The organism is Erythrobacter sp. JB3-1 (genome assembly GCF_057364995.1).
The window spans coordinates 1,956,215-2,183,876 of sequence record NZ_CP200289.1 but is presented as its reverse complement, the minus strand read 5'-3'; the positions used below and the strand labels follow the sequence as shown (position 1 = coordinate 2,183,876).

Below are 227,662 nucleotides of genomic sequence, written 5' to 3'. Positions count from 1 at the left end.
CATTGCCCGACCGGCAATCGGGTGAAGCACTTTGTGCAGGTCGGATTTCATCCGGGTTCCCTTGCCCGCAGCAAGGATGATGGCAGCAAAATCAGTCATGCGGCCTCCCTTATAAGTCTGCTTGCATGAAGTGAAGCCGTGCGCGCGCAAAACCTTGCGATTTCACGTCCGTTGGGCCAACCGCCTCCTAATGACAGATTTCCCCTTTGATGCCGTAGGCTTCGACCTTGATGGCACCTTGCTAGACACGTTTCGCGATTTGGGCACAGCGGTCAATCACGCGCTGGAGCTGGGCGGGTTTGATCCGGTGCCGGTGGATAGCTCAAAAGACCTGATAGGCGGCGGCGCAAAGATCATGCTCGGGCGCGCCATCGACGCGCAAGGCGGATTGCCAAAGGAAGAGTTTCGAAAGCTCTACAAGGCGATGCTGCGCTATTACGCCGAGAACAACGCGGTATACTCGCGCCCTTACCCCGGCGTGATCGAAGCGCTAGACGAACTGGCTGCGCGCGGCGTCAAAATGGCGGTTGTCACCAATAAGTTTGAGGAGTTTGCCACCAATATTCTGGGTACGCTGGGACTCACCGAACGCTTTGTGACCATCATCGGCGGTGACAGCATGGGCAAAGGCGCAGACGGCACATATCTGTCAAAACCGCATCCAGAGCCTGTGCTCGCCGCAAAAGAAGCCTGCAATTCGTCTGCCTTCGCGTTCGTCGGCGACAGCTCTTACGATGTCGCCGCAGCCAAGGCCGCTGGCGTGCCAGTGATCGTCGCGGCCTATGGCTATTGCGACAAACCTGCCCACGAATTGGGCGGAAATGCAGTGATTGATTCGTTCCACGGCCTGATTTCTGCCTTGGAATCGCTCTAAGTCCTTCACCCTGCCCTTACGGCACGCGATATCCCAGCCCAGCGGTGTTGCATCGCAGCAGAGAAACTGCCACGCAGCGCCCACACAAACTTTACGCGCGCGTAAACCGCGCCACACCACTCGCAGGAGATACAAGCCATGACCATCGATTTTAAAGACAAGGTAGCCATCGTGACCGGCGCAGGCGGAGGCCTGGGCAAGGCATACGCGCTTGAGCTGGCAAAGCGCGGCGCGAAGGTCGTCGTCAATGACCTTGGCGGTTCACGCGACGGCACCGGCACCTCGGACGCCGCTGCTGAAGTTGTTGCTGAAATCGAAGCCGCCGGCGGCGAAGCGATGGCCAATGGCGGCAGCGTCACTGAATATGACCAGATGGAAAAGATGGTCGCCGACACCAAGCAAAAATGGGGCGGCGTTCATGTCCTCATCAACAATGCCGGCGTCCTGCGCGACAAGACTTTTGCTAAGATGACCCCGGACGATTTTGAGTTCGTTCTGAAAGTGCACCTCACTGGCTCAGCTTTTGTCACCAAGGCATGCTGGGAAACCTTCCGCGAGCAGGCCTATGGCCGCGTTCTGATGACCGCCAGCTCCACTGGACTGTTCGGCAACTTCGGCCAAGCCAACTACGGCGCGGCCAAGCTGGGCCTCGCTGGCCTCACCAAGACGCTGCAACTCGAAGGCGCGAAGTACAACATTCGCTGCAACTCACTGTCACCAGTGGCCGGCACTCGCATGACCGAAGACCTCTTCCCAGAAGAAGCCTTCAAGCTGTTCGCGCCTGAAAGCGTCGTTCCAGCGGCTCTGTTCCTGGTCAGCGAAGACGCACCAACCAACGCCATCGTCGGCGCTGGCGCTGGCGGCTTCCACTCTGCATGGACCGTGATGAACGACGCCGTGTGGCTCACAGATGAAGAGCGCACCGTCGAAGGCTTTGCCGCTCGCTGGGACGACATCAGCGATTTCTCAAACCTGGTTGCTCCGCAGTCAGGGAATGAGCAATCAGGCGCAATTCTGAAAGCGATGCAAAAGGTAACTGGCACTGGCCCAAGCAGCGCTCGCAGCTAAATTACGAAAAAATTGATCTCACAGTAAGACAGCCCTGGCGTAGAAATGCGCGAGGGCTGTCTGCGTTTCGAACACCGAACAACCAATCTTGGCGACTAGGGCTTCAATTTCGCATCGCCTTCGGCAGTTTCCCTAAAGAGGTCTATAACTGCGAAAGCTCACTTGTTAACTCGGTTGAATTTACACAGATTACCTCCGTAAAATTGGGGGTGAATATGGAAATCAACAACGGGATAACGACGCTCATCGCACGAAAACAGCGGACGATCATTGCGCTCTATATCTTTCTTTTTGCGACAGCGATTTATCTACTTGGAGAGGCACTTGAGCTTGCTAGTGTGATAGACATGAACGCGGTGGAACTGTCCACGCTAACCGCAGTTTTCGCAGTTCTTTACATTGCGCAATTACCCATTCTTGTTGGCTGCATTGTTGTCGTGGCAATGTGGATCCATTGCGCCCATTCCAATTTAATCGACGCCGGGCATAGCGATTTGGAGTTTTCGCCTGGCTGGGCGATCGGTTGGTATTTCATTCCGATCGCGAACTTGTTCAAACCATTTCAGGCTATGAAAGAGCTATGGAATACGAGCTTTGGCCTGAGCAACGATTTTGGCGGCGAAGCGCCCTTTGATATAAAGGTCTGGTGGGGCTGCTGGATCATAGGAAACATCATCGGCTGGCAAAGCACGCGGCTATCACTAAATGCCGATGCCGGAGCATATCAGGTGAGCTTGATACTGGGGGTGGTTAGCAGCATTCTCTCAATCGCGTCCGCTTACTACCTCATAGGAATGATCCGTGAGATCACCGATGCTCAAGAGCAAGAAATCGGAGTGCAAGACGTCTTTGCCTAAAGGCTCACTCTATTCGTCGACCGCTTTTACCAGTCGCCGTTCAACCGGGGCAAGCACATTCGCCAGATCATGCCCGCGTTTGAGCGTTTGGCCGTGCTCGCCAAAGAGCGTCCACATCCCTTGCTTATTGCGCAGGCTCGGTCGCTTCTCGATCCGTGCCTGTGGACGTTCAGCCGCTCGGCGAAAGGCTGAGAAGATTGCTGCGTTTTTATCAAAATCCATCGCGTAGTCACGCCACTCTCCGGCGGCCACCATGCGGCCGTAGAGATCGAGGATGCGCTGCAATTCTTCGCGCTCAAAGCCAATTTGCCCCTGAGCGCGGCCAGGAAAGGCAACAACAGAACCGCCCGGTGCCGTGCTTGCGCTCATGCGCGGTCGGTTCCGCTGCGCTTGGCAACCGGCTCTGGTTCATTCGCGTCTTGATCTTGGAGCGGCACGCCTGACTTCAGCGCGTTCATCTCTGCTCGCAAAGCCGCGATTTCGCCTTCAAGCTTCTCGATGCAATCGACGCGGTTGCCCTCGGCATCCTCGCAATTGGGCGTACCGTAGGGCGTAAACTCTTTGATCCATTCTTCAGCCGGCACCAGCGTGGAGCGAGCCTTCAGGCCGACCATAGTCGCCCCCTCTGGCACATCGTCAGTCACCACAGCGTTCGCGCCGACACGGGCACGCTTGCCCACTGTAATCGGCCCGATGATCTGCGCGCCTGAACCAATGATTACATTGTCACATAGGGTCGGGTGACGTTTGCCCCCCTCGCCATTTGTCGGGTTTGTACCGCCCAAGGTGACGCATTGATAAATCGTCACATTATCACCGATTTCGGCTGTTTCGCCGATCACTGTAAAGCCGTGATCAATGAAGAAATTCTTCCCGATTTTCGCGCCGGGATGGATATCGATGGCCGTCAAAAACCGCGAAAAATGGTTCACGAGCCGTGCGAGAAAATACAATTTCGCATCGAAAAGCCAGCCGGCAACCCGGTGAAAGAACAACGCAGAAACCCCTGGATATAATAGGATTTCCCAGCGAGATCGCGGAGCGGGATCGCGCGCATGGACCGAGTCCAAATAAGATTTCAGCCGATCAAACATGTCTTACTCCTTCGGCCAAACGCGCAGGTTTTGCAAATCGCATCACAGCAACCGATGTTGCTCTGGCCCATGCGTTGCCTCCAGCGCGTCACGCCAAACCGACATGGTGGCAGGCACCTGACGTTCAAGGCTGATCCGATCAATTGCGACGACAAGTCGCTCAATTGCTTCATAGCTGCGCACGGCGCGCGGAACCAAATACTCTGACGCGCCATCGGCCAATGACAGGCTGCGCTGCTCCGCAATCGCATGGATCAGTTCCCCCGCCATTGCATCGTCCGGTTCGCCAATTTCCAGCTGCAGCGAGCCCCCATCCTGGAGCGCAAGTCCGGCAGTTTGATCTTCCAAGGTTGAGCATTGGCGATTAGCAGTAGCGGAGCGCCGCTTTCCTGCGCCGCGTTCCAACGATGGAACAACTCGGTTTCATCTTGGCCGTCCGCCCCATCGACGACTGTTATGCCCTGCGCCGAGGCCCAGCGCCCGATCAGGCTCTTGCCGGATCGCGGCGGCCCGGTGAGCACGGCTGTATGGAACGGCCGGCTGGACGGGTCAGACAAGGCTTCCACCACGCCAGCATTGGCATTGCCAACGATAATCCGGGCTGGATCGCCTCGACTGCGCGTCTCAAGCGGGAGTGCGATTTGTAACATCTGAAAACGAGCTTTGCCGCTTTTAACGGCTGATGGCGAGTGCGTTTGCGCCTTGACGCACGGTGAAGCCGCGCGCCCGCAGAGCAGCGGCAAGCTGGCTCAAATCACCGCCGAAGCTCACTCGCATAACCGACGTACCGCCAATCGCCGTGCTGGAAACGGCGGTACCGCGCACGCCGCCGGTGCCGCGAACTGCGCCGATTGCCGCATCAAAGCTGGCCGCATCAGGCGTTGCGAACTGCACGACGAAACTGTTTACCACTGCAGCCTCAGGCGTTGGCGCATCGGTCGGCGTCGTTGTCTCACTCCCCGGATCCGCAGCCTGAGCCGCCGCCGCGGCCTCACGAGCACGGATCGCACGGCCAATCTCGATGAGACGTTGCAATGCAGGGTCAACCTGGCCCGAGCCGCCAAGACGCAGGGTGGGATCGGGTCGCAGTTTTCCGTCGACCAAAGCTTGCTCAAAAATATCGTCAAAGCGCTCAACCGCTTGGCTCAGCATCGCGGGCAGCTCTCTTGAGTTTTCCGCCGTAAGCGAAAATCCGTCGAGATACGTGCTGTCGGGGCCATAACGCGCCGTAAACGTGCCTTCGATTGGCCCGCCAGGGTATTGATGCTCCAGCTTCGCCACTGGCACCAGAACATCGGCGGCGGTGTATTGATCGAGCACGGCGCGCCACCACGCGCGGCTGCGGCGGCTGACCTGACCATAATTGAGCAGGAGCGAATCGCCGCCTGCGCCGCTGGGCCGGACATAATCGATCCGGCTGGTGCCCGGGTTGTATTCCGCCCAAGCCCGCTGCCAGGGATTGCGCACTTCAAAGACGGTGTAGGCCCCGCCTGAGACAGAGACCGGCATCACCAGCATGGGGGCCGAGCTGCGCTTTTGCGCTTGTCCGCCAAGGTAGCGCCCTGCCCGCTGGCGATCAAAGATCACGCCAAGGGTCGCAATGTAGCGTTTTGGCCCGATCCGCTCGCGCTCGATAACAATCGCAGAGACCATCGCATTGAGTTGGCTGTCAGAGACCGATGGTCCGTTGACCTTTTCCCAAGCCAGCCGCTGCGCACGCTTCCATGCCTCTTGGCGCGCTTCCTCGCCGGTATCGCCCTTCACATCGACTTCGATGCCGCGCACATCAATGTCACTCGACGAGGCCGTCGGCGCGATACCGCGATTCCCCGTCACTTGAGCCAAAGCGATTGCCAATCCGACGCTCAGCAGCGCGAACACGCCAATCACCGCCAAAGCCCTTGAAAAGGCACGGTTCCAGCGCGTTGGCTGAGCGGTCGGCATAGGGCCGTTCGAGGCAGAAAGCATTCTCATCGGGGAAAAGCTTGCGCCTTTTGCCGAAAGACGAGTGGAATTCCAAGCGCGAATGGCTAAACGATCACCATGAGTGGCAAGAACTCCCCATATACTTACGAGCAAGCTGGCGTTTCGATCGCTGGCGGCAATGCTCTGGTCAAAGCAATCGGCCCCTTGGCCAAGTCGACCGCGCGCCCCGGCGCCACCAGTGAACTGGGCGGCTTCGGCGGTTTTTTCGACCCGAAGGCCGCTGGCTACGAAGACCCTTTATTGGTTGCGGCCAATGATGGGGTTGGGACCAAGCTGAAGCTGGCGATTGAGCATGATCGCCATGACACGGTTGGCATCGATCTGGTCGCCATGTGCGTCAACGATTTGATCGTTCAGGGCGCGGAACCTTTGCTTTTTCTGGACTATTTCGCCGCCGGAAAGCTGGAGAACGGCATTGCAGAGCGTGTCGTCGCGGGCATAGCCGATGGCTGCAAGCAAGCGGGCTGCGCGCTAATCGGCGGCGAGACCGCTGAGATGCCGGGCATGTATGCACCGGGCGATTACGATCTTGCCGGATTCTGCGTAGGTGCAGTTGAGCGCGGCGAGCAATTGACGGGCGAGAAAGTCGCACCGGGCGACGTGCTGCTCGGCCTTGCGAGCTCAGGCGTCCACTCCAATGGCTATTCTCTGGTGCGCAAGCTGGCCGAAGACTTCGAATGGAAACTCGATCGGCCGGCCATTTTTGATCAAGAACGGTTGCTGATTGACGCATTGATTGAGCCGACCCGCATTTATGTGGCGAGCCTATTGCCGCTGGTGCGCGAAGGGCTGATCAATGGTCTTGCGCATATTACCGGCGGCGGATTGCTGGAGAATATTCCGCGCATCCTGCCCGAGGGCGCACATGCGATGGTTGATGCCGCAAACTGGCCTCAACCTCGCCTGATGGCTTTCTTGCAAGCGCAAGGTCACATTGAGCCAGCCGAAATGGCGCGCACATTCAATTGCGGCGTGGGCATGGTTCTGTCGGTAGACCCAGATGATGTAGAGGATGTGACCAAACGCCTCGAGGCCGCTGGCGAAACAGTGCTGAACATCGGCGAAATTGCTGGCGGTCCGCGCGGATGCACTGTCATTGGCGCTGCGGGCGTATGGTCAGCCACCGCAGATTGGGACGCGACGCATAGTGGCTGAAAAGGCCAAAATTGCGGTCTTCATCTCGGGCACCGGCACCAATATGGCCGCATTGCTCTATGCCAGTAGGCTCCCCGGCTCCGCCTTTGATATCATTCTGGTTGCCAGCAACAAAGCGGATGCGGAAGGGCTGAAGCTCGCAGAGCTCGAGGGCATCTCCACATTCGTCCATTCGCATAAGGGCCACAGCCGCGAGAGCCATGACGCCGCGATGGAAGACGCAGTTCGCGAAGCTGGCGCAGACTATATCGTGCTCGCTGGCTATATGCGGATTCTCTCGGATGAATTTGTGACCCGCTGGCTGGGCCGGCTGATCAATATCCACCCTTCCCTACTCCCCAAGTACAAGGGGCTCGACACCCATGCCCGCGCAATCGAAGCATGCGACAGCCATGGCGGGGCAAGTGTGCATCTGGTCGTGCCAGAGCTCGATGCTGGCGAGGTGCTCGCCCAAGTCAAAGTTCGGATCGCACCGGACGAAACATCGGACACATTGGCCGAAAAGGTGAAGCTCGCCGAGCATCAGCTCTACCCTCGCGCGGTGAGCGATTATGTGTCACGCGGTAATGATCCAGCCTATCTGTTTGGGCGGGTCCGCGCGCTGGCCTTGGCCCTGCCCGAGACGCATGAGCGCGAGAGCCATGGCTCCCCGGGCTTTCGGGTCGGCAGCGAGAAATCCGGCAAGTATTTCGCTTATTTCAGCGACCGCCACCACGGCAGCGAGCATATCGCATTGCTCGTCAAAACCAGCGGAATGGACGAGCTGATGGACCTCGTTGAAGCTCAGCCAGAGGCTTACTACAAGCCAGCGTTCTACGGCGCAAGCGGCTGGGTCGGCGTGATCCTCAACCGGGCGGATATCGACTGGGAAAGCGTGTCTGATTGGCTCACGCGCAGCCGGCGCTCAGTTACTCCTGCCCGACTTACGAAGCTGCAAGACGCAGCGGACATGTTTTAGCCAGCCGCAATTATGCCGCCGCGCACGTCCCCGCTTGATCGCACCCGATTGGTCGACCGCTCCAGCGCCTTTTTGGGCCGGGCGTGGTCCAAAGGTTGGTTGCCGGAACCCGCAATCGAGGCGGATGAATTGTGGAGCATTGCAGCCAAGAGCTTCGGCGAGAATGCGGACGCATATGAGCGCGCAGGCCGCGACGAGGAAGATGTAGCTGACTTCCGACTGAGACTTGAAAAGCTGACTACAAGCGTGGTTGCAGAGGCGGATCTCAACCCGCTCGGCCGAGCAATGGCGCACGGCCAATTGATGCGCGTGATAAAACAGCGCCTGCAATTCGGAGCATTGTGGTCGGCTAAGCCTGCACTCACTGAAACCGCGCTCGCGCCGCCGATCATCATTATCGGTCACATGCGATCCGGCACCACCCGTGTGCACCGCCTGCTCGCCGCCGATCCGGCGCATTCCTCCACCCGGTTTTGCGACAGCCGGCACCCTGTGCCGAGCAGACTACATGCCCGCCGCCTTTGGGGCGGTCTCAACCTCACGATTGCGCGGCGGCTGAACCCTTGGATTGATGCCCTGCACCCAATGAGTTCTGGCCGGGTTGAAGAAGAACTAGGCTGGCTGGCTTGCGCGCTCAACCATTCAACCTATCAAACGCAGTGGCATATCCCGAGCTACAGCGCATGGAGTGAAGCACGCGAGGCTGGCCCGGTCTACCGCGAATTTGCCCGCATCCTGCGAACAGACGCAGCGCACCGCAATATCGCGGACCGCCCACGGGTGATGAAAGTGCCGCAGTTCTCCGAGGATTTGCCATCATTGCTGGCAGAGTTTCCGGATGCCAGACTGGTTGTCGCTCAGCGCGATAGCGAGGACGTGCTGCGCAGCGCCGTCTCTATCGTCGCCAATCAAATGGCCATCCAATGCGACAATTGTGACCTCGATTGGATCGAACAAGAATGGCAGCGCAAGCTCGACCTACGCGATGCCCGGATGAAAGAAGCGCTTGAAAACTGGGATGGCCCGATCGCGCATTTGCAATTCGCCGCCCTTGGCGATGATTGGGAGCGCGAAATCGCGCGGACCTATCAGGCGCTTGGCATTGAGCTATCGGGCGAAGCGCTGCTTGCAATGCAGCGCGAAATGGCGAGCAATGAAGGCGGACATCACACGGCCCATGCTGGTCAAATGGCTGCTTTCACTCAGGCACCCAAGGATTGAGCGCACAAAAAAGGCCGCCCCTCGCGGAGCAGCCCTCTTTGTTCAGCCATTGTCGGCTAAGAATTAGCCGACGATTTCGTCTGCGCTGAAGAAGAAGTCGATTTCGATCTTCGCATTCTCGTCGCTGTCCGAACCATGGACGGTGTTTTCACCGATTGAGAGCGCGTGCTCCTCACGGATTGTGCCCGCGTCGGCTTCTGCTGGGTTGGTTGCGCCCATGATGTCGCGGTTACGCTTCACGGCGTCTTCGCCTTCGAGCACTTGTACGACCACAGGTTCGCTCATCATGAACTCAACGAGTTCGCCGAAGAACGGACGCTCTGAATGAACGGCGTAGAAACCTTCGGCCTGCTCGCGGCTCATGTGGATACGCTTGGATGCGACAACGCGAAGGCCAGCGCCTTCGAGCATGGCGGTGACCGCACCGGTTAGGTTGCGGCGGGTTGCGTCAGGCTTGATGATAGAAAAAGTGCGGGTAACCGCCATGATGAATTTCCTTGATATAAGAGCAGTCAGTTATGATCCGCTGGAATTAGGGTGAGAAACGAAATTTCACAGTGTGATTTCTGGCGCGCGCCCTAGCCGCGCCGCAGCTAAGCTGCAACCCTGCTCTTGCCAGTTATGACTGCGCTGCTGCGAGAATTGCGTTCAATCGCCAGCCATCGCAGGATCAAACCCTACAAGAAACTGAGCCATCGTAGCGTCAGCTTCGGGCGTTGCGTTGAGCGTAATCGTGCGGCCTGTGCCGTCTTTACCGCCCAATATCTGCGCGCCGTCGGATTCCATCTCAAACTCGATCGGAATGCCTGCGTCCTCAGCCTGCTTGCGATAGAACGCTGCCACTTCTTCAGGGCTGTCCTGCGTCTCCATTACCAGCATCGAGCCATAGGTCTGCGCATCTTTGAAATTGGTGTTGTTGATCACCGCCGCACCGGGATAGACCGAAAAGCCATCGGGCAGCTCGACCGGCACATTTTCACCGGAGCGCACCGTCGAAGATCCGTTCTCCGTCTCGATTGCCATGCGCGTCTCACCGGTCTCTGCATCAATTGCGTATTCGCCAGAGGCCTCCGCCTGATCACCTGAAGCGTCAGAACCGCAAGCGGACAGCAGCAAAGTGCTTGCAAGCACTAGAACGGAACGGCGCATTGTGATCTCCTTTGTGTGCCGCGCACCATCTGCTGAGCCTGCGCTCAAAGCAAGCGCTCAGGCGACCTTCACCCATTTGCCATCGTCCTGGCGGAAGAATGAACGCTCTAGTCCCTCTGCGCCATCAAGCGAGCGCCATGTGGCCCGCGCGGCTTCGAGGCTGCTTTCATCAAACAGCAGAAACGCGCGTTCAAAGCCCGCTGGATCGCGCCATTCACCATCGGCGAACACAACGTGGCTGGCGCTGTTCGGGGCTTCACACTTGTCTGATAGCAGGATGGGTTGCCGCTCTGCACCCTCGCCCGATGCTTCGCCATTAGCGAGGAAGCTGTCCGGCCCAGCCTTCCAAAGCCCGCGCGAAATTTCTTGGCGGCGATGAGCATCCTCCGCCACCACCAACAGGCGCTCATCAGAGCCGAGCACGCGCCCGGCGATCAGCGCCACAACCTTTTCGACGGGGTCACGCGATAGCTGCCAAAAATCGACTTTCATGAGTCTTGCTCTAGGCTAAACCACCCACGCCCTCCACCCTACCACCCGGAATATTTTCGGATACCATTCAGGTGGTAGGGTGGAGGGCGTGGGTGGCTGAGCTACTTCACTTTGGAACGTTTACAACGTTCCGAACAATAGAGCACATTATCCCAGTCGCGCTCCCATTTCTTGCGCCAAGTAAATGGGAGGCCGCAACTCGCGCAGATCTTGCTCGGCAGATCAGATTTCTTGCGCATTTTTGGGATGGGCCGCGCTCCTATCCCTCGAGATTATCTGCCACGAACTGATCGATCAGACGCGCGCCATAGCCAGTTGCGCCTTTATCCCAGCTGTGACCAGGCTTATCCGCCCAGACCATGCCGGCAATGTCGCAGTGCGCCCACGGCGTGCCCTTTTTAATAAAGCGGTGAAGAAATTGCGCCGCCGTGATCGAACCCGCGGGACGCGGGCCCACATTCTTGATGTCGGCAATCGGGCTGTCGATCAGCTTGTCGTAAGCCGGGCCAATCGGCATGCGCCACAGCTTGTCACCGCTGTTCTTGCCCGCTGCAAGCAGCTTGTCAGCCAGCGCATCGTCATTCGCAAAGACGCCGCCATGCTCGTGACCAAGCGAGATGATCATCGCCCCGGTCAGCGTCGCAAAATCCACGATCTGCGCAGGATTGTACTCTTCCTGCGCCCAATGCAGCGCATCGCAAAGGACTAGACGCCCTTCCGCATCGGTGTTGATCACCTCAACCGTCTGACCGTTCATCGTGGTCACAACATCGCCGGGACGCTGAGCTTTTCCGTCGGGCATGTTTTCTACGAGGCCCAGCACGCCGATCACATTGGCTTTCGCCTTGCGGCTAACCAGGGACAGCATGCCGCCAGCAACCGCGCCAGCGCCGCCCATATCCCATTTCATATCTTCCATGCCGCCCGGCGGCTTCAGCGAGATACCGCCGGTGTCGAAGGTCACGCCTTTGCCGACGAACACGGTTGGCTTTTCACCTTCTTTGCCGCCATTCCAGCGGATAGCGAGAATACGCGATTCGCGCTCTGAACCCTGGCCGACGCCGAGCAATGCGCCCATGCCGAGCTTTGTCATCTCGGCCTCGTCCAGTACGGTTAGTTCAGCGCCAGAGCCTGCAAAAGCCTCCTCACAAAGAGTAACAAAGCTCTCTGGATAAAGCACATTGGCGGGCTCTGCGACGAGCTTGCGCGTGAATTCGGTGCCCTTGGCCAGCGCCTCTGCCGCCACCCAGGCTGCCTCTGTGCCTTGAGGCGCATTGATAATTGTGACCTTTTTCAGGGTCGCTTTCTTTTCCTCCGCCAGCGTCGTGCGGTATTTGTCATGCCGCCATGCGCGCAGCCGCGTCGCGAGCAGAACAGCGGCAGCCTCTTCGCCGGACAAATCCGCATGGCCCAGATCGAGCACCATCTCGGTCTCGCCCGAGGTCAGGTATTTCGCGACCAGCGCAGCGCCCGCGCGCTCAACATTCATGCGGCGCGCCTCGGCTGATGCTTCGCCCGCTCCCGACAGTGCAACACGGCGCAGCGAGCCATCATCCATCGCAAAGCCTTCAAAAACCTGGCCAGCACGCCCAGCGAAACGAGCCGCATGTGCGCCATCAGCCAATGCTGCATCAAGGTCGCTTAGAGAATCGCCCTGATTAACAATGCGAGCAATCAAGCGAACGTCGGATGGGGATTGGGCGCTGAATTCGATTTGCATAACAACTCCGGGTTGTGCCTCCGGCCAAAGCCGGAATTTGAGCCAGTTTGGCCGCCAAGCGAAAGCTATGGTCGACAGGTGGCCGAATGGCGATTGCGATTAGGCGTGAGCGGTGCGATAGGCAAGCCATGTCGGGAGGTTTCAGGTACGGCGTCCGCGCCGCAGCTTCAACACAGGTGGTATGCCGGATGCGTCCAGCAGCGATTGCTATGCTGCTGGCGGGCCCGTTGTCATTGTCTGCGCCATTGTTTGCCCAGACCGTTCCGCCGCCACAACCTATTCAGCAGGTCACGGAAGCCGATACACTGGAATCGCAGACTTCTGAAACGGGTGATCGCATCGACTTTGAGGCCGATGAGCTCGCCTATGATAACACCGCCGACGTTGTTACCGCGCGTGGAAATGTTGTCTTACGGAGCGATGATCGCTCAGTCCGAGCTGACGAAGTGCGCTGGAACCGCAGTGCCGGGACAATCCTCGCCAACGGAAACGTGCGCTTGGTTGATGAAAGCGGCAACCGGCTGTTCACCGAAAGCGTCGAGTTAACCGACACATTTGAAGCGGGCGCGATGGAGGACCTACTGCTGGCATTGAGGGCTGGCGGACGTCTGGCCGCGCGATCTGGTGAGCGCGGGGATGACGGCACTATCGTACTGAGCGATGCGGCCTACACAGCGTGCGCGCTGGCCGATCAGGAAGACTGCGCCAACAACCCTAGCTGGCGCATTACCGCTGACCGGGTGACATACGACCCTGAAGATACGAGGGTCCGCTTTCGCGGCGCCGTGCTCGAATTGTTTGGCGCGCGCATCCTTCCCCTGCCTGGCCTTGCGATCCGCACCGATGGCCAGTCGGTATCGGGTTTTTTGGTGCCAGATGTACGCATCTCGCAAAGCAACGGCCTGGAGCTGTCGACCGAATACTATTGGCGGATCGACGAGAACAGAGACCTGACGCTGGGCGGGTTCGTCTACACCGACGTTGCGCCCATGGTGTCGGCGGAATGGCGTCACCTGACCGACAAAGGCGCGTATCAGATCACTGGCTATGCGACGCATTCTCGCCGGATTGTGGGCAATGACGGAACGCTGGCGAGCTCCAGTGATCCGCGCGGCTACTTGGATGCGAATGGGAAATTTCAGTTCTCACCCGAATGGAGTCTGACGGGTTCGATCCGGCTTGCTAGTGACCGCACTTTCCTGCGCCGCTACGACCTCAGCCGCGATGACCGGCTGCGCTCAACAATCAATCTGGAGCGGATCGACAACGATTCCTACCTCTCCATCGCCGGCTGGGCGACGCAGACTCTGCGCATTGGCGCGGATCAAGGGCAGGTGCCTGTTGCTCTGCCAGCGATTGATTACCGCCGCCGGATTGCTGATCCGATTGCCGGGGGAGCTGGAATTGCAGTTCAACTCTCTCAACCTGCTGCGCAAAGATGGGCAAGACACGCAGCGCGCCTTTGCCGGAGCGCGGTGGGATTTGCGGCGGCTCACCAACCTTGGCCAAGTCGTCACGCTGAGCGCACTTGCTCGCGGCGATGTCTATCACACCGATCAGACCTTACTCACCTCGACCGAGATTTATCGCGGCAATCCCGGTTGGACCGCGCGGGCGATCGCGATTGCAGCGGTTGATGTGGAATGGCCTTTTGTCGGCGAAGCCTTCGGCGGCACGCAAGTGCTAAAACCACGCGTTCAAGTGGTCGCGAGCCCGCCGATCCGCAATCTGGCCGTTCCCAATGAGGATTCGCGCGCGATCGATTTGGAGGATTCCAACCTCTTCGCGCTCAACCGCTTTCCCGGCTATGACCGGGTCGAAGACGGTGTTCGCGTCACCTGGGGTGTTGACTGGGAGCTGCAACGACCCGGTTGGCGGATCAAATCCACCATCGGCCAGTCTTACCGCTTTGATGCTGCGCGCGAAATCTTCCCGGATGGCACTGGCTTGTCCGAGCGCGTCTCCGACTTAGTCGGACGCACCGAGGTCCGGTTCCGCGACTTTGTGAAGTTCACCCACCGCTACCGGCTCGATAAAGACAATCTTGCGATCCGGCGTAACGAGGTCGACACGACTATCGGCAGCCAGCGCACCTATGTGGAGCTTGGCTATCTGCGGCTCGACCGCGACATTCAGGACCTTGAGGACTTGCAAGACCGCGAGGAAGCCCGCGCGGCCGTGCGCGTTGCGATTGACCGCAGATGGTCGGTGTTCGGCTCTGGCGTGTTCAACCTCACCAACGAAGACGAGGACCCAACCTTCTCGCCCGATGGGTTTGAACCGATCCGCACCCGCTTGGGCGTCGCCTATCAAGATGAGCAGCTAGAGTTTGGCCTAACCTGGCGGCGCGATTTCATCACCGCCGGCGACGCGGCGCGCGGGAACACATTCCAACTGTTTTTCAGCCTCAGAAACCTCGGGTTTAGGTAAGTCCGTTGAGGAGTGCGCCGAAGCCGTTGGCACAGCGCGAAAAAGCGGCTATTCGGCCCGAATATAGGAGGACGCGGTGCTCAGCGCGCAATTGCGCTCAGCGATGGTTAAGCCATAAGCTGGCACCAAGCGAGACAGATGGTTGCGCGGCAAGACTTACAAAGGCGTAAGCTGCGGAAACCAAAACACATTTAGATTACAATCGGGATTTACACGTGACACGCAAATTTTGGTCAAAACTCATCGCTCCGGCGGCTTTGGCAGGTCTTGCAGCAGCGCCGGCTACCCTGCTCGCGCAAGCTGCCGCACCAGCCAACCCGTTCGGCATCCCTGACAGCGTGACCATTTTTGGCAGCTCCAACCCAAATATGCGCACAGCGACCGCCATCGTGAACGACTTTGTCATCACCGGCACGGACATTGATCAGCGCGTGGCTCTGGTCACGGCAGCGGCTGAAAGTCAGGTGTCAGAAGAAGAGCTCGCGCGCCTGCGGCGTCAGGTTTTGCGCAATCTGATTGATGAAACACTGCAGATTCAGGAAGCAGCCAAGCTCGAACTGCCAGTTGACCCTGCCGAGGTGAACCAGACCTATGCGCAATTGGCCGCACAGAACTTTGGCCAAGACCCAAGCGCGATGGACACTTATCTGCGCAGCATCGGCTCCTCGCCTGCATCATTGAAGCGTCAGATCACGGGCGAATTGGCTTGGCAGCGGGTGCTGAGCCGCAACGTCACGGCTTTCATCAATGTGTCCGAGGAAGAAGCACGCGAAGTGCTGGAACGCCTCGAGGCGGATCGCGGCACAGATGAATATCGTCTTGGCGAGATTTACATGTCCGCCACCTCAGAAAATCGCGAAGCCGTGCGCCAGAACGCGCAGCGGATTGTCGAACAATTGCAGCAAGGCGGCAGCTTTGTTGCCTATGCGCGCCAATATTCCGAAGCGACCACAGCCGTTGTGGGCGGCGACACTGGCTTCCTACGCCTTGGCACACTGCCCGGCCCAATGGCCGAAGCAGCGCAGCAGATGCAGCCCGGCCAGCTAGTTGGACCGCTTGAAATCCCGGGCGGTTTCACAATCATATATCTGATCGAGAAGCGTCAGGTTCTGACCGCCGATCCATTGGAGGCGCTGCTCAGCCTCAAGCAAATCTCGATCACTTTTGAGCCGGGCACGACCGAAGAACAGGCCGCGGGCCGGGTCGAGCAATTCGGCACATTCGTTCAAGGTCTGCGCGGCTGTGCGGATGCAGAATCGGCGCGCGACGTTCTGGGCGCTTCGGTGGTTTCCAATGAGCAGATCCCTGCCCGCCAACTGCCTCAGCAGTTGCAGAACATCATTCTCAACCTGCAAGTCGGCCAGTCTACACCGCCATTCGGTTCAATCACAGAGGGCGTGCGCGTCCTGATGCTGTGCGGTCGTGATGATCCGCAGGTTGCGGGCAGCCCGACCGTTCAATCCGTGATGAACCAGATTGAGGAAGAGCGCATCAACAAGCGTGCGCAGCGATACCTGCGGGATCTGCGCAACGACGCCTACATCGAATACAACTGAGCATAGCTTAGGTGGGTTCTGCTGCGCTTCCCCTCGCCGTTTCCTTGGGCGATCCGGCGGGGATCGGGCCAGAACTGATCGCGCATTGTTGGGCGCGCCGAGACGAGCGCGGCATCGCGCCGTTCTTCGTCGTTGGCGGCTTTGACGTTGTGCGAGCCGCTGCTGAAGCGGTGGGCGCGGACTGCCCGGTGATTGCCATCGGAGACACCTCCGAAGCCATCGAGACATTCTCAGATGGCCTGCCCATTTTGGCCGGTGAGGATTGCGAATATCGCCCTGGCCAACCGGACGAGCAAGGCGCAGCGCTCGCGATGCACTCGCTTGCCGAGGCCACACGTATGGCCCTGCTCGGCAAAGCCTCCGCTCTCGTAACAGCCCCCGTGGCAAAATCGCAATTGGCGAAGGTCGGATTTAATTTTCCCGGCCAGACCGAATTTCTCGCCGCTGTGTGCGGGCTCTCGCCCTATGATGCGGTCATGATGCTGGCCGGGCCGTCGTTGCGCACTGTGCCGCTGACCGTGCACATTCCGCTGAGCCAAGTTTCACCCGCCCTGTCGTCTGAGTTAATCCAGCATAAGGCACAAATCGTAGCCGCGGCGTTGGTGCGCGATTTTGGCATTGCCAGCCCGCATTTGGCCGTCGCTGGGCTAAACCCTCACGCCGGCGAAGACGGCAAGTTTGGCGATGAAGAAGCCCGCATTATCACGCCCGCTATCGATACCTTGCGCGAAGGCGGTATCGATGTGAGCGGCCCGCATCCGGGCGACGCTTTGTTTACCCCGCGCGCCCGGGCAGGCTATGATGCTGCTCTGTGCATGTATCACGATCAGGCTCTGATCCCGCTGAAAGCGCTGGAATTTGACGAAGGCGTGAACGTCACTCTCGGCCTGCCGATCATTCGCACTTCGCCCGATCACGGCACCGCATTTGATATTGCGGGCAAAGGTGTCGCAGACTCAGGTGCGATGATCGCGGCCATGCAAATGGCGGCGCAGTGCGCAGCGGCGCGCAAGCCCAATGGCTGATCTCCCACCGCTTAGAGAGGTGATCGCGGCTCACGGACTTAGCGCTTCCAAGAAGCTCGGTCAGAACTTCTTGTTGGACGAGCAATTGCTGGACCGGATCGCGGCGATCCCCGGTGATCTGAACGGTCAAAATGTGCTAGAAATTGGTCCCGGACCTGGTGGGCTGACACGGGCTCTGCTGCGCGCGGGCGCGAAGGTGACAGCAATCGAGATGGATGATCGTTGCTTGCCACCCCTCGCCGACCTAGCCGAAGCATTTCCGGGCAAGCTTACCGTCATCCACGGCGATGCGATGAAGTTTGATCACGATGATGTCATGGGGGGTGAACCGTATCATATCGCCTCCAACCTGCCCTATAATGTCGGCACCGCCTTGTTCGTAAACTGGCTGAGCAGCACGCAGTGGCCCCCGCTTTGGCGCTCACTAACACTGATGTTTCAGCAAGAGGTTGCGCAGCGGATTGTGGCGCCCTCTGGCGGGTCGGCCTTTGGCCGCTTGGCCGTGCTCGCGCAATGGCGATCCGAGGCAAAACTCGCGCTAAAGGTGCACCGCAGCGCGTTCACACCGCCGCCCAAAGTGATGAGCGCGATTGTCCATGTCACGCCCAAAGCCGCACCTGAAGGCGTTGTGCCGCGAACACTGGAACGCATCACGGAGGCCGCCTTTGGCCAGCGCCGCAAGATGCTGCGCCAGAGCCTCAAAGGCGTGCCGGGCGCGCTGGACGCTCTGGAGCAAGTTGGCATCGAACCAACACGCCGCGCCGAGACCTTGAGCGTTGATGAGTTTGTCGCCATTGCCAGGGAACTCGCGGGTCACGCTGGTTAATTTGGCGTAACCAAGCTTGCGAACATCTTAGAGGGATTTTGCGATCTATCACGCTGAGCAAGAGACCGTTACCGGACGAACCATCCGGACAGACAGGTAAGAAACGCCATGAGCTTTCTCGAAAAACGCCAGCAGGCGGCGCATAGTGATCAGCGCCGCTCGGGCCGCTTTGCCGTGGAAATTCCAGCGACATTTCGCACCACCAGCGGAGAACGCGCGTGCCGTATGGCCAATATCTCCGACAATGGCGCGAAGCTGGAAACCGACAATCCGCCGGCCATGGGCGTGTCCGGAATGCTGCTGCTCGGCTCTGAGGAAATCTATTGCACGGTCATCTGGTCAAACGACAATGCCTGCGGGATCGAGTTTGAGCGCAGCATTGGCGAGCACGCGCTTGTCCAAATCGCTGGCGAGCGGGTCAGAAACACCGGACCTGTGGCTCAGGCCTGCAACATCCAGATGGGCCGAAAGCGCGGTCGGCTGGTGACGCACCATAGCTGACCGCGCTTTCGCTGGCTGATCTCAGACCGCCTTCTTTGCCAACCGCCATTGATGCAGCAGCGGCTCTGTGTACCCGCTGGGCTGCTCCACCCCGTTAAAGATCAGCTCTTTCGCCGCTGAGAATGCCGCGCCATCTTCATTGCCAGTCAGCGGGACATAGGTGGGATCGCCCGCGTTCTGCGCATCAACCTTGGCCACCATGCGGGTCAGGCTGTCCATCACCTGATCCTGCGTCACGACGCCGTGTAGGAGCCAATTGGCGATATGCTGCGATGAAATGCGCAAGGTCGCGCGGTCTTCCATCAGGCCAACGTCATTGATGTCCGGCACCTTAGAACAGCCCACACCTGCATCGACCCAGCGTACAACATAGCCGAGCAGGCCCTGCGCATTGTTGTCTAGCTCATCGCGCAGCTCCTCATCCGACCAATTGGTGCCTTCCGCGAGCGGGATGCGAAGCAGGGTGTCGACGCTAGGTATCTCGCCCAGCCCTTGCTGGATCTCAAACACGTTTTCCTGATGATAATGTAGCGCGTGCAGTGTCGCGGCGGTGGGCGACGGGACCCAAGCGGTGTTTGCACCTGCGCGCAAATGACCGATTTTCTCCTGCATCATTTGCCCCATCAGATCGGGTGCAGCCCACATGCCTTTGCCGATCTGAGCCTTTCCAGAGAGGCCGCAAGCAAGGCCAATCGCAACATTGCGCGCCTCATAGGCCGTGAGCCAGTCAGAGCCCTTCATCGCGCCTTTGCACATCATCGGTCCAGCTCGCATGCTGGTGTGAATTTCATCGCCTGTCCGGTCGAGGAAGCCGGTGTTGATGAACACGATCCGGTCACGCACCGCATGGATACAGGCGGCAAGGTTCGCGCTCGTGCGGCGTTCCTCGTCCATCACGCCGACCTTGATCGTGTGACGCGGCAGGCCGAGCAAATCCTCCACCGCATTAAACAGATCATTGGTTAAAGCGCATTCTTCCGGCCCGTGCATCTTGGGCTTCACAATGTAGATCGATCCGCATTTCGAATTGCCGTATTTCGCCTGGCCTTCGACATCGATCGTGCTGATGGCGCTGGTGAAAACGGCATCCATGATGCCTTCCGGAATTTCGCTGCCGTCCGTCAGCCGGATCGCCGGGTTGGTCATCAAGTGCCCGACATTGCGCACAAACATCAGGCTGCGACCGGGCAAACAGTCTTTGTTTCCCTGCGCGTCTGTAAATGGCTTATCAGCATTGAGCCTGCGCGTCAGCGTCTTGCCGCCTTTCTCAAAGCTCTCTTGCAAGTCGCCGCGGATCACACCCAGCCAATTACGATAGGCTAGCAGCTTATCCTCAGCATCCACCGCAGCGACGGAATCTTCGCAATCGGCAATCGTAGTCAGCGCGGCTTCGACGTTTATGTCCGCAATGCCAGCTTTGTCCGTCTGGCCGACGGGAGAGGCGGCATCGAACACGACCTCGATGTGCAGACCGTTGTTTTGGAAAAGTAGACCTTTTTCCGTTTTGCCAACATATTGGTTTTCATCCTGCAGCTTGCCGTCATTCTCGTCGGCGAGATCCGCCCAGCTTTGATCAACCAGCGGGAGCGCCTGATCCAGAAACGCGCGGCCACGAGCGATCACTGCATCACCGCGAGCGCGGTCATAACCGCCTGGCTTTGCGGGCGGCGCATCAAGCGCATCCGTGCCGTAAAACGCGTCATACAAGCTGCCCCAGCGCGCATTGGCCGCGTTCAGCAGAAAACGCGCATTGAGGATCGGCACAACCGGCTGCGGCCCTGCCATGGTTGCGATTTCAGGATCGACGTTCTGCGTGCCGATTTTGAACGGGCTTGGTTCCGGGACGAGGTACCCAATCTCTTCGAGGAACGCCTTGTAGGCGCCCGCATCATGGGGCTGCCCTTTGCGGGCATCGTGCCAAGCATCGATCTGAGATTGCAGTTCTTCACGCTTAGCGAGCAATTCCGCATTTCGCGGCGCAAATTTGGCCAGCAAATCTGCAAAACCCTGCCAAAAGGCGTCTACGTCCCGGCCTAGAGGGCCAAGCACTTCGCTGTCGAAGAATGTCGCTAGCCGCTCATCCACAGACAGCCCGGCACGGGAAATCAAATTGCTCATAAGTCCTCTAACACTCCAATGCGCAGCGCAGGGGCCGCGAACAGATCAACATGGGTTCCTGGGGAGGAGGACGCCCCAGCCTATGGCCAAAGCCAATGCGGATTGCAACGGGTGAAAGCCTCACTTCAAAACCACCGCTTGGATGATAGCGTCCGCCCCGCTAGAGCAGTCAGCAATGACAAGCGGAATTCTTGAAAAATTTGATACCGCGGCAATGCTCGCTCAGGTACAAGACTGGTGCGCAATCAACACGGGCACCGGCAATATCGAAGGGCTTGCGAAACAGGCTAGCAAACTGGCTGACGCCTTCTCCGCCCTGCCCGGTGAAGTTGAGCTCATCGATCCAGCGCCCGTCACCGCCATTGCCGCTGATGGCAGCGAGTTTGAAAAGCCCAACGGCCAACATATGGTTCTGCGCGTTCGGCCACAGGCCAATGCTCGCATCTTGCTGACCGGACATATGGATACCGTCTTTCCCAAAGAGCATTCGTTTCAGAACCTGACCTGGCTGGAAGACGATGTGCTGAATGGTCCGGGTGTGGCCGATATGAAGGGCGGAATTTCGGTCATTCTCCATGCACTAACGGCATTTGAAACAATGCCGGGCTCTTCTGCGCTCGGCTATGATGTGATGATCAATTCCGATGAGGAAACCGGGTCTCTTGCAAGCTCCGCTTTGATTGCCGAAATGGCGCGCGGGAAACTCGCCGCGCTCACTTTTGAACCCGCAGCTCTGCCTGATGGAACACTGGCGCATGCGCGCGGCGGCACAGGCAATTACTCCATCATCATCTCAGGCAAATCAGCCCATGCGGGCCGCAATCCGCACGAGGGTCGCAACGCCATTGTTGCAGCGGCAGACTTGATCCTGCGGATCAAAGCAATGGAGCGCGAAGACATCACCGTAAACCCCGCAAAGCTGGAAGGCGGAGCGGCCAATAATGTCGTGCCGGACCACGCTGTTTTGCGCTTCAACATTCGCCCGAAGAGCACAGAGGCGATGCAAGGCTTCGACAACAATCTCAACACTTTGCTGCGCAGCATTGAGAGCAATCACGAAGTGTCGACGCATCGACATGGAGGCGTGACCCGCCCGCCCAAACCGGTTGATAATCAATCGCAGCGACTGTTCGATCTGGTGCAGAAATGCGGCGCACAATTAGGCCAGAAAATCGCCTGGAAATCGACCGGCGGCGTGTGTGACGGCAACAATATTGCCGCATGCGGTGTGCCTGTCGTCGACACCCTGGGCGTGCGCGGCGGCAGTATCCATTCACCCGATGAATTTCTTATCGTTTCGAGCCTGACGGAACGCGCCGCTCTGTCCGCTCTCGTTCTTTCTCGCATTGCTGCTGGAGACATGCATTGACCTTTCGCATGCGCGCATCGCGCACGTCCGATCTTGAGCATTTGTACGAAATGGCAAAGCTGACCGGCGGCGGGTTCACCAACCTTCCCGCTGACCGTGAAGCGCTGGCGGCCAAGCTCGAAACTTCTGCCAAAGCGTTCGCCAACACGGGCAACGAGCTGACGAACGAGACCTTCGTCTTGGTGCTTGAAAATGTCGCCACTGGCGCGGTGCGCGGGACCTGCCAATTGATGACGCAGGTTGGGCAGCAATGGCCTTTCTATTCCTACCGCCTCAACACCCTGACTCAATACAGCCAGGAATTGGACCGCACGGTTCGCGCCGAAATGCTCAGCCTTGTGACCGATCTGGAGGGATCTAGCGAAGTCGGCGGATTATTTCTCCATCCCAATGAGCGCGCTGGCGGGCTCGGCTTGCTGCTCGCACGCAGCCGCTATCTGTTCATGGCGATGCACCGCAAACGCTTCGCCGACCGGGTCCTGGCTGAGCTGCGCGGTATCATTGACGAACGCGGCGGATCACCATTCTGGGACGGTGTCGCCGGGCGGTTTTTCGGAATGGGCTTTCAAGAGGCGGACTATTTCAACGCCATCAACGGCAACCAATTCATCGCCGATCTGATGCCCAAACATCCGGTCTATGTCGCCATGCTGGACAATGAAGCAAAGAAGGTCATCGGCCTGCCCCACCCCACTGGCCGCGCAGCCATGCGGATGCTCGAGAAGGAAGGCTTTGCCTATGAAGGTTATGTCGACATCTTCGACGGCGGGCCCAGCATGATCGCAAAAACCGATCAGGTGAAAAGCGTGGCTGGCTCAACCGCGGCAAAAATCGCGGGTGTTGAGAATACCGAAGGCGAGAAAGCCCTGATCGCGACCGGCTCGCTGAGCGATTTCCGCGCATGCTACGGCCTTCGTTCAGCCTCCGAGGATGGTTCAATCGAAATCGATTCCGTCGCCGCTGACACACTCGACGTAAGCACAGACGACACCGTGTGGAGCGTTGCTCGATGAGCGGCCCGGTCAGCAATCTGGTTGAGGTCAATTTCGATGGCATCGTCGGGCCAAGCCACAATTATGCTGGCCTCTCCCTTGGCAATATCGCCAGCGCCAGCCACGGCGGCGATGTCTCTTACCCGCGCGCCGCTGCGCTCCAAGGCTTGGAGAAAATGCGCGGCAATCTTGCGCGGTTTGGGCATCAAGGCTTCCTGCTTCCCCTGCCCCGGCCAAACAATGCTCTCACCCAGCAACTGGCGGTGGATGAGGACACCCCGCGCCAGCTTCTCGCCGCGGCTTGGTCAGCATCGAGCATGTGGACCGCAAATGCTGCCACGGTCAGCCCAGCGCCAGACACCGCCGATGGCAAATGCCATCTGACACCCGCCAACCTCGTCACCATGCTGCACCGGGCGCAGGAATGGCCCGACACCAAACGCATGCTCGACATCGCCTTTGGCAACAGCGCACATTTCGCTGTGCATGACGCCGTCCCGCCAAGCTTTGGCGATGAAGGCGCGGCGAACCATATGCGCCTATGCGAAGGGCATGGCAGCAAGGGGGTCGAAGTGTTCGTCTATGGTCGTCCAGGTGGCAAATTCCCGGCGCGCCAGCATGAGCAGGCAAGCAGCGCGGTCGCACGTCTCCACGGTCTAAACCCAGACGCCTGCGTCTTTATTGAACAGAACCCGGCCGCGATCGAGGCCGGCGCGTTTCACAATGATGTCGTCGCTGTGGCGAACGAGCATGTGCTGTTCACTCACGCGGAGGCCTTCGCCGATCAGCAAAGCGCTTACGAAGCGATCCGCGCTGCCTTCCCTGCGCTTGAAGTGGTCGAAGTGCCGAGCTGCGCCGTCACCCTAGCTGAGGCGATCCGCACCTATCTGTTCAACGCTCAGCTCGTAACCCAACCCGGCGGCGGCATGGCTCTGATCGTGCCAGAGGAATGCCGTGAAAGCGCGAGCGTATGGGCTTGGTGCGAGGATATGCTCGCCAGCAATGGGCCGATCCGCGAAGTCATTCCCGTCGATGTGCGCCAAAGCATGGCCAATGGCGGCGGCCCAGCCTGCCTTCGATTGCGCGTCGTGTGCGATCCGACGACCGTCGATCCGCGCTTCCTCCTGACCGAAAGCAAAGCCGACATGATGGCAGGTGTGATCGAAGCCAACTGGCCCGAGCAAATCGACCCAGCCGATATTGGCAGCGAAACCCTTGCTAAGTCGGTGGTCGCCGCAAGAGCGGCACTGCTCACCGCGCTGGAACTCACAGAACTTGGTTAAACGAAGTTAACGCGCTTGGCGGCTGCGTCGAGCATGCTTACACTTCTGCAATCATTAACCAATCAGCCGCGCAAAAAAGCGTTGCTGGCACGGCACTTGCACCCAAAAATGCGAAGTGTTTAACGGCGGAGAAACCATGCTGCGTAAGATCGGAAGGCTGTTTGTCATCAAGACAAGGTTCGAAGCCTTCGTGATCATTTACGCGCTTGCACTCGGCGCGACATCGCGCGGCGCAGCCTATTTGCAAGAATATCCCGGATGGGGCGGCCAGCTGCTGTTCCTGGCAACCACGGGCGCGGTGTTCCTGGCCGGGGCTAAAATCCTCGACTGCTTAAAGTATGAGAAGGCTGAGCGGGAGCGTGAGGCGGTTGAACAGGCTGAGGTTTGACCGACCGCTAACAACCCACTTGCGAACCTTCTGGGTGTTCAGTGCCGGCGGGGATAAAGACACGCTGTATGCTAGGCGGCTTCAATGGTATCGGACGCAGCCAACTTGAGTTAGGTCTGCCGCTGCGGCTTTTTCCAAACTCATCCACTATCAATCGACAAATTTGCCGTTTGATAGGCCGCCATTCAAGACAGCCGAGGCTACTGAACATCATTTAGTCGCTTCGGCTGGCCCCCGATTATAATGGAAAGAATATGGGCAACAGAAAACGAAAGACGCTACCGAAGGATTTTGAGGAATCTTTAAGGTCTGGCAGCTTGGAAACGCTGGAAGCTATCTTCGAAAGTGTCGATGTGAACGCCCGCGGCGGGGCATTCAAGCAATCCGCACTGGCCTTCAATGACTGTCCTGACGATCTGTCTCGGTGGCTGATCGAGCAAGGTGCTGACGTGAATTTTGGCGATAGCTATGGCGAAACACCTCTCCACGCCCGGGCTGGACATTGGCAGGGAAACATTGCGGTCTTGCTTGAGCTTGGCGCAGACGTGAACAATGCTGCTGGAGGTCGAGGTACGCCACTGCACCGGGCTGCGGCTGTTGGCAATATTAAGACTGCAAGTCTGTTGCTGGAACATGGAGCAAATCCTGATGCCCTAAATTCGAGAGGCCAATCTCCGTTGGTTTTTGCTTTGGAGCGGTGCAACAACGCGCACATTGCTCGAATGGCACCCATGGCGGAATTATTGTTGAACGTGATGTCCGCACCAACTCCCGAGAAGCCATTCATGGGAGACACCTTAAGCGGATCAGCTGATCAATCCTCAGTCGTAACCCCTGAAATGCAAAGCATGGTAGAGCAGATCGGTGCAAAATTTGAATTCCACCGGGCGGGCTTCAACCCTGAAACCGTGGAGAAAGCTAGTAATGCTCTAGATCGACTCTACGATCTCTTCAAAGTCCGACCCGTTGCCCGACGCGCGGTGCATGATGGCAAGTCAAAAATCATCGCAAAAGCGTCAACTTGGCAAGGCCAACACCAAGAACTTTGGGAGCTGCTAGTTCCCTCTAGTGGTGCAGCATCAACCGTCCAGGGTGAAATAATCCGCATTTCCGGACGGATCAGTGACGAGATCGAACAAAATGGCGGCGTTAACTGGGATGCCGATTATCGGAAGATGGCTGACGCTCTTCTAGCCCACTTGGAACTCGGGAGAAAACTGTCACCTCCCGATCTGAACGTAGCCACTAAAATCGTCTCAGAGGTGAAGACTAAGCAAGGCGATCATACTGAACTTTGTCGGCTTGCAGTGAATTGGGTGAAGCTCAACCCTGCGCCAATCAGCCTCGATCCACCCTCATATGGCAGGTAAAAACACGCATTACAGCATCATTGCGTCTAGTCCGCCTTCACACTCAAAAGGAAACGCAGCTTCTACATTGCAGCCATAAAATGACGGCAGACTTTGCTCGCCAAGCGAGCTTCTTATCTGAAGCGGCAGAAACGTGCTCACACCTCGCCACATATACGTATATGAAGAAAGGTGGGGGGTTCTGTTGCTAGGCCCCCCGGGCCCCCGGAATCCGCTTCTGTTGCCCGGTGGGTCCAACCGCGCTTTAGCTTTGTAAATTCAGGCCGTTAAGCCGTCACATTACGCTGCGATTGCGAGTGCTTCGTTATCGTTTGCACTTATAAAAATGAGCCTTTTACGGGGTTTCTCAACCCGGGCAAAAACTACGCCTTTCAACACACGTCGATCCTAGTTCGGCCCCGTCAAAAACCTCGTGAAAACCGAGAGTTATGGTGGAGCCGCCGGGTACTGCCCCCGGGTCCGTTGCATCTATTATACGCAGCAATTTATCGCCATATCCCGCAAAAACGGGCAGGACCTATATAGACCCTGCCCGCTTAATGTGAAGTGTATGCTTATTTGTGGCAGTCTAAGCCACCCGCTCCCTCCACCCTTCCACCCGGAGCCTACCGGGATACCATCCGGTTGGAAGGGTGGAGGGTACGGGTGGCTTGGCAAGCTCGGGACCGAAGTCCCGAGCGCACCCAAACAACGACGCCTTACTTTTTCAGCGCGTCACGGATTTCTGTGAGCAAGTCGATCTCGCTTGGACCTTCCTCTTCCGCTGCCTCTTCTTCTTGCTTTTCAAACTTCGCTTTTGCTTTTTCAGCGTAGCGAACCAGCAGGAAGATGATGAAGGCGAGGATCACGAAGTTGATCACCGCAGTGACGAACGCGCCCCATGCGAGAACATTGGCGCCCGCCTCGCGCGCCGCTTCTAGGCTCATGCCTGCGTCGACTTCGCCCGACAAGACGATGTATTTGTTGCTGAAATCAACATCGCCGAAGATCAAGCCGACGATCGGCATGATCAGATCAGAGGTCATCGATGCGACGATGACCGCAAATGCGCCAGCGATAATGACCGCAACGGCCAATTCCATGACGTTGCCTTTGGCGATAAAATCTTTGAATTCTGAAAACATGTTATTTTCTCCCTAGACCCGAATTCACCCGCTATTTCGCAGCAAATTCAGCCCTTGCCAAGCGCCCTGAGCCGTCCGTCCACCGCTTGAAAGCGAGCTTAAGTGTGCTATATCTATAGTACAGGACACACTTCTTGATGGTGCGCGCGCCGATCTGGCTGCGCGAGGGAAAGGGACATTCATGGATTTTAGGAATATTCGCCGCTTTGCGCTGGTCGCGGCCGCTTCTTTGGGTCTCGCTGCTTGCGGCATCAACTCGGTTCCCGCCGCTGAAGAAAATGCGAAGGCCAAATGGGCTGATGTCGAGGCTCAGTTTCAGCGCCGCGCGAATCTGATCCCCAACTTGGCCGAAGTCGCTCAAGGTGCTGCTGAAAATGAGCGCGCCATCCTAACAGAAGTAACCGAGGCCCGCGCGAAAGCCACCAGCGTGAATGTCACGACTGATGATCTTGCCGATGGCGCGAAGATGGAAGAATTTGCCGCCGCGCAAAGCCAGATGAGCCAAGGGATTGGCCGGCTGCTCGCCAGTTTTGAAGCCTATCCGCAGATTACCTCAACGCAGGGCTTTATCACCTTGCAAAGCCAACTTGAAGGCACGGAAAACCGGATCGCTGTTTCACTGCGTGATTACAACGAAGCGGTGCGCCAGTATAACACCACGATCCGCACCTTCCCCGATACGATTGGCGCGAACATCATCCACGGCGCAGAGCCGCTGGTGCCATATTCTGCGACGACGGAAGGCGCAGAAGAAGCGCCAGAGCTGGACCTGACGTCAGACTGATCGCCGCAATGTTTCGCCCCATCCTCACCGCTTTTGCGGCGTTTCTTGCGCTGCTTGCGAGCCCTCTGGCAGCGCAAGAATTTCCTGAGCTGACCGGGCGGGTTGTTGATGCGGCGGACATTATTCCCGCCGATGTCGAGGTTCAACTCAATGCCCAGTTGGAGGCGTTAGAGACGCAATCTCAGCGACAGCTGGTGGTCACCACCATCCCGGACCTCCAAGGCTATGACATCAGTGATTTTGGCTATCGATTGGGCCGAGAGTGGGGCCTAGGCGATGCGGAGCGCAATGACGGCGCACTTTTGATTGTTGCGCCCAATGATCGGAAGGTGCGGATCGAAGTTGGCTATGGCCTTGAAGGTTATTTGACTGACGCCCTGTCCTCTTTGATCATTCAGAACCAGATCATCCCGCGCTTCAAGCAAGATGATTATCCCGGCGGCATCGTCGCAGGGACAAATTCGATCATTCAGCAATTGCAATTGCCGCCCGACGAGGCCGCACTGGTGGCGCAGCAGGCCAATCAATCGCGCCAGCAGAGCCAGAACGATGGCGGTTTTCCATTTGGTGCTCTGATCTGGCTTGGCTTCATGTTCTTCTTCTTCGTCCTGCCAATCTTGCGAGGCAGGGGACGACGCCGCAAATATCGCGCGAAAAAGGGCAAAGGTCCTTGGGGGCGACGCGGTGATGATCGTGATTGGGGCGACACTGTCGGCGACATCATTCTATGGGAAGTTGGCAGCGCGATCGTTCGCGGCGCAATGAGCGGCGGCGATGACTGGGGCGGCGGAGGTGGCTTCGGAGGTGGCGGCGGCTTTGGCGGAGGGTTCTCCGGCGGCGGCGGTTCATTTGGAGGCGGCGGCGCCTCTGGGGGATGGTGATCGATGAGCTACCTTACTGAAGCGCAGCACAAAATTATCTCGGATGCGGTCGGCGAAGCGGAGCTTACAACCTCCGGCGAGATCCTGACGGTCCTCGCAGACCGGTCCGACGGTTATTCCGATATCTCGTTGTTTTGGGCAGCCGCGCTGTCATTCACGGCGATGAGCCTATTTGCTGCTCTGCCCCAGCCTTTCCTGGACTTTTGGGACACTCTGATTGGCGGATGGGGCCATGAATGGAGCACAGGCGAGCTGGCCAGCATGACAATCGCGCTCGGGCTCATCACATTTGTGGTCGCTTGGGCGGCGCAATTGTGGGATCCGCTGCGCTTTGCGCTGATCCCTGGGCCGGTCAAAACCGCGCGTGTCCATGGCCAGGCGGTCAAACATTTCAAAGTCGGCGCAGAGGCCCGCACCCATGGCCACACCGGCATCCTCATCTACCTATCGATGCGCGAGCACCGCGCGGAAATCGTCGCAGACCAACCGATTGCCGAGAAGGTCTCGGCCGAAATCTGGGGCGAAGCGATGGCCGATATGCTGGTTGAAATCAGACAGGGCCACATCGCCGAGGGCATGGCCGCTGGCGTGCGTGATGTTGGGCAAGTGCTGTCCGAGCATTTTGAGCGCGCCGACGATGACGAGAACGAGCTTCCCGACCGCTTGATCGAAGTCTAAGCATAGCCGCCATGAGCGCTGACACCCCCGGATTCGAAATCCCTGAAACTGCCGACCTTATTCGCGATACGGACGCGGACAAGCCCGAAGAGGTCATGTGGGAAGGCAAATTTATCACCGCCAAACGCCGCGGCCGGTGGGAATATGTTGGCCGTTCACGCGGTATCCGCGCCGCAGCGATCATCGCCATCGACACAGACCCGAGCGGCGAGCCCCACGTCATTCTGGTCAGCCAATACCGCGTCCCGCTCGGTCAGTTCTGCCTTGAGATCCCAGCCGGCCTAGTTGGCGACGATGAGGGCAAGCAAGGCGAGGCCGCAGAAGAGGCGGCGATGAGAGAGCTCGAAGAAGAAACCGGCTACACCGCTGAACGCATGGAGAACCTGGGCGAGTTCTATTCCTCACCCGGAATGGTGAGCGAATGCTTCACTCTGCTGCGCGCGCATGGCCTCAGAAAGGTCAGCGCTGGCGGCGGCACCGATAGCGAGAATATCATCCCCCACCGCGTTGCGCTGAGCGAATTGCCGCGCTTCGTTGCCGACTGGCGAGCAGCCGGGCACGGGGTCGATGTGCGAATATCCCTGTTCATGATGAGCGGGCTTCTGACAGCATAAATTACTTGAGAGGATTGATGACATGCCAACCAACCGCCCCGGACGCGTAGAGGGTAAGCTCGCATTGGTAACTGGCGCGGCGCAGGGCCTTGGCCGGGCGCACAGCATGCGCCTTGCTCAGGAAGGCGCGCGTGTATTGTGCACCGATATCAATGGGCAAGGCGCGCAGGACACCGCCGCTCTAATCAATTCTGAAGTCGGCTCTGGCCATGCTTTTGGCATCACCCATGACGTAACCGACCCGCAAGCGTGGGAAGCCGCGGTCGATGCCGCTCGCGAAGAGCTGGGCGGTCTCAACGTGCTGGTCAACAATGCCGGAATCGGTGTCGCGGGCAATATTGAGACATGCGATTTCGACGATTGGAAGCGCTGCTTCTCGATCAATGTCGATTCCATCTTCCACGGCTGTCAAAAGGCTTTGCCGCTGATGCGCGAACACGCGCCCGGCTCGATCATCAACATCAGCTCAATCGCGGGTCTTATCGCGAGCGACACGATGCCAGCCTATAACGCGTCCAAAGCGAGCGTTTGGATGCTGTCCAAGTCGATCGCGCTCCACTGCGCGAAGAAGAACATGCAAATTCGCTGTAACTCGGTGCATCCGACCTTTGTCGACACGCCGATCCTTGATGGAACGGCGCAGCATGCCGGGATCGAAAAGGATGTGCTGCTGGATAAGCTCGCGCGGCAAATCCCGCTGAAGTTTGTGGGCGAACCGAATGATATCGCCAATGCGGTGCTCTATCTCGCCAGCGACGAAAGCCGCTTTATCACCGGAGCGGAAATCAAGCTCGACGGCGGTATCTCAGCGATGTGACGGGTGACGGGGCTTTCTGCTCGTTGCGGCAAGCCCCCTTATGCTCAAGTCCAGATACAAAAAGAGGGGCCATTTGGCCCCTCCCGGTTTGTTTAAGTTCGATACGCAGCGGTCCGAAAAACCGGGTCATCTGCTTGTCGTCGCTGCGTATCAGTCGGCAATCAGTCCAACTGCAATGTAGATCGGAATGGTCAGGCCAAAGCCGAGCAGTGTTGCGGCTACAAAGCCAATCCGAACGATGATGGGATCGATGCCGGTATAGTTTGCGATGCCGGCGCTAACGCCCATCAGCTTGCCATTGTGCTTATCCAGGCGAAATCCAGCGCGCGGCGGCTTGCCATTTGGCGAGTTGGTTACGTTGTTCATGCCATCACTCCAAGTGCAAGTGCAGGAGAGGCTGGGACAATGGCCGTGGCCATGAATACAGCGGAGATTGCGAGGGCCGAGACGGCTGCAAACACGCGGCTGCTAAGGTCAATTGAAGCGAACATTTTGATTGGGTTTCCTTTGGTTAGATTGATTGGTTGGTTGCGGTCTGATTAGAAGATCATGCGAACATTCCGGGTGAGCCGGGGACAATCGCGCTGGCCATTACGATGGATGAGATTGCGACTGAGAAAGCGGCTACGATCAGGCGGGAGGCGATGTCGTTGCTAAACATGAGTGTGGTCCTTTTGATGAAACGCTCGGCTTGGAATTAAGCGAACAATTGTGGGCTGGCTGGGAGGATCGCTGTGGCCATGAACACTGCCGAGATGGCGAGTGAGAAAGCGGCGGCGAAGAGGCGGTCTGAAGTATCGGTAGCGAACATTGTTGGTCTCCTTGGTCTTTGTTTCGTTCCTGGTGAGATTGTCTCACTGGATGCCAAACACTCTGCAGGAGCCGTGCCAAACTCGAAAAACGTCGGAATTCTGCCGTTTCTGGAATTTACAAGTTTTAACTTCACGTTCATCAAACCGAAAGGTTGGTAATTTTCACCATCTATTGGGATTTAGATTTTTGGGTGGATTTTCATGGCCATTCTGCGCGCCCATGCTAACCCTGCGCGCTCTATGGCGCTCGAGAAGATTTCCCTCGAAAATTTCCGCAACCATGCGGGCAGTGAGCTTTCAAAGACCGCCAAGTTCAACCTCTTGGTCGGCGACAATGGTGCTGGCAAAACCAATATTCTAGAGGCGCTATCGCTGCTCAGTCCGGGGCGCGGCATTCGGCGGGCAGCTCTCACCGAGCTTGCTCGGCAGCATGCTGAAGGCCCGAGCGCTGGCGGATTTGCGATTGGTGCGAGCCTGACCGAGCAAGGCCTCGTCAGCGCGCGGATCGGCACGTATGTGGAGCCTGACCAGCCGCGCCGCCGCCTTGTGCGGATCAATGGCGCCGATGCGAGCGCCAGCGCGCTCAGCGAATGGCTGGCGATTTCATGGCTGACCCCGGCGATGGACGGCCTGTTCATGGATTCGGCCGGCGCGCGCCGCCGCTTTGTCGACCGTATGACGCTGGCGATAGAGCCGGGCCACGCCAAATCCGTCTCGCAGCCGGAAACTGCTCTACGCGAACGCAACAAGCTCCTCGAGGAACGCGGCGATGCGCGCTGGCTTGATGCGATTGAGGCTCAGGCCGCTCAGCACGGCGCAGCCGTTGCGGGCAATCGCATGGCCCTTATCGAGGCGCTGGGCGTGGAGCTGTCCGCCCTTCCCGCTCAGCCCTTCGCCCGGCCCGTCCTGACATATCGCCCCGGCGGCCCCATGGAACCACAGGCTTTGTGCGATGAGCTTGGCCGTCAACGCGGGCGCGACAGAGCCGCTGGCCGCGCGCTCACCGGGCCGCACCGTGATGAACTCGATGTAGTTATGGCGGGCTCCGGCCAATCCGCCGCCTCGTGCTCAACCGGCGAGCAAAAAGCCATGCTGATCGCTATCACTTTGGCGCACGGCGTTCTGGCCGCAGAGGGGCGGCCATCGGTGCTGCTGCTGGATGAGGTCGCCGCTCACCTTGACCCAGTGCGCCGCGCGGCCCTGTTTGAACGTCTGGGGCAAGGCCGCGCACAGGTCTGGATGACCGGAACGGAACTATCGCCCTTTGAAGAGATCACAGCAGAGGCCGCCATCTGGCAGGTGAGCAAAGGAACCCTAGAGCGGCTTTAGTTCGCCGCGCTGCTCGCTTCCTCATCCTGCGGCAAAGCGGCGGAGACCTGATCCAAAGTCGCTGCGACCAAGCGGTCAATCCCTTCCTCGGTCGGATGAATCCGGTCCGATTGGAACAGATCCGGCTCTTGATAGATATCCTCCAACCAGAACGGGATCAGCGCCGCGCCATATTCGCGCGCAAGGTCGCTATACATGCCATCAAATTCAGCCTGATATTCCGGGCCATAATTGGGCGGAGCGCGCATACCCATCAGCAGAACCGGAATCTCACGCGCCTTTAACTCATCCAGCATGGCAACAAAGTTCGCCCGCGTTTCATTCGGCTCGATCCCGCGCAGCAGATCATTCCCGCCCAGCTCCAAGATAAACAGGTCCGGCTTTTCCTCCTGCGCATCCAGCGTGAAAGAAAGCCGCTGCTGCCCAGCAGAACTGGTGTCGCCTGAAATGCCCGCATTGGCGACCACCGCATTGATACCGGCTGCGCGCAAAGCGTCCTGCAATTTTGCAGGATAACTATCGTCCTTGGCAACATTGTAGCCAGCGAACAGGCTATCCCCAAACGCAACAATGCGCCGCTCTGGGCCTTCGACGGGAACTGGAGTGCCCGCTTGTGGGTTAGCAGTGGGACTATAACCGCTGCCTGCGCTAGCAGCAGCCGTATCAGGAGTCTCACTGCCACATGCCGCCAGAGCCAGCATCAGCAAGGGTGCTGCCAGTTTTAGCGGTTTCTTCGACCAAACGCTGATGCGCATCTATGAGCCTCCGACTTCAGTATCTTGTTTGCAACCCACCCCTATGCCATCTGGACCCTGTGAAAAACCCTTCTCTCGCGATCTCCGCACGTAGCCTTAAACTCACCCTCGGTTCGGCCCAAGCGCCGGTCAATATCCTGCGCGGTATCGACCTAGACATTGCCACCGGCGAAGTCGTTGCACTGCTCGGCCCATCCGGCTCTGGGAAAAGCTCGCTTATGGCAGTGCTTTCCGGACTGGAGCGCGCCACCAGCGGCAGCCTCGAGGTGGCAGGCGAGGACTTTGCCAACCTTGATGAGGACGGCTTGGCGCGCGCTCGGCGCGGACGGATCGGGATCGTGCTGCAAGCGTTCCACCTGCTCCCAACCATGACGGCGGCAGAAAACGTGGCCACCCCGATGGAACTGTCGGGCGGCGAGCATCCTCGCCAGCGTGCCGAAGCGGAATTGCAAGCGGTTGGCCTCGGTCACCGCATCGGTCACTACCCAACGCAATTGTCAGGCGGTGAACAACAACGCGTAGCCATTGCCCGCGCCATCGCGCCCCGCCCAAGCCTGATCTTCGCGGATGAGCCAACCGGCAACCTCGATGCGGCGACCGGCCAAGAGATTGTCGAACTGCTGTTTGAGCGCCGTGCAGAAACCGGCGCCACTCTGCTGATCATCACCCACGATCCGAAGCTCGCCGAACGATGCGAGCGGGTGATCACTATGGCAGATGGCGTCATTGCCTCTGACACCTCGAACGCCCCCGGAGTCTCTGCCGCGTGAGCGCTGCGGCAACTTCAGCCACGCTTTCTTGGGGTGGAGCCTGGCGGATCGCCCGGCGCGATCTCAACGCGCGTTTTCGCGGCCTGCGACTGCTGCTGGTGTGCATATTCCTAGGCACAGCCGCTCTCGCCGCAATCGGCACACTAACGGCGGCGATTGAGCGCGAGCTAGAGTCCAACGGGCAGGAACTGCTCGGCGGCGATCTCGAAATCGAAATTTGGCAGCGCAGCCTCAATGCGGAAGAGCTCAGCGCGATTGGCGAATATGGCGAGATCTCTGGCGGCACCCGCCTGCAAGCTATGGCATCCAGCGGCGAAAATGCGGCGCCGATTGAGCTGAAGGCGGTCGACCAGAAATGGCCGCTCTACGGCACGCTCACTCTAAACGATGGCAGCACGACCGGCGCACCAACGGGCAATAATGCCTATCTCGGCCAAGGCGCGATGGACCGGCTCGACATTACTGTCGGCGAAACCTTCCGCGTTGGCACGGTCGATTTGGTCGCTGCTGGCGTTATCGAAAACGAGCCTGACCGCTTGTCAGAAGGCTTTCAATTGGGGCCGACGATCATTGTCGCAGAGGACGTGCCGGGCCGTGCGGGCTTGCTGGAGCCGGGCTCCCTTTATGAAAGCAAATACCGCGTCGCCTTCACCAACCAGGCGCGCGACCCCGGCGAGGTTGAAGAAGAACTGACTGAAGCCTTCCCCAATTCCGGTTTTGATTTTCGCACCCGCGACCGCGCCTCGCCCGGCGCAGACCGCTTTGTCCAGCGCATGAGCGACTTTCTTACACTTGTCGGCCTCGCCGCCTTGGTGATTGCCGGGATCGGCATTGCAGGGGGCGTCTCGTCGTACCTGGAAGCTCGCAGAAGTAGCATCGCGACGCTCAAGGTGCTTGGTGCCTCGTCCGCCGACATTGTCCGCATATACGCCATGCAAATCGCGGTCGCCGCGCTGATCGGCAGCGCAGCCGGGCTGACCGTGGGCGTGTTGGTGACCCCTGTGCTAGGCGCTGCTCTTGAGGGCTTGCTGCCGGTAGAAGCTGGCTTTGTGATCGAGCCTGCACCGCTGCTGCTCGCGGCCGCCTACGGCTTGCTGGTCGCTTTCGCCTTTGCCGCAGCGCCGCTTTTGCGGGCGCGCACATTCCCGGCGATGGCGCTGATGCGCTCCAGCACCCCGCTGTCGAACACCGATTGGCGGCCGCTGCTTTGGACGGGCGGAGGCATTGCAGCCGTCTGTATCTTAGCGCTAGTCAGCACCAATCAGCTGGTTTTGACCGCTGGCTTCCTATTTGGCGCGGGCGGCGCTTTGCTCGCGCTTGGAGCTCTAGGCATCGCAATCCAGAAGCTCGCGCGCAGTGCGCCCCGGCCCAGCAATCCGCTGCTGCGCAGTGCGGTCACTAATCTCCACCGCCCCGGCGCACCAACCGGCTCTTTGGTCACTGCGCTTGGCTTTGGCTTGGCCGCCTTTGTCCTGCTGGCCGCTGTTCAAAGCGCGATTGACGGCAATATCCAAAGCCGCGTGCCCGCAGAAGCGCCTGACTACTTCGTACTCGACGTGCCGCGTGAGGGCGAAGAGACCTTCCGCGGCCTCATCGAAGAGCAGTTCCCCGGCTCCGATATTCGCACCGTTCCGACCTTGCGCGGCTCCGTCCTGGCCTTTGGTCCCGAAGGCGCGATGCAACGCGTCGCGGACCTTGAAGAAATACCCGAGGGCGCATGGGCGCTGCGCGGTGAGCGCGGCCTCACCTATGCCGACGAATTGCCAGTCGGTAACAGCCTGACCGAAGGCGAATGGTGGGACGAAGGGCATTCCGGCGACCCGCTGGTGTCGATCGACGCGCAATTGGCCGAGGGCGCTGATCTTGGCATTGGTGACAAGCTGACCATCGGCGTGCTCGGCATTGAGCGCACCGTCACCGTCGCCAATATCCGGGAGATCGATTGGGAAAGCATGGGCTTCAACTATGCTCTCGTCTTCTCAGAAAATGCGATTTCCGACGCCCCGCACAATCTGGCGGCCACCATTGAATTGCCCGCCTCTGCTGGCGATGAAGGGCGCGGTGAATTGCTGCGCGCAATGGTACGAGAGTTCCCATCAAGCTCCGTCGTCGAGGTCAAGGACGTGCTGACAGAAGCGCGCACAATCCTGCAGCAAGTTGGTCTTGCGACCTTGGCCGCCGCCGCCGTCACGGTTCTCGCGGGACTGGCCGTGCTGATGGGCGCGATTGCCGCTGCACGGGCCGCGAGAATGCGAGACACCGTCATCCTGCGCGTCCTCGGCGCGAGCCGGAAACAAGTGCTGTTGATGCGGCTGGCGGAATATGGACTGCTCGCCGGCCTATTGGCACTCGTCGCACTGGGCCTTGGCTCGGCGCTCGCTTGGGTGATCATCACTCAATTGTTCGAGTTCGACTGGCTGCCAAATTGGGGCGAAGTGCTGAGCGTGCTCGGCGTCGGCCTGTTTATGGTGCTGGCCTTCGCTCTGGGCGGCTCTCTGCCGCTGCTAAGAGCAAAGCCAGCGCAGGCACTGAGAGAGCTTTAGGCAAAGAAAAAGGGAGCTTGCACAAGGCAAGCCCCCTTTCAAATTTGTGAAGTCTTACTCGAAGACCGAAGAACTGGTCGGATTCTTCGGATCTGGACCAAAGCGGTTGGGTCCTGGCGTACCCGGCAGGCACATAAGCACCAGAAACCCTATACTGGCCAAGAAACCAACAATCGGGATCAGGCTTGCGACCATAATTCCGAGATACCACCAACCTGACATGTCGCGATCGTGCAAACGGCGCACAACGACAGCGATTGAAGGGATTAAAATCGCCAAAGCGTAAATACCAAACAGGCCAAAAAGCAGAGAACTTACCATCCCGCCTCCAGACAGCGCATTCTCAATCGCTGCTGCTTCAGCCATTGGATCCCCGCTAGCGCCCGCTGCGAAAGATGCCGACATCATCGAAAAAACGAACGGGCCGACCAGCACCGTGCCGATGATCAGGTTGAGAAGCGCGAACATCCAATATTCTTTGCGCCGCGAGCGCCCCTGAAAATCTGCATAGCGTTTCAGCGGCAAAATCATCCATTCCATGTAAGTGATCCCCTCAAGTTTAGCTTAGCCCCGGACCTGCGGGACGCGCACTATTTGCACCATACCTAGGTAATAAGCGCAATGAAAAAGGGGCCCGCAATCGCGAGCCCCTCTTTTTAATGATCGTGTCTGTCAGGATCAGAACTTGAAGCGTACAACGCCGCCATAGGTGCGCGGCGCGTTTGGATAGCCTGAAACCGTTCCAGCCTGGGCGACGCCATCAAAGATCGTCAGAATGAAGCGTTCATCGAGCAAGTTCCGCCCGAAAACACCGACCTCAAGACCATTATCAAGTGCAAGAGTAATCGAGCCATTGACGAGATTGACCTCGCGGCGGAACTGAGTTGTGTCCCCAAACGTCGGTAGACCATTTAGAATATCGACGTTGCTTTCATGATTGTAGTCAATCCGGCTCGTCAACCGCGCACCGCTATCCCATTCATGGGTGTAGGTGGCTGATGTCGAAAGTGTCCAAGCCGGGATACCAGCCGGACGCTGTCCGGTAAGATCACCCAATGGACTTTCCTCGAAGCTGTCGAAAAACGGGTCTAGATGCGTCACAGAGAAAGTGAAGAGCAAGCCGTCGGTTGGATTGATATTGGTATCGAGTTCAAAACCACGCACTGACTGTTCACCAGCATTATTGAGCTGGAAACCCGTGCCGGTGAAGAGAAACGACTGGAACCCTTCAATTGTCTGATCGAACACAGCAAAGTTGAAGCCAAAGCCGTCAAACTGGCCTTTTATTCCAAGCTCAAACACTTCTGCTTCTTCTGGCCCGGCAAACCGCGAACCCGTGCCTAAATTAGGCACTGCTAGGCCAGCATCCCGAATCGGTGAAGACGGTGCCAAGATTGCAGAGCCGCCTGCACCAGGGATGAAGTCACCGAAAGCCGGGCGGCTATCACGCGACAAGTTCACCGAACTGGCTTTGAAGCCTGTAGCATAGCTAGCATATGCGTTAAGCTCCGGAGTAATATCCGCAGCCACACGCAACGTGTACGAGAAATCGCTGTCGCTGGTGCTAGATTGCTCAATTCCATTAGGTATATTCAGGAAAGGTGGCTGGAACTGGAACGCTGAGAATCCCAGAAGGCCATTGGGCACCAAACCTGGCACTGGACTGAGATCGAGACCGTCTGGGTTGCCGAGTGCTGCAGCGATAACCAATGGTGCCGCAGGATTGTTGGCTTGGAAATCAGCAAATTGTACAGGGTCAGTAGCGTCGATCCCCAGTGGAGCAAGGGCGCCAACGAGGAAAGCGTCAACTAGGTTAACCTGACCCAGCTCATCAAACGAAGTCTGGCTTAGTGCAAAATCCTTCTGATCATCAGTGTAGTTAAAACCAGCGGTAAATACGAGACCGTCGACGGGCTCAAAATCTACCGTCCCAAAGATCGAGAAAGACTGGTTGTCCAGCGAATAGGCCTCTGTTGTGAGAGGGCCAGCGGAGAAAATTTCGCCGACTGGAATGCCGAGACTGAACGGCCCGCCATCTTCAATCAGACCGAAGGTTCCAAGGCCACCGGCAAGCAATTCGAAAAATGGACGTGCCGAAGCCCCGGTATCAAGCTGACTATTTTGAGTCACGCTTTCATCGAAGTAAAAACCACCGAGCAAAAAGTTGATTGGACCGTCGAAATCCGATGCCAAACGGAATTCTTGTGTGAATGTTTCAACCTGCTGATCGCGAATTTCGCTCACGATGTCAGCGCTGGTAAAATCCACATCCTGATTCACGAAATTCCGTAGCTCGCGATAGGCAGTGATCGAAGTTAAAGTAAGCGCGCCAATGTTCCACTCAGCATTGATCGATCCGCCGTAGTTATCGACTTCATTGACCGGGACCTGACTAAGGAACGTCTCGTCGCTGAAGAAGTCGGTGTTTAGAGCACCGCCTACACCAAACACTGCAGGAGCGGTTGGGCCAGCCACCAACGTATTCACAGTGCAGCACGATTCGTCGATACGCGAGTAATCGAATTGGGCGCGAATGCTAACATCTGGGTTTGGTTCAAACAGCGGCTGCCCGCGCGCATTCCAACGGTTGCGATCGTTCAGGTCAGCATTGTTCAAATTGGTGATTTCAGCGAAACCATCGCGGCGATTGTAGCTGGCATCGACTGCGAATGCGATATTCTCAGTCAACGGCCCAGTCACATCACCCTTGACCACTATAGTATCGAAATTGCCATATACCGCTTCAACAGAACCGCCAAATTCGAATTGTGGTTCCTGTGTAACAACATTGATGACGCCAGCCGACGCGTTCTTGCCAAACAGAGTTGATTGCGGACCACGCAGAACTTCAATGCGCGAGATGTTAGATAAATCGCCGAGTGAGCCAATCGAGCGTGAACGGAATACACCATCGACGAAAACGCCAACCGAAGGCTCAATGCCGAAGTTGTTATCGCCATTTCCGAAACCGCGAATAATAAAGGTCGTGCTGGATGAGTTCTGCGGCTGACTGACCCGCAATGACGGAGTAACGGTTTGAAGGTCTAGAATGTCACGGATCTGCGCATTATCGAGCGTCTCTGCGGAAGTTACTGAGACAGAAACTGGCGTCTCTTGCAACGTTTGCTCACGCTTGGTTGCGGTCACAATGATTTGATTGCTGCTAAAGTTTTCTTCCGCCTCAGGAACTTCAGCATCTTGCGCGGCAGCCATCGTTGGCGCGCCAAGTGCAATTGCTGCCGCACCTGTCATAAGGGCAAGACGTTGTAGGCCGGCAGAACCGGTCGAAATCGAACGCATAGGAACTCCTCTCCAAAAATTCAGGCAGGCCGTATCTCCAAATACGTTAATATCCCTGCCAATCCCGCGTACAGATAGGGCAGTGCCCGCGGTGCCACAAGCGACAAACCCCACTAAACGGTGGGTTGCAACAGCCAGTGTGGCATCGGCGACACAGTGCAAAATTGCTGCAGTGCAATGACTTTTCACGCCCCAATCGCTTGCCGTAACGGCGAGCCTGCGCTAGGCGCGCCAGCAATGCTGCATCGCAGCACATGTCTTACTATAAAATAGGCGGTATTTTGGGGCGTCAATTTGTCGCCAACACCCGCCAATTTCATGTGTTTCTGGCCACCCGGCTTTGCCCCGGGCCTTTATTCGAAAGCGTTTTTCAATGTCCGCCTCTCAAGATCGCGCCTTGCGCAACATCGCCATCATCGCGCACGTCGACCACGGCAAAACCACTTTGGTCGATCAACTCTTCCGCCAGTCCGGCACTTTCCGTGAAAACCAGCGGATCGAAGAACGGGCTATGGATTCCGGCGATCTGGAGAAAGAGCGCGGCATCACCATTCTCGCGAAATGCACCAGCGTTGAATGGGACGGCGCCAATGGCGAAACCACCCGCATCAACATTGTTGACACCCCCGGTCACGCCGACTTTGGCGCCGAGGTTGAGCGTATTCTCAGCATGGTCGATGGCGTGATCCTGCTAGTCGACAGCGCAGAAGGCGCCATGCCGCAAACCAAATTCGTAACCGGCAAAGCGCTGGCACTCGGCCTGAAACCGATCGTTGTCGTCAACAAGGTCGACCGTCCTGATGGCCGCGGGCAAGAAGTCTTGGACGAAGTATTTGATCTGTTCGTCTCGCTCGATGCGAACGACGAACAGCTCGACTTTCCGGTGCTATTCGCCTCAGGCCGCGACGGCTACGCCAGCGAAGATCCAGAGGCCCGCGAAGGCACCCTCGCCCCGCTGTTTGAGCGCATCATCGCGCATGTGCCAGCCCCTGGCCTCGACACCGACGGGCCGTTCAGCTTCCTCGCAACGCTGCTTGACCGCGATAACTTCATGGGCCGCGTGCTGACTGGCCGTGTTCAATCGGGCAGCCTTAAGGTCAATGATCCGATCCACGCGATTGATGTCGATGGCAATGTCGTCGAGGTTGGCCGCGCGACCAAGCTGATGAGCTTTGACGGTCTGGAGCGCGTTCCGGTTGAGAGCGCGGAGGCTGGTGACATCATCGCGCTTGCGGGGCTTGAGAAAGCGACCGTTTCGAACACCATCGCTGACCCTGCGGTGAAAGAGCCAATCGCTGCACAACCAATTGACCCGCCTACCCTGGCAATGCGTTTTGCCGTTAACGACAGCCCGCTGGCAGGGCTTGAAGGCAGCAAGGTAACCAGCCGGATGATCCGCGACCGCCTGCTGCGCGAGGCAGAGACCAATGTTGCGATCCGCATCACTGAAAGCGACGACAAGGACAGCTTTGAAGTCGCTGGCCGCGGCGAGCTGCAGCTCGGTGTTTTGATCGAGACTATGCGCCGCGAAGGCTTTGAGCTGGGCATTTCGCGCCCGAAAGTGCTGTTCCGCGAAGAAGATGGCCAGCGCATGGAGCCATATGAGACGGTCGTCATCGACGTGGATGACGAGCATTCCGGCACCGTTGTCGAGAAAATGCAGAAGCGTAAAGCCGACCTCACCGAAATGCGCCCATCTGGCGCGGGCAAGACGCGCATCACCTTCTCTGCCCCCTCGCGCGGTCTCATCGGCTATCACGGTGAGTTCCTGTCCGACACGCGCGGCACAGGCATTATGAACCGCCTGTTTGAGAAATACGGCCCTTACAAAGGTGCCGTTGGCGGCCGCAATAACGGCGTCCTCATCTCCAACGGCAATGGCGAGACCAACGCGTATGCGCTCAACATGCTTGAAGAGCGCGGCGAACTGTTCGTGGGAGCAACCGTAAAAGTCTATGAGGGCATGGTGATCGGCGAAAATGCGAAACCAGATGACCTCGAAGTCAACCCGATGAAGGCGAAGCAGCTCTCCAATGTTCGCTCATCAGGCAAGGATGACGCAATCCGCCTCACGCCACCCCGGCGCATGAGCCTTGAGCAATCGATTGCTTACATCGATGACGATGAAATGGTTGAAGTGACGCCGGAATCCATCCGCCTTCGCAAGTCTTCATTGTGCCCACATGAGCGCAAAAAGCTGAAGCGTAAAAAAGATGCCGCCTGATCTGTTGCAGTTTTGCTACAGCTCGGGAGTGCGCGACCAAATCCACTTAACTATCTGTATTTAGCTAGTTTTCAAAATAGGTTCAGGAATCAAAACTGAATTTGCGCATTCGTTTGTGTGAAAATTTGCATCACGAAACCTGCGGACTCTTCCCTTCGCTAAATCTGCGCGTATTAAAGCAGGCGAGAGAGAGGAGACCCCCTATTATGAAAAGCTCTAAGACTTTGTTCAAACTGTCTTGTGCGATTGCCGCCATTGGTGCGGCAACGCCAGCTCTTGCGCAGCAGCAAGAGACAGTGACCAGCGACAACACAGCCGTGGAAAGCGGCGATGATAACGAGATTATCGTCACTGGTTCATTCATTCGCCGTCAGTCTCAGGCTGACCTGGCATCCCCATTGGCCACCGTTGATAGCGGCGCGATCGCAGATATCGGCGCGCAAAACATTGGTGAGATCACTCAGTCGCTGACAATCAACAGCGGCGCACAAAACAACCCGGACGCCTTCACCCAAGGCGGCACGACCGGCACCTCAAACATCAACCTGCGCGGCCTCGGCGTTGCTTCGACACTGATCCTGCTTAACGGCAAACGTCAGACTTTGTCGGCATCGCCAACCAACGACGGCATCAACTTCGTCGACACCAGCTCGCTGGTTCCGCTGATCGCGGTTGAGCGCGTGGAAATCCTGAAAGACGGCGCATCGTCGCTTTACGGTTCTGACGCGGTTGCCGGCGTGGTGAACTTCATCACCCGTGACGATTACGAAGGCCTGCTGGTCTCTGGCGAATACACAGAGCACCTCAGCACCGGCAATTACAGCGAATACAACATTCAGGCGCTTGCTGGCGCTGAATTTGGAGACCTCAATCTGGTTGCTGCGGTCAGCTATGTTGACCGTTCACCGCTCACCACCGCTGAACGCCGCCTGTCGGTACCAGCCAACGACACCTCAGCGCTCGGTAACCCTGGTGCGTTCTTTGGAGTGCCAGGCGCTCCGGCTGGCGCACCGACGTTCGATCCGGGCTGTGCGGATGCCGGCGGCACACCATTGCCTGCAAGCGCCGCTGCGGCTCCGCTGCTGCCGGCTGGCATCGGCTTTTGCGGCTTCGACTTTGGCGAGTTCTTCAACCTAGTCCCAGACGAAGAGCGCCTGACCGCTTACGTCTCGGCCAAGGCAGACCTTTCTGCCTCGGTCCGTTTCAAAGCAGAGGTCAGCTACGCCGACAATACGGCGCGGCGCGGCAACTCGCCAACCTTCCCGTTCTTGCAACTTGGCCAAGCGGTTGTCCCGACCTTCAACCCAAACAACCCGTTCGGCGCGGACGTCGTATTCTTCGGCCGTGCAAGTGGTAACGGCGGAGAAGTTTCACCCGCTCTGTTTGAATCGCAAACCCTGCGGATCTCCTCCACATTGGAAGGTGATTTTGAATCCGGTCTGCTTTCGAACGGTCGCTGGAACGTAAACCTAACGTTTGCGGACAATGATTTCACCGGAAACACCGAAGACACTGTTCGTGACCGCTTTGCTTGCGCACTGCGTGGTTTCAACGCGGTTCCAGCGTTCAACGCCGCAACCGGCCTTGATTGTACTGCGTCCAACCCGTTCCTGACGGCTAATGGCGCCGCAATCCCTGCCGATGGCACCTTCTTCAACCCATTCGCAACAGCGCTTGCAGGCGGTGGTAACACCAATGCAGCTCTGCTCGATTACATCACCGAATTCTCGGTTTCTAACCGTGATGCGGAATTGTTCGTGGCAGAGGGTTATGTCTCGGGTGAGATCGCTGAATTGCCAGCGGGGCCAATTGGTATCGCCATCGGCATGCAATATCGCGAACAGCGGATTTCTGCGACGTTTGACGATATCTCAGAAGCAGATGGCTTTGCATTCTTGATCGGTGAGCAAGCATTCTCCGGGGCGCAAGATGTCTATGCGATCTTCGGCGAATTGGCCGTTCCAATCACCGATTGGGCTGATCTTCAGCTGGCTCTGCGCTTTGAAGATTACGGCACCGATGGCGGCGACACACTCGATCCAAAGATCGCTTTGCTGCTGCGTCCGACCGATTGGATCTCACTGCGCGGGTCGTTCTCGACCTCGTTCCGTGCGCCATCGACCTTCCAACAGCAAGGTCAGTCGACCACGCTGCAACAGGTCTCCGACCCACTTGCTGGCAATGCTTTTGTGGCCGTCCGTGCGGTTGGCAACCCGAACCTCGTTCCAGAGGACTCAACCGCTTACAACCTGGGCTTCACGCTCCAACCAATCAGCGGCCTTGAGATCAGCGCAGACTATTACAATTTCGATTTCCAAAACGCGATTGTCCAAACCTCTGCGCAGGCTCTGGTGAATGCTGATCCAAACGGTCCGGACATCATCCGCAGCCCGGCTGGCACGATCATTCAGGTCAACAACAGCTATGCGAATGCCGCCAGCGTCGAAACATCAGGGATTGATTTCTCAATCCGCTATGCAATCGACGTGGGCTCTGCTCGGGTCACTCCAAGTTTCGAAGGCAACTACGTCCTCAGCTACGATCTGCAGGAAACTGTGGGCGGACCTGAAATTGACGGCACCGGAAACCGCAACTTCACCAATTTCGGTTCACCAACGCCGGAATTGCGCTTCAACGCTGGTCTCCAGTTTGAAGTGGGTGCACATTCCCTCAACGTCTTTGGCCGTTACATCGACAGCTATCTCGACGATCAAAACGGCGGAGCAGACATCGACAGCGATTTCCGTGTCGACGTTCAGTACAGCCTCGCGATCAACGAGCTGTTTGACCGTGACAAGGCCGTCACGCTGACCGCTGGTGTTCGCAACGTCTTCGGTGTGACCGCGCCTAGCGTGGCCACCAATGGCGGTTTTGACAGCCGGGTTGCTGATCCGCGCGGCGCCGTTGGCACCGTCGGCCTAGTTGCTGAATTCTAAGACTGAATTTGTTGGCTGAGCCTTGGCTTAGTCCAGCTTAAGACACACACTGGAGCCCCGGACGCCTAGCGCGCTCGGGGCTCTTTCTTTTTGCGCGAGAAAAAATTTTACCTTTTTTGTAACCAAGCCCTTGGTCGCTGCGAACTTCATCATAATCCGTCGGCAATTCTGCCGATAATCCGTTTTGGAGATCACGAAAATGATGCGTTTCTTTGCCCTTATCGCTGCGATTGGCGCCATTGCCATTGGTGCGATGCAACTCTCTGCCAAGTCTGACACGGCCGGCTGGCAGACCTATGACGCGGCAGAATTTGCCATGGCGCAAGGCAAAGGCAAGACCATTGTGGTTGATGTCTATGCCGACTGGTGCCCGACCTGCCGCGCTCAGGCCCCGATCCTCGACGAGCTGCGTAGCGAAAAAGCAAGCGCGAACGTACAATTCGTCAAAGTAAACTTCGACGATGAAAAGGCGTTCCTGCGCAAGCATCGCATCCCGCGTCAGTCGACCGTTCTCGTGTTCAAAGGCGAAAAGGAAGTTGCCCGCACCATCGCGGAAACGAACCGCACTCGTCTGCGCAGCGCCATTCTAAAGGCGCTCTAATCCACTGCGTTTGCGCGCGGCCAATGCCGCGCGCGCGCATCACTGAAAGCTGAAGGCAATGCCATGCTAGGCAGCACGCTCTTATCTTTTGTCGCCGGTCTGGTGACGATCCTAAACCCTTGCGTGCTGCCGCTGGTGCCGATCTTGGTCGCATCAGCTCTGGGCAAGAGCAAGTTTGGCCCCCTCGCCTTGGCGGCGGGTCTGGTCACCAGCTTCACCCTGTTTGGCTTCACCGTCATCGCGTTTGGGTATTCCATCGGGATCAACGAACAGGCCATCCGCCTGTTCGCTGGCGCTTTGCTGGCGGTGGCGGGCGTAGTTCTACTGGTTCCGCAAGCGCAGGTGGCGATCAGCGCTGCCGCCGCGCCAATCTCAAACTTCGGCAATCAGCGGCTTTCCAAACTAAGCGGCGACGGCGCTGGCGGACAGTTCGCCATCGGCCTGCTGCTCGGCATCGTTTGGGCTCCCTGCGTTGGCCCGACGCTGGGCGTCGCGATCGCAGCGGCCAGCCAAGGGCAGGACTTGCTCGCGAGCTTCTTCATTTTCTTGGTCTTCGGATTCGGCGTCGCAACCTCGATCCTAGCCTTCGCTTATGGCTCACGCAAAGCCATGGGAGAGCGCCGCAAGACGATGATGACGCTGGCGAAATACGGCAAGCCCCTGTTTGGCATCACGCTGCTATTAGTTGGCGTCATGGTGCTCACAGGCTTCGACAAAGTGATCGAGATTGCTCTGCTCGATGCCCTGCCCCAAGGCTTGATTGAGTTCACGACGCGCTTCTGAGTAAGGACTGCTGCCCAGCCCGCGCGTACCCCCTCATCGCTAGCCGTCCCTAGACCGCCAACGCACACCTTTCTATGCTCGCCCATCAGAACCGTGATGGAGGGCAAGATGGCAGATACAGACGAGCCGCGGATTACCGGCCTTGGCGGCGTGTTCTACGTTGTCGAAGATCCGGCGGCGACGCGCGAATGGTACCGCGACACTTTGGGTCTGGACGGCGAATATGGGCCGCAGCTTGCCTGGGCCGAGGAACCCAAGACCAATCCATATTCTCTGATCAGCCATTTTTCCGACGGCACATATATCAAGCCCGGCAAGAACGGCTTTATGATCAACCTGCGGGTGAACAACCTCGATGGCTTCGTCGCCAAGCTGAAGAAGAAGGGCGTAAAAATCCTCGATACGGCTGATGAAGGATATGGCAAATTTGCCTGGTTGCTCGATCCCAATGGCATCAAGATCGAATTGTGGGAGCAAGTGGCGGACGAATTGCCGTAGGCCTGCAGCCGCTGTCCCCAATTCTGCGCTAAGGCAACTCAACCCTACGGCGGGCTGCATGGGCGTGTAGTCCCGTGGATTGGGAAAGCCAGTATGGTTAGCGCATTGTTAACCATATCTGCGGCATGCAGGCGGGACCATGAAACGCACCTCAGCTTCTAACAACCTTCCGCTTAGTCGCAAACCCAGTTGTGCATTCGCCATGCGCGCGTTGATCCTGGCCGCTAGCGCGGCCGCTCTGGCGGGCTGCGGCATCTTGCCCTCCTCAAATGGTACCCCATCGCGCACGGGCAGCAAACCGCCCGTCAGCTCAACGCAGGGCGACATCTCAAACCGCGCCGCTGACCGCACCTGCTTTGCCCAGCTCAGCGCATCGGGCGTCCGCTTTGATCCTCTGCCAGATGCCTACGGGGCGCCCGGTTGTAGCAAGCTGGGCACTGTGCAGCTCTCAGCCTTGGCGGGTGACCGCTCCCGCTTTGAGATCAGCAATATCGGCCCGGTGCAATGCCGCACAGCCAGCGCCTTTAATGGATGGGCTAGGTTCGGCGTTGACCGAGCAGCCCGGCAAATTCTGGGCAGCGGACTAGAGCGGATCGAGACTATGGGATCGTACTCATGCCGCAATGTCGCTGGCACCTCGCGCCGCTCCGCCCATGCCCGCGCAGAGGCAATCGACATCTCCGGCTTCGTCTTGAAAGACGGCCGCCGCATCAGCGTGCAAAGCGATTGGTCGCGCGGCAGCGCAGCGGAACGCGAGTTCCTGAGGGTGGTGCACAAGAGCGCCTGCAAACGCTTCGGAACGGTCCTCGGACCCGATTACAACCGCGCGCACGAAGACCATTTCCACGTTGAGGGCACAGACGGCAGCTTCTGCCGCTAAGCCGACTGGATTAGCGACTTAGAAAGCGGCAGCCACTGGCGTCTGGCAACAGCCCAGTGCCCTTCGCCGCGCCTATTCGACCGGCATCTCCGGCTCCAGCTTCGCCTCTATCTTCAAGCGCACAGCCTCGGCTGCATGTCTTGCACCCAGCTTGGTCATCATATTTGCGCGGTGAATTTCAACGGTGCGCGGGCTGATGTCGAGTTCTCTTGCGATCACCTTATTGCTGCTGCCCTCGGCCAGCCAATTGAGCACTTCGCGTTCCCTGTTTGAAAGGCTGGAAATGCGGCTGCGTGCTTCGATCATGCGGCGACGCGCCGCGCCGAACACTTCGGCCTCTTTCTCAATGCGCGTGAGGCAGCGCGAGAACCGTTCTGGGTCGAGCGGCATGGATAAATAGTCGAGTGCACCGGCCTTAATCGCCTCTACAATGCGGCCCGGTCGCGGCTGCTCTTCAACCGCGATCAGCGGCAGCCAAACGCCCAGCTTGCTGAGCCGTTCGAGGATCATGGCAACACCGCCTTCCTCGATCGCATCGCGAGCAATTATGATCCCATCTCGCGGCGGATGCGCCGAAAGATCACTCAGATCGCCATAGACTTCGCAGTGGTGCCCTAAGGCGAACCCTGCGCGAGACAATTCCGCCCTATGACGGCTGGAAGAGTCGATGAAGTGGAGGATGGCTTTGCGTGTCATTCATAATGAATGCGCACTTCCCCATATGGAATCATCCCGAGTTTGGTCCGTTGTCGAGTAGACCTGAACTGGCTCGGAGGGGGCCGAGGTCCAAAATGGATGCAACAGCTTGTGCGACCGCTCAGTGCTTTCGCGGATCAGGTCAAATCACTAGGTTTTCGGGCCGAAACTGTAATCCGGCAAAGAATGAAACGCCGATTTTAGCGCGTCGCCCCAGCTCGATGAGATCGAGTCGAAATAGGGATCGTCATGCGTAATCCGGTGCTGGTGCGTGGGCGCAAAGTCATCGCGGCCAATCACCATCAGATCGAGCGGCAGCCCAACTGAGAGGTTCGCCTTGAGCGTGCTGTCGAATGACACCATCAGCAATTTCACGGCGTCCTCAAAGCTCATGTCGCGGTCATATCCGCGCAAGATAATCGGCCGCCCGTATTTGGTCTCACCAATCTGGAAGAACGGCGTGTCGAGGCTGGCCTCGATGAAGTTGCCCTCTGGGTAGATCATGAACAATCGCGGCTCCATGCCCGCGATCTGTCCAGCCACGATGATCGTCGCGGTGAACTTGCCGCGCCCGCGATCGCCATTGGCGCTTTGGCGTTCTTCGATCGTCGTACGCAGCAGCTTGCCAATGTCGGAGGCGACCTGAAACATGGTCGGCGATTTGAACAACGTGTTCTCACGCTCGTCAGGCTCTTTGGTGCGTTCCTCCAGCTTGCCAATCACCGCCTGAGTAGTGGCCAGATTGCCTGCGGTCATGACCGTGATCATGCGTTCGCCCGGCACGCTCCAATGGAACATTTTGCGGAACACCGAAATGTTGTCGACGCCTGAATTGGTGCGCGTGTCGCTCATCAAAACCAAGCCGCGGTCCAGCACCATGCCAACGCAATATGTCATATGATTCTCTTATGGTTATGAGAGCGCGCAATTAGCTGACTTGCCTCACGCGGCAAAGCGATATTGTGTAGACGCCTATTGCTGGCTTTGCTGTTCCACGGCGACTTCGACCTTGAGTGATTGCTGGGCCGATCCAAAGCTGATCCCGGTGACCGGCGCAGCGTCGCGGTAGTCCCGGCCAGTGGCGACGCGAACATAGCGCGGATCGGGGCTGATCCCGTTGGAGATATCAAATCCGACCCAGCCCAGCCCATCAATATGCGCCTCAGCCCAGGCGTGGCTCGCCTCTTGATCGATCCGGTCGTTCATCATCAGATAGCCGCTGACATAGCGCGCAGGAATATCGGCCATGCGCGCAGCGGCCAGGAAGATGTGCGTGTGGTCCTGACACACGCCCTCGCCCGCCTCGATCGCCTCTTCTGACGTCGTGCTGACCCCGGTGGATCCGGCGCGATAGGCGACCTGATCGCGGATGGCCGCAGAGAGTGCGTGGAGAAAATTGAGCTTGTCGCTCTGACCATCGCCCTCGCCCGCATCCACATCACGCACCAACGCGCGCAGCTTCGGCCCCGGCTTGGTCAGCTTAGTCTGGCCCATAAAGCTCCACAGCGGCAAATGGCCCGAATGGCGGCCAATGACGCCTGCATTGTCTTCCGTCTCCACCACGCCGCGGCAGGTCACGCTGACTTCCTGAGCGCCGGGTTCCAGCGCGATCAGCGTGACGGTGTTGAAATGCTGGTCGTCATATTCCAGCTCGCTGTGCGCGTTTTCATAGTCCATCTGCCAATCAAGGATCTTTTGACCCTGTGTCTCTTTCGGCGTCAGACGCAGCCGCTGGAGCGCATGCACCACGGGATCAGTGAAGCTGTAACGGGTGGTGTGGCGGATCGAGAGGCGCATCAGTGGTGAAACCTGTAATCGCTGGCAATCGCCGCGCTGATTGCAACATTGCTATGCATGAAGCTCAGCAGGAAATCGTGCAGGCCCTGGTCAAATATCTCGTCAACAGTGATCTCGGCAATCTCCATATCGGCCTCACGCATCAAAGAATTGCACTCGCCTTCGCTCCCGTGAATCCGGGCCAAGGCCGCCAATTGATCGCGCAGCGCGCTGCGGCAGAAGGCCAAGCTGCGCGGGAAACGGTCATCCAGCATCAGGAATTCAACAATCCCGCGCGCTTCGATCCGTCCTGCGTGCAGCCATGTGTAGGCGCTCGCCCCGGCGACAGATCGCAACACTTGCTCCCATTGGCTGCTGTCAATCCGAGAGCCGACATGGCCAAGCGTTGGCAACAGCAGATAGTACTTCATATCGAGGATGCGCGCCGTGCTTTCCGCGCGTTCAATAAAGGTGCCTGCGCGGGAGAAGTGATAGGCTTCATTGCGCAGCATTGAGCCCTCAACCGCGCCGTGCACCAGCGTGCCCGCGCGGCGGATCATTCCAACCACTTCGCCGACGGAATTTTGGCCGACCGGGCGTTTCAGCGCGTCTTCCAGCGCCATCCAGTTCTCATTGACCGCAGCCCAGACCTCGCTGGAGATATTGGTCCGCGCCATGCGCGCATTGGTCCGCACAGCGCCAAACATTTCGCGCACGCTGGCGGGGTTATCGCGGCCCCGCAGGATGAAGTTCCATACCTGCTGCCCAGTGTAATCCTCATGCGTGGCTTCATAGGCTGCCCGCTGCCCGGACGTCGCGATCACAGAGCGCCATTCTTCCTCGGCCGTCGCCGTGTCCCTGGTCAGCGCCATGCGCAGCCCAGCCTCTAACAGCCGCGCAGTGTTTTCAGCCCGCTCCAGATAGCGGAACATCCAAAACATGCCATTGGCGGTGCGTCCTAACATCGTGCCGTTCCCCGCCCCTAGTCCTTCAGCACCCAAGTGTCTTTGGTGCCGCCGCCCTGGCTGGAATTGACAACCAAAGAGCCATCTTTGAGGGCTACGCGGGTCAAACCGCCCGGCGTGATGTCGATGCCGTCAGGCGACACCAGCACGAATGGGCGCAAATCGACGTGACGCGGTGCGAGCCCCTTGCGGGTGAAGATCGGGCAGGTCGACAAGGCCAGCGTCGGCTGAGCAATGTAGTTTTCCGGGTTAGCCTCCAGCTTGGCGCGGAACTTCTTGATCTCGCGCTTTGATGCGGTCGGCCCGATCAGCATGCCGTATCCGCCAGAGCCGTGCACTTCTTTCACGACCAGCTCGTCCAGATTGTCGAGGACATAGGCCAGACTGTCATCATCGGCGCAGCGCCAGGTCTGCACATTGGGCAACAGCGGCTTCTCGCCCGTGTAGAACTCGACGATCTCTGGCATGAAGCTGTAGATCGCCTTGTCGTCCGACACGCCCGTGCCCGGCGCATTGGCGATGGTGACATTGCCCGCTCGGTAGACGTCCATAATGCCGGGAATGCCCAGCACGCTGTCCGGGTTAAAAGTCAGCGGATCGAGATAATCGTCATCGACCCGGCGATAGATCACATCCACCTGAGCATAGCCATCAGTGCAGCGCATTTGCACCTTGCCATCGACAACGCGCAGATCGCTCGCCTCCACCAAGGTGGCGCCCATCTGATCGGCCAGAAAGGCGTGCTCGAAATAGGCCGAGTTGTAGATGCCCGGCGTAAGCACTGTGACGTTAGGCTTACCTCTCGTGCCCTCCGGCGCGCATGCAGCCAGGCTGCGCGCAAGGCGGCGCGGATAGTTCGACACACTCTCCACCCCAATGCGGGAGAAGAGATCGGGGAACATCGACATCATCGTCTCGCGGTTTTCGAGCATGTAAGACACGCCCGATGGGGTCCGCGCATTGTCTTCCAGCACGAAGAACTCATCCGGCCCGGTGCGCACCAGATCAATGCCAACGATATGGGTGTAAATTCCGCCCGGCGGGGTGAAGCCGACCATATTCGGCAGCCACGCGTCATTATTGCGCAGCAGCCGCTCTGGCAGGCGGCCAGCGCGGATAATCTCCTGCCGGTGGTACAGATCATAGAGGAAGGCGTTGAGCGCGCGGACGCGCTGCTCAATCCCCTTGGTCAGCCGCCGCCATTCGCCCGCCGTGATAATGCGCGGGACCATGTCGAATGGGATCAGGCGCTCTTCGGCCTCATCCTCACCGTAAACGTTGAAGGTGATCCCGGTGCGGCGAAAGCTCTCGTCTGCATCCTTGGCTTTGCGGCGCAGCAGGTCATTCTTCTGCTCGCCATACCATGTTGAATAATCAGCATAGGCCGGACGCGGTGCCCCATCGGGGTCAAACATCTCATCAAATTGGGAAGCTGACAGAACCGATTACCCCTAAGAATTGCGCGCTATGCAAGGATGCTAAGCATTATTGCGCAGTCTCACAAGCAAAGGTTCAATCGCGATCAAGTTCCTCAAGAACGGCAGAAATCGCCTCTTCCGAATAAGAAAAGCCGATATGGGTGCAGCGCAGGGCAACCGCACGGTCGCGTTCCTCCGCTGTGCCGCAGGCGGCGCGCGGGGCGATCATCCCGTCGCGCGGGCTCCACAAGGCAATGGTTTCAACCGGCGGCTTTTCGGCCAGATCGGTATCGATTGGCGGATCATCGACCGAATGGCCGGTCACAAATTGATAGGCGCGCCAGACATTGTTGGCCCGCGGATCACCGGAAAACGGCGATCCCATCGTGATCACTTTCGCCACCGCTTGCGGTTGGCGCTTGGCCAGCTCGCGCGCGAACATCCCGCCGAGGCTCCAGCCGAGCAGGACGACTGGCTCTCCGGCCCGCTCGCTCAAATTGATCAAGCGCTCCTCTAGACTGGCGAGATTTTCCTCGCTCGGCCCCAGATTAAATCCGAGGCCCCAGCGTTTCGCGGTGTGGCCTGCGCGCTCCAATTGCCGCGCCATAAAGCGCATGCGCAGCGGATGCGTCATAAAGCCGGGCAGCACCATGATCGTGCGCGGATGCTTGGCGCGCTCAATTGCAATCTTGCGGCGCGGGCGCTTGACCACTTCTGCCAGCGCCTCGGCCTCACCCAGAAATTGCAGCAGGCTGGGCCGCGGCGCGCGCTCTTCCTCTGGCTGGCGCGCCAATGCAATCCGGCGCGCGAACTCATCACGCGTCCAAAGCGAGGATTTCAATTCGGCAAGAGTAGCGAGTGAGGCCATAATCTTAGAACAAATCCCTTGGCAAAGCAGCGAGACTTACGGAGCGAAATCATCTTCAATCACGTAAATTAGGCTGCGCGCGTGAACGCTTGGTGAAGCGAATTTGCGCCTAACCACCGCTCTGCCACGGCTCACAGATCATGGCCTCAAACCGGCTTAGCCCGCTGGGCAATCGCCAATGCGTTCGCTGGCGATGTTCATCGTCATCTTCATATCGCCCATGCCGGCCATATTGCCTTCCATCGACATGGTCATATCCATGCTGGTTTCTGTGCCAGTGCCATCCAGGGTCATCACCATCTCGCCTTGACCGGGCACGTTACAGGTCATCTCAGCGCTGATATCGCCGCCGTTGACGTTGAACTTATTGGTTTCGCATTCGCCGTTTTGCGGGCCTTTTGCGAGCTCTTCAAAACCCTTGTCAGCGTCTTCTTGCGACATGCAGGTCTCGGTTACTTGCTGGTCCATGCCGCTCTTCATCATTTCCGCAACTTCTGGCGGAGCGCCGGGGATTTCAACGCTGATCAGCTTGGTGGTGGAGCGATATTGCCCAGCCTTGGGCTTAACCACCTCGCTTGCAACATTAGCCATTTCTTCGCTTGAGACAACGCCGTCACCATCCGCATCGGCATCGGTCGGTCCTGAACACGCTGCAAGCGCTCCCGCGAGCGCCAACACACTTACAATCCGTTTCATATCCAAATTCCCTCCAGAAAGACTATTCATGGTGCTATCTGTCAGAGCGCCACTTCACAAGCACGCATCCGCGCCGCATATGTCTTTGCATGTCCGAACTCGTCATCCGCCGAGGGTTAGAAGAACCCGACACCTCTGGGGATTTCACCCCGCACCGCCCTGATCGTCCGGAAAAAAGCGATCCGGGCAGGCCGTTCAAAGTCGTCTCTGAATATGAGCCTGCTGGCGACCAACCCACAGCCATCGCAGAGCTGGTGGAAGGAGCGAATGCGGGCGAAAAGACGCAGACCCTGCTGGGCGTGACCGGGTCGGGAAAGACCTTCACCATGGCGAAAGTGATTGAGGCGACGCAGCGCCCTGCCCTGATTTTGGCTCCCAACAAGATCCTCGCCGCGCAGCTTTACGGCGAGTTTAAAAGCTTCTTTCCTGAGAATGCGGTCGAGTATTTCGTATCCTATTACGACTATTACCAGCCAGAGGCCTACGTCCCGCGTTCGGACACCTATATCGAGAAAGAAAGCTCGGTGAACGAGGCGATCGACCGGATGCGCCACGCGGCCACCCGCGCTTTGCTGGAACGCGATGATGTGATCATTGTCGCCTCGGTCTCTTGCCTCTACGGTATCGGCTCGGTCGAGACTTATTCGGCAATGATCTTCGACATCAAGAAGGATGAAACCGTCGATCAGCGAGAGTTGATCCGCAAGCTCGTCGCCCTCCAGTACAAGCGCAATGATGCTGCCTTTCAGCGCGGCACTTTCCGCGTGCGCGGCGACAATCTGGAGCTTTATCCATCGCACTATGAAGACATGGCCTGGCGCATCAGCTTCTTTGGCGACGAGATTGAAGAGATCGCAGAATTTGATCCGCTGACGGGCAAGAAAGGCGCAAATCTCGATAAGGTCCGCGTCTATGCAAACTCACACTATGTGACGCCCGGCCCGACCATGAAGCAGGCCGCCGCCGCGATCAAATTTGAGCTGGAGCACCGGCTGAAGGAGCTGCAGGAAGAGGGGCAATTGCTGGAAGCACAGCGGCTAGAGCAGCGCACCAATTTCGACCTTGAGATGATTGCGGCGACCGGCAGCTGCGCCGGGATCGAGAATTATTCCCGTTTCCTAACGGGCCGCCTGCCGGGTGAGCCGCCGCCCACTTTGTTTGAGTATCTGCCGGAAAACGCGCTGCTATTTGTCGATGAGAGCCACCAGACCGTGCCGCAAATCGGCGCGATGTCGAAAGGCGATCACCGCCGCAAGATCACACTGGCCGAGCACGGCTTTCGTTTGCCGAGCTGCATCGACAACCGCCCCCTACGCTTCAACGAATGGGACGCGATGCGCCCGCAAACCTTTGCCGTATCGGCAACACCCGGCGGCTGGGAAATGGAGCAAACGGGCGGCGTCTTTGCCGAGCAGGTGATCCGCCCCACCGGGCTAATCGATCCACCGGTCGAAATCCGCCCGGTCGAGGATCAAGTGCAGGACTGCATCCAAGAATGTCTCGCGGTGGCCAAGAAAGGCTACCGAACGCTCGTCACCACGCTGACCAAGCGAATGGCGGAAGACCTCACCGAATTCATGCACGAGGCGGGCGTTCGCGTTCGCTACATGCACTCCGATGTGGAGACGCTGGAGCGGATTGAGCTGATCCGCGACCTGCGCCTCGGCGTCTATGACGTGCTGATCGGGATTAACCTGCTGCGCGAGGGGCTCGACATTCCCGAATGCGGGCTGGTGGCGATTTTGGATGCGGACAAGGAAGGTTTCCTGCGCAGCGAGACCTCGCTCATCCAGACGATTGGCCGCGCCGCGCGCAATGTTGATGGCAAGGTTATCCTTTATGCCGACCGGATCACTGGCAGCATGGAACGCGCCATGGCCGAGACAGAGCGCCGCCGCGAGAAGCAACGCGCCTTCAACGAAGAACACGGCATCACGCCGCAAACGATCAAGCGCGATATCGCCGACATTGTCGCGCACAGCGCCGCCCAAGATGGGGTGACAGTCGATACCGGCGATGAAGAGGTCAACAATCTCGTCGGCCACAATCTGCGCGCCTATATCGAAGACCTTGAGAAACGGATGCGCGATGCCGCCGCAAACCTCGAATTTGAGGAAGCAGGCAGACTGCGCGATGAAATCCGAAGGCTCGAAAATGACGAACTGGGCCTACCTGATGACGAGAAGAAAGCCCCCAAAGTCGGCCGCTCTGACGCTGGCCGCCCCGGAACGCGCAAGACCCGCTATGGCAAAAAACGCGCGAAATTTATGGGCGGGAAGCCTTAGTTGTTGAGAAGTCGATATCGAAGGATTCCCACATCCAATGAAAATCAAGAGCGTAGTTTTGGCTAACCTCGAAACACCTTGTTGACGAAGAGTCTTTTTGGACTCTTATGAAGAGCTGCATCAAAAAAGAGGCAGCAATGACATCCTTCGAAACCATCAGCATCTTAATCGCACTCATCGCTCTCGCAGGCGGCTTCGCCTTTGCTGGCATTCAAATTGGCAGGTGGATGACGAGCAAGAAATGACCTTGGCCCGAGCCCCCGTCATGCTGAACTTGTTTCAGCATCCATCGCCTTCTCCGAACTCGGTGGCGTTGACCAAGACATGGACCCTGAACCAAGTTCAGGGTGACGAAGTGCTCAAACTTGATCGCTTCGCATCATAGTGCCATCGCACCGTTTCATGATCCGATCCATTTACAGCATTATCGGCGCAACCGTCCTACTCGGCCTCGCCGCGTGCAAGCCGCCGCCAACCGATGCGGATATTGCCCGCGATATGCCTGCCGAGGTGCCGCAGGGCCCCTCTGAACCGCTCGACTCCCCGGATATCGACGGCGCGGTTTGGGCGGCCAGCGCGACCCCTTGGCGGATCATCTATGGCAAGCCCGGCGAAGCGCCCTTGGTGTCGCTTGAATGCGTTGAGACAGACGGTGATCCGAACCTGCGTGTCACCCGCTATGCCGCGGCCGACGAAGGCGCGGGCGCGATCCTGGCCTTTGTTGGCAATGATGAGATTGGCCGCATGAAGGTCGATGCGATCGAGACCAACACCGGTTTTTTGTGGCGCGGTGAAGACCCGGCGACCGATCAGGATTGGGAGCCGTTGATCGGGCCGGATGAAGTGACGTTGACCGTACCCGGCGCTGGGATGGTGACACTGAACCCCAGCCCGCTGCCGGTTGATCTGGTGACCGGGTGCCGAGGCGGCAGGTTGGAACCGCTCAAGGGCGCGATTGATGAGGCGACCATTGAGGACGCCGCGCTAGAGACTAGCGAGCCCGCTCAGCCCGTTCCTTAAGCAAATCTGGGGTCAGCACTTGCGGCAATTGCTCCGCCTCTGCGCCTGACTCATACCACAGATACAGCGGCACGCCCGCCGCACCTTGTTCAGACAGGAACATGGTGATCGCCTCGTCGCGCTGCGTCCAATCGCCCACCATGGTGACTACGCCAGCGGCTTCAAACGCCTCGCGGGTCGCCTCGCGCTCAATTGCGACGCTCTCATTCACTTTGCAGGTGACGCACCAATCGGCGGTGAACCATAGGAACACGGGCTGTCCGCTGGCGCGAGCATCGGCCAGGGCCTGCGCACTGTAAGCCTGAGGCGAATGGATCGATTCCTCGGTAAGGTTCGTCACTGGCGCGGCAAAGCTGGCGGGTAAGGCGAAGGCCCCGAAGATCACAAACGGCGCGGCGATTAGGCCAAAGGCAGGCCATGCCATTTTGCCCGCGCGCTGCAAGCGGCCAACCACCAGCAATGCGACAATCAGGCCGAACACCACAACCAGCGCGAACAGCGCGAAGCCTTGCCCGCCCAGCCGCGCTGTCAGCCAGATTAGCGCAAGCGCGGTCAGCCCCATCGGGATCGCCATGATCCGGCGAAAACGCTCCATCCACGCGCCGGGTTTGGGCAGCATCCGGCGAAGAGCAGGCACAAAGCCGATCAGCAGGAACGGCAAGGCCAAGCCCAGCCCCAGCATTCCAAACAGCAACAGCGCCTGCGGCACAGGCAGCAACAGAGCCGCACCCAAAGCCGCAGCCATAAACGGTCCAGTGCATGGGGTCGCCGCGAAAGCCGCGAGCAGGCCTGTGGCAAAGGCGCTGGCGGGCTCTCCGCCGCGCGTGATGGAAATGGAGGGAAGCTCAAAAACGCCTGCGAAATTCGCGGTAATCACGCTGGCGAGCACGAGCAGCACGATGACAACGCCGGGGCTTTGCAACTGGAACGCCCAGCCCACTTGTTCCCCGCCAGCGCGCAGCAGGAGCATCACCGCGCCCAGCCCAACGCAGGCGAGCACAACGCCAGCGGTGTAGGCCAGCCCCTCAGAGCGCGCCTTGGCCTCGCTCTCACCAGCGCGCGCGAGCGCAATCGCTTTGAGGCTCAGGATCGGGAAGACGCAGGGCATGATGTTGAGGATCAACCCGCCCACCAATGCGCCGAGGATGAGGGTCCAAAGCGGCGGGGTCTGCGGCGCGGAAGAGGTGACAATCCGCTCGCCCGCGAGCGTCACCTCGCCCTCACTCGCCTCAAACCTGACGCCTGCGCCATTGCCGAAAGACAAGATGCCTTTCACGCCGTCCGCAGGCTGTACCTCTTCCACCCAGTCGGACAGTGGAATCTCGACGCTGAGCGTGTCGTCATCGCGGCGAAAGGTTTGGGCGAGCGAATATTGAACCGGCTGCGTATTCTCGATGAACACATGCGGATCGCTGAGGCTCACCTCAGCAGGCAGCGGTATCGCCAAACGCAGGTTTGTGCCTGCAACGGCAAAACTCGCCTTCGCATCCAGCAGCGGTGCAATCTCTGCGCGCCAGCGGGCAAAATCGCCGCCTTGGCTTTCGCGCAAAACGGCATCCTGCGGCACGCACACTTTGTCGGTGCAGGCGAGATATTCGACAAAGCCGGTGATCGGCTCGCGGGTCGTATTATCAACCTCCCCGGTCACGCGGATCGGCACCAGTACCGTGTACGCACCTTTGTAAATGTGGTTCATCAGCTCGGTATCGACCAGCTGCTGCACAAACCGCTCTGGCACGGGATAGAGCGGCTCGCCCATCTCCCAGCCATTGGGCAGGTTCAGCCGCAATTGCATGCCCTGCCCCGCGTCGCCGGGGTTGGACCAATATCCGTGCCATTCCTCATTGCTGTTCGGGTCCGGCGTAAACCTCAGAGCGAGCAGCCATTCCTCGCCCGCTTTCGGCAGACCGTCCGCGCGCAATTCCACGCTGATGTTCTCATCGCCAAACCGCGCCTCTGTCGGGATCGCGCCATCCTGAGCCACCGCAGGCGAAACCGCAGCCACAATTGCAAGCAGCGCAAGCACCAGTGCAGCAAACCATAGCTTTGGTAGCGGGAACATTCTTGCGTCTATCACGGTCGAACCTCTAGGACTGTCGAACACTATTCGCAATCACAGCGGCATAGGTTTCATAGAGGCAGGCAGAATGACGAATGACACGCGCGATCTTTTGATCCTTGGCGGCGGGCTGGTCGGCATGACCCTGGCGCTGACCGCTGCGCGCAAGGGCTTTTCCAGCCATGTTGTCGACCGCGCCAATCCCGATGACCTGCTGAAGGAAGGGTTCGACGACCGCGCCACCGCGATCTCGACCGCTAGCTGGCAATTGTTCCGCAATATCGGCCTGGCAGAGATACTGGAGCCGTTAGCCTGCCCGATTGCGAGCATTGCCGTGACCGACCAAATGAAGCCGGGGCGGATCGATTTTCAACCCGAACCGCATGAGGGGTCGCTCGGACGGATGCTGCCAAATCTCAGCCTGCGCCGAGCGATGTTTGAGGCGGCAGCAAAAGAACCGCTGATCAATTGGGTTTCCGAGGCGGAGATCGCCGAGCGCCAGCGCAGCGAATTTGGCGTCGCCGTGGTGCTGAGCGATGACACAAAGCTGAAAGCCAGCCTGATGGTGGCCGCCGAGGGGCGCAGCTCGCCCACCCGCACAGAAGCCGGGCTGGTGGTTGCCAATTGGGAATACAGCCACCGCGCGATCATCGCCGGGCTCACGCACGAAAAACCGCATGATAATATAGCTTGGGAGATATTTTATCCCGCCGGGCCATTTGCATTATTGCCGATGTTGGACGATGAGCAAGGACGGCATCGATCTTCGCTGGTGTGGACCGTCAGCGAGGATGACGCCGCAGGCTTTTTGAAACTATCAGACCGCGCGTTTCTGGCCGAGCTGGAAAAGCGCATGGGCGGAATGTTTGGCGCGGTCACCTGCACAGGTGCACGCTCTTCATGGCCATTGGGCTTTCATCACACCGCCCAAATTACCGGCGAGCGGCTGGCATTGGTCGGTGATGCCGCGCACGGCATTCACCCTATTGCCGGACAGGGGCTCAACCTTGGCCTGCGCGATGCCGCGACTTTAGTAGAAGTGCTTGAAGAAGGACGCCGGATCGGGCTTGATCCCGGCGATCATCAAAGCCTGATGCGCTATGAAAACTGGCGCGGGCTTGATGTCTTTATGGTCGCAACCGCCACCGATGGACTGACGCGCTTGTTCGGCGTGCCGGGCAAAGCGGCCTCTGCCGTGCGGCGATTGGGCATGGCCGGGGTGCAGCGCAGCGGCGCGCTAAAACACTGGTTTATGGACGAGGCACGCGGCGTCTCTGGCGAATTGCCAGAGCTGCTGCGCGCTTAATCTTCGCTGGTCGCCTCTACCGGGCTCAATTGTTCCACCGCATTGCCGGCGCCATCACGCAGACGGCGCGGTTCAAGCACGGCGGCGGTCTCAATCGTGTCGAGCGCATCCATCGCATTACTGAACCGGGTGGCATCCGCGATCCAGTTTTCTGCGCTGGCTGCGCCCGGCAGGTTTTGCACCTCGGCAATGGCTGCATCGACCCGGCCGCTTTCGAGGAACAGGCGGGCCCGGTCCAAGCGGCGCTCTGGCTGAGGGGACGGCGTATCTTCGCGGCGGATCACGAACAATTCGCTGAACTCGCGGCGAATGTCAGCCCAGGAAGAGACCTCGTCAGGCTCAGCGAGATCAGGGCCAAGGCCCTCAAGCCGCGCGAGCAATTGATCGAGCGTTATTGGACGGCGCGAAAAAGAGATGATTGTGCGCACCGCATTTGGCCAGTTATCTCCAAAACGCAGACGCAATTGATCGGCCAGAAAGCCAAGCTCTGCCCCGCGTTCAATCGCGCGGCGGGTCGCAAAGGCGATCAGCAGGCCCTCGGCCCGCGCCGCATTACCAGCCGCCGCCTGCGCTTGCAGGTCAAGCCGCGCAAGGCGCTGCTCCGCTGCTGCCAAACGCTGATCGAGGCCGCCTTGCTGCTCAGCAAGGCCTTCAACGGCCTCAACCTGCTCTTCAATCGCCGCTTCGCTTTCCTCAGTGCTTGGCGTCGGCAAAGCAGGCAGTTCCAGCCCCGGCGTTTCTTCCGAACTGGCGACCGCGACCGGCTCATCTGCCGCTTCAACCGCAGCGATTTCGTTATTGGCATTGTACAAAACGATGTAACCGATCAGTGCTCCTCCAGCAGCGAAGGAGAACAGAGCGGCCAGCATTATTCCTTTGGTTGAGCCGCTTTTGCGGCGACTGCCGAATTTCGATTCCATTTTAGTCCGTTCTGCGATCCGTTGTGCGCGGCCCGTTTTGGGGGCTGAGCCGCTGCCATATTTGTGATGCTATTGCCACATGTCCAGCGTCATGGCTAGCAATTCGGCGTCCCTCGGCCGGGGGCAGCGCACGTATCGGCCCAGCCAGAGCCAGCAGCGGCCAGAATACGCGGGCTGAGCGCAGCCAATGAAATGCGCGATTTGTCGATGCCTAAACGCTCGCACTCTTTGGCAAAATGCTGAGCTGTGGATGCCGAATAAAGCAGCACGATCGCAGGAACCGTCATCAGCTTTGCCTGCGCATTGGTCATTGCAATTTCATGCATCCGATAGACCACTTTTTCGGTGATTGTGATGCCTTCAGGCGGCGTCAGGTTGATCCGTTCCTCCCCTGCGAGGCGCAGGTAATGGATTGGTGAGACGGCAAGAGTGTCCAGCACATGTTGCAAACCGCCCTCGCCAGACAGCGCCACCTTAAAACCCGCATCGCGCGCAGCTTCTGCGGTTGCCTGCCCGACCGCATGAACCGGCAAATGTGTAAGCTCGCTAAGTTTGCTTCCGCCATGACGAAAGGCATTGGCGCTGCCGACGAGAAGCGCCTGCATTGGCCTAACATCGGGCATTTCCCATGCGACAGGCTCTGCTGCAGAAAGCGCGAAGCCCTGAATGGGCAGGCCCAATTCCTCGCCCAAGCCCAGCGTTGATGACAGTCCCGGCTCGGGCCGAACCGCAATGATCTTCTGTGCGCTCATGGGCGGCTCATATCCGGCCTAGCCAGCGCCGCCAAAGTGCGGACGTGTGCCCGGCCCAGCGCGCGACAGCAGATCCGCCGCCAGCGCTTTCGCCGCAGCAACATCGCCAATCGCAAAGCGCGCCTCGCCCTCCACACGCTCTGCCCCATCCGGGCTGAACAGGGCGGCGCGCATCGAAATGCGGTCTCCATCAGCCTCGCACAGCACAGCAACCGGGCTGTGACAGGTGCCGCCAAGCGCCTCCAGCAGAGCGCGCTCCGCCAGAACTTCAGCGCGGGTCTGAGCATGATCAATCGCAGCAACAGCCTTTAGAGCAGCCTCATTGCCAGCGGCGCATTCAATCCCAATCGCGCCCTGAGAGGCCGCCGGGATCCAATCGCCAGTCTCTAGCGGAGTGCCCAAGCCAGTTTCGCCCAAACGCTCCAGTCCAGCCGCTGCGAGGAAGGTCACATCCGCCTCGCCCGCTTGCAATTTCGCCAGCCGGGTCGCGACATTCCCGCGAAACATCACCACTTCGAGGTCGGGGCGCTGATTGAGCAATTGCGAGGCCCGTCGCGGTGCGCTGGTGCCCACCTTCGATCCCGGTGGGATTGCCGCAATAGCACTCGCCCCGATCAGCACATCGCGGCGGTCCGCGCGCGGTAAAAATGCAGCCATTGCAAAGCTATCAGGCCGGATCGTCTCAACATCTTTAAGCGAATGCACCGCAGCATCGATCTGCCCCTCGCCCAGCCATTGATCGAGCTCTTTGGTCCACAGCGCCTTACCGCCAATATCGGCCAACGGGCGGTCCTGAATCTTGTCGCCGCCGGCACGCACCGGCACCAATTCGACCTGATCCTCGCTCCAGCCATGCGCCTCGCACAGCCGCCGCCGCGTTTCGTAGGCTTGTGCCATCGCAAGCGGAGATTCGCGCGTTCCAAGCCGCATCTTGATGGGGTTTGCGGCATCCGCCGCGCTGCTCTGATCGTTAGGCTGGCTCATAGGCATGCTTGCTCTAACCACCTAAGCGACTAAGGAAAAGCCGCATGAGTGAATTGCCGCCAATCATACCCGACGACCAGACCGTGCTAGGCATCGAATCCAGCTGTGATGAGACGGCGGTTGCTGTGGTGCGCGGCGACCGGACAATCATTGCGCAGCGGATAGCCAGCCAAGAGGCGGAGCACGCGCCCTACGGCGGGGTCGTGCCAGAAATCGCCGCCCGCGCGCATGCAGAGCGCCTCGCCCCAATGCTGGAGGCGGTGATGGCGGATGCGGATATGACGCTAGAGGATGTGGATGCGATTGCCGCCACCGCTGGCCCCGGCCTGATCGGCGGGGTGATGGTCGGCCTGGTCAGTGCAAAGGCGCTGGCGATGGCATCGGGCAAACCGCTGATCGCGGTCAATCATCTGGAGGGGCATGCACTCTCCCCGCGTTTGGCCGATGCAGAACTCAGCTTTCCTTATCTGCTGCTGCTCGTATCGGGTGGGCATTGCCAAATCCTGCTGGTGGAAGGCGTTGGCGAATATCGCCGCCTCGCGACCACGATTGATGATGCCTTGGGTGAGGCGTTCGACAAAACTGCGAAGATCCTAGGCCTTGGCTATCCCGGCGGGCCGAAGGTGGAAAAGCTCGCATTAACCGGCGATGCCTCCGCCGTTCCTTTGCCCCGCCCGCTCAAGGGATCAAAGGAACCGCATTTCTCCTTCGCTGGCCTCAAAAGCGCGGTTTTGCGGGCCTATGACAGCGGAGAGCACCGGTCCGAAGACATTGCTGCGAGCTTTCAGCAGGCAGCGATAGACTGCCTGATCGACCGGTTAACCCACGCCCTCAAAGACTTGGAAACGCCCCCCGCCCTGGTGGTTGCTGGCGGCGTTGCGGCCAACACCGCGATCCGATCCGCGCTTGAAGCCTTCGCCGACAAACATCACATGCGCTTTGCCGCGCCGCCATTGGCGCTGTGTACAGATAACGCCGCGATGATCGCTTGGGCCGGGTGTGAACGCATGCCGCTGGAGCAATCTGATCCGCTCGATTTCAAAGCGCGTCCGCGCTGGCCGCTTGATCCAGAGGCGGAAAAAGCGCGCGGCGCAGGAGTGAAAGCATAATGACGGCTCTTTCCACGATTGGCGTGATTGGCGCAGGCGCATGGGGCACAGCTCTGGCGCAAATGCTCAGCACCGACGGGCGCGATGTGCTCCTATGGGCCTATGAGGCGGATTTGGTCGATGCGATCAATTCAGAGCATCGCAATGCGCTGTACCTGCCATCGGCGTCGCTTTCACCCAGCATTCGCGCGACCAATGATCTTGGCGAATTGGCGCAGCCGGACACGGTTCTAGCCGTAACACCGGCGCAAAACCTCGGCGCGGTTCTGTCGCAATTGCCAAGGGCGCCGCGCGATCTGGTGCTGTGTTCCAAAGGCATTGATGCGGGCACGGGCCAGTTGATGAATGAGGTTGCCAAAGCTGTTTATCCAGACAGCGACATCGCGGTCCTATCCGGCCCCACCTTCGCACACGAAGTTGCAGACGGCCTGCCCACGGCGGTCACGCTCGCATGCGGCGGCGGCAATGCGCAGTGGGAGCGCCTCTCACCAGAAATCGCCCGACCATCGTTCCGCCCGTATTACAGTCATGATGTGACCGGCGCAGAGATCGGCGGTGCAATCAAGAACGTACTCGCAATCGCCTGCGGCGTGGTCGATGGCCTTGCGCTGGGCCAGAATGCCCGCGCTGCCCTGATCGCGCGCGGCTATGCCGAAATGCTGCGCTTTGGCGAGGCGCTGGGCGCAGAGGCTGAAACGCTCGCAGGGCTATGCGGACTGGGCGATCTGGTGCTTACCTGTTCGTCGACTTCCAGCCGCAATTTCTCGCTCGGCAAGGCTCTGGGCGAAGGCGGGTCTGCCGCTGAACTGATGGCGGATCGCCGCACTGTTGCAGAAGGCGCGCACACCGCGCCCGTTCTCAAGCGTCTGGCCGAGGAACGCGGCATCACCATGCCCATTGTGATTGCCGTCAACGCAATCCTTGCCGGGGAAAGCCCGCGCACCGCAGTCGCCAGCCTGCTCGCTCGTCCGCTAAAGGCGGAGCAAGAACGCGAGAACAGGAACCATCAGGCTTGAGCCTACCCCCAGCCTCATCTTCGCCGCCAGCCAGCGGAGCAGCCAGCACACCCGGCGATGACAACGCCGATATGCAGGCGCTGGCCAAAGGCGGCCGGACCAATTTCTTTGGCTTCATCCTAAGGCTGGTTGCCCGCCTGCCCTTCCTGTTTATCGCCGGGCGGCTGTACGGAATTGACGCGGTCGGACGCTTCGCCTCTGCGCTAGTTCTAATCGAAATTCTCGGACTCGTTTGTTCTCTCGGCGAAAAACGCGGGCTGGCTCAACGCCTGACCGAAGGCACAGATGGCGACGGCCCTGAGGCCGAGCGAGCCAAGGTAAACCTCGTGTTCGACGGGATGCTGATTGCGCTGATCCTATCTGCATTTGCTGGCCTGATCCTGTGGCTGTTCCCGGTCGTGATGTTCCCGAACGGGATGAACAGCGAATATGACATCTGGCTAATCGCGGCGATCCCAGCCTTTGCGCTCACGGAAATTCTGCTGGCCGCGCAGGCATACAAGTATGACATCGCCACCACAGTGCGCGCCCGCGCTGTGGTCGAGCCGTGGACCATATCAATCATGGCGGGCGTGTTCTTCTACCTGCCGCTTTACAATGGTATCACTGAGTTTCGCGAAGCTGGTCTCGCCCTTGCGTTCATCTGCTCGATTTACGCCGCACTGCTGACCGCTGCATGGTCGTTCTTGCGTAGCTATGGATTGCCGAGCGGATGGCGCCCTCGCCCGCGCTATATGTGGAAAGTCACCGCCCGCGCTCTGCCGCTGATGGGCGCAGACGCGGTCGAATGGGGCACGCGCCGGGTCGATATTTTCATCTTGGGCTTCTTCGCCTCGCCCGCAGCTGTTGCTGTCTATTACATGGCTCAGCAGATCGCGAGCCTGCCGCAGAAACTCAAGACCAGCTTTGAGCCGGTGCTTGGCCCCGTCATTACCAAGAACCTAAAGAGCAAGAACTACGCCGCCATTGCTGCTCAGGTCCGCCAAGTCGGCTTCTGGATCATCGCCGCTCAGGCCGCGATTGCGCTGGCGTTGGGCGTACCGGGCGAAGGTGTGATGGGCCTTATCGGACCGCAATATGTTGGCGGCACTGGCGCACTTGCCTTCCTGCTCGCTGCAGAGGTGGCCGCGGCTATGGCGGTCGTCTCGGAAAGTGTGCTGGTCTACATTGCACGCAAGCGAAACTTGCTGATTTCGGTCGGCACGATTGCGCTGCAGGCTGCGCTTACCATCGGGATTATCAAAGGGGTGGAGCACCTCGGGTTTTCCGAGCCGTTTAAGGCCGCCGGTGCGGCGCTCGCCTTGCTGATCGCACTGGGCTGCGCGAGCCTGGTCAAGGCGCTGCTGCTGAAGAAGCTATTGAAAGCCCCCGTCAGCAATTGGCGCTGGGCTTTGGTCTGGGCCGCCGCCCCCGCCGTTGTGGTCGGCACTGCGGCCACATGGCTACCGGAATGGGCCGAGCTGTTGTTCGGCATTCCGGCAATCCTGCTGACATTCGGCTGGGTCATCTGGCGGCGCGGATTTGGCGAAGAAGACCGCCTGCTGTTCCGCAAGAATGTGGGCGGATAGAGAGCCTCCTAGCCTGCCCGATTAACCGCACGTCCTGCACGTTCAGTCACGATTAACGCCCAAAAGCAGAGCTTTGCATCTCGAGGGTTATTGTGGGGAGTCGTGAAAATGCGGAATTCAAACCTAGCGTTTAAACTGGCAGGCGTTGGCTTGTTAAGCTTGGTGATAGCGGGCTGCGCAGCCAATCAGGGCAATGTCGCCACAACCGGCCAACCTGATGAAAAGGTCGCGGCTGCCCCTCCACCTCCACCGCCTCCTCCGCCGCCACCCCCACCAGCGCCCGTCGCCGCAGAAGCGGTAGTCGTCACGGGCGCGCGGATCGCAGGCGCGGACTACGCACCTGTGACCCGCCGCCGTCCGCCGCCGATTATCGGCGTTCCGCCAGTGCGCGTACCGACCGATCCGGGCCGCGAGCAATATGATGGTGAAGAGGTCTCGCCGGTCAAGCTGACCAGCGCAGAGCCTGTCTCCACTTTTAGCGTCGATGTTGACACCGGCGCCTATGCCAATGCGCGCCGCTTCCTCACGCAAGGGCAGATGCCGCCGCGTGCCGCCGTGCGCACCGAGGAAATGATCAACTATTTCCGCTATGACTACGCCAAACCAGCCGACCGCTCTCAGCCGTTCAGCGTGAACACAGACATTGCACGCACACCGTGGAACGAAGACACCTATCTGATGCGGATTGGCCTGCGCGGATATGATTTGCCGCGCGAAGATCGCCCACCTGCCAATCTCGTATTCCTGATGGATGTGTCCGGTTCGATGGGGCAGCCGGACAAACTGCCCTTGGTCAAAACCGCGCTGGCAGGCCTCGCTGGTGAGCTTTCCCCGCAGGACCGTGTATCCATCGTCGTCTACGCAGGCGCTGCGGGCATGGTGCTCGAACCCACCAATGACACCAAGAAAATCCGCCGCGCTCTGGACGAGCTTTCCGCTGGCGGCTCAACTGCTGGCGGCGCAGGCTTGAAGCTTGCCTACAACATCGCGGAGGACAGCTTCATCAAAGGCGGGGTCAACCGCGTGATCCTGGCCACTGACGGTGACTTCAACGTCGGCGTATCGAGCCAAGACGCCTTGATCGAGCTGATCGAGGAAAAGCGCGACAGCGGGATCACCCTCACCACGCTCGGCTTTGGTCAAGGCAATTACAACGAAGCGATGATGGAGCAGGTCGCCAATCATGGGAACGGCAATTACGCCTATATCGACAGCGCGCTGGAGGCGAAAAAGGTACTGGGCGAAGAGATGAGCTCGACCCTTTTCACCATCGCCAAAGACGTCAAAATCCAAGTCGAGTTTAACCCGGCAGTTGTCAGCCAATATCGCTTGGTCGGCTATGAAAACCGGGCGCTGCGTGAGGAAGACTTCAACAATGATGCGGTCGATGCCGGCGACATCGGCGCAGGCCATCAAGTCACCGCGATTTACGAGATCGTACCCGCCGGAACCGAAGGCTGGATCGCGCCGCGCCGCTATGAAGACAAGCCCTCGCAAACCGCGCAAAGCCGCGAGGCGGAGGTCGCTCAGGTGAAGTTGCGCTACAAATTGCCCGATGGCAATAAATCGCGCCTTATTGAGCGCTTGGTAAAACGCAGCGAACTGCTGCAAGCCAAACAGCCGTCCGGCGATTTTGCCTTGGCCAGCGCCGTTGCTGCCTATGGTCAATTGCTGCGCGGGGACAATCTAATGAAGGGCTTTGGCCACAGCGATATTGAAACGCTCGCCGGCTCTCAGGATGATTACTGGCGGCAGGAATTCATCCGGCTGAACGCACTCGCAGGCAGCATGAAGGGCGGCTGAGGCGCACCAATCTCTCAAAACTTATGATGACCGCTTGGAATGCGCGAAGCGTCGCTGCTATGGCGCGTAGGCAAAGTGGTAATTCATAGGATTGAGAGATGACACCTGAGTTCTTTGAGGCCAATTGGCCCGTCATTCTGATAGTCGCGATTGTGGTGCTGTTGCTGGCGTTTTTCTGGCTGTCGGCAAACCGCAAAGCATCGGTCGTCGATAAGGACACGAAAGATGTTCTGGATGAAGGCGCTGCACCGGCGGCCCGCAATCAGGCGCTCATCGATGCGCCTAAGGCTGCGGTCAAAGATACAGGCGTTCCGGTGCCCGAGGCCACGCCGGAGCCAGCACTGGCGCCCGCGCCCTCCCCTGAACCAACGCCGACACCTGAACCCGTCGCGCCGCTGATCCAAGAAGATCCTGCCCCGCCCGTTCTGGGCGAAGCGCCAAGCGAACCCGCTGGCGAGGCCGATATTCCGGCCCCTGCTCCCGCGCCATCCTCTGGCGCAGCGGATGATCTGACCCAGATCAAGGGCCTCGGACCGAAGCTCGCCGGGCTACTGAACACCCTTGGAGTGACGACGTTTGCCGAAATCGCCAGCTGGGATGAAGCCGATATCGACCGTGTCGACGATCAGCTTGATCGCTTCAAAGGGCGCATCCGCCGCGATAACTGGGTGGAGCAAGCAAAGCTCCTCGCCGCAGGCGATAATGCAGGCTTTTCCGACAAGTTTGGCCAAAATGGTTGAAATAAATGGGAAACATTTGTCCAAACTGTGTTACATAGGAATATGTGAACGAGGAGAGGACAATGACTCAGGCACGGATTTTGGTCGCTGAAGACGAGCGAATCGTCGGTTTTGACCTCTGCGAAACGGTGCAAGAAGCCGGGTTCGAAGTGGCCGGCCCGCACACCGATATCTCCTCGGCGATGCTCTCGTTCCAGAAGAACAAGCCTGACTTGGCAATTCTGGATGTGCAATTGGATGACGGCATCGTCTATCCGCTCGCGCAGAAATTGCGCGATGAAGACGTGCCGATCATCTTCCACTCTGGCCAGTTTACTCGCGACGAGGTGGAGCAGCGCTTTCCAGAGGCGACGACTTTGCTGAAACCCTGCCCGCCCAATGAAATGCTGCGCACGGTTGTGAAGATTCTCGAAGACCAATAATCGCGTCAAATCGCTTATCCGCTAACGCGGCGCTTCCCACACGCCTCCGCTTCGCTTATCTCTGTTCGGTATATAAAACGGAGAGCGATACGTGAGCCAAGACCTGTTTCCTGTACCAGACGAGTGGGCGACAAACGCAAAGTTCAACGCAGGCAAATATCAAACCCACTATGCCCGTTCGATCAATGATCCTGACGGGTTCTGGCGCGAGGAAGCGCAGCGGATCGATTGGATCCAGCCATTCGAAACCGTCAAAGACATAAGCTATCACGAAGCTGATTTTCGCATCGGCTGGTTCCTTGGCGGGAAGCTCAATATTTGCGCCAATGCGCTGGACCGGCATTTGGCGGAACGCGGCGACACCCCTGCGATCATCTGGGAACCGGATGATCCCAGCACGCCGGGGCGCACCCTCACCTACCGCGATCTTCACCGCGAGGTCTGCCGTTTTGCCAATGTACTGAAAGCCAATGGCGTCAAAAAAGGCGACCGGGTCACGATCTATCTGCCCATGGTGCCAGAGGCCGCGATAGCGATGCTCGCGTGCGCGCGGATCGGCGCGGTGCATTCTGTCGTGTTTGCAGGGTTCTCTCCTGATGCGCTAGCGGGCCGGATATCAGATTGCCAATCTGATATTGTCCTGACCGCTGACGAGGGCCTGCGCGGCGGCAAGAAAGTTCCACTCAAAGCCAATGTCGATGCGGCCTTGGAAAAAGTCGATGTCAGCCGGGTGATCATGCTGAAGCATACCGGCGGCGAAATTGGCTTCACCGAAGGGCGCGACATCTGGTGGCATGACGCCATTTCCGCAGCGAGCGATGAATGCGAACCAGAGGTGATGGACGCAGAAGACCCGTTGTTTATCCTCTACACCTCCGGCTCCACTGGAAAACCGAAAGGCGTGTTGCACACAACCGGCGGCTATGCCGTGTGGACCAGCATGACGCATGAATATGTGTTCGATTACACACCGGGCCAAATTTATTGGTGCGCGGCCGATGTCGGCTGGGTCACCGGGCATTCCTATGTCGTCTACGGTCCGCTGCTGAACGGCGCGACACAAGTGATGTTCGAAGGCGTGCCGAACTATCCCGACCACTCGCGGTTCTGGAACGTGATCGACAAGCACAAGGTCGAAATTTTCTATGCCGCGCCCACTGCTTTGCGCGCGCTGATGCGCGAAGGCGATGAGTTTGTGACAAAGACGGATCGCTCCTCGCTCCGCCTGCTCGGCAGCGTGGGCGAACCGATCAATCCAGAGGCGTGGGATTGGTATCACCGCGTCGTGGGAGAGCGCCGCTGCCCCATCGTCGACACTTGGTGGCAGACCGAGACAGCGGGCGCGATGATCACCCCCTGCCCGGCGCAACAGCGCTGAAACCCGGCAGCGCCAGCACGCCGATGTTCGGGGTACAGCCCGCTTTGGTCGATGCGGAAAAGGGCACTGTGCTGGACGGCGCAGCCTCTGGCGCGCTCGTGATCACCGACAGTTGGCCGGGGCAAATGCGCACCGTTTACGGCGATCACAAGCGCTTTTTTGACACCTATTTCAGCCAATATCCCGGCTATTACTTCAGCGGCGATGGCTGCCGCCGGGACGAGGATGGCTATTACTGGATCACGGGCCGGATCGATGACGTGATCAATGTCTCTGGCCACCGCATGGGCACCGCCGAGGTGGAAAGTGCGCTGGTCGAGCATCCGCTGGTCGCCGAGGCCGCCGTGGTTGGGATGCCGCACGAGGTAAAAGGGCAAGGCATCTACGCCTATGTCACGACCAATGCGGGCACCGAGGACAGCGAGGATTTGCGGCGCGAGCTGGTGCAATGGGTGCGCAAGGAAATCGGCCCGATTGCGACCCCTGATGTGCTGCAATTTGCCCCCGGCCTGCCCAAGACCCGCAGCGGCAAGATCATGCGGCGGATCCTGCGCAAGATTGCTGAAAACGATATGGGCAGTCTGGGCGACACCTCGACATTGGCCGACCCGAGCGTGGTCGAAGATTTGGTTGCGAACCGGCCGTCTGTGTGATGGCGCGTGGGGCGCAAAGCTGTCCTACAGCGAGCACCGCGCCTATGGTCTCAGCCACCCTCAAAACAGCCTTGGAACAGGTCATTTCCCAAAAGTCACACTTTGCAACCGTGTATCTGCCCCAAACCTCTGATAAACAGGCGATAATTTCAAAAGTCACACATTTGAAAAAGGCGTATGTGTTCCAAAGCTCAAAACGGCCAACGCAAAACTTGCAGGACGCTGCGAAGCCTGCAACAGACCCTCTAACTGGTTTCAGGAGTAACTAATGGCCGAAATGGCGCCCTTCAACTGGGAAGATCCCTTCGATCTCGAAACGCAGCCGACCGAGGACGAGCGGATGATCCGTGACAGCGCCCATGCATTCGCGCAGAGCGAGCTGCAACCGCGCGTTATCGAGGCCTATCGCAATGAAACCGCCGCACCGGAGCTGTTCCCGCTGATGGGGCAGGCCGGGCTGCTCGGCGCGACCATTCCAGAGGAATATGGCGGCGTTGGCGCAAGCTATGTCGCATACGGCCTGATCGCGCGCGAAATTGAGCGCGTCGACAGCGGCTATCGCTCTATGGCCAGCGTCCAATCGAGCCTCGTGATGCACCCAATCTATGCTTACGGATCAGAAGAGCAGCGGCGCAAGTACCTGCCCGGCCTCTCCTCTGGCGAGCTCATCGGCTGCTTTGGCCTGACAGAGCCAGACGCAGGCAGCGACCCTGCTGGCATGAAGACCGTCGCGAAGAAGGATGGCGCCGGGGAGAATGGGGGCTACGTCATCAATGGTTCCAAAACCTGGATCTCAAACTCGCCCTTTGCCGACGTGTTCGTCGTTTGGGCCAAGAGCGAAGAGCATGGCGGCGGCATTCGCGGCTTTGTGCTTGAGAAGGGGATGAAGGGGCTGTCCGCGCCCAAGATCGAAGGCAAGATCAGCCTGCGCGCATCAACCACCGGCATGATCGTGATGGAAGATGTGAAGCTACCCGCCGACGCTCTGCTGCCTGATGTGCAAGGTCTCAAAGGCCCGTTCGGCTGCCTCAACCGCGCGCGTTACGGCATCGGCTGGGGCGCGATGGGCGCCGCGGAATTCTGCATGCACGCTGCACGCCAATACGGCCTCGATCGCAAGCAGTTTGGCAAGCCTCTGGCCGCGACGCAGCTGTTCCAGAAGAAGCTGGCGGACATGATGACGGACATCGCGATGGGGCTGCAATCGAGCCTGCGCGTTGGACGCTTGATGGACGAAGGCCGCTTTGCGCCCGACATGATCAGCATCATCAAACGCAACAACGTCGGCAAGGCTTTGGACATCGCCCGCCAATCGCGCGACATGCATGGCGGCAATGGTATATCGGAAGAATACCAGGTGATCCGCCATGCAGTGAACCTCGAGACGGTCAACACCTATGAGGGCACGCATGATGTCCACGCGCTCATCCTGGGCCGCGCGATTACCGGCATCGCGGCGTTCGGGTAAGGAGGGCTCGCGTCATCAAACTCCACGGCTACTTCCGCAGCTCAACCAGCTACCGCCTGCGCATCGCGCTGGAGCTGAAGGGTCTCGGCTATGAGAATGTGCCTGTGAACCTGCTCACCTCTGAGCAAAAGGGAGAGACCTTCACCAGCCGCAATCCGTTCGGCTCTGTGCCCATGTTGGAGGCCGATGGCCGCGACCGCGCGCAGAGCATGGCGCTGCTGGAATGGCTGGACGAGGCCTATCCTGACAAGCCGTTGATGCCGCGCGATATTGAGGCACGTTACACCGTGCGCGAGCTGACCTATGCGATCGCGACAGAGCTGCACGCGCCGCTCAACCTGCCGGTCTTGAAGTACCTCAAGAACGAATACGGCCAATCGCAAGACGAGATAGACACCTGGTATCGCCACTGGCTGGCGCGCACGTTGGTGCCAGTCGAGGCACGGCTGGCTCAGCTTGATACGGTCGACTTCCTGCTCGATGCGCCGGGCCTGTTCGAGACCGTGCTGCTGCCGCAAGTCTACAATGCGCGGCGTTTCAATTACGACATTTATGCACACAAACACATCGCGCAGATCGAGGCGGCGTGCCTTGCCCTGCCCGCGTTTCAGCGTGCCCACCCAGACAATCAACCCGACAACCCGGAGAACTCCGCATGAAACTAGCAACGCTCAATGATGGCACCCGCGATGGCAAATTGGTCGTTGTGTCAAAGGATCTCACGCGCTGCTGTGCAGCCGGATACATCGCGCCGACTATGCAGGCTGCGCTGGATGATTGGGAGCGGATTGCCCCGCAATTGGAAGTGCTCGCCACCGATGTCGAGCATCAGGCCGTGCCTTGCGAGCGCTTTCACGAGCGTGAGGCGCATTCGCCTCTACCGCGCGCCTACCAATGGGCCGATGGCAGCGCTTACATCAACCACGTTGAGCTCGTGCGCAAAGCGCGCGGTGCCAAGGTACCAGAGAGCTTCTACTCCGATCCGCTGATGTATCAGGGCGGCTCTGACAGCTTCCTGCCGCCGCGCGCCAACATCCCGCTGGGCGATCCAGCCTGGGGCTGCGACATGGAGGGCGAGGTCGCCGTGGTGACCGATGATGTGCCAATGGGCGTCTCGGCGGAAGATGCCGCCGGTCACATCAAGCTGATCATGCTGGTGAACGATGTGAGCCTTCGCGGGCTAATCCCGGGCGAGCTTGCCAAGGGTTTTGGCTTCTTCCAATCCAAGCCATCCAGTGCATTCTCACCGGTTGCAATCACACCGGACGAGCTGGGCGATGCATGGGCGGACAGTCTCATTCATCTGCCCTTGATGGTCGACTACAATGGCGAGGCGTTTGGCCGCGCAGAAGCAGCCAAGGACGCGACCTTCAACCTGGCGCAGCTCGTCGCCCATGCGGCCAAGACCCGCAGTCTGTGCGCCGGCTCCATCGTTGGCTCCGGCACGGTCAGCAACAAGGGTGCAGATGGAGGCCCGGGCAAGCCGGTTGCCGAAGGCGGGCTTGGCTACAGCCGCATCGCGGAAATCCGCATGATCGAGACGATTGCAAATGGCGAGGCGACAACGCGCTTCATGCGAGAAGGCGACAGCGTGAAGATCGAAATGCGCGATAAGGACAATCACTCGGTCTTTGGCGCGATCGAGCAGAACGTCGTGGCGGTCTAAAGCCGCTTTCCTACTTCAGAGCGCGGCGATAACACTGCCGCTGCTCTTTCAAACCGTCAAACTTCGATTGGGGTAAAGGCCGTCGCCTCATCGCCGGTGTTCGCCGTGCCTTCGGCGTCCATGATCACCAGCTTGGCCTCGCCCTGCCGCGCGCAGGGACGATGTTCGACGCCGCGCGGGACGACAATCATCTCGCCTGATGACAGGTGCTCTGTGCGATCTCGAAACTCCATTTCGAGCGCCCCTTCGACCACCAAGAACAGCTCATCAGTGTCGTCATGCCTGTGCCAATGGAATTCGCCATCAACCTTTGCGAGGCGCACCTCATTGCCATTGTAGCGCGCGGCAAGACGCGGCGCCCAATGCTCAGAGAATGTCTCAAACTTGTCGGCCAAATTGACCTTGCTCGGCGTTGCGCTCGCCATCAATACACCACCACGCTGCGGATGCTCTCGCCAGAGTGCATCAGGTCAAAACCCTTGTTGATCTCTTCCAGTGACAGGGTGTGAGTAATCATCGGATCAATCGCAATCTTGCCCTGCATGTACCAGTCGACGATCTTGGGAACATCGGTCCGCCCCTTCGCGCCACCAAAGGCCGTGCCGCGCCAATTGCGCCCGGTCACCAGCTGAAACGGACGCGTTGCGATCTCTTTGCCCGCTTCCGCCACGCCAATGATAATGCTGGTGCCCCACCCCTTGTGACAGCATTCGAGCGCTTGCCGCATGACATCGGTGCTGCCCGTGCAATCAAATGAATAGTCTGCCCCGCCGTCGAGCATTTCCACCAGATGGCCAACAACGTCAGAGGTCTCTTTGGGGTTCACGAAATCGGTCATGCCGAACTTCTCGCCCCATTCGCGTTTCGCTGGGTTTAGATCAACGCCCACGATCCGGTCTGCGCCAGCCATCTTTGCCCCTTGGATCACGTTGAGGCCAATGCCGCCAAGGCCGAACACGACGACATTGTCGCCGGGCTTCACCTGAGCCGTGTTGGTGACCGCTCCCACGCCTGTCGTAACGCCGCAGCCAACATAACATGCGCTTTCAAACGGAGCATCGGTGCGGATCTTAGCGACGGCGATCTCTGGCAGGACGGTGAAGTTAGAGAACGTCGAGCACCCCATATAATGGTAGATCGTCTCGCCCTTATAGCTGAACCGCGAAGTGCCATCCGGCATCAGGCCTTTGCCCTGCGTCTCGCGGATTGCACTGCACAGATTGGTCTTGCCAGACAGGCACATTTTGCACTGCCTGCATTCCGGCGTGTAGAGCGGGATTACATGATCGCCAGGCACAACCGAAGTCACGCCTGCGCCAACTTCCCGCACAATCCCGGCGCCTTCATGGCCCAAAATGCTGGGGAACAGACCTTCGCTATCCAGCCCGTCCAGCGTGTAAGCATCGGTGTGACAAATCCCGGTCGCCATAATCTCGACCAGTACTTCGCCCGCCTTCGGCCCTTCCAGATCCAGCTCTACGACCTCGAGCGGCCTTTTGGCTTCAAATGCAACGGCGGCTCTGGTTTTCATGGTGCGTCTCTCTCATTCAAATCGAGAGAAACGCAACACCAGCGCGGGGCCCGCGTCAAGCGCGCAGATCAGTCAGCGCGCTTGTTGTCGATCACAGTCACAAAGTCGTGATTGACGTCGCGGTGCTCCGCTTCATCCGCGCGAACGGCGATAATCACATCGCGTAGCCGCGCGTCCTGCGGCAACTGCCAATAGTCGATCGCAATCTGAGGCGCCGGCACATTCTCATGCCGCCCAGCATCAACCTCGGCGAGATATTGGGTGTAGCTGAAGACCGCTTCTTCCTCGAAATAGGCCACCACCCGGTGCGCCGTGCGCGGCGCAAACAGGTAGAGCCAGAAGTAGAAATTGTAGAAGATCAGCTGGGTTACCATGATGAGCATGCGCTCAAACCGGTTCGGATCGGCGATCTTGATAAATGTCATCAGATGCATCCGCTCATTCTCTGCCTCGTCCAGCAAAGTGCGGATCCAGCCCTCGTCATCGCGGATATAGCGCAGCGCCTTGAGGTGCTGCCACAGGCCGCCGACCATTCCGGGCACCGCCGCAACCGTCTCCAGCACGACGGCGCGGTGGCCATAACGTGTGGCGAAGAACTTATCGGCAAAGAACCGCAGCATTTTGACGAAGGCAAAGGCCACCTTGTCGCTGGTGGTGACCGGCGCAACATGGATATCCAGCTCTGCATCGTGGTTCACTTGGCGAACCAGCGGTGCGGTGTTTAGGTGTTTCATTAGCCACTTCCGTAGAGCCGCTTAACAATCGAGGAGCTCAGTCCCCTCTGCGCGCCACGACCATGTTCAGACATGCTTCGTTTACCCAACGCCTAAATGCCTGTTCTGATCCGGAATAAACATCGGATTCGCGGCATTATATGTTCAGTTTTTTGCAACTTGTTGCATCAAGTGAAACCGAGGCTGTCCGCCACCGCTTGGTTCACGATCTTGCCCTGATGGACATTTAGACCGGGCGCGAGATGCGGGTCCTCTTCGCACGCGGCCACACCCTTATTCGCAAGCGCAAGGCCAAATGGCAGGGTCGCATTGTTGAGCGCATAGCTCGAAGTGAGCGGCACCGCGCCGGGCATGTTGGCGACGCAATAGTGAATGATCCCATCGACCTCATAGGTCGGGGCCTCATGCGTGGTAGGCTTTGACATTTCAAACGCGCCGCCTTGGTCGATCGCCACATCCACCAGAACCGCTCGGTTCTTCATCAAACCCAGCATTTCGCGCGTCACCAAATGTGGTGCGCTCGCGCCGGGGATCAGCACCGCGCCAACGACGACATCAGCGTCGGTGATCGCTTGCTCGATCGTTGAAGATGTGGAGTATCGCGTTGTCGCACGCCCTTGGAACATATCATCAAGCTGGCGGATACGCGGCAGCGAGCGGTCGAAAATCTCGACATTCGCGCCCATGCCCACGGCCATGCGTGCCGCCTGCGTTCCAACAACGCCTCCGCCCAGCACGACCACTTTCGCTGGCAGAACGCCCGGCACGCCGCCCATCAATGTGCCGCGCCCGCCATTGTTGGCGCGCAGCGCCATGCCGGCAGCCTCAATCGACAGCCGTCCAGCAACTTCACTCATGGGGGCAAGCAGTGGCAGCCCGCCATGACGGTCGGTCACCGTCTCATAGGCAACCGCGGATACGCCTGCTTCCATGAGGCCGCGCGCTTGATCGGGATCGGGGGCGAGGTGCAGATAGGTGAAAAGGATTTGTCCCTCACGCAACTGCACCCATTCGCTCGGCTGAGGCTCTTTGACCTTCACGATCATATCGGCCTTGGCAAACACTTCAGCGGCGTCAGCCGCAATCTGTGCGCCCGCCGCAAGGTAGACATCATCATCCTTGCTGATGCCTAGGCCTGCACCGGTTTCGACAAGCACCTGATGACCAGCAGCAATGTATTCGCGCGCCGCCTCTGGGGTCAGGCCAACACGATATTCGTGGGTTTTGATCTCTTTGGGGACGCCAACAAGCATGCCGAACTCCTGGGGGAATATGGGTACATTGGGTTCGAATCGAACCTTAGGTGACGCGCAACAAAGTTACAATCGAAACAAACATGCTTGCTTTACTTCGCGGGCTTTGGTGAGACTGCCGCCGCACACAAGCGCACAGCAATTGGTGCGCATATGTAAGCTTGGAGAATTGCCATGACCGCCTACCCTCAAATCAAAATGCTGATCGGCGGTGAATGGGTCACGGACGGCGGCGACGGCACAATGGCCGTCACCAATCCGGCGACCGAAGCGGTGCTTGGTCAATGTCCTAAAGCCTCGACCGAACAACTTGATGCGGCATTGGCAGCAGCAGACGAAGGTTTCAAAACTTGGAGCAACACGCCGGGTATCGAACGCTATAACATCCTGCGCCGCGGCGCTGAAATTCTACGCGAACGCGCGCCGCAGATTGCCGATATCATCACCGCCGAAATGGGTAAACCGCGCGCTCAGGCCCTTCCCGAAGTGGTGGTCTCTGGCGATGTGATCGACTTTCTGGCTGAGGAAGCCAAGCGTCAAGGCGGCCGCCTGGTGCCGCCGCGCCATCACGGCCTTTTGTCTCAGCAAGTGCTTCATATGCCGGTCGGCCCAGCGGTGCTGCTGACCGCATGGAACTTCCCCGTGAACCTCGCCGCACGCAAGCTGGGCGGAGCATTGGCCGCTGGCTGCTCTGTGATCCTTAAGCCTGCTGAAGACACCCCCGCATCTGCGCAAATGCTCGTCGAAGCTCTGGTCGATGGCGGATTGCCAAAGGGCGTCATCAACCTGGTCTACGGCGATCCTGGACCCGTGTCAGAGCACCTCATCGCGTCGCCAATCACACGCAAGATCAGCTTCACTGGATCAACGGCGGTCGGCAAACATCTTGGCGCGCTCGCCGCAAAGAACATGAAACGCTTCACGCCAGAGCTTGGCGGCCACGCACCGGTCATCATCAGTGAAACCGCGGATTTCGAGCGTAGCCTCGCCGCATGTATCGCGGGCAAATTTCGCAATGCCGGACAAGTGTGCGTATCGCCAACGCGCTTCCTCGTGGCCCACGGCGTGTATGACAAATTCGTCAGCGAGTTTGCCGCCCGCGCGGCTCAGATCAAAGTCGGCGACGCAGGCGTAGATGAAAGCGTCGAAATGGGCCCGCTTGCGCACGAACGCCGCGTCGCTGCCATGGCTCATGCACTCGGCGATCTTGGCGGCGGCAAAGGGGAAATCGTCACTGGTGGTGCTGCAATCGAAGGCAGCGGCTTCTTCTACCAGCCCACAGTGGTGGCAAACCCCAGCATGGACAGCCGGTTGATGACGGAAGAGCCATTTGGCCCCATCGCTGGCATTGTGCCCTATGACACAATCGAGGACGCGGTCGAGACGGCAAACGCTCTGCGCTACGGCTTGGCCGCCTATGCCTTCACCAGTTCCTTGGATGAGAGCCATTACTTGGGGCAAAATTTGCGCGCGGGAATGGTGGCGATCAACCACTTGGCCGTATCTTCGCCCGAAACCCCATTTGGCGGTGTCGGCGACAGCGGATTTGGCTCAGAAAGCGGCGAGGAAGGCTATCTCGGATACACCGAGACGAAGCTTGTCACAATTGGCAAAGCAGGCTGAACGCAGCCCGTTTTGTCTCAATCGAGGATAGGTACGATGCGCGAGAGGATGCGGCGCATTGGGCCATGGCTTTCCATCGGCTTGATGCGGCCCCAGCGCGCTCGGCGCGAATATTCATCTTGAAGTTGAACCGTCCGGCCCATCGCATCTGGGCCACTCGACCTGATCGTCGGTATTTCCATTTCTGCTTCCCCAAGAGGCAATCGCCTCGAATCGCTATATTTAGCTGCCTAAGGGCTAACACCTAATAATCTGGAAACAGAATCGTATTTTCCATTTAAGCTGCAGCGAGAAGTAGCTTTTTCCACCAGTTACGCTGCTTAAGCTTGGGTAAAAAGCGGTCTAAACCCGCTGAGCCCCCGCCGCGCGCACGGCCTCCAAAGTTGGGTAACCGTTTACAGCCATCAGCAAATCTGCCTCGGCCAAGATCGATCTCAGCACAAACTCTGCGCCTTTCGCTCCGCCCAAGGCCAGCCCATACGTGTATGGCCTGCCCACGCCGACAGCAGTCGCGCCCAAGGCCAGCGCCTTAACCACATCAGTGCCGGAGCGAATGCCGCTATCGAACAGCACCGGCACATCACCAGACGCCTTCACCACGTCTTCGAGCAGGTCGATAGTCGCGATCCCGCCATTCGCCTGCCTCCCGCCGTGGTTGGAGCAATAAATCCCGTCCGCGCCCGTATCTACGGCCTTTCTCGCGTCATCTGGGTGGCAAATGCCCTTCAGTACAATCGGCAGCTTCGTCACCGATTTCAGCCATTTCATATCGTCCCAGGTCAGCACCTGGCCAAAGGTCGCAGCCCAAGTCATGATCGCCGTCTTGGGATCCTCTTCTGGCGGCTTTTCAAGCAGCGACCGGAACACCGGATCGCAGAAATAATTGTGCAGTACCTTGCCGCGCAATTGCGGGAAGTTTGAGGCGTTGAGGTCGCGCGGTCGCCACCCAGTCACCCACGTGTCGAGCGTGACCACCAGAGCCTTGTATCCGGCGGCCTCAGCCCGGCCGATCAGGCTCTCGGCGAGCCCCTTGTGACGCGGCGTATAAAGTTGAAAGAAACCCGGCGTGTCACCGCAAGCATCATGGACATCCTCCATGCTGTCATTCGCCAGCGTCGAAGCGCACAGTGGCACGCCCGTCGCCGCCGAGGCCTGCGCAGCAGCGATATCGCCGTGCTTGTCCTGCGTCGCCTCGCCCGTCAGCCCAATGGGCGCCATGAACAAAGGGGTCGGCAGCTTCATGCCGAACAGATCAATCGATAAGTCCCGCTCCTGCGCATCGACCATCATGCGCGGGATCATGCCCCAGTGGTGAAAGGCGGATGAGTTGCTGTCTTGTGTATGCTCATCGCCGCACCCGCCTGCGACATAGTTGGTCAATGACGGACCTAGTGCCTCGTGGGCGCGCTTTTCCAGCGTTGCAAAATCAACCGGAAACTCAGGCAAAATGCCTTGCAACCCGGCGTTGTAAATCTCGTTCTGCATCGCTCCGAAATAGCTCATCGCTCAACCCTCTCCCGGTCATATTTAGATTGTGAGCTTGGGGTGAAGAGGAGCTTGAAGCAAATGGTTTTTGCTTGATCGGCTCTAGTTGAAAAAGCGCTGCAAGGCCGGGCGTACCTTCAAGAACTGGATATAGAACCGCTCAAGAATGCTGAGCACAATCCGGTTGCGAGCCAGCAGGCCTAGTGGGCGGAAAAGCGGGATCGCACGCCACATAGCGGCGAATGCAGCCGCGCCGCTCAGCAGCCGGCCGTCTTCGCTTGCATGAAACCTCGCCAGCAATTGCGCCTGGTCGATTGGGCACACAGCCTCGCCCGCTTCCCCGGAAACATCGATGAACTTCACCGACTTGGCCGTGTCCATGCGCCGCATCAATGCGATCTCTCGGGTGCACAGCGGACATGCCCCGTCAAACCATACTATGACTTTAGCCATGTGTTACAGATGCGAACGCAGCGGCTAATTATCAACCAACCAGCTCGAGAAAGCCTGCGTCGGGGCGCTCAGAAATTGATCCCGGCGCGCACGTTCAATTCCGGCGAATTGTCATCACTGCGCTCTGCGCTGCCTCCCAAAGGAAACCCGCCTTCGATCTCGAAACCAAACGGTCCGATGCGACCGCGCACGCCTGGTCCAGCAGAAAAGAGCGATCCCTCACCTACGCCCGCTCCGATATCGGTGACATAGCCGCCATCGACAAAGGCGTAGAATTGGAGAAAATCGAACGGCAATTTGTCGGGTGCAAAGCGATATCTCAGCTCAGCCAGGCCATAAACACCTTCGTCGCCCAGCACTTCGCTGAAATCATATCCGCGCGTGCGGAACGGCCCGCCCAGCGCCATCTCTTGTGGAGCCAGCAGCGGACGATCTGCAATCTGCCCCCCGGCAGCGAAATAGACATCAAAACGGCCAGCGACCGGCAAACGCGCATCGCCCCAGAACAAAACCTTGGAGAATACGCCGTCGCCATCTCTGCGCGAGATCAATGGATCGCCGCGCCGGCTTGCACCCAGGATACCCAGCCCGCGAACGTGGCTTGCCCCGGCGCGGACGCGTCCGCCAGCAACCGCCCATTGCGTCGTAATGCCAATCGAAGCAGTTACGATGGTGTCATCGCGCAGCATCTGCCCCAGGTCGTCTTGCTCGATCGCGATGTAAGAGACATTGCCATTGACCCACAAGCTCTTGTCCTTCGACCTGATGATCGGCTGATCGAGCGATATCCCTGCTCGCAACGAATCTCCGTTTACATCGCTGTCGCCAAAAGGCCCCTCTGGCGAAGTCGAGCCAATCGAGCCATTGATCCCTGCAGTAAGGCCAGAGCTGTTGACCTGCGTCCGGTAGGAACCGGAAACAAAGAGCAACTCTTCTGGATCGACCGGATTGATCCGTAGGGCAACGTAAAGCTGATCCGAAGAGCTGAGCACATCAGTTTGCCGAGTGGAGGCCACCGCGCGGTACGGGCCGAACGAACGCGTGCCGTAATTGTCCGCCTGGATTTGATAGCGGTCCTTTTGCTGATCAAGGTTGACGACCAGAATGGCGCGGCCATCACGGCGTGAAATCTTAGCATCCTTCAATCGCACTGAAGGGATGTCAGTTACGAGCAGCAGTGCCGCTTCCAAATCGCTTTGCTTCACCGGTCGGCCCTGCAGGCGGTTCAGAATTCGGCGAGCTTGAGCATTGTCATAGCCATTGATTTCGATTGCATCGACGCGGCCCTCATCGACCGCGATCTGGACAACGCCAAAACCATTCTCGTTCTCAAGCACGTCCGCTTTAACGTAGGCATAGCCTTCTTCTTTCGCGAGATCGGCGATCTGCTTGGTCGGCTGAGCCAGCACCTCTTCGCTGCGCTCTTCTCCAAAGAAACCCTCGACGACCGCCTGGTAACGAGCATCGTCGATCGCTTCATTGCCGAGAATGACAATCGCACCAATCTGATCGGCCTGTTGCTCTTCGGCGGGCTGCTCGCCCTGCTCATATAGCACTTCGTCGCCGCTCTGCATGACCGACAGCATAGCGATCCGCGGCGGATTGGCGGTCTCCTGCGCGTTCAACGCAGGCGCTGCGATGCATAGACATGCACCCAACGAAACTGCCTTGGTTAAACGCATTGAAACCTCCTGAATGGAGGCGTGCGCCTAGCCGCGGCCCGCTAATAAACTCTTACCCGCGAGCGAATTAGGGAAATGTTAGCTACCCAGCTTCAGCACTCCTTTAGAGGCGGCGGTTCAAAGGCATACTAGCACTGAACTGTATTCTTATTTGAGACTAACCAATGATCCGCCTTGCCAAGAAATCCCTTGTGGTTGCCGCCTTGATGGCCAGCACCAGCGCCATTGCCAGCAGTGGCTGGAGCGTTTCTGAGGCGAGCGGATCGGTTACGATCACACGCGGTGAGAAGGTCATTCAGGCTCGCAAAAACAGCCGCCTTAACGAAGGTGATGTGATCCGCACCGGCACAGGGGCCCGCGCTGTTTTGGTCCGCGGCAAAGAATATCTCGTTGTCTCACCAAAAGCGCATATCCGGATTGCCGAGCCTGAAAAGGCCGGTCCGGTTACGCAGATCTTTCAATATCTCGGCAATGTGCTGTTTAAGATCGAAAAGAAGAGCACCCCTCATTTTGGCGTAGAGACTCCGTACATGGCCGCTGTGGTCAAGGGGACGACGTTCAACGTGTCGGTTGGCGATGATGGCACCAGCGTTCAGGTTACGGAAGGTGCGGTCGAAGTCACCACGGGCGATGATCTCGAAGCAGCCTTGCTGACCCCAGGCCTCGTCGGGCTAGTCGAGGCGGACGCAATCGGCGATTTGATCGTCATTTCGAACGATCCCGATGGCCCTGGTGCGGAAGAAGCAACCGTACGCGGCACACCTAGCTTTGTGCCCGCTCTCAGCCAGCCAGCAGCAGAGCCGGTTACACGCATCGCTAACGCAGCGGCAAATTCTGGCGGCGCAGCTGGCGCTAGCAGCGCCAGCCGCGAACAACCGTTTGCTCGACCTGTTACAGCCGGGCCCACTACCCAAGCTGACGCTGGCCGTGCGAACGGTACTGCCCCAGGATTGCAGGTCGAGATCGGCGCCGCATCTGGCGGAGAGGGCGCCTCTTATGACGACGTCAACGACGTCATAACGAATAGCGGTGGCGAAGAAGAAAGCAGCGCGGCCCAAGATTTCGTCATCTCAGAACCAGGAGATGGTGAAAGCGGCCCGATTGAAGTCATCACCGAGAACGAAGGCAACACCTCTGTTCCTGTCGCAGAAGAGACCGACAGCAGCATTGCAATTGGCACGGTCGATGTCGGCGCTACTGACGAAAATGTTGCACCCGCGAATGACACGGGTCTCGTCTATGCGGAGGATCAGACCAATGGTTCTTGCGCTGATGTCGCGAATTGCTCGGGCGGCGAAAATCCAAACAATGGCGGCGCTGACCTTGATGATGATGCCTCCGATGAAGACATCGGCCTCGATGCTGGCATTGGTGGCCCGCTTGATGGCTCCGATAGTGAAGAAGTCGATGTCGGCGCGGATCTAGGCCTCGGCTCAGGCAGTGACGGCAGCGACGAAGACAACGCCGGAAATAGAAACGGCAATTCGGGTGGTAACAACGGCAATGCCAACGGCCTCGAGAATGGCAATGGTGGCGGAAACGGCAACGGAAACAACGGGAACGGCAACGGCAATGGCGGCCCCAGTTCCGATGATGAAGACATCGGCCTCGATGCCGGCATCGTTGGCCCAGCCGATGATTCCGATAGCGAAGAAGTCGACGTGGGCGCGGATCTGGGCCTCGGCTCAGGCAATGACGGCAGCGACGAAGACACCACCGGAAATGGAAACGGCAACTCGGGCGGTAACAACGGCAATGCCAACGGCATCGGAAATGGCAATGGCGGCGGAAATAGCAACGGAAACAACGGTAACGGGAACGGCAATGGCGGCCCCAACTCTGATGATGAAGATGGCTCCGAGGGCGGTGTTGGCATAGACTTTGGAGCAGACCTCGGCGGAGATGATGGCGTGGATATCGACCTAGGTGCTGATCTCGGTTTGGGCCTGGGGCTGGGCAATGACGACGACGATGATGATGATGCCGGAGAGAACGGCGAAGGCGGCGAAGGCGGTGAAGGCGGAGAGCGCGGTCGAGGCCGAGGCCGGGGCAATAATAACTAAGCTCGAAGCACTGAGTTTCGCCTCTCCAAAGCTCTGATTTTCTGGGTAAACGCGAAAGAAACCTCGCTTAAACCCTTTCCGACTATACGCGTTCCCTTCGAAGCGGCATTCCGCCGTCTATCGGGAGTATTTGCGTGCGGCTAGCCAACGCCTCGGTCACAATGCAGGGCAATGTCGCGCGCGCAGTTGCCTTTATTATGGCGCTGCTTATCGCTGCAATTGCAACGCTGAGCGGGCTGTCGGGCAATGCCGAGGAAACCCTGCGCGACAATCGCGACCGATTGCGTATCAGCGAAGCATCCGGTGAGATCACTGTCCTCGAAATCGATGGACGCTCAATCCAGGCGCTTGAGCAATGGCCTTGGCCGCGCGGGTTCTACGCCGATGCCATTTTAGAGCTGGACCGCTTGGGCGCAGAACAAATCGCCTTTGATGTCGATTTCTCATCACGCTCAGCACCGGAGCAAGACGCCCGTTTTGCAAGCGCCCTTAAACAATTGGGCGGGTCCGTGGTCCTGCCAACCTTCCGTCAAGAAAACCGGGCCAAGCAAAGCGAAGATGGTAAGAACATCACCGAGGCTTTGCCCCTGCCCGAATTTCGCGAGCATGCATTCCTCTCGGCCGTAAACGTGCTTCCAAATGCCGACGGACGGATTGAGTTCTACCCATACGGCGTTTCCACGAATGACGTGCCACGCCCGTCCATCGCAAGTATGGTCGCAGAGGAACATGGCCGGATCGATCAGTATTTCCGCGTCGACCAAGCGATTGATCCCGACACCATAGCGCGCATTTCCTTTGTCGACTTGCTCGAGGGAAAAGTCGCACGCGAACAGGTCTTTGGCAAACGCATCATGGTAGGCGCGACAGCAATTGAGCTCGGCGACCGCTATCCAACCGCTCTGTTCGGGGTTCGTCCGGGTGTCGTCATCCAAGCGCAAGCAGCCGAAACACTGCTGCAAAATCGCATGCGCAGCGACAGCGGCCCATGGTTGCCACTGACCATTGCAGCCATGGTTCTGGCAGTGATGCTGCGCTCACTTTCAAGGGGCCGTTCCCGCGTGGCCTTTGGTGCCGTGTTTATCGGGACTGTGGCCGCTGGCATCGCGCTCGCCTTTGATCAGTTCGCGCTGCCCTACATCCAACTGATCCCAATTATGATTCTGCTTGGCAGCTTCATTGGATTGCACCGATTGATCACATCTGCACTCAGCCTGCGCCATGCGAGGCGCACCGATGCAGCATCCGGTCTTCCCAACCGGCGCGCGCTGGAAATTGAGCTTGCGGACCAAGCAGACCGAGCAATTGCGGTCGCCAGGATCGATGATTTTGAGCAGATTGAAGCAATTGTCTCGGGCTCTGATCTTCCACGTCTTGAGCGCAAGATTGCGAAGCGTCTGGTCGCGCTTGCAGGATCAGAGCAGGTTTATCGAATTGATCGTGCGATGTTCGCTTGGTTCGTTCCGCAAAGCCATAGCGACGCTCTCGAAGAACACTTTGCCTCGGTTCAGTCCTCCTTCGCGGCACCTTTCGATCTTGATGAGAAACGGCTCAAGATCAAAGCCTTTTATGGCAGTTCGCAAGGTTCGATAGCCGATGCGGTGACTGCCGCAGAATACGCTCGCCGGCGCGGCATTGACTGGTCCACCAACGCGCTCGGCCTTCAAGATGAAGCGCAATTCCAGCAGCGAATTCTGGGCGAACTCGACGACGCGATGCAGACCGATGCAATCCATGTTGTCTTCCAACCGAAAATGCGACTTTCCGATAGAGCAATCTACGGCGCTGAATGCCTTGTTCGCTGGGACAGCCCAACTCTGGGGCGAATCTCACCGGCTGACTTCATTCCAATCTTGGAGACCAAGGGCCAGGTCAGCGAGTTGACCAAGTTTGTCCTTGCGAAAGCGCTGGAGCGCAGCCGCGAAGCCAATGAAGCGGGGCAACCGGTGCAATTGGCGGTCAACATTTCGGCGCAATTGCTGTCCGATCCAGCCTTCGTCAACAGCGCAATCGCGATGATGGAAGAGGCGCATAGCAAAGGCGCGTCTGGTATCACATTAGAAGTGACAGAGAGCGCGCCGCTGGCTGATCCAGAGCTCGCCAAAACGACGCTCAGGCGTCTTACCGATGCCGGCGCACGCATCTCCATTGATGATTACGGAACGGGTCAGGCAACGCTCAACTACCTGCAGGGCTTCCCCGCGCAAGAGATCAAACTTGACCAGAGCTTTGTGCGCGATCTCGTTGCCAACCGCGCAGACAGGATCATGGTGCAATCCACGATTGATCTTGCGCATGCGCTCTCGTTCGACATTGTTGCAGAAGGCGTTGAAGACGCGGCAACGATCGAGGCGCTCGCAGAGTTCGGATGTGACTATGTGCAGGGCTGGGAAATCGGCAAGCCGATGGATTGGGCCGACTTTGTTGAGTTTCTGAAATCTGACGAAGCGACTCAAGCGCGAGCTGCCAAACCCGCAGCGGCTTAAACATCTACGCCTTTCCTAGGGCGCTCTTTAGATCGTCAAGGTAAGGCTCAAACGGCTTCCAGGCGCCCTGCCCCTTGCGATTGATTGGCTGGCGTACCTGCTCACTGCTGGCAGTGCGCACGGCGCGATCTGTCTTGTGAAAGTCTAGGCAGGCATCCTCAAACGGCAGCCCCAGATATTCGAGCATCCGCCGCGTTTGCCCTTCGAGATCATCGAGAACATCCTCATGCTGCACGCGCAGAACCCTGTCAGGCAGCACCGTGTCCCAATGGTCCATCAGCTCGACGTAGTCGGAATAGTAGCGCCCAACCTCGGTCAGACCATAGGTGAACTCCTGACCTTCAGCGAACGGCTGTTTAAAGCCGGAGAAACAACAATCCATCGGATCGCGCCGCGCATCGATGATCTTGGCATTCGGAAGGATCAGATGGATCAGGCCAATATGCCGGAAATTATTGGGCATCTTGTCGATGAAAAACGGCGCGCCTTGGCGGTGAACGCGGGTGTTAGTGATAAATTCCTCGCCAAACTTCGCCAATTGGTCGCCGCTCAAATCATGCAGCACAGCCGGATAGAGCGACTGCCCAGCCTTGCGTCCGCGCAGCCGGTGCGCGAGCGCGAGGATATCCGGCAGCTCCAGCGTCCCATCAACCTGGCTGTGGCTAGCCAAAATTTGCTCGAGTAGAGTTGATCCGGCGCGCGGCAGACCGAGGATAAAAATCGGGTCCGGCGCATCGTGACCGGCGCTCTCATGTTTCTCGAACAGCTCTACCGTGCACAGCTCGCGCTGCTTTGCCAGCTCGGCGGTCATCGCATCGGCGCTGTAGCGGGTTTGCGCGCGTTTCAGGTCATTGCCCTGCGCATAAGCGGCAAAGCTCTCTTGGTATTCACCGCGATCCTCATGCGCTTTGCCCAGAGCAAACGACAAATGCACCCGGTCCATAAAAGCGAGATCCGGGCGCGCGACCTGATCGCTCATCGCGTTGAGCTCTTCATCGCTGAAACGGTAAGTCTTCAGGTTGGCGAGCGCGTAATAGGCATCGCCATGGTCACCCTTCGCGGCAATAGCTGCGCGGTATCTTGAAATCGCGTCTTCACTGCGCCCTTTCGTCTTGAGCGCATGGCCCATGCTGGTCAACGTAGCCGGGTCTTGCGGCAGCTTTGCAAGCACCGCTTCGAACAGCTCAAAGGCGCGATCAAAATCGCCTGTCTGCATGCTCTCAATGGCAAGCCGCGATTGGAACAGCGGATTGTTGGAGTCGTTGGCGTGGAGCGCTTCTGCTTCTTCACGCGCCCGCTCAAACTTTTGCCGGCGGCGCAGCACGTCAACATAGTCGAGCCGGAGCTGGATATTGTCCGGCTCAAAATTCACCGCGCTTTCGAGCAAGAACTCCGCATCATCCAGAATGCCAAGTTCCAGCCCGATCTTGGCAAGCAGGCGCATCCCCTCAACATTGCGCGGATTGGAACGCAGGAAATATCGGCAGATCTCTTCTGCGCGCAGCACGCGTCCTTCAGCCAAATGATTGGTAACCGCAATCAGCTCCCGCGGCAGAGCGGCGAGCCGTTGTTGCTGAGCGCTCGCAGCGGCAGCTTCGGCGGCGCGCCCTGACCCGTTGGCGATGCGCGCTTGTTCGCGCCAACTTGCCTCCAGCGCCGGGTTAAACCGGGTGGCGCGGGCAAAGGCAGCAAGCGCATTATCATTCTGCCCCTTAGCTAGCGCCAGATGCCCCTCTTCCTGCCAGGCCCGGCCATATTCTGGCATGGCGGCATGTAGCTGTCTTAAATGGGCTGCGGCCTCATCCCAGCGCCCAAGATATCGGCATGCAACCGCGGCCAGGTACAGCGCGTCGCCATCATCGTGCTTTTCAGCCAGCACGGAGTTTGCGTGCGCGAACCCCTCTTCAAATCGGCCCTGCTGCAGCGCCTCTTGCGCGGTTTTCAGCAGCTCTTCGCGTGTCGCCATTTCACCGCCTTACAAATCCTGTTCGCATAAGCCCAGAGCCCAAAAGCAAAGCGGCGGAAATGAATCCCCTCAGATCCATTCCCGCCGCACTGTCTTGCTGATTATGTCAGATCAATAGTCGTAGGAAATCCGCATTCCGACCGTCAGTGGACGATTGGTGGTGATGCGAGCCCGGTCATTGATGAAGTTGCCCGAAATCTCGGCGCGCTCATCAAACAGGTTCTCACCATATATCTCGAATTTCCAATTGTCGGAAGTCACGCCCGCCGCCAGATCGACCAAGGTGTAGCTGTCGAGCTCAAGCTTGTTGATCTCGATAATGTCGGTCAGCTTGGATGCCGAATGGCTCACTTGAGGCTGAATGTAAGCGCCCAAAGTGTCGCTGAGATCCCATTCGTAGCGGACCCGCAGATTGCCTTGGAATGATGGTGCGAACGCCAAGTTCGTCCCGGCAAGCACGTCATTGGTAGGTGTGAGAACCTCGGTGATTTCAGTGTCGAGCACCGAGAAAGCACCAGCAATTGTCAGACCGGGCGTTGCGTATGGAGCGATTGTGAAGTCCGCCTCCAAGCCATAGATCTCTGCATTGGCGGCATTGTCCGAGAAGAACAGATTGGTGATGCTCGGATCAAAGATCGTCGTCTGCAGATTGCTGATATCGACATAGAATGCACTACCGTTGAAGCGCAGTTGGCCGTCGATCAGGTCGAGCTTCCAACCCAGTTCGTAGTTCTTAACTTCATCGGTTTCGAGCTCGAACGGGACCGTAAATCCGTTGGCGCCTTGCGCACCGCCTGGACGGTTGAGCAAGCCAGGGCGGAAGCCCTCTGAATATGTCGCATAGAACAGCATGTCTTCGTTCGGCGTCACGGTTAGTGTGCCTTTGAAGATGGTACCGCTGGTCTTGGCGACGTCTGGCGCTTGAAGCGCGTTGAACACTTGCGTTGCTTGCGCGGTGCTAAGGCCTGCGGCTTCGATGTCGGCAATGCTATCGCCCAAGGTGAAGGTTTGACGCAGTGCCGCGTCGCAAGAACCGATGAAGGTGAATTGTCCGTCGCCGTCATACAGATCGTTGATATTGGTGCCGAATGCGTTCGCGTCTTCGGCTGCGCCTGAGTTACAGAACGAGCCGTTGGCGCTGCCTTCGAAATCAACTTCGACGTCATAATAACGCGCGCCGAATGTTGCGGTCAGCAGGTCTGGGACGAGATCAAAGCTGGCCTCCCCAAAGATACCAAACTGCTCGTCGGTCCGACGAATATCGTTGCGGAAGATCGTGCTCGCTGGGAACGGACCTTCTTCAGAGATAAAGCCGGCTTGCGGGAAGTTCGGTGCAAACGGACCAAATGGCTGAGCCAGAACATTGCCCGGATAGGCAAAGTCGTTGCGCTCTTGCAGTTCAAGATCGGAGTAGAACCCACCCGCCGTCACACGCCAGCGGTTTTCCGCTGGAGTGCTAAAGCGCAGTTCTTGAGTGAACACGGTGGTGTTACTGTCTGAGGTGACAAACAGGTTTGGCGCTTGGCACGTTCCGCTTGGTGCGGCTGCACCAGGGTAGCTGACCGAACCATCACAGATGTAATACGGCAGGTACTGACCAACGAACAAATAGTCGGAATAATCGACCCGCTGTTCCGTCTCACGATCAGTGTAAGCACCAGTGTAAACGATATCGAGCATCGCCAAGCGGCCTTCGACCGTCCAGCTGGTGTTCGAGAAATTGTCTTCTAGGCGATCATCTTCGAAACGCTGAATTTCGAGATTGTCGAGACCCAGTTCTGGGTCAGCAAAGAACACACCATCGGATTCGACGCTCTGGCGGGTGTGCGACAATGTGACTTTCCAGTCAGGCGTCACTTCCCACAATGCGCTCGCGCGGAAGCCAGAATACTGCGTATCGTTGAAATTGTCTTCGACCAGACCAGCATTGTCAGCATCAATGAAGGTGACAGCCGACAGATCAGCACCTGCTTGGAAGCCACCGCGGTTCGCGTTCACCGGAACACCGTTTGAGCGGACTGTTCCCGATGGACGAAAACGCGCGCTTTCGCTGACATTGCGAGTGCCCGCGACGTTGTCGATATAGCCGCCTTGATCATCAAGGAAGACCACGCCTCGCAGAGCAAAGGTGTCGGTCACTGGCACGTTGACCATTGCTTCGGCCTTGTAGCTCGCTTCACCGCCTTTGGTGAAAGACACGCCGCCAGAGAACCCTGCGTCAAAGCCGCTGAGGTCAGGCTTGTTGGTGATCAAACGGACAACGCCAGCCTGTGAGCTCGCACCGAACAGAGTGCCCTGCGGGCCGGAGAGCACTTCGATGCGCTCAAGGTCAGCGGCGTAAACGTCGAGGTTGCGGCCAGGCTGTGCAAGCGGCTGCTCGTCGAGATAGAGCGCCACGTTTGGCGCGAGGCCTGCGACACCAGCGACCGAGAGGTTCGGCGTGGTTGATGCAAGACCGCGAATGTAGATCGTGCTTTGGCCTGGGCCACTGCCACCGGCGGTGACCGTCGGCAGCTGATCGAGATAGTCTTCAAACGTATCGATGTTCAGCTCATCGAGCTGCTCTTCACCGATGGCGGAGACCGATACCGGCACATCCTGCAGATCTTCACTGCGCTTTTGCGCGGTCACAACAATCGTTGGAACCCCGCCGCGCGCTTCTTCCGCTTCGCCTGCCGGCGCATCTTGTGCGACCGCCGGTGATGCGACAGCAATTGCCAGCGCGCTCACTGAGGCGCGCCTTGCGAACTTAACCATTATGCTTGTCCCCTATAGACATCAGGTGACCCGCGATGCCCGGATGGGCCGCTGAGTCAGTAAAATAGCGCAGTCAGAAAGACTTCGCGCTCTTGCAGGGGCTGGTAACAAGCGATCTAAGGCCCGGCCACAGCTATCGGTTAAATTTTCAGGACTTAGAAACACCATGTTGCAAAATAACAACATGGGCAAATATAGAATGAATTTTCTGAAATAAGAAATACATACTTATAGTTATAAGTTTTTTATTCTCAATTTCTAAGATCTATACTGCATTTCTATACTCGATTTTTTCAAGTTATGGCAAATATCGATCGATTTACTCTTGGCGTCGATCGATCTATAAGGCACGTTATTCTTTTGCCATTACTTTCTCATTCCATTCCTCGCACGCTTCTGCAGTAGTGGGCACGCCGTGATGTTTGCGCACAACGTCAAAAACGATCGCTTTCACGATCGAGATCATCATCAGCAGAACCACAAATGAGAACGGTAAGGCGCCGATGATCATGGTGATGCGGATCGCCTCGATCCCGCCGAGGATCAGCATAGATCCAACGACAAACGCCAGCGCAATGCCCCAGAAGAAGATGTGGTAACGACGCGAGCCCTCATCTTCGCCCGCACCATTGATCGTATTGACGATCAGGATCGCACTGTCAGCCGATGTGATGAGATACGTCATCAGCAACACCACGACCAAGCCTGACACGATCAGCGCGGTTCCATCACCCAGCATCGCAGCCAAAGTCGCGTAGAGTTGATCCGCCATCGGGGCCGCAAGAATGGCTCCATCCGCAGCGCCGCTAAGCTCCAGATCGATCGCTGTGCCGCCCACTAGCGCCATCCACACAAAGCACATGAGCGAAGGCACCATCGCCACGCCGAACACATATTCCCGAACAGTGCGTCCGCGCGAAATGCGGGCGATAAACATACCTACAAACGGGGCAAAGGCGATCCACCACGCCCAATAGGAAACGGACCAACCGAGCTGCCAAGAGACCAAAGCGTCGCCCACTTCGGTGCCGTCGGAAATGAAACGCGCGAGCGATTGCTGCGGCAAAGTGATTACATAATCCCAGGTGGCAACGCCCAGCAGTTTCAATCCATAAAGCCCCGAGCCAACGGTTGCGAAAAGCGCCAAGAGCGCGAAAGACAGCCCCATGTTGAGGTTGGAAAGCCATTTGATCCCGCGCCCTACGCCGGACAATGCGCTGACCGTCGAAGCACCGACCAGTACCAACAGCGCGGTTATGATCCCGGCATTGGAGGCGCCGAGAACACCATCATCTCCTGTCGTCATCAGCCAGTCACCCAAGCCAATTCGGTAGAGGCCAGCGACAAATTGTTCGACACCGAAGCCAAGTGTGTAGGCCACCCCAAGGATCGTCGCGACCACCGCGACGACATCGACAATATGCCCCGCCGGGCCTGACATGACCTTGCCAAACAAAGGAGCAAGGCTGGAGCGAATGGTCAGCGGCAGGTCACGCCGGTGCGCGACATAAGCTATGCCCAACCCGACCAAAGCGTAGGTGCACCACGCGCCAAAGCCCCAATGGAGAAAAGTGTAGAGATAGGCCGGTCGCACCGCTTCGGCTGACAGCGGCTCAATCCCACCGCGTATGATGTCTGGGTTGTTGGCAAAGTGTGCCAGCGGCTCCCCAGTAGAGAAGGTCAGCATCCCAATACCAATGCCAGCCCCAAACAGCATGGCGAACCAGGAGAATCGCGAGAATTCCGGTTTCTCATCTGGCGCTCCCAGTCGCAGACTGCCGGATTGCGGGATCAGCGCCAAAACCGTGCACACCACCACCAAGGTAGCGACCAGATAGATGTACCAGCCGCCAAACAGCGCAATGATCGAGGTGTTGGCCGCCCCTAAGGTCGCCAGTGCCTTTGCAGGAAAAAAGATTGCCCACATAATGATCAAGGAGACGATAACCTTAGACGGGATCGTCACCGCCCGGCTGAAGCCATCGTAAAAACCGCGATCGTGTGTCTTAATTGGCAGATCAACAAGTGGTGGCGCAATCGGCGCGCTAGCTGGCGCGCTGGTGCCGCTGACGGTGTCGTTATGGATAATTGTCTCCCCAGCGCGGGCCCGACTAAACTGGAAAAAAATGGACCCCTGCGCGTGATCCAATCATAGGTTAGACACCGCGCATTGCAAACCCATCGCGCTCAGCCGCGCGAAATCGACCTAGACTGGTGGGCTGGTTCATAACCTCAATCTGCCGTCAAAGTCAGCTCTGCTTGCTTCACATCGCGGCTGTTGCCGCCCGCCATCAGGATAAATTTGCCCGGCTCAACCACACGCTCCATCCTGTCATTCCAAAGGCTGAAATCGGCCGGCTTGAGATCGAAGCGAAGGGCGCGTTCCTCGCCGGGTTGCAGAGTGACACGCTCAAATCTAACCAACTGCTTCACCGGAGTGGTGACCGAGGCATGGACGTCGCGCAAATACAATTGCACGACTTCGTCGCCTGCAAACTGCCCCGTATTCCTCACCGAGACCTCGACCCCGACTGTATCCGAAGTTGAATGCGCCTCGCCGATCACTCGCGGGGCCGAAATTTCGAAGTTCGTATAGCTTAGACCAAAGCCAAAGGGGTACAAAGGCTCCTTACTATCAAACAAATAGCCGCGCCGAGCCTGAGGTTTGTGATTGTAAAATACTGGGAGTTGCCCAACATTTTGAGCGACTGTGACAGGCATCTTGCCGCCAGGATTGGACTTGCCAAAGAGGACGTCGGCGACCGCATTCCCGGTTTCTTGACCTAGGTACCAGCCCTCAATGATCGCAGGGGCCGTTTGGTTTAGCTCGACAATCGATAGCGGCCGGCCATTGAGCAGCACGGTCACCACCGGCTTGCCCGTGGCCAGCATCGCGCGGGCAAGATCCATTTGCTGACCGACCAATGTGATATCGGTCCGGTCTCCGAGGTGCGTCGTCGCCCACGCTTCCCTGCTGGTCTGCTCATTGCCACCGATGACCATGACGATCACGTCAGCATCTTCAGCTACTGTGACAGCCTCTGCGATCAAACGGCGGTTCTCCTCTTCGGGAACAAGATCGACGGGATCAGCCGCCCAGACCCGGCTTTCCGTAATGCGAACGCCTTCGGAGTATTCAACCTTGAACTCTCCGTCGGCAGCGTTTTCTAGCCCCTTGAGCACGCTCACAACTTTGCGAGGGATATCGCTGTAGCCGCCCAAAGGCGTGTCTTTAGCATTTGTCCCGACGACGAGTAACTTGTCGATTGCCTCCGCACTCAATGGCAAGAGGCCGTCGTTTTTGAGCAAGACCATCGACTTGCGCGCAGATTCGCGAGCGAGCGCAATGGCCTCGTCATTGGCTTCAATCCGCTCTGCATAATCCGCATCCGCATATGGGTTTTCGAACATGCCAGCGGTAAATTTCAGCCGCAGGATACGGCGGACTGCTTCGTCGATCAGAGCAATATCCACGCGCCCCTGCTCCACAAGGTCCGGGAGGGTGAGGAATGTATCCGCATCGGCCATTTCATTGTCTACGCCTGCGCTAATCGCGCGTTCTGCAGCCTGCTCTGCGTCTTCGAGCATTTGATGACGGGTGACCATTTCTCTAATCGCGAAATAGTCGCTCACCACGGCCCCTTTGAAACCCCATTCTTCTTTGAGGACTGAGTTGAGCAGCCAGCCATTGGCATGGCTCGGCAGGGCACCAATCTCATTATATGACGGCATCACCGACAACACGTTGGCCTCCTTTACCGCCCGCTCAAACGGGGGAAAGAAATAGGTTCGCAAAGTGTGTTCGCTCAGTTCAGCGGGCGCGACATTGGTGCCGCTTTCCGGCTGACCGTGGCCCGTCATATGCTTTAGCGTCACAAGCACTTTATCATCGGCAAGTGGCAATTCCCTGCCCTGAAATCCGCGGATTGCCGCCAATCCAATTTCCGAGACGAGGTATGGATCTTCACCGTAGGTTTCCTCGATCCGGCCCCAGCGCGCATCGCGTGCTATGTCGACCACAGGGGAAAGCGCCAGCTGCGCCCCGCGCGAGCGCATTTCACGTGACGCTACGCTGTAGACTTGCTCAACCGGCTGCGGATCCCAAGTGCTGGCCAAACCGATCGCTTGCGGGAAGCTGGTGGCGCCACGCGCGACGTAACCGTGCAGCCCCTCCTCATGCATCAAGATTGGAATGCCGAGACGTGTTTCCTCGACGGCCCAGCGCTGCGCCGCGTTCACATAGTCGACGGTTTCCCGCGCAGTGCGATTGCGCCCTTCAGCCGAAGCCCCCGCATCGCCGGAATTCGATTGGTCAACGCCGCGAAAATCCGATGGGCGGGCAATCATGCCAATGCCATTGGGAAAACTCGCGTGGGCCTTTGCAGAATCGAAATCGCCTTCGGCGGTCTGCACTTTCTCTTTTTGCTCCCAGATCGTGAGCATTTGCGCGACCTTCTCCTCCAGCGTCATCCGCGCCAGCAGATCTTCAATGCGGCCTTCGATTGGCGCGCCCGCGTTCTTGTAAGTTGCCAACTCAACACTCGCGCTTTGTTGGCTCACAGCGACGGTTGGATAGGCAGCAATGCCCCCAAACAATCCGACAACCGCCGCGCAGCCCGCAACTCCCCCTACAAATTTGCGCATATTATCATCCTCACCTTCTCAAATGATAGCGCTATCATACGCTATGAGCACAGCATTGCAATGCCACTCACTGACCGCTAGTCACTATGAGCGAGGGACACTATGGCACGAACACGGCGGCGTAATCGGCAGACAGTAACAATCGATGATGTCGCGCGCCAAGCAGGCGTGTCGGCAATGACAGTTTCGCGGGTAATGAACGCGGAAAGCGGCGTGCGTGACGCGACCAGACAGACCGTCCTTAAGGCCGTAAACGCGCTCAATTATCAGCCCAATCGCTCGGCCCGGCGCTTGGCCAAGGGCGCCGATGTTCACATTGGTCTGATCTATGCGAACCCGTCAGACAGCTATCTTGGGCGGTTCCTAAGGGGCGCGTTGGAAGCGGCGCAAGCGAGCGACAATCACTTGATCGTCGACATCTGCGATGAGAACACGCCAGCCGCCCATGTGGCATCAGCCATGCGCCTGGCAAAGGCCGGTATTGCCGGCGTGATACTACCGCCACCTACGTCTTCAGCGCCGGAGATCCTGTCCCTTTTTGAAGAGTTAGGAATACCAGTCGCGACTGTCGCCAATGGCACCGCAGACAAAAGCTCTAATGATATCAATATTAAGGATGAAGCAGCGTCCATCGCGATGACGCAATATCTGATCGATTTGGGTCACCGAAGAATCGGATTTATCAAAGGGCCGCCTGACCAAATGTCTAGCACTATGCGCGAGCGAGGATATCGCAAGGCTATGGCTGAGGCCCAAATCGAGATTGCTCCAAATTGGGTGGTAGAAGGACAGTACACTTACCGCTCCGGAGTGACTGCAGCCGAGCTTCTGCTAGCCTCCACGCCCCGTCCCAGCGCCATTTTCGCAAGCAATGACGACATGGCTGCAGCGACAATTGGCGTCGCACATCGACATGGCCTGTCAGTTCCTGACGAATTGACCGTTGTTGGCTTTGATAACAGCGCATCTGCGATTTCCGTCTGGCCAGAACTGACCACTATCGATCAACCCGTCAGTGCGATGGCAAAGTCCGCCTTTAACTTGGTGTTGAGTAAGGTTGGCCTGGGCGAGCAAGCCGACGAAGAATATGCATTTGAGCAGTCGCACGAATGCCGCCTGATTGAGCGCGGATCATCCGCGCCTGCCAATCCATAAGTTTGGATTGGACATTCTTTAAGTTACCGCTAACATAAATCTCAAGAATGTCTTTGGGAGAGGGTTCTGGTGACTAATGAGGCAACAACGGATAACGCACGCTTCATCTTTCTGATCGTATCAGTAGCGACGCTCGGTGGGTTTTTGTTCGGGTTCGATAGCGGCGTGATCAACGGCACGGTCGACGGCCTGCAAACGGCTTTCAATTCGACCAGCGTCGGCACCGGCTTTAATGTCGCCTCTATGCTGCTGGGCTGCGCTGTCGGCGCGTTCGTCGCTGGACGGCTGTCTGACAAAATTGGCCGGCGCGCTGTCCTCTTGATCGCGGCAGTCTTCTTCATTGTATCCGCATGGGGCTCCGGCATCGCAGGCGATGCCACCATCTTCGTCATCGCGCGAGTTATTGGCGGTCTAGCCGTTGGAGCAGCCAGCGTGATTGCACCAGCTTATATCTCCGAGGTCGCCCCAGCCGAAAAGCGCGGCAGGCTGTCCTCCATCCAGCAAGTGATGATCATTATTGGCCTGACCGCCGCATTTCTCTCAAATTACTTCCTGGCTGAGTTTGCAGGCGGCAGCCAAGAGCAGGTTTGGGGCGGATTTGAGGCATGGCGTTGGATGTTTTGGGCGGAATTGCTACCCGCCACTCTGTTTCTGGTGCTGCTGTTTTTCATTCCTGAAAGCCCGCGGTTTCTGGTCGCAAAGGGACGCGAAGAAGAGGCTCAGTCGATCCTCCGCTTGTTGCTTGGGGGCGTCGATGTCCCGGCTAAAATGAAGGAAATTCGAGACAGCCTGGCTGGAGACCACCAACCGAGATTGTCTGACCTTGTCTCCAGCCAAACCGGCAAAATCAGAACAATCGTTTGGGTTGGGGTTGGGCTTGCAACATTCCAACAGCTCGTGGGCATCAACATTGTATTCTACTACGGTGCGGTCCTCTGGCAGGCGGTCGGTTTTACGGAGAATGATGCGCTCAAAATCAATGTGTTGTCAGGCGCGCTATCGATTGGTGCGGTGTTCCTGGCGATCGCATTGATCGACAAGATTGGTCGCAAGCCATTGCTGCTCATTGGGTCGGTCGGAATGGCGATTGGCCTCACTGTCATGGCGCTGGCCTTCGCATCTGGCTCCTTGGTCAATGGAGAGTTGGTCCTGTCCGATGGAGCAGGCCTTGCCGCTCTAATTGCCGCCAACGCCTATGTCGTCGCGTTCAACTTCGACTGGGGGCCGGTGATGTGGGTAATGCTGGGAGAGATGTTCCCCAACCAGATCCGCGGCTCTGGCCTGGCGGTTTCCGGCTTTGCTCAATGGATCGCAAACTTCCTGATAATCATGAGCTTCCCATGGCTTCTTAGCAATGTTGGGCTTCCAATCACCTACGGATTCTATGCGCTTGCAGCGCTTGTTTCCGTGATCTTTGTTGCAAAGATGGTCGCCGAGACAGCCGGCAAAGAGCTTGAGGCAATGCAGGGCTAAAATGGCAAGGGCATTGGTCCTTCCTGCCGACATCGGCAACCTTGCTAGGAGGGAAACGACACGGTCAAAAGGCAGGTCGCCATGCAATTGTTAGAGCTGACTTGCGGAGCGACCCAGCTCAGCCTTTCGCCTTGGCTCGGCGGAGGGATTGCCGCGTTCACTTGGCAGGGGCATGATGTCTTCAGGCCTCATACCGGCGGCACCGATCCGCTCGCGCTCGCAAGCTTTCCATTGATCCCCTTCTGCAACAGGATCGCGCACGGCCAAATCCCGATTGGCTCGGGAACCAGTTCAATCCCGCTACTGCACAAAAGCGCCGAACCGGTCCATGCCCTCCACGGTCTTGGCTGGGTCAGCCCTTGGGCGGTCACGCAAAGCTCCTCTAGCAGCGCGATATTGACGCTGCACCATGACGGCGCAGTTTGGCCATGGAGCTTTGAGGCACGGCAAGAAATCACGGCTCAACCCGATGGTTACTCTCACAAAATGGCCCTCACCAACTTGGCCGAAACACCAATGCCCGCTGGACTTGGCCTGCACCCATACTTCCCGAGAGAAGGCGCTCGGCTCAATGCAAATGTTGATGGCGTATGGGAGAATGGGCCGGACCGGTTGCCCACGTCGCACCGCGCATTCTCGCGCCAGCCCAAGTGGTTCACAGGCCCACCAGTGGACAATTGCTACACTGGACGGAGTGCGCCGATTGAGATCTCTTGGCCTACCCACAGGCTGACAATGCGCCCGTCAGCAAATTTGCCCTTCACCCATGTCTATTGCCCGGACGGGAAAGACTTCTTTTGCGTCGAACCCGTCAGCCACATTCCCGATGCGGTAAACAGCAGCCTCAGCCATGATGAGACAGGCCTTAAGATGCTTCAACCTGGCGAACGCATGGAAATTGAGTGCCACTTTTTCTTAGAGGAGACAATCTGATGTGGCTCGGCATTGATTTGGGCACCTCGGGCGTGAAGACCGTGATCGTTGATGATAGCGCCGCAGTTTTGGCGCAAAATACCGTGCCTCTAACGGTCCAGCGCCCGCAAGCTCTGTGGTCCGAACAAAACCCTGATGATTGGTGGGAAGCGGCAAAGACCGCAATTGGCGGCCTGCCTGGCGCTTTACGCAGCCAAGTTCGCGGAATTGGCCTGTCTGGACAAATGCACGGCGCAGTTCTGCTCAGCAAATCTGACAAGGTGCTGCGCCCAGCCATTTTGTGGAATGACGGACGCAGCGCGGCTGAATGCGGCGATCTTGATGCTCTTGCACAGCTAAACACGGGCAACCTCGCCATGCCTGGTTTTACCGCCCCTAAGCTCGCATGGCTGCGCGCGAACGAGCCAGCGATCTTTGAACAAACCGAGACAGTCCTATTACCAAAGGACTACCTTCGCCTCTTGCTGACTGGCGAGAAGGTCACCGAAATGTCTGATGCATCAGGCACTTTGTGGCTGGATGTCGCGAAACGCCGCTGGTCGCCCACCATGCTTAAAGCAACCGGCCTTAGCGAGAGCCACATGCCAGTCCTTATCGAGGGCGATACAATTTCAGGTATGCTGCACCCAAAAATCGCCGACGAACTCGGCCTACCCTGCGTGCCAGTGGCTGGCGGCGGCGGCGACCAAGCAGCAGGCGCTGTTGGAGCTGGCGTAACCGAACCGGGCGATGCTTTCCTTAGCCTCGGCACATCGGGAGTAATTTTCGCCGCCAGCGCGAACTTTGAACCCAATCCGGCGAGCGGCCTTCACGCTTTATGCCATGCGCTGCCGGGCCGCTGGCACACGATGACTGTGATGTTATCGGCCGCGGCATGTCTCGATTGGGCGGCGCGGCTCACCCAATTTCGCGATGTTGAAAATGCGCTTACAGCGGCAGAGGCAAGCACGGTCCCTCAAGACCAACTTCCCCTGTTCCTCCCCTATCTTTCTGGAGAACGAACGCCACACAATGATCCTGCGGCCAAAGGCGTCTTCTTCAACCTCACCCACGAAACTGGACCGGCAGAGCTGATCAGATCAGTGCTAGAAGGCGTCGCTTTCGGCCTGAGTGATGGGCTCAAAGCCATGCCCTCGCCCCCAGCGGAAATGTCTGTGATCGGCGGCGGCGCGCGGTCATCCTTTTGGGCACAGCTCTTGGCCGATATCTTGCAAACTCCGCTCACCTACCGCGATGGTTCGAGTGTTGGCCCCGCAAGCGGAGCAGCCCGCCTTGCTCGCCTCGCAATCACCAAAGAACCGGTCGCTGAGGTCTGCACCCAGCCACCGGTGCAAGCGCAATATTCGCCGCAACCTCATTCGGGAAAGAGGCAGCGTCTATTTCGCTCGCTCTACCCTACTCTCAAATCCAGTTTTGGAGACATCTGATGGGCTATTTCACCGACCTTCCAACCGTGCCCTTTGAAGGGGCCAACACAAGCAACCCGCTGGCCTATCGCTATTACGATGCGGACGCATTGGTGCTGGGCAAGTCCATGCGCGAGCATCTGCGCTGGGCGGTCTGCTATTGGCACAGCTTCGCATGGCCGGGACATGACATCTTTGGTGCTGGAACGTTTGATCGGCCTTGGAAACCGGGCGAGCCTGTCACCGCAGAACTGGCCCAGATCAAACTTGATGCCGCGTTCGACATGTTCGCGAAATTAGGCGCGCCCTTCTATTGTTTCCACGATGTCGATGCGATGGCGGATCACGATAGCCTGGCCAGCTACACTCGCGAGTTAGATTCCATTGCCGATAAAATGTCGGGTAAAATCGACGAGACCGGGACGCAGCTTCTGTGGGGAACCGCGAACCTCTTCAGCCACCCGCGCTATAGCGCTGGCGGTGCGACCAATCCAGATCCAGACGTGTTTGGCTGGGCCGCGCATCAAGTCCGCTCGATGCTTGAGGTCACCAACCGGCTAGGCGGCGCGAACTACGTCCTGTGGGGCGGGCGCGAGGGCTATGATACGATCCTCAACACCAATATTGGGCAAGAACTCGATCAGCTCGGCCGCTTCATGAACATGGTGGTGGAGCACAAACACAAGATCGGTTTCAAAGGCACGATCCTGATCGAACCAAAGCCGCACGAACCAACAAAGCACCAATATGACCGCGACACCGCAACGGTCTATGGTTTCCTCAAACACTACGGGCTGGAAGACGAGGTGAAGGTCAATATCGAAGGCAATCACGCCACGCTCGCTGGCAATACCTTTGAGCATGAGATTGCGACCGCAAACGCTTACGGCATTATGGGGTCAGTCGATATCAACCGCGGCGATCCGCAAAATGGCTGGGACACAGACCAATTCCCGTGCAATGTGCCCGAGATGACATTGGCGATGTATCACCTGCTAAAGGGCGGCGGCTTTAGAACAGGCGGTTTCAATTTTGACGCTAAGGTCAGGAGACAGTCGGTCGATGCGGTAGATCTGTTCTACGCGCATATTGGCGGAGTCGATGTGCTCGCTCAATCGCTGCTCGCAGCCGCAAAGATAATCGAAGATGGCGAGCTCGATAGCTTCGTTGCAAACCGCTATTCAGGTTGGCAGACTGGCATTGGCAGCCGGATCATGAGCGGCGAAATGAGCTTGGCCGAGGTGGCAGATCACGCAGTTAAGGCTGAGCTCAGTCCCACCCCAATTTCCGGGCGTCAGGAATATCTCGAAACGCTAGTCAACCGAGCGGTTTGAGGAAAGCAAGTGGTGCCCTCAAAAGGGTACTGTCACACTAGCGCGAACTAGTCTCCGATTGGCGGAGTTTTGGCAAGGTTAGGTATGGATCAGGCAGCGAGGTTTTGCCAATCAGCCAAAGCGACTGAGCGGCGGGTCTTGTAAATTTATCGGTCGATGAGGTGGCGGTAGGCGTTGAAATGGTTGTGAACGTTGGCGTGGACTGGGCGGTTTGGCTCTCGATTTGCCACCCAAGCTATGCTTCTACCAACGCTCACTTTCGCCTGCCACGTTCGTCTAACAAGACCGACAAGGCCTTTTGATCGATCCTTAGAACTTGCTCAAGATGTTCAGGAACGGCCCATGACTTGAGTAACTTTGGTCGGTCAGATCATCAGAGAAGTCTGACAGTGAATAGCCAACACCTACTTTCACATTGTCACCAATGTGGCGGTAGATCGCACCCAGAGCGCCAAGCCGCATATCGTCGGCCAAAGTGACCCACAAAGCGCGCCCTTCAACCAGCGCATCCCATTTTTTGTTCACGCGGTAGTCGGCACGGAGCACACCCAAATGCGCATCCGAGCTTACGAAGATATCGCTATCACGGGTTACAGAAACACGGCCTTGACGGTAGCCATATTTGGCACCGAGAGTTAGTTTCTGGCTCAGATCATAGTTTAAGTCTGCACTGAAGACGACGCTACGCTGTTTCGGGCTTTCTGCCTGGCCTGATCCGGTGATCTGACCCACTGGGCCCAGATCTTCGAAATAGGTGAAGCGAACAAGACCATTGAAGCGTTCATTATTGACCGGACGGAATGCCAGGCCAGCGACGGCTTCGGTGAACTCAGCCGCATTGACCGAGCCGCTTTGCTGATCGGCACGAGCCAGGTTGAACCGGCCCAATGCAGTCCAGCTCGGGTTCACTTCATAGCTAATATCGTTGCGGAGTAACCAAACGGTCTGATCGATCGTTGCGCTTTTCTCTTTGCGCAGCTCAATCGAGCTACCCAAACGCACACCCTCGGTGGCATATCCAAAGCCTAAGCTACCTGCGGTACGGCGGAACACGCCGGTGGATACGTCGTCAATGCGGCCATTTTCAAAGCTACCGTTGATCGAGATCTTGTCAGTAGGATCGAATTGCAGTCCAAATCCGCGGGTCAATGCCGGCGCAGAGCCGCCAAAGCCGATGCGGTTTTCGCCGTAGACAGACAGGCTGTCGCTAAAGCGTTGGCGTGCACCCACGGTAAGCGTACCGCGGTTAGACCGGGTGAAGATGTTCTGGCTGTCGAGGCCAGTGTCAGTGCGATCTGCGAACAAAGCGTAGCCAACATAGGCTTCTGACCCTTCGCCAAGGCGGCGATTAAGCTGAACATCTGCACCAAGGCCGCCGTCACCGCCGGAGACTTCCCCGCTCAGCGACATTCTTTCAGTCAACTGAGCCGTTACACCGCCGCCGAAGCGATTGTTGCGTTGACGCGTTGTATCACGGTCAAGAGTTGCCTGACCAAAGGCATGCACCGCAACGTTCTTGGAAGGGGCATAGGCCACTTCTGCAGCCGCATCAGTGCGGCTGCCATCCTGTACAGAGTTGAACAATGTGCCCGGTGTGCGGTCTTCATAGCGAAGGCCCAATTTGGTTGTCACATTGCCTGTGCCTGCTGCAAATTTGGCCGCTAAATCGACCGAACCGGTTTTGTTGGTGCCGGTGTTGTCTGATGAAAGCTCATCATATTTGGCTGCAATCGAAAGAACTTCGCCAATTGGAATGCTAGCAGCGGCGCCCCACCGGGTTGTGTCCGATGGAGTAAGGTTACCAGTTGACGCAAAGCCGGCCTCATAATTTTCATAATAGCCGTGCAATTTGCCCAAATCACCAGCTTTGCCAGCAAGTTCAGCGAAATCGATGCCACCTTCAGCGCGGAAAGCCTGCGCCTTTGTATTGGCACCCGGATTGGCGATGTCAGTGAATGAAAGGCCACCATCAACCGAATTGGACTGGCCGAAACCTGGCCCGTCCGTCTGGGCAATTTCACCTTTCAGATACGTGCCCGCAGTTAAACGGAGCAACACATCTGCACCAAGCAAAGTTTGTGCAGCTTCTTCTACTGTATCGCGTTGGCCAGTGATGCCGAAGCGAACTTTCTCTCCTAACCAACCGGTTGCCCGGCCGCCCACAGTGTACCCTTCAAGGTCGCCCACCAATGGTGTGTATTCATAGCGGACTACGAGGACCGGAACATTGCCAGTTGAACTGCCTTCACGAACGGTGCTGCCATTAGCAACCGTTGATGAAAGCGGGTTCAGAAGTGTGATCCGGCCCTGATACGGGTCAAAATCATAATCCTGCTGCGGATAGAGATCGCGGCTTTCAATAACGAGGCCAGTGTTGCGATCACGCGTTTCAATGCGCACCCGCTCAGAACCTATCGAGACATCTTGACGTTGCAAAAAGTAGAGCGAGCCGCCCGTACCGCGGAATTCTTCACGAGCTGGCAAAGTGCCAGGATCAGAAGCAAATGCGGTGATCTGTGTTTTGCGTTCACCAAACTCGGTGGTTTGATCGCTGTTGATATCGATCAATGCGCCGAACAGACCGCGGTCAAGTTGAGCTAGTTCTGCACCATTGAAATTGGTGACGAAGTTACCGAGCACAAACTGGCTGTCGTCCTTGGCAACTTTGAGATAAAAGCGCCCTTGCGTTGGGGCATCTTCAACCAGTGTCGAATTGTCCCCGTAGGTCGGGTAATATTGATCGCGGTTCAAACGGCGCAGCAATTGGCTTGGATCTTTGCGGTCAAGATTGCTGAAGAGATCTTTCAGCAATGTCTCGCCAGTATCGACAGAAGCCGTGATGCGGATATCGTCTTTGTCATCGCCATCATCGTCTCCGATAACACCTTTGGCATAAAACGCGGCGCGTCCGATTGCGAAGCTGCCTTGGGCAAGAGTATCTCCACTAACATCCTCTGCTGGGCCAGAGCCAAAGCTACGGCCAAGTGTCAGATCACCCTGCCCTACGACAAACCAATCATCCTTTTTCACCGCAAAGCTCTGCGACTTTTCGTATACAGTCTCGTTATTCCGCTTGATGACTACATCAAGCTTGGATGAGGGTCCGCGGCGCGCGACAATTTGCTGCGCAGCAAACCGGCCATTATTGTCGATAGGGACAACTTGGCCCGCTACATATACTAGATCGGTGTCAGGATCGGCGAACCCTGTGACAGTGGCCATAAGCCCACCAAGATTGATATTGCGATGCGCCGCTTCGTCAATGGTACCAAAGTTAGAACGATCCACTGGTTCATCACCGCCTAGCTCGTCTAGCTTCTTATCAACGATCGTCAGCTCTTCAGCGGCCGTTTCGTCAAACTGGCCATTCTTCCCATAAACCCGCAGCACATAGAACAATGCAGATGGCCCTGACATGGGCACATCCCAAGAAGCTGCACCCATTTCATTAACCTCAAGAACAGCCAATGGCTCGCTGTCTGGAGATTGCGAAGCGCTGAAAATGCGCACTTCACTTTTCTCGATAAACCCAGGGTAGTTATTGTAGGCTAAAAACGTCGCCTTTTGCCCAGCAACAGCCGAACGCCGTGCTTCGACCAGACCTACATTGAGGACCGGCGAGACAACCAGTGTATCAGCACGAAATCGAACTTCATGCTGAGCGTTCGTGGAGATTGGCTCACCTGCAGCGCGGCGTTCGTTGCGCCTAAGGCCCGCTTCATTAAAGGTATCGGGTTTCGTTGTTTGAACCTTGTCGGCAATGCGCAGGACCGTCTCACGGGCCGTTCCTCGTTTGGCAGCGGATGCTTGCGATTGCGCCTGTGACGTTTCAACAACAGCCTGGTTAGATGTTGCAACGGCAATAGCAGCTTTCGAAGTTGTGCTTGAAGCACGTGATTTCGCTTGCCCTTGAATCACGGCATCGGAAACAAAAACAACCTGTGGTTGTGCGGCTGCTTCCGGCTCATCTGCCAGAACCGCCGTGGGCGTTGCCAATGCGGCAGCCACAATTCCGGTGCGCAGAGCCCAAACATTAAGATTTTGGACAATGGATGAAGTGGTATGTGTGTTTTTCATGGCCCTTACTCCCCCTTCTCGGTTCGTTGGGCTTGCGGCATCTCTTCTGGCGCGACGCCAAAGTTCAGCTCGCCAAATTTGCCTCGTGTGAGCCTGATCGAACGTGGGTTGTCAGTGGTCGGCTCCCAACCAAGTGGTAGACTGCGAGTGTCGATCTTGAGTACGAAGTTGGAGCCGATGCGAGCATCTGGCACAGCTGCACAGGCAATGTGATAGCGTCCGAACTCGTCGGTCGTTATAAGTTGCCCGTTAACCGTGCCGAGGCGCACACCCGGCACACCCGGTTCGTTTTCGTCCTGATAGCCATCCCGGTCTGCGTCTTCGAAGACCTTTCCGATCAGCTCAGAGCAGTCGAAGACCGCACTGGGCACGATGGTGACAACGGCGGTGCCACGGTTCGAAATTTCCAAACCATCAGAGCCGTTCTGTGCAAGGCCAGTGTTCACCTTCTCACCGCCTGTCACACCAGCACCAATCACGACTGCCAAATTATACGTCACGGAGCCATTCGCAGGAATGACCTGATCTTCCCAAATCAACGTGCGACCGGTACTAACTGGTTCTTCAGGCTGTCCGTCGACCAGCGATGTGCCAAGCACATACTTCGTACCCGATGGCAGAATGTCGACTACATCGACGTCGGCTCGCTGCACATTCTCTGCATTGCTGACCGTGATTTCGTAGGGGACGACATCGCCAACGTTCGCTGTCCGTTTTGGGCTAGTCTTTGTAACAATTAGCTCGCCGCGCGTCAGGAATGGATCGAGCGGAATGTGATTGAAAATCACATCGGGGTCGCCTGCCTCAAGAGCAAACTCCAAGTAGTAAGGAGGGGTTGCCCCGGTCGGTATGTCATTGGTCGGATTGACCAAAACCGGCGCTACAAGCCCAGTGGGGTCAAACGGGCCATCCAATGGCGCGATCACGCTTGAAACTGGACCAAAGCCGGTAGGTGGCTGGATGGAGATCGTATACTCTGTCTCGCCAACCGGACATTGCGGCGCGGCACCTGGAATAATATCGAAACGATAGGCTCCAGACGCTCCGGTCGTTTGGTTCGCCTGGCTAGAGTCTACATAGCAAATGTCGGGCAACGCATTGCCTTGATCATCAACCAAGTTGAGCGTCGCACCCGCAATTGGGGTCCGCTCGACTGAATCGTAAATAATGCCCGAAGGATCGATCGGAGCATTCACGTCGCTAGTGGTCGTGTTTGGCTCGAGAGTTAGATCTTCTATGGTTTCGAAAACCACGCCGTTCTCAGGATTAACAAACTGCACCGTGAGAGGCGTGTTGCTGGGCAGACCTTCAATGCTGTAATTGCCGTCGGCATCAGCGGTGGTTTCGGCGATTACGTCGCCGTTCTCATCGAGAACCTGGACAAGGTAGCCCGGAGCGCCATCCTCGTCAGTTTGTAGGTCTTCATCGCCATTGTCGTCGTTGAAGACGGTACCTTCAAGAGTACTGATCGGCGCCTCAACTACGACTGTAACGGTGCTCGTCGAGCAATTGGTCGGATTGAGAGTTTCGCAGATCTCATAGATAATCGTGTACGTGCCAGCCGGCACGTCAGCGCCAACAGAAACGAGGCCGGTGGCAGGATCAAACACAACGCCAGGATCGGCTGCTGGTGTCAGAACAGTCGCGGTAATCGCGGCAGGATCAACTGGCTCTCCGTTCAGTGTATCGTTGTCGAATGCATTGATGATATCATTGCCACCAATGCCAGAACGAACAGGCTCGGGCACATCGTCGGCAGACTCAATAACCGGTGGCTCGACCTCGATCGTTATTGATGCCTCTGCACAATTAGTCGGGTTCAACGTCTCGCAGATCTCGTACACGATGGTGTAGCTACCAGCAGGCGTGCCAGGAGGCACATCGACTAGGCCTGTTTCGGGATCAAGCTCAGGCACTGGTGCGCCTGGCGTCAGCGGCGTTGCTGGTGTCAGAACAGTAGCGGTAATCGCGTCGGGATCGACCTGAACGCCATTCAGCATGTCGTTGTCAAAGGCGTTGATGGCATCATCTGCGCCGTCTGCACCATTGATACCTACCACGGTATCATCGCCTGCACTGATTTCTGGCGCATCAACGACAACCGTTGCCGTATTGGTCGAGCAATTCGCAGGGTTCAGCTCTTCGCAAATCTGATACTCGATCTCATAGGTACCAGCAGGTGTGCCCGCCGGAACGCTTACCTGTCCGGTGGCCGGATCAAGAACCGGAACCGGCGCGCCTGGCGTCAGCGGCGTTGCAGGCGTCAGAACATCGATATCAACTGTGGCTAGCGTTGCAGGCGCATCATTCAACAGATCGCCGTCGAGCACATCCAGAACATCGTCCTGACCTGTTGTGCCATTAATTCCGGCAACTGCATCAGGATCGGCAAGGATCGGCGCGCCCTCAACCACGACTGTGGCGGTGGCCTCTTCACAATTGGTCGGATTGAGAGTTTCGCAGATCTCGTAAGCGATCGTGTACGTGCCCGCAGGCGTTCCCGCAGGAACGTCAATAAGGCCCGTTGCCGGGTTCAGCACTGGCACCGGATCACCGGGGTTCAGCGGAGTGGCCAGTGTAACAATACCGATGTCCACTTCAGCAAGCGTGGTTTGTGTGCCGTTCAGCAGATCGCCGTCCAGCACATCGAGCACGCCGGTCGCACCTGTAGTGCCATTGATGCCTGTGACCATGTCATTGTCAGGCGCAAGGCCTGCACCCTCAACCACGACTGTGGCCGTGGCCTCTTCACAATTGGTTGGGTTCAGCTCTTCGCAGATCTCGTAAGCGATCGTGTACGTGCCCGCAGGCGTTCCCGCAGGAACGTCAATAAGGCCCGTTGCCGGGTTCAGCACTGGCACCGGATCACCCGGGTTCAGCGGAGTGGCCAGTGTAACGATACCGATGTCCACTTCAGCAAGCGTGGTTTGCGTGCCGTTCAACAGATCGCCGTCCAGCACATCAAGCACGCCGGTCGCACCTGTGGTGCCATTGATGCCTGTGACCATGTCATTGTCAGGCGCAAGGTCTGCGCCCTCAACCACGACTGTGGCCGTGGCAGTGTCACAATTTTGGGGCTGACCAGCTGGGGGGACATTGGCCGTTTCGCAGATCTGATAAGTGATCACATACGTGCCAGCGGGCGTACCTGCAGGCACATCAACTGCGCCCGTTGTGGCGTTCAAAACAGGGACCAGATCGCCCGGATTAACGGGTGTTGCAGCGGTGACTTCGCTGATCGTTACGTTGTCTGTGGTGGCTGGGTTTCCGTTAAGTGTGTCATCCGTCAAAACATTGAGCACATTAGTCGCGCCAGCGGCTCCATTGATGCCCGAGACGCTATCATTAACGGCGACGATCGACACGGCGACGGTCACCGATTCCATCGCTTCAAACGGGGCAAGTGTGCCTGAATCTGGTGTGCCTGTCACAGTCGCGGTGTTCACCAGTTGCGCATGCGCTGGGCTTGCCGCCAAGCCGATGCAAAACGGCGCCACAGCAACAGATGCAAGAGCGGCCCTTTTGAAAGAACTGCGCGTTTGGACATTTGACCCTTTGTTGATCGTGGTCATGATCTTACCCCTAAATCGAATTTCAAATTCGAGCGTGAATCAATGGCGAGCTCGGTAAATAACTGTTCGAGAACGCAAATTATTGTAGATTGTCGATGTCAGCTTGTTGGACCGTATACGTTCCGGTGAACGTGACGATGTCACCGGGCGCAAGAACGCTCCAGATGCCGTCATTGGCCGTGACATCGGTTGAGTCGCCGGTGGTGCCCGCGTCTGTGGTCAGTGTTTCATTCGCAGGTGTCGGAGCAGGTCCAGCGCCATTGTGAACGTCGTTCACTGTCACGCCGCGGATGATTTCATTACCGGTGTTCGTTACCCTGTAGGTATAGGTCACGACTTGGCCGACCGTGACGAACTCATCGTCATCTGCTTCCTTCGTCATCACAATTCCTGGCGCCGCATCGACAACGACCGTCGCCGTCGCAGTTTCACAGTTTGCTGGGTTCTGCGTTTCGCAGATTTCATAGTCGAAGCTATAAGTGCCTGACGGCGTGCCAGGCAGCACATCGACAGAACCATCGTTTGTATCGAAGCTGAGTTCAGGTGGAACGCTCGATCCCGTAGCAACACCAATTGTTACATTGCTTGTCGTCGCAGGATCAGCGCCCAGAGTGTCGCCTGTCAGAACGTTTAAAACATCGGTCTCGCCGTTAAGCCCATCTACGCCCGTAACTGTATCATTTGTTGTAGCAATTTGCTGAGGCGTCACAGGGAAGCTGTAATTCGTTTCGTTGGATGTCAAAACGTTGTCTGATGTATCGCCCGTGGCAACGGCATCAGGTGCAATGGTAAATCCCGATGGCTCGGCATCGTCCATGTTGTCTTGGGTCAAAGTGTACGGGCGAGTGATAATCCAGGTTTCGCCCGGATCGAGAACGCCGTCCCCATCGGTATCACCAGAATCCGGAGTGGTGATGACGATCGTGCCCAGCAAATCGTCTTGGACAGTAACAGTACCCAAAGGCCGAAGGTTACCAGCCGGGTTGCTGATTGTGTGCTGGATATCGACCGTGTCGCCGGCGCTGTCGCCGCCACTGCCGTCAACATCATTGCGGCCCGTTACGGTCGATGCGAGTGTGATGAAGGTTTGACAGACTTCAACGCCATCGAGGAAGTTGCCTTGCGCGTCCCTCTCCCCACCTTGCAGGGAGGTGAATGTCATAGAGAATTGCGTGGCGGCAGGATTCGTAACCGTGGTGAACGTGTGCTCAACCCACGCTGTGGAATCGGCGGAAAACGAACCTGTGTTGCCGAGAGTTCCAACATCATCACTGATGGTGGCCTCTGCAATTTGGGTCAGGATACTGGCTGGATCGGTTGGTGGCAAACTGTTGCTTGCCCTTGCACGGTGTGCCCAACTGATGAAAAGTTCCGCACCACCTGCCGCTGCGCCAGTTTGCGAAAGAGCGGCCACTTCGCGCGCATTTAATTCGGCGAACTGACCACCTTCAAATGCCGGTGTTGGTGCAGATGTGCCGGGCGCGAAATTGGACTGCCAGATTTCAATCAGACCGGAGCTATCGGTCGTCGACCAGCCAGGCACCTGACCTTGGGGCGTTTGAACCTGACCCGGGCTTGAACTTGGGTTGATAACTGGCTGTTCAAAACCGCCATTGACCTGAATTTGCGTGGCAATCCCACAAGATGTCGGCGATGTTGTCTGCGCGCTGACCACCGATGGCGTAGCCACCACGCTCGCGCCTACTGTAAGTGCCGCCAAGACCTTTCGCGCCCGCATTGGCGTGGCTGCATGAAAATTTCTCAACATTCAAAGTCCCCAATTTGATCCACTTCGAACCAGGTTATGCCACACCGTCTGAGTGAATTTGGTTAACAGTTCTATAAAAAACGGACGACTTTACGTTGTTTTACAAGTCAATAGGATTGGTCATTTTACCGACGTGTTGCTGTCAACCTCATCCCGACTTGTCTCGGTTTGGCGCAGCTATCCCTGATCCGGTGCTGTGTCAGGCCATCGGGTTTGCCGCTCAGCAAAGCGTCTTCACAGGAAGTCTTGTAAGTCTGTCTGTCAGTGAGATGTCGGTTTAAAGTAAAGCTGCAGCGACTTCAGCGGTCGAGCTCTCAGCATCACCCGTTCTCATCGTCGGAAGGGTAAGTGTGAGTTCTCCACTCGATTATTTGCCCAGCGACCGATCTCCTGACGATCTTGGTTGCCAAGCTCACTCATCGCCGCTTTGTAGGAAGATAGGCCATCGGTGGTCATGGTCTCAACGGGTCCGTGATTCTTCAGCGCCTTCTTAATGAACGGGAAGGCTTTTTGTCTCGCTTCTTGGTGACGTAGCTCTCTAGCAATTCCCCCTCTTGGTCGACCGCGGGCCAGAGGTAGTGGGTCTCGCCATTGATCTTCACGAATATCTCGTCAAGGTGCCAGCGCCACTGACGAAAGCCGCGCATCCGACTGATCCGCTGGCGCTTGATGTCTGCAGCGAACATTGGACCAAACCGGTTCCACCGGAACCTCACCGTCTCGTGGCGAATATCGATCCCTCGTTCGAAGAGCATATCTTCCCCATTCCGCAAGCTCAGTGGAATGCGCACATACATCATCACGATCAGGCGGATCACATCAGGTAATGAGTTAAAGCGTTTGAATGGGCTGGCTGGTTTGCGGCGTCTCGGCATCAAACCGACCTACCCGCACATCAACATCCGTCAATTGTGTACAGTTAGTCTGACAACACCGTCGCAGGCTATGTGAGTTATTCAACCATTCCCATTAAGGTTCACCATCAGGCTCGAGACCGCGTGCACAAAGTAATTGGGCGCGATGGTCTGCTTGCCGGTCCATTCGATGTTCGGGAAACGCTCAAGGATCTTGGTGTAGGCGATCCGCATCTGCATCAGAGCCACCCGATTGCCCAAACATGTGTGCGGGCCATAACCAAACGCCAAATGCCGCGTGACATTTTCACGAGTGAGGTCCATCCGATCGGGGTTCGGGAAAACCGAAGGATCACGGTTTGCAGCCCCGTACCACAGCACCACCTTCTCGCCCTTGGCGATCTTCTGGCCGCGGATCTCCGTATCTTCGGTCGCGGTGCGGCGCATATGCATCACCGGCGAAGTAAGCCGCAGAGATTCCTGGAGGAGATCAGGGATCAATTCCGGGTTCTCCAAAATCTTCTGTTTCTGATCAGGGAATTGCGTCAGCAATCGCATGGTCCCCGACAGTGAATTGCGCGTTGTATCGTTGCCCGCGAAGATAATCAGCAGCCACGAACCGTCCCAGAATTTCAGCGGGAAGGCTTCTCCATCCAACTGAGAATTGGCAATCGCTGAAAGCAGATCGCCGCGCGGATTTGCGCGCCGGTCAGCGAACATACGCTCGCCATAATCGAACATTTCCGTCACCTTGGGGCCGAACTTGAACGGGAAAGTCGGCTCACTCAGCAACGTGCGCCAAGGAGCGTGGGTGAACATCTGCGCACGTTCGAGATAGTGCATCCACTCGATGATCCGGGGGCGGTCCTCTTCATCGACACCCAACATCTCGCATAGGGTGAACATGGGAAGTTTCTCGGTGAAGTTCGTCACGAAATCGACCACCGGCCCTTTGCGCTCCAGATCATCGAGCAGCGTATCGACATAATCTCCAACGCGCTCTGCCAACTCGGAGACAAATGAGGGCTTGAAGAATTCCTGCTGTTGTAGGCGCACCTTCATATGAAACGGTTTATCGAGATTGATCAGCGAATTGAGCGCGGCCTCTGTCAACCGTTCGTGCTTCCAATCCTCGCGTTTGGTAATGATCAAATTGATCGCGCCCGCCTGTGAGGAAAACACGCCCGGATTGAGTTCTGCGGCTTGCACGTCTTCATAGGTTGATAACGACCAGAACCCTGCCGCTTTGTCACCCGCATCGGACCACATGACGGGCGCTTCTTCGCGCATTTTTTTGTAGAATTCCCAAGGCTGACCCGACGTGAATTCGGTTGGATCCCAAAGGCGCTTACCCTTGAGCTCAGGATAGGTAGGCGCAAACTTGGAATGCGGTCTGTGCGTGTCGAATTCCGCTGTTTCGCTAACAAGTTCCATGTTTTCTCGGTCTCCAACTCTTGTTCTTCTGGCATATTGTGAAGCGCCGATCGCCGCTCCTCAATCCAAACCGTCGATACGGACGCCTTTGTTTGTTCGCGGACAAACATTGACAACATTCCAATAATGGAACAACTCTCATCCGAGGACAACTATGAGTTAGAGAAATCCTGACTTATAGATGCATGAAACGCCAAAAGGCGATGTGGGAGAGGGAAGTATGGTTATTAGGCAACGGCTCTTGAAGGCTATCTCGGGCGGCGTGTCGGTTTATGCCATTGCGCTTGCAGCGCCAGCAATGGCACAAGACAATGATGCTGGCACGGGCGTGGAAACTGCTGACAATGTTATTATCGTAACCGCGACAAGGCGCGCTCAAGATATCCAAGATGTTCCAATTGCTGTGACCGCAGTTTCCCCTGCGCAGCTTGAGAGTGCAGGCGTGGTCGATGTCAGGGATATTGCGCAGGTCGCCCCAAGTTTTTCCGCAAACTCGGCTCAATCCTCCACGCGCACTCCAACTTTTAGGATTCGCGGCGTTGGCACAGCTGGCAACAACTTGGGTTTCGAAAGCGCGGTTGGTGTCTTTATCGATGGGGCATATCAATCACGTCCAGGCATTGCGCTCAGCGAGTTTGTCGATGTTGAGCGTCTCGAAGTTTTGCGCGGGCCTCAGGGCACGCTGTTTGGTCGAAACACGACGGCTGGCGCGATCAATCTCACAACGAATAGGCCGGATCTGAGTGAATTTGGCGGCTTTGCGAATGCTACCTATGGCAATTTGGATCTGCTTAGCATTCAGGGCGCAATAAACGCTCCTATCGTCAAAGACACATTGGCGGTGCGTTTGACGGGCGCTTATCGTCAACGTGATGGCTATGTTGATGTCTTGGACGCCGCTGGCAATCAGCTCGGCGAATCTGGTGAGCTCGATCAATTCCTTGTGCGCGGTCAATTGGGCTTTGAAAGCGAAGGCGGTGTCAGAGGCCGACTGATTGTCGATTACTCCGAAGCCGATACCGTATGTTGCTCGGCGGTTGAGCTTCTGGCTTCCCCGCTTGAAACATCTGGGCTTCTCGGTCTTTTGAGCGGCAACCCACGTGGTGGCCAATCTGGTCCTGTCGTCAATACCAACCCGTTTGACACTGGCGCCGCACAGGATGCGCTGGAATCTCTTACGGCAACGGGCAACCGCTTGCCTCTGGAACTCTCTCAATCGTTCGGTATCACCGGCGAGCTTGAATTTCCTTTGAGCGACGCGGCGGACCTGATCCTGATCGGTTCCTATCGCAAATTCGATACGGATGAGAGCTCTGACAACGACTTTTCGGGTCTCGATATTTTTGAATCCGACAGTGTTGAGGTTACTTATGAGACCTTCACCGCTGAAGCGCGGATTCAAGGTGAAGCCTTGGATGGCAAGCTCAACTGGCTCGTCGGTGGTTTCTACTCTAACGAAACGATTTTCTCAGATGTTACGACCTCGCTCGGTGCCGGCTTTGACCTTGTGACAGGCGCCATTCTCGGCGGAGCATTTGGACCTGCACCTTTGGCATTGTTTACCGGTGCGTCACCGGCTCTAACGTCAACGACCTACCAATTCAGTCAGGATGCGGAAAGCTGGTCGATCTTCACTCACAACACGTTTGACGTGACTGACTCGCTTAGCTTGACACTTGGCCTGCGCTATTCGGATGAAAGCAAGCAAGGTGATTTTGTTCAGTCCGCTAACACCAATCCGACATGTACAGGGGCGCTTGGCTTTGCTGCTGCAAACGGGCCACCATCACCTTTGGCCGGGTTGGTTGCGCCAATCGTTGGTCTTGGTTGCTTTGCCTTTACGGCGCCAACCATTGCCGGCGTTCCGGGCCTGCCGCAAGAATTTGACGTTCCGTTTAACGACACAGAGCTCATCTACACCGGTAAAATATCCTATGAATTTGATGCACCAGTAACGGCTTATGCCAGCTTTACGCATGGCTTTAAATCGGGCGGCATCAACTTCGATACGACGGCTGCGATCATTAACCCAGCGAACGGTGTGGCGGGCGATCCGACATTCCCTTCGGAAGAGGTCGATGCCTATGAAATCGGTGTCAAAGCGCAGCTGCTGGATGATGCGGTGACTTTGAATGTTGCGGCTTTCCGGCAGGAGTTCTCAAACTTCCAGATTCTGGACTTCAACGGCCTACAATTTACAGTCTTCTCAGTTGATGAAGCTGTGACGCAAGGGGTCGAGGTTGAATCGGTTATCCGTCCTACCGACGGTCTCACGTTCAATCTTGCCTTGACTTACCTTGATGCGTTCTACCCTGATGGTTGTGCGGGCACGCAAACCGCGCCCAGTGTTACGGCGCTTTGCGGCAATTCACTGACGAATGCGCCGGACCTTACGGTTGTTGCAGGTGTGAATTACGAGAAGGATCTTGGCAGCTATCTGCGGGGCTTCGTGAACGCGCAAACACGTACGGTCAGCGACCAGCGTACGGGCACACAGGCTGTCGATGTGACGACCCTCGTTCCAAACGCGTTCGACATTTTGGACGGTCACACTAAGGTTAACCTGCGCGCAGGGATTGGTGCTCAGGACGAAAGCTGGACCTTGGAAGTCTGGGGCGTGAATGTGACCGATGTGATCACATATGACTCCGCATTTAACACCACGCTTCGCAATGGCTCTCGTTCGGCGTTTCCGAGCCTGCCCGCAACCTATGGTGTGACAATCCGGACTAAGTTCTAGTTTCGGCCTATCTTTCCCAGTCGGGCTGAACTGGTGGTCGGTAGAGGATACCGGCCACCTTTTTTTGTCGGATTGAAGTTCGAACGACGAGCCATCAAGAACCAAACTTGATTTTTCCGTCCTCACATATTCAAAAACTGGATTCAGGCCTTCGAGTATTTTTCAGGAGCTGACCGATTAACGATTATAATGCCATTCAGAACCTGATCGCTAGCTATGGTCAAATTGTAGACGCTGTCCCCAGAGACCCCGAAGGATATGCCGCTCATTTTACTGAGGGCGCATCTTTCACCGATAACGGCGTAACGCTCACCCCGCGAAGTAAGATCAAAGCGCTCATGGAGGCGGCCAAGCTCACATTGGATGGCCAACCAGAGTTGAGCGGAACAAGGCATATGCAATTCAATTCTGTAATCGAGATCGGCGCAGACACAGCCGCCGCTAGAACTCAGGTTCTAGTTCTGGAACTGAGTGCGGAGCAAGGTTGGAGGATTAGAGGCAGCGGGTTTTATACAGACGAGATTGTCCGCGAGCCATCCGGAGAATGGAAGTTCAAATCCAGGGTGGTGACTTGGTTCAAAGACCTCGGGCCCGACCCACTAAATCCAGGGCTAGGAGAAATCTATGCCGGCTTCTTCCGGAGCATTATGGCACAACCTTAATGGGACGGCATAATCGCTATCTTCCTAACGCGGCCCGTCGATCTATCGCCGCTCGAATGCGGGCCTGCCTTTCCCGGGTTAGCGGCCAGGCAAGCAAGACTGGCACTGTCGCCAAAAGGCCGATTGCTGGCATTAAGCCAAACGTCCAAACCAAGATATTGACGCCTTCTACTCCGGCTTCGCTCGCGCTGTAGCCCAAAGCTGCGGGCAGATTGGTGGCAATCAACACTCCGATCGCAACAGCGCCTTTGTTCACCATGCCCCACAAGGCGAAATAGATGCCGGTCCGCTCTTCCTTGCTTCGAGCGGCATCAATATCAATCACATCCGCTGCCATGCCATTGGTGAGAACGGTTATGGCGCCTAGGGACGTGGCCTTCATAAGCGATAGAGCGAAGAATATCGGCAGCGAATTGCTGCCAAAGATCGCGATGAGCAGGCTAATGCATCCGCCCCAAATCACCGCCACTGCAATCGCTTGATGCTTGGAATAGCGCCGCGAAAGATAGAGCCAGAAGGGAATGGAGGCGACCATCACTAGCAGCTCGCTCAGCAGCAAGACGGGGAACAGCTCTTCATTCTCGAGGACATGCTCGAAGATCAAAGCTTTGAGTGCGGTTGCCCCAAATTCAGCCGCCAGCATGACAAAGCTAATGAAAAGCAGCCCGCGAAAGGGCCGGTTTTTCCAGATGATGCGAAGCTTGGCGAAGGGCGGGCGGGTTTCTGATTTCTCTGCGTCCAAGCTGGACAAGTCGGGCTCGCGCAGAACGCCAAGTGTTATGGAGAAGAGAAGGGGGGTCAGGATGATCGCGATTAAGGCCATTGCGAAAAGTTGATCGCCCAGCCCTCCTCCCAAAGACAGCGAGACATAAGCTGCTGCAGCCAATCCAAACAATGTCCCGACAAGGCCAAGCCCTTCGCGCCAGCCTGCCAGTTCGGCCCGCTCATCATAATGAGGCGAAAGCTCCGCTCCGAACGCTTTGAATGGCAGGTCAACCAGCGTGAACCCCAGATACAAAAGGAACGCCCAACCAAATACATATAGGAGGCTCACCTCCTGCGGCGGGACGAACAGCATCCAAGCCGATAGGCACATCAGCGGCAAGCCGATGAGGATGACGGGCTTTCGGCGTCCAATTGGGGTGCGCAGCCGGTCAGAAATCCAACCAACAATGGGATCGGTCACCGCATCCGTGACGCGGGTTAGAGCAATCATCAATCCAATGGCTGCCAGGCTTAGCCCTCTGTCAGAGGAGTAAAACGCAGGGATGAAAGCCACCACCGGGATGGTTGCGATCGAATATCCGAAGTATGGCAATCCATAAAGAGCGCGTTGCCATCGGACGAGGGCCGCCGCGTTATTGCCTTTCATTTCAAAATGCATCCCATTCAGGGGCACGCTGTAATACCAATCACAACCCTTTGCCAGCCATGTGTTTTGCGGCCAGATACCCAAAGGTTAGGCCCGGTCCGATGGTGATCCCGCCGCCGGGATAAAAGCCCGACCAGATCGAGTTCATATCGTTGCCGCAGGCATAAAGGCCGTCGATTGGCTGGCCATCTGCGTCCAGCACCTGCGCATTGCCGTCACACACCAAACCAGCGGCTGATCCGATGTCGCCCGGCCATAATTGAATCGCAAAGAATGGGGCTTTTTCTATCGGGCCAAGGCATGGGTTTGGCGAATGCGTCTCATCACCAAGATAGCGGTTATAGTCTGTGCTGCCTTTGCCAAACTCGGTATCAATGCCGGTCTTTGCAAATTCATTGGCTGCTGCAATGGTTTCGGAAAGCGCCTCTTGCGGAACGCCGATTTTCGCCGCCAGTTCGGCGGCGCTCTCAGCTTGGATCAAATATCCCGCTTTGATGAGTTGGTCGTAAGCCTTGGTGCCCACACGCGCCATTCCGAGCCCATACTTGCCTAAGAACGCGCTGTCGCAAATGAGGTGCACGGGGACGTGCGAGCCGTCTTCATCCGCTTGTGTCATAGCGGAGGCGAAGACATGGTAGCTTTCGGCCTCGTTGACGAACCTTTTGCCATCGCTGCCCACCGCAACCGAGCCGGGCATTTGTCTGTCGCCCATAAGGTGCGGGAATTGGATGAACTTGTCCTTGCCCACTTGGAGCTTCGACACGGGCGCAAAGAAGGCGTTTCTGGCGTTGCTGTCGGCCACCCTTCCATTCGCTTGTTTGCCCAGTTCCAGTCCATCACCAGTGTTGGTGCGCGGAGCCATGCTGAAATGGCTATCGGGCGTTGGAAGGTTTGCGCGCCGCCATTCTTCGCTATGCGAAGCGCCCCCGGTTGCCAGCACCACGCCGCGTCTTGTTTTGATCTGATATTCACCAGCGGCAGAAGCCACATTCACCCCGGTGATTTTGTCGCCGTCCTTGATGAGCCCTTTGGCCTCAGTGCCGCGAAACATGGGGATGCCGGCATCGAGAGCAGACTTGTACAGGGCAGCGACCATCGCATTGCCGTAAACCAGCCGGGTTCCGCGGTGATAGTTTAGCTTGTCAAAAGCAAATCGCGCGCCCAGAGCGGCGAGCTTAAAGAAGGCCTTGGGTGATGACTTGATCTTCTTCAAATTAGCCACATCATCCACTGTGACCATCAACCCGCCAAAGGCCATAAACTGTGGCAAGGGTGAGCGGATATCGGCAAAGTTCTTGCCCAGTTTCCGGCCATTGTAATGCGCAGTATCCATTGTGCGTCCACCCATCACCGAACCTTCCAGATCGGAATGATAGTCGGGCGAGTGCTCACGCGGGATAAAGCGCAGATGCGTGTGCGCCTCGAGGTAATCGACCGCTTCAGGGGCCGCATCCAGATAGGTCTCGATCAGATCGCCTGCATAGTGATTGCCGAGCAGTTCCTTCAGATAGGTGGTCACTTTCTCCCGGCTGTCGTCGGCGCCCATGCGCTTCGCATGGCTGCTTTCAGGAACCCAGATCGCGCCGCCAGAAATCGCGGTGGTGCCGCCAAAGGTATCGGTCTTCTCGATGATAACAACATCGAGCCCTTCCTTGGCAGCGGTAAGCGCCGCAGAAAATCCGGCCGCCCCTGAACCAATCACAGCAACATCGACCTGCATGTCCGATGTTAACATGTTCTCGGTTTCGTCACTCTTCATATTGAGGTTGGCTCCGGCTGCTTTTTGAAACTGCCGTACAAGACGGCGATCAGAAGCGCAGAAATGAACACCCCAATCGCGGTCGGATACAATGCCGCATCATATGAGCCATCACGATCATAGGTAGCACCAAACATCGCTGGGCCGAAGGCGGCTCCGCAATAAATCACACCGATCAAAGCCCCGAAAACCTTCACATAAAGAGCCTCGCCGAACAGACGTTTGACGGCATAGGATAGAACATCAAATTCGACACCTGTCCCAAACCCAGCCAGAGCAATAGCCAACAAGACCATCGTAGAGCTCAATTCGTCTTGCGCAAAAATCGCAAGGGCTATGGACAAAGCCAGAATTAGAATGCCGCCGACGATAGCCAGATTGAATTTGTCCAAAAGGTAGCCTCCAATCAGGCGGCCAACAATAACACTGACACCAAAAGCGGGAGCCGCTTTTACAATGAGGTCTGCATTCGCACCGGCGCCTTGAAGGATCAGTTCCATATTGGTGATAAAGCCGGGAACGGCGACGCCGATTGGCAGATAGGCCGCGGCCAAAATCCAAAACCGCCAATCAGATAAGAACGTCTTGCGAAGGGGCTCGTGGTCGCCTGCATCGGCAAGACCAGTTTCTGACTCTTCCTGATCGAGAGACCTTTGAGGGGCGCGAAACCACAAGAATATGAATGGTGCCACCGCAACCAATGGCAAAGCGCCAAGCCCCAAGAACGCCCCGCGCCAACCAAATTCTGCAATCAAACTAGCGGTCAGGAGCTTGATAACGGCCCCGCCGAATCCGGTTCCCAAAAGCGTAAGGCCAAGCGCCAAACCAAGCCGCTTATCAAACCACAAGACGACCATCTTGGTCCATGTCACGGGGATGACGCCAGAGAAGGAAACAGCCGCCGCGACCGCCAAGCCATAAAACACATAAATATTGGATGGGAGGAGGCTATGACCAGCAACCATCAAAGACGATGCAAAGAACGAGATCAAAGTCACCTTGCGGGCGCCATACTTGCCGGTCAGGTAAGTGGCCACCGGAAGGCTAAGGATCAGAGCTATGATCGACAAAAGCGAGGTTAGCTGTATCGCACCTTGCGACCAACCGTATTCGTCCGACAATTCCGGGGCAATCGCGCCAATCGCATAGAGCTGAATATTGACGGCGCAAAAGGCCATCCCCAGCATCGACGCAAAGACGACTTTCCAGCCAACGGAGAACTCATTCATAGCAAGTCTGCCTGCGTTTGGCTGGATGGTGCATCTATGCTTCCCCCGGCGCTACATATTCAATGTCATTATTGAACGTGCCCACTGCAAAAGCATCGCGCCCCTCGATCTTGGCGCGCACTTCGCCATTTGCGCCCTCTGTCAGCAGGCTGATCACTTCCTCAGCAATAGCAGATGGCGGCATCAGGGGCACTTTAGCCTGCCTGACCAGATCAGAAAGCATCGCCGTGTCAACCGTGCCCGGACAGATTGCGTTGATGCGCAGCGCCGTGCTGGCATTGGCGGCGGCAACGCTGCGCACCAATTGCAGGACGGCGGCTTTACTCGCGGCATAGATGGGATCAAAAGGCGTGGTGACCAAGCCAGCGCGAGAGGCAGTGACTGTAATGGCCCCGCCCCCTTCGCGCATCAGCGGTATCAGATGCCGCAGGCCGTAAAAGACACCATCGACATTGACCGACATGACCCGGCGATAGGCATCAACAGGTGCAGCCTCGAACGGGGTGAACGGCGCATCGGATGGGACCGTCATAATGCCTGAGTTGAGATGCGCGTAAGTCGGTGTTCCCAGCTCGGCAACGCAGCGCGATATGGCCTGTTCTACGTTTTCTTCGCTGGCAGCATTGCAAGCGATAAAAATACCGCCGATCTCTTCTGCAAGAGCGGCCCCTGCCTCTTCATTGATATCGCCAATTGCGACTCTTGCGCCCGCATTGGCCGCTTGCCGCACGACCTCAGCGCCAATGCCAGCGGCACCGCCCAATATGAAGAAGACCGAGTTTTCCATCCCGGACTTAGTTCAAGATCGCAGCGTATTTCATCGGCTGCTCTTGGTTGAAGCCGCTGATCCCGGCTGTGCCGTCATGCGTGAGGCCGCCATCAGGATAGAAGTTGGTGCCCGTGACCCACGACGAATCGTCTGAGGCAAAGAACGCAATAACCGGCGCGATGTCTTCAGGGCTCCCCATCCGGCCAAGCGGGAAAATTTCGTCGCGCACCTTCTTGGTCGCGCCCACCAACATTTCGGCCTGCTCATAGGAGATGCCCTGACGCATGGCGTTCGAGGCGATGATGTGACGGCCTTCTACAGAGCCAATGGCAAGGCTGTTGAAACGGATGTTATCGCGGCCATGTTCAATCGCGAGCGCCTTCATCAGCGCCTGGAGTGCGCCTTTGGCTGCGCTGTAAGCGGCGATATGCTTGATGCCGACATTGGCGGTCATCGAAGAGCTCACCAGAACGCTGCCCGATTGCTGTTCGATCATGGTCGGCAAGGCGGCGCGGATGGGAAGCCACTGGCCTGTCAGCTCCAGCTCAAGGCAGTCGGTCCAAAAGGCTTTGTCTTGCTGCAGGGCTTCTTTGACCCACACCTCGCCTGCGTTGGAGAACATCATGTCGATGCGCCCGAACTTCTCAACCGTCTTGGCGGCGAGCTCGGCGCAATCGTCTTCATTGCGCGTGTCGGAGATTAGAGCGAGAACCTGCGCGCCCGCTTCACGCGCCGCTTCGGCTGCTTCGTTCAATTTGTCTTCGCGGACGTCCGAGAGAACCAGATTGGCGCCCTCTTGTGCGCAGCGCAATGCTGCGGCTGAACCAATAGAGCCGCCGCCGCCGGTCATGATTAGTGTTTTTCCGTCCAGTCTCTTCATGGCTATATCCTTGCAAAATTCAAAATAAGGGTGTGAGCGTTTTGTGCTTTTGGGGGCGCTATTTCAGCGCGAAACCCACAATCAGCTTGGCCGCTTCGATGACCATTTCGCGCTGCTCTTTGGGGTCCATGTAATGGGTGGCATCAAAGTAGTGGTGCCCGGTGAAACGCTCGCCAATGGCCTCTTCCCATTGGCGTAAGTAATCAGGATGGGCGCGGTGATCGCCTTTCTGAACGATGCTCAGTACAGGGATCGTTGTTTTGCGCATATCCGACGGGCCATCAGCGTGGCTAATATCGGTTGCCCATTGGCTGAGCCAAGAACGAAGGCTGGTAAATCGGCCCAATCCATTGCCAGCCAGGTTCATGGCACGAATGGCGTTCACATCGCCTTTGAAATCCGACGTTTCGGCAAACATGAACGGGTCTGCATTGGTCCGGTGCACGACGAAAGCTTCATCAGCGCCCGGGCCCTGTTCGGCTTCAAGCTTTGCCAAGCGAGCCTTCACCCAATCCGTGATCCGCTGCATCCGTGCGGCCTGACCGGCTCTGATCTTGGCAACGAATTCGTCAGAGAATGGCGTGCCGTTATCGGGATTAAAAACATCGAGCGCCGGATCGATATTGCTGAGATCATTCTCGTCCAGCACCGAGGCATCGAGCACATTGCGCAATGTTTGCGAACGCCCAAGATGGTGACCAAACAAGACAAGCTTATCCGCGGGAGGAAGATGTTCGGGTAGCAATCCGCTCGGCCGCCCATCGGGGAGCTGCGTCGCGGTCAGATTTTCCGCCTGCGCCTGATAAAAGCAAAAGAGCGACGCCCCGCCGGAAAAGCCCAGCAGGATGACTTTCTCATAGCCGCGCTCTTTCAAGAAACGCACTGCCGTCCCAACATCCTGGGCGCAGCGTTCCATGTTCAAGGTCGCATCATTGCCGACAAAGCGCGTGGCAATCGCAGCGCAGGGCAGGCCCATCATCTTCATGGGTTCAAACATATAGAACCCCGCCACTGGCACCGTTGGATGCGAGAAGATGGCAATCGTCTTGTGGTCTGGAACACCGCTATCCGGCTCATACAGATCAAGGCGAACAGTCGGATTATTGTTCACCGCCGGAGGATAAAGCTCAAACGGCAATCCTGCTTCGGCGGCAAGCAGGAAGGAGTGCATCGGCAGTGCCTTAACTGTGCTCATAGTCCAATCACCTGCGATGTTTTCAAAACCGGATTCTTCACGTGATTAGACTTTCGGGGTTGGTTTTGATTGGCCATTGTCGCTTTCTTCCCGATCAACCGCGCGCGGCGATCATTGCCTCGTATGCAAGAGTAGGAACGACACGCTGGAAAGGGTCGATGCTAACCGCGTCAAAGGTCCGCTCGAGCTTGCCCCTAGTCGCTTCGATCTGTTTGCGGTGCATTTCAAACATGGCTCGCTGGTCTTCCAGCGGACCATGCGTGACGGCCTGAGGCAGATGCCAGAGCTCAGGCGCCACAACGCCTGCAAATAGCGAGCGAATGAACAAAACCTCTTCAGTGTCGAGATTGCGATGTCGGCTCGGAAGCTCTTCCGCTTCTGGATCGCTCACGCCAGACATTGGCCGGAAAGCAACGCACATAAAACTGGTTGCTTCAAATATACACCAGGTCGAGGGCGCTATGTGCATCCGCTCCGAACTTACGTGCCTAATGTCTTCCTCGCTTAGGCGGAAAGGAAACAGGTCGCCTTTCCATCCGATGACATCAAACGGGAGTTCGCCGAAAAAGAAGGAGGTGAGCTCATCTCCCTGCTTGAGCTTCAACTCCCATTCGTCCTGCTCAGGCCAATCATATTGCTCCACCTCGGGCACACCCAAAACGCCGGTGTCGAAAGGTGTGTGACGCCCGAGCATTGCATGTTCGGCAATATTTATTGGAGCAATGGATTCGACCACCAGCGACAAGGTTTCGTCTGCTGGCATATGGCGATAGCTCACCCCTTTGGGGATGTAGATATAATCCCCGCCTTCGTAGGAAAGAGGGCCAAACTCGGTTGCGATCGTGCCGCTGCCTTGCTGCACATAAACTAGCGTATCGGCATCCACATTGCGCAGTAGAAACGCCATGTTTGCTACGCGGCGGCTGAGCGAGATGCGCACCTCGTCATTGTGAAGCATCAGCGTGGGTAGTCCGGTGTCGCTGTCCTCATCCAACTGCTTAAAGTCAGCAATCTTCGCCATGCGAATGTTGAGCGCCCCTTCGACGCGAAGCGGTGCTTTGGCAGGGTTACGATGATAGATCATCGAGGCTGGGCCGAAAAAGCCCTCACGACTCAGATGCTCCTCCTGCATCTCACGCACACCAACACGCGCCTGCGGCACGTGCACGCCGCTACTCTTTTGAATCCAAGAGTTTTTCATCCCGACCTTTCATCTCGATCGGAGTCTTACCGTACTCCGAAATCAATCTCGAAATGAGAGTAGTGTCAAAAAAAGATGAATGTCAATTCTGCATTTCTATGCCAGCCGTTGCAAGAAGCTCTCTGAGCTCTCCAAGCACTTTAATAGACTCCGCCTTGAAGTCGGTGTCCGGGCTCAGCTTCTTTGGGTCGACAAGAGTGGAAATCGTAGCGGTAGTTGCAACGGCGATAAGCCGCGCATGCCTTTCCTGTATCGAAGGAGAACCATCCAGATGCGGGCCAATAAGCTTTGCGATGAGAATTTCGGAATTGCCTCTGAGGATATGGAGACGGTCCCTGAATTGCGGCGCTCCAAAAGCGCGGCGCAACCTTTGGAGAGAGTTTTCGTCCGAGCAAAAGAACTGAAGCTGGTCCAACCTCGCATTGAGCGCAGCAGACAGCGGTGGTTCCTCAAGAAGACGGGCGCTCAAAGAGCGTTCCAGATCGATCAGCGCCTGCTTGCTATCTAGATAAATGACATCAAGCTTGCTTTCGAAGTATCGGAAAAATGTACTCAACGAAATGTCGGATCGTTCGGCAATGGCTTCCACTGTCATGCGTTCAAATCCGCCGTCTTCCCCTCCGTTCTCGAAGAAAATGTCTTGGGCTTGGGCGATAATATGCAAGCGCTGCTTTTCGCGGCGTCGCTCGGCGCGGCTAGCTTTTGGCATTTCGTTCATCGATATTTGCTTATCTTGCAGACTTTGCGATTGCAATCGGCGGAGCATACTGGGGTGCTGTCAGTCTAACACGAACTCGTCTCCGCTAGACGTGAACCGCCCTCCGCTAACTGCTTCTCAAGCCATAAAGCCCTGCCATTCAGCCAGTGCGGCTGAGCGGGCTGCTTTGTAAGTTTGTCTGTCGGTGAGGTGGCGGTCTAAGTTGAAGTGATTGTGGATGTTAGCGTGCACCGAAGCGAATTTCTGCAGGCTCTTCATTCTCCGAAAGCGCTGTATGACACGCTCTCTTCGTCGGAACGGCAAGTGAGAATTCTCGGCTCGGTTGTTGAGCCATCTCCCCATTTCGCGACGACCCTCAATGCCAAGTTCGCGCATCGCCGATGGGTAGGATTCAAGGCCATCGGTGATGACCTCAGCGGGGCTACCGAGGTTCTTGAGAGCCTTCTTGAAGAACCGCAAGGCCGCTAATCTGTCTCGTTTCCTAGTGACGCAGCTCTCAAGAACCTCGCCTTCATGATCGACGGCGCGCCAAAGATAGTGTGTCTCACCATTTATCTTCACAAACATCTCATCGAGGTGCCAGCGCCAATGACGGAAACCGCGCATTCTGCTGATATGCTGCCGCTTGATGTCGGCAGCAAACAGTGGCCCAAAACGGTTCCACCAGAACCGTACCGTCTCATGGCAAATGTCGATCCCTCGCTCGAACAGCAGGCCTTCCACGTTCCGTAAGCTCAGCGGAAATCGCACGTACATCATCACAACCAAGCGAATGACTCGGGAGATGAGTTGAAGCGTTTGAATGGACTGTCTGGTTTGCGGCGTCTGGGCGTGCCCCGCACTACCCTCGCCGCCTCAATCCGCAATAGGTTCAGTTAGTCTGACAACACCGTTCCTCGAGATGATCCAGTACATGCCCATTCCATTCAGCTGGAAAGAGCAGCGAAAGGCGCTTGGGTTTCAAGACCCAACAGCAGGCGTTTCAGGCAAGTAAAAGCCCGATTTCGGGGATTAAGAACCCCTGTTCGGGCGTTAAGCGCCCTGTTTAGGCGAATAACAGGAAAACCTCCTCGCTTGGCGCACAAACCACGGAAAACACACGGTATTATCGATTCCGACACAGGTTATCCCGGTAAAAATCACCTGTTATTACCCCAAAAGTGAGTGTTTTTCCCTGTTATTGCTCAATCGGGGCAAACCGAACCGAATGCATCGCGGTAAGAGACGGGGCGCTGGATTGGCGCGGAAACGGCTGGAAGAGACGCAAGATCGGATGTGCCTGTTACGGCTTCGCACAAATAAATCCGCCTGTTCTGCGAGCTTGTGAGGGCGCTGTTGAGCGAAAGACCAGTGCTCAAGATAGGTGTGGCGGAGAGGGTGTCCGTCTAAGGTTCGGCGTTACAACCTGATAAAACTTGATATTATTTCAAGCCCGCAAATCCCTCCCACATTTTCTACCACGTAAGACGGATGTTACCCATCTTAGTTCACCGTCCCGGCCCGTCGATCTGCGTTGCAAGCAATGGTGCCCTCAGTTTGTCCGTCCGCATACCCGCGCGAATAATTTGAGCTTTGCCAGTCCCCTTCAATCATCGTTGCCCGAATTTCGCAGGCTGTATTGTAGCCGACTGCATAACCATCACCATAACCGCGACCATAGGCTTCATCCGCATCCTCGCATCCGACAAGGTGGAGAGAAACGATTCCAGCTAACGCGCATCGCATGATTGCCTGCATGGTCAACACCATCCCCGCCTATCTCCCCATTGCCTCGCATGGCCTTCCTGCACCATCACAGTGCCAAGCGAGCGACCATTGCGCCATATCGTCGCCAGCGTCCGCTCATAACGATCAAGCCCTTGCGTTCGCAATTCAAACGGTCCGGCATTCAACAAAGCCTGCAAGCGAAGGGTAGCGCGATTGGCTGCCTCTGCCTCTGCTCGGCATTGCGGGCGGCTCACCTCTGGCGCGTCAATATCCGCAACTCGGTATTTCACACGATCCAGCCAAAACGTGTCACCATCCACAACGCACGTCACGCGCCGCGCTTCACCGCAAATTGGAAAGGCGGCTTACGGCTCTGCTCCTGCCCTGCTTCTACGTCCGCAATTGGGTCGTTAGCTGACAGACCGCTTTGCAAGCCTTTTCCGCAAATTGCCGACCACCGCAATCATTTCCTCACCGCACTCGGCATCAAGCTCCCAATACCGTTGCATGTGGCGCGCATAGGTCCGATGCCACATGCCTTTGGGGCGCATGGGGAATCTCTCCCAGCCCTGCTCACAGCCTAGCTTTTTCTGCAATCGGAATAGCCGTTCAAAAGCCTTGTCATGGGGCGCGTCCCGCTGCGATTGATAGCCCAGCCGCCAAACTTCCCGCGATGCAAACCTATCGCCTCCCGGAGGAAGGTAAAGCTTGCCCACGCGTCCACCGCCGTAAGGGCAAATCATCCACCATCGCTTGCCGCCGAAATGGGGCACCGTGTGACAAAGGCTCACAGTCTGCCGGACCTTCTCCGCATCATCGCCAGAACCGCGCGTGTAATTCAATTCCAGCCACTCGCTTCCCGGCTGGGATAGGTCCGCGCGGTAGCTGATCGATCCGCTAGGCGTGCCACGACAGGTCCAGTGAAGGGTGCCGCTGCGATGCTCACCATCGCGGGCGTATCCGCTGCGCAGCATCCACGCCAGATCGATGCGCAAGCAATGCTCTGCAATTGGCCTTCCGCCGCTGCGCCCTGATCCATATCCGCCCAAACTGGCAATCTAGGAGTCGACTGGAATAACCGCCAGATATTTTCCTAAATCAATTGGAGATTTCGGGACTTGGAACAACTAGAAACGAGGTCTAGGCGTTTGACCGAGCGGCTGGCCTAAATAGGCAGTTCCGGTGACTCAAGTTCTAGCAAAGACCTTCGAGCTTTCTCATCAATCAGGCCCTCGGCAACCCCTCGGATAATCACATAAGGTTGCATCATTGGATCGGTAAATCTGAAGCGATACTGACGCTCATTGCCTCTCCTAGTGAGGACTGCGCCTCTCTCCTCGCTGATAAATTCAGTTAAGTGCCTCTGAAAGTGAGCATGCCGCTTTCGAGCTCTCACGATTGAGCTAAAGGGTTCCACAACATCTGCTGGCGCAAAGAAGCCGGATGCGTCAGTTCTTGCGAGCGCACAAGCCAATAGCACCTGTCTAAAATAGTTGTCTTTTTGATTGCTTTCAGTGGCTGTGCGGTATGCTTCCTGCATCTTATGCTCAGCCTCCTTGATGAAGGTATCCATCGCTGTGTCGACATCTTGCGTGTCAATTGTAAGCGTCTTTCGGCGGCAAGCATTTCCAGCGGCATACTTGCCCAAAACTTGAGCAAAGTATGGAAGTCCACGGGACAACGTAACCAACGTCCATCTAGCATCGCCTGATATTTTCATGGGTGTTTTTGCTAATCGCGTATCGATCAATTCGTTCAGTTCTTCGTCCGACATTCGGCCCAGTCGAATTTGGGAGATTGCACGGTCGATGGAGGCGTGGTCTGCGATTAGCGCATCAATATCCTCTGCGACTCCAACCAAGATAATCGTCACGTTGACACCGTAGTCGTAGAGATATTTGATGACGTTTGCCGTGAGCTTTTGGGCCTCTCGATCCTCTAGCTGGTCATATTCATCGATGATGATAATCGGTATTGAGTTGGGCCGACATTTTTGAAATTCTCGGCGAATAAAATCCGGGCTATCCATCGAATACTGCGCATTTACTGGAACAAGGTCCTGCCTGCCCATCCTTGCCGCTGTAGAAACAAATTCCTCAAAAACCTTGTTCCATAGCGAGCTAAAGGTGTCTGAAGGATCGGCCTGCACACGTGCCGCGACAACTGTTTGCAACGTCTTATTGTATCGCCGCCAAAATACATTCGCGATAGAGGTTTTGCCCACTCCACGTTCGCCATAGAGAACAACGTGGCGGGACCGCTCGACTACTGCCTCAAGCATACGGCGCACCTCTCCGGTTCGCCCTGCAAAAAGCTCTTCCTCGTTCACGGGCGCACCAGAGAAAAGGTTGGTGAGATCAAGTTCCAACATGAACCAATCGTCTTCAGAAATAGGTTTGTCCACGAATCACTCCGATAGCTACAACGCGGGCTGTAAAAGCCTTTGAGAAACTAGGCAAAGGCTTTGAGTAGCAATAGCGTGGAGCTAGTTATTTGGTCAGGGAAGCTTCCACAGTGAATTCTCATCTTCCCGAGACAAGATTCTCCGAAACCAAATTCTGCGTCCGCCCCCAACGCTTGCCAACAATCGGCCCGCCTTCGCCATGCCGGGGCAAATGCAACAATTCGCCAACCTCCCCGCTCGCAGCTTTCATCATGTAGCGCGCCACGTTCTCGGCATTTGCAATCTGCCGTTCACCTCTATTTTCGCCTATTTTAGTGAGCCGCCCGCCAATCAGCGTCACCTTGCTTACCCCTTTGCGATACCTACCCCCAGCCGCCACAATCCAGCGCCGTGTGCGGTTCCTCAGGCTCATTCCGGCTGGCAAGTGCAATAGGATGTGAACGTGCTCGCCCTTGCCGCTGGCGCATTCCCTTACCCAGATTGCCGAAACGCGCCCGCCTTCCCGCCGCGCCTGTTTTCCGATTAGGTCTAGAAGCTTGCCGATAAATCGCATTGCGTCATGCGGCTGGATTCCCGCTTTCCCATAATGGACGGTCCAGTGTCGCTGGAAAACGCGGCCTGTGTCGAAAGCAAATTGCGCCGCCGCCATTAGCGCCAAGACCTGCTTTTCAGTCAGCCCATAGCTTACCCGGTCAGCACGATTGCGCGCACCGCCCCATGTGCCTCGCTGGCCTTTGTCCGACTGGGCAAGGTCGCAACTAGAAGTAGGACTATAGTTTGCAAGCGCCGTGCCAGTATCGGGCGATTGCCCGTTTTCTGCCAACACCAATTCGGCGGCATCGGGGCGCGGAGAGGCAATTCTGGCCATTGCGGTGAAGTTTCAAGATTGCGGAAACGGGGCGGCATAATCCGGCCGGATCGATCCGCCCCGCTTCTAGGCTCTAGGAGCCGATTTCAGGCCCGTTGGGCGCACTAGTGGCGGCGTAGGCTGTCAGCGCCCTCGCAAGGTCAGCAACGGCCTCTATCGGCATTGTCACGCCTTTTGCGGTTGCTTTGTCGCCATGCTCGCCAGCCCAGAGCCGCAATTCAAAGAATGGCTGCCCCTTATATTCGCGCTCACCAGCAATCAGCCGCCCGTCATATTTGGCCAATTCCCAGACCGGGGCAGAGGTGAAACCGGGACGCGCGCTCATTGCCCGTTCTCCCTGTTAATTGGGTGTATCAACAGGGAGCCGGGAGTTTCCAGCCGATAGCGGGCATGGCGATAGCGGCCTATTATTTCAGTCGAGATAATCAGCCCATCTTCGCGCAAGGCATGGATCGTGCCGCCCAGCCGAGTGTGCCAAGGCAAGGTATCGTGCTGCGTCACGCCTTCCCGCCTCTGGGCCAGCATGGCGAGCACGCGCCCGCGCTTCCCGCGATAGCGGAAGGTGGCACCGTCCGCTGCGCGAAAGGCGACAATCCGGTTGCCAGCTTGGCTGTCATGGGCGATAAGGCTGTTGCCGTTGGCTTCCACAGTTTTCGGCTGGCCCTTTGTCGTTGCCGCGACGGGGGCCTTTCTCTTTTCTGGCGGGATATTCTCCATCATGCGGCCTCCCCTTCGCTAAGGGGCAAGCTTTCCGCCCATGCCATCGCATCGGCGCGCGCAATGCGGGTGGCCGTTCCAAACTTGCGGGTTTTCAAACGTCCGGCATTCACCTCGCGATAAAACGAGGTCTTGCCGATAGAGTAGCGTTCGCAAAAGTCCGCCACGGTTATCAATTCGGGAATGGGATTTTCCATCGCCATATCTCCTGCCCGGTAATTGAGCGCCGGGTGCGCAACCCAGCGAATGCCGGAGTGCTGCTAGGGATATGATTTTGAGCAGTGATTGCGAGAAAATGCCGCTCCAAAAGCAAAATTCTCAATCTAGAGAATCCAGCTTCGCTTTGCCCCGTTTGTGAAATTTGCGAATTGATTTTGCAAACTCCGCCATATCAATCTGCCATTTACGCTGAGCAGCGATGCGAGAATACACACCCGAAACGCTATGGCCGGAACTCTCTGCAATTCGGTGAATTGCGGCATCTGTTTGCCACCCTTGCTCTTCCAAACGACTAAGCCTGATAATCCAAGCAAGTTCTTGTCGTCTTCGGGAACGCTCATCAGACGGCGAACGCCAAGTGCCACGCTTTGCTTGTTTCAGTATCAATTTATGATGCGAATCTTCGCCTCTTAGTGCATTTGCGACTGCTCGGCACACGAAGGCCTCATGCCCATGGCGGAGGGTGTCAGCGGCATCTTGCAACATATCGGCAAGCGTATTCTCCGACAATTCCATCGGCTCATCATCAATTTCAAGATGGCACCTCTGCACTCGCTCTAGGTCTACGCCATGTTTGTTGAAAGGGACGCGCGAATGTTTGTTCTCAAAGCTGAGATCGACGTGCAACCACTCATCGCCTGACTTTTGCTTCTCCTCGTGTGCCGCGCAGAGTTGAACATAAATTTGGCAACCGCAGTCTTCGGCATCTTCGCCGCTCATCGCGCCAGCCGCACAACATTGCCGCCGCTCGCCCCCTCGCAATAGTCAGCCCATGCGGCCATCAATTCTCGCCGCTTTTCCAACATCGATCCGCGCTGATAGGCTGCAACCGTTTTGTCGCTTACAACATGCGCCAAGGCCGCCTCTGCCAGTTCGGCTGGCCAGCTTGTCTGCTCGGCAACCCAATCGCGGAACGTGCTGCGAAAGCCGTGCGGCGTTTCATCCCGGCCCATATCGCGCATCGCCTTTGTCAGCGTCATATCGCTAAGCGGCTTGCCCCGGCGTTGCCCCGGAAAGACTAGATCACTGTCGCCCCGCTTGCGCGCCTTCATGCACTCGAAAAGGGAAACCGCTTCTTTCGATAACGGCACCACATGCTCTCGCTCTGCCTTCATGCGTTCGGCTGGGAGCGTCCACAATGCCGCGTCCAGATCAAGCTCGCCCCATTGGGCAAGCCGCACTTCGCCAGACCGCGCCGCCGTTAGTATCACTGCCTCAAGCGCCAGCCGCCCCATGCTCTCGGTTTCGCGTAGCTCGCCCATGAATGCGGAAAGCTCGGCATAAGGGATTGCCTTGTGGTGCTTTGGCTTCACACGCTGCTTTGGAAGCGCCTTGTCTATCACTGGCATGGCTAGACCTACATCGCGGTAGCCTTTCGCAACTGCCCAATCGATCACCGTGCAAATACGCTGGCGCAATCGCCGCGCGGTTTCGGGTTTTTCCAGCCAAATCGCCGCAAGCGCGTCCCGCACCGCCGCCGCGTCCACGTCGGCAACAGAACGATTGCCAAATGCCGGAAAGGCATAAGTTTCTAGTGTCGAAAGCCATTGCGCGCGATGCTTGGCGTTTTTCCAACTTGCAGAATGTTCGGCATGAACCTTTTTTCCGGCTTCCGAAAAAGTGGGAATGCCAGCCGCCTTTTGCCGCTGCGCAACAGGATCGATTCCCGCCTCGACCTGACAGCGCACCTCTGCCGCTCTTTCGCGCGCCAATTTCAGCGGAACCTTGCTCGCACTACCCAGCCCAATATCGCGCCGCCGCCCGTCTTTTTGGATTCGCACCATCCAGCTTTTGCCGCCGCGCTTACCCACAAGCAGCGCCAGCCCGTCACCATCCTGATAACGCCCCGGCTCTTTTGCCGCCTTCACCGCTGTCGCCGTTAACTTGCCCATGACCTATACTCCCACACTTTCTCCCACACGATAGCGCGGGCAGATGGGAACGGCAAGGGTTTGTCATGAACCTCTAGAGCTTGGTTTTCTGGGCCTTACCCGGCAAGATGTGGTTTGCCGGGAACGGTAAGGAAAGGGTAAGTGGCGGAGAGGGTGGGATTCGAACCCACGGTACCCAGAAGGCACAACAGTTTTCGAGACTGCCCCGTTCGACCACTCCGGCACCTCTCCGTATTGGGTGCGCGCTTTCGCTGGAAAGCACTCCTGTGAATGGTGGCTTGCGCTCTGCATTCGGTCGGGAGGGCCGTTAGCGCAGCCCCTTTGGCTTGCCAAGGGGAGAATGCCTCACGCCTTTGCATTTGGGTAACACATCGCGGCAATTCGCCTCAAAAACCCACCTAAACTGGCCAAAGCTGGGGAGTGATCGCCCCGTACGCTTGTTTTGCACCTGCGAAGGTCCATATTCGCTTGCATGGAAAGCGCAGAGTTCTTCTCCAGCCAAGCAGGCCGTAAGTTAATTGCACCGCGGCAGTTGAAGGCTCGTTTCGGTATTGGCGATATCGTCTGCCACCGCCTGTTTGATTTCCGCGGTGTCGTATTCGATATCGACCCAGTCTTCGCCAATAGCGAGGAGTGGTACGAGTCGATCCCGGAGGACATACGCCCTCGCCGTGATCAGCCTTTTTACCACCTACTCGCCGAAAATGACGATGCGAGCTATGTCGCCTATGTCAGCCAGCAAAACTTGCTCGACGATGCGACCGGCGGCCCAGTCGACCATCCGACAGTCCCGCAATTGTTTGATAGCTTCAAGGACGGGCGGTATCAGATGCGCCGCTCTTTAACGCACTAAGGGCTGCATCGCACCCACCTAACTCTTCAGCTTCCACCCTGATTTCAGAACGGCGTAAACCGCGCCTGCCATCACCAGATTGAGCACCAGCAGCCCTATGGAAGCGCCCATAACCGCGCTGTCAGAGCCAATGTCGCTGCGGCCAAGGAAGCCATAGCGAAAGCCTGAGATCACGTAGAAGAACGGGTTAAAGCGGCTGACCGCTTGGAACGTCTCCGACAGGTTGTCGATCACGTAGAACGTGCCGGACAGCAGCGACAACGGGGCGATCACGAAGTTGCTGATCGCGGCGTTGTGGTCGAACTTTTCCGCCCAGATCGAGGTTGCAAGCCCCAGCAGCGCCAGCATCACCGTGCCCATTAGGGCGAACCATATCACAGCCCACCAATGCTGAGGCGCCAAGGAGACACCCGGCCACAGCAGCATGGCGAGCGACACCGCACCGCCCACCGCAATCCCGCGCGTTACCGCCGCCATCACGATCCCGCTCATCAGTTCTCCCGGAGAAAGCGGCGGCATCAAGAGGTCGATGATCGTCCCCTGGATTTTGCCGGACAGCAGCGAGAAGGACGAATTGGCAAAAGCGTTTTGCATCATGCCCATCACAATCAGGCCCGGCGCAACGAAGCTGGCGAATGACACGCCCAGCACTTCGCGCCCCCCGCCCCAAGGCGACCGTGAATATCACCAGAAACAGCAACGTTGTGACCGCTGGGGCCCAGACAGTCTGTGTCTGCACCTTGAGAAACCGGCGAACCTCCTTAATATAGAGGCTCCACAACCCAATGCGGTTGATCCCAGTGATAAGCGGGGTTCCACGCGGCGGAAACTGAACGGTGCTCGGCGCGCCTGCACTGCTAGGCGACACTTCATTGACGACAGCGTCTTCGTTTGCGCTGGATTGTGCTTGATCGGCCATAGGGGGTGCGGTTAGGGCGAAGGGGAATGGCATGCAAGTGCGGCGAGCTCGCCGGGCCGGTATGACTGGGGATGAGATTGATGGCGACCTGCGCAAACCTGCGCAGGCCGCGCGCGCATTTGACGCGATAGAGACAGAATGGAGTTTCAATGGCTTGGACCGATGAGCGAATTGGTACGCTCAAGAAGATGTGGGAAGGCGGCTCGACCGCTAGCCAGATTGCTGAGGAACTGGGCGGTGTCAGCCGCAATGCAGTGATCGGCAAGGCGCACCGGCTGGGCTTGAAGTCCCGCCCTTCCCCTGTGAAGGCCAATGAGAAGAAGAAGGCGGCCAAGAAGGCTACGGCCAAACCAGCCGCCAAGAGAGCGCCGCCAAAGGCCGCTACTAAGGCCCCGGCTGCAGCAGCGAAGCCTGCGGCCAAGCCTAGCGCTGGCAGCGGGCCTGCTGCTGCGCCAAGCGGCCCTGCGGCGAGCGGCATCCCGTCTCAGCCTCTGCCCGATCCGCGCCCTGATCTGCCCAAGATCGTCTCGGTCGGCCCTGGCGGCTTCCTGAGGCAAGGTCCCGGTGATCAGCAACCGCCGATCCCGCCTGCCCCGCCGCGCCGTCTGGTGCCTGCTAAGCCAAGCCCAGAGATAGCGGACAAGACTAGCCTGCTCGACCTGTCTGAGAAGGTGTGCCGCTGGCCCATGGGCCACCCTGGCGAGGCGGACTTCCACTTCTGCGGAGAGGCCGTGAACCCAGGCTTTCCTTACTGCGTCGAGCATTGCGGCCGGGCCTATCAGGCACAATTGCCGCGCGGTGCCCGCCGCCCCCCACCGCCTCTGCCATTCGGCGGCCCGCGGGTACGCTAAGGCGCGCATTAGTAGCATAGGCCGCGCATCCTTCCGGGTGCGCCCACCCCGACCACCTGACAAGCGGGCCGCCACAACGCGCGGCTCGCTCCGTCGTACGTCAGGCACGCTTGGAACACAGTACAGGGTCAAAAATCCAATCGATCGAAAACAGCCTGAGTGATCGGAAAAAGCGATCAGACGGACTTGCGTAGGGACCGCTCCACAAAAGCCTACCCAAGCGCGCCAAACTGCCCGCTCCCTCACCGCCCGCTAAGGCACCAAGACAGCCGCAAAGCTCGCATCAGAATTCGCCAAAGGACCATCCCGCCACCCTGCGCGCGCAGGCCAGCAGTAGGAAAGTGTTTTGCACTCTACAACTTGCCCACCACACCTCCACTTAACCAAGCATCGGCTCTCGCCACACACGCCTGTCCATAGGCCAACACCCATGCCTTGCGTTCTCGCCGCCCGCCCGGCAACACGGCCATCGACATAAACCTGTTCAGCCCCACACACGGAGAACATCATGCCTCTTTCGCTTCACGCCGCCTACGTTCCCAGCGGTCTCCAAATGATCGGCACCGGCCGTCATTTGCTCAAAAAGGCGGAAAAGTGGTGCGATGCGCAGGGCAAGGACCACAGCGACGTTCTGAACGCTCGGATCATCGAAGACATGCTGCCGTTCACCTATCAGGTGAAGTGCATAGCCGAGCACACCGCGGGCGCGCTCGCCGCCGTACAGGTTGGAATGTACAGCCCGGATCTAAACCCGCCTCCGGCCACCTTTGCAGAACTCCACGCCAAACTCGACGCAGCAGAGGCCGCTCTGAGCGCCCTCACCGAGCAGCAAATGGAAGAGTGGATCGGCCAGGATATGCGATTTGAATTCAAAGACATGGGGCTGGATTTCACCGCGGAAAATTTCCTGCTTAGCTTTGCTCAGCCCAATTTTTATTTCCACGCCGCCACCGCCTATGACATTTTGCGGATGCTCGGCATTGAGGTTGGCAAGCGCGATTTCACCGGCGCTGTTCGGATCAAAATGCCGTCATGATGTCAGCCACTGGCGACCAGCGACAGCGCGCCGCAGCCCAATGATTTTACGAGTGTTTACGCCTCCATACGCCGCTACCTTGGTAAGCGGCGGGCGATACATCACGCAATGCCACTTGGAGCCCCAATGATGACCTTCCCAAAACTCACCGCCTCACTTCTCCTCGCCGGCACAGCGCTGGCTTTGCCCAGCGCCGCTCATGCAGAAATTCCCGCATCCGTGCGCGCGATGATCGAAAAGGCTGAGGAAAGCGACGATGTCGAGGCAATGCAGGTGTTGATCGACCTCGCGGATGAGACCTTCCCCGGCAATGCCGATGAGCTCAACACCATCATGGCGAGCTTTAAAGAGCGCGTCGCTGTCAAAACCGCTGCCGCGCAGGTGGCCGAGGCAGAGGCCGAAGAGGAGGCGATCCGCAGCGCGGGCATCTTTCAAAATTGGTCAGGCAAAGGCGAATTTGGCGCGTTCCGCTCCACTGGCAATTCCTCCAACACCGGGGTCACAGCCGGGATTGAACTGGGCCGCCAAGAATTGGGCTGGCAGCAGAATTTCAAATTCCTCGCCGATTTCCAGCGCAGCAATGGCGTGACCACGCGCGAGCAATTCCTCGCCGCCTATCAGGCCGATGTCGACATCAACGACCGCCTGTTTGCTTACGGTCTTGGCCAATGGGAACGTGACCGGTTTCAGGGCTTTTCCGCGCGCGTCTCCGCCTCAGGCGGTCTCGGCTACCGCGTGCTGACAGAAAATCCAACGCTGACCGTGCAGGCCGGCCCCGCCTACCGCGTCACGCGCAGCACGACGGGCGATGTCTCACGCAACATCGCTGGGCTAGCGGCGCTCGATTTCGATTGGGAAATCGCAGAATCGCTGAAACTCACTCAAGACGCGAGCGCCTTCATCCAATCCGGCAACAGCACCTATACCAGCACCACGGGCCTGCAGGCTTCGCTCAGCGACAATCTGTCAGCGCGCATTTCCTATGCGGTGGAGCACGACACCAACCCACCACTGGGTGCGGTGCAAACCGACACGCTGAGCCGGATCACGTTGATCTACGATTTTTGAGGCGGGGTGGGCGCGGGACGTCCGGTACCGACCCAGTTGTGGACAATGATATTGGCCTGTATCGGTCTTGGTCATAGTCTTACGTGAGGCCAAAAATGAACATCAATAGGCGAAACCTTCTTCGAAATGGGGTGTTTGTTTTGCCAGCAGTTCAGTTTGGAATATTGTCAAATTTCGAGATGGCTTGCGCTAGCCAAATTTTGCCCAACGGGCTGATCTCGGTATTGGACTTCATTCCTTCTTCCTTCCATCAGGACATAATAGAGGGGCGATCGACAAAAGACCTGAGCTTGTTCATCCAGAAGGCTGTCGATTCTGGTGAGAATCTGCTCTTCCCGGGAAATCCAGCCTCCAAATACACGATTGACGGGCAAATCCAGATCCAGAACCATGCGCAGTATTTGCATTCGTCAGGCCTTATCAGACTGGACTTCATAGGTTCCGCGCCAAACGCAAACGCAATAGAATTGCTTTCAGGTCGTCGAGACGGGGGTGAAACAGCAGACGCGTCAAGCCCAATCGATATCTGGCTTCCGTCTAACTGGACCCAAAGAGGCAAGTTACGCGAGCATGATATTTGTCGAAGAGGGAACGTTCTTTCCCAGGATTGAGAGAATTTACAGCGAGGGCGGAACAAATCGTGGCTATCACGGATTTATTCGTGATGCCTATCTGCGAGTGCATGGCACCACTGATTCATACGTCAATGATATAACTGTTCGGGATTGCGTCTTTGTCGGTACTAAGAATCAGAGAAATCCTGAGTTCCCCCAATGTGGCATCTGGATCGAAGGGTGTATCGAAGGAAGGGTAGAAAACACCAAGCTGTTCTATTTCGATGAGTGTATGCGTTTGGGAGGGGAGAATGGATCGAGTAGGAATGTTCAATTCATGGTGTTTGACCAAGTGCAAATGGAGCCGACACATCCGCGGCAACAAGTTGATGGCCAAGCGGCACTAAATATCCTGTTGGCACATGCCTGCACTTTCCGGGATTGTCGGTTCGCCGTTGGAAACGGTCCCCAGCGCGTATCTTCAGTAGCTGTTCGTGTTTCAGGAACCGCGAGGCAAGTCCGCTTCAGAGACTGCTCGTTTCAAGGCTTCAGGAGGGCGAGAAACTTGATCGAAGTGACTGATCAGGGATCTGCACGCGAGCTTGTCATTTCAGGTGGAGATATTCGAGATTTCGTTGGAGATCTGGTCAGCAAACAAGACAGGCTAGAGAGCATCTTGATCGACGGTGCATTCATCAAATCACCAACTTAGAAGTCGCCAAATTATGGCGGTCCGCTTCCATCCCCAAAAAGCTGCCAGCTTGACCACCGAGATTAGAACGCAGATGCGCTCACATCCGTCTGCATTTCCGCTCACCGCTTCGCAAACCAGATCACGTGATGCGCGCCTTTGTTGTTGGGGCGCGAGCGTACGCGGCGTTCCTCTACCTTCAGGCGAGCATCTTGCAGGCGGCGTCTAAAGCCGTGGTCGGGCGCGGCGGACCAAACGGCCAGCACGCCGTCCGGGGTTAGCGCATCGCGCGCTTTGGCCAGCCCCGTGCGCGAATAGATGCGGTTGTTGTCGGCGCGGACCATGCCGTCTGGGCCATTGTCAACGTCGAGTAGGATCGCATCAAACTTCTCGCATGTGCCATCATTCGCATCATCAATCAGCGCGGCAACATCGCAAATCTTGAGGTCCAGGCGCGGATCATCCAGAGCATCGCCGGTCAGATCTGCCATCGGCCCCTTCGCCCATTCGATGATCTTGTCGGAGATTTCGGCGACCACCGCCTCGCCCTTCTCCCCCATCCGCGCGAGCGCCGCGCGGTAGGTGAAGCCCATGCCATATCCACCGATCAGGATGCGCGGATTTTCCTTCTCCAGCCGGTCAAACGTAAGCTCAGCCAGCTGCTCCTCAGAGAAGCGCATGCGCGTGCTCATCAGCTCATTATAGCCCAGTACGATCATGAAATCGCGCCCATGGCTGTAGAGCTCAAGCACTTCTCCATCGGGGATTTCAACAGTGTCGATCAGTTCACGTTTTAGCATGGTAGCGCTTTAGGCGAAGTGATGGCGGGCTGCTATCCGAATTTTTGTGTTCCGCACGCCATCCGACGTGCGATTTCTTCACTCACGCGACCTGAAAGTCGCATCGCTGCGGGCGGGCATGCGCCCTTGCGGTTGCCTAGCCGGCAACCGAATTTCAGCTCGTCAACGATATCACTCATATAGACTAAAAAGGCCGCCCGGGTTTCCCCAAGCGGCCCTTTTGATTGGCTATCTGAGAAGACTTAGTCTTTCAGGAAGTCTGGCATTGCGGCTGGGCCATCGCTGTCCCCGCCTTTGTCGCCGCCGCCACGTGGGCCGCGACCACCGCCGCCGCCGCGTGGACGACGATCACCGCCGCCGCGGCCACCGCGATCACCGCCCCTATCGCCTCTGGGCTTGTTTTCGCGTGGTGGGCGGGTATCTTCCAGCTCTTCACCGGTTTCCTGGTCAACAACGCGCATCGACAGACGGACCTTGCCGCGCTGATCGATCTCGAGAACCTTGACCTTCACTTCTTGGCCTTCGGAAACAACGTCGGTGACTTTCTCAACGCGCTCGTTCTTCATTTCCGACACGTGGACGAGACCGTCCTTGCCGCCCATGAAGTTCACGAATGCGCCGAAATCAACGATGTTGACGACCTTGCCGTTGTAGATCTTGCCGACTTCGGCCTCTTCAACGATGCCTTCGATCCATGCTTTCGCCGCTGCGATCTCATCAGCGTTCGAAGAGCTGATCTTGATCGTGCCTTCATCGTCAATGTCGACCTTCGCGCCGGTTTCAGCGACGATCTCACGGATGACCTTGCCGCCCGTGCCGATGATGTCGCGGATCTTCGACTTGTCGATCTGCATGGTTTCGATGCGCGGTGCGTGCTTGCTGACTTCACCGCGTGAAGAGCTAAGCGCTTCGGTCATCTTGCCCAGGATGTGCGCACGGCCGGCTTTCGCCTGCTCGAGCGCCTGGGTCATGATTTCCTGCGTGATGCCGGCAACCTTGATGTCCATCTGAAGGCTGGTGATGCCTTCTTCTGAGCCCGCAACCTTAAAGTCCATGTCGCCCAAGTGATCTTCGTCACCCAGAATGTCGGACAAAACGGTAAAGTCGTCACCTTCAAGGATCAGACCCATCGCAATCCCGGAAACCGGACGCTTCAATGGAACGCCAGCGTCCATCATCGAGAGCGAGCCGCCACAGACGGTCGCCATCGAAGACGAGCCGTTGGACTCGGTGATGTCTGACAGAACGCGGATCGTGTAAGGGAAGTCCTCAACACTTGGCAGAACCGGGTGCAGCGCGCGGAATGCGAGCTTGCCGTGGCCGGTTTCGCGGCGGCTGGTAAAGCCGAAGCGGCCCACTTCACCGACCGAATAAGGCGGGAAGTTATAGTGCAGCATGAAGTTGCTGTAAGAGAGGCCTTCCAGCCCGTCGATCATTTGCTCAGCGTCTTTGGTGCCGAGTGTGGTGGTGCAGATCGCCTGCGTTTCACCGCGGGTGAACAGCGCCGAACCGTGGGTGCGTGGCAGCAGGCCGACCATCGCCTCAATCGGGCGAACTTCGTCGGTTTTACGGCCATCGATGCGCTGACCATCCTTAAGGATCGCCTTGCGAACGATGTCACTTTCCAGCTTCTTCACGAGCTTAAGGATGCCCATGTATTGTGCTGGATCGCTCTCTTCGAGATCGGCAAAGTGCTCGCGCGCTTTTGCACGGGCTGCGTTGACGGCGTCCTGACGGGCGCTCTTCTCGGTCAACTTGTAAGCCGCTGCCATGTCGTCGCCGATGGCGCTGCGCGGCTGCTCAAGTGCGGCTGATTTGTCTTCAACCGGATCGAGCTCCCACGGATCCTTCGCAGCTTGTTCAGCCAGATCGATGATCGCGCCGATAACCTTGCGGCTTTCCTCGTGAGCGAACATGACAGCGCCGAGCATTTGCTCTTCGGTCAGTTCTTTCGCTTCGGATTCGACCATCATCACCGCGTCTTGCGTCGCAGCGACCACGAGGTCGAGATTGCCCTCTTCGCCCAGCGCATCGGTGATGGTTGGGTTGAGAACGTATTCGCCTTCATTGTTGAAGCCGACGCGCGCTGCGCCGATTGGGCCCATGAATGGCAGGCCGGATATCGTCAGAGCCGCAGAAGCTGCGATCATCGCAAGGATATCTGGCTCGGTCTCACCATCATAGGAGAGGACCTGACAGATTACGTTGATTTCGTTGTAGAAACCTTCTGGGAACAGCGGACGACATGGGCGGTCGATCAGACGGCTGGTCAGCGTTTCCTTTTCAGTCGCGCGGCCTTCACGCTTGAAGAAGCCGCCCGGGATCCGGCCAGACTGCAGAGAATTTTTCTTGATAGTGAACGGTCAGCGGGAAGAAATCCTGGCCTTCCTTCACAGATTTGGCGGCGGTGACTGCGCACAGCACCACGGTTTCGCCATAGGTGGCCAGAACAGCGCCGTCGGCTTGACGGGCAATACGGCCGGTTTCCAGAGTGAGGGTTTTCCCGCCCCACTCCAGCGATACGGTTTTCGTGTCGAACATTGATTTTCCTTTTGAACCCGCATGGCGCCTTATTGCGCGGCGGGGCCTACATGTGCCGGGGATACCGTCCCGGTCCGGTGCGGGGGCTTTTTCTATCCCCCAAAGGCTCTGCCGCCGAATTGCAGCCAGTGCCTCTTACTTTCCCTTTATTGTGATCCCCCGCGAAGGCAGGGGTCTCGTACGGTCAGGAACGAAATTTTCCGGACGAGGTCCCCGCCTTCGCGGGGACTCACGCTTTATAGCAAAACGGCCCCCGTTGTGGGAGCCGCCTGCAAAACTCTTATTTACGCAGACCCAGTTTCTGGATCAGGGCGTTGTACCGCTCAACATCTTTCTTCTTGAGATAGGCGAGCAGGTTACGGCGCTTGTTGACCATCATCAGAAGGCCGCGGCGCGAATGGTTGTCTTTATGGTTGCCTTTAAAGTGATCGGTCAGGTTGCGGATACGCTGGGTCAGGATCGCGACCTGTACCTCTGGACTTCCGGTGTCACCCTTACCTTGGGCGTTGTCCTTGATGATCTTGGCTTTTTCTTCGGCAGTTACCGACATAATATTCTCTCTTACTCAGCGACATCGGGAAGGTTAAAGCCCCGCACGATTTTGGTCGTACCTTCGATCAACTCAATGAGCGCTACCGGAACGTTGTCCAGCATCGCGCAATAGAGCCCATCACTTTGGGGCAGTTCAGACAAGACCCGGCCCTGGCGGACCGCCTGCGCAGCTGTCTGATCGAGGATTAAGGCCGGGATGTCGTCCAGCCCCGCCTCGAGCGGCAGGGTTAAGTATTTCAATGGCGCGCCACTAGCGATTTCATTGAGTTTGTCCAGCGAAATCGACTGGTTTTCGGTGAATGGGCCCGCCTTTGTACGCCTTAGATAGGTAACATGACCGCAGGTTCCAAGAGCGCGGGCAATATCGCGGGCGAGCGAGCGAATGTAGGTGCCCTTGGAAACATGGGCTGAGAGGGTGATGCTTTTCAAACCCGACTGCCCTGAGCCGGTGGCGCTTTGCGCCGTCTTCGACTCCGAAGGGCTGCCCTGCGCTTCGGAAGAAAAGGACAACCCTTCGACAGGCTCAGGGTGAGCGGAAATTGACAATATCTCTACCGCCCGTTTCTTCAGCTCCACATGTTCACCAGCCCGCGCCAGATCATAGGCGCGCTTCCCGTCAACCTTCAGCGCGGAATAGGCCGGCGGAACCTGCTCAATCGGCCCAGTGAAATCAGGCAGCACGGCCATAACCTCGTCCAAGGTTGGCATGACGTCGCTGCGCTCAATCACCTCCCCCTCGGTATCGAGCGTGTCGGTCTCCTCGCCAAAGTGGATCGTGAAGTCGTAAATCTTGCTGGCATCCAGCATCCGGCCCGCGAGCTTAGTCGCCTCACCGAGCGCAATCGGCAACACTCCCTCAGCCAGCGGATCAAGCGTGCCGCCATGCCCGACCTTGGTCTTGGCATAGCCCCCCTCGCGCAGCACTCGCTTCACCGCGCCGACCGCCTGCGTCGAGCCAAGCCCGCGCGGTTTATCGAGGATTATCCAGCCGTGGGGGGCGGAATGGATCGGGGCAGGACGATTGCTCATCCCGCTCCGCTAGGGACTTGTGCCCAATCCCTCAAGCAGACTTGGACTCTACATCATCTTTTAAAAAGACAAACTGGGCCGAATTGCCAAACACCAACCGGTTGGTGATAAGCGAAACGAGGATTGAGCTGAACAACACAAACACCATCACATCAATATAATGCAGCCAATCAAGGCCGAGATGGCGGTAGAACGTTGTCCCGCCCCAGATATTTCTATCGGTGTAGAGATAGAAGGTATGGAACGCATAAATCGATACGCCGTAGATTAGGCCGATCACGGCCGCGCGCGCGTCCATATTGCGGAACAACAAGGCGGCGGCGAACGCCGACAGGATCGGCATCGACAGCAAGCCATTAAGTTGCTGAAGAAGATCGATAATGCTTTCGGCGTTGGCATAGATCGGCACCAAAAGCACCGATACAATCATCGCTCCGATCCCAACTTTGCGATTGAGAGTCACGACATTTACATCAGGGTTGATGAACTTGCGGTGGAAATCTACCGACCACAAAGTGATCGTTGCATTCATCACAGCAGAATATGTGGTGAGAACAGCCGCCGCAATCATCGCTGCGAACAAACCACTCGTCCAGCTCGGCAAGACCTGATCAACCAGCATCCCATAGGCCTCGTCTCCGACACCTCCAAACAATTTGTACGCGACCACGCCCGGAATCACGACAATCGGCGGCACGATTAGCACCCGGATTATCGCGGCGACCACAATACCCTTTTGTGCTTCCTTCACATTGGGCGCGGCAAGCGCCTTTTGCGTGATGTTCTGATTGGTGGACCAGTAGAATATCTGAATGAAGATCATGCCGGTGAACAGCGTGTGAAACGGTATCTGGGAATCAAAATCTCCGACCATTGACAGCCGCTCTGCTGGCACGCCTGAGAAATCGAAACCGATGGCTTTTAGAGCAAGGAACACAACCAGCATCGCGAGCGCCAAAATGCCGATACCGCTATAAGTGTCGAGCACCGCCACCGCGCGCAGTCCACCGAGGATCGCATAGGCTGCGCCAACGATCGCAAAGACAAGCGCAATCGCTATCAATCCGTGATCAACCGCCATGCCCGGATCATCACCCAGTGGCGCAATTATCACGAATTGCCCTAATTCCAGGCCGAACAACGACTGGATAAACAGCGAACCACTATAGATCACCGCAGGCAGATAGATGAAAAGGTTACCCGCCAGAAACAGGCCCGAAATCACCGTGCGAATACTCGCGCCGTCATAGCGCTTCTCCAGCAATTCGGTGACGGTCGTGCAATTGTTGCGATAGTAAATCGGAACAAAGATGAAGGCGAGCATCAACAGGCCGATAAATCCGGCAATCTCCCACCAAGCCAGCAGGAACATCTGCGCTCCATTCATTCCCACCAATTGATCGGTCGACAGGTTGGTGAGCGTGATCGCTCCCGCAACGAAAAACCAGCTGAGGCCACCCCCAGCGAGAAAGATTTCTTTGTCAGCGGTCGATGCACTCGCAGACCTTGCTGCAGAGACTTTGCGCCACGTCATTACCGCGAGTAGCGCCATCAGAGCAAAAAACACTACGACCTGAATGATATCCATGAATCCTCTAACCTGCGATGCCCGCCTCAAGAAGCGGATCTTCCTTTTGCTTTGGTCTTGTCCTAACCGAAGGAGTGCCTCATGGCGATGGCAATGACTAGGCAGCCCCAGCCCTCTCCCCATTATTACGAACTGCGCGGCGGCGGCACGTTTGTCGCGATTGAAGCGACCAAAGGCGCGCGTCCGATCATCCTCTATGCTGGCCCCGATATGCCGGGCGCGGCGCCATCTGAACTGACCACTCTGGCCGTGCGCCAGCACGCGCCAGGCACTGCGGCCGTTCCGCTGCGCGGTTCCATGATCAATGAAGTTGGCACCGGGATTTCCGGACCATCCGGCCTGATCGCGCATCGCGGCGGGCAAGATTGGGCGATTGATTTGCGCCTTGTCGCGATTGAGCAGCGCGGTGAGCACGAGGTCACTCTGTGCTGCGAAGACAGCAACACCGCCGTTGCCGTGCGCCATACGCTATCGCTTGATCCCAAGACCGGCGTGCTGACCAGCAGCACCGAAATTGAGAACCGTGCCGACGGAGAGCTGCAACTGGATTGGGCCGCTGCGCTGTGCCTGCCGCTGGACCAGAAGTTGGAGCGCATTTTCAGCTTCACGGGCCGCTGGTCGGGCGAGTTTGCAATCGAAGAAATCGCTCCGTTCCAAGGCAGCATCGTGCGCGAAAACAAGGCTGGACGGACCAGCCACGATGTCTATCCCGGAGCCTTCGCTGGCACGCCTGCGACTTCTGAAGACAGCGGCCTTGCGGCCGGATTTCACCTCGCATGGAGCGGGAACAGCCGCCTGCGCGTCGACCGCCACAGCGATGGCCGCGCCCTCATTCAAATTGGCGAAATGTCCTTCCCCGGAGAGATCAGCCTGGGCCGCGATGAAAGCTATCGCACACCCGATCTGATCGCCGCTTGGTCGCGGGATGGCTTCAACGATGTGTCGCAGCGTCTTCACGACCACCTCTGCAACGAAGTGCTGGACAAGCGCAATTTCGCAAAGCCGCGCCCAGTGCATTACAACACTTGGGAAGCGGTCTATTTCGACCATGACGAGGCGACGCTGATCACGCTCGCGGAGCACGCCGCCGCCGTGGGCGCAGAGCGCTATGTGCTCGACGATGGTTGGTTCGGCGGACGCCGCCACGATAATGCGGGCCTTGGCGATTGGTGGGTTTCAGACGCGGTCTATCCCGATGGGCTCCACGCCATCGTCAATCGGGTCAAACAGCTCGGCATGGAATTTGGCCTGTGGTTTGAACCAGAGATGGTCAATCCTGACAGCGATCTGTTCCGCGCGCATCCTGATTGGGTGCTGGGCGTGGAAGGGGTGGAACCGATCCCCTCGCGCGACCAATTGACGCTCGACCTTACACGCTCTGAGGTATGCGATTACCTGTTCGAGCGGATCGACACGCTCGTGCGCGAATATGCGATTGACTACATAAAATGGGACATGAACCGCGACACGCATTTCCCCGGTAGCGGCGGGCGCGCAGCGATGCACGAGCAGACAAAGGCAGTCTATCGCTTGATGGAGCGTCTGCGCGAGGCTCATGCGGAATTGGAGATAGAAAGCTGTTCCTCCGGCGGTGCGCGCGCTGACTTTGGCGTGCTTCGTCATACCGACCGGATTTGGACCTCGGACAATAATGACGCGCGCACGCGCCAGCATGTCATGCGCGGGGCCAGCCATTTCCTGCCTCTGCGAGTGCTAGGAAATCACATCGGGCCGAAGAAATGCCACATCACGGGCCGCCAGTTTGCCATGCCTTTCCGGGTCGCCAGCGCGATCTTCGGCCATATGGGTATGGAGCTGGATCTGCGCGATGAGAGCGAGGCCGATCTCGAAACGCTGAAGGCTGGCATCGCTTTGCACAAAAAGCACCGCGAGCTGATCCATGGCGGGCATTTCCTCCGCCTCAAATCAACCGCGACCACCAATATGATTGGCTGCGTGGCGCGCGATCAAAGCGAGGGGCTGTTTTCCTACGCCAAGCTGGAAAGCGAGCTCAACACATTGCCCGATCGGACCATGTTCGGCGGGCTTGATCCAGCGCGCCATTACCGTGTGCAAATGGTCTGGCCGCTGGCGAACCCGTCACTCAGCACGCCCTCTATCATTGAAGCGGCCAAATTGCTTGAAGGTGGAACGACATTCTCAGGCGCCGCGTTAGTGGGCTATGGGATCCAGCCGCCGCTGACATTCCCCGACACCTGCCTGATCTATCATTTGGAAGCGACCGACTAAAACATGAGCCAAACTGCACAGCACAGCGAAGAGATGCTTGATCTCTTGGTGATTGGCGGCGGCATCAATGGCGCCGGGATTGCGCGCGATGCGGCGGGACGCGGCCTCAAGGTGTGCTTGGTGGAGAAAGACGACCTCGCCAGTCACACTTCCAGCGCGTCGACCAAGCTGGTCCACGGGGGCCTGCGCTATCTGGAGCATTTGGAATTCCGCCTGGTGCGCGAAAGCCTGATCGAGCGAGAGCGCCTGCTGAAAATTGCGCCGCATATCGTCTGGCCGCTCAGATTTGTGCTGCCACATGACAAGGGCTTGCGGCCCAGCTGGCTGCTGCGGCTTGGCCTGTTCATGTATGACCATATGGGCGGGCGCAAACTGCTGCCCCCGACCCGCACGGTGAACCTGCGCGAGGCTCCGCATGGGGGCTTCCTCGAAGACCGGCTGGTCAAAGGGTTTGAATATTCCGATTGTTGGGTCGAGGATTCGCGCCTGGTCGCGCTCAATTGCGTCGATGCGAAAGAACGCGGCGCCGACATTCGCACCCGAACGGAATGCACCGCTCTTGCCCGTGATGGCCAGCATTGGAACGCGGTCCTTAGCGGCCCCGATGGCGAGGCTCATGTGCAGGCCCGCCAAGTGGTGAACGCCGCTGGCCCATGGGTCGACAAAGTGCTGGGCCGGGCAATCCCGCGCGAAAGCCATGAGAACTTGCGACTGGTCAAGGGTAGCCATCTGATCTTCCCGAAGCTGTTCGACGGCGATCATTGTTACATCTTTCAAAACAAGGATGACCGGATCATCTTTGCGATTCCCTATGAGCGCGATTTCACTCTGGTTGGCACCACCGACCAAGGGTTTGAGGGCGATCCGTCCGGGATCGATATCTCGCCGGAAGAGGCGGAATACATTTGCGATGCCGCCAATGAATATCTGCGCACCGACATATCGCCGGATCAGGCCGTCTCCAGCTATGCCGGGGTTCGGCCCTTGTACGACGACAAGGCCGCCAGCAATTCCACGGTGACGCGCGATTATGTATTTGAGCTGGAAGACACAGACGAAAGCGGCGCGAAGGCCGCGCCAATCCTGTCGATCTTTGGCGGCAAGATCACGACCTATCGCAAGCTGGCCGAACATGCTCTGAAGCGCTTGGGCCAAGGCGACACCAGCTGGACGATCGATGCGCATTTGCCGGGCGGCGAGATTGATCCGATGCGCTTTGACGCCTTTGTGACCGACCTAGCCATGCGCTATCCGTGGCTGCCCGATGGAGCCGCGCTGCGGCTTGCCCGGGCATACGGGACGCGGGCCGAGGCGCTGATTGGAGGCGCGCAAGGCCTCAACGATATGGGCGCGCATTTGGGCGCCGATCTGTTCGCGCGCGAGCTTGAATATCTGATGGAACACGAATTCGTCCGCAGCGCCGATGACGCCCTGTGGCGGCGCAGCAAGCTGGGCCTGCACCTGACCGAGCAAGAGCGCGCACGCGTGCATAAGTGGTTCGAAAGCGAACAGGTGTCCGCGAAAGCCGCCGCGCAATGAGCGAGAACACGCCGCTGTCCCGCGCCATTGGCGGCAAGACCGTTTATCGCCGCGAGCATCGCAAAGCTGATGGGCGGATGCTGCAATTGTACGGCCATTCGCCGCACGAGCTGGCGCTGCAATCCGAAAGCGCGGATGAAATCGCGCAAGGCGGCGAGATCCGTCACCATCCGCTGCGGGACGAATGGAACGTCTATGCCGCGCACCGGCAAAACCGCACGTTCAAGCCTGCCGCCTCCGATGACCCCCTCGCCCCAACCCGCGCGGGCGGCCCGGAAACAGAAATCCCGTTTGAGGATTTCGAACTCGCGGTGTTTGAAAACAAATTCGCCGCCTTCCACCCCAGCGCCTCTGATGCGAGCGCGATTGCTGGCATTGCCGCTGAACCCGCCAAGGGCGCATGCGAGGTGGTGGTCTACTCACCCGAGCCTAGCGGCAGCCTGCACACCATCGGCCAAGATCGCCGGCGCGTCCTGATCGCCGCTCTGCTCGACCGCTATCAGGCGATGTTTGATGCGGGCTGCGAATATGTGCTGCCGTTTGAAAACCGCGGCGATGAAGTGGGCGTGACCTTGCACCACCCGCACGGCCAGATTTACGGATTTCAGCGCGTGCCGGAGATTCAGCAACGCGCGATAGACGCCTTTGCGGGCGGATATGACCTCGTCGCCGAGATACAGGCCGCCATGCCGGATTACGGGCTTGGCGAAAAAGACGGGATCGCCGCCTTCGTGCCGCGCTTCGCCCGCTTCCCCTATGAGGCATGGATCGCGCCCACTACGCGCCGCGCTGGGCCATGGGAATGCAGCGATGCAGAGCTGGACGCCTTGGCATATTGGCTCGGCGAGATAACGCGCCGCTATGACGTTTTGTTTGACGGTCCAGCGGCGACCATGATGGCGTTTCACGCTGCGCCCAGATCGGGCGGCAAAGGCTATCACTTCACCGTCCAGTTCTACCCGCTGCTGCGCGCAAAGGGCCGGGTTAAATATCTTGCATCGGTCGAACAACACACCGGGACATTCACTGTCGATGTGATGCCCGAAAGCGCGGCAGAGGCGCTGCGCAAGGTGGGGGCACATGACTGATTTTACTGCGCATGCGCCTGGCCGCGTGAACCTGATCGGGGAGCACACCGATTACAATGGTGGCATGGTGCTGCCCGCTGCGCTATCCATTGGCCTCAACGTGACGCTCGCTCCGCGCGATGACGATACGGTCGCGGTCAGCTCTGGCGACTACGACGCGCCCGAAATCCGTAACCTGTCCGATGATGCGGTGGGCGAATGGTCCGACCCCTGCGTCGGCGCGATCCGGGTCGCCAATGATCTTGGGCTGCTGAGCGGCGGCGCGACGCTGGAGGTTCAATCGACCATTCCAGAGGGCTCCGGCCTTTCCTCCAGCGCGGCATTGATCGTCGCGATATTGAAGGCGGCGCGCGCCGCTGGTGGAGGGACGCAAAGCGATGTTGAGCTGGCCTTGGCAGCGCGCCGGGTTGAGAACGAATATATGGGCGTGCCCTGCGGCATTATGGACCAGATGGCGGTCGCGCTCGCTACCCCGCGCACCGCTATGGCGCTCGACACCAAGCATCTCGAATACGATCTCGTCACTCTGCCCAACAGCCATGAGATGGTGGTGATCCACTCCGGCCTCACCCGCAAGCTGACCGATGGCCGCTACGCCGCACGCAAAGTCGAATGCGACGCCGCAAAGGCGCATTTTGGCACCAATGACCTGTGCCTGCTGCCGGTCGAGCAAATCGAGCAGGCAGAACTGGATCCGATCGCCAAGCGCCGCGCCCTGCACTGCGCGACTGAGCAGGCGCGCGTCTGGGCCGCGATTGATGCACTGAAGGCGGACGATATTGCCGCATTGGGCCAAGCTATGAACGAGAGCCATGTTTCCATGCGCGACCTGTTTGAGATGTCCCTGCCAGAGATCGATGCTCTGGTTGCGAGCGCACAGGAGCTTGGCGCGGCAGGAGCGCGGCTGACAGGCGGGGGCTTCGGCGGCTGCATCGTCGCCTGCATCGCAAAGGACACCCGCGAGACTTGGCTAGAGCAATTGCTCGCGCGCCATCCGCAAGCGCGCTTTATCGACGCGGTCGGGGCTTAACTCAGCCCGCGACAGCCACTGCAATCGCACGGTATTGATCCATCACCCAGCCAACCGCCGGGCCAATTGTGTTTTCCAGCACGCCCCATTGCGGCGCAAACCACGTCAGTGCGACCAGCCCAAAGAACAGCAGCATCCCAAACGGCCGTAACTTCGCATAATATTTCACCATGCTGCGCGGCAGCAATCCCTCGACAATGTGCGAGCCATCAAATGGCGGGATCGGGAGCAGGTTGAACACACCCAGAAACACATTGATGAGGATGAAGTACCCCAGACCCTGCACGAGCACGCTGGGATCGTCGGGATTTGCCGACGAGCCCAAATTGCCTGCGACTATGCCCAAGGCAATCGCGCCCAGCAGAGCGAGCACAAAATTCGTGCCCGGCCCCGCCGCCGCCACGGCCATCATGCCATAGCGCGGATTGTTCAATCGCCATGGCTGTACCGGCACCGGCTTGGCCCAGCCAAACACGGGCGCGCCCGCCAATGCCAGCGCTCCCGGCACCAGCAAAGTGCCCACCGGATCAACGTGGCGGCTCGGGTTGAGACTCAGCCGCCTTTGCTCCTGCGCGGTCGGATCGCCGAGCAATTTGGCGGCATATCCATGCGCGACCTCATGAAAAACAATCGCGACAATCAGGCACGGGATCAGAATGAGGGCAAGGGAAAGTGTCTCGGACATCTGTGATAGGTAGGCGCGCGCGCCTTAACCCGCCAGAGCTTCACTGAAATGTTTGCGGCAAAGCGCCAGATAGCGATCATTCCCGCCAATCTCGGTTTGCGCGCCTTCCTTCACCGCAGCGCCGCTTTCATCGACCCGCAGGTTCATCGTCGCCTTGCGCCCGCAATGGCACACCGCCTTTTGCTCGATCAGCGCATCAGCAATGCCCAGCAGCGCCGCTGAGCCGGGGAACAGTTCCCCCTGAAAATCCGTGCGCAGGCCATAGCAGAGCACCGGAATGCCGTGCACATCGGCCAGTCGCGCCAGCTGCCACACCTGATCCTTCGTCAGGAATTGCGCCTCGTCCAGCAGCACGCAATCAATCGGTGCCTCAGCATGATCATCAAGCACAAAACGCTCTATGTCCGTCGCAGGATCAAACCGCCGCGCATCGCTGGACAGGCCAATCCGGCTGCTGATCGCGCCAAATCCGGGCCGATCATCAATCGCCGCCGTCCACAGGCACACCTGCATCCCCTGCTCGCGGTAATTGAACGCGGTCTGGAGCAGAGTGGTGCTCTTGCCCGCATTCATGCTCGCAAAGTAGAAATAGAGCTTAGCCATGGCAATGCAGCCTAAGCGAGCGCTCGCATTTGGGCCAGCCGGGAAGATGTGCCCATACACAGGCTTTACTTGTGTGCAGACGCATTCACAGGGCAGACAGGCACCGGACGCAATGTTAGCGTCGAAGTAGACACACAGCATGAGTTGAAGGGCTTTATCCTATGGCAAGCGCAGCGCCGACACCCGATCAGAGCAAAGGCATGGGCGGGATTTTGGGTTGGATTGAACGCAGCGGCAATAAGCTGCCCGATCCGGTGTTCCTGTTCTTCTGGCTGATCGCAATCCTGGTGCTGATCTCCGTGATTGCCAGCGCGGTGGATCTATCCGCAGCGCACCCAACAGAGATTGACCCTGAAACTGGCAATGCGCGGATCATCACCGCTGCCAGCCTGTTCAGTGCGGAAAATATCCAGCGTTTGTGGGTAGATATGCCCAAAACCTTCACCCATTTTCACCCTCTAGGCTACGTTCTGGTGGTGATGCTGGGCGCGGGCGTGGCTGAGCGAGCTGGCCTGTTTGGCACCGCGATGCGCGCGGGCGTTCGCAATGCGCCAAAGGCTCTGCTCACCCCGATTGTTGTGCTGGTCGGGATGCTGGGTAATCTCGCCGCTGACGCCGCCTATGTGGTGCTGATACCGCTGGCGGGCATCATCTTCCACGCCGCTGGCAGGCACCCTGTGGCCGGGATCGCCGCTACATTTGCGGGTGTTTCGGGCGGCTTTTCCGCGAACCTCTTCCCGGGCCAGCTCGATGCGCTGTTGTTCGGCATTACCGAGGCGGCGGTTGAAACCGTATTCGGCGATTACACCGCGAACATCGCGGGCAATTGGTATTTCATAGCGGCGATGACATCCGTCTTCCTCCCGGTGATCTGGTTTGTGACCGACAAGGTGATTGAGCCACGTTTGGGCACGTGGAACCCCGCCAATGCGGGCCGCCCAGCCGAAGACGAGCAAGGCGACAAGCCGCTGACCGATAGCGAGCGCGCTGGGCTGCGGTACGCTGGCCTTGCGGTGCTTGGCGTGATCGCGCTGTGGCTCGGCTTCACCTTTGGCCCCGGCACGCCTCTGATTGATGAGACCGCATCGCCAGAGGCTCAGCTTAATCCGTTCTATCAAAGCCTCGTCGGCGGCTTCTTCCTACTCTTCCTGCTAGCCGCATGGGCCTATGGTAAGGGCGCAGGGACGATCACCAATCACCGCGACCTCGTGAAGATGATGTCAGGTTCGATGGAGGACCTCGCCTACTACCTCGTGCTCGCCTTTGCCGCCGCGCACTTTGTCGCGATGTTCGGCTGGTCGAACCTCGGGCTGATACTGGCCGTGCAGGGCGCGGATTTCCTCGGTTCGACCGGATTGCCGGCTTGGGCGCTACTCACTGCGATCATCCTCGTCTCAGGCCTGCTCAACCTGTTCGTTGGCTCAGCAAGCGCGAAATGGGCGCTGCTCTCGCCAGTGATGGTGCCGATGCTGATGCTGCTCGGGATCTCACCAGAGATGGCGACGGCAGCCTACCGCGTCGGTGACGGGGCAACCAATATCATCACCCCGCTGATGGTCTATTTCCCGCTGATCCTGATCTTCTGCCAGCGCTGGGATAAGAGCTTTGGCATTGGCAGTCTGGCGGCGATTATGCTGCCGTTCTCGATCGGACTGATGATCTCTGGCCTTGCGCTCACGATTGGCTGGGTTGTGCTTGATCTGCCGCTTGGACCGGGTGCGAGCGTGTTCATCGATATCCCAACAGCGGCCAATGCGGGCGGGGGATAGGCTTTAAATTTTCTCAAAGTGAAACTTTTCGCAGGGTCGGCGCGAACATCGTACCATAGGAGAGTTTATGTCCCGCGTTCCCCAGTCCTTTGCAGGCAAGTTCAAAATCGTCGCCGTTCCCATGCTCGCAGCATTGCTGATGGGCAATGCGTCGCAAACTTACACGCTCGACACTAAGTCAAGCTCAATCGCGGCAAAGGTGCCGTTCTTGGGCGTTGGCAGCCGCACGGCGACGTTCAACACGATCACTGGAGCGGTCACCTTCGTCCCGGATCGTCCGCGCGATGCGAAGGTCGATGTGACGATCAACACGCAGGACATCAAAGCGCCGGATTCTGTGACGCTGAAACGGCTGCGCTCTGAAAAGTTCTTCTGGGTCGATAAATATCCAACCGCGCGTTTTCGCGGCTCTAATCTGGTCATGACCAGCGGGCGCACCGGCAAAATCACCGGGAAACTGACCGCGCGCGGGGTAACCCGCGATGAAACTCTGTTTGTGACCTTTGATCAGCCGCCGGCCAGCAATGTCGGAAAGGCGATTGGCCTCACCGGCACGATGAAGATCAATCGCAAAAACTACGGGATGACGTCGTTCAATTTGATCGTCGGCAAGACCGTGACGATTAGCCTTAAGGCGAAGATGATCCCGCGCTAGGCCCTGTCTGGCGAGGCGCACTCACCCCTCAAATTCAAAGCCGCTCCCGATGGTGCTTAGCGTTGGCGGGGTGCCCTTTGGCACGTTGCTCCAGACCCAATTGAACATGTCGTCTTCCATGTTGCCTTTCGCGTCTTTGCGCCTGCCCGTAAGGTAATTGACGCTGGTCTGGCTCATCTCGCCAGTGTTGCGCCGCACATGTGCATACTCAAACCCGATCAGCGCCATGGCTTTCCCGTCCCAGCGAAACTGAAACTGGCGATTGGACATGCTCCAACTGCCTGCGTTCGCAAAGAACGCGATGTGGAGATGCAGCGCACCGCCCTCGATCCGCATATCTTCATAGGGGTCGCTGATCGTTGGGCGGTCGTGATCAGGGATGATTGTATTGCCCTTGGCGACCAGCCGATATTGTCCTGGGTAATCTTGCAAAATGACAAGCACGATGCGCGGATTGGCATCATGATAATCCATGCCAAGGCGATCGGGATTGCTCCGCATTTTGGCCGCGTCATTTTCCTGAATGATCAGCACGCTGTCAGTGCGGCCATCACCGTCGAGATCGCCCTCAGCCTTGTCGAACAATCGCCAGCCGCGCGGGACGAAGTCGATATCGCGATAGGAGATTTCACTCTCCCAAACGGGCATGGTCACTCCAGGCTCAGCCTGTGCGCCTGCAGGCGCATCAATCGCTCCGCCAGCCAGCGCAGCAGACCGCCAGAAAGGCGATCACGATGCGTCGCCTTCATCGCCTTCTTCTTCAGCCAGATCACGCGCGACCTTGGGATCGCGCAGCAGGCTCTCGATCCGGTCTGCCTCATCAAAGCTCTCATCGGCCCGAAACTTCAGCTTCGGCGCGAATTTCAGCCCCAGCCTTTTGGCCACCTCGCGCTGAAGAAAGGCGGTGTTCTGGCGCAAAGCCTTCACCACCTCATCCTCTTCCGAACCGAGCAGCGGCTTCACATAGGCGGTCGCATTGCGCAGATCCGGCGTCATGCGAACCTCTGTCACCGCGATGTTCGAGGCGCTCACCACGTCATCATGCACTTCGCCGCGCGCCAGCAATTCCGACAGGATATGGCGCACCCGCTCGCCCACTTTAAGGACGCGGACCGATTGCTGTTCAGCGGTGAATTGTTGGCGAGCCATCGGCTTAATCCATCTTTGAAAGTATGTTCTTGAGCGAGTTCATGTTGCGCGCTGTACCGCGACAATCAAGCCGCCGCTCAAGAAATTTGCTGGAAAGGTCAGACACGCCGACCCCGTGGACATAGTCGAGATAGAGCACGCGGTCCCCCAGCGCGAGCCGCTCGCTGCCCTTTGAGCTATGTTCCTGCTTAAGCGCTTCAAAGCGCGCGAGCTCCGGCTGCGCACTGAGGAATATCGAATGCACCATCTTGTCAGAGCCATGCTCTGGCCCGGTGCCGTGAAAAGGATTGTCCTCAACGGCGGACTGTACCTCCGCCTTGGTACGCACCATGACGCAGCTCTTAAAGCCAAACTGATCCGCAAGAATGCGCTCAAGATGCGCCTCGATCGCTGCTGGCGCGCGGTCATCGGACAGGATCAAATTGCCGCTCGCTGCAACGGTGACGAGGTCTTTCAGGCCTTCTTTCGCAAAGGCAGCCTTTAGATCGACCATCTTCACCCGGTTGCCGCCAATATTGATGCTGCCCAGCAGAGCGAGAAAGCGCGCCATCAGAAGCCTTCGGGAATATCAGTTGGCAAGGCAGTGGAGGTCGCGCGCGCGAGGAGATTGCCCGCCTCATCGAATAGCTCGCCCTCAAGGAAAGCGACTCGGCGACCATGCTTGACCACCCGGCCCTTCGCGATGATTGGCGCGAGCGGAACCATCGACACAAAGGTCAGGTTCATATCGAGATTGAGCGGGAGCTTTGTGCCGTGCTCGCTGCCCTCCGTGACCGCCAGCAAAGCGCCGCCCATCACCTCATCAAGGAAGCCCGCGATCAAGCCGCCCTGCACCGCGCCCCTTGGCGAGGCGAAGCTTGGCGGCGGGGTGAAGCGCGTGGTCAGCTCGCCTTTGTCGGCATCGAACGAGACGAATTCGCTCCCCATCGGCTGAGCCGATGGGGAGCGCTTGGATTCGTAGATTTTGCTCATAAGCCGAACCAGTCAGGCAAAATGAAGAAGCCACCAAGAAGTAAGGCCGGGATAGGCAGACAGCCAGTCAGCCAAGGCAGAAAGCCGTCAGCCTCTTTATCCCGCTTGTCGAACTCCTCTTCGTTATCGTATTCGTCGCTCACAGCGTCCGTTCACGCTCCTCAACCTCGAAGACTTCGAGGCTGTCGCCCGGTTGGATGTCGTTCGTGTCTTCCAGAACCACACCGCATTCGAGGCCAGAGCGGACTTCATCGACGTCGTCTTTGAAGCGGCGCAGCGACGCGATGGTGGTCGCGGAGACGATAACATCTTCGCGAGTAAGACGCGCGTGCAGACCTTTGCGGATGGAGCCTTCGGTGACGAGCAGACCTGCTGCCTTGTCCTTCTTGCCGGACTTGAAGACTTCTTGAACGTCCGCGCGGCCAACAACGTGCTCGATCTTTTCCGGACCAAGCTCGCCGGCCATTTCCTTCGCGATTTCGTCGGTCAGATGATAGATCACATCGTAATACATCATCCGCACGCCTTCGCGCTTCACCAGGTCGCGCGCTTTCGCATTCGGACGCACGTTAAAGCCGAGGATCGGCGCGTTAGACGCCGCCGCCAGGGTCACATCGCTTTCCGTGATCGCGCCAACGCCAGCGTGCAGCACGCGGACCTTGATGAGATCATTGGACAGGTTGTGCAGCGCGGTGTTGATCGCCTCAACCGAGCCCTGAACATCAGCCTTAACGAGCACAGGGAATTCGACCACGTCAGAGGCAAGGTTGTTGAACATCGTGTCGAAGTTGGTCGGTGCAAGCGCAGTGCGCTGCTCCGTCTTCTTCTCGCGGCGATATTCGGCCACTTCACGGGCGCGCTGCTCGTTTTCTACCACGGTGAGAACGTCACCGGCGGATGGCACACCGCCCAGGCCAAGGACCTCGATCGGGAAGCTTGGTCCCGCTTCCTTGATCTGCTTGCCCTTATCATTGACGAGCGCGCGGACGCGTCCGCTCTCGGTGCCAACCACAAAGGTGTCGCCGCGTTTCAGAGTGCCGCGCGTTACCAGCACCGTGGCAACCGGGCCGCGGCCCTTATCCAGCTTGGCCTCAACCACGGTCGCATCAGCATGGCGGTCTGGCCGTGCTTTAAGCTCAAGCAGTTCTGCCTGCAGAGTGATCGCCTCGATCAGATCATCAAGCCCGGTGCCCTTGGTTGCGGAAACCTCCACATCCTGCACATCGCCCGACATCTTCTCCACGATCACTTCGTGTTCCAGCAGACGGGTGCGGACATTGTCAGCATTGCCTTCTGGCTTATCGATCTTGTTGATCGCCACAATCATCGGCACGCCGGCCGCTTTCGTGTGCTTAATCGCCTCAATGGTTTGCGGCATGATGCCATCATCGGCAGCCACCACCAGCACCACAATATCGGTCACATTCGCGCCGCGTTGACGCATTTCGGTGAATGCGGCGTGGCCCGGTGTATCGAGGAAGGTGATCTTCTGCTTGTTCTTGGTCTCGATCTGATAGGCGCCAATGTGCTGGGTAATCCCGCCAGCTTCGCCTTTGGTCACATCGGTCCCGCGCAAAGCATCGAGCAGCGAGGTCTTACCGTGGTCGACGTGGCCCATAATGGTCACAACCGGAGGACGCTCTTTCAACGTCTCTTCAGGATCTTTGTCTTCCTCAGCGACAATATCGATATCGGCTTCTGAGACCTTCTCGATATTATGACCAAACTGCTCCACGAGCAGCTCGGCAGTGTCTTGATCGATCGTCTGATTGACGGTCACCATCATGTCGAGATTGAACAGTTCCTTGACCAGGTCCGCGCCCTTCTCGCCCATCCGTTTGGCGAGTTCGCCAACGGTGATCGCCTCTGGCACGATAACGTCGCGAACTTGCTTCTCACGCGGCTTGGACGGCCCGCCTTGAGCGCGGCGTTCTTTCTCACGCGCACGCTTGAGCGCGGCGAGTGAACGCGCGCGGCGACCCTCGTCCTCGTTCAGCGCCTTGGTAACGGTCAGCTTGCCCGAACGGCGCTTGTCTGCACCGGGAGAACTGCGCTTGTCCTCGCGGCCCTTTTTCTTTTCAGGACGCTTCGGCTCTGGACGCGCAACCGGGGTAAACTTGCGCCCGCTCGGCGCAGGCGCAGCTTCCTTCTTGGCTGCTGGAGCTTCGGCGGCGGCCGCAGCAGGTTCTTCGGCTTCAGCGGTGGCTGCTTGTTCAGCGGCTTTCGCATCGGCTGCAGCTTGCTTTTCCGCTTCTTCGTCAGCCTTGCGATTGTCTTCAGCGCGCTTTTTCTCGTCTTCAGCGGCCTTCTTCGCCTTCTGATCGTCACGCTTGCGCGCGTCTTCGGCGAGCTGGAGGCGCTGTTCTTCGGCCTCGCGCTCAAGCCGCTTTACGCGCTCTTGCGGAGTTTCTGATGGCGCGGCCTTTTTGGCAGGCGCTTTCTTCGGCTCAGGCGCAGGCGCTTCCGCGACCGGTTCTGACGCAGGTGCAGGCGCTGGCGCAGCCTCTGGCGGCGGGGTTTCACCCGGCTTCAAGAGCTTGCGGCGGCGCTTAACCTCAACCGCCACCTTATTGGTGCGGCCGTGGCTGAAGGTCTGCTTGACCTCACCGTCACCAGCCGGCCGTTTGAGGCCAAGTGGTTTACGGGTCCGTTTGTTATTGTCGTCGTCGCTCATGCTAGCTCGTTAGTCCTTCGTGTATTCTTCTATGTCGTTCGGGCGCGGCTGATCCGCCCCGTCCGTCGATCGTTTTGTGCTGCCGCCGCAGCCAGCCATGACAGCCCCCGAAAACGCCATGAGCCGGGACAGCGCCCGCCTCATGCGATCCGCCCCACTTGCTCCGCGAAGAGCAAGATGAACGACATTCTCGCGGCCCAATGCCACAGACAGAGCCGCGCGGTCCAGTGGCAAGACCTCGCCGCGCTCTCCAGTTCCCTCTGCCTCGCGCCCAACGCGCCAGGCCTGATCCAATTTCTTACGCCCGTCTTCGCTGCTGTCGCTGGCGTGCAGCAACATATGCAGCGTGCCCGCGCGCGCTTGGTCCTCAATCCGTCCAGAGCCGAGCACCAATTGCCCTGCGCGCAGCTCCAATCCCAAACGGTCCATCAGTGATTTGCGCAGTGCAGATTCGATCTGCTGCGGCAAATCGTCGCTGTAGGAAAGTTTCGCGCCTTTAAATCCGCGCGCCAGCGCCCCTTTTAGCTGGCCATTGGCCATGGCCGCTTCAAGTGCCGCCTTGTCCAGCGTGATCCACGCCCCGCGCCCTGGCGCCCTGGCCGATGGATCAGGCAAAACGTCACCATCAGGCGAAATCGCCAGCCTCAGCAGCTCGTCCTGCCCAGCATGATCGCCGGTCAAGATACAGCGCCGCTCTGGCGCTTCTTTGCCCTTATTCGCATTGCGGCGGCGGTTCTTCGACTTGCCAGACCCTCCGCCCCGATGGCCGGATTTGCCCTCCGGCTTTGACGCGGAATTGGCGTAGCTCTCTTGGGAGCCAGAAGCGGTGTTCTGACCCTCGCTGGCTTTCCCGCCAGCTTCAACGATGTCGGACGCTACGCGCTCATTTGTCGGAGTCCGCATTCGCGGCCTCCTGTGTTGTCGCTTCGGTTGCAGCGTCTGCTGCCCCGTCTTCGTCTTCAAACCAGTGCGCACGCGCAGCCATGATGATTTCGTTGCCTTGCTCTTCGCTCAGGCCAAACTCACCCAGCACGCCGCCTTTGTCTTCCTGACGCTGTGGCGGACGCCGTGTTGGCGGGCCATCGGCATTGTTGCGGCGGCGCGGTGCTTCGCGCTTCTTGGCGATCAGCTCGTCAGTTGCGAGGTCGGCCAGATCATCCAGCGTCTTGATGCCGCCCTTGCCCAGCACAACCAGCATCGCCTCGGAGAGGTGCGGCATATCAGCCAGCGCATCTTCGACGCCCAGTTCGCGGCGGACAGCGCGGTGTGCTTCTTCCTGACGCTCAAGCGCTTCTTTCGCGCGGTTTTGCAGCTCTTCGCCCAGCTCTTCGTCAAAGCCTTCGATCGCGGCCAGCTCTTCCAGTGGCACGTATGCAACCTCTTCGAGCTCCGCAAAGCCCTCCGCAACCAGCGGCTGCGACAAGGTCTCGTCAACGTCGAGCTCTTCTTCAAACATCTTGGAGCGCTCAGCGAATTCTTTCGAGCGCTTCTCGCTGGCCTCTTCCTCAGTCATGATGTCGATCTGGTGACCGGTCGGCTGGCTGGCGAGACGGACGTTTTGGCCGCGGCGACCAATGGCCAGGCTCAATTGATCGTCAGGCACGACGACTTCGATGCGGCCTTCTTCTTCGTCCAGAACAACGCGGGCGACGGTCGCAGGCTGAAGCGCGTTTACGACGAAGGTCGCAATGTCGTCGCTCCATGGGATGATGTCGATCTTCTCGCCCTGCAATTCCTGCACGACGGCCTGAACGCGGCTACCCTTCATACCCACGCAGGCGCCGACCGGATCGATCGAGCTGTCGTGGCTGATAACGCCGATCTTTGCGCGGCTGCCCGGATCGCGTGCAGCGGCTTTGATCTCGATGATGCCGTCGTAAATCTCTGGCACTTCCTGAGCGAACAGCTTGCGCATGAAATCAGGCGCGCTGCGGCTGAGGAAGATTTGCGGGCCGCGATTGTTGCGCTCTACCTTGGTGATCAGTGCGCGCACGCGCTCACCGGTACGGGCCGCTTCACGCGGAATTTGCTGGTCGCGGCGGATCACACCTTCGGCGCGGCCGAGGTTTACGATCACATGGCCGAACTCAACCGATTTGATGACGCCGGTGATGACTTCATCAGCGCGGTCTTTGAACTCTTCAAACTGACGCTCGCGCTCTGCATCGCGGACCTTTTGAAAGATCACCTGCTTGGCGGATTGCGCATCGATACGGCCCAAATCAACCGGAGGCAGCGGATCGACGATAAAGTCGCCAATGCTCGCGCCCTCTTGCAGCTTTTGGCCTTGAGCCAAATCAACCTGCTTAAAGTAGTCCTCGACCTCTTCAACCACTTCGACGACGCGCCACAGCGTCAGATCGCCGGTTTGCGGATCGAGCTTTGCACGAATGTCGTTCTCGGCACCGTAGCGGTTGCGAGCGCTCTTTTGGATCGCCTCTTCCATCGCCTCAATGACGATGTTTTTGTCGATCATCTTTTCAGATGCGACCGCATTTGCGATTGCGAGCAATTCAGCCTTGTTGGCGGAAATGGCACTGGCCATCAGTCGTCTGCCTTCTCTTGTTCTAGAATTTCGTCTGCACCACTCGTGTCGAGCGGCTGTGTAGCGGCAATCAGTTCATCTGTCAGGATGAGTTTTGCCGAATGAATTTGGTCGCGAGGTACGCGGGTTTCACCAGCCTTCGCGTCTTCAATAATGACTGTATCACCATAGATCCCGCTTAGCGAGCCGCGAAGCGCGCGTTGGCCGTCAAACCCTTTGACCATGGAAATCTTTGCCTCGTGCCCGGCCCAATTGGCAAAATCCTTGGCCCGGGTCAGTGGGCGGTCGATGCCCGGCGATGACACTTCGAGGTGATAAGCGCCCTCAATCAGCACTTCACCCGCTTCTTCACGCGCATCCATCGCGCTGGACACCCGGCGGCTGAGTTCAGCGCATTGTTCAATGATCAGCTGACCAGTGGCCGGATCTTCCGCCATGACCTGCAGCGCTTCGCCGCCATCACCGGCCTCTGACGGCATCATCTTTACGCGCACCAGCTCAAACCCGAGCGCTGCGGCTTCAGGTTCGATTACTTCATAAAGGCGCGCCAGATCGGCCATCGTAACTCCGTAAGGACACCATGCGAAAGACAAACCCGTTTGGGTCCGGCCCCCGGAGGCGCCAAACTCAGACTGTCTCGACGATGTCGTGATGAACGCTAACTAAGCGCGTTCGATCCGCTTGGCAAGAGCGTTAGCGCAAATTTGCTCTGGCTTGTTTTGGGCGCAGCGTGTTTCCAAGGCGCGTTCTATTTCGCGACCAACAGGTGACCCGCTAACCGTCGGCTTGCTCTTCCATCAGCCCATGCTTTTTGATGCAATGGCGCAGCTGGTCATAGGATAGACCCAGCGCCTTGGCGGTCTGCCGCTGGTTCCAGCGATGCTTGCCCAGAGCATGTTCGACAATCGTGCGCTCATGCTGATCCACGGCAAGGCGCAGGTCATCAATATTGTCGATTTCACTCGGCGCGGATGGTATAGCATCGCCAGCGGCTGGCGCTGCGCCGCACCCTGCCCCGGCAGTCATACTGTCATCGCGGCGATGCGGCGGCGCAGCCGGTTTCCACGGGCTGTCGAATGGGTCGAATTGCACGTGAGAGATCGGCGTATCGACATCGTCCCAGCGGTACACGCCCCGCTCCACCACATTGCGCAGTTCACGCACATTGCCCGGCCAGGCATAGTTTTCCATCTCGCGCATGACGTGCTCGGAAAAACCGGGCCAGCCATGCCAATCTAGCTCTGCCGCCATGCGCCGTCCGAAATATTCCGCCAGCACCGCAATATCGCCATCGCGCACCCGCAAAGGTGGCAATGTGATCACTTCAAAGCTGAGGCGATCGAGCAAATCGGCACGAAAATCTCCGGTTTTCGCCAGATGCGGCAAATCATCATTGGTCGCCGCCACAATCCGCACATCGACCCGAACCGGGCGCGAGGCGCCAATCCGCGTAACCTCGCCATATTCAACCGCGCGCAGCAGGCGTTCTTGCGCGCCCATCGACAAAGTGCCCAGTTCGTCGAGAAATAGAGTACCCTTGTCGGCTTCTTCAAACCTTCCGGCGCGCGCTTTGGTAGCGCCTGTGAACGCACCCGCCTCGTGGCCGAACAATTCTGCTTCGATCAGGGTTTCAGGCAAAGCGGCGCAGTTCATGGTGACCAGCGGCTCACCCCAGCGAGAGGACAGGCGGTGCAGGCGTTCCGCAATCAGCTCCTTGCCGGTTCCGCGTTCGCCAATGACCAATACAGGCCGGCTCATCGGGGCGGCACGACTAGCCCGCTCGACCGCATCGAGGAATGCCCCAGACTGCCCTATAAACTGATTTTCCCGTTCCACACACCAACCTATAGTGAAAATTCCCAATGATTGGCAATAGTCACCATTGACAAATTTTGGGATACGCCTAATTCGTATATTTATCAGTACGTTATATGCTTTGGCACACCGCTTGCTAGTACATGAACAACACCGTGACCCAGTCACAAACGACACAGACCAAAGGAAACGACCTCATGTACAACCGCAGCTTCTTCCAGAGCAAATTGGGCCAAGCAGCGCTTGCAAGCATCGCCGCAATGACCGCGCTGATCGCGCTGTCCACGCAGATGCAGGCTGATCCTTTGATGGCTGCTGCGCCTTATGCCAGCACGCATTTGATCGAAATCGCATGAACCGCCCAAGCAAGTCTTCTTTAGGGCCGGAGCGCTCAACCGACATTGGCAGTCCCCCCAATGCGGATACCCCTGCAGATGCCCTGGCACCTGCGAGCGAAACTCCGGCCCACCCCGCTTCGCCCAAATTGGGTGAAATTCCGCCCGGCAATCGGGTATCACGGCTTGATGCTGAGATTCAGCGCTTGCGCACAGGGCCCGAGACTGGGCAAACATACGGGACAAACAACAATACGAGCGCGTCAACCAAACGCGACAATTCGTTTTTAGATGGAGTAGCCTTCATGGGCATTTTCAGCCGCACCCGCGATATTATCGCTGCCAATTTTAATGACATGCTGGATCAGGCGGATGACCCGTCAAAAATGATCCGCATGATCATCCTCGAAATGGAGGAGACATTGGTCGAAGTGCGGGCAAGCGCGGCGCGCACGATTGCGGATCAGAAAGAAATGAACCGCCACGTTATAAAGCTGGAACGGCTTGAGGCAGACTGGGGCGAGAAGGCTCAGCTGGCGCTGTCAAAAGATCGCGAAGATCTGGCCCGCGCCGCTCTGGTAGAGAAGAAAAAGGCAGCCGATATGGGCGGCCAGCTGCGCGCAGAGATCGGCGTGTTGGATGATGCCTTGCGCGCTTATGAAGAAGACATTCAAAAGCTGCAGCATCGCCTGCGTGAGGCGCGCAGCCGCCAGACGCAAATCGCCGCCCGCCTCGAAAGCGCGGAGAACCGCGTGAAACTGCGCACGCTGATGAGCAGCGAACGCACCGACGAAGCACTGTCGAAATTCGACCAGATGGAACGCCGGGTTGATTACGCAGAAGGCCGCGCAGAGGCGCTGAGCATTTCTGACCAGAACGGCACACCATCACTATCCGATGAGATCGCCGCACTCGAAGGGGCGGATGCGATCGACGATGAACTTGAACAAATGAAGAAAGCGCTTGGCAAAGATGGCGCCAAGAAAGGGAGCTAAGCCATGCCTGGTGAAATTGTTATAATTGTATTGGCGCTGTTGATCGGACTTCCATGGATGATCCTGCATCATATGACCAAGTGGAAGACCGCCGCGACCATCACAACCGATGATGAAGTGCTGCTCGAGGAGCTCTACTCGCTCGCCAAGCGCTTGGATGAACGGATGGACACAGTCGAACGACTGGTTGCGACAGATGACGCGACATTTGAACCCAAGCGCCTGATGCATGATCAGGAAGTAGACAACCAGCAGCTGCGCGAACTCGATCGCATGATGGCTGAAAAGAAAGGAAATCCGCAATGAACTCCCCCGCACGACACTCTATCGCGACAAACACAACGCGAAACTGATGGGCGTCTGCTCAGGAATTGCGGATTACACCGGCACCAATGTTTTCTGGGTTCGCCTGATTGCATTCGGCTCGATCTTCTTCACGAGCGGATCGACAATTCCGCTTTACCTTCTTGCTGGCTTCCTGCTGAACAAGAAACCGCCGCATCTCTATGTCGACAATGACGAGCAGAAATACTGGCAAGGCGTACGACAAAACCCGCAGCGGACCGCCCGCGAAATCCGCGCCAAATTCCGCGATGTTGATCGTCGGCTTGCCGCTGTCGAGACGCATTACGTCACCAGCAACACAAGCCTGACGGCTGAAATCGAGAGCCTGCGCTAAGCGCGGCGCAACTGGAGGGACTGAATTATGGAAGGTGAAATGGCGCTGTTGATACCGCTTATGGCTCTCAGCATTCCTTTCTTCGCCATTTGGACGAAGCACAAAGAAAAAGTAGCCAAATTGCAGGTTGAAGCGACCGCTGAAAACACCGCTGAAAAGGCCGCGCAATATTCAAGCCAGGTGCAAAAACTGGAAGATCGCGTGCAAGTGTTGGAGCGTATTGTGACCGACCGCGGCTATGATGTGGCAACGCAAATCGAGGCGCTGCGCGATGTGCGCGATGTCGAACAATCCGACAGCGGCGTGCCGCTGAACATGAGTAAGCAGGAGCAAGTATAATGGATTGGGGTGGGCCAGGATTTGTCATTGCCATCATCGCCATCTCGACCGTTGGCTGGATCTTCAACAATTGGATCCGTGCGAAACATGGCTATCCCTTGGAAGACGAGTGGGGCGGCAAAACTCCATCAAAAGACACCGCCGAGACCAAGCGTCTGCGCGCTGAAAACAGCGAGCTTAATGAGAAGCTCGATATGATGCAGGACCGCATGATCGTACTCGAGAAGATTGTCACAGACCGCGGCTACACCCTGTCTGATGAAATCGAAGCACTGCGCGATGCGCCGAGCAAGACCGTCAGTGATAGCGGCGTACCACTCAATATCAAAGCCCAGGAAAAAGCCCGATGAATGAGATACTGACCACTGAACTGCTAATGACCGTTGGTTTAGCTGGCGTGGCAGGCTGGGTTTTCACCACCTGGCTGCGGGTCAAGAATGGCTACCCGCTGGAAAACGGCTGGGGCAAAGCGGTGTATCCCAAAGGTGATCCTGCGGGCGAGCGCGTGAAGCTCTTGACCCAAGAAAACGCCGAGCTGCGCGCTGAACTGGGCGCGGTCAAAGACCGCCTCGTCAATGTCGAGCGGATCGTGACCGATGGCGGATACGCTCTGGGCAGCGAGATTGACGCTCTGCGTGAAAGGTCGCTTGAAGATCGCACGGACAAAGGAAACGCATAATGTTTGGCGCTGACACGGCTTTGGTATTTGACGCGCTCCAGATCGGAGCATTGGCTCTGGCGCCATCGCCCGGGCCAAGGCTGCGCGGCGCGCCAAGCAAGCAGGAGGATGCGTAATGGGCGGCTGGGTCCTGATCGCCATCGTCGCAATCATGGTTTGGGGCGTGTTGCAGTTTAACAAGCAGCATAACCGCCATGTCGAGATTGACAGCGAAGATCGCGATGCCTTGCTCGAGGCTCAGCGTGAACGCGATGAGCTGCGCGAACGCGTGCAAGTGCTTGAACGCATTGTCACCGATGAAAACACGCCAGATGCCAAGAAAACGCAGCAGCCGGCCCATGAAATTGAAAACCTGCGCCTAAGCGAGAGTAAGCCGCGCACTAAGACTACGGAGGATATGAGCGAATGATCGATGCAGTTTTCGACCCCTACCTCGTCATTGCCGGAGCCTGCCTTGTGGGTCTTTGTGTGGTCGCCTTTGCCCTGCTGAAAGCTTGGCAGGGATGGCTGGAGCTGAAGCGTTCTGAGCTGGATCAGCTGGAGCAGCTCGGCACCGGCCCGCGCGAAGTGGAAGGCAATGCCTCCATCGGCGCCGCCCGCATTGAAATGGCTGACCTAAAAGAGCGCATCAAGAAACTAGAGGCGATTGCTAGCGGAGTGGAGCTCTAAGCTCCCTCCCCCAGTTTGAGGCCAGCGCGCCGCAGCCCCCTCAGTTTGCGCTAAGCCTTAGAATACCCTAGGGAACCCAGCATGTAGTCCAACCGTAAGGACACTATGCGCCAACACGAACTTCGCACTCAAGTCGTCAAGGAAATGCATCTTCGCCGATGGGAGATGCTGTGCGTACCGTGTCTCTACATGCAATGGGTGGTTCTGGTTGAACCGGATGAGCGCGATGCGGAATATGCCGCTATTGAGGCGCGCTTTGGCTCGCTCAACGGCTCTGGCAACACCACTCACCGTTCTGGCCGGCTAAGCGAGCGGATCGGCTTCACATGGGAGCGCCATAGCGAAGGCACCACGATCAGCCTGTTCGTTGAGAAGTGTAAACCGGACGAATTCCTAAAGCCCAGAGACCATGCCGATATCGCGGCCGCGATTGATTGGGTGGAGAGCCTGCCCGGCGCGGTGCTGCGCGCGACCCGCGGGTTGGTGGTCGATAAAGAGAAAGAGGCCGCCGCCGTCGTAAACAAGACCGGGTTTGAGATGCACGAGTTGGTATCCTGCCATATCGGCAAATCGGCGCGCATCTGGTCCGATTTCCGCGTGAAGCCGGATGGCTTTGGCGCGATTGTGATCGCCTCCAACGGAACGCAGCCCGCCGACCTCACCCGCCTGGTTCAGCGCCTGCAAGAGCTGGGCAATTATCGCAATCGCGCGCTGCTCGGCCTGCCCGTGGCGCAGAAAATTTGGCCCAGCCTCAACCAGGCTGAAGAGCTGCTGACTGAGATTGCTCAGCGCATTGCGGAAGGCGCAGACACGGATGACGCGCTGATGCGTGAAATCTCTGAGCTGTCCGTGGATCTTAATGCCGGCATCACTGAGGCGAGTTTCCGGATGAGCGCCACGGCGGCCTATGGCAGCCTCGTCTCAGAGCGGCTGCGCGAACTTGAGACCCGGCGGATAGAAGGCTTTGCCTCGCTCAACTACTTCACCCAGCGCCGCTTTGCCCCGGCTGTGCGTTTCTGCGCCGCAGTGACCAAGCGTCAAGGCGAACTAGCGGAGCGCGCAGGTCAGTTGGCGACCTTGCTACGCGCGCGGATCGAAACGCGGATCGAGAACCAAAACGCTCAGGCTGCTGCGCTCAATGGACCGCAATGCTGGTATGCAATTGCGCCTGCAGCAATTGGTAGAAGGGCTCTCGATAGTCGCGGCAAGCTATTACGCGCTCGCCATCATCAGCTACGCACTGGTCGGCCTCAAATCAGTATGGCCGATGTTCGACAAGGATCTGGTGCTCGGCATACTCGTCATCCCGGTGGTGATTGGTATCTATTCCTTCGTGCAATCGGCGAAAAAACGCCTGCTGAAAAAGCCGGAATAGAGATGGGCGATAGACATGGGCGCGAGCGACCCTAAATAGCGGCTCATGCGAACTCTTTCTGACATTCTCGAAGAATATGAATTTCTTGAAGGCGACGAGCGTTACCGCCTGCTGATTGAGCTTGGCCGAGAGCTTGATGACATGCCCGATGCGCTCAAAACAGATGCGACATTGGTGCGCGGATGCTCGGCGGCGGTGTGGGTCTATCCAACGGAGCAGACAGAGACTTTGCACTTCCTCGCCGACAGCAACGCCGCGATTACCAAGGGCATCGTGGCACTGGTGATCGCGGCTGTGCAGGATAAACCGGCGGGCGAAGTCGCGGGCATGGACGTCGCCGAGGCGCTGGCCCCATTTGATCTGAAGAGCCAGCTATCGTCCAACCGGACGCAGGGTGTGCCCAATATGATTGCTCTGGTTCAGGAACACGCAGCGAGATTGGCTTCGATCTAATCAACTTCGGCAGTGGCTTCTTCAACCGCGACTGTTTCGATGATCGCTTGGCGGGTCATCTCAAACGATCCGCTCCAATCCTGCATGGTCCATGATCCAATAATTAGCTGTCCGTCTGAGCTAAGGCGGCCAACGTAGTCAACGGGCGAGGAGTATTCGTAGCCCTCACGATCATAGGTTTTTGTAAAATCGACAAGTTGTCCATCTCGGTGCCCGACAACACTCGCGCGGGCCGGACTGCTCCGATAGATATCTGGCTCCAATGTGGCACCAGAAAACCTTCCAGCACTTTCTGATATCTCAGCAAGAAAAGGCGTTGTAGGAGGCGCATTCGGCTCTTTGGGATAGGAAAAAACGCCATCCCATGTCCCGGTTAGATCGAGTGTATCTTGAGGCACCACAAGTCCTGTAGGCTAAGCCCCGGCGCTGTCCCGCACCACTGCGATCCCGGCGGCCTTTTGCTCTTTCAATTCCGCCTTTAGCTTCGCCGGATCGCGCGCGAAGACAAAGCCAAAGCTGACCCCGCCCTCTTTACCGATGGTCGCATGGTGCAGCTTGTGCGCCTGCACCAGCCGCTTGGCATAGCCCTTCTTCGGAACCCATTTGAAATAGCGCTGATGGACCAGGCCGTCATGCACCAGCGTGTAGATCACGCCGTAAAGGGTGATGCCGACGGCAAACCACCACAGCGCGTCCCAATAGAGCGAGCCGTAAATATACATTGCCGCGTTGATTGTGCCGAACACAACCGCGAACAGGTCGTTCTTTTCCAGCGCATTGTCATGCCGTTCGTGGTGGTCGCGGTGCCATGTCCAGCCCCAGCCGTGCATGATGTATTTGTGCGCGTACCAGGCAAACAGCTCCATGCCGATCAGTGCGGCCATCACAACCAGGAAAACTTCGAGCCAGCTCATGCAGTCACTCCTGCACCAATTCCCGCCCGCTTCGCAATCGGCAGCGCCCACCATGGCACATCCGGGCGGCGGTGATGCTCCAGATGATAGCCGAAATGAAAACAGCCGGCGAGGCTTACGAGTGTGCTGAAATGGTCGCTGCGCGCATTGTGATCATCGGGAAACGCGCCCGCACCGTGCCGATGCGGCCGATAGGTCCCAAAATAGAAAAGCTGCAACGAAGACGCGAGCGCAGGCAAACCATAAAGCAGGAATATCTGCATGAACGGAATATCGAACACAAACAGATAGATCGCCACGACTGTGTGCACAAATACTAGGGATTGCCGGCTGAAATAGCGGGTGAAAAACGTCCAATACCAACGCAGAAAACTGGTCGGATGATGCTCGTCGAAATCGGGGTCGCCTTCGCGGCCTGCCAGCTTGTGATGCTCAAAATGCGCATCGCGCATCCGCCGCCAGGCAAAACCTGCATAAAGGGCGAGAAGCACCGCCCCTACGGCTGAATTGATCCGCTTATGCCCTGGCGCCAGCGTGCCATGCATCGCATCATGGCTGATGATAAAAACGCCGACGGAAAGCCAGCATTGCACCGCCGCCAATGCGAGCGCCAGCGGCCAATTCGACCACGTCAGCTCAAACACAAACATGCCATAAGCGTGCAAGCCCAGCCAGCCGCCAGAGATCACAGCCGCCAAGGCAAGGCCAATCGCGGCTTGGCGCGAGCGGGCGGGCAGAGAGAGATCAGCGCTCATAGGACAAGATACGCAGGCGACACCATTACGGCTTCGTATAAACAATTCGAAATGAAACGGAAATCAAGGGACCGCTTATCGGATTATGCGAGCCCTTGCCTGCCCGCTCGATGCCTCAACAGCCCAGACATGTTTATTCTCAATGGTAGAGACATAGAGGGGCAAACCCGCAGCGAACATGGAAAACACATGGATTTCGGTCGGAACATCGTCCAGCAGATGAGAAATCATTAGAGCTTCGGGACGGTTGCCATCTTCGTTTTCGCCAGTCTCAAGCGATATGCAGCTGTTGGTGAACATACGACTATTCACCACTTCGCCATCCCGCACTTCAAATCGATAATGGCCGCCAAGCGGGACCGCATCGAGCGTTTCCTGCGGTACGAGATAGTAGACATACAACCCACCGTCTGCCTTTCCGGTCGGGAAAACAACAGTATTGAACGGCTTGCTCGAACAACGCTGCATGTCTTCGTTCAAAGGAATTTTGCTCGCATTCGCGAGGGTGGCTTCAAACTCGGAAAATGGCCTCTCGCCCGGTTCGTAAGTCTTGGCGTCGGTGACTTTCTGATCACTGTACAAGGCAGACCAAACGGCCTCGAAACCGTCATCGGCGTCCCGCATAAAGACAACTTCGAGCCCAGCTTCGATGTCATTCACGATCCAGCCGCGAATACCTTCACCAGTCGGGTCTACAATATCTTCAAACATCGCTTCGGTGGTGTGCCATGCAGCCTGATCATAAGCATAAAGCTTTTGACCGCGGTCCAAAGCGCCTCGCAATTCCGTCGCCTCGCCATCGGTTATCTGAGCTAGGGCGTCCTCGCCAGCGTCCCCTTGTTGAGAGTTCGCGTTTGCAGGCAGAGACATCGCCGAACATAAAATCGCAAAACCGATACGTGAGATCATACGCCCTACCTTCCCCGTCTAACTCTTTGCAATGTCGCTGAAACCCGGCCGCTGGTCAAACGCTCTATGCGTGACATCTAACAAACGCGGGTCTCACGCCCTATTTCGCTCCAATGGAGCTTTATTTACTTCTCGGCGCGATTACGCTGATTGTCGGTTTTTTAGTCTATCGCCGCGTTGCGAAGGCGCAGCGGCGCACAAAGCTCCTTGTCGCCCCGCTTACCCCTAATCAGCGCGAAATCGTCAGGCAGCTGGTGCCGATCACACGCCAGTTGCCCCAGCCCTTGCGGCTGAAACTGGAGGGGAAGATCAACCTCTTCCTCGATCAGATCACATTTCATGGACAAAACGGTCTTGAAGTTAATGAGGCGATGAAACTCTCGATCGCTGCTCAGGCCTGCCTGCTCATTGTCAACACGGACGCCTGGTATGACACGCTGAGGACAGTGCTCATCTACCCATCAGCCTTTCGGACCCGCCGCAACACGCATGACGGCTATGTCGTTCAGGAGCGAGACTTAACAATGCTTGGGGAGAGCTGGGCCCGCGGGCCAGTGGTTTTATCTTGGGATCATGCGCTCAATGGCGGTCTTGACGCCCATGACGGCCACAATGTTGTGATCCACGAATTCGCACATCAATTGGACAGCCTAACCGGCCACACCAATGGCATCCCGCTCCTTAGCAAAGGACAGGCCTATGAAGGCTGGGAGAAGGCCATGCTGGATGCGTACAACGACCATGTGGAGCGGGTTCAAAACGGGTACCAAACTTTGATCGACCCATATGGCGCGACCAACCACGAGGAGTTTTTCGCGGAAGCCATCGTCACATTCTTCGAAAAGCCGCAGGCATTGCAGCGAAATATTCCAGCGCTTTATACGCAATTGGCAGAACTGCTGGCGCTTGACCCAGCGAAGTGGGGCTAGTCAATCGCCGTCAGGGAAGAAAAACTCGCGCATATGCTCTCCAATCCGCGCCGGGCGCAGCGTCGTCGAGTCGATGCAGCACCAGCTTGATTGGACCTCAGCCAGCACTTCTTCACCGCGCGAGATGACCGTGCGATAAAATGCCCGCGCGCCATTGTAGCGTTCGAGCACCGTGTTCGCGATCACATCATCTTCCAGGAATGCGGGGCGGCGATAGGTAATCTCATGCTTCAGAGCGACCCAGGCTTTGGACGCAATTTCCTCTGCCGGGGCAAGGTTGTTCCAGTGCGCCAAAACGGCATCCTGCACCCAGTTCAAATAGCGCGCATTGTTCACGTGCCCCATGAAATCGATGTCTTCGGGAAGGACTTTGATCGGAAAGGCGAAGGGCTCTGCTGACATAATTGTAAGTTAAACACACAAAGGTGTCTTTTCCATGACTATCCACCTGCCGAGTACGGAGCGGGTTGCAAGTGTTACACCAAGGCCGCTATTCGACTCTCTATGGCTAGCAAACCACACACATTGTACGAGAAGATCTGGGACGCGCATGTTGTTGAGACGCGCGAGGACGGGACATCGCTGATCTATATTGATCGGCATTTGGTTCACGAGGTGACGAGCCCGCAAGCGTTCGAAGCCTTGCGTTTGGCGGGTCGCCCTGTGCGCCGCCCGGAATTGACACTGGCTGTCCCGGATCACAACCTGCCCACCACGGCGCGGCGCGATGCGAGCGGCAAAAAGATCCCGATTGCCGATCCGCAAAGCCGCGCTCAACTCGAGGCGCTGGAGAAAAACGCGCTGGAATTTGGCATTTGCTACATTGGCGATGCGGATGACGCGCAAGGCATCGTCCATGTTGTTGGACCCGAGCAAGGCTTATCCCTGCCCGGCACCACAATCGTTTGCGGGGATTCGCACACTGCCTCTCATGGCGGATTGGGCGCGCTCGCGTTCGGGATTGGTACCAGCGAAGTGGAGCACGTGCTCGCAACACAAACCTTGCTGCTCCAGAAATCGAAGACGATGGAGCTTCGCGTGGAAGGAGAACTCTCCGCAGGCATCACTGCCAAAGACCTGATTTTGCACATCATTGGTCAGGTTGGCGCAGCCGGCGGGTCTGGCTATGTGATCGAATATCGCGGCCAAGTGTTTGAACAGATGAGCGTCGAGCAACGCCTTACCGTGTGCAATATGAGCATTGAGGCAGGCGCGCGTGCGGGCCTGATCGCGCCGGATGATGTCGTGTTCGACTACCTCAAAGGACGCCCGATGGCTCCCAAAGGAGCGGATTGGGACGAGGCGGTGCAATATTGGCGCTCGCTCGTCAGCGACCCCGGCGCTAAATTCGACAAGGTCGTGGTGATTGATGCCAGCGATGTTGAACCCACCGTCGGCTGGGGCACTAGCCCGGAAGACGTGATCGCGATTGGCGGCACGGTCCCCTCGCCTGAGAGCTTCGCTGACAAAGACAAGCAAGACGCCGCACGCAAAAGCCTCGACTATATGGGCCTGACGCCGGGCACCGCCATGAGCGATGTTCCGGTCGAGAACATCTTCATCGGCAGCCGCACCAATAGCCGTATCGAAGATCTGCGCGCCGCCGCCGAAGTGCTCAATGGCCGCCGCAAGGCAGACAATGTGAAATGGGCAATCGTTGTGCCGGGATCCGGCCTAGTGAAGCGCCAAGCGGAAGAGGAAGGCCTCGACCACATCTTTATCGAAGCCGGATTTGAGTGGCGCGAGCCGGGCTGCTCTGCCTGTCTGGGCATGAACCCAGATAAGGTTCCAGCCGGAGAACGCTGCGCTTCAACCTCCAACCGCAATTTCGTGGGCCGCCAAGGCCCCGGCGCGCGCACGCATTTGCTGTCACCAGCGATGGCTGCAGCGGCGGCAGTTACGGGGCGGTTGACCGATGTTCGTACGTTAAAGTGATGCAGGGCAGCTGCCATTGCGGGAACGTGACTGTGACCATCGCGAGGCGGCCAGACTACATCAACCTATGCGATTGCTCGCTTTGCCTGAAATCTGGCGGGGCTTGGGGACATTTCTCCAAGAGCGACGTCCAAGTGGTTGGATCAACCAGCACCCGCAATCTAGCCGAAGCTGAGAACATATTGCGCGCAATCCCTTGCAAGCCAGCCTTCCCACTCCCATGAGGATATCATGACGAAAAACACCAAAAGCAAAGCTGCCATCGCCGCCGGTGCAATCGGCTCTGCCGCTGTTGCAGCGGCGCTGCTCTATGCCAACAAACGCAAGAGCAAAGACAAGAAGCCAGAAGCGCCCAAAGCGCCCTCTGGCGAAAACCCGGAAACAGACTGATGGACGCTATTGGACGCATTGCCGGGCAAGCGATCCCGTTCGGTGCAAAGAATATCGATACCGATATCATTATCCCGTCCAAATGGCTGAAGACGATCAGTCGCGAGGGATTGGGTGCTGGCGCGTTTGAAACGATCCGTGAAATCGAGGGTAATGTGTTTGACGATCCCGCCTATGTCGGATCGCAAATCCTGATCGCTGGCGACAATTTTGGCTGTGGCTCCAGCCGCGAACACGCCGTATGGGCTCTGCTCGATCTGGGGATTCGCGCGGTCTTGGCGCCGAGCTATTCGGACATTTTTTCAGGCAATGCGGTGAAGAACGGTATCTTGCCGATCGTCCTACCTCAAGCAGCGATTGACCGTCTGCTGGAGGTCGCGCGCGCGGGCGAGCCGATAGACATCGATCTGGAAACGCAAACCGTCACTACCGCGTTTCAAGATCGCTTCGCATTCGATATCGATCCATTCCGCAAGCACTGCCTAGTAAACGGGTTAGACGAGGTCGCACTCACATTGGAGCGCAAAGACGCCATTCAATCATATGAGAACCAGCGCGCATCGACGCATAGCTGGCTGACACAGGGAACGGAGACACACGCATGAGAGCGCTACGCACACACGAGATTGGCGGACCGGAAACGCTCAAGCTCGACGAAATTGAGGTGCCGGCGCCGGGCAAAGGCGAGGTTCTGGTCGATGTAAAAGCGTGCGCGATTAACTTCCCCGACACTCTGATGATCCGCGACCTTTACCAATTCAAGCCAGAGCGTCCCTATGCCCCAGGCGGCGAGATCGCAGGCGTGATCGAGGCCGTTGGCGAAGGCGTGGAAGGATACAAAGTCGGCGACAAAGTCATGGCCGGGATCGGCAATGGCGGCCTTTCAGAGAAGGTCATCGTGCCTGCCGCTCGCATGTTCCCTGTCCCGGACGGTGTGCCTTACGAGAAAGCCGCATCACTGCTGCTAACCTATGGCACCACGATCCACGGTCTGAAAGACCGCGGCCATATCAAGGCGGGCGACACAGTCCTGATCCTAGGCGCGGCAGGCGGCGTCGGCCTGTCCGCTATCGAGCTTGCCAAGGCATACGGTGCGCGCGTCGTTGCGGCTGTCTCCAGCGAAGCTAAGGGCGAAGTCGCCAAGAACGCGGGCGCGGACGAGGTGGTCATCTACCCACGCGCTGAAATGGACAAGGCAGCCTCCAAAGAGCTCGCCGGGACGTTCAAAGCCGCCTGCGGACCTGAGGGCGCAAATATCGTCTATGACATTGTCGGCGGCCAATATTCCGAGCCAGCCTTGCGCTCAATCGCTTGGGAGGGCCGCTTCCTGGTTGTTGGCTTCCCAGCGGGCATTGCGAAAATGCCATTGAACCTGACTCTCCTGAAATCCTGCGATATTTGCGGCGTGTTCTGGGGCGCTTTCACCGCGCGCGAACCGGCCAAATTCGTTGAGCAAGTCAAAGAGCTGTTCGAGCTTATGAAGGCAGGCAAAATTGATCCGCTGGTCTCTGAAACCTTCCCCTTGGAGCGCGCAGGCGAGGCCATCGCCAAGCTGGAAAGCCGCGAGGCGGTGGGCAAGCTAGTAGTGACGATGGACTAGCGCCCGCGCGCTTACTTGGAGGCACCGCGCGATCCGCGCTTGCCGCAGGGCGCCCGGCCTCCTATTTTGCATGGGCACACTTTAAATACTTGGGCCACCGGCCGAGGGGACTAATATGACTGATTTCAAAGATCGCGAACGCGCCGAAGAAGCCAAGTTCGCAATGGACGAAGAAACCGCCTTTAAAGTCGCGGCGCGTCGCAACCGCTTGCTGGGCGAATGGGCCGCTGGCCTCATGAACCTAACCGAGGAAGAGACCGACGCCTACAAGAAGGCCGTCGTACAGGCGGACTTTGAAGAAGCTGGCGATGAAGATGTGATTCGCAAGCTGCTGGGCGATCTCACAGCGGCGGAATGCGATGTCAGCGAAGACGACATTCGCGCCAAGCTGGAAGAAAAGGCCATCGAGGCAAAACGCCAATTCATGAGCGAGAGCTAAGCGGCATGCCGATGGCAGCGGCCGATATCGAAGCGCTTATCACAGCGGCGCTGCCTGGCGCCGTGGTGGAGATGCGCGATCTGGCTGGAGACAATGACCACTGGGCTGCAACCGTCACTGCGCCGCAATTTGCGGGCAAGAACCGGGTTCAGCAGCACAAGATGGTCTATGCGGCACTGGGTGAGCGCATGGGCGGCGAACTGCACGCCTTGCAAGTCACCACCGTGGTTCCCACCTAATCCTCATACGATTTTTCATGATTCAATTTTCAAAGGTCTAGGCCATTATGTCCGACACAAACGCCCGCATCACCAGCATCGTTAGCGAAAACGATGTCGTCCTGTTCATGAAGGGCACACCCCTGTTCCCGCAATGCGGATTTTCCAGCCGGGCCATCGCCATCCTCGATCATTGCGGCGTCGCTTATGAAAGCGTCGACGTGCTTCAAGACATGGAAGTGCGCCAAGGCATCAAGACGTTTTCCGACTGGCCGACCATTCCCCAGCTCTATGTGAAGGGCGAATTTCTGGGCGGCAGCGACATCATGATGGAAATGTTCGAAGCTGGCGAACTACAACAACTGATGGAAGAAAAAGCGGTCGCAAAGGCTGAAGCTTCCTAGTTTTGCGCACTCGCTTCCGCGCGCGCGATTTCCTCGCTCACGCGACCTAAAGGCCGCATCGCTGCGGACGGGCAGTCGCCCTTGCGACGCCTTCGGTACCGAGTTTTCACGGACCTCTCGGCTTGCGCCTAAAGCCGAACAATCACCTCAAAAACGAAAAACCCGCCTCGTGAACCAAACGAGGCGGGTTTTCTAATTTCGGGGAGGTGAAACCAAGAGACCAAAAAAGACCTCACCTCTTTATCGAAGACCACTAGGGGCACACAACATTATGCATCCACCGTGCCAAAAACGCGGGCGCTAGTATTTTCAGTCAGTTAAATGGTTTCTACGGGTTAACCATAGGGCCAAATGTAAAAGATACCGACAAGCAAAGCTGCAAATACGCTTGGCAAGTCGCCCCGCCCTCGGCATCACTGCAAAGAATGGCCAATCAAACACCGCAATCGCCCGAAGGCATCCCTGCCGCGACCATCGTGATCTTTCGCAAGAGTAGCGATGGCGGTGCCCCTGAGATCCTGATGACGGTCCGCTCGCGTAATATGGCATTTGCGGGCGGCATGGCGGTGTTTCCCGGTGGGCGGGTCGATGATGCGGATTTTGCGCTAGCCCGCACGCTCACCTCTCCGCTCGATACTGCCGAACTTGCGCATCAGATCGCGGCGGTTCGCGAAACCATCGAAGAAACCGGCCTGGCGCTGGGCATAACGGGCGATGTTAATGCGGCAAAGGCGGCCGACGCGCGAGCTATGCTGCTGGAAACCGGCGAACTCGCACCGGTGCTGGAGGCGTTCAATTGGTCGCTCGACCTTGATCAGATCACGCCCTTCGCCCGCTGGTTTCCCAAGAATGAAAACATCAGCCGGGTCTATGACACGCGCTTTTACCTTGCCAATTTGGGTACCGGCGAGGTCGAGATCGCCGCAGACCAATCAGAAAACACGCGATTGTTCTGGGTCAGCGCGCAGGGCGCGCTTGACATGGCAGAGCGCGGCGAGATCAAGCTGATCTTCCCGACCCGCCGTAATCTGGAACGCCTCGCCCTGTTCGCAAGCTATGAAGAAGCGCGCGCGCAGGCTGAGGCTATCCCGGTCAAAACCATCATTCCCAGAATTGACGACAGCAACGATCAGCCGATGCTGAGAATTATGGAAGACGCTGGCTATCCTATCACAGCAGAATTGCTGGAGACGGTTCAGCGCGGGTAGCGTGAGTTTGCGACCGGGGCCGTGCCGCCCGCAACCTCCACCCTTCCACCCGGATGGTATCCGAAACTGCTCCGGGTGGAAGGGTGGAGGGTGCGGGCTGGCTAAGACATTCTAACTACGACACACTACCTACGCGCGAGCCTGCGATTGTTCTCTTTGAAATTGGCAACGTGATAGCCGCGCTCGGCCATTTCCTTGCGGTAATCATGGCGCGCATCGCGGAGTTCCTGGCGATACTCCTCATAGGCGTCGCGGCGATCTTCTTCATCGGTTGCGCGGCGAAGGTCACTCGCCAGCTCGCGCTTGGCCTCGCTGATATCAGTCCGATAATCGAGCCACCATTTGTTGCTGTCATTGTTGGGCGAGAGCGGCGCGCGGTAGCCGTCGACCACAATCCCCTTTTGGTGGGCCGCGGCGGGAGCTGCGATCATGGCGCTGCCAAGGACGATTGAGGCAAGAATCATACGGGTCATCGGATGTCTCCTATCGGTGATTAGTGCGCGCAAAGTGTCGCTCAGTACATGAACCGCAGGTGTCGAAATGGGCGCTGTGATCGCGGCAAGGGCGATGCGCCGTACCGGCTGTGCGGAATGAGCGACGAGTTGCAAGGCCCGCGACACGCAGGAGTTTCAATCTTGTCTCTGAAAAATGGCGCGCCCGGCAGGACTCGAACCTGCTGCCTCAAGATTAGAAGTCTCGCGCTCTATCCAGATGAGCTACGGGCGCGCACGCTCTTTGCGAGCACATCCGCCCAATAGCGCGCTTTGCGGCGGTGTAAAATCGCGTTAGGCACTTCGGCTATGAATAACCCAGATAACAATGCGGCCAGCGGGCCGATTGCGACCAGCACAGCGCCGCGAACTTTCCGGTATTACGACCTGGTGATGGCGGCCTTTGTGGCGATCCTGCTGCTCTCCAACATTATCGGCGCGGCAAAGCTGACCTTTCTCGAGGTGCCATTCTGGCCCGATGGCATGTGGCCCGCTCCCGACGGGATATTCATCTATGGCGCAGGGATCCTTTTCTTCCCGCTCGGCTATGTCATTGGCGATATTCTGACCGAGATCTATGGCTTTGCAAAAGCGCGCCGAGTGATCTGGACCGGCTTTGCAGCGATGATATTCCTCGCCTTTATGAGCTATGTCGTGGTCGACCTGCCCGCCTTTGCCGGATGGGAATGCGCGGCAAGCTCTTCACTGCAGTTCACTGGCGACAGGGAGTCCATCCCCGGCGAGATATGCCAGCAGACCTACGAATCCGTCTTTGGCAGCACATGGCGGATCGTCATGGCCTCAATCATTGCCTTTTGGGCGGGCGAATTCGTCAATTCCTACGTCATGGCCAAGATGAAGGTCTGGACCAAGGGCAAGGCGCTGTGGACGCGCACGATTGGCTCGACCGTGGTCGGCCAAGGGGTCGACAGCCTGATCTTCTACCCGATCGCCTTTTACGGCATTTGGAGCACAGAGGCGGTGATCACCGTGATGATCACCAATTGGCTGCTGAAAGTGCTGTGGGAGGCTCTGCTGACGCCAGTGACCTATGCGGTGGTTGGCAAGTTGAAGAAGGCGGAAGGCGTCGATCTGTTCGACACGGAGACCAATTTCTCCCCCTTTGCGAAAGAGAAACAGCAGGCCTAGCGGCTCCTTCGCCTGAGCTATTCTTGATTTCCGACGGGTAGGTGCAGGGCGCCGTCCTCGACAATCTCGACGGTGAAATCGACGCCGAGGCGGTCTGAGAGCAATTTCAAATCCTTCTCGGTTGGGATGCCGAACAGGTCGCGGTGGCTGTGTTCTAACCGCAGGACTAGACCGTTCTCGCCCAGCATCAACCGGCTGACCTGAAGCGAACGCCGAGAGCGCCCGCCGATCCGCCGGGCCAGGCGAATGGCGAGGCCCCAGCACACCGCCTCTTCCAAAGCGTTTTCGGTGGCCAGCGCATGCAATTCGTCCGGCAGATCGCAGTGATTCCCATTGGCCATGCTCGCCGCGGCCAGCATCGCCCGCCCCTGCCCATCAATCGCCAGCCAGCGTTTGTGCATCGCCCAATCCACCGCCAGCGGATGGCGCAGGTTCGGCTCAATCTGCATGCTGGCGAGTGCCAACATCGTCGCGGATAGACGCAGCCGCTCTGACCCGTGTTCGCCCAGCGGTGCAGCATCCGCCGTCCAGCCTGCAATCTGCGTTGCGAGGGTCGGCGGCGCGCCGCGCTGCGCGGCAAACACCGCCACACCAGCCTGCAGCGGATCTTGGTCCTTCCCGTGCATCGGCAAGGCATCGAACAGCAGCCCTTCGCGCAGGCCCCAAGAGGAAAACACCACCCGTTCCGGCTCCAACTGCTCCAGCATCGCTTGCAGCAGGACCGCCGCATCGGGCAGCTTTTCCGACCGCATGGTAGAAATCCGGTCGATCGATTTGAGGGTTTCAGGCGATTGATCGGCAAGCCCCTTCGCCAGCGACATCGCATCACTATTTGACAGCTCAAACGCATGCGGATCGCTTAGCGGATGGCCGCGCTCCTGCATGGCGTAAACCGCCATCGCCCGCCACGTGCCACCGACCAGATAGATCGGCGTGTCAATCGGCTCGCCCCACCCGGCTTTCTTGAGCCGCTTTTGCAGCGCCTTGCGCATGTCGGATTGCTTGTCAGCGTGATATTCGGGGAGCCTCAGGGTGCCCAGCGGTAATGAGGTCGCCTCTCCCGTGTCTCCGCCAGCAATAGTCACCAGCTCCAGACTGCCGCCGCCGAGATCGGCCACAACCCCGCGAGCGCGAGGGAACGCGCCAATCACGCCGTTCGCGCTCAGCCGCGCCTCTTCTTCGCCAGAGATGACTTGCAAATCCAGCCCCAAAGCGCGGACATCTTCCACGAATTCTGGCCCGTTTTTGGCATCGCGCACAGCGGCGGTGGCAACTGTCTCAATATCTTCAATCCCCAAGCCATCGAGCAGCAATACGAAGCGCTTGAGGCCTCGCATGGCGAGCTCAACCGCTTCTTCTGCCAGCATACCAGTTTCGGAGATCTCGCGGCCTAGCCGCGCCGTCACCTTTTCATTGAACAGGACAGTCGGCGCCCGCATCGTCCCGCCATAGACCACCAAACGAACCGTGTTCGAACCCACATCGATAATCGCGCGTTCGGCCTTGTTCCCAGAGAACGCCCCCTCGCGATCCGCTCGCTTGGCTCTCAATGTCATCCAGTTCCGCCCCTTCGCAGCGACAATTTCGGCACAGCGCCCGCCTCTAGCGCGCCCCCGCGCCCAGACAGCGAAGGGTTCGTCATAAAATAACGGTGACAATTAAACGGCTTAGCATCAGTTACGACGCGTTCATAGGAGCCGTCGGACTGCAACCACCAGCTTTGCTCTGTATCGAGCATATTCGCGAGCAGCACCTGCTGCAGCACCTGATCATGCACAGTGCGATTGGTGATCGGGATCAGGGTTTCGACCCGGCGATCGAGATTGCGCTCCATCAGATCGGCAGAAGCAATGTAGACCCGTGTCTCTTCGCTGGGCATGGGCGCGCCATTGGCGAAGGCATAAATCCGGCTGTGTTCCAGAAAGCGCCCGATGATTGATTTCACGCGGATGTTCTCGCTGAGGCCCGGGATGCCCGGGCGCAAGCAGCAGATACCGCGCACGATCAGCTCAACCATGACCCCGGCTCCGCTCGCTTCATACAGGCGGTCGATGATCCCCTGATCGGTGATCTGATTGCACTTGATCCAGATCGCCGCGGGCCTGCCAGCTTTTGCATTGGCGATCTCGGTGTCGATACGGCTGCCAATCTCATCGCGCAGATTGATCGGCGCGATCTTCAGCGCCTCAAGCTCATCCGGCTCGACATAGCCAGTGATGAAATTGAACATCTTCGTCGCGTCGCGGACCAGCTGAGGATCGGCGGTAAAGAACGACAGATCGGTATAAACCTTGGCGGTGATCGGGTGGTAATTGCCGGTCCCAAAGTGGCAATAGGTGCGCAGTCCATCTTCCTCGCGGCGCACGACCATCGCGACCTTCGCATGGGTTTTCCAATCGACGAAACCGTAAATCACCTGAACCCCGGCGCGCTCCAGCTTGCTCGCCCACATCAGGTTTTGCTCTTCGTCGAACCTCGCCTTCAGCTCGACTACCGCGGTCACGGATTTGCCGGCCTCTGCCGCTGCGATCAGGCCATTTATGACGGCAGACTGCGAGCCTGCGCGGTAAAGCGTTTGCTTGATCGCCACGACATTGGGATCAGCCGCCGCCTGCCCGATAAAGTCGACCACCACTTCAAAGCTCTCGTAAGGGTGGTGAATGATGATGTCTTTTTCGCGAATGGCGGAAAATGCGTCGCCATCATGCTCGCGAATACGCTCGGGATAGCGCGGGCTGTAACTGTCGAATTTGAGGTCTGGCCGGTCTTCTTCGACAATCTCAGCCAGCCCGTCGATGCCGACAATCCCGTCGGTTTTGATCACGGCGGCTTCATGAATGCCGAGCTGTTCGAGCAATATTTGCTCTGCGCGCGGGTCGAAATCTTCCTCAATCTCCAGCTGGATCACACGGCCCCGGCGGCGGCGCTGGATCGCGCTGCGGAAATAGCGCACGAGGTCTTCGGCCTCTTCTTCAACTTCGATATCGCTGTCGCGCAGGACGCGGAACTGACCATCGCCTTCTATCGTAAAGCCGGGAAAGAGCATTCCAGCATAGCGCTGGATCAAGCTGGAGATTGAGACGTAGATCGCCTCCTCGCCGGGCACACGAATAAAGCGCGGCAATCCGCTGGGGATTAGGATCATCTCGATGATCTGTTCCTCATCAGCGTCGCAGTTCAGCGTGAAGAGCACGCCGGTTCCTTCATTGGCAATGAAGGGAAAGGGATGCGCCGGATCCAATGCTTGCGGCGTGATGACCGGCAGAATTTCATCGCGAAAATAGGCCTCAAGCCAGTCCTTTGCCTCATCGCTCAGGCGGTGATCCTCATCGACCAAAATGCCCGCATCGCTGAGCAAATGATGCAGCTCGCGCCAACTGTTTTGCTGATTATCGGAGATCACCTCTAACCGTTCGCGTATGGCGGACGGCTGCTGTGACGGAGTGCGGCCATCAATCGCTGTCCGGGCGATGCCGCGCTGAACCTGACCGACCAAGCCCGCAACCCGGATCATCATAAACTCATCAAGATTGGTGCCGGAAATCGAAAGAAAGCGAAGACGCTCAAGAAGAGGATATTTCGTATTGTCAGCCTCAGCCAGCACGCGCTCGTTAAAACGCAGCCAAGACAGCTCGCGGTTGAAATAGGCCTCGCCGGAATGAGGGGATTCCATGCCTTCTCGGCTGAGGTCGCCAGCGACATCGTCATTACTCGGGATTGGCTGGCTGCCCATCATCGCCTCATTGTTGAGAATTTAAACGCTGTTTTTTCGTCGGACATATTCGCGATGTAAAACAAGCTCGTAAACTTGTCACACCAATGATCGGCAATCCGCAATTTGTGTAATCCCGCGTTTGCCATTGGCATCGCGTCCCAGTTGGACGATCACATCGATGACACTCGCCGCATAGGCAATGGTGTCCGTGCGTGAGAGGCCAATGCCGGTCTGCATCACCATCAGCGACAATTGTTCGAGAGCGCCGGTCAGGCTGTTGGCGTGAATGGTCGAGAAACTGCCCGGGTGACCCGTGTTGATCGCCCTCAGGAAGGAAACGCTTTCCGCGCCGCGCAATTCGCCCAGCACAATGCGGTCTGGCCGCAGACGCAGCGCCGCTTGCAGCAGTTCGTTAGCGGTGACCTTCGCCTCGCCAAGCTCGCCTTTCACCGCGACCAGGCCAACCGAGTTTTCGCCGGGAAATTTAAGTTCTGGCGTGTCTTCCACCATCACCACCCGCTCTGCACGCGGTATCTCGCCCAGCATGGCGTTGAGGAACGTGGTTTTACCCGTGCTGGTGCCGCCAGAGATCAGGATCGTGCGGCGATTGCGGATCGCTTCGCGCAAATATGCAATCGGCTCTTTCTGCGAGTCCGGCATCGGCGTTTCTGGCGCGCTGGTGAGCGGCCCGGCATCATAAGCATCCAGCGGCAGGTCAAGCCGGCGGTGGCGGCGAATGGCCATCACCCAATGCTTGCGCGAGGCAGGCGGACCGCAGAACTGTATCCGCGCCCCGTCGGGCAAAGTCGCCCCGAGCAACGGATGCTCGCGGTTGATGCCTTGGTGGCTGACCCGCGCGACTTGCTCTGCAAGGCGCTGGACCAGACGGTCATCAATGTCAGGTGCGTCGATCCGCTTAAAGCCAGGATCAGAGGCGTCTTCAACCCAAACCTCTCCCGGCTGATTGACCATAATCTCGGTGACCGTATCCCGGTCCAACCAACGGCGAAACGGCGCGAGGTAAGCGTCGAGATAGACGCTGCGCTCACCGATGATGGCTGCACCGGTCGCTGGCACAGCCTGCTCGCTGCCTGCCGCTGCCGCCGTGCCAGTGTCATTGGCCAAAGGATGGATCTCTGCGCTCATGCCGGAACCGACGGCCTCAGTTGACCGTGCTGAAATCGAGATCGCGTGCGGTAAAGACTCGGATTGGTTCCCCCATCTTCACGCGGATCGTCGGGCTGATCGCGCCGTCTTGCTGAGCCGCGATGCTGGCAGCACCCTGCCCTGCTCCGCCGAGGACGACCGATGCGCCGCCGCTGCCGATGGCTGATAGGCCTCCGACCACAGACAGCAACATGGCAGAACCAAACCGGCGGAAGAAGTGATTGTTCACATCGCCTTTCAGACCCGTGGTGCCGTCAAAGGCCACTGCAGGAGAGGCAATGTTGACCGACACGCCGTCAGGACGGATCAAGCGGGTCCAGATCACGTATGCACGCTTCTGCCCCTGCTGGACGCCGGATTGATATTGTCCAACCAGGCGCGAGCTGCGCGGGACCAGAACTTTTGTTCCGTCAAAGCTGCGCACATCCTGGCTGACGACGGCCCGGACAAAGCCCGGAACATCGGTGTCGATAGCGGTCTCAAGGATTGCTGGGATCAACGTGCCTTGGGTAACGGTAGTCGTTGGATTGACCATCGGCTGCGCCTGAGCGGGCCCGCCGCCTACGCCGCCAATACGGCTGGCAAATTCGCTAGCTGAACCGACCCCACCGCCCGGTGCAGAGGTCGCGCCGGCTGTTGCCGCCATGGCCGCAGGTGCAACGGCTTCACCAAGGCGCGCGGAGCTAGCCGCAGCGCTGGCGTCAAACACCATGGTCGGCGTCGCATAAGGATTGGTCGCGGGTCCAACCACGCGGTTTGGATTGTTCGAGAACACTGGCGATGGCGCAGGGTCGCTGCGCGGCGCTCTGGCGGGCGCAACCTGAGCGACATTCACCGGAGCGGCAGCTCCCGGCGCTCTGGCAGGCGGCGGCGCGCTGGCCGCGGCCGCGGCCGCGGGCGCAGTCTCAGCCGTGCCTGTGCGCGCAGCATCCATGCTCCACAGCGTGACTGCACCCAGGCCCAGGACGATAACAGCACCCAAAGCCAGACCCAAGCCGTCGGATTTGGATGTGCGCTCTGTGACGGCGGGAAAGCCATTGCGGCTGGCGAGATCGATGATCTCTGCCGACTCGCCGTCGCGCGGATCAATATTGGCGTCAGAATTCGCATCCGCGCCGTTTTGCCCCTTCTTAGGCGGCATTCGCATGGCAAGGCGCATCACTTCACCTCCGTCTTGGTGCTAAGCCGGGCAAGCGCAGCATTGTCGCCGAGCGCCCCAAGATCGACCGAGCGGATCGGCCCGGTGTTGGTCAAAACTGCGCTGTCTTCGCCAGAGCGCAGGATGATCTGGGTCGGCACGCCTTCCACGATCACAGTGTCCCCGCGCACGGTGAAATTGACCGGGCCTTCATCGCCCTTGTGGTTGGTCGTCAGGATCGCCGGAATGGTCGAACCCTCTGCCCAAGTCAGAAAGGTCGTGTCGCCATCATCATAGGCGCGGGTCGGCAGCAATTCCTTGTCGCCTTCGCTCGCCCATTCAAAATTGAGCCGCGACGGGTCGCTAACCGCGAACGGATCATTGGCCGCCGCCAGTTCCGCTGCGCTGGCGCGTTCACGCTCTTCCCGTTCCAACCGTGCCAGCCGTTCTGCTTCCTCAGCGGCCTCGGCCTCTGGATAGCTAAACTGCAAGATATAGAGCGGCTTATTGCGCGGGCTTGCGACCAAATCGAACAGATATGTACGCTTGGTCGTCACTACGGTCATATTGGTGCTGGCATTGGCTGAGAGCGGCTTCACGAACAACAGGCTGGCGCGCTTGTTGGGCGTGACCTGCCATGCTTGGCTGTCGCCAATCGCGACGTTCTCGATTGTCTCGTCATCGCGAAACTTGATTGTTGCCTGAACCTTCGGCTTGCCGGAAATGCGCACCACCTGGGTCTCATCATAGACCATGGTGACAAGGCGCGAGTCCTGAGCAGCAACAGGCGCGGCGGCGATAGGCATGAGACCCAATGCGAGGGCAGCAAGCGGAAGCCGGAATTTCGGCGCGCGGATCATTTTGTCGTCTCCGGTTTACGCGAATGTGCGGGACGGAAGCGATTGCCTATCCCGTGTGTGCGTGACGTGGATGGATTGAGCGGAGCGTTCTGCACGCCTCCGCCTGAACTGGTGGCGAACACGCGGGTCTCGCGCACTGCCCCGCCGCTGGCCGTGCCCGTGTCATTGGCGGCGGTGATGGTTGTGATCGTGGGCATATCGATCCGGCGTTGACCGGTCGCACCCATTGGCGCGGTTTGCGCGGTGCGATTGTCAGCCACCGTCACTTGCGGCTGAGGCGGCGTGTTTGTCATATCGCGGCCCTTCTCGACCTCGACATTCTGGGCAAAGCCAAACACCTGCCATCCGGCAACCATGGTCGAGGTGACTTTGATCGTCATGATCATCAGCGCCACATGGACCGCGCCCACCAGAAAGAAGGCCATGGCGGCCTGTTGGTCAATCTCGCCCGGCACAGCTACCAAAGCGGCGAGGATCGGCACGGCAAGCTCCAGCATGATCGACCCGCCCAGCACAGCGAACAGCGGGGTCAGCGCCAGCATCACCACGCCCTTCAGCCAGCCGACAAACAGCCCTCGCGTGCCAGTGAACAGCGCCATCACAACAAAGATCGGACCCAGCGCCACGAGCAGCGCGAGGCCAATGCGAGCGGTCACAAGCAGGCCAACCGTACCAAGCAGCAGCAGCATAGCACCGAGCCACATCATGCCGGGCGGCGAGAATGCGCTGATGTCGACTTCCCCCGTGCTTGCGTCTTGTACGGCGAGAAACACGATATCGAGCTTGGTCGCGAAGGTCTGCGTCGCCGAGCCATCGCTGTCGGTAAGAATGCCCGCAAGCCAGTCTGGCCCGCCCACGGCGATGTTCCATACCACGCTCTGATAGGCAACCCAGCTCGTGACAAAGGTCAGCACCAGGCCAATGGTAAGGATGCGCGGGGTAAGCGCGCGGATACTAAGGTTGGAGCGCCCAATCAGCAGACTAATACCGAAGAATGCGACATAGAGCGTGAGCAGGATCGTCAGCACCGTCGCCAGCGACCCGCCCGAGGCAAACAGGCGCCCAAAGGCATCGCCCGTCACTTCACTGGCGATGCAGTCCACCGCCGTCAAAGCGGCGGCAACGCCAGTGCCCATATTCTCGGCAACAGTGTCGCAATTGGCCGTCATTCGGCCGCCAATCGCATGGCTTGTGCGTCATCGGAATCGAGGCTCGGCCCATCCGGCCAGGCATGATTGGTGAGTGCCGGATACCAATCCTCTGGCTTATCGCCGACCGCCTCGCGCAGCAGATCGAGCCTGCGCACGGAGCTTTCGCGGCCAGAAAGAACGGTCAGCACCTCAGGCGCGCCCGACAGATCGAGCCGCACAACCACGCTCGCATCGGGCTGGCGCACAAGGAAACAGCGCGAATGGGCCGGCAATGTGCGGATCAGCGCCAGCTCATGCTCGGTCAGGCCAAAGCCCTCGCAATAATCCTCGGCGCGCGCTCTGCTGTTTGGCATAAACACCATCGTCGCAGTCTGCTCGACCAAAGCGGTTGAAATGCGGCTTTCGAGCGCATCGGCGGCGGATTGTGTGGCAAATCCGACCAGAGCATTGCGCTTACGCAAAGTCTTCAGCCAGTCGCGAATGCGCGCGGCGAACACTTCATCATCCAGCGCTTTCCACCCCTCGTCGATCAGGATCATGGTCGGCTGACCATCGAGCCGTTCATCGACGCGGTGGAACAAATACATCATGGTCGGCGTGCGCAGGCGCGGATTTTCCAGCAGTGCCGTCATGTCAAATCCGAGCACGCGCTGGTCGAGATCGAGCTTGTCCTGCTCGTTGTCGAACAGCCAGGCGTGCTCGCCGCCCTCGGCGTCTTTTGTCGCATCGTTCGAACCGATCCATGCCGACAGGCGGTCGGCGAGATCGCCGGGCTCTGGGCGCTTTGCCCCAGCCAGCAGTTCCTTGAAGTGGCGCAGACGGCGCAGGCCCGCATCATTGGCATAAGCCGCATCGACAGCCGCGCTGATCGTTGCAAATTCTTCTGATCCGTCCGCATCCAGCAGCACCGCCAGCCAATCGCGCAAGAACGCCTTATTGGTCGGCGTGTCCGGCAAAGACAGCGGGTTGAACCCGGTCGGCTCGCCTGCGCTGATCCGGTCATAGCGCCCGCCAATCCCGCGCACGAACAACTCAGCACCCCGATCCTTATCGAACAGGATCGTGCGGGGGCTGAACTTTTGCGCTTGCGCGGCGAGGAAGTTCATCACCACAGTTTTACCTGAGCCCGATGGCCCGATGACCGAGAAATTGCCAAGGTCGCCGTGGTGGAAATTGAAGAAGAACGGGGTCGCGCTGGTGGTTTCCAGCAGAGTGACCGCATCGCCCCAGTGATTGCCGCTGGCCTGACCCAAGGCGAAGCCGTGGAAACTGCCGAAGCTCGCCATATTGGCCGAGGAAATGAGCGCGCGCCGGACGATATATTCCTCGTTTCCGGGGAATTGAGCCCAGAACGCAGGCTCAAGATTGGTGTCTTCGCGCACCGCAATCGCGCCGGTATCCGCCAATGCCGCGGCGCAGGCCGCCGTGGCATCGTCCAAGCGGTCTAGGCTGCGTTCCCGCACCAGCACGGTGAGGTGGTGGTCGCCAAAGCCGACCGCGCCATTGCCCAGCGCATCGCGCGCCGCCAGCATATCATTGCGCTCTGCCGCCGCTTCTTCGTCAACCGAGCGCAGGCGCCGCAGCGCCAGATCAATCCGCTCACGGGCAGTTGTGCGCTCATTGGGCGCATAGCTCTCGGTCACGATCATCTCGTATGGCAAGCGCAGCAAGCCATCGAGCAGACCGGGCGATGTCGCCTCAGGATAGTCTTTTAAGCCAAGGATCGCAGAGAAATCCGGTTGGCCCGACCCACGTTGCTCCATCGCATCCAGGCCAAAGCTGGCGCGGCGATAGGGCAGCATATGGCCAATATCAGTGTCTTCATCCGGGCGGCGCACGGGGCGCATCTCGCCATTGTAGAGTGCAGAGAGCAGCTCCAGCATTTCTGAATTGGTGCCGTCACTGCCCGGCACAGAATAGTCGGCCAGCACACTCGCGCCGTAGGCGGAAAGCGATGCGACCAGGCCAGTGGCGGCTGATTTCAGGCTGCGCACATCTTTGATATCGGCTTCGAGCTCGCTTTGGCTCGTGCGGCTCCACATCCGTGAGAAACGCTCTGCAAGACCAGCTTTGCCGCGTGCAGGGCGGCGGACCAGCGTGATAAACTGGTCGTTGATAAACAGCGAACCGCCCGCCAGCCGCTCTTTCCAGCGCTGGTCGATATGGCGCGACAATGGATCGGCGAATTGCGCCTCCAGATCAACCTCAACCTGACGGCGAATAACGTGGTGGTAGAGCGCAAAGCGCGCGTCCAAAGTGGAGCGCAGCATCACCTCACGCGTCGCCGCATGGGCGTTAAGCGCGTCGGAATCCTCTGTCTCAAACAACAGGCCAGGCACTTGGATCGCGGTCATCACCGATCTATCGCGCAGCAGCACCGTGCTTTCATCGATCAGCCGCGCATAGGGCAGGCGATCGCCAGCCAACGCCTCTTTGGCGCTCCAGCTTGCCGGTCCAATCCATTTCACCATAGCAGGCCCTCCTTATCAGGCCTTAAGCCGCGTAGCTGTTACAGCCCCAGCGCTTGTAATTCTTGACCCGCGGACATTTCGAAACCTTGGTGATCCAAAGGTCGAAAATGCGCGGTTCGCGAAGCGAAGAAAAATAACCGATCACGTGCACGACCACTGGCACGATCATGATCCACCAGTTTTTGAGGATCAAAAACGCAATCGTCGTCACCATCAGATTGATGATGAAAAAGTTCATCGTCACGCCAGCAAACATTTGCGGACGGGTAAGAGCGCGGTGAACCGGATGGCGGACGAGATTGGTCATATGCTCGCCTCAGGCCGCCGCGCTTTGGATGCCAGCGACAATGGTCGATGCGCCAAACAGGATGAACACGCCGATGATCACGGTCGCGCCAAAGCGCCAGTTCATCCGCCCGGTCAGCATCATGAAGCCGACCGCTGCCACAGCCATTACCGCAATCGCGGTGGCAACATTGCCCAGCAGCGTGCCCTGCAACCAGCCGAGCGCCGCAACAATCGGGCCGGAACCCTGCGGATCAGCAACCTGCTGAGCATGCGCAGCAACAGGCGCCATCATCAGAACGATAAAAGCCGCAATCCGGGCCATCATCATGGCTGGCATGCGAAAAAGTGACGACATTGATGTTCCCATTCGTGTTCTGCTTTGTCCTTAAGTGCCGTGTTTACGACATTATGGTTAAAAAGGTTGCGTATCGGCGCGTGAGTGAGACGCCAGACGGCCCATGATGGCCGCGACATAGAGTTTCGTCTCGCGAATATTCGGAACGCCGCCAGCGCGCTCTACCCGTCCGGGTCCAGCGTTATAGGCGGCGAGTGCTTTTTCGAGGTCTCCGTCAAAACGGTCGAGCTGCTCGCGCAGATAGCGCGCGCCTCCCTCTAGGTTCTGGAACGGATCATCGGGGTCCACGCCGAGATATTTGGCGGTGCCCGGCATCAATTGCGCAAGCCCCCGCGCACCCGCATGCGAGACGGCATTGGGACGCCACCGGCTTTCCTGCCAAACCAGCGCCTCCAGCAGTGACGGACTAAGATCGAACCGCACAGATAGGCTCTGAATGGTGTCGGCATACATCGCCGGCACACCCAAGGCGTGGCGCGATGGATCGGCAACAATGCTGTCCGGCACGATCATAGCTTCGAGGTCAATAGCATCGCTGGAGACAGAAAATTCAGGATTTTGGGTGATCGCCACCGAACGCGCTCCGGTGATCCAGCGGGCACCGTCAGCATCGATTTGCAGCACATCCGCCTGAGCAGGTGCAGTTGTAAGAGCAAGCGCAGCAACAGCGCTGGCCATGCCCACACGAGCGAGAATCATCCAAAACCCTCCAATCACGCCCCCTTGCTCATGGTACATGACAAGCAAGTGACATTTCCGCAGTTCATAGCCTTATCAAGGCAAAGTATTGCGTAGCAATTAAAGTTAACCCCTATGATTAAGCGATAGATTGGACTGGTTGCAAACAGGAAAGCAATCGGGGGCCTGTCGAACCCGCCCAATTGCGTCGTTTTGTGCGATGAAGTGTTGGAATTACGGCCTAGACGACAAGGCCGCTTAAGTCGGTCACTCTTTCAAAGAGACACGATTGGCGAAACGCTCGCTCCGCACGGGAGCGAATTCGTCATTGTCGAGCATACGCAGCGCTTTGCACGCAAGCCGGCGCGAGTCGGTTTCTGTGCCGTTCGCTGTGCCGATTTCAATGCGATCATCGCTGGCTGCAGCGGCCTTGAACAAAGCGCGCGCCCGCTCCTCATCCCCTTGCCGCGCATAGGCAATGCCAAGATTGATAAGCTGCGCGGGATCATGAGCGCGAACCGCCTCCAGTTCAGCAATCGCATCAGCATTGCGGCCGGCGACCAAATGCGCGGCTTGCAAATCAGGCTCGGCCTGCCTTGCAATGACCTCAGATGTGACAGGACTTGCTGTCAAAGACGCAGCTACCAATGCTGAAGTGATGAACACGGCTCTCTCCTTCTTGAACACTCAGAAGATGCGCCGTCAAACCGCAAACTGCAATAAAAATGTCATATTGTCATTTTTCTGTAACGAACCTCTCTTTCTCTTTGTTTTTAAACAATATTTTTGCCATTCTTTCTCACATCGACGTGATACAAAATCTGACAAAACGGACATAAATATCTTTGTTTTGTCATATTTCGGTCAAAGAAACCGAACCGTCATATTAGACGCAATTCCGTCATGCTCGCTGCCTAGCGGACTCCCCGAACGCGATAATCGCGCTCTATCGATTCTTCGGTTTTTAAGGGGACCGCTCGCTGTGAAAAACATGTCTCGTACTCTCGCTCTTGGTTGCAGCCTCGCTGCATTGGCTGCCTGCGGCGGCGATGAAATTGTCTCCCCCGGCACCTCGGGGGACATTATTATTAATAACCCCAAGCCAACCGCTACACCCACTACCACACCGCCAACCGGCGTAACGGTCACACCGGCGGCTGGTTGTCCAACAATCAATTCAACCGGCGGTCTTACCGATGCCGGTACGATCACGGGTCCAACCGGCGAATACCGCGTGTGTGAGCTTCCAGCGCTGATCGATGCAAATGACACGCTGCCATTCGTGGACGGCCTGCTCTATGCCCTGCCCGGCCGCATCGATGTCGGCACCGACCAAGGCTTCTCGAGCACTGGCACCGACGTAACGCTGACGGTTGCCGATGGCGTTATCGTCTTCGGCTCAACCGGCCGTTCGTTCCTCGTCGTCAATCGCGGCAACGCATTGAACTCCGTCGGAACGGCTGAGCGCCCGATTGTCTGGACCAGCCGCGACAATGTGCTCGGCCTTAGCGATGATAATTCTACCGGTCAGTGGGGCGGCATTGTTCTGCTCGGCCGCGCGCCAGTCTCTGACTGCGCAACCGGCGTGTTTAACACCGATGCCAACCCCAACGCCAACCCGACCTGCGAGCAGTCGCTCGAAGGCACCACGGTGGCCACCAACTTTGGCGGCGGTGATAGTGCCGACAGCTCGGGCGAGATGAACTACAACCAGATCCGCTTCTCCGGCTTCAGCCTTGCGCCAGGTGATGAGCTGCAATCGCTGACCACGGGCGGCATCGGAAGTGGCACGACGCTCGCCAACTTCATGTCGTTCAACAGCTCGGACGATGGCATGGAATTCTTCGGCGGCTCGGTGAACATGAGCAACGTCGTTGCCGTTGGCGCAGATGACGATTCGATCGACGTCGACACGGGCGCTCAGGCCAACCTTCAGTTCGTAGTCGTGGCTCAGCGCACCGCTGGCGGGGATAGCCTCATCGAGCTCGACTCGCCGGATGCTGACTTCTCGGTCAACGCCCGTCCGCGCACCGTTCTTCAGGTGGCGAACTTCACCTTCCTCGAACGCTCTGGCTCCAACTCGCAAGCGATCCGTGCACGCGGCGGCGCAGCGCTCAACCTCGCCAACGGTGTGATCGACACCAATGATGAGACTTGCCTGCGCATCGACGAGACCTTCACCCGCGATGTCCCGCCAAGCTTTAACTCAGTGGTCGGCGATTGCGATGCGACGCGCCCTGTTCGCGGCGATTCTGGCGTGACTGATGCTGAGGTTCAGGCGCTGGTCGATGGCGGCACGAACAACAATGTCGCCTTCACCATCTCGCTGACCGGGATCGTCAACGGCGCCAATGAAACCGGCGTGGCCGCGTTCGATCCGACCGCCCTCTCCAGCTTCTTCACCGCAGAGACCTTTGTCGGCGCGGTTCCAGATGCGGCTGACACGCGTTTCGGCAATTGGACCTGCAATTCCGGCACGCTCGATTTCGGCAGCACCACCGGGTCCTGCACCTCGCTGCCGGTCTACTGATCGAACGCCCAAAATGCGAAGGGGGAGGCGCTGTGATCTGGCCAAGATCTCCGGCGCCTCCCTTCTCACAATCTACGAGCCGAACTGCCGGCTCATCACAGTTTCAGACCTGATTTCATGAGGGGGTCTAATATCATGCCAATTGGCAAGCGCCTCGCCGGCACGCTGCTCTTCACCACCGCGCTGACGTTTCCAGCCTTCGCCGCTGCACAAGAGGCTGAGCAGCCTCCAGTGACCGAAGAAGCGGCTGGAGAACCAGTCGAGAGCGAAGGAGAGCAAGCGGCGCAAGAGCAGCAGCCGGATGTCTCCGTGCCAGGCGGCGGAATTATCGTCACCGGCCGCCGCAACCGCGATCCGCAGCGCGCCTCGACCCAAGTGCTGAGCGTATTGTCAGAAGAAGACATCGCGCGCACTGGCGAGAGCGATATTGCTGGCGCGCTTGGCCGAGTAACCGGCCTGTCGCTGGTCGGCGATGGCCGCGTGTTTGTGCGCGGTCTTGGCGATCGCTATTCGCTTGCTCTGCTCAATGGCTTGCCCCTGCCGAGCCCGGAGCCGCTCAGCCGAGTTGTACCGCTTGATATCTTCCCGACCAGCGTGGTCGCGTCCTCTTTGGTGCAGAAAACCTATTCGGCAAACTTCCCCGGTGAATTCGGCGGCGGTGTGATCAACCTCACCACGCGCGCCGTGCCGGCAGAAGACTTCCTCAGCTTCAGTTTCAGCACAGGCGGCGACACTGAGACCACTTTTCAGGATGGGCTGACCTATTTTGGCTCTGATCTCGACCCGTTCGGTTTCGACAATGGCAACCGCGATATCCCATCCAATCTCGCCGCTTTCTTTGCGAGCGGAGACCGGATCGAAGACACCTCGATCGAAGTTCAAGAAGGGGTTGCGGGGCAAATCCTGCCGACCAATCTGGTCACCTTGCAGCGCGATGACACGCTGCCCGCGAACTTTTCCGCATCGATAACCGGCGGAACCTCGATAGAACTGGGCGGGGACAATTACCTCGGCATCATCGCCACTGCATCGATCAAGAACAATTGGCGCAACCGCAATGTGCGCAGCCAGTTTGCAACGCCTGATCTAGCCACCGTCACCGAAGACTTCACGACCTTCATCACCGACAACAATGTGCTGGTGAACGGCCTGCTCAGCTTTGGCCTCGACCTCGGTCCGCACACCTTGCGCTGGACCAATCTCTATATCCGCGACACGCTGAAAACTGCACGGCTTGAGCAAGGCACAAACTTCATTTTCGGCGAAACCGGGTTTGACTTTGCCAATCAGCAAACCGCCTGGTTTGAGCGGCAGCCGATCGACACGCAATTTGTTGGCGAGTTTGATTTTGACCGTTTCGACCTTGACGTGCGCGCTGGATATGCCGGCACCGACCGCGAAGCGCCGTTCAACGCCAATGTCCGCTACACCCGCACGAATTTTGCAGAAGATCCGCTTGGCGAATTCTTCGTGGCCTACCTCAACCGTCTGTCCGACACTGGCCTAACGACCATCGCCTTTGACGATCTGCAGGAAGAACTGCTGTTTGGAAGTATCGACGTCTCTTACGAAGTGACCGATACGCTCGAGCTGACGGCAGGGTATGCCTATAGTGACACGGATCGCCGCTCCTCCAGCCGCGAGTTTAGCCCGCTGATCGAAGGCGATGTGCTGGATGACAGCTTGGTCCCGATCCTCGGCTTGCGCCGCCCGGGTGACCTCATCAACGGAGCAACGCTCGCGGGCTTCAATGTCCGTCTCGACGAGACCAGCCCGTTTCCCGTCTTTGACGCAGCGCTGGAAACGCAGGCCGGGTACGGCATCGTCCGCTACCTGCCGACCGACACGCTGACGATGGAGTTTGGCGTCCGCTATGAGGATGCGACGCAAACTGTCGCGCTTGATCAGACTATCTTCACCACGCCTATTGTCGGCGCAACGCCAACCAACCTCGCGGAGGATTACTTCCTACCGGGCACGACGATCACATGGGAGCCGGTCGAGGATCTACAGCTGCGCCTCGCGGCGTCCAAGACGATTGCCCGGCCGCAATTCCGCGAACTCGTGGAGCAGACCTATTTCGATCCGGAATCAAACCGCGAATTTCGTGGCAACCCCTTCCTGACCGACAGCGAGCTGTTCAACCTTGAGGCGCGCGCCGAATATTACATCAGCGGCTCTGACCGGGTCAGCATCGCGGGCTTCTATAAGGAAATCGACAATCCGATTGAGGCCTTCATTTTCTCAACCGCTGGCGACCTGGTGACCAGCTTTGCCAATGCGCCCAAGGCAGAGCTTTACGGCGCAGAGATCGATCTGGTCTACGGGATTGACCTCTACAATTGGGGTGGCAGCTTCTTTGAAACCAAACAGCTGCTGTTTCTTGCCAACTACACCTACACCCAGTCGCAGATCTCGGTCGACCCGAGCGATGTGACCTTTGTGCCTCCGGGCGGCGAAACCAACGCGTCGCTCCTGTTTGATGATGGCGATCCGCTGGTCGGACAATCAGATCACATCGCCAACTTCTCTATCGGGATTGAAGACACAGAGAAGGTTCAGCAGTTCACCGTGCTGTTCAACTATGCGAGCGAGCGGGTGACGACACGCGGGTTCCAACGACCTGACATCGTCGAGGATCCTGGCCTGACCGTCGATATCGTTGCGCGCTCTGAGGTGGGCATGTTTGGCCAGCCGTTCGAGTTGGAGCTAGAAGTGCGTAACATCTTTGGCCGCGACAATCTGGAGTTTCAGGAGAACTCTAACAACCGGATCGACATCAACAGCTATTATGTCGGCACCTCGTTCTCAATCGGGATCAAGACCGAATTCTAAGCGCTGAGCGCACCACCTCTCCCAGGATCGCTCAGACACTTTAAAGGCCGCTTTGGGAAACCAGAGCGGCCTTTTTTAGGTTTTACAGGGAAACTGGGCGATCAGGGCAGATCGAAAACATATCCGCGCGAGCGCACCGTGCGCAGCGGATTGCCGCCGCCCGCCTGCTTAATCGCGCGCCGCAACCGGCCAATCCAGACATCGACCGTGCGCTCATCAATGGGCGGCTCGCGCTTACCCAGCCCGTTGATCAAATCATCGCGGGTGAGCACGCGGTTGGGGTTTTCCGCCAGAAAGCGCAGCAGGCGAAATTCATTGGGTCGCAGCGAGATGACCTCCCCGTCCCAGCGCGCCTGCAAGGCCGCCATATCAATCGAGAGATCGCCGACCTCGAACAGGCGCGCCGCGTGCCGATCATTGGGGCGCGATTGCAGCGCCAGCACTCGGTAGAGCACCTTGGTGCGGTCAATCGGCCCGACCATATAATCATGTGCCCCGGCCTTTAAGGCGCGGCGGCGATCATCATGATCATCTTGCTCAAGCACCATCGTCACATGTGCCTCTTTGGTGCGCGGATCGGCGCGCAATCGGCGGCACATCTCCAGGCCTGCCAGATCGTCCATCACCCAGTCGACAAAGGCCCACATCGGACCTTCGACCAAGCGGCGCGGGCCATCGGAATAGAGCCGATCAAAGGTGAATTGGCGGTCGCCATAGACAAAGTCGTCCTGGTTTTCAGCCAGATCGCTGGTCAGAAAAATGTTAATGACGTCCACGACCACCCCGCTTCGCTTTGAAGCTGAGATGACGGCGACTTATGACGCATTCATGACGTGTTTTTGACCGCTACAGCGATCTTGTCACATTTGAGGAATTGGAGGCACTTGAGATTGCATAAACTCGCAAAAAGTCAGGTCAAAGTCATCCCGCCATCTACAATCAAAGTCTGGCCCGTCATGTAGCTCGACAAGGGAGATGCGAGAAACAGCGCCGCGCCCGCCATATCCTCTGGTGTGCCCGTTCGCCGCATGGGAATACCGCTGACCATGGCTTCCAATCGCTCAGGGTGGTCGGTCATGACCGACGTCATCTTGGTCGGGACTAGGCCGGGCGCTATACCGTTTACCCGGATGCCATCGCGCGCCCACGCCGCGCCAAGCGTTTTCACAAGGCTTGCCGCGCCTGCTTTGGACGCTGCATAGGCAGGGTTGCCGATCGCTGCGTTGAACGCGGCGACAGAGGAGATCACGATCATCGTGCCGCTTTTCTCCGCCAATGCGGAGTGAAAGGCGCGCGCGGAATCGGCGATCGAATTGAGATTGACGTCCACGACCGCATCCCAGCCATGGCTCATAAACTCCTCGCGCCCATAGCGCACCAGCCCCTGACACTGAACCAGCACATCAGGCTCCAGCATGGCATCAGGCAAAGCGTCCACCGCTTTGCGGTCCGTCACGTCCAATTGGTGATAGGTGAGGCCCGTAAAATCACTGTCTTCCGCCTCAAGGTAATCGCCCGCATCAGGCCGCGTTCCGGTGACATGCACCTCCGCGCCGCGTGCTCGAAAGCCCTGCGCAATCCCATTGCCGATTCCGCCTGATCCGCCGACCACGAGGACAAGTTTGCCAGTAAAGTCGAGTGGGTCAGTCATGGTCATGTGTTCCTTAAATCTCGCGGCTCACGACTTCCTTCATGATCTCGCTCGTGCCGCCATAGATGCGCTGCACGCGCGCGTCGCGCCATAGGCGGGCGATGGGATATTCGTTCATATAGCCTGCCCCGCCATGCAGTTGCAGCGCGGCATCGACCATCTCCCATTGCATTTCAGTGTGCCACAGCTTTGCGGCGCTGGCCTCTCCCGTGGTCAGCTCGCCGCGCAGGTGACGAGCAATGGCCCAGTCGAGATGCGCCCAGCCAACTTGCAGCTTTGCCTGCAGGTCTGCGAGCGTGAATTTGGTGTTCTGGAACTCAAACACGGTGGAGCCAAAGGCTTTCCGATCCTTAGTGAAGTTGACCGCTTCGTCAAAGGCGCGCTGAGCCCCCCCATGGCGGACACCGCAATGGAAAGACGCTCTTGTGGCAGCTCTTCCATAAGATGGATAAATCCGCGATTTTCGCCGCCTAAGATATTGGTCTTAGGCACTCGCACATCTGCGAAGAACATTTCGGACGTGTCAGCGGAATGCTGCCCGATCTTGTCGAGATTGCGCCCGCGCTCAAAACCGGGCGTATCTGCATCGACCAGGATCAGTGACGTTCCCTTGGCCCCTGCATTGGGGTCAGTCTTGGCCACCACAATCACAACATCGGCGTTCTGACCGTTGGTGATATAGGTTTTGGAACCGTTGATGACCAAGTGATTGCCATCCTCAACCGCGGTGGTCTTGATCCCTTGAAGATCACTCCCAGCGCCGGGTTCGGTCATGGCAATGGCGGTGATGACATCGCCAGAGATCATCCCGGGAAGGTACTTCGCCTTTTGCTCATCGCTGCCCAGCCGTTCGAAATAGTTGACCGTGATGTCGTTTTGCAGCGTGAAGCCGGCCGAGGAACCCATGTACGATAGCTCTTCGTCAAATACGCAGTTGAATCCGAAATCAAGGCCCAACCCGCCATGTTCCTCAGCGATCGTCGGGCAAAGCAAGCCCGCATCACCCAAAGCCTTCCATGCTTTACGCGGTACAACACCCTCTTCCTCATGTTGGTCGAGGTAAGGTTCCATATGCTCTGCAAAGACTTTGCGAACGGTATCACGAAATGCCTCGTGATCTTCGTTGTAGACGGTGCGGTGGGCGACGTTGAGCATTGGTGTTTCTCCTCCAGATTGTCATATAAGTTGCTGGTTGCGATTCATGCCGCAAGCACAGATTTTGTAAAGGCTGCAAAGCCAAAATTGCCTTGCGAAATTCGCATGAATACCAGTGCACGCTTGCAAAATGAGTGGGGCAGACGCACATGCTCAGACACATGAAGTCGCCCTCCCACACCGAATATCGCTCTGGCTCTGATCCGCGCATCTTGCGCGATGCGCTTGGTACGTTTGCAACCGGTGTCACTGTGGTTACGTCGCTGGGCGATAATGGAGAGCCTGTGGGGCTTACCGCCAACAGCTTCACCTCGGTCAGCCTTGATCCGCCTTTGCTGCTGGTTTGCCCGGCGCGCAGCGCGTCGACCACCAGCGCGCTAGAAGGCAGCGATCATTTCGCCATCAATGTCCTGCGCGCGGATCAGCGGCATATATCCACTTTGTTCGCGACCAAAGGGACGGATCGCTTTTCCGAGGTCGCATTTGACACTTGCGAGCACGGGGTGCCCATCATCCACGATGCGCTGGCGAACTTTGAATGCCGCAAACACGCCGTGCATGATGGCGGCGATCACCTAATCCTGATCGGGGAGATCACGCGCGTGCGCTTCACGCCGGAACATGACCCACTGCTCTACTATGGCGGTCAATATCGCAGTCTGCTTGCCGACTGATCAGCAGGCGTGATTTTGCGGCGCGAGGCCGCAGTTAGCCGACAAATGCACGTTCGATCACAAACTGGTTTGGCTGTGAATTGCTGCCTTCGGTAAAGCCGCGCTCTTCCAGATCAGCCGCGTGATCCTTGATCATGGCCATGCTGCCGCACAGCATCACGCGGTCTTCATCCGGCACGAAGTGCTTGGGACCATTGCTCTTTTCGAACAATTTGCCGCTGTCGATAAGCGTTCCGATCCGCCCAGTGGTGTGGAAATCTTCACGCGTCACTGTCGGGATGTAATGGAAGCGTTTGCGGTCTTCGTCTTCCAGCAATGGATCGCCTTCAAGTTGGCTTTCCAGCAATTCGCGGTACGCCAATTCGTTCACTTGCCGCACCGAATGAACGATAAAGATCTCGTCATAAAGATTGTAGATCTCTGGATCACGGGCGAGGCTCATGAATGGAGCAAGGCCTGTCCCGGTAGACAGCATGAACAGCCGTTTGCCTGGCAGCAAAGCGTCCGTCACCAGCGTGCCGGTTGGCTTCTTGCCCAGATAGATCGGATCGCCAACCTTGATATGCTGAAGCCGCGAGGTCAGCGGGCCATCTTGCACTTTGATCGAGAGGAATTCGATCTCTTCCTCATAGCTCGGGCTGGCCATCGAATAGGCGCGCAGCAGCGGTTTGCCATTGTCGCCCGGCAGGCCGATCATGATGAATTCGCCCGACCGAAAACGGAAAGCCGCAGGCCGCGTGATCCGCAAGGTGAACAGGCTGTCAGTCCAGTGATGGACATAGGTGACGGTCTCAACGGAAAGCGCGCCGCTTTCGGTGAACTGATCTCGATCTAAAATGAGCTCGGTCAATTAGGGCCTCGATAAATTGAATATAACGACCAGTCGCCATGGACGGCGAGGCCGTGGCGCCCGATGCGCCGGATGTGTCTTCGCGGCGCATTTGGCGGTTTGGTCAACGCTCTTCAAGTGAGTTTAGCGTTCACTCCTGAAAGTCAGCCTTGGGACGATTGACCGGCCAGCTGCCTTAGGACGCTGGCTGAGGCAGCGCCAAAGCAACCTTTGATGCAAGTGCAGAGACCTGCCCTGCTGGCGCCGGATCAGCGGGCGGGATTGGCCCTTCCTCTGGCCACAGCGCGAGCATAGCGGTGAGCTGCGTGCGCACGTCCTCGGCGCGCGGTGTGTCCAAGTCCGCCGCCATTTGCCAAGCCACGCGGGTAAAGCCCCAAGCGTCCTGATACTCAGCGGGATCGGTGACTTTCCCGTCAGAAACCGCAACGCTGTATTCAGCGACGGCCGTGTCCATCAGAAAGCGAATGATCTCCACCTCATCGCCGCCGGCCTTGCCGCGCACTTCGCGCAGGTTCGCCTCAACCGCCGTCAATTGCGGCTCAATCTCCGACGCTGGCTTACCTGCTTCAAGCGCGGCTGACACCGCTTCGAATGGTGCCGGATCAAACCCGATTTCCTCTAGGCCTGCGCGCTCAGAGGCGTGCGTTTCGGAAACCGGGTGGAGCAAATGCGGGGCCGCGGCCGTTAGATCGCCTGCCCGGTAGAGCGCAAGGCCCGCTGCAACATGGCCAGACATAAAGGCGAGGCGATTGGGCAGTTCTAGCGCACCGACATCCGCGCCCGCTTCGCCGCCCTCTCCTTCACCGCCAGCCGCTTCGCCGCCTTCGCCAGCCTCACCGCCAGTGCCAGCTTCTCCGGTTTGTACAGCTTCACCGCCCTCGCCGCCTTCGCCAGCGCATCCTGCCAGCCCGCTGCCCATCAGCGCGGTCGCCACACCCAATCCAGTCCACAATTTCAGCTTGGAATTCATTGTCTCGCCTTTCGCGCAATACTATGCTCCAAATCCTAGCCACACTGTGCGCTTGCGCAACACACTATCGGGCCAAACATTCAATGATCCTGACGATATCCGCGATTACAGACCAGCAAATTCTGGACACTATCACTACCCAATTGGGCGAGTTAACCTGGCAAGATGGACGCTCAACAGCTGGCAAAACTGCCAGCGCAGTGAAGGTCAATCAGCAGGCAGTAATGAACAATGAGGCTGGCCAAGCGCTGCGCCAGACGCTGCTGCCGCATATCGTCGACAATCCGATTCTGCTGGTAGGCGCACGGCCCCGGCGGTTCTCGCATTTCCTTGTAAGCAAGACGGAAAACGGCGGCCATTACGGCGCACATATCGACAATGCGCTAATGGGCAAAGGCGAAGGCCGAATGCGCAGCGACCTTTCCTTCACACTGTTTCTGACCCCGCGCGATCAATATGAGGGCGGTGAGCTAACTATCCACAATGCAGGCGCGGCGCAGGAGATTGCGGGCGAAGCAGGCCAGTTGGTGCTTTACCCATCGACCAGCATTCACGAAGTGCGCCCGGTAACCTCCGGAACACGGCATGTCTGCGTCGGTTGGATCGAGAGCCTGATCGCCGACGGGCCTCAGCGAGAGCTATTGTTCGACCTCGACAATCTGCGCGCCAGCTTGCGTGCAGCGGGCAACATCGATCCGGCGCTGTCGCTGACGCTCGATAAGAGTATCGCCAATCTGATCAGGATGTGGGCGCAGCCTTAGACGTTTAGGCGCGCCATCACACCTCGGATCAGTTCCAACCGGCTTGGTCGTAAATCCGCACCGCTTGCGCTTGACCTTTGCCAATCTCCGCCGCGTTCAGCGTGTCCGGCTTAAACTCGCCTAGACCCTCGACCGAAGATGACGCCGCGACACTCAAGACTGCTGGATATTCATTGTTACCATTGGCGAAATATTGCTGCGCGCTTTCCTCGGTCAAATACTCAAGGAAGCGGATCGCATTTTCGCGGTTAGGGGCGTGATTGAGCACGCCAGCGCCGCTGATATTGATGTGCGTGCCGGTGGTTTCCTGATTGGGAAAGATCACCCCGATGGCCTCCAGAACCTCGGGATTTTCCGCATCCTCAGCCGCATAGCGCGCAAGGTAATAGGAATTAACGATCGACATGCGGCATTCGCCAGAAGCGACCGCTTCGATATTAGCCGTATCATTGCCCTGCGGCGGTCGGGCAAAATTGGCGACCATGCCGCTGGCCCAATCCTGTGCGGCCTCCGCGCCATTGTTGGCGATCATGCTGGAGAGCAGCGAGATATTGTAGATGTTGGAAGAAGAGCGGACACAGATCGCACCTTTATAGGCCGGGTCGGTCAGGTCTTCATAATTGGCCAAGCCTTCCGGCTCGCCCGCTGCCTTATTGTAAATAATCACGCGGGCACGGGTGGAAAGGCCAAACCACAAGCCATCGGGATGCCGCAAATATTCCGGCAGACGCTCGGTCAGCACATCAGACTGCGCCGCAGACAAAATGCCCGCTTCCTCGGCCCGCCAAAGACGGCCTGCATCGACCGTGACCAGCAGGTCTGCTGGTGAAAACTCGCCTTCGCTGACAATCCGCTCGATCAAAGCATCCGCGCCTGCCTCAATGCGGTTCACACGAATGCCAGTTTCGCGGGTAAAATCCTCATACAAGGCCAAGTCTGTGTCATAGTGACGCGAAGAATAGAGGTTCACCTCACCAGTGATTTCGGCGCCTTCCGACGTTTCGCTGTCACCGCTCGCCCCAGAACACGCCGCGAGTGCGCCAGCCAGAATTACCGTCAGGGCATCGCCCAAAAATCGCTTAGCCATTATGTTTCCTTGAATTCTTATTGCGATTGATTAGCATTAGAATATATTTAAGCAAGCCTTCATGGCGTGACGGCGATCAATCGTTTGTTGGCGCGGCCGCAAATGCCAACACGCTCGCCGCGCGCGGCTGCACCGACACTCGCGCCCCGATCGCCGGCACATCGCCGCCCGCAAGCTCAATCGACAACTCTTCCCTGCCATCATTGGCAATGACAATTTGCGCGCGCGCGCCCGTGCGGCGAATGTCGCGAACCACTAATCCGCGCCCCTCTCCCGCGGTTGTCACTTCAAAACCATCCGCCCGCAGCAGCAGCTCTAAGTTGAGGCTGTCCGGGGCATCACCCACCAAAGCGGATAGCGGCCACGTGCCAAAGGCGGTCGCAATCCCGCCCTCTACGCATTCGCCCGCAATCACCTGAGCGCCCCCGAAGATCGCGCCCACTTGTGCGCTGCTAGGCGTGTCATAAAGCTCGTGCGGGGTGCCGAATTGCGCGATCCTTCCGCGGTCCATAACCGCGATTTGGTCGCCAATATCCAGCGCCTCTTCCGGATCATGCGTTACCATGATCACTGTCGCTCCGCGCTGGCGCAGCAAAGCCCGGCATTCGCGCCGCAGGCTTTTACGCAGGACAATATCGACGCTCGCAAAGGGTTCATCCATGAGCAGCACTTGCGGCTCAGGCGCCATCGCCCGGGCCAAGGCTGCGCGCTGCTGCTGCCCACCGGATAGTTCGTGCGGATAACGCGCCCCAAGCCCGGCAAGGCCAACCAGTTCCAGCCATTCTTCGGTCACATCGCTGCCGCCGCGCGATTTCGGCAGTCCGAAGGCGACATTTTGCGCGATTGTCATATGCGGAAACAGGGCGCCATCCTGAAAGACCAGCCCAACGGGGCGCTTCTCCGGCGGCGGAGAATGGTTCTCATCGGCCAGCAATTCGCCGTCAATATACACGCTGCCTTGCTGCACGGGCAGCAACCCGGCGGTGAGATTTAGCAAAGTTGACTTGCCACAGCCCGACGATCCAAGCAGACACGTGATCTCTCCTTGGGGCGCTGTGAAGCTGATGTCTTTTAACGCCCTAGTGTTACCGTAAGCATGGGCGATATGGCGAAATTCGAGGCTCAAATCTTTATTCCGGGCCAGTTGCGTTGAGCCGCCTTAGGCTCAATGCTTTGCCGCGCGCAACCGCGAAGCGCGATGACGCAGCGCTCTCGCCCACCGCATCGTCCGGCCTTGGGGCGCTGGACCGGTGGTCGCTGGGCGCATGGATCATTGCGGCCTTGGCGGCAATTCCGATCATTACCATTGTGGTCTCCGCGCCGAGCGGCGGGATCGACAGCCTACTCCAGCTTGCCTCCACCATCCTCACCGATTATTTGATCAACACCAGCGCGCTGATGATGCTGACCGGTTTGGTCGCGAGCATCGTCGGCGTTGGCACGGCATGGCTGATCAGCGCGGCGCGCTTTCCCGGCAGGCGAATACTGGCCTGGGCCTTGGTGCTGCCGCTCGCCGTGCCCGCCTATATCGCCGCCTACATCTATGCCGATCTGCTGTCGTTCACGGGCCCTGTGCAAAGCATGCTGCGCGCGGCAACTGGTTGGGGCCTCGGGGAATACAGCTTCCCTCAGATCCGCTCGCTTCCCGGTGCGGCTCTGATCTTGGGCCTCGTCCTCTATCCTTACGTCTACCTGCTAGCCCGCGCTGCTTTTTCCGCGCAAAGCCTCGGTCAATTTCGCGCCGCTCGCAGCCTTGGCGCAGCTCCGCTACGCGCATTCACCCGTGTCGCTTTGCCCGCCGCCAGACCGGCAATCGCTGGCGGCCTCGCGCTCGTCCTGATGGAGACTTTGGCCGATTTCGGCGTCGCGGAATATTTCGCCATCCCGACCTTCAGCACCGGCATTTTCCGCAGCTGGCTGGCGATGGGCGACAAACAATTGGCACTCAAACTGGCGGCATTCATGCTGGTATTCGTGATCGCGCTGGTCGTGTTTGAGGCAAGCAGCCGGCGCGGCCGCACCGATACCCGGGATGCCGCCCGATCCGATGAAGCCTTGGTTGCCCTGAACGGCTGGCAGCAAACGCTGGCGCTCATTTTCTGCGCCCTGCCCGTGCTGCTCGGCTTCGGCATCCCCGCTGCGCATCTTGTGGTTCTGGCGTTCCAGACTGGCGATCAAATGAATGCCGCAACCTTGTGGAGCTACGCGCAAGACAGCCTGACCCTCGGCCTCAGCGCAGCGCTGGTTTGCACCATAGCGGCGGTCGTCCTGGCCTTTGCTCAGCGCCGCTCAAACAGCCACATCACGCGCTTTGCCATCCGGGTGGCAACATTGGGCTATGCCCTGCCCGGCGCACTGCTGACGGTGGGGTTGCTTGCTCCTTTGGGCGTGTTCGACCAAGCGATCACCCGCTTTTCTCGCGACACATTTGGTTTCACACACGGGCTGCTGCTCGCGGGCACCAGCGCGATACTTATCTATGCCTTGTCTGTTCGGTTTCTGACCGTCGCGTTCAATTCGGTCAGTGGCGGGTTTGAAAAAGTCCCGCCATCGCTGGATGCCGCCGCACGCTCGTTGGGCGCGGGACCTGGAGAGGTCATGCGGCGGATCCATATCCCGCTGCTCATGCCCAGCCTCGCCGCCGCCGCTGCACTGGTGTTCATCGACACCCTGCGAGAGCTGCCAGCAACCTTGATCTTACGGCCCTTCAACCTCGAAACTTTGGCCACGCGGGTCTATCGGCTCGCCAGCGATGAAAAGCTGGCCGAGGCATCCACCGCCAGCCTCTTAATCCTTGCCGCAGGTCTGATCCCAGTGCTGATGCTGAACCGCGCGACCCAGGTATAAGCGCAACTGCCCACCGCCTTTCTGTCAGCCAAACCTGTCAAATCAAACTGTCATGGGGACTTGTCCCGCGCCGCGCACTCGTCCACAAAGCCAATGACATGGCTCGTTTTCCTTTCTCTGCCATCGTCGGTCAAGACGAGATGAAGCAAGCTTTGCTGATCGCGGCGATTGAGCCTGCGATTGGCGGTGTTATGGTGTTCGGCGATCGCGGCACCGGCAAATCGACCGCTGCGCGCGCGCTCGCCAGCCTGCTCCCGCCGATCTCATCAGTGGAGGATTGCCGCTACAATTGCTTGGGCGATCAGCGCGGCACTTGCCCTGATCCATGCACGTCAGGCCGGGTACGAAAACGCTTGGTTCCCTTCGTTGATCTGCCGCTTGGCGCAACCGAAGACCGCGTGATCGGCGCGCTCGATCTGGAAAAGGCGCTGCGCGCGGGCGAGAAGAGTTTTGAGCCCGGATTGCTAGCCAAAGCGCATCGCGGCTTTCTCTACATCGACGAGATCAACCTGCTCGAAGATCATCTGGTCGATCTGCTGCTCGATGTTGCAGCGTCCGGCGAAAACGTGGTCGAGCGCGAAGGGCTATCCGTGCGCCACCGCGCTAAATTCGTGCTCATCGGCAGCGGCAATCCAGAAGAAGGCGAGCTGCGCCCGCAATTGCTCGACCGTTTTGGTCTGTCCGTGGAAGTTCGCACGCCGACCGAGCTTGATCAGCGCGTGGAAATCATGCGCCGCTGCGGCGATCAGGAACGTGACCCAGAAGGCTTTGCCGAGCAATGGGCGAATGAAGAGGCAAAAATCCTGCGCCAGGTTGCGCGCGGCAAGACCAAGATCGCCAAGATGGAAACCCCGGATGCGATCATGCAGGACGCCGCTGAGCTGTGCATGGCGGTCGGCGCAGATGGCCTGCGCGGCGAATTGACTCTGATGCGAGCCGCCCGCGCTCGGGCGGCATTGGCCGGAGCAAAATCGGTCCGCCAGGAGCATTTGATTGCGGTCGCGCCATCGGCCTTGCGTCACAGGCTGCGCCGCGATGTGCTTGATGAAACTGGTTCAACCGTGCGGATTGCCCGCGCGATTGACGAATTGTTCGGATGAGCGCGACGCTGGCAGCCGATGATCCGCTTGCCGATGCGTTGCTCGCTGCCCGCCTGTTCCTAATTGCTCCGGCCGCGCTGGGCGGAATGAAATTGCGCGGTGGCGGCCTTGCTCGTGACGCAATGCTTGCGGCGCTCGAAAATGCTGGTCTCACTATGCGCAAATTGCCGGCCCATGTGGATGATGAGCGATTGCTTGGCGGAGTGGATATCGCCGCCAGCCTGGCCGCTGGAAAGGCGGTCTCACAAACTGGTATTTTGACGGAGGCAGCTCGCGCCAAGGCGGCTTTGCTGGTGCCAATGGCTGAGCGTATGCCGGATGCGCTGGCTGGCAAGCTGTCGCAGGTTTGCGATTCCGGCGAAGAGAGCGCACCTCATGGTCTCATTCTGCTCGATGATGGGATTGACCCGGAGGAAGCGCCGCCGCTCGCTCTGACCGAGCGCCTAGCCTTTCACGCGGACCTGTCTCAGTCGCAGTTCCACGGCTTAGCCGCTCTGCCGCCCGAACCGGAGGCCACCGCGCTCTCGCAAGTGGGCACGCTGAGCGAGGATGCACTGATGGCCCTCACGCAAACGGCGGCTGCATTCGGCATTCACACTGTGCGGCCCTTGCTCTTCGCTCAGACCACTGCCCGTGCCCATGCCAGCCTGTTTGGACGCAGAGAGTTAAGCGAGCAGGATCTCAAAGCCGCCGTTCGTCTGGTCTTGGCGCCGCGCGCACTGCAATTGCCGCAAATGAGCGAGGATGAACAGGAGCCTCCGCCGCAGACGCTAGAGGACCACACGCAAAATGACGAACCTTCGGACAATTCCGAGCCCGGCGAGCGCGATCTTGATGATATTCTCGTTGAGGCCGCGCAGGCAGCGATCCCAGCCGATCTGCTCGCACAACTGACCAGCGGCAAGGCAAAGCGTCAGGCGCAAGGCAGCGGCGCTGGGCAAAAGCGCAAATCGGAACTGCGCGGCAAGCCCTTGGGCACCCGCCCCGGTCTGCCCCGAGGCGGCGCACGCCTAGCCTTGGTCGACAGCCTGAGGGCAGCCGTCCCCTGGCAGCCTCTGCGGCGGCGCGAACGAGTAGGCGCTGGCGGCGAAGAAAGCGGCACGATTATCATTCGTAAGGGCGATTTGCGAGTGAAACGCTTTGAAGAGCGCATGGGCAAGGTCACCATTTTCTGTGTCGATGCCTCCGGCTCAGCGGCGGCCGCACGTCTGGCGGAGGCAAAGGGCGCGGTCGAACTGATGTTGGCCCAAGTCTATGTCACCCGCAGCGAGGTCGCCTTGGTCGCCTTTCGCGGAGAAAGCGCGGAATTGCTGCTGCCGCCAACTCGCTCGCTGACCCGAGCGCGGCGCGCTCTGGCGGAATTGCCCGGCGGCGGCGGCACGCCTCTGGCCAGCGGGCTCAAGATAGCGCGCGAGCTCGCCGATATGATCGCTGCGCGCGGACGCACGCCCAGCCTTGTCGTGCTGACCGATGGCCGAGGCAATATTGCCGCCGATGGCTCGCCAGGCCGAGCGCAAGCGAGCGAGGATGCACAGGCCGCTGCGAAAGCCATTCATTCAGCGGGCTATGAAGGGCTGGTGATCGATATTGCTGCCCGCCCTGGGCCGCACGCGCCGGAACTGGCAAACGCTATGAGCGCACGTTTTCTCGCACTGCCGATGGCGGACGCAAAGATGCTGCACAAGGCGATATCAGCCGCGACCACAGCCAACGCGCAAAACACCAAGACGGCGGCATGAGCCGACCACTCGAATGGGAGCGCGACGGGCTGATCTGGCCTCACCGCGAGGCGAGCGAGTTTGTCAGCGTCGGGCGAACCCGGTGGCATGTTCAGCGAATGGGCAAAGGCCCGGTTTTCCTACTGCTGCATGGAACCGGCGCATCGTGCCATTCCTGGCGCGGCGTCATGCCGCCACTTGCCCAGACGCACAGTGTGATCGCGCCTGACCTGCCGCGCCACGCCTTTACCATCGGCCATCCGCCAGAGGTGATGGCGCTTCCACGTATGGCGCGCGCTCTGTCCAGCCTGCTGAGCGAATTGCAGATCGAGCCCGACCTCATCGTCGGCCACTCAGCAGGAGCGGCATTGGCCCTTCAATTGGCATTGGACCGCGGGCTTGGCATGCCCATCGTGGGGCTCAACGCCGCGCTGCGTCCGTTTCCGGGTCTCGCGGCGCAGCTCTTTCCCGCCTTTGCGAAACTGCTGTTCGTCAATCCTCTGGTGCCGCGATTGTTTTCCAAAAGCGTCGCGCGGGCAGAGGACGCGGAGCGGTTCTTGACCAAAGCCACTCAATCCCAAATCGATGCGGAAGGGATGGCTTGTTACGCCGCCCTGCTGCGCAACAGCCCGCACACCAAAGGCGCGCTTTCGATGATGGCCAATTGGGATTTGCCCGCGCTGCAATCGCGCCTGCCGCAGGTCAGCAATCCAGTCTTGTTGGTGCATTCGGAGCGCGACAATGCGGTGCCGGTTTCGGCTGCTCGCGAAGCGGCAGAATTGCTGCCCAATGCGCGGCTTGAAGAACTGCCCGCACTCGGTCACCTGGCGCATGAAGAGGACCCCAAGAACGCCGCACGCCTGATTGCCGCCTTTGCTGAGCTTCATGGCGTCGGCAGCAAGCAGTAAGGAGAACGCGGATGGAGGGCCACAATTACGGCTGGATCGAAATCGTCTTCTTCTACGGAATCGCGCTTGGCTTTGCCGGTTGGCAATATTGGTCAGTCAGCAAATCTCTCGAGAAGGACCGCGCGAAACGCCGTCAACGCGAGGCTGAGGAAGCTGCGGCAAAAGAAGCTGATAGCAGCATTGATAATGCCGACTAAAACTTGCGGCGCGGCATCCGGAACGGCAGCATAAACTGCACAATTGGCGATGCGTAACGGCGCAGGTCGAGGCTTTCCTGAACCGCAATCACCGGCTCGCCGTAGACCCGCGATGAGACGGTTGAGCGCGCGTAAAACGGGGTGTCCTCCCACGTTTTGTCGACCTTAGCCTGGCCTTTGTCCGCGCGCGTTCGGCGCTGGACCTGCCATTTGCTGTCGGGTAAATCCGCCATCATTGGCAATTCATCCTGAGCGGGTACGCCATGCTGATCGAATCGCAAGGCACTGGCAAAACGCGAGCCATCGGCGCGCTCGCCCTCATAGCAAACGACCGCCCCATCAGACAGATGCGCGCGTGACCAATGCCAGGATCGAAACCCCTCTTCGAGCGATTCCGTCCCGCGATTGTGATCAATATATCCGCTGCCGCTCCATGAGATATCGGGGTCGTTCATTTCCACCACGATCCGGGCGCGCGGCGCGAGACATTGCCAGATGTGCTTTTCCTCTGGGTCCAGCGCGAAACCGACTGGGTTGAGCATTTCCGGCACCACACGAACGCGCCCGCGCACTGGCCTGCGCCAGGGAATGCCCAGCCGCTTGTCGCGCTCCGCAATATCAATCTCCAGCGCATCGCCGGTCCAGCGCACGCTGCTCGGCCCGATGGTCAGCATCTTCGCATCGCGTGAGACATTGCCTGCCGGGCGTTCTGTCATCGCCCAGCGCGCCTGAGGCCCATATAGCGCGACATTCAATGAGGCGTGATCCTCTGGATGCCCGCGCCCACTCGCCTTGTAATAGGGCGAGAAGACGCTGCCCAAAAAGGCGATGATCGTCAGGCCGTGCTTTCCGTCGTCGCTGATCGCGTCGATGTACCACCAGGAATAGCCGCCCGGTGGAATCGGCGCGTCGAAGCGAGGTCCAAGCTCACCGTGTTGGCAGCCAGTCGCCCGCTTAAGGCGGCCATAGGCACGCCCGCTCCGGGATGGGTCGCCCCGCCCGTGCAATAGAGCCCCGGGATCTTGGTCTTTGGCCCTTGCCTCTGGAACGATGCTGCCCAGCCGTGCGATGCCTGACCGTACAGCGCTCCCCCGTCGACGGGAACAGCTTCGCCCAGGTCTGCGGCGTCGCCAAGGAGTTCGGCATGGCGTCCTCCAGCTCGAGACCGCAGCGCGTCAGGCTTGCCCTCATCTGCTCGGTGCATCGTTCGATCTCCTGCTGTGTGTAGGTGTGGGTGTCGCCATTGGCGGGTGCGTTGACGATGATTTGAATGCGCTCACGCTGGTCATTGGCCGCCCCGCCCGCATGCGCCTTGGCACTGCGATCTTGCGCACAAACATAAACGGTTGGGTCGCTTGGAACCTGACCGCTCGCGATCTCATCAAACTCGCGGCGGTAGTCGGGCGAGAAAAAGACATTATGGTGCTGGAGTGGAAAGCCAGAAGTTTTGGCATGGGCGAACCAGACACAGGCGGAAAGCGAGCGTTTTTGCGGCGCCAGCGGAGGCACCGCGCGGGCCGCATCATGGCCGAACTTTCCAGACGAAAGTGCCGCGGGATCGGCGTTGCAGATGATCCGGTCCGCCGCGATATGCTCGCCGGAGATCAGCCTGGCCCCGCTCACTGCGCCGCGATCCGTCAGCACCTCTGCCACCGGTGTTTCAAACCGGAAGCGCGCACCTTTGCTCTCGGCGATCTTGCGCAAAGCATTGGCGAGTGCGTTCATGCCGCCCTCGATCAGCCACACGCCCTTCACCTCAACATGCGCAATTAGCATCAGGGTGGCTGGGGCAAGATAAGGCGAGGAACCGCAATAGGTCGAATAGCGCGCAAACAATTGCCGCAGGCGTTGATCTTTGAAGTGCTTACCCAGCGCGCTCCACAGGCTTTCGAACGGCTTCATCGCTGCCATCTCCGGCAGTCGGCGAAGGCCAATTCGCCACATCATCGGCAATGGGGTGCTGGCCTTGGCCCCACGCATAAATGGCTCGTCCAGCACATTGTATATCCGCGCGGCTTCCGTTCTGAAGGCGCGGTAACCCGACGCCGCATCGGCGCCCGCGAAATCGCCGATCGCCTGCTCGCTGCGCAAAGGGTCGGCAAACAGATCGAGGTGCGTGTCATTGTCCCAGGCGTGGCGCGCCAGCACCTCTGCCTGCTGGATGTTTACATAATCTTCCAGCCGGGCCCCGCACGCACGGAATACTTCGTCAAACACATCGCGCATGGTGAAAACGGTTGGGCCCGCGTCGATAGGCTGGCCGTCCACCTCGACCCGGCGAGCCTTCCCGCCAGCCCAAGCCTCTTTTTCAAGCACCGTTACATCATGTCCGCGCGCAGCGAGGAGCGCGGCACCTACCAGCCCTCCAATTCCTGCACCGATTATCACGACTCGCGCGCTCAAAGGCATCTCTCCTATGCAATATGATTGACCTTTACACTCAATATGTCCAATCTTTTGGACAGATGTTGCTCAATTGGATCAAAAACTAATGGCGTCTGTGACGCTGCGCGAGCGTTGGGCGGCGCGCCGCAATGCCGTCATAGGTAATCCCAGTTTTCAGCATTGGACCGCCCGCATTCCGTTCGTGCGCAGCGTCGCTCGCAAGCGGGCGGCGGGCATGTTCGATCTGATCGCAGGCTTTGCCTATTCGAAAATCCTGTTTGCGATGATCGAGAGCGGCCTGATCGACCGCCTTGCAAAAGGCGCGAGCGAACTCAGCGAGATTGCCCGCTTTGCCGAGCTCGAACCCTTTGCTGCGGAGCGATTGCTGCGCGCGGCGGCGGCATTAGAATTGACAGAGGAGGTGGCACCCGGCCGCTGGATGCTGGGCGAACAAGGGGCGGCGCTCCACAGCAATGCGGGCGCAAAGGCGATGATCCGTCATCACCGCCTATTGTACCGCGACCTGACCGACCCGCTCGACCTGCTACGCAAGAATCGCAGCGAGCCCACGGAGTTGTCGCAATACTGGTCGTATGCGGGAGCATTGCATGGCCATGCAGAGCGCGGCGACGAAACCGCCGAATATTCCGAGCTTATGGCCACATCTCAGCACTTTGTCGCTGAACAAGTACTCTGCGCCTTCTCTTTTAGCGATGTTGCATCACTACTCGATGTCGGCGGCGGACACGGCGCGTTCCTTAAGGCCATCGGAGCCGCGCACCCAGAGCCGCGGCTCGGCCTGTTCGATCTGCCCGAAGTGGCTGATGCGGCGCGCGACTCGCTAACGCAGGGACTGGGCGCGGAGCGGGTGACGACGCATGGCGGCAACTTCTTTGAAGACACGATACCCACAGGCTACGATCTCATCACGCTCAGCCGCATATTGCACGACCATGATGACGAACCGGCGCTAAAATTGCTGCGCAACATTCGTGCAGCATTACAGCCCGGAAAACGGCTGTTGATCGCCGAGCCCATGGCCGGTGTGCGCGGCGCAATGGGCATGGGGGATGCGTTTTTCGGGCTTTATCTATGGGCAATGGGATCTGGCCGCCCGCGTAGTGCGCCGGAGATCCGCGCCATGCTGAGTACGGCTGGTTTTTCCAGCTCGCGCGTCATTTCAACGCCCCAGCCAGTTGTGTCCGGCGCCATCGTCGCGACAGCCTGACAACTAACTGTCTTGTTTATTTGACACTATGTGCTGTTCGGCGTACCTGACAGTTAGGGGAAGCACCCCTCCACTGTTGATCGTAGACATTGCGACAAAGGGGAAGAGGACCAGATGGAAGCATTGGCTGTCACACTTGAGGGACCAGAGCGCTTAGCGCTCCGGACGCTTGAGCTGACCGCACAAAAGCCTTCCGACGTCCTCGTAGAAACAGCATTTAGCGGCATTAGCGGCGGCACTGAAAAGCTGCTCTGGAACGGGCAAATGCCTGAATTTCCAGGGATGGGTTACCCACTGGTGCCAGGGTACGAATCGGTCGGCCGCATTGTCGATGCGGGCGCTGAGGCCAAATCGCGAGATCGGCGATTGGGTGTTTGTGCCAGGGGCCAATTGCTACACCGAGGCGCGCGGATTGTTCGGCGGAACATCGCAGCGTCTGGTTGTCTCATCGACCCGCGCCTTCACCGTTTCCGAGTCGCTGGGCGATGCAGGCGTGCTGCATGCGCTTGCCGCAACCGCGCTCCACGCAATCAATGGCGGCACACCGCCTGACCTTATTATAGGCCACGGCGTTTTGGGTCGTTTGCTGGCGCGTCTAACAATCGCGCTGGGCCATGCTGCACCGACAGTTTGGGAAACACACGCCGGTCGCCGCGAAGGCGGATCAGGTTACAGCGTGATAGCGCCGGATCTGAATGAGCGACGCGATTATACATCGATCTATGATGCGAGCGGCGATGAAAAGCTGCTCGACACGCTGATCACGCGCCTTGCCAAAGGCGGAGAGATCACCCTCGCCGGCTTTTATTCCAAGCGTTTGAGCTTTGATTTTGCCCCTGCCTTCATGACCGAGGCGCGCCTGCGCATCGCCGCTGAATGGCAGCCGGATGATCTCACGCAAACCTGCGCGCTGATCGAAAGCGGCAAGCTCGACCTTTCCGGATTGATCAGTGACCGGCGCTCTGCCGCCGACGCATCAGAGGCTTACCCACGCGCATTCGGCGATCCCGACTGCCTAAAAATGGTTCTCGATTGGAGGGGCTGCGCATGACAATGCTCGAAACACAGGCTGAAGCACTGCGCGAAGAGGCAGACCAAGAGCCCGATCCCGTTCACACCGGCGAAGTGACAAGCGAAACGCAGGTTATCGCGATTTACGGCAAAGGCGGCTCGGGCAAGAGCTTTGCGCTTTCCAACCTGAGCTACATGATGGCGCAGCAGGGCAAACGCGTGCTGCTGATCGGCTGCGACCCAAAGTCGGACACGACCAGCCTGCTGTTCGGCGGCAAAAGCTGTCCGACGATTATTGAAACCTCTTCGAAGAAAAAACTCGCGGGCGAGGAAGTGAACATTGAGGATGTCTGTTTCCAACGCGACGGCGTATTCGCGATGGAGCTTGGCGGGCCTGAGGTCGGCCGGGGCTGCGGCGGACGCGGCATCATTCACGGCTTTGAGCTGCTGGAAAAACTAGGCTTCCACGAATGGGGCTTTGACTATGTCCTGCTCGACTTCCTCGGAGATGTCGTTTGCGGCGGCTTCGGCCTGCCGATCGCGCGGGACATGTGCCAAAAGGTTATCGTGGTCGGCTCGAACGATCTGCAATCCCTCTATGTCGCTAACAACGTCTGCCATGCGGTTGAGTATTTCCGCAAAATGGGCGGAAATGTCGGGGTAGCCGGCATGATCGTGAACAAGGACGATGGCACGGGCGAGGCTCAGGCCTTTGCGAAAGCGGTCGATATCCCTGTGCTCACGGCGATCCCAGCGGACGAAGATATTCGCCGAAAATCCGCCAATTATCAAATCATCGGCAAGCCCGGCGGCGAATGGGCGAGCCTGTTCGAAACGCTGGCAACCAATGTCGAAACTGCACCGCCATTGCAGCCAAACCCGCTTGATCAAGACGGTCTGCTCGGCCTGTTCTCGCCAGAGGACACCGGCGGCAACGTCGAGCTCGTGCCTGCCACTCAGGCTGATATGCGCGGCGGCGTATTCGAAGAAAAACCATCGCTCGAGGTCATTTACGACGAAATCTGATGACAGACGCTCCCGCCTCGAACCCAGATATAGGTCGCAATCGCGACACGCTCGACCTGGCTGCGTCAGCGCCCGAAGGTGGCGCGTGCTCCAGCGGCGAGACCATGCGCGAAGCCGCACGCGCTGCTGGCAAGAGTGATATTCTCGATCAATACGAAGCCGATTATCCGGTCGGCCCGCATGACCAACCGCAAAGCATGTGCCCCGCCTTCGGGTCACTCCGAGTGGGCCTTCGCATGCGCCGTACAGCGACCGTGCTTTCCGGCTCGGCTTGCTGTGTTTACGGCCTCACCTTCACCTCGCATTTCTACGGTGCGCGCCGGACGGTGGGTTATGTCCCGTTCAGCAGCGAGACACTGGTCACGGGTAAGCTGTTCGAGGACATCAAGGAAGCGGTCGAAGACCTCGCCGATCCTGAGCAATATGACACGATTATCGTCACCAATCTGTGCGTTCCCACCGCGAGCGGCGTGCCGCTGCGGCTGCTGAAGAAACAGATAAATGGCGTACGCATTGTTGGCATTGATGTGCCCGGCTTTGGCATTCCCACCCACGCCGAGGCGAAAGACGTCCTCGCTGGCGCGATGCTGCAATATGCACGCGAGGAAGTGGCCGCTGGCCCCGTTGCTGCGCCCGCAGAGCGGACGGACAAGCCAAGTGTTACCTTGCTGGGCGAGATGTTCCCAGCCGACCCTGTTGGCATTGGACAAATGCTAGAGCCGCTAGGATTGGCCGCTGGCCCAGTTGTGCCAACGCGCGAATGGCGCGAGCTTTACTCTGCGCTAGATTGCGCGGTCGTCGCCGCAATCCACCCATTCTACACCGCCAGCATCCGCGAATTTGAGAAGGCTGGTCGCCCGATCATCGGCTCCGCACCTGTCGGAGCAGACGGCACCGCTGCATGGCTCGACTCCCTTGGGCAAACCTTGGGTCTCGCGCAAAGCAAGGTCGACGGCGTCAAAGACACAATGGTCGGCGCAATCAAAGGCGCACTCGCCTCCGCTCCGATCAATGGCCGCATCACAGTGTCTGGCTATGAAGGGTCTGAGCTACTCGTCGCCCGCCTGCTGATCGAAAGCGGCGCAGATGTGCCCTATATCGGCAGTGCATGCCCGCAAACGCGCTGGTCCGATCCGGACCGCGAATGGTTGGAGGCGCACGGCGTGCGGGTGAACTTCCGCGCTAGCCTGGAAGAAGACATTGCGGCGATCTCTGAATTTCGCCCTGATCTTGCGATTGGCACCACTCCGGTGGTCCAACATGCCAAGGCGAAAGCAATTCCCTCGCTATACTTCACCAACCTAATCTCGGCCCGGCCTCTGATGGGTCCGGCAGGTGCAGGCAGTCTCGCTCAAGTCATCAATGCGGCAATGGGCAACAAGGCCCGGTTCGATAAGATGCGCGACTTCTTCGAAGGGGTCGGCACAGAACACGCGGCGGGCGTCTGGGAAGACACACCAATTGATCGTCCGAAATTCCGCAAGAAATACGCGGCACTTAACGAAGCGGCCCGCAAGGCGGCCGAGGCGGTGGGCACATGACCCTCGTTCTCGATCACGACCGCGCTGGCGGATATTGGGGTGCCACTTACGTCTTTACGGCGGTCAAAGGCCTACAAGTCATCATCGATGGCCCGGTTGGGTGCGAGAACCTGCCGGTCACATCCGTGCTGCATTACACCGATGCCCTGCCCCCGCATGAGCTTCCCATCGTAGTCACGGGCCTGGGCGAAGAGGAGCTAGGTAAAACGGGCACAGAAGGCGCGATGAAGCGCGCTTGGGAAACGCTCGATCCAGAACTGCCTGCGGTTGTTGTCACCGGTTCCATCGCGGAGATGATTGGCGGCGGCGTGACGCCGGAAGGCACCAATATCAAGCGGTTCCTGCCGCGTACAATCGATGAAGACCAGTGGGAAAGTGCCGACCGCGCGCTCACCTGGCTGTGGACCGAGTTTGGGCCTAAGAAGACGCCTAAGCCGCGCGTTCGCAAAGAAGGCGAGAAACCGCGCGTCAACATCATCGGTCCGTCCTATGGCATGTTCAACATGCCCTCCGATCTCGCCGAAATCCGGCGCCTGATCGAGGGGATTGGCGCAGAAGTTGGCATGGTATTCCCGCTCGGCAGCCACCTTGCTGACATTCGCCAGCTTGGCATGTCAGACGCCAATGTCTGCATGTACCGCGAGTTTGGCCGCAATCTGTGCGAAACCTTGGAGCGACCCTATTTCCAAGCGCCGGTCGGGCTATCCTCAACCACCAAATTCCTGCGCGCCTTGGCTGCGGAGTTAGGCCTAGACCCAGAGCCCTTCATCGAGCGTGAGAAGCACACGACAATCAAGCCATTGTGGGATCTGTGGCGCTCCGTCACTCAAGACTTCTTTGGCACCGCGAACTTTGGGATCGTCGCAAACGAGACCTATGCGCGCGGCATCCAGCATTTCCTCGATGACGACATGGGCCTGCCATGCGCCTTCGCCTTTTCACGCAGCGCCGGGGTCAAACCCAAGAACGAAGATGTGCGCGCAGCCATTGCCGCCAACCCGCCGCTGGTGGTGTTCGGCAGTTATAATGAGCGGATGTATATGGCCGAATGCGGCGCGCGCGGGATCTATATTCCTGCAAGCTTCCCAGGGGCAGCCATCCGCCGTCACACTGGTACGCCGTTCATGGGCTATTCGGGCGCAACCTACCTCGTTCAAGAGGTGTGCAATGCGCTGTTTGACGCGCTGTTCCACATTCTGCCGCTGGGCACAGAGATGGACAAAGTGCCTGCAACTCCGGCACGCGAGCTGACCGAGTTGACCTGGGACGCGGCAGCCAAGACCAAGCTCGATGAGCTGGTCGAAGCGCAGCCGGTCCTGATCCGCATTTCCGCAGCCAAACGCCTGCGCGATGCCGCCGAACGGTCAGCCCGTAGCCGTAGCAACACCATCGTCACCGCAGATTGCCTCGCGGACGCGCTTCTCGAAGGGGAAAGCGCATGATGAGCGCCAAGCGGACCAACCAATTTACAAGATTGCCTGGAAACAGGCTCCCAAATCCACGTGGGGGATCACGCGGGGATATCGTCGGGGGCAGTTATGCCCTCACTCCAACAACTGAATACGGAGAATACCGATGAACGATCCGGCTGATCGCCCGAGCGTTGGCACGTATCTGACCGACGAAGAAGCCAAGGAGATCCATAAAGCATTTATGGGCACCTTCGCTCTATACGTTGGCATTGCTGTCGTCGCTCACCTTTTGCTTTGGATTAACAAGCCTTGGCTTCCGATCCCCTAATAATCAAAAGATAGGAATTACCTATGTGGAGAATTTGGCATCAATTTGATGTTCGCCGGGTGCTAGTTGCCCTGCATGTGGGCTTGGCTGTGCTGGCCTTTAGCATCCACTTCATTCTGCTTAGCACGGACCGCTACAACTGGCTCGATGGGCCTAGTTCGGGGGCGTCACAAGCAGCTGCAGTGATCGCAAGCTCGGAAGCCTCCGGCTAGTCGAGCTTTCACAAGTGTGGAGGCAGGTTCGCCTGCCTCCAACAACTTAACGAACACGAGAAGAACCTGCCGTCTTGGTGGGGAGGATGGATTTATGCTCCTTAGTTTCGAGCGCAAATACCGTGTGCGTGGTGGTACCTTGATCGGAGGGGATCTCTTCGACTTCTGGGTAGGGCCATTTTACGTCGGATTTTTCGGGGTGACAGCGGCGATCAGTGCGCTGCTGGGGACCATGTTGATCTTTGCCTCTGCGGCTCAGGGGCCAACCCTGAACCCGTGGCTGATCTCAATCGATCCTCCAGCCATTGAGGCCGGTCTTAAGCTGATGCCGCTCAATGAAGGCGGCTATTGGCAAGTCATTACAGCCTGCGCGATCGTGGCCTTTGGGTCGTGGGCGCTGAGGCAAGTTGAGATATCGCGCAAGCTGGGCATGGGGCTGCATGTCCCGTTCGCATTTAGCTTTGCCGTGCTCGCTTACGTAACCTTAGTGGTTATTCGCCCCGTCTTGATGGGCGCATGGGGCCACGGTTTCCCATACGGGATTTGGACCCACTTGGATTGGGTCTCTAACGTCGGCTATCAATATGTGAACTTCCACTACAATCCGCTGCATATGATCGCGATCACGTTCTTCTTTACGACGTGTCTTGCGCTAGCTTTGCACGGCTCGTTGGTGCTCTCTGCGGTGAACCCTGAAAAGGGCACTGAGGTGAAATCGCCGGAATATGAAGACACCTATTTCCGTGATTTCATCGGCTATTCGGTCGGCACTTTGGGCATTCACCGGGTCGGCCTGATCCTGGCGCTAAACGCCGGATTCTGGAGCGCGGCCTGCATCGTGATCGCTGGCCCATTGTACGTCGGCAGCCGGGTCGAATTCTGGGATTTCTGGAAAGCCATCCCGATCTGGTCTTGAGGAGAACCTGATAATGCTACGCTATCAAAATATCTTCACTCAAATCCAGGTCAAAGCGGCCCCTGAAATGGGCGTTGCTCTGCCGGCTGGAAACGAAGATCGGATCAACGATACCTTCTACAGCTATTGGGCAGGTAAGATCGGACAGGCTCAGATCGGGCCATTCTATCTTGGCTGGCTGGGCATGATCGCGCTCGCTTTTGGCGGTGCAGCGATCATAATCATCGGCCTCAACATGGCCGCGCAGGTCAATTGGAGCCCGCAGGGTTTCATGCGCGAGTTCTTCTGGCTCTCGCTAGACCCTCCTGGCCCAGAATATGGCTTCAGCCCATTTGTCCCTCTGAATGAAGGCGGCTGGTTTATCATGACCGGCGCATTCCTTACCATCTCCGTATTGTGCTGGTGGGCGCGGACCTACACCAGAGCAAAAGCGCTGGGCATGGGCATGCACATTCCATGGGCCTTTGCGAGCGCGATCTGGCTGTTCCTGGTGCTTGGCTTTATCCGTCCACTGCTGATGGGCGGCTGGGCCGAGGCGGTGCCATATGGCATTTTCTCGCACCTTGATTGGACCAACAATTTCTCGCTGATTTACGGGAACCTGTTCTACAATCCGTTCCACGCTTTATCGATCGCATTCCTCTATGGCTCGGCCCTGTTGTTTGCCATGCACGGCGCGACGATCCTGGCGGTTGGCCGCTATGGCGGTGAGCGCGAGATCGAGCAGATCACGGATCGCGGCACAGCATCAGAGCGCGCCGGCTTGTTCTGGCGCTGGACGATGGGCTTTAACGCCACGATGGAATCAATCCACCGCTGGGCTTGGTGGTTCGCAGTGCTGACGACCTTCACCGGCGGGATCGGCATCCTGCTGACCGGCACGGTGGTCGACAATTGGTACCTGTGGGCACAGGAACATCATTACGCACCAGAATAACGAGTAGTCAGGCCTAGCGCGGCCCGAGCGGGCCCCCGCCTCCTCTCCCGACGGGTAGAGCTCGCTAAAAGGGAACCCGGCTCCTGTTCCTGATC

210 protein-coding genes, 2 tRNA genes, 1 other RNA gene and 6 pseudogenes (1 of these 219 only partly in view) are annotated in these 227,662 nt (G+C 58.1%); 105 read left to right on the top strand and 114 right to left on the bottom strand.

Features of this window, described 5'->3' with window-relative positions; translation table 11 throughout:
- Positions 1–99, bottom strand: partial view of a bifunctional UDP-N-acetylglucosamine diphosphorylase/glucosamine-1-phosphate N-acetyltransferase GlmU gene (gene glmU, locus AC0V6M_RS10305; RefSeq protein WP_486138715.1) — the 5' portion only. It extends 1,260 nt beyond the left edge of the window; 99 of the gene's 1,359 nt are visible here — the first part of the coding sequence; it begins with the start codon at positions 97–99; its stop codon lies off the left edge, out of view.
- A 91-nt stretch (positions 100–190) separates the two neighbouring features.
- Between glmU and AC0V6M_RS10300 the strand changes: the two genes are divergently transcribed.
- The 3 genes from AC0V6M_RS10300 to AC0V6M_RS10290 all read left to right on the top strand — a co-directional run bounded on the left by AC0V6M_RS10300 (position 191) and on the right by AC0V6M_RS10290 (position 2,799).
- Positions 191–874, top strand: coding sequence for an HAD-IA family hydrolase (locus AC0V6M_RS10300; RefSeq protein WP_486138714.1), 684 nt, complete (start codon positions 191–193; stop codon positions 872–874).
- Positions 875–1,012: 138 nt separating this feature from the next.
- Positions 1,013–1,942 (top strand): SDR family NAD(P)-dependent oxidoreductase, encoded by a 930-nt coding sequence (locus AC0V6M_RS10295; protein WP_472645667.1) that lies wholly within the window; start codon positions 1,013–1,015, stop codon positions 1,940–1,942.
- A 215-nt stretch (positions 1,943–2,157) separates the two neighbouring features.
- On the top strand, positions 2,158–2,799 hold the full coding sequence (locus tag AC0V6M_RS10290; protein WP_486138713.1) for a DUF4328 domain-containing protein: 642 nt from the start codon (positions 2,158–2,160) through the stop codon (positions 2,797–2,799).
- Positions 2,800–2,808: 9 nt separating this feature from the next.
- Here the strand turns inward: AC0V6M_RS10290 and AC0V6M_RS10285 are convergent, their stop codons facing one another.
- From AC0V6M_RS10285 to AC0V6M_RS10265, 5 genes are read right to left on the bottom strand one after another with little or no spacing between them, the layout of a single operon-like run.
- On the bottom strand, positions 2,809–3,168 hold the full coding sequence (locus AC0V6M_RS10285) for a DUF2794 domain-containing protein (RefSeq protein ID WP_486138712.1): 360 nt from the start codon (positions 3,166–3,168) through the stop codon (positions 2,809–2,811).
- Positions 3,165–3,893, bottom strand: coding sequence for a serine O-acetyltransferase EpsC (gene epsC / locus AC0V6M_RS10280; protein WP_486138711.1), 729 nt, complete (start codon positions 3,891–3,893; stop codon positions 3,165–3,167). The genes AC0V6M_RS10285 and epsC overlap by 4 nt, the downstream gene beginning before the upstream one ends.
- Before the next feature lie 42 nt (positions 3,894–3,935).
- A complete protein-coding gene (locus AC0V6M_RS10275; protein ID WP_486138710.1) occupies positions 3,936–4,163 on the bottom strand; it encodes a hypothetical protein in 228 nt (75 codons plus the stop codon).
- Positions 4,148–4,543, bottom strand: a complete 396-nt coding sequence (locus AC0V6M_RS10270) for a hypothetical protein (protein WP_486138709.1) — start codon at positions 4,541–4,543, stop codon at positions 4,148–4,150. The genes AC0V6M_RS10275 and AC0V6M_RS10270 overlap by 16 nt, the downstream gene beginning before the upstream one ends.
- A 22-nt stretch (positions 4,544–4,565) precedes the next feature.
- Positions 4,566–5,867: a heavy-metal-associated domain-containing protein gene (locus AC0V6M_RS10265; protein ID WP_486138708.1), complete on the bottom strand. Its 1,302-nt coding sequence runs from the start codon at positions 5,865–5,867 to the stop codon at positions 4,566–4,568.
- Between the two features lie 69 nt (positions 5,868–5,936).
- Between AC0V6M_RS10265 and purM the strand changes: the two genes are divergently transcribed.
- From purM to AC0V6M_RS10250, 3 genes are read left to right on the top strand one after another with little or no spacing between them, the layout of a single operon-like run.
- The gene (purM, locus tag AC0V6M_RS10260; RefSeq protein WP_486138707.1) at positions 5,937–7,034 is read left to right on the top strand and encodes a phosphoribosylformylglycinamidine cyclo-ligase; all 1,098 of its coding nucleotides are present in this window, start codon (positions 5,937–5,939) and stop codon (positions 7,032–7,034) included.
- Positions 7,027–7,992, top strand: coding sequence for a phosphoribosylglycinamide formyltransferase (gene purN, locus AC0V6M_RS10255; protein WP_486138706.1), 966 nt, complete (start codon positions 7,027–7,029; stop codon positions 7,990–7,992). The genes purM and purN overlap by 8 nt, the downstream gene beginning before the upstream one ends.
- A 12-nt stretch (positions 7,993–8,004) precedes the next feature.
- Positions 8,005–9,213, top strand: coding sequence for a sulfotransferase family protein (locus AC0V6M_RS10250; protein ID WP_486138705.1), 1,209 nt, complete (start codon positions 8,005–8,007; stop codon positions 9,211–9,213).
- Between the two features lie 63 nt (positions 9,214–9,276).
- On the opposite strand, the gene ndk is transcribed toward AC0V6M_RS10250, so the two are convergent.
- The 5 genes from ndk to AC0V6M_RS10225 all read right to left on the bottom strand — a co-directional run bounded on the left by ndk (position 9,277) and on the right by AC0V6M_RS10225 (position 12,574).
- A complete protein-coding gene (gene ndk / locus AC0V6M_RS10245) occupies positions 9,277–9,699 on the bottom strand; it encodes a nucleoside-diphosphate kinase (protein ID WP_486138704.1) in 423 nt (140 codons plus the stop codon).
- A 162-nt stretch (positions 9,700–9,861) separates the two neighbouring features.
- Positions 9,862–10,362, bottom strand: coding sequence for a hypothetical protein (locus tag AC0V6M_RS10240; protein ID WP_486138703.1), 501 nt, complete (start codon positions 10,360–10,362; stop codon positions 9,862–9,864).
- Between the two features lie 57 nt (positions 10,363–10,419).
- The gene (locus tag AC0V6M_RS10235; protein ID WP_486138702.1) at positions 10,420–10,854 is read right to left on the bottom strand and encodes a DNA polymerase III subunit chi; all 435 of its coding nucleotides are present in this window, start codon (positions 10,852–10,854) and stop codon (positions 10,420–10,422) included.
- 101 nt (positions 10,855–10,955) lie between these two features.
- The gene (locus AC0V6M_RS10230; RefSeq protein WP_472642700.1) at positions 10,956–11,093 is read right to left on the bottom strand and encodes a DUF2256 domain-containing protein; all 138 of its coding nucleotides are present in this window, start codon (positions 11,091–11,093) and stop codon (positions 10,956–10,958) included.
- Between the two features lie 20 nt (positions 11,094–11,113).
- A complete protein-coding gene (locus AC0V6M_RS10225) occupies positions 11,114–12,574 on the bottom strand; it encodes a leucyl aminopeptidase (protein WP_486138701.1) in 1,461 nt (486 codons plus the stop codon).
- A 209-nt stretch (positions 12,575–12,783) separates the two neighbouring features.
- On the opposite strand from AC0V6M_RS10225, the pseudogene AC0V6M_RS10220 reads away from it, so the two are divergent.
- From AC0V6M_RS10220 to AC0V6M_RS10200, 5 genes and pseudogenes are all read left to right on the top strand, one after another.
- A pseudogene (locus AC0V6M_RS10220) lies at positions 12,784–15,004 on the top strand (LPS-assembly protein LptD).
- Positions 15,005–15,219: 215 nt separating this feature from the next.
- A complete protein-coding gene (locus AC0V6M_RS10215; protein WP_486138700.1) occupies positions 15,220–16,560 on the top strand; it encodes a peptidylprolyl isomerase in 1,341 nt (446 codons plus the stop codon).
- Positions 16,561–16,571: 11 nt separating this feature from the next.
- Positions 16,572–17,585 carry a 4-hydroxythreonine-4-phosphate dehydrogenase PdxA gene (gene pdxA / locus AC0V6M_RS10210; protein WP_486138699.1) on the top strand — a complete coding sequence of 338 codons (1,014 nt, stop codon included), beginning with the start codon at positions 16,572–16,574 and terminating at the stop codon, positions 17,583–17,585.
- On the top strand, positions 17,578–18,411 hold the full coding sequence (rsmA, locus tag AC0V6M_RS10205) for a 16S rRNA (adenine(1518)-N(6)/adenine(1519)-N(6))-dimethyltransferase RsmA (RefSeq protein WP_486138698.1): 834 nt from the start codon (positions 17,578–17,580) through the stop codon (positions 18,409–18,411). Before pdxA ends, rsmA begins: the two co-directional genes overlap by 8 nt.
- A 108-nt stretch (positions 18,412–18,519) precedes the next feature.
- Complete coding sequence (locus AC0V6M_RS10200) at positions 18,520–18,912, top strand: PilZ domain-containing protein (RefSeq protein WP_486138697.1); 393 nt, start codon at positions 18,520–18,522, stop codon at positions 18,910–18,912.
- Positions 18,913–18,933: 21 nt separating this feature from the next.
- On the opposite strand, the gene AC0V6M_RS10195 is transcribed toward AC0V6M_RS10200, so the two are convergent.
- Positions 18,934–21,030, bottom strand: coding sequence for a malate synthase G (locus AC0V6M_RS10195; protein ID WP_486138696.1), 2,097 nt, complete (start codon positions 21,028–21,030; stop codon positions 18,934–18,936).
- Between the two features lie 175 nt (positions 21,031–21,205).
- On the opposite strand from AC0V6M_RS10195, the gene AC0V6M_RS10190 reads away from it, so the two are divergent.
- The 5 genes from AC0V6M_RS10190 (at position 21,206) to AC0V6M_RS10170 (ending at position 26,432) form a co-directional block, all read left to right on the top strand.
- Complete coding sequence (locus tag AC0V6M_RS10190) at positions 21,206–22,399, top strand: hydrolase (protein ID WP_486138695.1); 1,194 nt, start codon at positions 21,206–21,208, stop codon at positions 22,397–22,399.
- Positions 22,396–23,412, top strand: a complete 1,017-nt coding sequence (locus AC0V6M_RS10185) for an arginine N-succinyltransferase (protein WP_486138694.1) — start codon at positions 22,396–22,398, stop codon at positions 23,410–23,412. The genes AC0V6M_RS10190 and AC0V6M_RS10185 overlap by 4 nt, the downstream gene beginning before the upstream one ends.
- Entirely contained in the window at positions 23,409–24,674 is a 1,266-nt protein-coding gene (locus AC0V6M_RS10180) for an N-succinylarginine dihydrolase (RefSeq protein ID WP_486138693.1), read from the top strand. The genes AC0V6M_RS10185 and AC0V6M_RS10180 overlap by 4 nt, the downstream gene beginning before the upstream one ends.
- Positions 24,675–24,810: 136 nt before the next feature.
- On the top strand, positions 24,811–25,062 hold the full coding sequence (locus tag AC0V6M_RS10175) for a hypothetical protein (RefSeq protein ID WP_486138692.1): 252 nt from the start codon (positions 24,811–24,813) through the stop codon (positions 25,060–25,062).
- 254 nt (positions 25,063–25,316) lie between these two features.
- Positions 25,317–26,432 carry an ankyrin repeat domain-containing protein gene (locus AC0V6M_RS10170; RefSeq protein ID WP_486138691.1) on the top strand — a complete coding sequence of 372 codons (1,116 nt, stop codon included), beginning with the start codon at positions 25,317–25,319 and terminating at the stop codon, positions 26,430–26,432.
- 206 nt (positions 26,433–26,638) lie between these two features.
- Here AC0V6M_RS10170 and ssrA read toward each other — a convergent pair.
- Positions 26,639–26,982: a transfer-messenger RNA gene (ssrA, locus tag AC0V6M_RS10165) on the bottom strand.
- Between the two features lie 148 nt (positions 26,983–27,130).
- Complete coding sequence (gene mscL, locus AC0V6M_RS10160) at positions 27,131–27,556, bottom strand: large conductance mechanosensitive channel protein MscL (RefSeq protein ID WP_486138690.1); 426 nt, start codon at positions 27,554–27,556, stop codon at positions 27,131–27,133.
- A gap of 181 nt (positions 27,557–27,737) precedes the next feature.
- Between mscL and AC0V6M_RS10155 the strand changes: the two genes are divergently transcribed.
- The 5 genes from AC0V6M_RS10155 to AC0V6M_RS10135 are packed head-to-tail and all read left to right on the top strand — an operon-like array spanning position 27,738 to position 31,330.
- Entirely contained in the window at positions 27,738–28,340 is a 603-nt protein-coding gene (locus AC0V6M_RS10155) for a LemA family protein (RefSeq protein WP_486138689.1), read from the top strand.
- Between the two features lie 8 nt (positions 28,341–28,348).
- The gene (locus AC0V6M_RS10150; RefSeq protein ID WP_486138688.1) at positions 28,349–29,221 is read left to right on the top strand and encodes a TPM domain-containing protein; all 873 of its coding nucleotides are present in this window, start codon (positions 28,349–28,351) and stop codon (positions 29,219–29,221) included.
- Between the two features lie 3 nt (positions 29,222–29,224).
- On the top strand, positions 29,225–29,899 hold the full coding sequence (locus AC0V6M_RS10145; protein ID WP_486138687.1) for a TPM domain-containing protein: 675 nt from the start codon (positions 29,225–29,227) through the stop codon (positions 29,897–29,899).
- An 11-nt stretch (positions 29,900–29,910) separates the two neighbouring features.
- Complete coding sequence (locus AC0V6M_RS10140; RefSeq protein WP_486138686.1) at positions 29,911–30,513, top strand: NUDIX hydrolase; 603 nt, start codon at positions 29,911–29,913, stop codon at positions 30,511–30,513.
- 22 nt (positions 30,514–30,535) lie between these two features.
- Positions 30,536–31,330, top strand: coding sequence for an SDR family oxidoreductase (locus tag AC0V6M_RS10135; RefSeq protein WP_486138685.1), 795 nt, complete (start codon positions 30,536–30,538; stop codon positions 31,328–31,330).
- Positions 31,331–31,480: 150 nt separating this feature from the next.
- On the opposite strand, the gene AC0V6M_RS10130 is transcribed toward AC0V6M_RS10135, so the two are convergent.
- The 3 genes from AC0V6M_RS10130 to AC0V6M_RS10120 form a co-directional block, all read right to left on the bottom strand.
- Positions 31,481–31,696 (bottom strand): PspC domain-containing protein, encoded by a 216-nt coding sequence (locus AC0V6M_RS10130; RefSeq protein ID WP_472642717.1) that lies wholly within the window; start codon positions 31,694–31,696, stop codon positions 31,481–31,483.
- Complete coding sequence (locus AC0V6M_RS10125; protein ID WP_486138684.1) at positions 31,693–31,821, bottom strand: recombination protein F; 129 nt, start codon at positions 31,819–31,821, stop codon at positions 31,693–31,695. The genes AC0V6M_RS10130 and AC0V6M_RS10125 overlap by 4 nt, the downstream gene beginning before the upstream one ends.
- Before the next feature lie 206 nt (positions 31,822–32,027).
- Positions 32,028–32,141, bottom strand: a complete 114-nt coding sequence (locus AC0V6M_RS10120) for an enoyl-CoA hydratase (protein ID WP_486138683.1) — start codon at positions 32,139–32,141, stop codon at positions 32,028–32,030.
- Positions 32,142–32,382: 241 nt separating this feature from the next.
- Here AC0V6M_RS10120 and recF point away from each other — a divergent pair, with 241 nt between their 5' ends.
- Positions 32,383–33,471 carry a DNA replication/repair protein RecF gene (recF, locus tag AC0V6M_RS10115; RefSeq protein WP_486139610.1) on the top strand — a complete coding sequence of 363 codons (1,089 nt, stop codon included), beginning with the start codon at positions 32,383–32,385 and terminating at the stop codon, positions 33,469–33,471.
- Here recF and AC0V6M_RS10110 read toward each other — a convergent pair.
- Entirely contained in the window at positions 33,468–34,226 is a 759-nt protein-coding gene (locus AC0V6M_RS10110) for an arylesterase (protein WP_486138682.1), read from the bottom strand. The genes recF and AC0V6M_RS10110 overlap by 4 nt on opposite strands.
- Before the next feature lie 59 nt (positions 34,227–34,285).
- Between AC0V6M_RS10110 and AC0V6M_RS10105 the strand changes: the two genes are divergently transcribed.
- Both AC0V6M_RS10105 and AC0V6M_RS10100 read left to right on the top strand, forming a co-directional pair.
- Complete coding sequence (locus tag AC0V6M_RS10105) at positions 34,286–34,996, top strand: ABC transporter ATP-binding protein (protein WP_486138681.1); 711 nt, start codon at positions 34,286–34,288, stop codon at positions 34,994–34,996.
- Positions 34,993–37,539: an ABC transporter permease gene (locus AC0V6M_RS10100; protein ID WP_486138680.1), complete on the top strand. Its 2,547-nt coding sequence runs from the start codon at positions 34,993–34,995 to the stop codon at positions 37,537–37,539. The genes AC0V6M_RS10105 and AC0V6M_RS10100 overlap by 4 nt, the downstream gene beginning before the upstream one ends.
- 54 nt (positions 37,540–37,593) lie before the next feature.
- Here the strand turns inward: AC0V6M_RS10100 and AC0V6M_RS10095 are convergent, their stop codons facing one another.
- Together AC0V6M_RS10095 and AC0V6M_RS10090 are read right to left on the bottom strand one after the other, a co-directional pair.
- Positions 37,594–38,079 carry a DUF805 domain-containing protein gene (locus tag AC0V6M_RS10095; protein ID WP_486138679.1) on the bottom strand — a complete coding sequence of 162 codons (486 nt, stop codon included), beginning with the start codon at positions 38,077–38,079 and terminating at the stop codon, positions 37,594–37,596.
- Between the two features lie 138 nt (positions 38,080–38,217).
- Entirely contained in the window at positions 38,218–40,839 is a 2,622-nt protein-coding gene (locus tag AC0V6M_RS10090) for a TonB-dependent receptor (protein WP_486138678.1), read from the bottom strand.
- A gap of 373 nt (positions 40,840–41,212) precedes the next feature.
- On the opposite strand from AC0V6M_RS10090, the gene typA reads away from it, so the two are divergent.
- The 6 genes from typA (at position 41,213) to AC0V6M_RS10060 (ending at position 48,761) form a co-directional block, all read left to right on the top strand.
- Positions 41,213–43,063, top strand: coding sequence for a translational GTPase TypA (typA, locus tag AC0V6M_RS10085; RefSeq protein ID WP_486138677.1), 1,851 nt, complete (start codon positions 41,213–41,215; stop codon positions 43,061–43,063).
- 206 nt (positions 43,064–43,269) lie between these two features.
- On the top strand, positions 43,270–45,999 hold the full coding sequence (locus AC0V6M_RS10080; protein ID WP_486138676.1) for a TonB-dependent receptor domain-containing protein: 2,730 nt from the start codon (positions 43,270–43,272) through the stop codon (positions 45,997–45,999).
- Between the two features lie 199 nt (positions 46,000–46,198).
- A complete protein-coding gene (locus tag AC0V6M_RS10075) occupies positions 46,199–46,600 on the top strand; it encodes a thioredoxin family protein (protein ID WP_486138675.1) in 402 nt (133 codons plus the stop codon).
- A 63-nt stretch (positions 46,601–46,663) separates the two neighbouring features.
- Entirely contained in the window at positions 46,664–47,383 is a 720-nt protein-coding gene (locus AC0V6M_RS10070) for a cytochrome c biogenesis CcdA family protein (protein ID WP_486138674.1), read from the top strand.
- Positions 47,384–47,491: 108 nt separating this feature from the next.
- Positions 47,492–47,881, top strand: a complete 390-nt coding sequence (locus tag AC0V6M_RS10065) for a VOC family protein (protein ID WP_486138673.1) — start codon at positions 47,492–47,494, stop codon at positions 47,879–47,881.
- A 202-nt stretch (positions 47,882–48,083) separates the two neighbouring features.
- Positions 48,084–48,761, top strand: a complete 678-nt coding sequence (locus tag AC0V6M_RS10060) for an extensin-like domain-containing protein (protein ID WP_486138672.1) — start codon at positions 48,084–48,086, stop codon at positions 48,759–48,761.
- Between the two features lie 72 nt (positions 48,762–48,833).
- Here AC0V6M_RS10060 and AC0V6M_RS10055 read toward each other — a convergent pair whose 3' ends face one another.
- The 7 genes from AC0V6M_RS10055 to AC0V6M_RS10025 all read right to left on the bottom strand — a co-directional run bounded on the left by AC0V6M_RS10055 (position 48,834) and on the right by AC0V6M_RS10025 (position 55,180).
- Complete coding sequence (locus tag AC0V6M_RS10055) at positions 48,834–49,457, bottom strand: response regulator transcription factor (protein ID WP_486138671.1); 624 nt, start codon at positions 49,455–49,457, stop codon at positions 48,834–48,836.
- Positions 49,458–49,607: 150 nt separating this feature from the next.
- Positions 49,608–50,354, bottom strand: a complete 747-nt coding sequence (locus AC0V6M_RS10050; protein ID WP_472642731.1) for a proteasome-type protease — start codon at positions 50,352–50,354, stop codon at positions 49,608–49,610.
- A gap of 75 nt (positions 50,355–50,429) precedes the next feature.
- The gene (locus AC0V6M_RS10045) at positions 50,430–51,254 is read right to left on the bottom strand and encodes a transglutaminase family protein (RefSeq protein ID WP_486138670.1); all 825 of its coding nucleotides are present in this window, start codon (positions 51,252–51,254) and stop codon (positions 50,430–50,432) included.
- Positions 51,254–52,198 (bottom strand): alpha-E domain-containing protein, encoded by a 945-nt coding sequence (locus AC0V6M_RS10040; RefSeq protein WP_486138669.1) that lies wholly within the window; start codon positions 52,196–52,198, stop codon positions 51,254–51,256. The genes AC0V6M_RS10045 and AC0V6M_RS10040 overlap by 1 nt, the downstream gene beginning before the upstream one ends.
- A gap of 17 nt (positions 52,199–52,215) precedes the next feature.
- On the bottom strand, positions 52,216–53,613 hold the full coding sequence (locus AC0V6M_RS10035; RefSeq protein WP_486138668.1) for a circularly permuted type 2 ATP-grasp protein: 1,398 nt from the start codon (positions 53,611–53,613) through the stop codon (positions 52,216–52,218).
- A gap of 97 nt (positions 53,614–53,710) precedes the next feature.
- Complete coding sequence (locus AC0V6M_RS10030; protein WP_486138667.1) at positions 53,711–54,484, bottom strand: esterase/lipase family protein; 774 nt, start codon at positions 54,482–54,484, stop codon at positions 53,711–53,713.
- A gap of 156 nt (positions 54,485–54,640) precedes the next feature.
- Complete coding sequence (locus tag AC0V6M_RS10025) at positions 54,641–55,180, bottom strand: DUF3617 domain-containing protein (RefSeq protein ID WP_486138666.1); 540 nt, start codon at positions 55,178–55,180, stop codon at positions 54,641–54,643.
- 89 nt (positions 55,181–55,269) lie between these two features.
- Here AC0V6M_RS10025 and uvrB point away from each other — a divergent pair, with 89 nt between their 5' ends.
- Positions 55,270–57,465, top strand: a complete 2,196-nt coding sequence (gene uvrB / locus AC0V6M_RS10020) for an excinuclease ABC subunit UvrB (protein ID WP_486138665.1) — start codon at positions 55,270–55,272, stop codon at positions 57,463–57,465.
- A 402-nt stretch (positions 57,466–57,867) separates the two neighbouring features.
- Positions 57,868–58,485: a hypothetical protein gene (locus AC0V6M_RS10015; RefSeq protein WP_486138664.1), complete on the top strand. Its 618-nt coding sequence runs from the start codon at positions 57,868–57,870 to the stop codon at positions 58,483–58,485.
- Here AC0V6M_RS10015 and AC0V6M_RS10010 read toward each other — a convergent pair.
- Complete coding sequence (locus AC0V6M_RS10010; protein ID WP_486138663.1) at positions 58,457–60,547, bottom strand: protein-disulfide reductase DsbD family protein; 2,091 nt, start codon at positions 60,545–60,547, stop codon at positions 58,457–58,459. The genes AC0V6M_RS10015 and AC0V6M_RS10010 overlap by 29 nt on opposite strands.
- Before the next feature lie 85 nt (positions 60,548–60,632).
- Between AC0V6M_RS10010 and AC0V6M_RS10005 the strand changes: the two genes are divergently transcribed.
- Complete coding sequence (locus AC0V6M_RS10005; protein ID WP_486138662.1) at positions 60,633–61,850, top strand: FAD-dependent monooxygenase; 1,218 nt, start codon at positions 60,633–60,635, stop codon at positions 61,848–61,850.
- Here the strand turns inward: AC0V6M_RS10005 and AC0V6M_RS10000 are convergent.
- From AC0V6M_RS10000 to hemC, 3 genes are all read right to left on the bottom strand, one after another.
- Positions 61,847–62,770 carry a hypothetical protein gene (locus AC0V6M_RS10000; RefSeq protein WP_486138661.1) on the bottom strand — a complete coding sequence of 308 codons (924 nt, stop codon included), beginning with the start codon at positions 62,768–62,770 and terminating at the stop codon, positions 61,847–61,849. The genes AC0V6M_RS10005 and AC0V6M_RS10000 overlap by 4 nt on opposite strands.
- 95 nt (positions 62,771–62,865) lie before the next feature.
- The gene (locus AC0V6M_RS09995; protein ID WP_486138660.1) at positions 62,866–63,522 is read right to left on the bottom strand and encodes a uroporphyrinogen-III synthase; all 657 of its coding nucleotides are present in this window, start codon (positions 63,520–63,522) and stop codon (positions 62,866–62,868) included.
- Between the two features lie 18 nt (positions 63,523–63,540).
- Positions 63,541–64,452, bottom strand: coding sequence for a hydroxymethylbilane synthase (hemC, locus tag AC0V6M_RS09990; protein ID WP_486139609.1), 912 nt, complete (start codon positions 64,450–64,452; stop codon positions 63,541–63,543).
- Between the two features lie 98 nt (positions 64,453–64,550).
- Between hemC and tsaD the strand changes: the two genes are divergently transcribed.
- The 10 genes and pseudogenes from tsaD to AC0V6M_RS09940 all read left to right on the top strand — a co-directional run bounded on the left by tsaD (position 64,551) and on the right by AC0V6M_RS09940 (position 76,329).
- Complete coding sequence (gene tsaD / locus AC0V6M_RS09985) at positions 64,551–65,615, top strand: tRNA (adenosine(37)-N6)-threonylcarbamoyltransferase complex transferase subunit TsaD (RefSeq protein ID WP_486138659.1); 1,065 nt, start codon at positions 64,551–64,553, stop codon at positions 65,613–65,615.
- Positions 65,615–66,631, top strand: coding sequence for an NAD(P)H-dependent glycerol-3-phosphate dehydrogenase (locus tag AC0V6M_RS09980; protein ID WP_486138658.1), 1,017 nt, complete (start codon positions 65,615–65,617; stop codon positions 66,629–66,631). Before tsaD ends, AC0V6M_RS09980 begins: the two co-directional genes overlap by 1 nt.
- A 71-nt stretch (positions 66,632–66,702) precedes the next feature.
- Positions 66,703–68,199: a lipopolysaccharide biosynthesis protein gene (locus AC0V6M_RS09975; RefSeq protein WP_486139608.1), complete on the top strand. Its 1,497-nt coding sequence runs from the start codon at positions 66,703–66,705 to the stop codon at positions 68,197–68,199.
- 108 nt (positions 68,200–68,307) lie between these two features.
- Entirely contained in the window at positions 68,308–70,002 is a 1,695-nt protein-coding gene (locus tag AC0V6M_RS09970; RefSeq protein ID WP_486138657.1) for a vWA domain-containing protein, read from the top strand.
- 98 nt (positions 70,003–70,100) lie between these two features.
- Entirely contained in the window at positions 70,101–70,742 is a 642-nt protein-coding gene (locus AC0V6M_RS09965) for a hypothetical protein (RefSeq protein WP_486138656.1), read from the top strand.
- Between the two features lie 62 nt (positions 70,743–70,804).
- The gene (locus AC0V6M_RS09960) at positions 70,805–71,164 is read left to right on the top strand and encodes a response regulator (RefSeq protein ID WP_486138655.1); all 360 of its coding nucleotides are present in this window, start codon (positions 70,805–70,807) and stop codon (positions 71,162–71,164) included.
- A gap of 91 nt (positions 71,165–71,255) precedes the next feature.
- A pseudogene (gene acs / locus AC0V6M_RS09955) lies at positions 71,256–73,195 on the top strand (acetate--CoA ligase).
- A 277-nt stretch (positions 73,196–73,472) separates the two neighbouring features.
- Positions 73,473–74,663, top strand: a complete 1,191-nt coding sequence (locus tag AC0V6M_RS09950; protein WP_486139607.1) for an acyl-CoA dehydrogenase — start codon at positions 73,473–73,475, stop codon at positions 74,661–74,663.
- Between the two features lie 14 nt (positions 74,664–74,677).
- Positions 74,678–75,322, top strand: a complete 645-nt coding sequence (gene maiA, locus AC0V6M_RS09945; protein ID WP_486139606.1) for a maleylacetoacetate isomerase — start codon at positions 74,678–74,680, stop codon at positions 75,320–75,322.
- Positions 75,319–76,329 carry a fumarylacetoacetate hydrolase family protein gene (locus tag AC0V6M_RS09940; RefSeq protein WP_486138654.1) on the top strand — a complete coding sequence of 337 codons (1,011 nt, stop codon included), beginning with the start codon at positions 75,319–75,321 and terminating at the stop codon, positions 76,327–76,329. Before maiA ends, AC0V6M_RS09940 begins: the two co-directional genes overlap by 4 nt.
- Before the next feature lie 56 nt (positions 76,330–76,385).
- Here AC0V6M_RS09940 and AC0V6M_RS09935 read toward each other — a convergent pair whose 3' ends face one another.
- The 4 genes from AC0V6M_RS09935 to ald all read right to left on the bottom strand — a co-directional run bounded on the left by AC0V6M_RS09935 (position 76,386) and on the right by ald (position 79,847).
- On the bottom strand, positions 76,386–76,754 hold the full coding sequence (locus AC0V6M_RS09935) for a cupin domain-containing protein (RefSeq protein WP_486138653.1): 369 nt from the start codon (positions 76,752–76,754) through the stop codon (positions 76,386–76,388).
- Positions 76,754–77,860 carry an S-(hydroxymethyl)glutathione dehydrogenase/class III alcohol dehydrogenase gene (locus tag AC0V6M_RS09930; protein WP_486138652.1) on the bottom strand — a complete coding sequence of 369 codons (1,107 nt, stop codon included), beginning with the start codon at positions 77,858–77,860 and terminating at the stop codon, positions 76,754–76,756. Before AC0V6M_RS09930 ends, AC0V6M_RS09935 begins: the two co-directional genes overlap by 1 nt.
- A gap of 68 nt (positions 77,861–77,928) precedes the next feature.
- Positions 77,929–78,594, bottom strand: coding sequence for an alternative oxidase (locus AC0V6M_RS09925; RefSeq protein WP_486138651.1), 666 nt, complete (start codon positions 78,592–78,594; stop codon positions 77,929–77,931).
- Positions 78,595–78,761: 167 nt separating this feature from the next.
- On the bottom strand, positions 78,762–79,847 hold the full coding sequence (ald, locus tag AC0V6M_RS09920; RefSeq protein WP_486138650.1) for an alanine dehydrogenase: 1,086 nt from the start codon (positions 79,845–79,847) through the stop codon (positions 78,762–78,764).
- Between the two features lie 174 nt (positions 79,848–80,021).
- Between ald and AC0V6M_RS09915 the strand changes: the two genes are divergently transcribed.
- Entirely contained in the window at positions 80,022–81,470 is a 1,449-nt protein-coding gene (locus AC0V6M_RS09915; protein ID WP_486138649.1) for an NAD-dependent succinate-semialdehyde dehydrogenase, read from the top strand.
- Positions 81,471–81,487: 17 nt separating this feature from the next.
- On the opposite strand, the gene AC0V6M_RS09910 is transcribed toward AC0V6M_RS09915, so the two are convergent.
- The 4 genes from AC0V6M_RS09910 to AC0V6M_RS09895 form a co-directional block, all read right to left on the bottom strand.
- Positions 81,488–81,652, bottom strand: a complete 165-nt coding sequence (locus tag AC0V6M_RS09910) for a hypothetical protein (RefSeq protein WP_472642754.1) — start codon at positions 81,650–81,652, stop codon at positions 81,488–81,490.
- Between the two features lie 160 nt (positions 81,653–81,812).
- Positions 81,813–82,973 (bottom strand): alpha-hydroxy-acid oxidizing protein, encoded by a 1,161-nt coding sequence (locus AC0V6M_RS09905; RefSeq protein ID WP_486138648.1) that lies wholly within the window; start codon positions 82,971–82,973, stop codon positions 81,813–81,815.
- 84 nt (positions 82,974–83,057) lie between these two features.
- Positions 83,058–83,408, bottom strand: a complete 351-nt coding sequence (locus AC0V6M_RS09900; protein ID WP_486138647.1) for a thiol-disulfide oxidoreductase DCC family protein — start codon at positions 83,406–83,408, stop codon at positions 83,058–83,060.
- Between the two features lie 68 nt (positions 83,409–83,476).
- Complete coding sequence (locus AC0V6M_RS09895) at positions 83,477–85,090, bottom strand: ShlB/FhaC/HecB family hemolysin secretion/activation protein (RefSeq protein WP_486138646.1); 1,614 nt, start codon at positions 85,088–85,090, stop codon at positions 83,477–83,479.
- A gap of 164 nt (positions 85,091–85,254) precedes the next feature.
- On the opposite strand from AC0V6M_RS09895, the gene AC0V6M_RS09890 reads away from it, so the two are divergent.
- Positions 85,255–87,153, top strand: coding sequence for a FecR domain-containing protein (locus AC0V6M_RS09890; RefSeq protein ID WP_486138645.1), 1,899 nt, complete (start codon positions 85,255–85,257; stop codon positions 87,151–87,153).
- A gap of 134 nt (positions 87,154–87,287) precedes the next feature.
- Positions 87,288–89,639: an EAL domain-containing protein gene (locus AC0V6M_RS09885; protein WP_486138644.1), complete on the top strand. Its 2,352-nt coding sequence runs from the start codon at positions 87,288–87,290 to the stop codon at positions 89,637–89,639.
- Between the two features lie 4 nt (positions 89,640–89,643).
- Here AC0V6M_RS09885 and AC0V6M_RS09880 read toward each other — a convergent pair whose 3' ends face one another.
- From AC0V6M_RS09880 to AC0V6M_RS09865, 4 genes are all read right to left on the bottom strand, one after another.
- Positions 89,644–91,605 carry a tetratricopeptide repeat-containing sulfotransferase family protein gene (locus AC0V6M_RS09880; protein WP_486138643.1) on the bottom strand — a complete coding sequence of 654 codons (1,962 nt, stop codon included), beginning with the start codon at positions 91,603–91,605 and terminating at the stop codon, positions 89,644–89,646.
- A gap of 111 nt (positions 91,606–91,716) precedes the next feature.
- Positions 91,717–94,362: a TonB-dependent receptor gene (locus AC0V6M_RS09875; protein WP_486138642.1), complete on the bottom strand. Its 2,646-nt coding sequence runs from the start codon at positions 94,360–94,362 to the stop codon at positions 91,717–91,719.
- Positions 94,363–94,714: 352 nt separating this feature from the next.
- Positions 94,715–96,328 (bottom strand): BCCT family transporter, encoded by a 1,614-nt coding sequence (locus tag AC0V6M_RS09870; protein WP_486138641.1) that lies wholly within the window; start codon positions 96,326–96,328, stop codon positions 94,715–94,717.
- Positions 96,329–96,594: 266 nt separating this feature from the next.
- Complete coding sequence (locus AC0V6M_RS09865; RefSeq protein WP_486138640.1) at positions 96,595–99,006, bottom strand: glycoside hydrolase family 3 N-terminal domain-containing protein; 2,412 nt, start codon at positions 99,004–99,006, stop codon at positions 96,595–96,597.
- Positions 99,007–99,108: 102 nt separating this feature from the next.
- Between AC0V6M_RS09865 and AC0V6M_RS09860 the strand changes: the two genes are divergently transcribed.
- The 5 genes from AC0V6M_RS09860 (at position 99,109) to xylA (ending at position 105,307) form a co-directional block, all read left to right on the top strand.
- Positions 99,109–100,161, top strand: coding sequence for a LacI family DNA-binding transcriptional regulator (locus AC0V6M_RS09860; protein ID WP_486138639.1), 1,053 nt, complete (start codon positions 99,109–99,111; stop codon positions 100,159–100,161).
- Positions 100,162–100,227: 66 nt separating this feature from the next.
- Positions 100,228–101,634, top strand: coding sequence for a sugar porter family MFS transporter (locus AC0V6M_RS09855; RefSeq protein ID WP_486139605.1), 1,407 nt, complete (start codon positions 100,228–100,230; stop codon positions 101,632–101,634).
- A gap of 81 nt (positions 101,635–101,715) precedes the next feature.
- Positions 101,716–102,567 (top strand): aldose 1-epimerase, encoded by an 852-nt coding sequence (locus AC0V6M_RS09850; protein ID WP_486138638.1) that lies wholly within the window; start codon positions 101,716–101,718, stop codon positions 102,565–102,567.
- Entirely contained in the window at positions 102,537–103,994 is a 1,458-nt protein-coding gene (xylB, locus tag AC0V6M_RS09845) for a xylulokinase (protein WP_486138637.1), read from the top strand. Before AC0V6M_RS09850 ends, xylB begins: the two co-directional genes overlap by 31 nt.
- Positions 103,994–105,307: a xylose isomerase gene (xylA, locus tag AC0V6M_RS09840; RefSeq protein ID WP_486138636.1), complete on the top strand. Its 1,314-nt coding sequence runs from the start codon at positions 103,994–103,996 to the stop codon at positions 105,305–105,307. Before xylB ends, xylA begins: the two co-directional genes overlap by 1 nt.
- A 309-nt stretch (positions 105,308–105,616) precedes the next feature.
- On the opposite strand, the gene AC0V6M_RS09835 is transcribed toward xylA, so the two are convergent.
- From AC0V6M_RS09835 to AC0V6M_RS09815, 5 genes and pseudogenes are all read right to left on the bottom strand, one after another.
- The gene (locus AC0V6M_RS09835; RefSeq protein WP_486138635.1) at positions 105,617–109,384 is read right to left on the bottom strand and encodes a TonB-dependent receptor; all 3,768 of its coding nucleotides are present in this window, start codon (positions 109,382–109,384) and stop codon (positions 105,617–105,619) included.
- A 5-nt stretch (positions 109,385–109,389) separates the two neighbouring features.
- Positions 109,390–112,956: a hypothetical protein gene (locus AC0V6M_RS09830; RefSeq protein ID WP_486138634.1), complete on the bottom strand. Its 3,567-nt coding sequence runs from the start codon at positions 112,954–112,956 to the stop codon at positions 109,390–109,392.
- A gap of 79 nt (positions 112,957–113,035) precedes the next feature.
- Positions 113,036–114,646 (bottom strand): DUF7507 domain-containing protein, encoded by a 1,611-nt coding sequence (locus AC0V6M_RS09825; protein ID WP_486138633.1) that lies wholly within the window; start codon positions 114,644–114,646, stop codon positions 113,036–113,038.
- A gap of 408 nt (positions 114,647–115,054) precedes the next feature.
- Positions 115,055–115,371, bottom strand: a pseudogene (locus AC0V6M_RS09820) (DDE-type integrase/transposase/recombinase).
- Positions 115,372–115,680: 309 nt separating this feature from the next.
- Entirely contained in the window at positions 115,681–117,012 is a 1,332-nt protein-coding gene (locus AC0V6M_RS09815) for a cytochrome P450 (RefSeq protein ID WP_486138632.1), read from the bottom strand.
- A 241-nt stretch (positions 117,013–117,253) separates the two neighbouring features.
- Between AC0V6M_RS09815 and AC0V6M_RS09810 the strand changes: the two genes are divergently transcribed.
- The gene (locus AC0V6M_RS09810; protein ID WP_486138631.1) at positions 117,254–119,752 is read left to right on the top strand and encodes a TonB-dependent receptor; all 2,499 of its coding nucleotides are present in this window, start codon (positions 117,254–117,256) and stop codon (positions 119,750–119,752) included.
- Positions 119,753–119,928: 176 nt separating this feature from the next.
- Positions 119,929–120,414 carry a nuclear transport factor 2 family protein gene (locus AC0V6M_RS09805; protein ID WP_486139604.1) on the top strand — a complete coding sequence of 162 codons (486 nt, stop codon included), beginning with the start codon at positions 119,929–119,931 and terminating at the stop codon, positions 120,412–120,414.
- A gap of 16 nt (positions 120,415–120,430) precedes the next feature.
- On the opposite strand, the gene AC0V6M_RS09800 is transcribed toward AC0V6M_RS09805, so the two are convergent.
- The 20 genes from AC0V6M_RS09800 to AC0V6M_RS09705 form a co-directional block, all read right to left on the bottom strand.
- A complete protein-coding gene (locus AC0V6M_RS09800) occupies positions 120,431–121,786 on the bottom strand; it encodes an MFS transporter (protein WP_486138630.1) in 1,356 nt (451 codons plus the stop codon).
- A gap of 40 nt (positions 121,787–121,826) precedes the next feature.
- Positions 121,827–123,545 (bottom strand): FAD-dependent oxidoreductase, encoded by a 1,719-nt coding sequence (locus AC0V6M_RS09795; RefSeq protein WP_486138629.1) that lies wholly within the window; start codon positions 123,543–123,545, stop codon positions 121,827–121,829.
- Positions 123,542–124,774: an MFS transporter gene (locus AC0V6M_RS09790; RefSeq protein ID WP_486138628.1), complete on the bottom strand. Its 1,233-nt coding sequence runs from the start codon at positions 124,772–124,774 to the stop codon at positions 123,542–123,544. The genes AC0V6M_RS09795 and AC0V6M_RS09790 overlap by 4 nt, the downstream gene beginning before the upstream one ends.
- 34 nt (positions 124,775–124,808) lie before the next feature.
- Complete coding sequence (locus AC0V6M_RS09785; protein ID WP_486138627.1) at positions 124,809–125,561, bottom strand: SDR family NAD(P)-dependent oxidoreductase; 753 nt, start codon at positions 125,559–125,561, stop codon at positions 124,809–124,811.
- A gap of 7 nt (positions 125,562–125,568) precedes the next feature.
- A complete protein-coding gene (locus tag AC0V6M_RS09780) occupies positions 125,569–126,423 on the bottom strand; it encodes an SDR family NAD(P)-dependent oxidoreductase (RefSeq protein ID WP_486138626.1) in 855 nt (284 codons plus the stop codon).
- Positions 126,424–126,481: 58 nt separating this feature from the next.
- Positions 126,482–127,618, bottom strand: coding sequence for a hypothetical protein (locus tag AC0V6M_RS09775; protein ID WP_486138625.1), 1,137 nt, complete (start codon positions 127,616–127,618; stop codon positions 126,482–126,484).
- Between the two features lie 94 nt (positions 127,619–127,712).
- The gene (locus tag AC0V6M_RS09770; protein ID WP_486138624.1) at positions 127,713–128,819 is read right to left on the bottom strand and encodes a homogentisate 1,2-dioxygenase; all 1,107 of its coding nucleotides are present in this window, start codon (positions 128,817–128,819) and stop codon (positions 127,713–127,715) included.
- Positions 128,820–128,901: 82 nt separating this feature from the next.
- Positions 128,902–129,537 carry a TetR family transcriptional regulator gene (locus AC0V6M_RS09765; RefSeq protein ID WP_486138623.1) on the bottom strand — a complete coding sequence of 212 codons (636 nt, stop codon included), beginning with the start codon at positions 129,535–129,537 and terminating at the stop codon, positions 128,902–128,904.
- 117 nt (positions 129,538–129,654) lie between these two features.
- A complete protein-coding gene (locus tag AC0V6M_RS09760; protein ID WP_486138622.1) occupies positions 129,655–130,296 on the bottom strand; it encodes an IS6 family transposase in 642 nt (213 codons plus the stop codon).
- A 723-nt stretch (positions 130,297–131,019) separates the two neighbouring features.
- Positions 131,020–131,280 (bottom strand): hypothetical protein, encoded by a 261-nt coding sequence (locus tag AC0V6M_RS09755; protein ID WP_486138621.1) that lies wholly within the window; start codon positions 131,278–131,280, stop codon positions 131,020–131,022.
- Positions 131,277–131,534, bottom strand: coding sequence for a thermonuclease family protein (locus AC0V6M_RS09750; RefSeq protein WP_486139603.1), 258 nt, complete (start codon positions 131,532–131,534; stop codon positions 131,277–131,279). The genes AC0V6M_RS09755 and AC0V6M_RS09750 overlap by 4 nt, the downstream gene beginning before the upstream one ends.
- A 120-nt stretch (positions 131,535–131,654) precedes the next feature.
- The gene (locus AC0V6M_RS09745; protein WP_486138620.1) at positions 131,655–132,239 is read right to left on the bottom strand and encodes a hypothetical protein; all 585 of its coding nucleotides are present in this window, start codon (positions 132,237–132,239) and stop codon (positions 131,655–131,657) included.
- Between the two features lie 170 nt (positions 132,240–132,409).
- On the bottom strand, positions 132,410–133,648 hold the full coding sequence (locus tag AC0V6M_RS09740; protein ID WP_486138619.1) for an AAA family ATPase: 1,239 nt from the start codon (positions 133,646–133,648) through the stop codon (positions 132,410–132,412).
- 118 nt (positions 133,649–133,766) lie between these two features.
- Complete coding sequence (locus AC0V6M_RS09735; RefSeq protein WP_486138618.1) at positions 133,767–134,516, bottom strand: hypothetical protein; 750 nt, start codon at positions 134,514–134,516, stop codon at positions 133,767–133,769.
- A 73-nt stretch (positions 134,517–134,589) separates the two neighbouring features.
- Positions 134,590–134,841, bottom strand: coding sequence for a hypothetical protein (locus AC0V6M_RS09730; protein ID WP_486138617.1), 252 nt, complete (start codon positions 134,839–134,841; stop codon positions 134,590–134,592).
- Entirely contained in the window at positions 134,838–135,236 is a 399-nt protein-coding gene (locus AC0V6M_RS09725) for a hypothetical protein (RefSeq protein WP_486138616.1), read from the bottom strand. The genes AC0V6M_RS09730 and AC0V6M_RS09725 overlap by 4 nt, the downstream gene beginning before the upstream one ends.
- Positions 135,233–135,430, bottom strand: coding sequence for a helix-turn-helix transcriptional regulator (locus AC0V6M_RS09720; protein ID WP_486138615.1), 198 nt, complete (start codon positions 135,428–135,430; stop codon positions 135,233–135,235). The genes AC0V6M_RS09725 and AC0V6M_RS09720 overlap by 4 nt, the downstream gene beginning before the upstream one ends.
- Positions 135,431–135,551: 121 nt before the next feature.
- On the bottom strand, positions 135,552–136,172 hold the full coding sequence (locus tag AC0V6M_RS09715; RefSeq protein WP_486138614.1) for a hypothetical protein: 621 nt from the start codon (positions 136,170–136,172) through the stop codon (positions 135,552–135,554).
- Positions 136,169–137,344 (bottom strand): tyrosine-type recombinase/integrase, encoded by a 1,176-nt coding sequence (locus AC0V6M_RS09710; RefSeq protein ID WP_486138613.1) that lies wholly within the window; start codon positions 137,342–137,344, stop codon positions 136,169–136,171. Before AC0V6M_RS09710 ends, AC0V6M_RS09715 begins: the two co-directional genes overlap by 4 nt.
- Positions 137,345–137,486: 142 nt before the next feature.
- Positions 137,487–137,575: transfer RNA gene (locus AC0V6M_RS09705), tRNA-Ser, on the bottom strand.
- 241 nt (positions 137,576–137,816) lie between these two features.
- Between AC0V6M_RS09705 and hspQ the strand changes: the two genes are divergently transcribed.
- The gene (gene hspQ / locus AC0V6M_RS09700) at positions 137,817–138,197 is read left to right on the top strand and encodes a heat shock protein HspQ (protein ID WP_486138612.1); all 381 of its coding nucleotides are present in this window, start codon (positions 137,817–137,819) and stop codon (positions 138,195–138,197) included.
- Between the two features lie 18 nt (positions 138,198–138,215).
- On the opposite strand, the pseudogene AC0V6M_RS09695 reads toward hspQ, so the two are convergent.
- Positions 138,216–139,116, bottom strand: a pseudogene (locus tag AC0V6M_RS09695) (ABC transporter permease).
- Between the two features lie 31 nt (positions 139,117–139,147).
- On the opposite strand from AC0V6M_RS09695, the gene AC0V6M_RS09690 reads away from it, so the two are divergent.
- The 4 genes from AC0V6M_RS09690 to AC0V6M_RS09675 all read left to right on the top strand — a co-directional run bounded on the left by AC0V6M_RS09690 (position 139,148) and on the right by AC0V6M_RS09675 (position 142,071).
- Complete coding sequence (locus AC0V6M_RS09690; protein WP_486138611.1) at positions 139,148–139,282, top strand: hypothetical protein; 135 nt, start codon at positions 139,148–139,150, stop codon at positions 139,280–139,282.
- Positions 139,266–139,967, top strand: a complete 702-nt coding sequence (locus AC0V6M_RS09685; RefSeq protein WP_486138610.1) for a GcrA family cell cycle regulator — start codon at positions 139,266–139,268, stop codon at positions 139,965–139,967. Before AC0V6M_RS09690 ends, AC0V6M_RS09685 begins: the two co-directional genes overlap by 17 nt.
- A 508-nt stretch (positions 139,968–140,475) precedes the next feature.
- A complete protein-coding gene (locus AC0V6M_RS09680) occupies positions 140,476–141,003 on the top strand; it encodes a DUF1993 domain-containing protein (RefSeq protein ID WP_486138609.1) in 528 nt (175 codons plus the stop codon).
- A gap of 126 nt (positions 141,004–141,129) precedes the next feature.
- The gene (locus AC0V6M_RS09675; RefSeq protein ID WP_486138608.1) at positions 141,130–142,071 is read left to right on the top strand and encodes a DUF481 domain-containing protein; all 942 of its coding nucleotides are present in this window, start codon (positions 141,130–141,132) and stop codon (positions 142,069–142,071) included.
- A gap of 167 nt (positions 142,072–142,238) precedes the next feature.
- Here the strand turns inward: AC0V6M_RS09675 and AC0V6M_RS09670 are convergent, their stop codons facing one another.
- Entirely contained in the window at positions 142,239–142,478 is a 240-nt protein-coding gene (locus AC0V6M_RS09670) for a hypothetical protein (RefSeq protein WP_486138607.1), read from the bottom strand.
- 163 nt (positions 142,479–142,641) lie between these two features.
- On the opposite strand from AC0V6M_RS09670, the gene AC0V6M_RS09665 reads away from it, so the two are divergent.
- Complete coding sequence (locus tag AC0V6M_RS09665) at positions 142,642–143,337, top strand: hypothetical protein (RefSeq protein WP_486138606.1); 696 nt, start codon at positions 142,642–142,644, stop codon at positions 143,335–143,337.
- A gap of 101 nt (positions 143,338–143,438) precedes the next feature.
- Here AC0V6M_RS09665 and AC0V6M_RS09660 read toward each other — a convergent pair whose 3' ends face one another.
- The 5 genes and pseudogenes from AC0V6M_RS09660 to AC0V6M_RS09640 form a co-directional block, all read right to left on the bottom strand.
- Positions 143,439–144,116, bottom strand: a complete 678-nt coding sequence (locus tag AC0V6M_RS09660; protein ID WP_486138605.1) for a spermidine synthase — start codon at positions 144,114–144,116, stop codon at positions 143,439–143,441.
- 242 nt (positions 144,117–144,358) lie between these two features.
- Positions 144,359–146,657, bottom strand: a pseudogene (pnp, locus tag AC0V6M_RS09655) (polyribonucleotide nucleotidyltransferase).
- Between the two features lie 280 nt (positions 146,658–146,937).
- Positions 146,938–147,207, bottom strand: coding sequence for a 30S ribosomal protein S15 (gene rpsO, locus AC0V6M_RS09650; protein ID WP_298468140.1), 270 nt, complete (start codon positions 147,205–147,207; stop codon positions 146,938–146,940).
- Positions 147,208–147,218: 11 nt separating this feature from the next.
- Entirely contained in the window at positions 147,219–148,238 is a 1,020-nt protein-coding gene (truB, locus tag AC0V6M_RS09645) for a tRNA pseudouridine(55) synthase TruB (RefSeq protein ID WP_486138604.1), read from the bottom strand.
- A 31-nt stretch (positions 148,239–148,269) separates the two neighbouring features.
- Complete coding sequence (locus AC0V6M_RS09640; protein WP_486138603.1) at positions 148,270–149,826, bottom strand: SLC5 family protein; 1,557 nt, start codon at positions 149,824–149,826, stop codon at positions 148,270–148,272.
- A gap of 93 nt (positions 149,827–149,919) precedes the next feature.
- Here AC0V6M_RS09640 and AC0V6M_RS09635 point away from each other — a divergent pair, with 93 nt between their 5' ends.
- The 4 genes from AC0V6M_RS09635 to galK are packed head-to-tail and all read left to right on the top strand — an operon-like array spanning position 149,920 to position 155,733.
- A complete protein-coding gene (locus AC0V6M_RS09635; RefSeq protein WP_486138602.1) occupies positions 149,920–152,076 on the top strand; it encodes an alpha-galactosidase in 2,157 nt (718 codons plus the stop codon).
- A gap of 3 nt (positions 152,077–152,079) precedes the next feature.
- Positions 152,080–153,615, top strand: a complete 1,536-nt coding sequence (gene glpD, locus AC0V6M_RS09630; RefSeq protein WP_486138601.1) for a glycerol-3-phosphate dehydrogenase — start codon at positions 152,080–152,082, stop codon at positions 153,613–153,615.
- Positions 153,612–154,703 carry a galactose-1-phosphate uridylyltransferase gene (locus AC0V6M_RS09625; protein ID WP_486138600.1) on the top strand — a complete coding sequence of 364 codons (1,092 nt, stop codon included), beginning with the start codon at positions 153,612–153,614 and terminating at the stop codon, positions 154,701–154,703. Before glpD ends, AC0V6M_RS09625 begins: the two co-directional genes overlap by 4 nt.
- A complete protein-coding gene (gene galK / locus AC0V6M_RS09620) occupies positions 154,696–155,733 on the top strand; it encodes a galactokinase (protein WP_486138599.1) in 1,038 nt (345 codons plus the stop codon). Before AC0V6M_RS09625 ends, galK begins: the two co-directional genes overlap by 8 nt.
- 1 nt (position 155,734) lies before the next feature.
- On the opposite strand, the gene AC0V6M_RS09615 is transcribed toward galK, so the two are convergent.
- Complete coding sequence (locus tag AC0V6M_RS09615; protein ID WP_486138598.1) at positions 155,735–156,418, bottom strand: site-2 protease family protein; 684 nt, start codon at positions 156,416–156,418, stop codon at positions 155,735–155,737.
- 24 nt (positions 156,419–156,442) lie between these two features.
- Entirely contained in the window at positions 156,443–157,021 is a 579-nt protein-coding gene (locus AC0V6M_RS09610; RefSeq protein ID WP_486138597.1) for a thymidine kinase, read from the bottom strand.
- A gap of 161 nt (positions 157,022–157,182) precedes the next feature.
- Here AC0V6M_RS09610 and AC0V6M_RS09605 point away from each other — a divergent pair, with 161 nt between their 5' ends.
- Both AC0V6M_RS09605 and AC0V6M_RS09600 read left to right on the top strand, forming a co-directional pair.
- A complete protein-coding gene (locus AC0V6M_RS09605; RefSeq protein WP_486138596.1) occupies positions 157,183–158,790 on the top strand; it encodes an AbgT family transporter in 1,608 nt (535 codons plus the stop codon).
- Positions 158,791–158,857: 67 nt separating this feature from the next.
- Entirely contained in the window at positions 158,858–159,445 is a 588-nt protein-coding gene (locus tag AC0V6M_RS09600; RefSeq protein ID WP_486138595.1) for a YceI family protein, read from the top strand.
- A gap of 21 nt (positions 159,446–159,466) precedes the next feature.
- Here the strand turns inward: AC0V6M_RS09600 and AC0V6M_RS09595 are convergent, their stop codons facing one another.
- The 10 genes from AC0V6M_RS09595 to pspF all read right to left on the bottom strand — a co-directional run bounded on the left by AC0V6M_RS09595 (position 159,467) and on the right by pspF (position 168,621).
- Positions 159,467–160,099: a hypothetical protein gene (locus AC0V6M_RS09595; RefSeq protein ID WP_486138594.1), complete on the bottom strand. Its 633-nt coding sequence runs from the start codon at positions 160,097–160,099 to the stop codon at positions 159,467–159,469.
- A 75-nt stretch (positions 160,100–160,174) separates the two neighbouring features.
- Complete coding sequence (rbfA, locus tag AC0V6M_RS09590; protein ID WP_486138593.1) at positions 160,175–160,594, bottom strand: 30S ribosome-binding factor RbfA; 420 nt, start codon at positions 160,592–160,594, stop codon at positions 160,175–160,177.
- Between the two features lie 4 nt (positions 160,595–160,598).
- Complete coding sequence (locus tag AC0V6M_RS09585; protein WP_486138592.1) at positions 160,599–161,144, bottom strand: DUF1697 domain-containing protein; 546 nt, start codon at positions 161,142–161,144, stop codon at positions 160,599–160,601.
- Positions 161,144–161,566 carry a PaaI family thioesterase gene (locus AC0V6M_RS09580; protein ID WP_486138591.1) on the bottom strand — a complete coding sequence of 141 codons (423 nt, stop codon included), beginning with the start codon at positions 161,564–161,566 and terminating at the stop codon, positions 161,144–161,146. Before AC0V6M_RS09580 ends, AC0V6M_RS09585 begins: the two co-directional genes overlap by 1 nt.
- Complete coding sequence (locus AC0V6M_RS09575) at positions 161,563–161,709, bottom strand: hypothetical protein (RefSeq protein WP_486138590.1); 147 nt, start codon at positions 161,707–161,709, stop codon at positions 161,563–161,565. Before AC0V6M_RS09575 ends, AC0V6M_RS09580 begins: the two co-directional genes overlap by 4 nt.
- Positions 161,706–164,240, bottom strand: a complete 2,535-nt coding sequence (infB, locus tag AC0V6M_RS09570) for a translation initiation factor IF-2 (RefSeq protein WP_486138588.1) — start codon at positions 164,238–164,240, stop codon at positions 161,706–161,708. Before infB ends, AC0V6M_RS09575 begins: the two co-directional genes overlap by 4 nt.
- 9 nt (positions 164,241–164,249) lie before the next feature.
- On the bottom strand, positions 164,250–165,143 hold the full coding sequence (locus AC0V6M_RS09565) for a DUF448 domain-containing protein (protein WP_486138586.1): 894 nt from the start codon (positions 165,141–165,143) through the stop codon (positions 164,250–164,252).
- Complete coding sequence (gene nusA / locus AC0V6M_RS09560; protein ID WP_486138585.1) at positions 165,124–166,785, bottom strand: transcription termination factor NusA; 1,662 nt, start codon at positions 166,783–166,785, stop codon at positions 165,124–165,126. The genes AC0V6M_RS09565 and nusA overlap by 20 nt, the downstream gene beginning before the upstream one ends.
- The gene (gene rimP, locus AC0V6M_RS09555; RefSeq protein ID WP_486138584.1) at positions 166,785–167,345 is read right to left on the bottom strand and encodes a ribosome maturation protein RimP; all 561 of its coding nucleotides are present in this window, start codon (positions 167,343–167,345) and stop codon (positions 166,785–166,787) included. The genes nusA and rimP overlap by 1 nt, the downstream gene beginning before the upstream one ends.
- Positions 167,346–167,559: 214 nt before the next feature.
- Positions 167,560–168,621, bottom strand: coding sequence for a phage shock protein operon transcriptional activator (pspF, locus tag AC0V6M_RS09550; RefSeq protein WP_486138583.1), 1,062 nt, complete (start codon positions 168,619–168,621; stop codon positions 167,560–167,562).
- A gap of 176 nt (positions 168,622–168,797) precedes the next feature.
- Here pspF and AC0V6M_RS09545 point away from each other — a divergent pair, with 176 nt between their 5' ends.
- The 11 genes from AC0V6M_RS09545 (at position 168,798) to AC0V6M_RS09495 (ending at position 174,124) form a co-directional block, all read left to right on the top strand.
- Positions 168,798–168,956, top strand: coding sequence for a hypothetical protein (locus AC0V6M_RS09545; RefSeq protein ID WP_486138582.1), 159 nt, complete (start codon positions 168,798–168,800; stop codon positions 168,954–168,956).
- Positions 168,953–169,930, top strand: coding sequence for a phage shock protein PspA (pspA, locus tag AC0V6M_RS09540; protein ID WP_486138581.1), 978 nt, complete (start codon positions 168,953–168,955; stop codon positions 169,928–169,930). Before AC0V6M_RS09545 ends, pspA begins: the two co-directional genes overlap by 4 nt.
- Before the next feature lie 3 nt (positions 169,931–169,933).
- Positions 169,934–170,236, top strand: coding sequence for an envelope stress response membrane protein PspB (pspB, locus tag AC0V6M_RS09535; RefSeq protein ID WP_486138580.1), 303 nt, complete (start codon positions 169,934–169,936; stop codon positions 170,234–170,236).
- A complete protein-coding gene (gene pspC, locus AC0V6M_RS09530) occupies positions 170,226–170,609 on the top strand; it encodes an envelope stress response membrane protein PspC (protein WP_486139602.1) in 384 nt (127 codons plus the stop codon). The genes pspB and pspC overlap by 11 nt, the downstream gene beginning before the upstream one ends.
- Before the next feature lie 39 nt (positions 170,610–170,648).
- A complete protein-coding gene (locus AC0V6M_RS09525; RefSeq protein ID WP_486138579.1) occupies positions 170,649–170,948 on the top strand; it encodes a hypothetical protein in 300 nt (99 codons plus the stop codon).
- Positions 170,948–171,298: a hypothetical protein gene (locus AC0V6M_RS09520; protein ID WP_486138578.1), complete on the top strand. Its 351-nt coding sequence runs from the start codon at positions 170,948–170,950 to the stop codon at positions 171,296–171,298. The genes AC0V6M_RS09525 and AC0V6M_RS09520 overlap by 1 nt, the downstream gene beginning before the upstream one ends.
- Positions 171,295–171,627 (top strand): hypothetical protein, encoded by a 333-nt coding sequence (locus AC0V6M_RS09515; protein WP_486138577.1) that lies wholly within the window; start codon positions 171,295–171,297, stop codon positions 171,625–171,627. The genes AC0V6M_RS09520 and AC0V6M_RS09515 overlap by 4 nt, the downstream gene beginning before the upstream one ends.
- A gap of 115 nt (positions 171,628–171,742) precedes the next feature.
- Positions 171,743–172,036, top strand: coding sequence for a hypothetical protein (locus AC0V6M_RS09510; RefSeq protein ID WP_486138576.1), 294 nt, complete (start codon positions 171,743–171,745; stop codon positions 172,034–172,036).
- Positions 172,033–172,296: a hypothetical protein gene (locus AC0V6M_RS09505; protein ID WP_486138575.1), complete on the top strand. Its 264-nt coding sequence runs from the start codon at positions 172,033–172,035 to the stop codon at positions 172,294–172,296. Before AC0V6M_RS09510 ends, AC0V6M_RS09505 begins: the two co-directional genes overlap by 4 nt.
- Positions 172,297–172,401: 105 nt before the next feature.
- On the top strand, positions 172,402–173,706 hold the full coding sequence (locus tag AC0V6M_RS09500) for a DUF3422 domain-containing protein (RefSeq protein WP_486138574.1): 1,305 nt from the start codon (positions 172,402–172,404) through the stop codon (positions 173,704–173,706).
- A gap of 10 nt (positions 173,707–173,716) precedes the next feature.
- The gene (locus AC0V6M_RS09495) at positions 173,717–174,124 is read left to right on the top strand and encodes a SufE family protein (RefSeq protein WP_486138573.1); all 408 of its coding nucleotides are present in this window, start codon (positions 173,717–173,719) and stop codon (positions 174,122–174,124) included.
- Here AC0V6M_RS09495 and AC0V6M_RS09490 read toward each other — a convergent pair.
- The 4 genes from AC0V6M_RS09490 to AC0V6M_RS09475 form a co-directional block, all read right to left on the bottom strand.
- Complete coding sequence (locus AC0V6M_RS09490) at positions 174,121–174,522, bottom strand: hypothetical protein (RefSeq protein ID WP_486138572.1); 402 nt, start codon at positions 174,520–174,522, stop codon at positions 174,121–174,123. The two genes, AC0V6M_RS09495 and AC0V6M_RS09490, sit on opposite strands and share 4 nt — an antisense overlap.
- A gap of 15 nt (positions 174,523–174,537) precedes the next feature.
- Positions 174,538–175,038, bottom strand: a complete 501-nt coding sequence (locus AC0V6M_RS09485) for a sterol desaturase family protein (protein WP_486138571.1) — start codon at positions 175,036–175,038, stop codon at positions 174,538–174,540.
- Positions 175,035–175,793 carry a fatty acid desaturase gene (locus tag AC0V6M_RS09480; protein WP_486138570.1) on the bottom strand — a complete coding sequence of 253 codons (759 nt, stop codon included), beginning with the start codon at positions 175,791–175,793 and terminating at the stop codon, positions 175,035–175,037. Before AC0V6M_RS09480 ends, AC0V6M_RS09485 begins: the two co-directional genes overlap by 4 nt.
- 75 nt (positions 175,794–175,868) lie before the next feature.
- The gene (locus AC0V6M_RS09475; RefSeq protein ID WP_486138569.1) at positions 175,869–176,702 is read right to left on the bottom strand and encodes a hypothetical protein; all 834 of its coding nucleotides are present in this window, start codon (positions 176,700–176,702) and stop codon (positions 175,869–175,871) included.
- Positions 176,703–176,815: 113 nt separating this feature from the next.
- On the opposite strand from AC0V6M_RS09475, the gene AC0V6M_RS09470 reads away from it, so the two are divergent.
- Positions 176,816–177,631, top strand: a complete 816-nt coding sequence (locus tag AC0V6M_RS09470; protein ID WP_486138568.1) for a M90 family metallopeptidase — start codon at positions 176,816–176,818, stop codon at positions 177,629–177,631.
- On the opposite strand, the gene AC0V6M_RS09465 is transcribed toward AC0V6M_RS09470, so the two are convergent.
- Positions 177,632–178,033 (bottom strand): acyl-CoA thioesterase, encoded by a 402-nt coding sequence (locus AC0V6M_RS09465; RefSeq protein WP_486138567.1) that lies wholly within the window; start codon positions 178,031–178,033, stop codon positions 177,632–177,634.
- A gap of 102 nt (positions 178,034–178,135) precedes the next feature.
- Between AC0V6M_RS09465 and leuC the strand changes: the two genes are divergently transcribed.
- From leuC to AC0V6M_RS09420, 9 genes are all read left to right on the top strand, one after another.
- Positions 178,136–179,566, top strand: coding sequence for a 3-isopropylmalate dehydratase large subunit (gene leuC, locus AC0V6M_RS09460; protein ID WP_486138566.1), 1,431 nt, complete (start codon positions 178,136–178,138; stop codon positions 179,564–179,566).
- Complete coding sequence (locus tag AC0V6M_RS09455) at positions 179,566–179,790, top strand: GFA family protein (protein WP_486138565.1); 225 nt, start codon at positions 179,566–179,568, stop codon at positions 179,788–179,790. The genes leuC and AC0V6M_RS09455 overlap by 1 nt, the downstream gene beginning before the upstream one ends.
- Before the next feature lie 7 nt (positions 179,791–179,797).
- Positions 179,798–179,956, top strand: a complete 159-nt coding sequence (locus tag AC0V6M_RS09450; protein WP_486138564.1) for an isopropylmalate isomerase — start codon at positions 179,798–179,800, stop codon at positions 179,954–179,956.
- Complete coding sequence (gene leuD / locus AC0V6M_RS09445) at positions 179,956–180,561, top strand: 3-isopropylmalate dehydratase small subunit (RefSeq protein WP_486138563.1); 606 nt, start codon at positions 179,956–179,958, stop codon at positions 180,559–180,561. Before AC0V6M_RS09450 ends, leuD begins: the two co-directional genes overlap by 1 nt.
- The gene (locus AC0V6M_RS09440) at positions 180,558–181,556 is read left to right on the top strand and encodes an NADPH:quinone oxidoreductase family protein (protein WP_486138562.1); all 999 of its coding nucleotides are present in this window, start codon (positions 180,558–180,560) and stop codon (positions 181,554–181,556) included. Before leuD ends, AC0V6M_RS09440 begins: the two co-directional genes overlap by 4 nt.
- A gap of 115 nt (positions 181,557–181,671) precedes the next feature.
- Positions 181,672–181,995, top strand: a complete 324-nt coding sequence (locus tag AC0V6M_RS09435; RefSeq protein WP_472642855.1) for a DUF1476 domain-containing protein — start codon at positions 181,672–181,674, stop codon at positions 181,993–181,995.
- Positions 181,996–182,000: 5 nt separating this feature from the next.
- The gene (locus AC0V6M_RS09430) at positions 182,001–182,234 is read left to right on the top strand and encodes a BolA/IbaG family iron-sulfur metabolism protein (RefSeq protein ID WP_486138560.1); all 234 of its coding nucleotides are present in this window, start codon (positions 182,001–182,003) and stop codon (positions 182,232–182,234) included.
- 47 nt (positions 182,235–182,281) lie between these two features.
- Entirely contained in the window at positions 182,282–182,617 is a 336-nt protein-coding gene (gene grxD, locus AC0V6M_RS09425; RefSeq protein ID WP_486138559.1) for a Grx4 family monothiol glutaredoxin, read from the top strand.
- A gap of 425 nt (positions 182,618–183,042) precedes the next feature.
- Complete coding sequence (locus tag AC0V6M_RS09420) at positions 183,043–183,825, top strand: NUDIX hydrolase (protein ID WP_486138558.1); 783 nt, start codon at positions 183,043–183,045, stop codon at positions 183,823–183,825.
- A gap of 125 nt (positions 183,826–183,950) precedes the next feature.
- On the opposite strand, the gene AC0V6M_RS09415 is transcribed toward AC0V6M_RS09420, so the two are convergent.
- Together AC0V6M_RS09415 and AC0V6M_RS09410 are read right to left on the bottom strand one after the other, a co-directional pair.
- Complete coding sequence (locus AC0V6M_RS09415) at positions 183,951–184,298, bottom strand: hypothetical protein (RefSeq protein ID WP_486138557.1); 348 nt, start codon at positions 184,296–184,298, stop codon at positions 183,951–183,953.
- Between the two features lie 176 nt (positions 184,299–184,474).
- Positions 184,475–184,551, bottom strand: a tRNA-Arg gene (locus AC0V6M_RS09410).
- Between the two features lie 74 nt (positions 184,552–184,625).
- On the opposite strand from AC0V6M_RS09410, the gene AC0V6M_RS09405 reads away from it, so the two are divergent.
- A complete protein-coding gene (locus tag AC0V6M_RS09405; RefSeq protein ID WP_486138556.1) occupies positions 184,626–185,465 on the top strand; it encodes a queuosine precursor transporter in 840 nt (279 codons plus the stop codon).
- Between the two features lie 17 nt (positions 185,466–185,482).
- On the opposite strand, the gene AC0V6M_RS09400 is transcribed toward AC0V6M_RS09405, so the two are convergent.
- The 11 genes from AC0V6M_RS09400 to AC0V6M_RS09350 all read right to left on the bottom strand — a co-directional run bounded on the left by AC0V6M_RS09400 (position 185,483) and on the right by AC0V6M_RS09350 (position 197,954).
- Positions 185,483–187,021 carry a Ppx/GppA phosphatase family protein gene (locus tag AC0V6M_RS09400; RefSeq protein WP_486138555.1) on the bottom strand — a complete coding sequence of 513 codons (1,539 nt, stop codon included), beginning with the start codon at positions 187,019–187,021 and terminating at the stop codon, positions 185,483–185,485.
- Entirely contained in the window at positions 187,018–189,198 is a 2,181-nt protein-coding gene (locus tag AC0V6M_RS09395) for an RNA degradosome polyphosphate kinase (protein WP_486138554.1), read from the bottom strand. Before AC0V6M_RS09395 ends, AC0V6M_RS09400 begins: the two co-directional genes overlap by 4 nt.
- Before the next feature lie 78 nt (positions 189,199–189,276).
- Positions 189,277–190,326, bottom strand: coding sequence for a P-type DNA transfer ATPase VirB11 (virB11, locus tag AC0V6M_RS09390; protein WP_486138553.1), 1,050 nt, complete (start codon positions 190,324–190,326; stop codon positions 189,277–189,279).
- A gap of 16 nt (positions 190,327–190,342) precedes the next feature.
- Positions 190,343–191,506: a TrbI/VirB10 family protein gene (locus tag AC0V6M_RS09385; protein WP_486138552.1), complete on the bottom strand. Its 1,164-nt coding sequence runs from the start codon at positions 191,504–191,506 to the stop codon at positions 190,343–190,345.
- On the bottom strand, positions 191,506–192,345 hold the full coding sequence (locus AC0V6M_RS09380) for a TrbG/VirB9 family P-type conjugative transfer protein (RefSeq protein WP_486138551.1): 840 nt from the start codon (positions 192,343–192,345) through the stop codon (positions 191,506–191,508). Before AC0V6M_RS09380 ends, AC0V6M_RS09385 begins: the two co-directional genes overlap by 1 nt.
- Positions 192,342–193,514, bottom strand: coding sequence for a TrbL/VirB6 family protein (locus tag AC0V6M_RS09375; protein ID WP_486138550.1), 1,173 nt, complete (start codon positions 193,512–193,514; stop codon positions 192,342–192,344). The genes AC0V6M_RS09380 and AC0V6M_RS09375 overlap by 4 nt, the downstream gene beginning before the upstream one ends.
- A complete protein-coding gene (locus tag AC0V6M_RS09370; RefSeq protein ID WP_486138549.1) occupies positions 193,511–195,967 on the bottom strand; it encodes a VirB4 family type IV secretion/conjugal transfer ATPase in 2,457 nt (818 codons plus the stop codon). Before AC0V6M_RS09370 ends, AC0V6M_RS09375 begins: the two co-directional genes overlap by 4 nt.
- Positions 195,968–195,989: 22 nt before the next feature.
- The gene (locus AC0V6M_RS09365) at positions 195,990–196,274 is read right to left on the bottom strand and encodes a VirB3 family type IV secretion system protein (RefSeq protein WP_472638133.1); all 285 of its coding nucleotides are present in this window, start codon (positions 196,272–196,274) and stop codon (positions 195,990–195,992) included.
- A 9-nt stretch (positions 196,275–196,283) separates the two neighbouring features.
- Positions 196,284–196,592 carry a TrbC/VirB2 family protein gene (locus AC0V6M_RS09360; RefSeq protein WP_486139601.1) on the bottom strand — a complete coding sequence of 103 codons (309 nt, stop codon included), beginning with the start codon at positions 196,590–196,592 and terminating at the stop codon, positions 196,284–196,286.
- A gap of 75 nt (positions 196,593–196,667) precedes the next feature.
- Positions 196,668–197,309, bottom strand: a complete 642-nt coding sequence (locus AC0V6M_RS09355; RefSeq protein WP_486138548.1) for a lytic transglycosylase domain-containing protein — start codon at positions 197,307–197,309, stop codon at positions 196,668–196,670.
- Between the two features lie 246 nt (positions 197,310–197,555).
- The gene (locus AC0V6M_RS09350; RefSeq protein ID WP_486138547.1) at positions 197,556–197,954 is read right to left on the bottom strand and encodes a hypothetical protein; all 399 of its coding nucleotides are present in this window, start codon (positions 197,952–197,954) and stop codon (positions 197,556–197,558) included.
- A 325-nt stretch (positions 197,955–198,279) separates the two neighbouring features.
- Here AC0V6M_RS09350 and AC0V6M_RS09345 point away from each other — a divergent pair, with 325 nt between their 5' ends.
- Complete coding sequence (locus tag AC0V6M_RS09345; protein ID WP_486138546.1) at positions 198,280–199,818, top strand: hypothetical protein; 1,539 nt, start codon at positions 198,280–198,282, stop codon at positions 199,816–199,818.
- A 135-nt stretch (positions 199,819–199,953) separates the two neighbouring features.
- A complete protein-coding gene (locus AC0V6M_RS09340; protein ID WP_486138545.1) occupies positions 199,954–202,653 on the top strand; it encodes a TonB-dependent receptor domain-containing protein in 2,700 nt (899 codons plus the stop codon).
- A 101-nt stretch (positions 202,654–202,754) separates the two neighbouring features.
- Here the strand turns inward: AC0V6M_RS09340 and AC0V6M_RS09335 are convergent, their stop codons facing one another.
- The 3 genes and pseudogenes from AC0V6M_RS09335 to AC0V6M_RS09325 form a co-directional block, all read right to left on the bottom strand.
- On the bottom strand, positions 202,755–203,429 hold the full coding sequence (locus AC0V6M_RS09335) for a response regulator transcription factor (protein WP_486138544.1): 675 nt from the start codon (positions 203,427–203,429) through the stop codon (positions 202,755–202,757).
- A gap of 134 nt (positions 203,430–203,563) precedes the next feature.
- A complete protein-coding gene (locus AC0V6M_RS09330) occupies positions 203,564–204,304 on the bottom strand; it encodes an SDR family NAD(P)-dependent oxidoreductase (protein ID WP_486138543.1) in 741 nt (246 codons plus the stop codon).
- Between the two features lie 13 nt (positions 204,305–204,317).
- Positions 204,318–205,459 (bottom strand): annotated as a pseudogene (locus AC0V6M_RS09325) (acyl-CoA dehydrogenase family protein).
- A gap of 161 nt (positions 205,460–205,620) precedes the next feature.
- On the opposite strand from AC0V6M_RS09325, the gene AC0V6M_RS09320 reads away from it, so the two are divergent.
- Positions 205,621–206,133 carry a flavin reductase family protein gene (locus AC0V6M_RS09320; RefSeq protein WP_486138542.1) on the top strand — a complete coding sequence of 171 codons (513 nt, stop codon included), beginning with the start codon at positions 205,621–205,623 and terminating at the stop codon, positions 206,131–206,133.
- Between the two features lie 34 nt (positions 206,134–206,167).
- On the opposite strand, the gene AC0V6M_RS09315 is transcribed toward AC0V6M_RS09320, so the two are convergent.
- Entirely contained in the window at positions 206,168–206,983 is an 816-nt protein-coding gene (locus tag AC0V6M_RS09315; RefSeq protein ID WP_486138540.1) for a ferredoxin--NADP reductase, read from the bottom strand.
- Between the two features lie 175 nt (positions 206,984–207,158).
- Positions 207,159–207,953 (bottom strand): hypothetical protein, encoded by a 795-nt coding sequence (locus AC0V6M_RS09310; RefSeq protein WP_486138538.1) that lies wholly within the window; start codon positions 207,951–207,953, stop codon positions 207,159–207,161.
- Positions 207,954–208,036: 83 nt separating this feature from the next.
- On the opposite strand from AC0V6M_RS09310, the gene AC0V6M_RS09305 reads away from it, so the two are divergent.
- Complete coding sequence (locus AC0V6M_RS09305; RefSeq protein WP_486138537.1) at positions 208,037–208,714, top strand: Fe2+-dependent dioxygenase; 678 nt, start codon at positions 208,037–208,039, stop codon at positions 208,712–208,714.
- A 28-nt stretch (positions 208,715–208,742) separates the two neighbouring features.
- Here AC0V6M_RS09305 and AC0V6M_RS09300 read toward each other — a convergent pair whose 3' ends face one another.
- A complete protein-coding gene (locus AC0V6M_RS09300) occupies positions 208,743–209,801 on the bottom strand; it encodes a Fe(3+) ABC transporter substrate-binding protein (RefSeq protein ID WP_486138536.1) in 1,059 nt (352 codons plus the stop codon).
- Between the two features lie 76 nt (positions 209,802–209,877).
- Positions 209,878–210,927: an ABC transporter ATP-binding protein gene (locus AC0V6M_RS09295; protein ID WP_486138535.1), complete on the bottom strand. Its 1,050-nt coding sequence runs from the start codon at positions 210,925–210,927 to the stop codon at positions 209,878–209,880.
- A gap of 47 nt (positions 210,928–210,974) precedes the next feature.
- Between AC0V6M_RS09295 and AC0V6M_RS09290 the strand changes: the two genes are divergently transcribed.
- From AC0V6M_RS09290 to AC0V6M_RS09270, 5 genes are all read left to right on the top strand, one after another.
- Positions 210,975–212,648 carry an ABC transporter permease gene (locus AC0V6M_RS09290; protein WP_486138534.1) on the top strand — a complete coding sequence of 558 codons (1,674 nt, stop codon included), beginning with the start codon at positions 210,975–210,977 and terminating at the stop codon, positions 212,646–212,648.
- A 98-nt stretch (positions 212,649–212,746) separates the two neighbouring features.
- The gene (locus AC0V6M_RS09285) at positions 212,747–213,748 is read left to right on the top strand and encodes a magnesium chelatase ATPase subunit I (RefSeq protein WP_486138533.1); all 1,002 of its coding nucleotides are present in this window, start codon (positions 212,747–212,749) and stop codon (positions 213,746–213,748) included.
- Positions 213,745–215,487, top strand: coding sequence for a magnesium chelatase subunit D (locus AC0V6M_RS09280; RefSeq protein ID WP_486138532.1), 1,743 nt, complete (start codon positions 213,745–213,747; stop codon positions 215,485–215,487). Before AC0V6M_RS09285 ends, AC0V6M_RS09280 begins: the two co-directional genes overlap by 4 nt.
- The gene (bchO, locus tag AC0V6M_RS09275) at positions 215,484–216,374 is read left to right on the top strand and encodes an alpha/beta fold hydrolase BchO (protein WP_486138531.1); all 891 of its coding nucleotides are present in this window, start codon (positions 215,484–215,486) and stop codon (positions 216,372–216,374) included. The genes AC0V6M_RS09280 and bchO overlap by 4 nt, the downstream gene beginning before the upstream one ends.
- 11 nt (positions 216,375–216,385) lie before the next feature.
- On the top strand, positions 216,386–216,571 hold the full coding sequence (locus AC0V6M_RS09270; protein WP_486138530.1) for a hypothetical protein: 186 nt from the start codon (positions 216,386–216,388) through the stop codon (positions 216,569–216,571).
- On the opposite strand, the gene AC0V6M_RS09265 is transcribed toward AC0V6M_RS09270, so the two are convergent.
- Together AC0V6M_RS09265 and AC0V6M_RS09260 are read right to left on the bottom strand one after the other, a co-directional pair.
- The gene (locus AC0V6M_RS09265; RefSeq protein ID WP_486138529.1) at positions 216,568–217,578 is read right to left on the bottom strand and encodes a hydroxyneurosporene dehydrogenase; all 1,011 of its coding nucleotides are present in this window, start codon (positions 217,576–217,578) and stop codon (positions 216,568–216,570) included. The genes AC0V6M_RS09270 and AC0V6M_RS09265 overlap by 4 nt on opposite strands.
- The gene (locus tag AC0V6M_RS09260) at positions 217,526–218,974 is read right to left on the bottom strand and encodes a phytoene desaturase family protein (protein WP_486138528.1); all 1,449 of its coding nucleotides are present in this window, start codon (positions 218,972–218,974) and stop codon (positions 217,526–217,528) included. The genes AC0V6M_RS09265 and AC0V6M_RS09260 overlap by 53 nt, the downstream gene beginning before the upstream one ends.
- Positions 218,975–219,062: 88 nt before the next feature.
- On the opposite strand from AC0V6M_RS09260, the gene AC0V6M_RS09255 reads away from it, so the two are divergent.
- The 9 genes from AC0V6M_RS09255 to pufM all read left to right on the top strand — a co-directional run bounded on the left by AC0V6M_RS09255 (position 219,063) and on the right by pufM (position 227,567).
- The gene (locus AC0V6M_RS09255; RefSeq protein ID WP_486138527.1) at positions 219,063–220,184 is read left to right on the top strand and encodes a methyltransferase; all 1,122 of its coding nucleotides are present in this window, start codon (positions 219,063–219,065) and stop codon (positions 220,182–220,184) included.
- Between the two features lie 331 nt (positions 220,185–220,515).
- Positions 220,516–221,235, top strand: coding sequence for a chlorophyll synthesis pathway protein BchC (bchC, locus tag AC0V6M_RS09250; protein ID WP_486138526.1), 720 nt, complete (start codon positions 220,516–220,518; stop codon positions 221,233–221,235).
- On the top strand, positions 221,232–222,221 hold the full coding sequence (locus tag AC0V6M_RS09245) for a chlorophyllide a reductase iron protein subunit X (RefSeq protein WP_486138525.1): 990 nt from the start codon (positions 221,232–221,234) through the stop codon (positions 222,219–222,221). Before bchC ends, AC0V6M_RS09245 begins: the two co-directional genes overlap by 4 nt.
- A complete protein-coding gene (gene bchY, locus AC0V6M_RS09240) occupies positions 222,221–223,762 on the top strand; it encodes a chlorophyllide a reductase subunit Y (RefSeq protein ID WP_486138524.1) in 1,542 nt (513 codons plus the stop codon). The genes AC0V6M_RS09245 and bchY overlap by 1 nt, the downstream gene beginning before the upstream one ends.
- The gene (bchZ, locus tag AC0V6M_RS09235; protein WP_486138523.1) at positions 223,759–225,204 is read left to right on the top strand and encodes a chlorophyllide a reductase subunit Z; all 1,446 of its coding nucleotides are present in this window, start codon (positions 223,759–223,761) and stop codon (positions 225,202–225,204) included. Before bchY ends, bchZ begins: the two co-directional genes overlap by 4 nt.
- A gap of 133 nt (positions 225,205–225,337) precedes the next feature.
- Entirely contained in the window at positions 225,338–225,502 is a 165-nt protein-coding gene (gene pufB / locus AC0V6M_RS09230; RefSeq protein WP_472642893.1) for a light-harvesting antenna LH1, beta subunit, read from the top strand.
- A gap of 23 nt (positions 225,503–225,525) precedes the next feature.
- Positions 225,526–225,714 (top strand): light-harvesting antenna LH1, alpha subunit, encoded by a 189-nt coding sequence (gene pufA, locus AC0V6M_RS09225; protein ID WP_486138522.1) that lies wholly within the window; start codon positions 225,526–225,528, stop codon positions 225,712–225,714.
- A gap of 94 nt (positions 225,715–225,808) precedes the next feature.
- Positions 225,809–226,630, top strand: coding sequence for a photosynthetic reaction center subunit L (gene pufL, locus AC0V6M_RS09220; protein ID WP_486138521.1), 822 nt, complete (start codon positions 225,809–225,811; stop codon positions 226,628–226,630).
- 13 nt (positions 226,631–226,643) lie between these two features.
- Entirely contained in the window at positions 226,644–227,567 is a 924-nt protein-coding gene (pufM, locus tag AC0V6M_RS09215) for a photosynthetic reaction center subunit M (RefSeq protein WP_486138520.1), read from the top strand.
- The last annotated feature ends 95 nt before the right edge of the window (positions 227,568–227,662 follow it).

What these genes read in the sequence shown, in the direction of transcription:
- AC0V6M_RS10300 (WP_486138714.1), top strand. Translation starts at nt 191, where the DNA reads ATGACAGATTTCCCCTTTGATGCCGTAGGCTTCGACCTTGATGGCACC.
- AC0V6M_RS10295 (WP_472645667.1), top strand. Translation starts at nt 1,013, where the DNA reads ATGACCATCGATTTTAAAGACAAGGTAGCCATCGTGACCGGCGCAGGC.
- AC0V6M_RS10290 (WP_486138713.1), top strand. Translation starts at nt 2,158, where the DNA reads ATGGAAATCAACAACGGGATAACGACGCTCATCGCACGAAAACAGCGG.
- AC0V6M_RS10285 (WP_486138712.1), bottom strand. Translation starts at nt 3,168, where the DNA reads ATGAGCGCAAGCACGGCACCGGGCGGTTCTGTTGTTGCCTTTCCTGGC.
- epsC (WP_486138711.1), bottom strand. Translation starts at nt 3,893, where the DNA reads ATGTTTGATCGGCTGAAATCTTATTTGGACTCGGTCCATGCGCGCGAT.
- AC0V6M_RS10275 (WP_486138710.1), bottom strand. Translation starts at nt 4,163, where the DNA reads ATGGCGGGGGAACTGATCCATGCGATTGCGGAGCAGCGCAGCCTGTCA.
- AC0V6M_RS10270 (WP_486138709.1), bottom strand. Translation starts at nt 4,543, where the DNA reads ATGTTACAAATCGCACTCCCGCTTGAGACGCGCAGTCGAGGCGATCCA.
- AC0V6M_RS10265 (WP_486138708.1), bottom strand. Translation starts at nt 5,867, where the DNA reads ATGAGAATGCTTTCTGCCTCGAACGGCCCTATGCCGACCGCTCAGCCA.
- purM (WP_486138707.1), top strand. Translation starts at nt 5,937, where the DNA reads ATGAGTGGCAAGAACTCCCCATATACTTACGAGCAAGCTGGCGTTTCG.
- AC0V6M_RS10250 (WP_486138705.1), top strand. Translation starts at nt 8,005, where the DNA reads ATGCCGCCGCGCACGTCCCCGCTTGATCGCACCCGATTGGTCGACCGC.
- ndk (WP_486138704.1), bottom strand. Translation starts at nt 9,699, where the DNA reads ATGGCGGTTACCCGCACTTTTTCTATCATCAAGCCTGACGCAACCCGC.
- AC0V6M_RS10240 (WP_486138703.1), bottom strand. Translation starts at nt 10,362, where the DNA reads ATGCGCCGTTCCGTTCTAGTGCTTGCAAGCACTTTGCTGCTGTCCGCT.
- AC0V6M_RS10235 (WP_486138702.1), bottom strand. Translation starts at nt 10,854, where the DNA reads ATGAAAGTCGATTTTTGGCAGCTATCGCGTGACCCCGTCGAAAAGGTT.
- AC0V6M_RS10230 (WP_472642700.1), bottom strand. Translation starts at nt 11,093, where the DNA reads ATGCGCAAGAAATCTGATCTGCCGAGCAAGATCTGCGCGAGTTGCGGC.
- AC0V6M_RS10225 (WP_486138701.1), bottom strand. Translation starts at nt 12,574, where the DNA reads ATGCAAATCGAATTCAGCGCCCAATCCCCATCCGACGTTCGCTTGATT.
- rsmA (WP_486138698.1), top strand. Translation starts at nt 17,578, where the DNA reads ATGGCTGATCTCCCACCGCTTAGAGAGGTGATCGCGGCTCACGGACTT.
- AC0V6M_RS10200 (WP_486138697.1), top strand. Translation starts at nt 18,520, where the DNA reads ATGAGCTTTCTCGAAAAACGCCAGCAGGCGGCGCATAGTGATCAGCGC.
- AC0V6M_RS10195 (WP_486138696.1), bottom strand. Translation starts at nt 21,030, where the DNA reads ATGAGCAATTTGATTTCCCGTGCCGGGCTGTCTGTGGATGAGCGGCTA.
- AC0V6M_RS10190 (WP_486138695.1), top strand. Translation starts at nt 21,206, where the DNA reads ATGACAAGCGGAATTCTTGAAAAATTTGATACCGCGGCAATGCTCGCT.
- AC0V6M_RS10180 (WP_486138693.1), top strand. Translation starts at nt 23,409, where the DNA reads ATGAGCGGCCCGGTCAGCAATCTGGTTGAGGTCAATTTCGATGGCATC.
- AC0V6M_RS10175 (WP_486138692.1), top strand. Translation starts at nt 24,811, where the DNA reads ATGCTGCGTAAGATCGGAAGGCTGTTTGTCATCAAGACAAGGTTCGAA.
- AC0V6M_RS10170 (WP_486138691.1), top strand. Translation starts at nt 25,317, where the DNA reads ATGGGCAACAGAAAACGAAAGACGCTACCGAAGGATTTTGAGGAATCT.
- mscL (WP_486138690.1), bottom strand. Translation starts at nt 27,556, where the DNA reads ATGTTTTCAGAATTCAAAGATTTTATCGCCAAAGGCAACGTCATGGAA.
- AC0V6M_RS10155 (WP_486138689.1), top strand. Translation starts at nt 27,738, where the DNA reads ATGGATTTTAGGAATATTCGCCGCTTTGCGCTGGTCGCGGCCGCTTCT.
- AC0V6M_RS10150 (WP_486138688.1), top strand. Translation starts at nt 28,349, where the DNA reads ATGTTTCGCCCCATCCTCACCGCTTTTGCGGCGTTTCTTGCGCTGCTT.
- AC0V6M_RS10145 (WP_486138687.1), top strand. Translation starts at nt 29,225, where the DNA reads ATGAGCTACCTTACTGAAGCGCAGCACAAAATTATCTCGGATGCGGTC.
- AC0V6M_RS10140 (WP_486138686.1), top strand. Translation starts at nt 29,911, where the DNA reads ATGAGCGCTGACACCCCCGGATTCGAAATCCCTGAAACTGCCGACCTT.
- AC0V6M_RS10135 (WP_486138685.1), top strand. Translation starts at nt 30,536, where the DNA reads ATGCCAACCAACCGCCCCGGACGCGTAGAGGGTAAGCTCGCATTGGTA.
- AC0V6M_RS10130 (WP_472642717.1), bottom strand. Translation starts at nt 31,696, where the DNA reads ATGAACAACGTAACCAACTCGCCAAATGGCAAGCCGCCGCGCGCTGGA.
- AC0V6M_RS10125 (WP_486138684.1), bottom strand. Translation starts at nt 31,821, where the DNA reads ATGTTCGCTTCAATTGACCTTAGCAGCCGCGTGTTTGCAGCCGTCTCG.
- AC0V6M_RS10120 (WP_486138683.1), bottom strand. Translation starts at nt 32,141, where the DNA reads ATGTTCGCTACCGATACTTCAGACCGCCTCTTCGCCGCCGCTTTCTCA.
- recF (WP_486139610.1), top strand. Translation starts at nt 32,383, where the DNA reads ATGGCGCTCGAGAAGATTTCCCTCGAAAATTTCCGCAACCATGCGGGC.
- AC0V6M_RS10110 (WP_486138682.1), bottom strand. Translation starts at nt 34,226, where the DNA reads ATGCGCATCAGCGTTTGGTCGAAGAAACCGCTAAAACTGGCAGCACCC.
- AC0V6M_RS10095 (WP_486138679.1), bottom strand. Translation starts at nt 38,079, where the DNA reads ATGGAATGGATGATTTTGCCGCTGAAACGCTATGCAGATTTTCAGGGG.
- AC0V6M_RS10090 (WP_486138678.1), bottom strand. Translation starts at nt 40,839, where the DNA reads ATGCGTTCGATTTCGACCGGTTCTGCCGGCCTACAACGTCTTGCCCTT.
- typA (WP_486138677.1), top strand. Translation starts at nt 41,213, where the DNA reads ATGTCCGCCTCTCAAGATCGCGCCTTGCGCAACATCGCCATCATCGCG.
- AC0V6M_RS10080 (WP_486138676.1), top strand. Translation starts at nt 43,270, where the DNA reads ATGAAAAGCTCTAAGACTTTGTTCAAACTGTCTTGTGCGATTGCCGCC.
- AC0V6M_RS10075 (WP_486138675.1), top strand. Translation starts at nt 46,199, where the DNA reads ATGATGCGTTTCTTTGCCCTTATCGCTGCGATTGGCGCCATTGCCATT.
- AC0V6M_RS10070 (WP_486138674.1), top strand. Translation starts at nt 46,664, where the DNA reads ATGCTAGGCAGCACGCTCTTATCTTTTGTCGCCGGTCTGGTGACGATC.
- AC0V6M_RS10065 (WP_486138673.1), top strand. Translation starts at nt 47,492, where the DNA reads ATGGCAGATACAGACGAGCCGCGGATTACCGGCCTTGGCGGCGTGTTC.
- AC0V6M_RS10060 (WP_486138672.1), top strand. Translation starts at nt 48,084, where the DNA reads ATGCGCGCGTTGATCCTGGCCGCTAGCGCGGCCGCTCTGGCGGGCTGC.
- AC0V6M_RS10055 (WP_486138671.1), bottom strand. Translation starts at nt 49,457, where the DNA reads ATGACACGCAAAGCCATCCTCCACTTCATCGACTCTTCCAGCCGTCAT.
- AC0V6M_RS10050 (WP_472642731.1), bottom strand. Translation starts at nt 50,354, where the DNA reads ATGACATATTGCGTTGGCATGGTGCTGGACCGCGGCTTGGTTTTGATG.
- AC0V6M_RS10045 (WP_486138670.1), bottom strand. Translation starts at nt 51,254, where the DNA reads ATGCGCCTCTCGATCCGCCACACCACCCGTTACAGCTTCACTGATCCC.
- AC0V6M_RS10040 (WP_486138669.1), bottom strand. Translation starts at nt 52,198, where the DNA reads ATGTTAGGACGCACCGCCAATGGCATGTTTTGGATGTTCCGCTATCTG.
- AC0V6M_RS10035 (WP_486138668.1), bottom strand. Translation starts at nt 53,613, where the DNA reads ATGTTTGACCCCGATGGGGCACCGCGTCCGGCCTATGCTGATTATTCA.
- AC0V6M_RS10030 (WP_486138667.1), bottom strand. Translation starts at nt 54,484, where the DNA reads ATGGCCTCACTCGCTACTCTTGCCGAATTGAAATCCTCGCTTTGGACG.
- AC0V6M_RS10025 (WP_486138666.1), bottom strand. Translation starts at nt 55,180, where the DNA reads ATGAAACGGATTGTAAGTGTGTTGGCGCTCGCGGGAGCGCTTGCAGCG.
- uvrB (WP_486138665.1), top strand. Translation starts at nt 55,270, where the DNA reads ATGTCCGAACTCGTCATCCGCCGAGGGTTAGAAGAACCCGACACCTCT.
- AC0V6M_RS10015 (WP_486138664.1), top strand. Translation starts at nt 57,868, where the DNA reads ATGATCCGATCCATTTACAGCATTATCGGCGCAACCGTCCTACTCGGC.
- AC0V6M_RS10010 (WP_486138663.1), bottom strand. Translation starts at nt 60,547, where the DNA reads ATGTTCCCGCTACCAAAGCTATGGTTTGCTGCACTGGTGCTTGCGCTG.
- AC0V6M_RS10005 (WP_486138662.1), top strand. Translation starts at nt 60,633, where the DNA reads ATGACGAATGACACGCGCGATCTTTTGATCCTTGGCGGCGGGCTGGTC.
- AC0V6M_RS10000 (WP_486138661.1), bottom strand. Translation starts at nt 62,770, where the DNA reads ATGGAATCGAAATTCGGCAGTCGCCGCAAAAGCGGCTCAACCAAAGGA.
- AC0V6M_RS09995 (WP_486138660.1), bottom strand. Translation starts at nt 63,522, where the DNA reads ATGAGCGCACAGAAGATCATTGCGGTTCGGCCCGAGCCGGGACTGTCA.
- hemC (WP_486139609.1), bottom strand. Translation starts at nt 64,452, where the DNA reads ATGCGGCTTGGAACGCGCGAATCTCCGCTTGCGATGGCACAAGCCTAC.
- tsaD (WP_486138659.1), top strand. Translation starts at nt 64,551, where the DNA reads ATGAGTGAATTGCCGCCAATCATACCCGACGACCAGACCGTGCTAGGC.
- AC0V6M_RS09980 (WP_486138658.1), top strand. Translation starts at nt 65,615, where the DNA reads ATGACGGCTCTTTCCACGATTGGCGTGATTGGCGCAGGCGCATGGGGC.
- AC0V6M_RS09975 (WP_486139608.1), top strand. Translation starts at nt 66,703, where the DNA reads ATGCAGGCGCTGGCCAAAGGCGGCCGGACCAATTTCTTTGGCTTCATC.
- AC0V6M_RS09970 (WP_486138657.1), top strand. Translation starts at nt 68,308, where the DNA reads ATGCGGAATTCAAACCTAGCGTTTAAACTGGCAGGCGTTGGCTTGTTA.
- AC0V6M_RS09965 (WP_486138656.1), top strand. Translation starts at nt 70,101, where the DNA reads ATGACACCTGAGTTCTTTGAGGCCAATTGGCCCGTCATTCTGATAGTC.
- AC0V6M_RS09960 (WP_486138655.1), top strand. Translation starts at nt 70,805, where the DNA reads ATGACTCAGGCACGGATTTTGGTCGCTGAAGACGAGCGAATCGTCGGT.
- AC0V6M_RS09950 (WP_486139607.1), top strand. Translation starts at nt 73,473, where the DNA reads ATGGCGCCCTTCAACTGGGAAGATCCCTTCGATCTCGAAACGCAGCCG.
- AC0V6M_RS09940 (WP_486138654.1), top strand. Translation starts at nt 75,319, where the DNA reads ATGAAACTAGCAACGCTCAATGATGGCACCCGCGATGGCAAATTGGTC.
- AC0V6M_RS09935 (WP_486138653.1), bottom strand. Translation starts at nt 76,754, where the DNA reads ATGGCGAGCGCAACGCCGAGCAAGGTCAATTTGGCCGACAAGTTTGAG.
- AC0V6M_RS09930 (WP_486138652.1), bottom strand. Translation starts at nt 77,860, where the DNA reads ATGAAAACCAGAGCCGCCGTTGCATTTGAAGCCAAAAGGCCGCTCGAG.
- AC0V6M_RS09925 (WP_486138651.1), bottom strand. Translation starts at nt 78,594, where the DNA reads ATGAAACACCTAAACACCGCACCGCTGGTTCGCCAAGTGAACCACGAT.
- ald (WP_486138650.1), bottom strand. Translation starts at nt 79,847, where the DNA reads ATGCTTGTTGGCGTCCCCAAAGAGATCAAAACCCACGAATATCGTGTT.
- AC0V6M_RS09915 (WP_486138649.1), top strand. Translation starts at nt 80,022, where the DNA reads ATGACCGCCTACCCTCAAATCAAAATGCTGATCGGCGGTGAATGGGTC.
- AC0V6M_RS09910 (WP_472642754.1), bottom strand. Translation starts at nt 81,652, where the DNA reads ATGGAAATACCGACGATCAGGTCGAGTGGCCCAGATGCGATGGGCCGG.
- AC0V6M_RS09905 (WP_486138648.1), bottom strand. Translation starts at nt 82,973, where the DNA reads ATGAGCTATTTCGGAGCGATGCAGAACGAGATTTACAACGCCGGGTTG.
- AC0V6M_RS09900 (WP_486138647.1), bottom strand. Translation starts at nt 83,408, where the DNA reads ATGGCTAAAGTCATAGTATGGTTTGACGGGGCATGTCCGCTGTGCACC.
- AC0V6M_RS09895 (WP_486138646.1), bottom strand. Translation starts at nt 85,090, where the DNA reads ATGCGTTTAACCAAGGCAGTTTCGTTGGGTGCATGTCTATGCATCGCA.
- AC0V6M_RS09890 (WP_486138645.1), top strand. Translation starts at nt 85,255, where the DNA reads ATGATCCGCCTTGCCAAGAAATCCCTTGTGGTTGCCGCCTTGATGGCC.
- AC0V6M_RS09880 (WP_486138643.1), bottom strand. Translation starts at nt 91,605, where the DNA reads ATGGCGACACGCGAAGAGCTGCTGAAAACCGCGCAAGAGGCGCTGCAG.
- AC0V6M_RS09875 (WP_486138642.1), bottom strand. Translation starts at nt 94,362, where the DNA reads ATGGTTAAGTTCGCAAGGCGCGCCTCAGTGAGCGCGCTGGCAATTGCT.
- AC0V6M_RS09865 (WP_486138640.1), bottom strand. Translation starts at nt 99,006, where the DNA reads ATGCGCAAATTTGTAGGGGGAGTTGCGGGCTGCGCGGCGGTTGTCGGA.
- AC0V6M_RS09860 (WP_486138639.1), top strand. Translation starts at nt 99,109, where the DNA reads ATGGCACGAACACGGCGGCGTAATCGGCAGACAGTAACAATCGATGAT.
- AC0V6M_RS09850 (WP_486138638.1), top strand. Translation starts at nt 101,716, where the DNA reads ATGCAATTGTTAGAGCTGACTTGCGGAGCGACCCAGCTCAGCCTTTCG.
- xylA (WP_486138636.1), top strand. Translation starts at nt 103,994, where the DNA reads ATGGGCTATTTCACCGACCTTCCAACCGTGCCCTTTGAAGGGGCCAAC.
- AC0V6M_RS09835 (WP_486138635.1), bottom strand. Translation starts at nt 109,384, where the DNA reads ATGAAAAACACACATACCACTTCATCCATTGTCCAAAATCTTAATGTT.
- AC0V6M_RS09830 (WP_486138634.1), bottom strand. Translation starts at nt 112,956, where the DNA reads ATGACCACGATCAACAAAGGGTCAAATGTCCAAACGCGCAGTTCTTTC.
- AC0V6M_RS09815 (WP_486138632.1), bottom strand. Translation starts at nt 117,012, where the DNA reads ATGGAACTTGTTAGCGAAACAGCGGAATTCGACACGCACAGACCGCAT.
- AC0V6M_RS09800 (WP_486138630.1), bottom strand. Translation starts at nt 121,786, where the DNA reads ATGAAAGGCAATAACGCGGCGGCCCTCGTCCGATGGCAACGCGCTCTT.
- AC0V6M_RS09795 (WP_486138629.1), bottom strand. Translation starts at nt 123,545, where the DNA reads ATGAAGAGTGACGAAACCGAGAACATGTTAACATCGGACATGCAGGTC.
- AC0V6M_RS09790 (WP_486138628.1), bottom strand. Translation starts at nt 124,774, where the DNA reads ATGAATGAGTTCTCCGTTGGCTGGAAAGTCGTCTTTGCGTCGATGCTG.
- AC0V6M_RS09785 (WP_486138627.1), bottom strand. Translation starts at nt 125,561, where the DNA reads ATGGAAAACTCGGTCTTCTTCATATTGGGCGGTGCCGCTGGCATTGGC.
- AC0V6M_RS09780 (WP_486138626.1), bottom strand. Translation starts at nt 126,423, where the DNA reads ATGAAGAGACTGGACGGAAAAACACTAATCATGACCGGCGGCGGCGGC.
- AC0V6M_RS09775 (WP_486138625.1), bottom strand. Translation starts at nt 127,618, where the DNA reads ATGAGCACAGTTAAGGCACTGCCGATGCACTCCTTCCTGCTTGCCGCC.
- AC0V6M_RS09770 (WP_486138624.1), bottom strand. Translation starts at nt 128,819, where the DNA reads ATGAAAAACTCTTGGATTCAAAAGAGTAGCGGCGTGCACGTGCCGCAG.
- AC0V6M_RS09765 (WP_486138623.1), bottom strand. Translation starts at nt 129,537, where the DNA reads ATGAACGAAATGCCAAAAGCTAGCCGCGCCGAGCGACGCCGCGAAAAG.
- AC0V6M_RS09760 (WP_486138622.1), bottom strand. Translation starts at nt 130,296, where the DNA reads ATGATGTACGTGCGATTTCCGCTGAGCTTACGGAACGTGGAAGGCCTG.
- AC0V6M_RS09735 (WP_486138618.1), bottom strand. Translation starts at nt 134,516, where the DNA reads ATGGCCAGAATTGCCTCTCCGCGCCCCGATGCCGCCGAATTGGTGTTG.
- AC0V6M_RS09730 (WP_486138617.1), bottom strand. Translation starts at nt 134,841, where the DNA reads ATGAGCGCGCGTCCCGGTTTCACCTCTGCCCCGGTCTGGGAATTGGCC.
- AC0V6M_RS09725 (WP_486138616.1), bottom strand. Translation starts at nt 135,236, where the DNA reads ATGATGGAGAATATCCCGCCAGAAAAGAGAAAGGCCCCCGTCGCGGCA.
- AC0V6M_RS09720 (WP_486138615.1), bottom strand. Translation starts at nt 135,430, where the DNA reads ATGGAAAATCCCATTCCCGAATTGATAACCGTGGCGGACTTTTGCGAA.
- AC0V6M_RS09715 (WP_486138614.1), bottom strand. Translation starts at nt 136,172, where the DNA reads ATGAGCGGCGAAGATGCCGAAGACTGCGGTTGCCAAATTTATGTTCAA.
- AC0V6M_RS09710 (WP_486138613.1), bottom strand. Translation starts at nt 137,344, where the DNA reads ATGGGCAAGTTAACGGCGACAGCGGTGAAGGCGGCAAAAGAGCCGGGG.
- hspQ (WP_486138612.1), top strand. Translation starts at nt 137,817, where the DNA reads ATGGAAAGCGCAGAGTTCTTCTCCAGCCAAGCAGGCCGTAAGTTAATT.
- AC0V6M_RS09690 (WP_486138611.1), top strand. Translation starts at nt 139,148, where the DNA reads ATGCAAGTGCGGCGAGCTCGCCGGGCCGGTATGACTGGGGATGAGATT.
- AC0V6M_RS09685 (WP_486138610.1), top strand. Translation starts at nt 139,266, where the DNA reads ATGGCTTGGACCGATGAGCGAATTGGTACGCTCAAGAAGATGTGGGAA.
- AC0V6M_RS09680 (WP_486138609.1), top strand. Translation starts at nt 140,476, where the DNA reads ATGCCTCTTTCGCTTCACGCCGCCTACGTTCCCAGCGGTCTCCAAATG.
- AC0V6M_RS09675 (WP_486138608.1), top strand. Translation starts at nt 141,130, where the DNA reads ATGATGACCTTCCCAAAACTCACCGCCTCACTTCTCCTCGCCGGCACA.
- AC0V6M_RS09670 (WP_486138607.1), bottom strand. Translation starts at nt 142,478, where the DNA reads ATGCAAATACTGCGCATGGTTCTGGATCTGGATTTGCCCGTCAATCGT.
- AC0V6M_RS09665 (WP_486138606.1), top strand. Translation starts at nt 142,642, where the DNA reads ATGATATTTGTCGAAGAGGGAACGTTCTTTCCCAGGATTGAGAGAATT.
- AC0V6M_RS09660 (WP_486138605.1), bottom strand. Translation starts at nt 144,116, where the DNA reads ATGCTAAAACGTGAACTGATCGACACTGTTGAAATCCCCGATGGAGAA.
- rpsO (WP_298468140.1), bottom strand. Translation starts at nt 147,207, where the DNA reads ATGTCGGTAACTGCCGAAGAAAAAGCCAAGATCATCAAGGACAACGCC.
- truB (WP_486138604.1), bottom strand. Translation starts at nt 148,238, where the DNA reads ATGAGCAATCGTCCTGCCCCGATCCATTCCGCCCCCCACGGCTGGATA.
- AC0V6M_RS09640 (WP_486138603.1), bottom strand. Translation starts at nt 149,826, where the DNA reads ATGGATATCATTCAGGTCGTAGTGTTTTTTGCTCTGATGGCGCTACTC.
- AC0V6M_RS09635 (WP_486138602.1), top strand. Translation starts at nt 149,920, where the DNA reads ATGACTAGGCAGCCCCAGCCCTCTCCCCATTATTACGAACTGCGCGGC.
- glpD (WP_486138601.1), top strand. Translation starts at nt 152,080, where the DNA reads ATGAGCCAAACTGCACAGCACAGCGAAGAGATGCTTGATCTCTTGGTG.
- AC0V6M_RS09625 (WP_486138600.1), top strand. Translation starts at nt 153,612, where the DNA reads ATGAGCGAGAACACGCCGCTGTCCCGCGCCATTGGCGGCAAGACCGTT.
- galK (WP_486138599.1), top strand. Translation starts at nt 154,696, where the DNA reads ATGACTGATTTTACTGCGCATGCGCCTGGCCGCGTGAACCTGATCGGG.
- AC0V6M_RS09615 (WP_486138598.1), bottom strand. Translation starts at nt 156,418, where the DNA reads ATGTCCGAGACACTTTCCCTTGCCCTCATTCTGATCCCGTGCCTGATT.
- AC0V6M_RS09610 (WP_486138597.1), bottom strand. Translation starts at nt 157,021, where the DNA reads ATGGCTAAGCTCTATTTCTACTTTGCGAGCATGAATGCGGGCAAGAGC.
- AC0V6M_RS09605 (WP_486138596.1), top strand. Translation starts at nt 157,183, where the DNA reads ATGGCAAGCGCAGCGCCGACACCCGATCAGAGCAAAGGCATGGGCGGG.
- AC0V6M_RS09600 (WP_486138595.1), top strand. Translation starts at nt 158,858, where the DNA reads ATGTCCCGCGTTCCCCAGTCCTTTGCAGGCAAGTTCAAAATCGTCGCC.
- rbfA (WP_486138593.1), bottom strand. Translation starts at nt 160,594, where the DNA reads ATGGCTCGCCAACAATTCACCGCTGAACAGCAATCGGTCCGCGTCCTT.
- AC0V6M_RS09585 (WP_486138592.1), bottom strand. Translation starts at nt 161,144, where the DNA reads ATGGCGCGCTTTCTCGCTCTGCTGGGCAGCATCAATATTGGCGGCAAC.
- AC0V6M_RS09580 (WP_486138591.1), bottom strand. Translation starts at nt 161,566, where the DNA reads ATGAGCAAAATCTACGAATCCAAGCGCTCCCCATCGGCTCAGCCGATG.
- infB (WP_486138588.1), bottom strand. Translation starts at nt 164,240, where the DNA reads ATGAGCGACGACGACAATAACAAACGGACCCGTAAACCACTTGGCCTC.
- AC0V6M_RS09565 (WP_486138586.1), bottom strand. Translation starts at nt 165,143, where the DNA reads ATGCGGACTCCGACAAATGAGCGCGTAGCGTCCGACATCGTTGAAGCT.
- nusA (WP_486138585.1), bottom strand. Translation starts at nt 166,785, where the DNA reads ATGGCCAGTGCCATTTCCGCCAACAAGGCTGAATTGCTCGCAATCGCA.
- rimP (WP_486138584.1), bottom strand. Translation starts at nt 167,345, where the DNA reads ATGGCCGATCTGGCGCGCCTTTATGAAGTAATCGAACCTGAAGCCGCA.
- AC0V6M_RS09545 (WP_486138582.1), top strand. Translation starts at nt 168,798, where the DNA reads ATGTACAACCGCAGCTTCTTCCAGAGCAAATTGGGCCAAGCAGCGCTT.
- pspA (WP_486138581.1), top strand. Translation starts at nt 168,953, where the DNA reads ATGAACCGCCCAAGCAAGTCTTCTTTAGGGCCGGAGCGCTCAACCGAC.
- pspB (WP_486138580.1), top strand. Translation starts at nt 169,934, where the DNA reads ATGCCTGGTGAAATTGTTATAATTGTATTGGCGCTGTTGATCGGACTT.
- AC0V6M_RS09525 (WP_486138579.1), top strand. Translation starts at nt 170,649, where the DNA reads ATGGCGCTGTTGATACCGCTTATGGCTCTCAGCATTCCTTTCTTCGCC.
- AC0V6M_RS09520 (WP_486138578.1), top strand. Translation starts at nt 170,948, where the DNA reads ATGGATTGGGGTGGGCCAGGATTTGTCATTGCCATCATCGCCATCTCG.
- AC0V6M_RS09515 (WP_486138577.1), top strand. Translation starts at nt 171,295, where the DNA reads ATGAATGAGATACTGACCACTGAACTGCTAATGACCGTTGGTTTAGCT.
- AC0V6M_RS09510 (WP_486138576.1), top strand. Translation starts at nt 171,743, where the DNA reads ATGGGCGGCTGGGTCCTGATCGCCATCGTCGCAATCATGGTTTGGGGC.
- AC0V6M_RS09505 (WP_486138575.1), top strand. Translation starts at nt 172,033, where the DNA reads ATGATCGATGCAGTTTTCGACCCCTACCTCGTCATTGCCGGAGCCTGC.
- AC0V6M_RS09500 (WP_486138574.1), top strand. Translation starts at nt 172,402, where the DNA reads ATGCGCCAACACGAACTTCGCACTCAAGTCGTCAAGGAAATGCATCTT.
- AC0V6M_RS09495 (WP_486138573.1), top strand. Translation starts at nt 173,717, where the DNA reads ATGCGAACTCTTTCTGACATTCTCGAAGAATATGAATTTCTTGAAGGC.
- AC0V6M_RS09485 (WP_486138571.1), bottom strand. Translation starts at nt 175,038, where the DNA reads ATGAGCTGGCTCGAAGTTTTCCTGGTTGTGATGGCCGCACTGATCGGC.
- AC0V6M_RS09480 (WP_486138570.1), bottom strand. Translation starts at nt 175,793, where the DNA reads ATGAGCGCTGATCTCTCTCTGCCCGCCCGCTCGCGCCAAGCCGCGATT.
- AC0V6M_RS09475 (WP_486138569.1), bottom strand. Translation starts at nt 176,702, where the DNA reads ATGATCTCACGTATCGGTTTTGCGATTTTATGTTCGGCGATGTCTCTG.
- AC0V6M_RS09470 (WP_486138568.1), top strand. Translation starts at nt 176,816, where the DNA reads ATGGAGCTTTATTTACTTCTCGGCGCGATTACGCTGATTGTCGGTTTT.
- AC0V6M_RS09465 (WP_486138567.1), bottom strand. Translation starts at nt 178,033, where the DNA reads ATGTCAGCAGAGCCCTTCGCCTTTCCGATCAAAGTCCTTCCCGAAGAC.
- leuC (WP_486138566.1), top strand. Translation starts at nt 178,136, where the DNA reads ATGGCTAGCAAACCACACACATTGTACGAGAAGATCTGGGACGCGCAT.
- AC0V6M_RS09455 (WP_486138565.1), top strand. Translation starts at nt 179,566, where the DNA reads ATGCAGGGCAGCTGCCATTGCGGGAACGTGACTGTGACCATCGCGAGG.
- AC0V6M_RS09450 (WP_486138564.1), top strand. Translation starts at nt 179,798, where the DNA reads ATGACGAAAAACACCAAAAGCAAAGCTGCCATCGCCGCCGGTGCAATC.
- leuD (WP_486138563.1), top strand. Translation starts at nt 179,956, where the DNA reads ATGGACGCTATTGGACGCATTGCCGGGCAAGCGATCCCGTTCGGTGCA.
- AC0V6M_RS09440 (WP_486138562.1), top strand. Translation starts at nt 180,558, where the DNA reads ATGAGAGCGCTACGCACACACGAGATTGGCGGACCGGAAACGCTCAAG.
- AC0V6M_RS09435 (WP_472642855.1), top strand. Translation starts at nt 181,672, where the DNA reads ATGACTGATTTCAAAGATCGCGAACGCGCCGAAGAAGCCAAGTTCGCA.
- AC0V6M_RS09430 (WP_486138560.1), top strand. Translation starts at nt 182,001, where the DNA reads ATGCCGATGGCAGCGGCCGATATCGAAGCGCTTATCACAGCGGCGCTG.
- grxD (WP_486138559.1), top strand. Translation starts at nt 182,282, where the DNA reads ATGTCCGACACAAACGCCCGCATCACCAGCATCGTTAGCGAAAACGAT.
- AC0V6M_RS09420 (WP_486138558.1), top strand. Translation starts at nt 183,043, where the DNA reads ATGGCCAATCAAACACCGCAATCGCCCGAAGGCATCCCTGCCGCGACC.
- AC0V6M_RS09415 (WP_486138557.1), bottom strand. Translation starts at nt 184,298, where the DNA reads ATGACCCGTATGATTCTTGCCTCAATCGTCCTTGGCAGCGCCATGATC.
- AC0V6M_RS09405 (WP_486138556.1), top strand. Translation starts at nt 184,626, where the DNA reads ATGAATAACCCAGATAACAATGCGGCCAGCGGGCCGATTGCGACCAGC.
- AC0V6M_RS09400 (WP_486138555.1), bottom strand. Translation starts at nt 187,021, where the DNA reads ATGACATTGAGAGCCAAGCGAGCGGATCGCGAGGGGGCGTTCTCTGGG.
- AC0V6M_RS09395 (WP_486138554.1), bottom strand. Translation starts at nt 189,198, where the DNA reads ATGGGCAGCCAGCCAATCCCGAGTAATGACGATGTCGCTGGCGACCTC.
- virB11 (WP_486138553.1), bottom strand. Translation starts at nt 190,326, where the DNA reads ATGAGCGCAGAGATCCATCCTTTGGCCAATGACACTGGCACGGCGGCA.
- AC0V6M_RS09385 (WP_486138552.1), bottom strand. Translation starts at nt 191,506, where the DNA reads ATGCGCCTTGCCATGCGAATGCCGCCTAAGAAGGGGCAAAACGGCGCG.
- AC0V6M_RS09380 (WP_486138551.1), bottom strand. Translation starts at nt 192,345, where the DNA reads ATGATCCGCGCGCCGAAATTCCGGCTTCCGCTTGCTGCCCTCGCATTG.
- AC0V6M_RS09375 (WP_486138550.1), bottom strand. Translation starts at nt 193,514, where the DNA reads ATGACGGCCAATTGCGACACTGTTGCCGAGAATATGGGCACTGGCGTT.
- AC0V6M_RS09370 (WP_486138549.1), bottom strand. Translation starts at nt 195,967, where the DNA reads ATGGTGAAATGGATTGGACCGGCAAGCTGGAGCGCCAAAGAGGCGTTG.
- AC0V6M_RS09365 (WP_472638133.1), bottom strand. Translation starts at nt 196,274, where the DNA reads ATGACCAATCTCGTCCGCCATCCGGTTCACCGCGCTCTTACCCGTCCG.
- AC0V6M_RS09360 (WP_486139601.1), bottom strand. Translation starts at nt 196,592, where the DNA reads ATGCCAGCCATGATGATGGCCCGGATTGCGGCTTTTATCGTTCTGATG.
- AC0V6M_RS09355 (WP_486138548.1), bottom strand. Translation starts at nt 197,309, where the DNA reads ATGATTCTCGCTCGTGTGGGCATGGCCAGCGCTGTTGCTGCGCTTGCT.
- AC0V6M_RS09345 (WP_486138546.1), top strand. Translation starts at nt 198,280, where the DNA reads ATGTCTCGTACTCTCGCTCTTGGTTGCAGCCTCGCTGCATTGGCTGCC.
- AC0V6M_RS09340 (WP_486138545.1), top strand. Translation starts at nt 199,954, where the DNA reads ATGCCAATTGGCAAGCGCCTCGCCGGCACGCTGCTCTTCACCACCGCG.
- AC0V6M_RS09330 (WP_486138543.1), bottom strand. Translation starts at nt 204,304, where the DNA reads ATGACTGACCCACTCGACTTTACTGGCAAACTTGTCCTCGTGGTCGGC.
- AC0V6M_RS09320 (WP_486138542.1), top strand. Translation starts at nt 205,621, where the DNA reads ATGAAGTCGCCCTCCCACACCGAATATCGCTCTGGCTCTGATCCGCGC.
- AC0V6M_RS09310 (WP_486138538.1), bottom strand. Translation starts at nt 207,953, where the DNA reads ATGAATTCCAAGCTGAAATTGTGGACTGGATTGGGTGTGGCGACCGCG.
- AC0V6M_RS09305 (WP_486138537.1), top strand. Translation starts at nt 208,037, where the DNA reads ATGATCCTGACGATATCCGCGATTACAGACCAGCAAATTCTGGACACT.
- AC0V6M_RS09300 (WP_486138536.1), bottom strand. Translation starts at nt 209,801, where the DNA reads ATGGCTAAGCGATTTTTGGGCGATGCCCTGACGGTAATTCTGGCTGGC.
- AC0V6M_RS09285 (WP_486138533.1), top strand. Translation starts at nt 212,747, where the DNA reads ATGGCTCGTTTTCCTTTCTCTGCCATCGTCGGTCAAGACGAGATGAAG.
- AC0V6M_RS09280 (WP_486138532.1), top strand. Translation starts at nt 213,745, where the DNA reads ATGAGCGCGACGCTGGCAGCCGATGATCCGCTTGCCGATGCGTTGCTC.
- bchO (WP_486138531.1), top strand. Translation starts at nt 215,484, where the DNA reads ATGAGCCGACCACTCGAATGGGAGCGCGACGGGCTGATCTGGCCTCAC.
- AC0V6M_RS09270 (WP_486138530.1), top strand. Translation starts at nt 216,386, where the DNA reads ATGGAGGGCCACAATTACGGCTGGATCGAAATCGTCTTCTTCTACGGA.
- AC0V6M_RS09255 (WP_486138527.1), top strand. Translation starts at nt 219,063, where the DNA reads ATGGCGTCTGTGACGCTGCGCGAGCGTTGGGCGGCGCGCCGCAATGCC.
- bchC (WP_486138526.1), top strand. Translation starts at nt 220,516, where the DNA reads ATGCGGGCGCTGAGGCCAAATCGCGAGATCGGCGATTGGGTGTTTGTG.
- AC0V6M_RS09245 (WP_486138525.1), top strand. Translation starts at nt 221,232, where the DNA reads ATGACAATGCTCGAAACACAGGCTGAAGCACTGCGCGAAGAGGCAGAC.
- bchY (WP_486138524.1), top strand. Translation starts at nt 222,221, where the DNA reads ATGACAGACGCTCCCGCCTCGAACCCAGATATAGGTCGCAATCGCGAC.
- bchZ (WP_486138523.1), top strand. Translation starts at nt 223,759, where the DNA reads ATGACCCTCGTTCTCGATCACGACCGCGCTGGCGGATATTGGGGTGCC.
- pufB (WP_472642893.1), top strand. Translation starts at nt 225,338, where the DNA reads ATGAACGATCCGGCTGATCGCCCGAGCGTTGGCACGTATCTGACCGAC.
- pufA (WP_486138522.1), top strand. Translation starts at nt 225,526, where the DNA reads ATGTGGAGAATTTGGCATCAATTTGATGTTCGCCGGGTGCTAGTTGCC.
- pufL (WP_486138521.1), top strand. Translation starts at nt 225,809, where the DNA reads ATGCTCCTTAGTTTCGAGCGCAAATACCGTGTGCGTGGTGGTACCTTG.
- pufM (WP_486138520.1), top strand. Translation starts at nt 226,644, where the DNA reads ATGCTACGCTATCAAAATATCTTCACTCAAATCCAGGTCAAAGCGGCC.